This is a genomic window from Chitinophaga sp. CF418 (assembly GCF_900142925.1).
Classification (GTDB): Bacteria; Bacteroidota; Bacteroidia; order Chitinophagales; family Chitinophagaceae; genus Chitinophaga.
Window position 1 is genome coordinate 173,015 of the sequence record NZ_FRCN01000002.1, and the last position, 230,686, is coordinate 403,700.

Annotated in this window: 196 protein-coding genes and 2 tRNA genes (2 of these 198 cut by a window edge); 92 read left to right on the plus strand and 106 right to left on the minus strand. The window is 46.2% G+C overall.

Annotated features, from left to right (window positions below):
• From F3I09_RS05260 to F3I09_RS05280, 5 genes are all read left to right on the plus strand, one after another.
• On the plus strand, positions 1-247 hold the end of the coding sequence (locus F3I09_RS05260; protein ID WP_149693999.1) for a rhomboid family intramembrane serine protease. It extends 506 nt beyond the left edge of the window; 247 of the gene's 753 nt are visible here — the last part of the coding sequence; its start codon lies beyond the left edge, outside the window; its stop codon occupies positions 245-247.
• Between the two features lie 244 nt (positions 248-491).
• The gene (locus tag F3I09_RS05265; RefSeq protein WP_149694000.1) at positions 492-1,607 is read left to right on the plus strand and encodes an endonuclease/exonuclease/phosphatase family protein; all 1,116 of its coding nucleotides are present in this window, start codon (positions 492-494) and stop codon (positions 1,605-1,607) included.
• 78 nt (positions 1,608-1,685) lie between these two features.
• Entirely contained in the window at positions 1,686-3,188 is a 1,503-nt protein-coding gene (cysS, locus tag F3I09_RS05270; protein WP_149694001.1) for a cysteine--tRNA ligase, read from the plus strand.
• 31 nt (positions 3,189-3,219) lie between these two features.
• The gene (locus tag F3I09_RS05275) at positions 3,220-4,209 is read left to right on the plus strand and encodes a M28 family peptidase (RefSeq protein WP_223233143.1); all 990 of its coding nucleotides are present in this window, start codon (positions 3,220-3,222) and stop codon (positions 4,207-4,209) included.
• 113 nt (positions 4,210-4,322) lie between these two features.
• The gene (locus F3I09_RS05280) at positions 4,323-4,943 is read left to right on the plus strand and encodes a DNA-3-methyladenine glycosylase (RefSeq protein ID WP_149694003.1); all 621 of its coding nucleotides are present in this window, start codon (positions 4,323-4,325) and stop codon (positions 4,941-4,943) included.
• A gap of 366 nt (positions 4,944-5,309) precedes the next feature.
• Here F3I09_RS05280 and recA read toward each other — a convergent pair whose 3' ends face one another.
• The 5 genes from recA to F3I09_RS05305 form a co-directional block, all read right to left on the minus strand.
• Positions 5,310-6,320 (minus strand): recombinase RecA, encoded by a 1,011-nt coding sequence (gene recA, locus F3I09_RS05285; RefSeq protein WP_149694004.1) that lies wholly within the window; start codon positions 6,318-6,320, stop codon positions 5,310-5,312.
• Positions 6,321-6,587: 267 nt separating this feature from the next.
• A complete protein-coding gene (locus F3I09_RS05290) occupies positions 6,588-7,280 on the minus strand; it encodes a hypothetical protein (RefSeq protein WP_149694005.1) in 693 nt (230 codons plus the stop codon).
• A gap of 43 nt (positions 7,281-7,323) precedes the next feature.
• On the minus strand, positions 7,324-8,820 hold the full coding sequence (gene rpoN, locus F3I09_RS05295; RefSeq protein WP_149694006.1) for an RNA polymerase factor sigma-54: 1,497 nt from the start codon (positions 8,818-8,820) through the stop codon (positions 7,324-7,326).
• Between the two features lie 45 nt (positions 8,821-8,865).
• Positions 8,866-9,531 carry a ribonuclease HII gene (locus tag F3I09_RS05300; RefSeq protein ID WP_149694007.1) on the minus strand — a complete coding sequence of 222 codons (666 nt, stop codon included), beginning with the start codon at positions 9,529-9,531 and terminating at the stop codon, positions 8,866-8,868.
• Positions 9,532-9,583: 52 nt separating this feature from the next.
• Entirely contained in the window at positions 9,584-10,015 is a 432-nt protein-coding gene (locus tag F3I09_RS05305; RefSeq protein WP_149694008.1) for a hypothetical protein, read from the minus strand.
• Between the two features lie 173 nt (positions 10,016-10,188).
• On the opposite strand from F3I09_RS05305, the gene F3I09_RS05310 reads away from it, so the two are divergent.
• Together F3I09_RS05310 and F3I09_RS05315 are read left to right on the plus strand one after the other, a co-directional pair.
• Complete coding sequence (locus tag F3I09_RS05310) at positions 10,189-12,345, plus strand: S46 family peptidase (protein ID WP_149694009.1); 2,157 nt, start codon at positions 10,189-10,191, stop codon at positions 12,343-12,345.
• A 285-nt stretch (positions 12,346-12,630) separates the two neighbouring features.
• Positions 12,631-12,987, plus strand: a complete 357-nt coding sequence (locus tag F3I09_RS05315) for an IPT/TIG domain-containing protein (RefSeq protein WP_149694010.1) — start codon at positions 12,631-12,633, stop codon at positions 12,985-12,987.
• Between the two features lie 70 nt (positions 12,988-13,057).
• Here the strand turns inward: F3I09_RS05315 and F3I09_RS05320 are convergent, their stop codons facing one another.
• From F3I09_RS05320 to F3I09_RS05345, 6 genes are all read right to left on the minus strand, one after another.
• Positions 13,058-13,498, minus strand: a complete 441-nt coding sequence (locus F3I09_RS05320) for an META domain-containing protein (RefSeq protein ID WP_149694011.1) — start codon at positions 13,496-13,498, stop codon at positions 13,058-13,060.
• Between the two features lie 60 nt (positions 13,499-13,558).
• Positions 13,559-14,434, minus strand: coding sequence for a hypothetical protein (locus F3I09_RS05325; protein WP_149694012.1), 876 nt, complete (start codon positions 14,432-14,434; stop codon positions 13,559-13,561).
• Positions 14,435-14,456: 22 nt separating this feature from the next.
• Positions 14,457-15,113 (minus strand): alpha-ketoglutarate-dependent dioxygenase AlkB, encoded by a 657-nt coding sequence (locus F3I09_RS05330; protein WP_223233144.1) that lies wholly within the window; start codon positions 15,111-15,113, stop codon positions 14,457-14,459.
• 69 nt (positions 15,114-15,182) lie between these two features.
• Positions 15,183-16,991 carry a translational GTPase TypA gene (gene typA / locus F3I09_RS05335; RefSeq protein WP_149694013.1) on the minus strand — a complete coding sequence of 603 codons (1,809 nt, stop codon included), beginning with the start codon at positions 16,989-16,991 and terminating at the stop codon, positions 15,183-15,185.
• A gap of 288 nt (positions 16,992-17,279) precedes the next feature.
• On the minus strand, positions 17,280-19,535 hold the full coding sequence (locus tag F3I09_RS05340) for a patatin-like phospholipase family protein (RefSeq protein ID WP_149694014.1): 2,256 nt from the start codon (positions 19,533-19,535) through the stop codon (positions 17,280-17,282).
• 65 nt (positions 19,536-19,600) lie between these two features.
• Positions 19,601-20,653 (minus strand): COX15/CtaA family protein, encoded by a 1,053-nt coding sequence (locus F3I09_RS05345; protein ID WP_149694015.1) that lies wholly within the window; start codon positions 20,651-20,653, stop codon positions 19,601-19,603.
• Between the two features lie 198 nt (positions 20,654-20,851).
• Here F3I09_RS05345 and F3I09_RS05350 point away from each other — a divergent pair, with 198 nt between their 5' ends.
• On the plus strand, positions 20,852-21,280 hold the full coding sequence (locus F3I09_RS05350; RefSeq protein WP_149694016.1) for a hypothetical protein: 429 nt from the start codon (positions 20,852-20,854) through the stop codon (positions 21,278-21,280).
• A gap of 108 nt (positions 21,281-21,388) precedes the next feature.
• Here the strand turns inward: F3I09_RS05350 and F3I09_RS05355 are convergent, their stop codons facing one another.
• Positions 21,389-24,412 carry a glycoside hydrolase family 3 N-terminal domain-containing protein gene (locus tag F3I09_RS05355; RefSeq protein WP_149694017.1) on the minus strand — a complete coding sequence of 1,008 codons (3,024 nt, stop codon included), beginning with the start codon at positions 24,410-24,412 and terminating at the stop codon, positions 21,389-21,391.
• 375 nt (positions 24,413-24,787) lie between these two features.
• Here F3I09_RS05355 and F3I09_RS05360 point away from each other — a divergent pair, with 375 nt between their 5' ends.
• Both F3I09_RS05360 and obgE read left to right on the plus strand, forming a co-directional pair.
• The gene (locus tag F3I09_RS05360) at positions 24,788-25,378 is read left to right on the plus strand and encodes an adenylate kinase (protein WP_149694018.1); all 591 of its coding nucleotides are present in this window, start codon (positions 24,788-24,790) and stop codon (positions 25,376-25,378) included.
• A 150-nt stretch (positions 25,379-25,528) separates the two neighbouring features.
• Positions 25,529-26,533 (plus strand): GTPase ObgE, encoded by a 1,005-nt coding sequence (gene obgE, locus F3I09_RS05365; protein ID WP_149694019.1) that lies wholly within the window; start codon positions 25,529-25,531, stop codon positions 26,531-26,533.
• A 132-nt stretch (positions 26,534-26,665) separates the two neighbouring features.
• Here obgE and F3I09_RS05370 read toward each other — a convergent pair whose 3' ends face one another.
• Positions 26,666-27,250 (minus strand): hypothetical protein, encoded by a 585-nt coding sequence (locus F3I09_RS05370; RefSeq protein WP_149694020.1) that lies wholly within the window; start codon positions 27,248-27,250, stop codon positions 26,666-26,668.
• A 494-nt stretch (positions 27,251-27,744) separates the two neighbouring features.
• Here F3I09_RS05370 and F3I09_RS05375 point away from each other — a divergent pair, with 494 nt between their 5' ends.
• Both F3I09_RS05375 and F3I09_RS05380 read left to right on the plus strand, forming a co-directional pair.
• Positions 27,745-28,497, plus strand: coding sequence for a hypothetical protein (locus tag F3I09_RS05375; RefSeq protein ID WP_149694021.1), 753 nt, complete (start codon positions 27,745-27,747; stop codon positions 28,495-28,497).
• 3 nt (positions 28,498-28,500) lie between these two features.
• Positions 28,501-29,190, plus strand: a complete 690-nt coding sequence (locus F3I09_RS05380; RefSeq protein WP_149694022.1) for a DUF2306 domain-containing protein — start codon at positions 28,501-28,503, stop codon at positions 29,188-29,190.
• On the opposite strand, the gene F3I09_RS05385 is transcribed toward F3I09_RS05380, so the two are convergent.
• The 3 genes from F3I09_RS05385 to F3I09_RS05395 all read right to left on the minus strand — a co-directional run bounded on the left by F3I09_RS05385 (position 29,135) and on the right by F3I09_RS05395 (position 31,227).
• A complete protein-coding gene (locus F3I09_RS05385) occupies positions 29,135-30,289 on the minus strand; it encodes a tetratricopeptide repeat protein (protein WP_149694023.1) in 1,155 nt (384 codons plus the stop codon). The genes F3I09_RS05380 and F3I09_RS05385 overlap by 56 nt on opposite strands.
• Positions 30,290-30,788: 499 nt before the next feature.
• A tRNA-Thr gene (locus F3I09_RS05390) sits at positions 30,789-30,864 on the minus strand.
• Positions 30,865-30,915: 51 nt separating this feature from the next.
• Positions 30,916-31,227 (minus strand): YbaB/EbfC family nucleoid-associated protein, encoded by a 312-nt coding sequence (locus tag F3I09_RS05395; protein ID WP_149694024.1) that lies wholly within the window; start codon positions 31,225-31,227, stop codon positions 30,916-30,918.
• Between the two features lie 66 nt (positions 31,228-31,293).
• Between F3I09_RS05395 and F3I09_RS05400 the strand changes: the two genes are divergently transcribed.
• Genes F3I09_RS05400 through F3I09_RS05410 form a run of 3 tightly spaced genes read left to right on the plus strand, consistent with a single transcriptional unit; the run spans position 31,294 to position 36,234 of the window.
• The gene (locus F3I09_RS05400) at positions 31,294-32,541 is read left to right on the plus strand and encodes an NAD(P)/FAD-dependent oxidoreductase (protein ID WP_149694025.1); all 1,248 of its coding nucleotides are present in this window, start codon (positions 31,294-31,296) and stop codon (positions 32,539-32,541) included.
• A 2-nt stretch (positions 32,542-32,543) separates the two neighbouring features.
• Positions 32,544-33,650 (plus strand): DUF2891 domain-containing protein, encoded by a 1,107-nt coding sequence (locus F3I09_RS05405; RefSeq protein ID WP_223233145.1) that lies wholly within the window; start codon positions 32,544-32,546, stop codon positions 33,648-33,650.
• Between the two features lie 22 nt (positions 33,651-33,672).
• Complete coding sequence (locus F3I09_RS05410) at positions 33,673-36,234, plus strand: DUF3857 domain-containing protein (RefSeq protein WP_149694026.1); 2,562 nt, start codon at positions 33,673-33,675, stop codon at positions 36,232-36,234.
• 86 nt (positions 36,235-36,320) lie between these two features.
• Here the strand turns inward: F3I09_RS05410 and F3I09_RS05415 are convergent, their stop codons facing one another.
• The 4 genes from F3I09_RS05415 to F3I09_RS05430 form a co-directional block, all read right to left on the minus strand.
• Positions 36,321-36,623: a Dabb family protein gene (locus F3I09_RS05415; RefSeq protein WP_149694027.1), complete on the minus strand. Its 303-nt coding sequence runs from the start codon at positions 36,621-36,623 to the stop codon at positions 36,321-36,323.
• A 33-nt stretch (positions 36,624-36,656) separates the two neighbouring features.
• On the minus strand, positions 36,657-37,856 hold the full coding sequence (locus F3I09_RS05420; RefSeq protein WP_149694028.1) for an FtsX-like permease family protein: 1,200 nt from the start codon (positions 37,854-37,856) through the stop codon (positions 36,657-36,659).
• Complete coding sequence (locus F3I09_RS05425; protein ID WP_188133698.1) at positions 37,853-38,503, minus strand: ATP-binding cassette domain-containing protein; 651 nt, start codon at positions 38,501-38,503, stop codon at positions 37,853-37,855. The genes F3I09_RS05420 and F3I09_RS05425 overlap by 4 nt, the downstream gene beginning before the upstream one ends.
• 107 nt (positions 38,504-38,610) lie before the next feature.
• Positions 38,611-40,389 (minus strand): DUF4836 family protein, encoded by a 1,779-nt coding sequence (locus F3I09_RS05430; protein ID WP_149694030.1) that lies wholly within the window; start codon positions 40,387-40,389, stop codon positions 38,611-38,613.
• A 261-nt stretch (positions 40,390-40,650) separates the two neighbouring features.
• On the opposite strand from F3I09_RS05430, the gene F3I09_RS05435 reads away from it, so the two are divergent.
• Entirely contained in the window at positions 40,651-40,938 is a 288-nt protein-coding gene (locus F3I09_RS05435; protein WP_149694031.1) for a YciI family protein, read from the plus strand.
• A gap of 66 nt (positions 40,939-41,004) precedes the next feature.
• Here the strand turns inward: F3I09_RS05435 and msrB are convergent, their stop codons facing one another.
• Positions 41,005-41,472 carry a peptide-methionine (R)-S-oxide reductase MsrB gene (gene msrB, locus F3I09_RS05440; RefSeq protein ID WP_149694032.1) on the minus strand — a complete coding sequence of 156 codons (468 nt, stop codon included), beginning with the start codon at positions 41,470-41,472 and terminating at the stop codon, positions 41,005-41,007.
• A 346-nt stretch (positions 41,473-41,818) separates the two neighbouring features.
• Here msrB and mutL point away from each other — a divergent pair, with 346 nt between their 5' ends.
• Entirely contained in the window at positions 41,819-43,708 is a 1,890-nt protein-coding gene (gene mutL, locus F3I09_RS05445) for a DNA mismatch repair endonuclease MutL (RefSeq protein WP_149694033.1), read from the plus strand.
• Here mutL and F3I09_RS05450 read toward each other — a convergent pair.
• Positions 43,674-45,170 (minus strand): gluconokinase, encoded by a 1,497-nt coding sequence (locus F3I09_RS05450; protein ID WP_149694034.1) that lies wholly within the window; start codon positions 45,168-45,170, stop codon positions 43,674-43,676. The genes mutL and F3I09_RS05450 overlap by 35 nt on opposite strands.
• Before the next feature lie 103 nt (positions 45,171-45,273).
• On the opposite strand from F3I09_RS05450, the gene F3I09_RS05455 reads away from it, so the two are divergent.
• From F3I09_RS05455 to F3I09_RS05475, 5 genes are all read left to right on the plus strand, one after another.
• A complete protein-coding gene (locus tag F3I09_RS05455) occupies positions 45,274-47,013 on the plus strand; it encodes a GMC family oxidoreductase (RefSeq protein ID WP_149694035.1) in 1,740 nt (579 codons plus the stop codon).
• 22 nt (positions 47,014-47,035) lie between these two features.
• Positions 47,036-47,722 carry a gluconate 2-dehydrogenase subunit 3 family protein gene (locus F3I09_RS05460; RefSeq protein ID WP_149694036.1) on the plus strand — a complete coding sequence of 229 codons (687 nt, stop codon included), beginning with the start codon at positions 47,036-47,038 and terminating at the stop codon, positions 47,720-47,722.
• 82 nt (positions 47,723-47,804) lie between these two features.
• Complete coding sequence (locus F3I09_RS05465; RefSeq protein ID WP_149694037.1) at positions 47,805-49,253, plus strand: Gfo/Idh/MocA family protein; 1,449 nt, start codon at positions 47,805-47,807, stop codon at positions 49,251-49,253.
• Between the two features lie 14 nt (positions 49,254-49,267).
• A complete protein-coding gene (locus F3I09_RS05470) occupies positions 49,268-50,746 on the plus strand; it encodes a carboxypeptidase-like regulatory domain-containing protein (RefSeq protein WP_149694038.1) in 1,479 nt (492 codons plus the stop codon).
• 115 nt (positions 50,747-50,861) lie between these two features.
• The gene (locus F3I09_RS05475) at positions 50,862-51,506 is read left to right on the plus strand and encodes a hypothetical protein (protein ID WP_149694039.1); all 645 of its coding nucleotides are present in this window, start codon (positions 50,862-50,864) and stop codon (positions 51,504-51,506) included.
• Here the strand turns inward: F3I09_RS05475 and F3I09_RS05480 are convergent.
• The 3 genes from F3I09_RS05480 to F3I09_RS05490 form a co-directional block, all read right to left on the minus strand.
• Positions 51,503-52,825: a D-alanyl-D-alanine carboxypeptidase/D-alanyl-D-alanine-endopeptidase gene (locus F3I09_RS05480; protein ID WP_188133700.1), complete on the minus strand. Its 1,323-nt coding sequence runs from the start codon at positions 52,823-52,825 to the stop codon at positions 51,503-51,505. The genes F3I09_RS05475 and F3I09_RS05480 overlap by 4 nt on opposite strands.
• Before the next feature lie 67 nt (positions 52,826-52,892).
• Positions 52,893-54,230 (minus strand): Gfo/Idh/MocA family protein, encoded by a 1,338-nt coding sequence (locus F3I09_RS05485; RefSeq protein ID WP_149694041.1) that lies wholly within the window; start codon positions 54,228-54,230, stop codon positions 52,893-52,895.
• A gap of 67 nt (positions 54,231-54,297) precedes the next feature.
• Complete coding sequence (locus F3I09_RS05490; protein ID WP_149694042.1) at positions 54,298-55,269, minus strand: SUMF1/EgtB/PvdO family nonheme iron enzyme; 972 nt, start codon at positions 55,267-55,269, stop codon at positions 54,298-54,300.
• 174 nt (positions 55,270-55,443) lie between these two features.
• On the opposite strand from F3I09_RS05490, the gene F3I09_RS05495 reads away from it, so the two are divergent.
• The 4 genes from F3I09_RS05495 to F3I09_RS33985 all read left to right on the plus strand — a co-directional run bounded on the left by F3I09_RS05495 (position 55,444) and on the right by F3I09_RS33985 (position 58,969).
• Positions 55,444-56,370: a hydroxypyruvate isomerase family protein gene (locus F3I09_RS05495; RefSeq protein WP_149694043.1), complete on the plus strand. Its 927-nt coding sequence runs from the start codon at positions 55,444-55,446 to the stop codon at positions 56,368-56,370.
• Between the two features lie 46 nt (positions 56,371-56,416).
• Positions 56,417-56,764, plus strand: a complete 348-nt coding sequence (locus tag F3I09_RS05500) for a phage holin family protein (protein WP_149694044.1) — start codon at positions 56,417-56,419, stop codon at positions 56,762-56,764.
• Positions 56,765-56,774: 10 nt separating this feature from the next.
• Positions 56,775-58,754: a thiamine pyrophosphate-dependent enzyme gene (locus F3I09_RS05505; RefSeq protein WP_149694045.1), complete on the plus strand. Its 1,980-nt coding sequence runs from the start codon at positions 56,775-56,777 to the stop codon at positions 58,752-58,754.
• A 71-nt stretch (positions 58,755-58,825) separates the two neighbouring features.
• The gene (locus F3I09_RS33985; protein WP_188133701.1) at positions 58,826-58,969 is read left to right on the plus strand and encodes a hypothetical protein; all 144 of its coding nucleotides are present in this window, start codon (positions 58,826-58,828) and stop codon (positions 58,967-58,969) included.
• 65 nt (positions 58,970-59,034) lie between these two features.
• On the opposite strand, the gene F3I09_RS05510 is transcribed toward F3I09_RS33985, so the two are convergent.
• Positions 59,035-59,775, minus strand: a complete 741-nt coding sequence (locus tag F3I09_RS05510) for an NYN domain-containing protein (RefSeq protein ID WP_149694046.1) — start codon at positions 59,773-59,775, stop codon at positions 59,035-59,037.
• 113 nt (positions 59,776-59,888) lie between these two features.
• On the opposite strand from F3I09_RS05510, the gene F3I09_RS05515 reads away from it, so the two are divergent.
• The gene (locus tag F3I09_RS05515; RefSeq protein WP_149694047.1) at positions 59,889-61,121 is read left to right on the plus strand and encodes an MFS transporter; all 1,233 of its coding nucleotides are present in this window, start codon (positions 59,889-59,891) and stop codon (positions 61,119-61,121) included.
• A gap of 66 nt (positions 61,122-61,187) precedes the next feature.
• On the opposite strand, the gene F3I09_RS05520 is transcribed toward F3I09_RS05515, so the two are convergent.
• From F3I09_RS05520 to F3I09_RS05530, 3 genes are read right to left on the minus strand one after another with little or no spacing between them, the layout of a single operon-like run.
• Positions 61,188-62,264: an iron-containing alcohol dehydrogenase family protein gene (locus F3I09_RS05520; RefSeq protein WP_149694048.1), complete on the minus strand. Its 1,077-nt coding sequence runs from the start codon at positions 62,262-62,264 to the stop codon at positions 61,188-61,190.
• Between the two features lie 23 nt (positions 62,265-62,287).
• On the minus strand, positions 62,288-63,016 hold the full coding sequence (kdsB, locus tag F3I09_RS05525; RefSeq protein WP_149694049.1) for a 3-deoxy-manno-octulosonate cytidylyltransferase: 729 nt from the start codon (positions 63,014-63,016) through the stop codon (positions 62,288-62,290).
• Between the two features lie 9 nt (positions 63,017-63,025).
• The gene (locus F3I09_RS05530) at positions 63,026-64,216 is read right to left on the minus strand and encodes a DegT/DnrJ/EryC1/StrS aminotransferase family protein (protein WP_149694050.1); all 1,191 of its coding nucleotides are present in this window, start codon (positions 64,214-64,216) and stop codon (positions 63,026-63,028) included.
• An 80-nt stretch (positions 64,217-64,296) separates the two neighbouring features.
• On the opposite strand from F3I09_RS05530, the gene F3I09_RS05535 reads away from it, so the two are divergent.
• On the plus strand, positions 64,297-64,719 hold the full coding sequence (locus F3I09_RS05535) for a DUF4440 domain-containing protein (RefSeq protein WP_149694051.1): 423 nt from the start codon (positions 64,297-64,299) through the stop codon (positions 64,717-64,719).
• Positions 64,720-64,849: 130 nt separating this feature from the next.
• Here the strand turns inward: F3I09_RS05535 and F3I09_RS05540 are convergent, their stop codons facing one another.
• Positions 64,850-65,038: a hypothetical protein gene (locus F3I09_RS05540; protein ID WP_149694052.1), complete on the minus strand. Its 189-nt coding sequence runs from the start codon at positions 65,036-65,038 to the stop codon at positions 64,850-64,852.
• A 511-nt stretch (positions 65,039-65,549) separates the two neighbouring features.
• On the opposite strand from F3I09_RS05540, the gene F3I09_RS05545 reads away from it, so the two are divergent.
• Positions 65,550-65,762 carry a general stress protein CsbD gene (locus F3I09_RS05545; protein WP_149694053.1) on the plus strand — a complete coding sequence of 71 codons (213 nt, stop codon included), beginning with the start codon at positions 65,550-65,552 and terminating at the stop codon, positions 65,760-65,762.
• An 83-nt stretch (positions 65,763-65,845) separates the two neighbouring features.
• On the opposite strand, the gene F3I09_RS05550 is transcribed toward F3I09_RS05545, so the two are convergent.
• Together F3I09_RS05550 and F3I09_RS05555 are read right to left on the minus strand one after the other, a co-directional pair.
• The gene (locus F3I09_RS05550) at positions 65,846-66,121 is read right to left on the minus strand and encodes a hypothetical protein (RefSeq protein WP_149694054.1); all 276 of its coding nucleotides are present in this window, start codon (positions 66,119-66,121) and stop codon (positions 65,846-65,848) included.
• A gap of 15 nt (positions 66,122-66,136) precedes the next feature.
• Positions 66,137-66,904: a glycoside hydrolase family 25 protein gene (locus tag F3I09_RS05555; protein ID WP_149694055.1), complete on the minus strand. Its 768-nt coding sequence runs from the start codon at positions 66,902-66,904 to the stop codon at positions 66,137-66,139.
• A 146-nt stretch (positions 66,905-67,050) separates the two neighbouring features.
• On the opposite strand from F3I09_RS05555, the gene F3I09_RS05560 reads away from it, so the two are divergent.
• Positions 67,051-68,076: an SPASM domain-containing protein gene (locus tag F3I09_RS05560; RefSeq protein WP_149694056.1), complete on the plus strand. Its 1,026-nt coding sequence runs from the start codon at positions 67,051-67,053 to the stop codon at positions 68,074-68,076.
• Positions 68,077-68,084: 8 nt separating this feature from the next.
• Here the strand turns inward: F3I09_RS05560 and F3I09_RS05565 are convergent, their stop codons facing one another.
• Genes F3I09_RS05565 through F3I09_RS05575 form a run of 3 tightly spaced genes read right to left on the minus strand, consistent with a single transcriptional unit; the run spans position 68,085 to position 69,185 of the window.
• Entirely contained in the window at positions 68,085-68,459 is a 375-nt protein-coding gene (locus tag F3I09_RS05565) for a hypothetical protein (RefSeq protein WP_149694057.1), read from the minus strand.
• A gap of 27 nt (positions 68,460-68,486) precedes the next feature.
• On the minus strand, positions 68,487-68,963 hold the full coding sequence (locus F3I09_RS05570) for a hypothetical protein (RefSeq protein ID WP_149694058.1): 477 nt from the start codon (positions 68,961-68,963) through the stop codon (positions 68,487-68,489).
• 24 nt (positions 68,964-68,987) lie between these two features.
• Complete coding sequence (locus tag F3I09_RS05575; RefSeq protein WP_149694059.1) at positions 68,988-69,185, minus strand: YtxH domain-containing protein; 198 nt, start codon at positions 69,183-69,185, stop codon at positions 68,988-68,990.
• 258 nt (positions 69,186-69,443) lie between these two features.
• On the opposite strand from F3I09_RS05575, the gene F3I09_RS05580 reads away from it, so the two are divergent.
• Complete coding sequence (locus F3I09_RS05580; protein WP_149694060.1) at positions 69,444-70,478, plus strand: AI-2E family transporter; 1,035 nt, start codon at positions 69,444-69,446, stop codon at positions 70,476-70,478.
• A 1-nt stretch (position 70,479) separates the two neighbouring features.
• On the opposite strand, the gene nadD is transcribed toward F3I09_RS05580, so the two are convergent.
• From nadD to paaA, 5 genes are read right to left on the minus strand one after another with little or no spacing between them, the layout of a single operon-like run.
• Complete coding sequence (nadD, locus tag F3I09_RS05585) at positions 70,480-71,049, minus strand: nicotinate (nicotinamide) nucleotide adenylyltransferase (protein WP_149694061.1); 570 nt, start codon at positions 71,047-71,049, stop codon at positions 70,480-70,482.
• Positions 71,050-71,105: 56 nt separating this feature from the next.
• Entirely contained in the window at positions 71,106-71,597 is a 492-nt protein-coding gene (paaD, locus tag F3I09_RS05590) for a 1,2-phenylacetyl-CoA epoxidase subunit PaaD (protein WP_149694062.1), read from the minus strand.
• 12 nt (positions 71,598-71,609) lie between these two features.
• Positions 71,610-72,365 carry a 1,2-phenylacetyl-CoA epoxidase subunit PaaC gene (gene paaC, locus F3I09_RS05595; RefSeq protein WP_149694063.1) on the minus strand — a complete coding sequence of 252 codons (756 nt, stop codon included), beginning with the start codon at positions 72,363-72,365 and terminating at the stop codon, positions 71,610-71,612.
• 15 nt (positions 72,366-72,380) lie between these two features.
• A complete protein-coding gene (locus tag F3I09_RS05600) occupies positions 72,381-72,749 on the minus strand; it encodes a 1,2-phenylacetyl-CoA epoxidase subunit B (protein WP_089829587.1) in 369 nt (122 codons plus the stop codon).
• A gap of 44 nt (positions 72,750-72,793) precedes the next feature.
• Complete coding sequence (gene paaA, locus F3I09_RS05605) at positions 72,794-73,798, minus strand: 1,2-phenylacetyl-CoA epoxidase subunit PaaA (RefSeq protein ID WP_188133702.1); 1,005 nt, start codon at positions 73,796-73,798, stop codon at positions 72,794-72,796.
• A 63-nt stretch (positions 73,799-73,861) separates the two neighbouring features.
• Here paaA and F3I09_RS05610 point away from each other — a divergent pair, with 63 nt between their 5' ends.
• Positions 73,862-74,536: a hypothetical protein gene (locus tag F3I09_RS05610; RefSeq protein ID WP_149694064.1), complete on the plus strand. Its 675-nt coding sequence runs from the start codon at positions 73,862-73,864 to the stop codon at positions 74,534-74,536.
• On the opposite strand, the gene F3I09_RS05615 is transcribed toward F3I09_RS05610, so the two are convergent.
• The 4 genes from F3I09_RS05615 to F3I09_RS05630 form a co-directional block, all read right to left on the minus strand.
• A complete protein-coding gene (locus F3I09_RS05615; RefSeq protein ID WP_149694065.1) occupies positions 74,476-75,384 on the minus strand; it encodes a M28 family peptidase in 909 nt (302 codons plus the stop codon). The two genes, F3I09_RS05610 and F3I09_RS05615, sit on opposite strands and share 61 nt — an antisense overlap.
• Positions 75,385-75,443: 59 nt before the next feature.
• Positions 75,444-77,579 carry a ferrous iron transport protein B gene (gene feoB, locus F3I09_RS05620; protein ID WP_149694066.1) on the minus strand — a complete coding sequence of 712 codons (2,136 nt, stop codon included), beginning with the start codon at positions 77,577-77,579 and terminating at the stop codon, positions 75,444-75,446.
• A 181-nt stretch (positions 77,580-77,760) separates the two neighbouring features.
• Positions 77,761-79,548, minus strand: coding sequence for a PspC domain-containing protein (locus F3I09_RS05625; protein ID WP_149694067.1), 1,788 nt, complete (start codon positions 79,546-79,548; stop codon positions 77,761-77,763).
• 42 nt (positions 79,549-79,590) lie between these two features.
• Positions 79,591-79,917 carry a PadR family transcriptional regulator gene (locus tag F3I09_RS05630; protein WP_149694068.1) on the minus strand — a complete coding sequence of 109 codons (327 nt, stop codon included), beginning with the start codon at positions 79,915-79,917 and terminating at the stop codon, positions 79,591-79,593.
• A gap of 690 nt (positions 79,918-80,607) precedes the next feature.
• Here F3I09_RS05630 and F3I09_RS05635 point away from each other — a divergent pair.
• From F3I09_RS05635 to F3I09_RS05645, 3 genes are all read left to right on the plus strand, one after another.
• On the plus strand, positions 80,608-80,898 hold the full coding sequence (locus F3I09_RS05635; RefSeq protein ID WP_149694069.1) for a hypothetical protein: 291 nt from the start codon (positions 80,608-80,610) through the stop codon (positions 80,896-80,898).
• Positions 80,899-81,108: 210 nt separating this feature from the next.
• A complete protein-coding gene (locus F3I09_RS05640; RefSeq protein ID WP_149694070.1) occupies positions 81,109-82,755 on the plus strand; it encodes a SulP family inorganic anion transporter in 1,647 nt (548 codons plus the stop codon).
• A gap of 52 nt (positions 82,756-82,807) precedes the next feature.
• Positions 82,808-83,488 (plus strand): carbonic anhydrase family protein, encoded by a 681-nt coding sequence (locus F3I09_RS05645; RefSeq protein WP_149694071.1) that lies wholly within the window; start codon positions 82,808-82,810, stop codon positions 83,486-83,488.
• 91 nt (positions 83,489-83,579) lie between these two features.
• Here F3I09_RS05645 and F3I09_RS05650 read toward each other — a convergent pair whose 3' ends face one another.
• The 3 genes from F3I09_RS05650 to F3I09_RS05660 all read right to left on the minus strand — a co-directional run bounded on the left by F3I09_RS05650 (position 83,580) and on the right by F3I09_RS05660 (position 86,866).
• A complete protein-coding gene (locus tag F3I09_RS05650) occupies positions 83,580-84,713 on the minus strand; it encodes a methionine aminotransferase (RefSeq protein WP_149694072.1) in 1,134 nt (377 codons plus the stop codon).
• 85 nt (positions 84,714-84,798) lie between these two features.
• A complete protein-coding gene (locus tag F3I09_RS05655) occupies positions 84,799-85,890 on the minus strand; it encodes a mannose-1-phosphate guanylyltransferase (RefSeq protein ID WP_149694073.1) in 1,092 nt (363 codons plus the stop codon).
• Between the two features lies 1 nt (position 85,891).
• A complete protein-coding gene (locus F3I09_RS05660; protein WP_149694074.1) occupies positions 85,892-86,866 on the minus strand; it encodes an SIS domain-containing protein in 975 nt (324 codons plus the stop codon).
• A gap of 304 nt (positions 86,867-87,170) precedes the next feature.
• Between F3I09_RS05660 and recQ the strand changes: the two genes are divergently transcribed.
• From recQ to F3I09_RS05685, 5 genes are all read left to right on the plus strand, one after another.
• Entirely contained in the window at positions 87,171-89,372 is a 2,202-nt protein-coding gene (recQ, locus tag F3I09_RS05665; protein WP_149694075.1) for a DNA helicase RecQ, read from the plus strand.
• Between the two features lie 20 nt (positions 89,373-89,392).
• Entirely contained in the window at positions 89,393-90,163 is a 771-nt protein-coding gene (locus F3I09_RS05670) for a DUF3050 domain-containing protein (RefSeq protein ID WP_149694076.1), read from the plus strand.
• 71 nt (positions 90,164-90,234) lie between these two features.
• Positions 90,235-90,307, plus strand: a tRNA-Phe gene (locus F3I09_RS05675).
• Between the two features lie 196 nt (positions 90,308-90,503).
• Positions 90,504-91,070: a Crp/Fnr family transcriptional regulator gene (locus tag F3I09_RS05680; protein ID WP_149694077.1), complete on the plus strand. Its 567-nt coding sequence runs from the start codon at positions 90,504-90,506 to the stop codon at positions 91,068-91,070.
• A 190-nt stretch (positions 91,071-91,260) separates the two neighbouring features.
• Positions 91,261-92,151 carry an alpha/beta hydrolase gene (locus F3I09_RS05685; protein ID WP_188133703.1) on the plus strand — a complete coding sequence of 297 codons (891 nt, stop codon included), beginning with the start codon at positions 91,261-91,263 and terminating at the stop codon, positions 92,149-92,151.
• A 574-nt stretch (positions 92,152-92,725) separates the two neighbouring features.
• Here F3I09_RS05685 and F3I09_RS05690 read toward each other — a convergent pair.
• A complete protein-coding gene (locus F3I09_RS05690; RefSeq protein ID WP_149694079.1) occupies positions 92,726-93,343 on the minus strand; it encodes a Crp/Fnr family transcriptional regulator in 618 nt (205 codons plus the stop codon).
• 124 nt (positions 93,344-93,467) lie between these two features.
• On the opposite strand from F3I09_RS05690, the gene F3I09_RS05695 reads away from it, so the two are divergent.
• Positions 93,468-94,268 (plus strand): helix-turn-helix domain-containing protein, encoded by an 801-nt coding sequence (locus F3I09_RS05695; RefSeq protein ID WP_149694080.1) that lies wholly within the window; start codon positions 93,468-93,470, stop codon positions 94,266-94,268.
• A 91-nt stretch (positions 94,269-94,359) separates the two neighbouring features.
• The gene (locus tag F3I09_RS05700; RefSeq protein WP_149694081.1) at positions 94,360-96,141 is read left to right on the plus strand and encodes a DUF885 family protein; all 1,782 of its coding nucleotides are present in this window, start codon (positions 94,360-94,362) and stop codon (positions 96,139-96,141) included.
• Positions 96,142-96,201: 60 nt separating this feature from the next.
• Here the strand turns inward: F3I09_RS05700 and F3I09_RS05705 are convergent, their stop codons facing one another.
• From F3I09_RS05705 to rpiA, 3 genes are read right to left on the minus strand one after another with little or no spacing between them, the layout of a single operon-like run.
• The gene (locus F3I09_RS05705) at positions 96,202-97,059 is read right to left on the minus strand and encodes a sulfurtransferase (protein ID WP_149694082.1); all 858 of its coding nucleotides are present in this window, start codon (positions 97,057-97,059) and stop codon (positions 96,202-96,204) included.
• 42 nt (positions 97,060-97,101) lie between these two features.
• Positions 97,102-97,665: an isoprenylcysteine carboxylmethyltransferase family protein gene (locus tag F3I09_RS05710; RefSeq protein ID WP_149694083.1), complete on the minus strand. Its 564-nt coding sequence runs from the start codon at positions 97,663-97,665 to the stop codon at positions 97,102-97,104.
• A gap of 22 nt (positions 97,666-97,687) precedes the next feature.
• Complete coding sequence (gene rpiA / locus F3I09_RS05715; RefSeq protein WP_149694084.1) at positions 97,688-98,362, minus strand: ribose-5-phosphate isomerase RpiA; 675 nt, start codon at positions 98,360-98,362, stop codon at positions 97,688-97,690.
• Positions 98,363-98,442: 80 nt separating this feature from the next.
• Between rpiA and F3I09_RS05720 the strand changes: the two genes are divergently transcribed.
• Genes F3I09_RS05720 through F3I09_RS05755 form a run of 8 tightly spaced genes read left to right on the plus strand, consistent with a single transcriptional unit; the run spans position 98,443 to position 108,403 of the window.
• Positions 98,443-99,732, plus strand: a complete 1,290-nt coding sequence (locus F3I09_RS05720) for an MFS transporter (protein WP_149694085.1) — start codon at positions 98,443-98,445, stop codon at positions 99,730-99,732.
• An 11-nt stretch (positions 99,733-99,743) separates the two neighbouring features.
• The gene (locus F3I09_RS05725) at positions 99,744-100,697 is read left to right on the plus strand and encodes a carotenoid biosynthesis protein (RefSeq protein ID WP_149694086.1); all 954 of its coding nucleotides are present in this window, start codon (positions 99,744-99,746) and stop codon (positions 100,695-100,697) included.
• A gap of 54 nt (positions 100,698-100,751) precedes the next feature.
• Positions 100,752-101,096, plus strand: a complete 345-nt coding sequence (locus tag F3I09_RS05730) for a hypothetical protein (RefSeq protein WP_149694087.1) — start codon at positions 100,752-100,754, stop codon at positions 101,094-101,096.
• 38 nt (positions 101,097-101,134) lie between these two features.
• Complete coding sequence (locus F3I09_RS05735; protein ID WP_149694088.1) at positions 101,135-102,442, plus strand: SWIM zinc finger domain-containing protein; 1,308 nt, start codon at positions 101,135-101,137, stop codon at positions 102,440-102,442.
• A 6-nt stretch (positions 102,443-102,448) separates the two neighbouring features.
• Positions 102,449-103,897: a DUF5691 domain-containing protein gene (locus F3I09_RS05740; protein WP_149694089.1), complete on the plus strand. Its 1,449-nt coding sequence runs from the start codon at positions 102,449-102,451 to the stop codon at positions 103,895-103,897.
• Positions 103,898-103,933: 36 nt separating this feature from the next.
• Positions 103,934-105,010, plus strand: coding sequence for an AAA family ATPase (locus F3I09_RS05745; protein WP_149694090.1), 1,077 nt, complete (start codon positions 103,934-103,936; stop codon positions 105,008-105,010).
• 9 nt (positions 105,011-105,019) lie between these two features.
• Positions 105,020-107,266 (plus strand): DUF5682 family protein, encoded by a 2,247-nt coding sequence (locus F3I09_RS05750; RefSeq protein WP_149694091.1) that lies wholly within the window; start codon positions 105,020-105,022, stop codon positions 107,264-107,266.
• Positions 107,267-107,272: 6 nt separating this feature from the next.
• Positions 107,273-108,403 carry a VWA domain-containing protein gene (locus F3I09_RS05755; protein WP_149694092.1) on the plus strand — a complete coding sequence of 377 codons (1,131 nt, stop codon included), beginning with the start codon at positions 107,273-107,275 and terminating at the stop codon, positions 108,401-108,403.
• Here the strand turns inward: F3I09_RS05755 and F3I09_RS05760 are convergent, their stop codons facing one another.
• Complete coding sequence (locus tag F3I09_RS05760; RefSeq protein WP_149694093.1) at positions 108,404-113,071, minus strand: DUF3320 domain-containing protein; 4,668 nt, start codon at positions 113,069-113,071, stop codon at positions 108,404-108,406.
• Positions 113,072-113,189: 118 nt separating this feature from the next.
• On the opposite strand from F3I09_RS05760, the gene cls reads away from it, so the two are divergent.
• Entirely contained in the window at positions 113,190-114,668 is a 1,479-nt protein-coding gene (cls, locus tag F3I09_RS05765) for a cardiolipin synthase (protein ID WP_149694094.1), read from the plus strand.
• Positions 114,669-114,675: 7 nt separating this feature from the next.
• On the opposite strand, the gene F3I09_RS05770 is transcribed toward cls, so the two are convergent.
• From F3I09_RS05770 to mnmG, 3 genes are all read right to left on the minus strand, one after another.
• Positions 114,676-115,026, minus strand: a complete 351-nt coding sequence (locus F3I09_RS05770; RefSeq protein WP_149694095.1) for a hypothetical protein — start codon at positions 115,024-115,026, stop codon at positions 114,676-114,678.
• Between the two features lie 69 nt (positions 115,027-115,095).
• A complete protein-coding gene (locus F3I09_RS05775; protein WP_223233146.1) occupies positions 115,096-116,181 on the minus strand; it encodes a lactonase family protein in 1,086 nt (361 codons plus the stop codon).
• Positions 116,182-116,858: 677 nt separating this feature from the next.
• Positions 116,859-118,727 carry a tRNA uridine-5-carboxymethylaminomethyl(34) synthesis enzyme MnmG gene (gene mnmG / locus F3I09_RS05780; RefSeq protein WP_149694097.1) on the minus strand — a complete coding sequence of 623 codons (1,869 nt, stop codon included), beginning with the start codon at positions 118,725-118,727 and terminating at the stop codon, positions 116,859-116,861.
• A gap of 1,275 nt (positions 118,728-120,002) precedes the next feature.
• Between mnmG and F3I09_RS05785 the strand changes: the two genes are divergently transcribed.
• Positions 120,003-120,197: a hypothetical protein gene (locus tag F3I09_RS05785; RefSeq protein ID WP_149694098.1), complete on the plus strand. Its 195-nt coding sequence runs from the start codon at positions 120,003-120,005 to the stop codon at positions 120,195-120,197.
• A 221-nt stretch (positions 120,198-120,418) separates the two neighbouring features.
• Here the strand turns inward: F3I09_RS05785 and ybeY are convergent, their stop codons facing one another.
• A complete protein-coding gene (gene ybeY / locus F3I09_RS05790) occupies positions 120,419-120,850 on the minus strand; it encodes an rRNA maturation RNase YbeY (RefSeq protein ID WP_149694099.1) in 432 nt (143 codons plus the stop codon).
• 199 nt (positions 120,851-121,049) lie between these two features.
• Here ybeY and F3I09_RS05795 point away from each other — a divergent pair, with 199 nt between their 5' ends.
• From F3I09_RS05795 to F3I09_RS05805, 3 genes are all read left to right on the plus strand, one after another.
• On the plus strand, positions 121,050-121,289 hold the full coding sequence (locus F3I09_RS05795) for a FeoA family protein (protein WP_106600116.1): 240 nt from the start codon (positions 121,050-121,052) through the stop codon (positions 121,287-121,289).
• A 64-nt stretch (positions 121,290-121,353) separates the two neighbouring features.
• Complete coding sequence (locus tag F3I09_RS05800; protein WP_149694100.1) at positions 121,354-122,313, plus strand: AraC family transcriptional regulator; 960 nt, start codon at positions 121,354-121,356, stop codon at positions 122,311-122,313.
• A 67-nt stretch (positions 122,314-122,380) separates the two neighbouring features.
• Positions 122,381-123,097 (plus strand): SDR family oxidoreductase, encoded by a 717-nt coding sequence (locus F3I09_RS05805; protein ID WP_149694101.1) that lies wholly within the window; start codon positions 122,381-122,383, stop codon positions 123,095-123,097.
• A gap of 720 nt (positions 123,098-123,817) precedes the next feature.
• Here the strand turns inward: F3I09_RS05805 and nadA are convergent.
• A complete protein-coding gene (gene nadA / locus F3I09_RS05810; protein ID WP_149694102.1) occupies positions 123,818-124,825 on the minus strand; it encodes a quinolinate synthase NadA in 1,008 nt (335 codons plus the stop codon).
• Positions 124,826-125,592: 767 nt separating this feature from the next.
• Here nadA and F3I09_RS05815 point away from each other — a divergent pair.
• A complete protein-coding gene (locus F3I09_RS05815; protein WP_149694103.1) occupies positions 125,593-127,701 on the plus strand; it encodes a peptidylprolyl isomerase in 2,109 nt (702 codons plus the stop codon).
• Positions 127,702-127,871: 170 nt separating this feature from the next.
• Positions 127,872-128,375, plus strand: coding sequence for a DUF2480 family protein (locus tag F3I09_RS05820; protein ID WP_149694104.1), 504 nt, complete (start codon positions 127,872-127,874; stop codon positions 128,373-128,375).
• On the opposite strand, the gene corA is transcribed toward F3I09_RS05820, so the two are convergent.
• Entirely contained in the window at positions 128,376-129,491 is a 1,116-nt protein-coding gene (corA, locus tag F3I09_RS05825) for a magnesium/cobalt transporter CorA (protein WP_149694105.1), read from the minus strand.
• A 233-nt stretch (positions 129,492-129,724) separates the two neighbouring features.
• Between corA and F3I09_RS05830 the strand changes: the two genes are divergently transcribed.
• A complete protein-coding gene (locus tag F3I09_RS05830) occupies positions 129,725-130,732 on the plus strand; it encodes a hypothetical protein (protein ID WP_149694106.1) in 1,008 nt (335 codons plus the stop codon).
• 580 nt (positions 130,733-131,312) lie between these two features.
• Here F3I09_RS05830 and F3I09_RS05835 read toward each other — a convergent pair.
• The 8 genes from F3I09_RS05835 to F3I09_RS05870 all read right to left on the minus strand — a co-directional run bounded on the left by F3I09_RS05835 (position 131,313) and on the right by F3I09_RS05870 (position 148,150).
• The gene (locus F3I09_RS05835) at positions 131,313-131,690 is read right to left on the minus strand and encodes a septal ring lytic transglycosylase RlpA family protein (RefSeq protein WP_149694107.1); all 378 of its coding nucleotides are present in this window, start codon (positions 131,688-131,690) and stop codon (positions 131,313-131,315) included.
• A 48-nt stretch (positions 131,691-131,738) separates the two neighbouring features.
• On the minus strand, positions 131,739-133,823 hold the full coding sequence (locus F3I09_RS05840) for a BamA/TamA family outer membrane protein (protein ID WP_188133704.1): 2,085 nt from the start codon (positions 133,821-133,823) through the stop codon (positions 131,739-131,741).
• A gap of 215 nt (positions 133,824-134,038) precedes the next feature.
• Complete coding sequence (locus F3I09_RS05845) at positions 134,039-139,117, minus strand: translocation/assembly module TamB domain-containing protein (protein WP_149694109.1); 5,079 nt, start codon at positions 139,115-139,117, stop codon at positions 134,039-134,041.
• 161 nt (positions 139,118-139,278) lie between these two features.
• Complete coding sequence (locus F3I09_RS05850; RefSeq protein ID WP_149694110.1) at positions 139,279-139,893, minus strand: hypothetical protein; 615 nt, start codon at positions 139,891-139,893, stop codon at positions 139,279-139,281.
• Positions 139,894-139,927: 34 nt separating this feature from the next.
• On the minus strand, positions 139,928-140,476 hold the full coding sequence (locus tag F3I09_RS05855) for a hypothetical protein (protein WP_149694111.1): 549 nt from the start codon (positions 140,474-140,476) through the stop codon (positions 139,928-139,930).
• 170 nt (positions 140,477-140,646) lie between these two features.
• Positions 140,647-142,122, minus strand: coding sequence for a glutamate synthase subunit beta (locus F3I09_RS05860; RefSeq protein WP_149694112.1), 1,476 nt, complete (start codon positions 142,120-142,122; stop codon positions 140,647-140,649).
• Positions 142,123-142,151: 29 nt separating this feature from the next.
• On the minus strand, positions 142,152-146,681 hold the full coding sequence (gene gltB / locus F3I09_RS05865) for a glutamate synthase large subunit (RefSeq protein ID WP_149694113.1): 4,530 nt from the start codon (positions 146,679-146,681) through the stop codon (positions 142,152-142,154).
• 698 nt (positions 146,682-147,379) lie between these two features.
• Positions 147,380-148,150, minus strand: coding sequence for a DeoR/GlpR family DNA-binding transcription regulator (locus F3I09_RS05870; protein WP_149694114.1), 771 nt, complete (start codon positions 148,148-148,150; stop codon positions 147,380-147,382).
• Between the two features lie 320 nt (positions 148,151-148,470).
• Here F3I09_RS05870 and F3I09_RS05875 point away from each other — a divergent pair, with 320 nt between their 5' ends.
• From F3I09_RS05875 to pafA, 4 genes are all read left to right on the plus strand, one after another.
• The gene (locus tag F3I09_RS05875) at positions 148,471-150,039 is read left to right on the plus strand and encodes a glycerol-3-phosphate dehydrogenase/oxidase (RefSeq protein ID WP_149694115.1); all 1,569 of its coding nucleotides are present in this window, start codon (positions 148,471-148,473) and stop codon (positions 150,037-150,039) included.
• 59 nt (positions 150,040-150,098) lie between these two features.
• Positions 150,099-151,637, plus strand: a complete 1,539-nt coding sequence (glpK, locus tag F3I09_RS05880) for a glycerol kinase GlpK (protein WP_149694116.1) — start codon at positions 150,099-150,101, stop codon at positions 151,635-151,637.
• A 73-nt stretch (positions 151,638-151,710) separates the two neighbouring features.
• Positions 151,711-152,451, plus strand: a complete 741-nt coding sequence (locus F3I09_RS05885) for an MIP/aquaporin family protein (RefSeq protein ID WP_149694117.1) — start codon at positions 151,711-151,713, stop codon at positions 152,449-152,451.
• 374 nt (positions 152,452-152,825) lie between these two features.
• Entirely contained in the window at positions 152,826-154,463 is a 1,638-nt protein-coding gene (pafA, locus tag F3I09_RS05890) for an alkaline phosphatase PafA (RefSeq protein WP_149694118.1), read from the plus strand.
• A 71-nt stretch (positions 154,464-154,534) separates the two neighbouring features.
• Here the strand turns inward: pafA and F3I09_RS05895 are convergent, their stop codons facing one another.
• Positions 154,535-156,094 carry a glycoside hydrolase family 10 protein gene (locus F3I09_RS05895; RefSeq protein WP_149694119.1) on the minus strand — a complete coding sequence of 520 codons (1,560 nt, stop codon included), beginning with the start codon at positions 156,092-156,094 and terminating at the stop codon, positions 154,535-154,537.
• A gap of 261 nt (positions 156,095-156,355) precedes the next feature.
• Between F3I09_RS05895 and F3I09_RS05900 the strand changes: the two genes are divergently transcribed.
• The 4 genes from F3I09_RS05900 (at position 156,356) to F3I09_RS05915 (ending at position 159,920) form a co-directional block, all read left to right on the plus strand.
• On the plus strand, positions 156,356-156,952 hold the full coding sequence (locus tag F3I09_RS05900; RefSeq protein ID WP_149694120.1) for a NifU family protein: 597 nt from the start codon (positions 156,356-156,358) through the stop codon (positions 156,950-156,952).
• A gap of 109 nt (positions 156,953-157,061) precedes the next feature.
• Positions 157,062-158,735 (plus strand): PNGase F N-terminal domain-containing protein, encoded by a 1,674-nt coding sequence (locus F3I09_RS05905; RefSeq protein ID WP_149694121.1) that lies wholly within the window; start codon positions 157,062-157,064, stop codon positions 158,733-158,735.
• Between the two features lie 18 nt (positions 158,736-158,753).
• Positions 158,754-159,389, plus strand: a complete 636-nt coding sequence (gene pnuC, locus F3I09_RS05910) for a nicotinamide riboside transporter PnuC (protein WP_149694122.1) — start codon at positions 158,754-158,756, stop codon at positions 159,387-159,389.
• Between the two features lie 9 nt (positions 159,390-159,398).
• On the plus strand, positions 159,399-159,920 hold the full coding sequence (locus F3I09_RS05915; RefSeq protein WP_149694123.1) for an AAA family ATPase: 522 nt from the start codon (positions 159,399-159,401) through the stop codon (positions 159,918-159,920).
• A 12-nt stretch (positions 159,921-159,932) separates the two neighbouring features.
• On the opposite strand, the gene mtgA is transcribed toward F3I09_RS05915, so the two are convergent.
• On the minus strand, positions 159,933-160,646 hold the full coding sequence (gene mtgA / locus F3I09_RS05920) for a monofunctional biosynthetic peptidoglycan transglycosylase (RefSeq protein WP_149694124.1): 714 nt from the start codon (positions 160,644-160,646) through the stop codon (positions 159,933-159,935).
• Positions 160,647-160,757: 111 nt separating this feature from the next.
• Between mtgA and F3I09_RS05925 the strand changes: the two genes are divergently transcribed.
• Positions 160,758-161,375 (plus strand): L-threonylcarbamoyladenylate synthase, encoded by a 618-nt coding sequence (locus tag F3I09_RS05925; RefSeq protein ID WP_149694125.1) that lies wholly within the window; start codon positions 160,758-160,760, stop codon positions 161,373-161,375.
• Between the two features lie 11 nt (positions 161,376-161,386).
• Complete coding sequence (locus F3I09_RS05930) at positions 161,387-161,734, plus strand: hypothetical protein (RefSeq protein WP_149694126.1); 348 nt, start codon at positions 161,387-161,389, stop codon at positions 161,732-161,734.
• A gap of 605 nt (positions 161,735-162,339) precedes the next feature.
• Here the strand turns inward: F3I09_RS05930 and F3I09_RS05935 are convergent.
• The 3 genes from F3I09_RS05935 to polA form a co-directional block, all read right to left on the minus strand.
• Positions 162,340-163,482: an aminopeptidase C gene (locus F3I09_RS05935; RefSeq protein ID WP_149694127.1), complete on the minus strand. Its 1,143-nt coding sequence runs from the start codon at positions 163,480-163,482 to the stop codon at positions 162,340-162,342.
• A gap of 170 nt (positions 163,483-163,652) precedes the next feature.
• Positions 163,653-164,174 (minus strand): GNAT family N-acetyltransferase, encoded by a 522-nt coding sequence (locus tag F3I09_RS05940; protein ID WP_149694128.1) that lies wholly within the window; start codon positions 164,172-164,174, stop codon positions 163,653-163,655.
• 242 nt (positions 164,175-164,416) lie between these two features.
• Positions 164,417-167,239, minus strand: a complete 2,823-nt coding sequence (polA, locus tag F3I09_RS05945) for a DNA polymerase I (RefSeq protein WP_149694129.1) — start codon at positions 167,237-167,239, stop codon at positions 164,417-164,419.
• A 146-nt stretch (positions 167,240-167,385) separates the two neighbouring features.
• On the opposite strand from polA, the gene F3I09_RS05950 reads away from it, so the two are divergent.
• Positions 167,386-167,742 (plus strand): arsenate reductase family protein, encoded by a 357-nt coding sequence (locus F3I09_RS05950; protein WP_149694130.1) that lies wholly within the window; start codon positions 167,386-167,388, stop codon positions 167,740-167,742.
• 1 nt (position 167,743) lies between these two features.
• Here the strand turns inward: F3I09_RS05950 and F3I09_RS05955 are convergent, their stop codons facing one another.
• On the minus strand, positions 167,744-168,841 hold the full coding sequence (locus F3I09_RS05955) for a glycosyltransferase (protein WP_149694131.1): 1,098 nt from the start codon (positions 168,839-168,841) through the stop codon (positions 167,744-167,746).
• A 405-nt stretch (positions 168,842-169,246) separates the two neighbouring features.
• Between F3I09_RS05955 and F3I09_RS05960 the strand changes: the two genes are divergently transcribed.
• The 3 genes from F3I09_RS05960 (at position 169,247) to F3I09_RS05970 (ending at position 171,699) form a co-directional block, all read left to right on the plus strand.
• Positions 169,247-169,495: a hypothetical protein gene (locus tag F3I09_RS05960; RefSeq protein WP_149694132.1), complete on the plus strand. Its 249-nt coding sequence runs from the start codon at positions 169,247-169,249 to the stop codon at positions 169,493-169,495.
• A gap of 150 nt (positions 169,496-169,645) precedes the next feature.
• Positions 169,646-170,791 carry a formimidoylglutamase gene (locus F3I09_RS05965; protein WP_149694133.1) on the plus strand — a complete coding sequence of 382 codons (1,146 nt, stop codon included), beginning with the start codon at positions 169,646-169,648 and terminating at the stop codon, positions 170,789-170,791.
• A gap of 17 nt (positions 170,792-170,808) precedes the next feature.
• Positions 170,809-171,699: a YitT family protein gene (locus F3I09_RS05970; protein WP_149694134.1), complete on the plus strand. Its 891-nt coding sequence runs from the start codon at positions 170,809-170,811 to the stop codon at positions 171,697-171,699.
• 78 nt (positions 171,700-171,777) lie between these two features.
• Here F3I09_RS05970 and F3I09_RS05975 read toward each other — a convergent pair whose 3' ends face one another.
• From F3I09_RS05975 to F3I09_RS05995, 5 genes are all read right to left on the minus strand, one after another.
• Entirely contained in the window at positions 171,778-172,188 is a 411-nt protein-coding gene (locus F3I09_RS05975; protein WP_149694135.1) for a lysozyme inhibitor LprI family protein, read from the minus strand.
• 116 nt (positions 172,189-172,304) lie between these two features.
• Positions 172,305-173,588: a pitrilysin family protein gene (locus tag F3I09_RS05980; protein WP_149694136.1), complete on the minus strand. Its 1,284-nt coding sequence runs from the start codon at positions 173,586-173,588 to the stop codon at positions 172,305-172,307.
• Between the two features lie 59 nt (positions 173,589-173,647).
• On the minus strand, positions 173,648-174,883 hold the full coding sequence (locus F3I09_RS05985; RefSeq protein WP_149694137.1) for a pitrilysin family protein: 1,236 nt from the start codon (positions 174,881-174,883) through the stop codon (positions 173,648-173,650).
• Between the two features lie 58 nt (positions 174,884-174,941).
• The gene (locus tag F3I09_RS05990) at positions 174,942-175,862 is read right to left on the minus strand and encodes an aspartyl protease family protein (protein ID WP_188133705.1); all 921 of its coding nucleotides are present in this window, start codon (positions 175,860-175,862) and stop codon (positions 174,942-174,944) included.
• Positions 175,863-175,954: 92 nt separating this feature from the next.
• Entirely contained in the window at positions 175,955-177,067 is a 1,113-nt protein-coding gene (locus tag F3I09_RS05995; protein ID WP_223233147.1) for an aspartyl protease family protein, read from the minus strand.
• Between the two features lie 181 nt (positions 177,068-177,248).
• Here F3I09_RS05995 and mqnC point away from each other — a divergent pair, with 181 nt between their 5' ends.
• From mqnC to F3I09_RS06010, 3 genes are all read left to right on the plus strand, one after another.
• On the plus strand, positions 177,249-178,373 hold the full coding sequence (mqnC, locus tag F3I09_RS06000; RefSeq protein ID WP_149694140.1) for a cyclic dehypoxanthinyl futalosine synthase: 1,125 nt from the start codon (positions 177,249-177,251) through the stop codon (positions 178,371-178,373).
• 231 nt (positions 178,374-178,604) lie between these two features.
• The gene (locus F3I09_RS06005; RefSeq protein WP_149694141.1) at positions 178,605-179,237 is read left to right on the plus strand and encodes a hypothetical protein; all 633 of its coding nucleotides are present in this window, start codon (positions 178,605-178,607) and stop codon (positions 179,235-179,237) included.
• Between the two features lie 48 nt (positions 179,238-179,285).
• On the plus strand, positions 179,286-179,828 hold the full coding sequence (locus F3I09_RS06010; RefSeq protein WP_149694142.1) for a GNAT family N-acetyltransferase: 543 nt from the start codon (positions 179,286-179,288) through the stop codon (positions 179,826-179,828).
• Here F3I09_RS06010 and F3I09_RS06015 read toward each other — a convergent pair.
• Positions 179,825-180,718: a hydroxypyruvate isomerase family protein gene (locus F3I09_RS06015; protein WP_149694143.1), complete on the minus strand. Its 894-nt coding sequence runs from the start codon at positions 180,716-180,718 to the stop codon at positions 179,825-179,827. The two genes, F3I09_RS06010 and F3I09_RS06015, sit on opposite strands and share 4 nt — an antisense overlap.
• Positions 180,719-181,031: 313 nt before the next feature.
• On the opposite strand from F3I09_RS06015, the gene F3I09_RS06020 reads away from it, so the two are divergent.
• Positions 181,032-181,346, plus strand: a complete 315-nt coding sequence (locus F3I09_RS06020; protein ID WP_149694144.1) for a hypothetical protein — start codon at positions 181,032-181,034, stop codon at positions 181,344-181,346.
• Positions 181,347-181,532: 186 nt separating this feature from the next.
• Here the strand turns inward: F3I09_RS06020 and F3I09_RS06025 are convergent, their stop codons facing one another.
• Both F3I09_RS06025 and F3I09_RS06030 read right to left on the minus strand, forming a co-directional pair.
• The gene (locus F3I09_RS06025; RefSeq protein ID WP_149694145.1) at positions 181,533-184,418 is read right to left on the minus strand and encodes a TonB-dependent receptor; all 2,886 of its coding nucleotides are present in this window, start codon (positions 184,416-184,418) and stop codon (positions 181,533-181,535) included.
• Positions 184,419-184,464: 46 nt separating this feature from the next.
• Entirely contained in the window at positions 184,465-185,238 is a 774-nt protein-coding gene (locus F3I09_RS06030; protein ID WP_149694146.1) for a GLPGLI family protein, read from the minus strand.
• 175 nt (positions 185,239-185,413) lie between these two features.
• Between F3I09_RS06030 and F3I09_RS06035 the strand changes: the two genes are divergently transcribed.
• From F3I09_RS06035 to F3I09_RS06055, 5 genes are all read left to right on the plus strand, one after another.
• Complete coding sequence (locus F3I09_RS06035) at positions 185,414-186,832, plus strand: sensor histidine kinase KdpD (protein ID WP_149694147.1); 1,419 nt, start codon at positions 185,414-185,416, stop codon at positions 186,830-186,832.
• A gap of 11 nt (positions 186,833-186,843) precedes the next feature.
• Complete coding sequence (locus F3I09_RS06040) at positions 186,844-187,533, plus strand: response regulator transcription factor (RefSeq protein WP_149694148.1); 690 nt, start codon at positions 186,844-186,846, stop codon at positions 187,531-187,533.
• 14 nt (positions 187,534-187,547) lie between these two features.
• A complete protein-coding gene (gene pheS, locus F3I09_RS06045) occupies positions 187,548-188,576 on the plus strand; it encodes a phenylalanine--tRNA ligase subunit alpha (protein ID WP_149694149.1) in 1,029 nt (342 codons plus the stop codon).
• 91 nt (positions 188,577-188,667) lie between these two features.
• Positions 188,668-189,528 carry a 3-hydroxyacyl-CoA dehydrogenase NAD-binding domain-containing protein gene (locus F3I09_RS06050; RefSeq protein WP_149694150.1) on the plus strand — a complete coding sequence of 287 codons (861 nt, stop codon included), beginning with the start codon at positions 188,668-188,670 and terminating at the stop codon, positions 189,526-189,528.
• Positions 189,529-189,547: 19 nt separating this feature from the next.
• Positions 189,548-190,534, plus strand: a complete 987-nt coding sequence (locus F3I09_RS06055; RefSeq protein ID WP_149694151.1) for an NAD-dependent epimerase/dehydratase family protein — start codon at positions 189,548-189,550, stop codon at positions 190,532-190,534.
• Between the two features lie 3 nt (positions 190,535-190,537).
• Here the strand turns inward: F3I09_RS06055 and F3I09_RS06060 are convergent, their stop codons facing one another.
• From F3I09_RS06060 to F3I09_RS06115, 12 genes are all read right to left on the minus strand, one after another.
• The gene (locus F3I09_RS06060; protein WP_149694152.1) at positions 190,538-191,212 is read right to left on the minus strand and encodes a hypothetical protein; all 675 of its coding nucleotides are present in this window, start codon (positions 191,210-191,212) and stop codon (positions 190,538-190,540) included.
• A gap of 58 nt (positions 191,213-191,270) precedes the next feature.
• Positions 191,271-192,215 (minus strand): UDP-3-O-(3-hydroxymyristoyl)glucosamine N-acyltransferase, encoded by a 945-nt coding sequence (locus F3I09_RS06065; RefSeq protein ID WP_149694153.1) that lies wholly within the window; start codon positions 192,213-192,215, stop codon positions 191,271-191,273.
• A 484-nt stretch (positions 192,216-192,699) separates the two neighbouring features.
• The gene (gene hemN, locus F3I09_RS06070) at positions 192,700-194,058 is read right to left on the minus strand and encodes an oxygen-independent coproporphyrinogen III oxidase (RefSeq protein ID WP_149694154.1); all 1,359 of its coding nucleotides are present in this window, start codon (positions 194,056-194,058) and stop codon (positions 192,700-192,702) included.
• A gap of 2 nt (positions 194,059-194,060) precedes the next feature.
• Positions 194,061-194,777: a sulfite exporter TauE/SafE family protein gene (locus F3I09_RS06075; protein ID WP_149694155.1), complete on the minus strand. Its 717-nt coding sequence runs from the start codon at positions 194,775-194,777 to the stop codon at positions 194,061-194,063.
• Positions 194,778-194,785: 8 nt separating this feature from the next.
• Positions 194,786-195,223: a FixH family protein gene (locus tag F3I09_RS06080; protein ID WP_149694156.1), complete on the minus strand. Its 438-nt coding sequence runs from the start codon at positions 195,221-195,223 to the stop codon at positions 194,786-194,788.
• Positions 195,224-195,253: 30 nt separating this feature from the next.
• Positions 195,254-196,636, minus strand: a complete 1,383-nt coding sequence (gene ccoG / locus F3I09_RS06085) for a cytochrome c oxidase accessory protein CcoG (RefSeq protein ID WP_149694157.1) — start codon at positions 196,634-196,636, stop codon at positions 195,254-195,256.
• A 27-nt stretch (positions 196,637-196,663) separates the two neighbouring features.
• Positions 196,664-197,758 (minus strand): cbb3-type cytochrome c oxidase N-terminal domain-containing protein, encoded by a 1,095-nt coding sequence (locus tag F3I09_RS06090; protein WP_188133706.1) that lies wholly within the window; start codon positions 197,756-197,758, stop codon positions 196,664-196,666.
• 40 nt (positions 197,759-197,798) lie between these two features.
• A complete protein-coding gene (locus tag F3I09_RS06095; protein WP_089829404.1) occupies positions 197,799-197,963 on the minus strand; it encodes a CcoQ/FixQ family Cbb3-type cytochrome c oxidase assembly chaperone in 165 nt (54 codons plus the stop codon).
• A gap of 27 nt (positions 197,964-197,990) precedes the next feature.
• Complete coding sequence (gene ccoN / locus F3I09_RS06100) at positions 197,991-200,117, minus strand: cytochrome-c oxidase, cbb3-type subunit I (RefSeq protein WP_149694159.1); 2,127 nt, start codon at positions 200,115-200,117, stop codon at positions 197,991-197,993.
• A gap of 52 nt (positions 200,118-200,169) precedes the next feature.
• Complete coding sequence (gene ccoS, locus F3I09_RS06105) at positions 200,170-200,385, minus strand: cbb3-type cytochrome oxidase assembly protein CcoS (protein ID WP_149694160.1); 216 nt, start codon at positions 200,383-200,385, stop codon at positions 200,170-200,172.
• Between the two features lie 87 nt (positions 200,386-200,472).
• Positions 200,473-202,866, minus strand: coding sequence for a heavy metal translocating P-type ATPase metal-binding domain-containing protein (locus F3I09_RS06110; RefSeq protein WP_149694161.1), 2,394 nt, complete (start codon positions 202,864-202,866; stop codon positions 200,473-200,475).
• Positions 202,867-203,378: 512 nt separating this feature from the next.
• Positions 203,379-204,059, minus strand: a complete 681-nt coding sequence (locus tag F3I09_RS06115) for a Crp/Fnr family transcriptional regulator (protein WP_223233148.1) — start codon at positions 204,057-204,059, stop codon at positions 203,379-203,381.
• Positions 204,060-204,155: 96 nt separating this feature from the next.
• Between F3I09_RS06115 and F3I09_RS06120 the strand changes: the two genes are divergently transcribed.
• From F3I09_RS06120 to F3I09_RS06150, 7 genes are all read left to right on the plus strand, one after another.
• On the plus strand, positions 204,156-204,743 hold the full coding sequence (locus F3I09_RS06120) for a pseudouridine synthase (protein WP_149694162.1): 588 nt from the start codon (positions 204,156-204,158) through the stop codon (positions 204,741-204,743).
• A 124-nt stretch (positions 204,744-204,867) separates the two neighbouring features.
• Complete coding sequence (locus F3I09_RS06125) at positions 204,868-205,743, plus strand: YicC/YloC family endoribonuclease (RefSeq protein WP_149694163.1); 876 nt, start codon at positions 204,868-204,870, stop codon at positions 205,741-205,743.
• 50 nt (positions 205,744-205,793) lie between these two features.
• Entirely contained in the window at positions 205,794-206,282 is a 489-nt protein-coding gene (locus F3I09_RS06130) for a gliding motility lipoprotein GldH (protein ID WP_149694164.1), read from the plus strand.
• Positions 206,279-207,298, plus strand: coding sequence for a sensor histidine kinase KdpD (locus tag F3I09_RS06135; protein ID WP_149694165.1), 1,020 nt, complete (start codon positions 206,279-206,281; stop codon positions 207,296-207,298). Before F3I09_RS06130 ends, F3I09_RS06135 begins: the two co-directional genes overlap by 4 nt.
• A gap of 23 nt (positions 207,299-207,321) precedes the next feature.
• A complete protein-coding gene (locus F3I09_RS06140; protein WP_089829386.1) occupies positions 207,322-208,029 on the plus strand; it encodes a response regulator transcription factor in 708 nt (235 codons plus the stop codon).
• A gap of 282 nt (positions 208,030-208,311) precedes the next feature.
• Complete coding sequence (locus F3I09_RS06145; protein ID WP_188133707.1) at positions 208,312-209,022, plus strand: sensor histidine kinase; 711 nt, start codon at positions 208,312-208,314, stop codon at positions 209,020-209,022.
• Positions 209,023-209,152: 130 nt separating this feature from the next.
• On the plus strand, positions 209,153-209,905 hold the full coding sequence (locus F3I09_RS06150) for a LytTR family DNA-binding domain-containing protein (RefSeq protein WP_149694167.1): 753 nt from the start codon (positions 209,153-209,155) through the stop codon (positions 209,903-209,905).
• Positions 209,906-209,974: 69 nt separating this feature from the next.
• Here F3I09_RS06150 and F3I09_RS06155 read toward each other — a convergent pair whose 3' ends face one another.
• The 3 genes from F3I09_RS06155 to F3I09_RS06165 form a co-directional block, all read right to left on the minus strand.
• Positions 209,975-210,736 carry an SH3 domain-containing protein gene (locus F3I09_RS06155; protein WP_149694168.1) on the minus strand — a complete coding sequence of 254 codons (762 nt, stop codon included), beginning with the start codon at positions 210,734-210,736 and terminating at the stop codon, positions 209,975-209,977.
• Positions 210,737-210,755: 19 nt separating this feature from the next.
• Positions 210,756-212,741: a BatD family protein gene (locus F3I09_RS06160; protein ID WP_149694169.1), complete on the minus strand. Its 1,986-nt coding sequence runs from the start codon at positions 212,739-212,741 to the stop codon at positions 210,756-210,758.
• Positions 212,742-212,851: 110 nt separating this feature from the next.
• Positions 212,852-213,556 (minus strand): SDR family oxidoreductase, encoded by a 705-nt coding sequence (locus tag F3I09_RS06165; protein WP_149694170.1) that lies wholly within the window; start codon positions 213,554-213,556, stop codon positions 212,852-212,854.
• 89 nt (positions 213,557-213,645) lie between these two features.
• Between F3I09_RS06165 and F3I09_RS06170 the strand changes: the two genes are divergently transcribed.
• Complete coding sequence (locus F3I09_RS06170) at positions 213,646-214,344, plus strand: YjjG family noncanonical pyrimidine nucleotidase (RefSeq protein WP_149694171.1); 699 nt, start codon at positions 213,646-213,648, stop codon at positions 214,342-214,344.
• Between the two features lie 85 nt (positions 214,345-214,429).
• Here F3I09_RS06170 and F3I09_RS06175 read toward each other — a convergent pair whose 3' ends face one another.
• From F3I09_RS06175 to F3I09_RS06195, 5 genes are read right to left on the minus strand one after another with little or no spacing between them, the layout of a single operon-like run.
• Complete coding sequence (locus F3I09_RS06175; protein ID WP_149694172.1) at positions 214,430-214,687, minus strand: hypothetical protein; 258 nt, start codon at positions 214,685-214,687, stop codon at positions 214,430-214,432.
• Between the two features lie 35 nt (positions 214,688-214,722).
• The gene (locus F3I09_RS06180) at positions 214,723-215,376 is read right to left on the minus strand and encodes a phosphatidylserine decarboxylase family protein (protein ID WP_149694173.1); all 654 of its coding nucleotides are present in this window, start codon (positions 215,374-215,376) and stop codon (positions 214,723-214,725) included.
• A 25-nt stretch (positions 215,377-215,401) separates the two neighbouring features.
• Positions 215,402-216,289 (minus strand): phosphatidate cytidylyltransferase, encoded by an 888-nt coding sequence (locus F3I09_RS06185; protein WP_149694174.1) that lies wholly within the window; start codon positions 216,287-216,289, stop codon positions 215,402-215,404.
• 57 nt (positions 216,290-216,346) lie between these two features.
• Complete coding sequence (locus tag F3I09_RS06190; protein WP_149694175.1) at positions 216,347-216,568, minus strand: DUF2007 domain-containing protein; 222 nt, start codon at positions 216,566-216,568, stop codon at positions 216,347-216,349.
• A 30-nt stretch (positions 216,569-216,598) separates the two neighbouring features.
• Positions 216,599-217,564: a CPBP family intramembrane glutamic endopeptidase gene (locus F3I09_RS06195; RefSeq protein ID WP_149694176.1), complete on the minus strand. Its 966-nt coding sequence runs from the start codon at positions 217,562-217,564 to the stop codon at positions 216,599-216,601.
• Positions 217,565-217,658: 94 nt separating this feature from the next.
• Here F3I09_RS06195 and dusB point away from each other — a divergent pair, with 94 nt between their 5' ends.
• Both dusB and F3I09_RS06205 read left to right on the plus strand, forming a co-directional pair.
• A complete protein-coding gene (gene dusB, locus F3I09_RS06200) occupies positions 217,659-218,723 on the plus strand; it encodes a tRNA dihydrouridine synthase DusB (RefSeq protein ID WP_149694177.1) in 1,065 nt (354 codons plus the stop codon).
• 31 nt (positions 218,724-218,754) lie between these two features.
• Complete coding sequence (locus F3I09_RS06205; protein WP_149694178.1) at positions 218,755-219,324, plus strand: helix-turn-helix domain-containing protein; 570 nt, start codon at positions 218,755-218,757, stop codon at positions 219,322-219,324.
• Positions 219,325-219,399: 75 nt separating this feature from the next.
• Here the strand turns inward: F3I09_RS06205 and F3I09_RS06210 are convergent, their stop codons facing one another.
• Both F3I09_RS06210 and F3I09_RS06215 read right to left on the minus strand, forming a co-directional pair.
• Positions 219,400-222,711, minus strand: a complete 3,312-nt coding sequence (locus F3I09_RS06210; RefSeq protein ID WP_149694179.1) for a DEAD/DEAH box helicase — start codon at positions 222,709-222,711, stop codon at positions 219,400-219,402.
• 69 nt (positions 222,712-222,780) lie between these two features.
• Entirely contained in the window at positions 222,781-223,299 is a 519-nt protein-coding gene (locus tag F3I09_RS06215) for a thermonuclease family protein (RefSeq protein WP_149694180.1), read from the minus strand.
• A 75-nt stretch (positions 223,300-223,374) separates the two neighbouring features.
• Between F3I09_RS06215 and proC the strand changes: the two genes are divergently transcribed.
• Entirely contained in the window at positions 223,375-224,175 is an 801-nt protein-coding gene (gene proC / locus F3I09_RS06220; protein WP_149694181.1) for a pyrroline-5-carboxylate reductase, read from the plus strand.
• Between the two features lie 2 nt (positions 224,176-224,177).
• Here the strand turns inward: proC and F3I09_RS06225 are convergent, their stop codons facing one another.
• From F3I09_RS06225 to infB, 4 genes are all read right to left on the minus strand, one after another.
• Positions 224,178-224,678, minus strand: coding sequence for a histidine phosphatase family protein (locus F3I09_RS06225; protein ID WP_149694182.1), 501 nt, complete (start codon positions 224,676-224,678; stop codon positions 224,178-224,180).
• Positions 224,679-224,885: 207 nt separating this feature from the next.
• Positions 224,886-226,613, minus strand: a complete 1,728-nt coding sequence (locus F3I09_RS06230; RefSeq protein ID WP_223233149.1) for an amidophosphoribosyltransferase — start codon at positions 226,611-226,613, stop codon at positions 224,886-224,888.
• A 255-nt stretch (positions 226,614-226,868) separates the two neighbouring features.
• The gene (locus F3I09_RS06235; RefSeq protein ID WP_149694184.1) at positions 226,869-228,254 is read right to left on the minus strand and encodes a peptidylprolyl isomerase; all 1,386 of its coding nucleotides are present in this window, start codon (positions 228,252-228,254) and stop codon (positions 226,869-226,871) included.
• 90 nt (positions 228,255-228,344) lie between these two features.
• On the minus strand, positions 228,345-230,686 hold the 3' portion of the coding sequence (infB, locus tag F3I09_RS06240) for a translation initiation factor IF-2 (RefSeq protein WP_149694185.1). It continues 1,243 nt past the right edge of the window; only the last 2,342 of its 3,585 coding nucleotides appear in the window; its start codon lies beyond the right edge, outside the window; it ends in the stop codon at positions 228,345-228,347.

Consider the following 230,686-nt stretch of genomic DNA (forward strand, 5'->3'; position numbering starts at 1 on the left):
GCTTCCAAATCTGCCCATCCCCTTCTGGATGATCACCGTTATCTTCCTGCTCGTAAACATCGGCACACATCTGGTCAATAGTAACGACCTGACGATGGTGCCATCACTCATCGGCGGTGGATTAACCGGTTTCCTTTATATGCAGCAGTGGAAAAAAGGCAATGACCTGGGTGCAGGTTTTAACAAGACCCTGCACAGGATCACACACATGTTCCATCCGAAAACGCATCTGCATATCATCAAGTAGTATAAACGATATTTCAATACTCACGGGCCCTCCGGTACACTGCTATCCGCAGTTCACCCGGAGGGCTTTTTCCTTTCTGACGCCGACACGATGGATTGATACTCCGGCGCAGCAGTCATTATAGATTCATGCCTTAAAATCTATATCAGGCAAGGGTTTCAGCATTTCTTCGTCATAGCAGACTTATCATTATCATGTATGAATTCATCATTTCTCCTATCTTTAAGCTAAAATGCGATAGGAGTTGAGATTTCTGAGGCTATTCACAAAAGGTTTCTTTTTAACGGTTAACACCATTGTAGTGCTCCTTTTCCTGGTAGCCTGCCTGGCTCCTTACGTATCCCCGGAACGATGGTGGCCTATCAGCTTTATTACCCTGTTTTTTCCTTTACTGTTACTGATCCTGATACTCTTCTTTATCTGCTGGTTGCTTTTCGATTTTAAATACTGTCTGTTACCGATGCTGCCAATACTACTCGGATGGAAGTCTATTTCCGCTTTCATTGCGTTCAATTATCCCACAGCAGGGAAGCAGTTTGCCAATCCTTCCGGCAGCCTGACTATCATGAGCTATAATGTTGCCCAGTTTGGATTATACCGTGAAAAAGACAGTAAATACAACAGGGAAGCCATGTTTGCTCTTATCAAGAAACAGGAACTGGACCTTCTTTGCATTCAGGATTTTTATACTTCTGAAAAGAAGAATGACTTCAATAACCGGGAAGACATTTCCCGGGAAATGAAACTGCCCTACCGTTTCTTTTCCAGCGACTTCAATCGCGACGGTATGCAGCACTGGGGCTCTATTATTTATTCCCGTTACCCAATCATAAAGTCAGACAAGCTGAAACTGTCACATGGTCCACTCAGTGAAAGCCTGATCTATGCAGACATCGTGCGTGAGAACGATACTTTCCGCATTATTAATATGCACCTGGCCTCCTACCGTTTCAATGAAAGGGATTACCGCTCCATAGAAAAGATCAGAAAACAGGAAGATACCGGCCTGGTGGCTACACGCAATATTGTTCAGAAAATGCGCGACGCCTATGTAGGCCGCAGCAGACAGGCCGATATTGTGGCTGCGTTTATCAAGACAAGCCCCTACCGTGTTATTGTGTGCGGGGACTTCAACGATACGCCGGCATCTTACACCTATTTCACTATCAGGGGCCCCTTACAGGATGCCTTCCTGAGAAAGGGCAGTGGTATTGGCCGGACTTATGCCGGACTAGCCCCGACCTTGAGGATAGACTACATATTTGCCGACAAATCATTCAGTATCAATTCATTCCGAATGATCAACTCCGGACTTTCCGATCATTATCCCGTGATCGCTAATCTTAGTCCTTCGCTGTAATGTCACTCACGAAACAATAATTATCTTTGCAATCCTAACAAAAGGAAGTGTAGCTTACACTCTCTGAAATTTTCTGATATGTCTGAGCTTAAAATATACAATTCGCTACATCGGCAAAAGGAAGTATTCACATCTCTCTATCCCGGACATGTCGGTATGTATGTATGTGGTCCTACCGTATCGGGGGAATCACACCTGGGTCATGCCCGCCCGTATATTACTTTTGACGTTGTTTACCGGTACCTTCAGTACCTCGGTTATAAGGTACGCTATGTAAGGAACATCACAGATGCCGGCCACTTTGAGGAAGAAGGCCGCGAGGCTGAAGATAAGATCGCCAAACGCGCGCAGCTTGAAAAGATGGAACCGATGGAACTGGTGCAGAAATACACCAATCTGTTCCACTGGGCATTTCATCGCTTCAACTGTCTGGAACCAAGTATAGAACCTACTGCTACCGGTCATATCATCGAGCAGATCGAAATGATCAAAACGATCATGGAGAAGGGCTATGCGTATGAAAAGAACGGCTCTGTATACTTTGATGTGAAGAAGTATGCTGAACACCATAACTATGGCATTCTGAGTGGACGTGTGCTGGATGACATGCTGGAAAGCTCCAACCGTGAGCTGGAAAATCAGGATGAGAAAATAAACAATGTGGACTTTGCCCTCTGGAAAAATGCACCGCCTGAACACCTCATGCGTTGGCCCAGCCCCTGGGGAGAAGGGTTCCCCGGATGGCATATCGAATGTTCTGCCATGAGCAGCAAATACCTCGGTAAGCAGTTCGATATTCACGGCGGGGGCATGGACCTGCAGTTCCCTCACCATGAGTGCGAAATAGCACAAAGTGAGATCGCCCATGGCGAACTGATGGCCCGTTTCTGGATGCACAATAATATGATCACCATTAACGGCCGTAAGATGGGTAAAGCGTATAACAATACTATCAAGCTGACGGAACTCTTTACCGGCAACCACCATTTGCTGGAAAGAGGCTACAGCCCGATGACCATCCGCTTCTTCGTTTTACAAACGCATTACCGCAGTACGCTTGACTTCTCCAATGAAGCCCTGCAGGCAGCAGAGAAGGGATTGCACCGCCTATGGTCAGCTTACGAAGTATTACAGAAACTCACTTATACACCTGCAAACGGCCAGCCTATAAATGAAGAACTGGATAAACAGGTACGCGACTGGTGCCAGGAATGCCATGAGTTCCTCAACGACGACTTCAATACCGCAAAGGTACTGGCGAATTTATTTGAACTGGCCCCTGTGATCAATTCCATCAAAGGCGGACAGGTGAAAATGCATGAGTTGAGTGAAGAAACATTCCAGTTATTACAGAAAACCTGGAGCACCTTCCTCATCGATATACTGGGCCTGCAACCAGAAACGCTTAACACTGACAACAGTAAGCTGGATGGCGTAATACAACTGCTTATTGAGATGCGTAAAGAGGCAAAAAGCCGCAAGGACTATGCAGCCTCCGACAAGATCCGCAACCAGTTGTTAGCTGTAGGTATACAACTGAAAGATGAAAAAGATGGTAGTATGACCTACTCCATACAGTAAAGCCGTTATGACCAAACAGCCATTTGTTAATATGTACAAAATACTCAGCATTGCTGCAGGCCTCGCATTGTTCACGCTTGCCTGTAAACAACCGGCCAAAACCAACCAGCAGGAAGAAGCCAATAATGCGCAGCAGTCGGCTGCATCTAACGTGAAAGTACCAGTGTTTGAGGTAGACAGCGCATATGCCTATACCGCCAAACAGGTAAGCTTTGGCCCCCGTATTCCCAATACGCCTGCTCAGAAAAAATGTGCAGACTGGCTGATCCAGCAACTGAAACCGCTGGCAGACACCCTGTATGTACAGCATGCCAATGTGATCGGTCCAAAGAAAGTATCATTGCCTTGCATTAATATCATTGCCAGTTTCAACCCTGCTGCTACGCAGCGTATCCTGCTGCTTTCCCACTGGGATACCCGTCCACACGCAGACCAGGACGCCTTTGATAAAACAAAGCAGTTGGATGGTGCAGACGATGGCGCCAGCGGCGTAGGCGTACTGCTGGAAACAGCACGTCAGCTTCATGCCCGGAAGCCACAGGCAGGTATTGATATACTACTGACAGATGTGGAGGATTATGGCATAAGCGAGGAGGAGAACAGCTTCTGCTTAGGTACACAATACTGGGCCAGAAACCCGCACGTAAGAGGTTATAAAGCGAACTATGGTATCCTGCTCGATATGGTTGGCGGTCGTGCTTCACAGTTCTACATGGAAGCAGGCTCTCAGCAGTATGCATACGGTCCGATGAAGATGTTCTGGGACGTAGCCAACCGCCTGGGATATTCCGATTACTTCCGTTACGAGAATATCGGCGCCGGCATCACCGACGATCACGTATATGTCAATACCATCGCCAACATTCCCACTTTTGATATCATTGCACTGCAGTCGAACGGCAACTTTGTACCGCATTGGCATACTACCAATGATAACATGACTGTGATCGATAAACGTACTTTACAGGTAGTGGGACAAACGATTCTTGAAGTCATTTATAAGCAACCTTTCGAGTACTAAATACTTCGGAAGTAGCCCTTCCCGCAATGCTCCTGGTGATGCAAAATTTAATACCTTGCTTCATCAGGAGCATTCCTTTTTATCAAGGTGTATTTCTCTTTTAATCGTAGTCTATGAAGCAGTCCCCTGAAGAACATCTGGTACATCTCAGTAAAGACAAAAAGCTTGCGGCGATAATGGCTAACCCTCTTCCGGCGCTTACCAGGCGTAAGAATATTGCGCTAAGGCTAATAGCGTCCATTATGAGCCAGCAATTAAGTGTGAAGGTCGCCACCGTGATCTATGAACGCTTCCTGGCTTTGTATGACGGGAAGGAACCCACTCCGCAGCAGATCCTGGATACCCCGGCGCCTACGTTGAGGACTATCGGTCTGTCAAATGCTAAAGTGAGTTATGTACACAATGTGGCGCGCTTTGCAGTAGAGGAGCAGCTGACGGATAAGAAGCTGGAGAAAATGGCGGATGATGAGGTAATCAAATATCTCACACAGATCAAAGGTGTGGGCAGGTGGACGGTGGAGATGCTGCTCATGTTCTATCTGGGCCGGGCAGACGTTTTTGCCATTGACGACTGGGGATTGCAGCAGGCGATGATCAAGATATACAAACTGGATAATACGGATAAGAAAGCTTTCAGGGAAAAACTCCTGAAGATCTCCGGTAAATGGTCGCCTTACAGAACTTACGCCTGCCGTTATTTGTGGGCCTGGAAGGACATGAAGCCTACGGCATAACAATACACTACCCTCTAAGTAAACCCATGATCAGGACGTTCCTTATGATGCAGCCCTTAACGTTAATAGCATTCAGGCGTTGGAAATCTTTTAAGATCTGACCAGGGAAAGTCTCTGACCACAACATGTAGAACAAAAAAATATCCCCGCCCAGGAGAAGGCAGGGATTTACGTTAATACTAACTAACCCAATGCTTATATCTAAAACTAAAACAACTCTTTTTTAAGGCGGCAGTGTCTGCGCTTATCGAAAGCAACACTACTTACTAAACCAACATCTGCCAAAGACCGCAGTACTTCACCAGGCGGCACATTTTTACATGCACCACTACTCATTCATCCTGCTCCTAAAGACATTATTGTTTATTAAGCCTGCGCCTGTTGCTCTGCCAGTTTCGCCTTGATCTTGCCTTCAATTTCTGCTGCCACTTCAGGGTTATCAAGCAGCAATTGTTTCACGGCATCGCGGCCCTGGCCCAGCTTGTTCGTATCATAACTGAACCAGCTGCCGCTTTTCTGGATGACGCCGTATTCAACACCCATATCGATAATTTCACCCATCTTGGAAATACCTTGTCCAAAGATGATATCGAATTCAGCCTGGCGGAAGGGAGGTGCAACTTTGTTCTTTACTACTTTTACTTTTACGCGGTTACCCACAGCTTCATCACCATCCTTAATCTGGGTCATACGACGAATGTCCAAACGCACAGAAGCGTAGAATTTGAGCGCGTTACCACCGGTAGTAGTCTCCGGATTACCAAACATCACTCCTATCTTTTCACGCAGCTGGTTAATAAATATGCAGCAGCAATTTGTTTTTGAAATTGTAGCGGTCAGTTTACGCAGCGCCTGAGACATCAAACGTGCCTGTAAACCCATTTTGCTTTCTCCCATCTCTCCTTCCAGCTCTCCCTTTGGCACCAGGGCAGCAACAGAGTCAATCACCACTACATCCACCGCTCCGGACAGGATCAGACGGTCTGCAATTTCCAGGGCCTGCTCACCATGGTCAGGCTGGGAGATCAGCAGTGAGTCTACGTCCACACCCAGTCTCTGGGCATAGGAGCTGTCAAACGCGTGCTCCGCATCTATGATTGCGCAGATACCACCCTTCTTCTGGGCTTCTGCAATTGTATGAATAGCGACTGTTGTCTTACCGGAAGACTCTGGTCCATATATCTCAATGATCCTTCCTTTAGGAAAACCACCTATACCGAGCGCAATATCCAGACCCAGGGAGCCTGTTGATATTACTTCCATCGGCTCTGAGCCTTTCTCCCCCATCATCATCACAGATCCCTTTCCGAAATCCTTCTCGATCTTGTCCATTGTAAGGCGCAGCGCCTTGAGTTTGTCAGTATTGGCTGTAGACATATTAGTAAGTGTTTTTACAAATTTAACGGTGTGCTAAGTTATGATCTAATTTTCTATTCTCCTAAAATTTTTAGCATTTTGGCCACAAATACTAAATGTTGTAGCAAACAGAATCAACCTTTCACATTTATTGTTATGCTGTTATAATAAGTTTAAAGGGCTAACGCACAACAGAAGCATATGTCAATGTTCAAATAACACTACAAAGATGAGCAGGCTTTACGCACTGGATGTGCGTAGTCAAAAAAAGTTTTTTTCAGGCCGTTTTTATCCTGCTATGCCATATGCAATCAGCTGTGAGAGAATACCCAGTACAAAGCCGGTATAGATTTCCGCGGGGGTATGTGCCCCCAGTATCAGCCGGGCGGTAGCTACGATGCCTGAGATCAGGAAAGCGATCATCAGCGCAAGGCTGATATTCATATTTAACCCCATCATCAGCATCAGCAGGAAACCGATCACACCTCCCCATCCTATCGTATGCATACTGATCTTCACATAGGTATTGGCCACCATACCAATCACGATGGCTATAAATATGCCCAGGAAGAATGCATTGAAAAAAGGAGGCGCTACACCCTGCCGTTTAAAGGCGAAATAGGTCCAGAAGTAAAAGGTAGTGCAGGCTATATAAGGAATGATACGGTCCTTCTGTGACCGTAACTGGAAAGACGTCACAAAACCCAGCGCTTTACACAACGCCACCACAAACAGTGGCAGGAACAATGTAGTAAACAGCACCCTGATATACAGCAGGTCAAAAGTATACCGGATACTCTCCTGCTTGAACATGACAAAGTACTCAGGCATGGCATTGACCAGCAGCACCGTTACCAGTATTGGCAGGAATAAAGGATGCGACAGGTAAGAGATTACTTCAGCTACCTTCTGCAATGCTGGTGAAAACACCGGCTTGTCCTGCCGGGAATTATCCGTTGTGGGTATGATTACTTGTTCCATTCACAATTTCCGTCACTTTTTAGGCGGGACGGCCGCCACGTCATTAAAGTTCTTTTCTCAGCCTGGCTACCGGGATATTCAGCTGCTCACGGTATTTGGCTACCGTACGGCGGGCAATATTATAACCCTTATCCTGCAACATCTTCGTCAGGTTTTCATCGCTGAGCGGCTTACGTTTATTTTCCCCCTCTATCAGGTCAGACAGGATCTTTTTTACCTCACGGGTGGAAACTTCCTCCCCGCTGTCTGTCGACAGTGACTCACTAAAGAAAAATTTTAGCTTGAAAGTACCAAACTCTGTCTGTACATATTTACTGTTTGCCACACGGCTGACAGTAGAAATATCCAGCTGGGTGATATCGGCAATGTCTTTCAGGATCATCGGGCGCATAGTCGTCTCATCTCCTGTCAGGAAGAACTCCCGCTGGTATCCCATGATGGATTCCATTGTTGACAGCAGGGTATGCTGCCGTTGCTTGATTGCGTCAATAAACCATTTGGCTGCGTCAATCTTTTGTTTGATGAATAACACCGCCTCTTTCTGACGCTTATCCTTTTTGTCTCCCCTGTCATATTCTTTCAGCATGTCCCGGTATCCTTCCGAAATCCGGAGGTCAGGAGCATTCTTAGAGTTCAGTGTCAATTCCAGCTTACCGTTGTTGTTCAGGATAAAGAAGTCCGGCACCACATAACTTTCCGCCTTATTCAGGGTGGCAAAGTTCCCTCCTGGTTTCGGCGTTAGCCTGATGATCTGCCCGATAGCCTCCTTCAGGCTTTCATCATTCATATTCAGGCCCTTCTGGATCTTCTCGTAATGCTTCTTGGTAAACTCATCAAAGTAGTTCTCCAGGATCTGGTAAGCGCCTGATACTCCGGGATCATCCTGCGGCTTGCGTTTCAACTGCAGCAGCAGGCATTCCTTCAGGTCAGTGGCCGCCACTCCCGGCGGGTCAAACTCCTGTATCTTGCGGATCAGGTCCCTGATCTCATCTTCATCGGTTGCAACATTCTGGGAAAAAGAAAGATCATCCACGATCGCACTCACTTCCCGGCGCAGGTAACCATCATCGTCAATGCTACCAATGATCTGTTCTGCAATGCTGTTCTGCCTGTCATCCAGTTCCAGCATTCCCAGCTGGCTCAGAAGATGCTCATGAAAAGATGTTTCCACCCTTACCGGGATGGTCTTGTTCTCATCCTGATCAGGATAGTTATCATCCCTGAGTTTATAATCGGCTATATCATCATCCCCCTCACTTACATACTCAGATATATCAATATTATCGTACTCGTTCTCACTGCCATCGGGTTCAAACTCATCCTCTCCCTCCTCAGCATCTGCACTGTTAAATTCTTCCTGAGGATCCTTAAATTCATCTTCATGCGCCTCTTCCCCGTATTCCAGGGCAGGGTTTTCCTCCAGCTCTTCCTTGATACGTTCTTCAAGTACAGCCGTAGGAACCTGCAGCAGTTTCATCAGCTGAATCTGCTGAGGCGACAATTTCTGTAATAGCTTCTGCTGTTGTGTCTGCTTTAACATAGACTAATCCTATCCAAGGCCAAAATTAATAAACAATAGTTTTTACTAATCCTCTGTCTCATCCGGTGAAACCACTTTTACCACCGTATATTCTTGCACGGGAGTATCAAAATCCAATTCCAGTTGTTCGTCGGGCAACAATCTAAATGATTTCCTGTGAAATGGCGTATCGCCATGTTCACGGATAGCATCCCGGTGTTGTTGTGTAGGATATCCTTTATTCTCCAGCCATCCAAAATGAGGGTATTGTTCATGCAGTTGCTGCATATAGTCATCCCTGTAGGTTTTCGCCAATATGGAGGCTGCTGCTATGGAGGCATATATGCCATCGCCCTTTATTATACAAGCATGAGGAATATTTCCATAAGGTACAAAACGATTCCCATCAACCAATATATAACCAGGTTGCTGCTTCAGTTGTTCCAGCGCCAGGTGCATGGCCCTGAAAGAGGCCTGGAGAATGTTGATCCTGTCAATCTCCTCGTTATCCACACTGGCCACCGCATAGGCAATCGCTTCTCTTTCCACTACAATACGCAGTTTCTCGCGGTCTGCCGCCTTCAGCTGCTTGGAATCATTCAGCAGTTTATTCCTGAACTTGAGCGGCAATATTACTGCTGCTGCAAACACAGGACCGGCGAGGCATCCTCTTCCAGCTTCATCACAGCCGGCTTCAAAAGCGATATCTTTTTGGTGATAAGAACGTAACAAGGCTTTTTAGTATGATCTTTGCGGTAAAGGTAGGGAATTTCATTTCTTATCCCTACCGGAATAATTCCTTGAAATCCGCTTTAAACGCCTTCCACTCCTTATCCGTTTTTTTCATCAGCGTATCAATATCATTTCTGGTACTATCCCAGGCGTCGGCACTGCTGTTTTTTAACCCGGAAAGTTTACTATCTATCTGATCTCTCAATTTTGCCAGTTTAGTCCTGGCCTTTTTACTTTTTTCAGAGCCGTCTTTTTTCAACTCTTCCATTTTAGCATCTATTTCACGTCTACGTTCTTCAAGCCCATTCCGTAAACTGTCCCGCTGGGCTTCCATATATTCCCCGGCCTTTTCCGCCGTTTCCCTGACATCCTGTCCAATTTTTTCCACACCCTCCTTCAGTTCTTCCTTTTTCTCTTCCGTCCGGGTATTTTCCTGGCATGCCAGGAAGGCCAGTGCTGTCAACAGCAGCAGTATTCTTTTCATAAGTAGGCTTTTAAAGTGAATTTTTGTGTTCCGAGCCCGTCAACCAACTCCTTTTTTTGCAAATGCCATTCCAGTTTTACCCAGGTAGCTATTCACCGTTTACCACAGACAGTATGGCGCATATTGAAAAATTACCTAGGTTTGAACCTGTTTTTTAAAAAACGATACCAATTATGAAGAAAAATCTCCTGATCCTTCTGTTACTGCTGGCGGCACAATTCGCCAAAGCGGATGAAGGAATGTGGCTGCCCTATTTATTGGGACAGCAAGTGTACAACGATATGGTGAAGAAAGGGCTTAAGCTGACGAAAGAACAATTGTACAGTATTAACCAAGCGTCTCTGAAAGACGCCATTATCATTTTCGGCGGTGGTTGTACGGGAGAAATAGTGAGTAACCAGGGGTTGATCTTTACCAACCATCACTGTGGCTACGATGCCATTGCTACTGCCAGCTCAGTAGAACACAACTATCTTAAAAACGGCTTCTATGCCCTCGACAAGCAGCAGGAGATCCCCGCTAAGGGTCTGTCTGTACAGTTCCTGGTACGGGTGGACGATGTGACCAAACAGGTGCAGGACGCCCTGAAAGGCATGAGCGGCCAGGAAAGACAGCAGCAACAGCAGAAAATCGTTGCTGACATCATAACCCAGGCCATCAACGGCACTAATTACGAAGCAAAAGTATTACCCATGTTCAAAGGCAACCAGTACCTGCTCTTTGTCTATGAACGTTATAAAGATATCCGCCTGGTAGGCGCTCCGCCGGAAAGCATCGGCAAATTCGGTGGCGATACCGATAACTGGGAATGGCCACGTCATACCGGCGATTTCTCCATCTTCCGTGTATATGCCGACAAGGACGGTAAACCGGCTGAATATGCTGCCGGCAACCAGCCTTTAAAGCCAAAACATTTCCTGCCTGTATCCATCAAGGGCATCAAGGAGAACGATTACGCCATGATATTTGGCTATCCCGGCGGCACCAACCGCTACGAAAGCTCTGAAGGCGTAAAGCTGAAAATAACTGTGGAAAACCCTTCCGTCGTGGCACTGCGCAGCGTTCGCCTGAAATATATGTTCGAACAGATGAAGAAAGATCCGGCTATCAAACTGAAACTGGCCTCCTCTTACGCCGGTATCGCTAATTACTGGAAATTCTTCGACGGGGAAACAAAACAGCTCGTGAAATACAACGTGCTGGAAGAAAAGCAAAAACAGGAAGCCGCCTTTGAAAAATGGGCGCAGGGCAAAGATGAATATGCCAATATCTTCCCTGATTATGCAGCTTCTTACAAGGCATGGACTCCTTACGCCAAACATCGTATTTATATCAATGAAGGCATCATGGGCTCCCCACTGGCGGCTTTTGCAGGCAGTCTGATGGCTGTGGAAAAAGCACTGGTACAATCCGGCACTTCCACCGATATGATCAAACAGAGCATCCAGGCGGCAGATAAAGCCCGTACCGCTTTCCTGGAAGAGGAAGACAAAGCCAGCGACCAGAAAATACTGGCAGCTACCTGCCACCTGTTCTACACAGATATTCCCCTGGCGCAACATCCGATCGGATTTTATGATGCTATCAAAGCGAAATTCGGTAGCCTGGAAGATGACAACACCTACCGCCTCTGGGCTTCTGCACTCATGTCAGGCTCCATGATCCTGAACGATGCCCGCTGGAAAGCGTTCATTGCCAATCCAGATGCCGTAACCCTGCAGACAGATCCGGCCTTCGCTTATTCCAGTGCATTCATCAAGAATTTCACTACCAAATACCAACCGCTGTACAATCAGTTCGTTACCAAAAACAATGACCTGGGCCGCGCTTACCTGAAAGGAAGAATGGAAATGGAACCTGCCAAAAAATGGTATCCTGACGCTAACTTCTCGATGCGTCTCACCTATGGTCAGGTAAAACCATACGCTCCCCGCGATGCTGTTGCATATGACTACGTATGTACTATGAAAGGTGTAATGGAAAAATATGTACCGGGCGACTACGAATTTGATCTGCCTGAAAATTATGTTTCCCTGTACAACAAAAAGGATTTCGGTCAGTACAAAGACCTCAGAAAAAATGATATCGTTACCTGCTTTATCACAACCAACGATATCACTGGTGGAAACTCCGGATCTCCCGTGCTGAATGCAAACGGAGAACTGATAGGTCTTGCTTTTGACGGCAACTATGAAGCACTGAGCCACAAGATCCAGTTTGATGCTGTATACAACCGCACTATCTGTGTGGATATACGCTACGTACTCTGGTGCGTTGATAAACTGGGCGGCGCAAGCAACATTATCAATGAGCTGAAGCTGATAAAATAATTAATAAACCGGAAAAAAGGGCTGATCATTTTCGTTGATCAGCCCTTTTTTATTAGATACCCGTTACCGTTCAGCACTATCTGATCACCTTTTTCAGTAGTTTGCTCAGATTTTTTTTACCCGGTACCAATACTCAATTTTCATTTCCAGGTATTAATACGCATTGTTAATCCATGAGTACTCCTTATCTTTGCGTCCGATTTGATTGAACACCAACAGCCGCAGTTAGCTCCATACACTACAGGCGCTGTTTTTTAAAACCCTGAACCCCAAAAAGAATAATTTATGTTTTACAGGAAAATGAATCTGGCTATTGCAGCCATGATGATGTGCTGTGTGTACAGTTGTCATGTAAATCCTTCTGCTGAAAAAGAATCCTTATGTATACAGGATACGCTTCCCGCAGGCTCTACTGATATAGTATTGACCATTAAAGGAAAAAACTTCAGCAATGTTACAACCGACAATAAAGTAATCGTAGATGACGTCGAAGCGTCTATCATCAGTGCATCTGACAACCAGTTAGTAGTACGCATTCCTGCAAGGAAATCAGCTAAAATAGCTGTAACCGTTAAAGTAGGTAATGAAGTATCTGAAACCGTTCTCGTGGACAATCAGATCGTAATGCTGGCCGGTAGATAATAAGAAAATGCGGCGCATATCCGGAAAGGCAATGACCTGTTCCGGTATGCGCCGCATTCATTTGTATACGTTACTCTTTTATAACTGCTGCTTTTTTATAGCCGTCAAACAACATGGCAATTCTTCCGCTATCGCGGAATTGTAATTGCCGCTCTTCAAACTTCATTGTATAAGTCCTGTCGCTAAGCATGCGCAGGAAAGCGCTCTCCCTTTCATTGGCCTGCGCATCAACACATGCCATTCGGGTGCTTATTACTTTCCCAAAAGTGATCTCGTTACCATCCAGCTGATATTCACCGGCTACTTTATTACAGCCTCCGTTACCACTGAAGTGGTGCGTTGCTGAATCAAACTCCAGCCATATGGGTGATTTTTCCTGGACAGTCCCGTTCATATTGACAAGGCTCCATCTTTTGTCCTGTATGCTGTTGATAGCCTGTTGTTTGGCCACTTTCTGCTGATTACAGGTATTGGCAAGCAGTACAAGGAGCATAGCTGTTAATCTGACCATGATCTTGTGGTTTTTCGGTGTTATGATACATACACAGGAACAAAAACCACTCCATATAGTTTACAGTTTCCGGATCTTCCGCAATACTTCTTCATAATAGGCCCGTTTATCCGTCGCTGAAATTTCTATCACTTTTACATCGTTGGCCACCAGCATTTCCAGCTTGAACTTAGCGCCCGGCGCAAGTTCTGCCGGAATATAATAATACAGGGCATTCTTCACTGGAATGGTATTCTTCTGGAATTTCTGCCTTGCCCTATAGGTCAGCAGCCACCACAGGTCTGTTTCTACAAAATCAAGCGACAAGCCGAATATGTGAATATCCTGCGTAAAGAAAAGATCCAGCCAGGAATCCTCTTTTACCGGCAAATGCTGGCTGATACGCTGTACCAGCGACTTCCGGGGCGCCTGCAGACTGGTATACGTCGTGCCGGACACAACATAGTTCCGCATTTGCTGCAACTGGCCGCCATAATGCTCAAACCCAAGATTGATACTCAGCGGGTTCAGGCAATCGCCATGGATATGCCAGTAATTTGTATTCCCTATTTTATATTTTCTGAAGATGCTGAATATCCTTTCCAGGATCAGTCCATCACTCTGTGAAGGCGTTTCTCCTTCCAGGGTGAATTCATAATTTGTGGTCAGAATATGTGCCGGCGTCAGGTCGCGGATCGCGGCATGAATATCATTCTGCTCTATTTTAAGTGTCTTTTCTGCAATAAAGGATTTCAGTTGTACCTCTCTGATATGTTCCTGGCGGATGGCTGTCAGGAAAATCTCTTCATACAATAAGGGAAATGGCTTTCTCTCGTCCAGTTGTATACAACCGTCCGGAAGACAGAATTTAACAATGTCATTGAGAAGGTCTTTCCAGCTCTGACCTTTCGACATGTTATTAATATCATTGCCAATCAGTAAGATGGGGTTTTTCATGATCAATGTCTTAGTAGGTTATCTATCGCACGCGCTGTATCACCCTGAATGTGAGATTAATTCTTTCTCCTGATACTTTGGTTGTTTTCGGCACCTGATGCTGCCAGTGATGTTGCAGGGCACCTTTCATGATCAACAGTGATCCATGCTGCAATTCCAGTTCATATTTCAATCCGGCCTGCTGATGGCGCAGCATAAAACGCCGGGAAGCGCCGAGGTTAACGGAAGCAATGACTGGGTTCAGGCCCAGCTCCGGCTCATCATCCGCATGCCATCCCATGGAATCTTTCCCATTACGGTAACGGTTCAGCAGCACGCTGTTAAAGCGCACGCCTGCTTCGGGTTCTATCCGCTCCTTTATCCGTAACAACTCTTCTGTCCAGCCCTGTGGCGTATAAGTAGTACCCGAAAACGCATAGGTGCTGCCGGCATCTCCATACCATGCCATCAGGCGCGGAAACAAGACCTCTTTGCCATACATCTTCATACTTTCCTGTTGCCACACGATCTTTTCAATCAATGCCTGCAGATATGATGTAGCCTCCTGCAGGGAAAAGAACTGCGGATAGTAAACCAGCTCACCATCTTTCAGGGTAATATGCTGGCTGGCGGGATCACTGAATAATGGTATTTGCGGCTCCATCAATACAAAGATACAAAGGGGCTGCGCATCCAACATGCGCGTTGGTATAACAAAAAAGCCGCCCCGTTATTAACGAGGCGGCTCATATCTTGTAAACAGTTACGCTTATGCGTCTGCTTTCATCGATTTAGAAAGTCTCTTTCTCTCTTCTTCATCCAGGTACACTTTACGCATACGGATGTTGTTAGGAGTTACCTCGATACACTCATCGTGCTGGATGTACTCCATACACTCTTCCAGAGTCATCAGGGTCTTAGGCGCAATGCTGGTTGCAGCATCACTACCACTTGCACGCATGTTGGTCAGTTTCTTACCTTCATTCGGATTCACCACCAGGTCACCAGGTTTGTTGTTTTCACCGATGATCATGCCTTTGTACACTTCTTCTCCTGGATCTACGAAGAAGAAACCTCTATCCTGCAGTTTATCCAGAGAGTAAGCGGTAGTTGAACCTGCTTCTTTAGCCAGCAGTACACCATTGTTACGGCCAGGGATAGCGCCCTTCCATGCTTTATAATCATTGAAACGGTGTGCCATTACAGCTTCACCTGCAGTGTTGGTCAGCATCTGCGTACGCAGACCGATCAGACCACGGGAAGGAATTTCAAATTCCAGGTGCTGCATGTCGCCTTTGGTTTCCATGATCAGCATTTCACCCTTACGACGGGTTACCAGGTCGATCACTTTACTTGCAAATTCCTGCGGAACGTCAACTACCAGTGTTTCGTATGGCTCAGATTTCTTACCATCGATCTGTTTCAGGATTACCTGAGGCTGACCTACAGTCAACTCAAATCCTTCACGACGCATGGTTTCGATCAATACACCTAAGTGCAGGATACCACGGCCGTATACCAGGAAGCTATCAGCGCTGTCTGTATCAACTACACGCAGTGCCAGGTTCTTTTCAGTTTCTTTTATCAGACGGTCACGCAGGTGACGGGAGGTAACGAACTTACCATCTTTACCAAAGAACGGAGAGTTGTTGATGCTGAACAGCATGTTCATGGTTGGCTCATCCACGCTGATAACAGGCAATGCTTCAGGAGCCTCGAAGTCAGCGATGGTGTCACCGATATTGAAATCTTCGAGACCTACAACAGCACAGATATCACCTGGCTCTACCTCAGTCACTTTCTTTTTACCCAGTGCCTCGAAGGTGTACAGTTCACGTACACGGGATTTTTTAATAGTGCCATCTGTCTGTACCAGGGAGATCGGCTGACCTTCTTTGATAGAACCACGCGCTACACGTCCTACAGCGATACGGCCAAGGAAGGTAGAGTAATCCAGTGAAGTGATCTGCAGCTGCAGGTTACCTTCAGGGATCTTTGGTTCTGGTACATGCTTCAGGATACCATCCAGCAGCGGAGTAATATCTTCACACTGAGTCAATGAATCGTTGAACCAGCCGTTCTTGCCGGAACCGTAGTAGGTTGGGAAGTTCAGCTGCTCTTCTGTAGCATCCAGGTTGAAGAACAGTTCGAATACCGCATCATGCACTTCGTCAGGACGGCAGTTCGCCTTGTCAACTTTGTTGATCACCACAATAGGCTTCAGGTGTAGCTGCAGCGCTTTTTGCAGTACGAAACGGGTCTGTGGCATCGGCCCTTCGAAGGCGTCTACCAGCAGGATCACACCGTCCGCCATTTTCAACACCCTTTCCACTTCTCCACCGAAGTCGGCGTGGCCTGGAGTATCGATCACGTTAATTTTCACCCCTTTGTACTCAACAGATACGTTCTTACTCAGGATGGTGATACCACGTTCCTTTTCCAGGTCGTTATTGTCCATGATCAACTCACCTGTTTCCTGGTTTGCCCTGAAAACATTGGTGTGATGCAGGATTTTATCAACCAGGGTAGTCTTACCGTGGTCTACGTGCGCAATGATTGCTATGTTACGGATATTCATAAATCTTGTTCAATTTGTTCTGGCTGGTTGACACAGGTCGGGCCAAAGAAGGCGCAAAGTTACAATAAAATGTGGAAAAAGTGGGGATACGCTTTTAAATAATTGTGATCATTTCTCCAAATGATTCACTAAAAATCTAAGCTTCCGGTTGGCAATATGCTATTCCTCAACATCTTACAGCTAAAAACGGTCATTTCATCCTCACCTGTTCTGATACAAAAATACCATGTTAGGTACAGATTTGATTTTTTATTATTTATGGTCCCGCCCGGTTTTCAGGCAATTTTTCTAACGATTGCCCTCGGTCAGCAACGGACGGCCCAATGTATTCATCACACTGTCGAATGATGCCTGGTTGGTAGGATTATCCAGCGCACCGGCAATATCGATCTTTTCACGGGAGGTCAGGTGCCAGCTTAATGCTGCCGCCTTATCCTCTTTCTGGGGAACATACTGGAAAATGACCCGGTGGAATTTTCCGGGGAAATATCCCTCCAGGTAGGTCAGCTCATTGTCCTGTACGAAGTCCTGCATAGCGCTCCAATGCGCCTGCATCGTGAACAGTGGGTCGAACATCATATCATTCAGTTTCATAGACTGTTTGATAGACTTAATATCGTTCTTTCGGGTATCCCTTATCTGGATGTAGACAATGCCATCCGTATTTTCATTGACCCAATTACGGAAAGTATGCAGGAAGCGCATGGAAGCTTCCTGTCCGAAGTTATCCCGGATACCTGCATCCATTACATCCACAATAGGTTTGCTGGGCAGAAATACATTGGGTAGAACATAGGGGAAAGTAGCGCACATCCTGATGGCGCTGGCAATACGCAGGTCTGCCGCTCCCTGGTTGGCAAAATACTGGGAGAAATCCACGCCGTCCACATCCCGTACACTTCTTATCCCGGTTGAATACTCCGGCGCACAAAGATAGCTGACCGGCTGAGGGGAAATGATCAGGCGGCGGCCGTCGGCGTTGATAGTTGCGTTCCAGATCAGCATAGGGATCTGCGCTTTTTGTTCTGGTTCCCGGTAATCGCTGATGGTGCCGGACAGTACATTTCCCGTATTGCTGTTCAGCTGCAGTTCAAAGGCAAATCCCCTGTCTTTTGCATACCGGTTGTCCCCTATTTTGAATGAGCGGAACGGCGTAATAAAATCGTTCACCGCCATAGCCGTGAACACACAGTTCAGCAGATCGCGGGAAATGCGTTCTGTATAGGCGCTGTCCTGCATATTGATAGGTCTTCCCTTTTGCTTTTCCATGTACAATGCCCGGAAGTACGATGCTCCCATCATACCGCCGGAAGCCCCCGTCATCAGGAAAGTATTGTTCATCAGCTGCCCTTTCATCATAGCGTCCAGCCGCTGTAAAACATTCATGCTCCAGGTAGCGGCGCGTAAACCGCCTCCGCTGAAGTTGATGATGACCATCTTTGGCTTCCCGGGACCTTTGTATCGCGTCTTCCAGTTTTCCAGGATCTTCATCGTTTCTTGCTTATCCCGCTCCGCCCGCTCCCAGGTAAAGAATTGCTGCAGGGCTGTTACACTATATTCCGGCCGCTGCTTTCTTTCACCATAGTCAAGCCCGTAAGCCTTGTTACGGTTGTCCAGCAGGTCATGTTCCACCAACCAGTTCAGTGCAAACAGCATCACCAGCACCATAGGAATAGCCCAACTTTGCAAGAGGTAAGCATAGGCTCCCGCCACCCCTATCAGGAAAGCGAAAAAGATCATTACACTCGCGCCCGCAGGTATCCTGAATACAGGATAATCCATCAGAAAGGCCAGAATCACCAGAAAGATGAGCGCACACCCCACAGTGATCATCGCTGCAAAGTGATGCTGCTTCAGTATGCTATCAAGATAATGTTTGTTGTAGTGGTCTACATTCCTGGCCCGGCGGATCTTCCAGGGAGAGTTAAAATAGTTGTGTACAGGCAATGCATTTTCGTCTTTTTCCTGCGTGGGCTTCAGCACCAGGCGCAGGAAATTGCGGGGATTACCAAACTTCTTTTCCAGCCTGCGGCCGATATTTTTGTCTGCATTAAAAAAGTAAAAGAAACTGAAGAAGACGACGAAAAGATATCCGCAGATAAATCCTTCTGTCAGTAATAATATTTCAGGAACCGAACTCAACTGCTGATAACGCTGATATTCCCAGCCACGGAAAAGCAGGTTCACCATAAAGGCAATGGGGAAAATAGAATTGTTCAGGCAGTATTTAAAAAAAGGTTGGGAGGTAGTGGCAAGAAATTTAAAACGGCCGGTATGCAAAATGAAAGTGGTGATATTCCAGCTCATCGCAAACAAACCGGTGGCCAACCCCAGGATAGAGGTACTATAGAAGTTCACGTTGCCCAGATACTCTGGTGCAAGGTACAAGGCGTCACCACCAAATACCTTGGCAAATTCCCCGTTTATAGTGCTGAAAAGTATAGCCCAGAACACCAGCAACACCTGGTACTTGCGGAAATGAAGCAAGAACAGTTGTATAGGGAATGAGTAAAAGATCCTGACCAACAAAGATTTCACTTTCATCCGTACGCTAATTACAATAAACTTACGAAAAAGTTTAACATGTTACCGGACGGATGTTCGATCTTCTACACTTTCGCTGCCTTATTTCTGCTGAGGTACAAAGTCCACACAAGAGAGAGTAATAACAGCATGCCTACGCCCTGGTGAAGTATGCCCTGCAACAAGGGAATTCTCACCTGGCTGCCCAGCAGTGTGAGCACTCCCAGCATTACCTGCAATAATACCAGCAGTAAAGGCACATAGCGGATGCGGTGCAACAGGCTGTTCTCCGGTGCTTCTGAAGCTTTCCACCACCATATTACCACCAGGATAGTGATGAGGTAGGCCAGTCCGCGATGAATGAACTGTATAGTGATTGCATTGTGTGTGATATCTGTCAGCAGGCTTCCCTGGGTAAACATGCCCATTGGCCACCACATGCCATTGATATCGGGCCAGGTATTGGCCACAAGAGCTGCATGCAGTCCCGCCATAAAAGCGCCAAAAATGAGCTGTAATGTCAGTATTCCCAGCAGCCAGCCGTTCAGTTTACGCAGGCCTGGCATGGATAGTACCTCCCGTTTGTCAGTGCTCAGTTTCAACGCAAACCAGAATGTATAACACAGCAATACCAATGCAGCAATGAAGTGTACCGCCAGTCTTATATGACTCACGTAGAGATCTTCCGTATTCAGGCCGCTCTGTACCATGATCCATCCGATAGCGCCCTGTAAGCCCCCGAGAATGAACAGGATGATCATCGGTTTTATCATGGAAGCATCCAGCTTCTTTTTAAGAAGGAAATAGATAAAGGGAATTGCAAAAACCACCCCGATGAACCGGGCCCAGTTACGGTGCAGCCATTCCCAGAAATAAATGGCTTTAAAATCGGAGAGCGTAAAATGCCGGTTTATATACTGGTACTGGGCAATCTTCTGATATTTTTCAAAAGCCACCTGCCAGGCAGCCTCCGTCATAGGCGGTAAAGCCCCCATGATGGGTTTCCATTCGGTGATGGACAGTCCGGAACCTGTCAGCCTGGTGATTCCCCCCAGCAAAACCTGGACAATTAGCATTCCCACTCCTATATATAGCCAGATAGCCACCGGCCGCTGCTGTTGTAATCTCGATTTTTCCATAAACGCCAGCAAAGTTAGGTATCAATTAACAATTAAGAATGACATTCGTCATCTCTTCCTGCCCGTTTCATAATCCTATGTTAACCTACCCGTAACTTTCCGTTAATGTATCCCATCGATCTTTGCGGCGAATTAAGGAACCATGTATTAGCTAATACAAACAGACAACACCATCTAAACAAAAACAAACATTTTTGTATGAAACGCATATCGTTTTTATTAGCCGCTATCCTCGTAAACGTATCTTTTTCGAAAGCCCAGGAGACTGCCTATGCATACAATGACACCAAGGTAAGCATGGTAGTGAACAATGATGAAGCCCCTGCTCCTGTAACAGCTTTCAAACTGAAAGTTGCCCAGATTGAACCTGAGGCGCTTGTATTTAAGATCACTGTTGAGAATCCCGGCGTAGAAAAAGTAACACTGAGCATCAAAGATGCCAACAACTACGTATTGCATCAGGAATCATTGCCTGTTACCATGCTGTATGTAGCCAAGTTCAACATGCAGGAACTGCAGGACGGAGCTTATACTTTCGAAATCAGAAGAGGCAGGAACAGACTCGCAGAAAAGATTGTGAATATTAAGACAGAAACAAGCATCAACAGAACAGTATCAGTACAATAAGCATCCGTACGAAAGATATTGCAATCCATAAAAAAAATAGTGCCAGATGAATGGCCGTAAAGGCATACTTCACCTGGCACTATTGCCTATTTATCCCGCTCTCTATACCTATTTCTTCCCTCCCATCGCTTCATACAGCACTTCCATAATATTCTCCCGCACATGCTGTGTTATCAGCCTTTTATTATCCCCACCGGCAGGACAAACACGGTTGCTCAGGAAGATGAACACCAGCTGCGACTGTGGATCTACCCATATACAGGTGCCCGTAAAACCGGTATGACCATAAGTAAGCGGCGAGGCACTTTTACATGGATAGGGCTCTCCATGGCGGCCATTATCTTTTTCAGGTTTATCAAATCCCAGTCCGCGCCTGCTTACATTGCTATTATAGCTTGTGAACAACTGCAGCGTCTCAGACCTGATATATTCTTTTCCATCGTATTTGCCACCATTCAGTAACATCTGCATGAGAATAGCCAGGTCTTCCGCATTGGAGAACAGTCCGGCATGCCCTGCCACACCGCCAAACATGGCCGCGCCCGGATCATGTACATCCCCACGTATCCACTGACGGCGGAAGATAGGCTCATTCTCTGTTGGCGCCAGCTGTGATAGCTGGAAGCGTTCCCGCGGACGGAAACCTGTATTGGCCATGCCCAGTGGCTCATAGAATGTTTCGCGTACATAGCGGTTCAGTTTCTTGCCTGTCAGCTGTTCTACAATTTCTCCCAGGAAGATGAAGTCATTGTCGCTGTATACATATCCCTGTTGTGGTTTCAGCGGGCTCTCCAGGATGCGGCGGTACATAGTATCCACATAATCGCCTCTCATATACAGATGTTCTGCTACCCGCACAGAATACACGGAATCTGCATAGGTATGGAACAATGCTGTGTCCGGGACTCCTTTTGCATCTATCACATCCTTAAAGAATGGAATAAAGGCCACCAATCCTGCCTGGTGCAGCAGCACATCGCGAATGCGCAGGCCAGCTTTGTTCGTGCCTTTCACCCATGGCAGATAATCGCCCAGCGTACTATCGAGGCTGAGTTTTCCTTCATCATAGAGGTGCATCACAGAAAGCGTGGTAGCGCATATCTTGGTTACTGATGCCAGATCGTATACCGCATTGGTCGTAACGGGTTCGCGCTTGGCGTAGTCAAAATATCCGAAAGTCTTATCGTACACGATCTTACCGTCTTTCATTGCCAGTATCTCACAACCCGGTGCAGCACCTTTGGCGATCATCTCGTTTGCCAGCACATCGATCTTCTGTAACACCTGGCTGCTCATACCCACGGTCTCGGGTTTCACATGCTGCAGTTCTGTTTTCACTATAGGGTTTGGCGGCGTTTGTATGATACCGGTACCATACGGGAAGTTCGGGCATACCGTTACCGATAGCTTACCCTTCGCTGCCTGCTGGCCAAATAAGATAGCTGCCGCTGTACGCTGGGTAATATCATCATCCTCATAAGCCGCAATAACGGTAGGCGCATCGCAGAAATACTGGATAGCATAAGGATTACCAAATACAACAGTAACCGAAGGCATTTCCTGTTGCAGCTGCTGTATAAGCAGGCGCTCTGCTGTACTGATACCAAAATTGTTAGCCGGACGGCGGGCATAGTTATGCAGGCTGATGATCACAGCCTGGTAGTCCCGCTTCAGGCGCTCCACTACCTGCGGTACCTGGGTTTCCGACTGACGGGCAGTGAAAATGAAAGAATTCACATCCGGCCGGAGGGTCTTAACAGTTTGCAGAAAAGCATTATTCACATCTGCACCTACCGCAATAACGGCGATCTTGCCGGGTGTATGCAGCGTGAACGGAATAAGGTTGTTATCATTCTTCAGTAAAGTAATAGCGTGCTCACCTATGCTTTGGGTAAGGGAGTCTGTCGCCGCATTCAGATCACTGGTCAGGTTATTCACATCTATGAACTGCGGTTTGTTCAGCCCCAGTTTATATTTAGCCAGCAACACTTTCTTTACCCGCTGGTACACTTCCTCTTTAGAGATCTGTCCTCTTCTGATGGCATGTTTGATAGCATCCACACTTCCTGCCGCTGTAGAAGGCAGCATCATCATATCATTTCCCGCCAATAGCGACTGAGCAGCCTCTTCCCCGCCAGTGTAAAACTTAGCGATACCTTTCATCTCCAATGCATCAGTGATGACAATGCCTTTATACCCGAGCTCTCCCTTCAGGAAATCGGTGATGGCTTTATGCGAAATGGAAGTAGGCGTATTGGGTGTGCTGTCGAGCGCCGGAATGTAAAGATGGGCCATCATGATACTCTGCACCCCTGCTTCTATTGCCCTGCGGAAAGGATAGAGTTCCAGCGAGTCCAGTTGCTCCCTGCTTTTCCGGATCACCGGCATATCCAGGTGAGAGTCTACATCAGTATCGCCGTGACCGGGAAAGTGTTTGGCAACTGCCATCACATTCTGATCCTGTATGCCCCTGATGACCTGTACACCCATACGGGCTACCTGGAATTTATCCTGACCGAAAGAACGGTCATTGATCACAGGATTATTGGGGTTGTTATTTACATCCATATCGGGCGCATAGTCCACATGAATACCCAGGCGCCTGCATTGCATAGCCAGCACCTGTCCGTACCTGTAAGCCAGCGTGCTGTCCTGCATGGCGCCCAGCATCAGCTGGCGGGGCAGTGGTTTTACGCTGTCCAGGCGCATGCCCAGCCCCCATTCCCCGTCTATGGCTATCATAAGCGGGGTTTTCGAGATGGATTGGTAGTAGTTGGTGAGATTAGCCTGCCGTACAGGGCCTCCCTGAAAAAAGATGAGTCCCCCTACCTTGTTGTCCTGGATATCCTTCGCTACTTTTCTAACGTGGTCTTCCCCGAGGTTAGAATGCGCCCTGATCATGATGAGCTGGGCAATGCGTTCGTCGTCGTCCAGCGATTCGAAGACGCTATCCACCCAACGGGTGGCTTCATCATCCTGCTTTACCTTTACGGGTTTATTGCTTTTTGCTTCCTTTAGCACCTGTTGTTTTGGCGTTCCGGGCCCTGGTTCCTTTCCCGGCATTTTCCGGGGCACACCCCCTCCTGCCATGCATAGAGAAGAGAGACCTAAAATCATTAATTGCTTCATCATCATCGACTAAACTTACAAATTATTACTCCATAGTACATAGCGTTCCGACTATGGCTCTGAACATTTTTATGTTTAAACAGCTAATTTTTTTTACTTGACAATTTGATCCGTGGATATCATACGGCAGTAGAATTGTTTATATTTACGTTAACCTGTGATATGATTTATTTACATAATGTCTGTAAAAGCGATGCGTTAACCATTACACATCAACAGTGAACTTCTTAAAAATAATCCATTATTTACAGCAAATCATTAAAACATATCTAGGAAATTTCTTAAATATTTTACATTATTCAAGCAATTGCAATTTTAGTTACCAATACATTCAATTGTTTGCTATATTTGCATCCTTGCTAAAGCATTTTTTAAAACATGGTCAATATCATTTTATTTGGCCCTCCCGGTAGCGGTAAGGGCACTCAGAGTGCTAACCTGATTAATAAATTCGGGCTCATTCACCTGTCCACCGGCGATTTGCTGCGCAGTGAAATTGAAGCCAAAACACCCCTTGGCCTGGAAGCCAAGAAAGTGATGGACCAGGGTATACTGGTGCCAGATGAGGTGGTGATCGGCATGATCAGCTCCAAACTGGATGCCAACCCGGAAGCAAGAGGTTTTATTTTTGACGGATTCCCCCGTACTACCGCCCAGGCTGAAGCCCTGGACAAATTACTGGCACTGAAGAAAACTTCCATTTCCGTTGTACTGGCGTTGGAAGTACCTGAGCATGAACTGATCAGCCGCCTGCTGGGCAGAGGCGCTACCTCTGGCCGTCCGGACGATGCGAATGAAGATGTGATCAGGGCCCGTATCGTGGAATATCATAATAAGACCGCTCCTGTAGCTGACCACTATGCCAAATACGGTAAGTTCAAGAAGATCAAGGGAGAAGGTTCCGTTGAGGAAATATTCGGACGCCTGAGCAAAGAGATCGAGAGCCTGGTCGTAGAGGAAAAAGTATAACAGACTATTCCCATATATTTTAAACGCAAAGATTGTAAGTAAGCATTTTAGCGCGCTATGCGTAGTTAAAATGCCTGAACTTAACGATCTTTGCGTTTTTATATTTATACATGCCCTTCAAACAGGGGCGTGTAGCATAAATCAAATACTTTGGAAAGAGGCAACTTTGTTGATTACATAAGGATCTACGCCAAATCAGGTAAAGGAGGCGCAGGAAGTGCCCACTTCATGCGTACCAAATACAACCCGGAAGCCGGTCCCGACGGTGGTGACGGTGGCCGTGGCGGGCATATTATCCTGAAAGGGAACTCCCAGTTATGGACCCTGCTGCACCTGCGCTGGTATAAGAACGTGGTGGCAGAAGATGGCGGCAATGGCCGTGATAATAACAGTACCGGTAAGAACGGAGAGGACATCATCATTGAAGTGCCCCTGGGTACCCAGGCCTTCGATGAAGAAACCGGCGATATGGAGGCGGAAATCCTGCATGATGGAGAAGAAATAATCTGGATTCCCGGCGGACAAGGCGGACGGGGAAACAACTTTTTCAGATCCCCCACCAACCAGGCCCCGGACTATGCACAACCGGGCATGCCCAGCATTGAAGGCTGGAAAGTACTGGAACTGAAAATGCTGGCAGATGTGGGGCTGGTAGGGTTTCCCAATGCGGGAAAATCAACCCTGCTGTCCACCATCACTGCTGCCAGACCTAAAATAGCGGACTACGCATTTACCACCCTGACCCCTAACCTGGGTATGGTACCCTACCGTAATGACCGTTCATTTGCGATAGCAGACCTTCCCGGTATCATTGAAGGAGCACACGAAGGAAAAGGTTTGGGACACCGCTTCCTGCGTCATATTGAAAGAAACTCCGTGCTGTTGTTCCTGATCCCGGCAGATAGCCAGGATCATAAGAAGGATTTTGAGATACTGGTGAATGAGCTGGAACAATACAACCCCGAACTTCTGGATAAACAGTTTCTGCTGGCCATCAGTAAAAGCGACATGCTGGACGATGAGCTGAAAGAAGCGATCACAGAAGAGCTTCCTGACAATGTGCCGCATGTCTTTATCTCTTCCGTTACCCAGCAAGGTCTGTCTGAGTTGAAAGATATGCTGTGGCAGGCATTGAACAACAACACAGTAAAATAAAATAAAAAGGGATCAGCAATTGAGTAAGGATCCTACCTCCTTGTTCAATTGCTGATCCCCGCTTATATCGTTTAGTCAAAAAACGTTAGATGCCACTGTTTTGTAACCTCCACGCAACTAAACCACATCAAATTAGTCTTTCAGCCCCAGGTACAGCTGCACCGCTTTATAGTTATTCCAGTCAATCGGCGCTTTACGTGCCGGTGTACCTCCGGGTATCAGGATATACCTGTATTGCTGATATTTTACTCCAGCTTGCGTCACCGTACTAATGTCCCCGTTAGAGGTGAGCTGGATAGTATTGAGATAGAAAATCGGATCGATAGTCAAGCCACTATAAATGCTAAAATAGGGTAGCGGTATAACCGTTGGATCAGCGGCACTGAAACCATTCAGGTAAACTTTGATCTCACCAGTGCTCAGCATATCAAGATCAAGTTTGGTCTCCGCTATTGTAGCAATGTACTGTAAGGTATCAATAGTTCCGTCTGGATTATGGACAGTATCAGGCTCATATGTTACATCCAGCCAGTCCGAATAGATCACATTGGCTGTACCAGCGGGACCGGCAGGACCAGCGGGGCCACCGGGACCGGCGGGACCAGCAGGGCCTTGTGCGCCGGCAGGACCGGTAGCTCCATCTTTGCCGCACGATACGGCAAATAATGCGAAGGCCAGCAAAAGACAGGAAATAATGTTGAAAGACATTCGTTTCATGAAGTAAAATTTTGGTTGTTATCAAATTTGGGTAAATACTACTGTGCGACTATGCTCGAAAAGAACAGATAATGCAGGCGATACAGGGGCCGCAAAAAAAGACGTTGCTAACAGAATTATTACTGCATTAAATATACAAAAGAAACGGCGAGTTTTAAATATCCTGGTAAATAGAAATTATTCATGTCATGAATGAAAATTCTATGAGAAATCCCACACAGGAGCCACCCTGTTAAATACCCGCCTGCGTGAAAAACCGGAAAAGACAGGCAGGCTGAAAGCAGCTGTATCAGCAGCCTGGATAATAAATCCATGTTATTGTGGGGATTTCGATTATCCGTTACAGAAAGCTGTCAGGAATACATGGAAATATGTGCCCGGCTGTCCCCTTCTACTGGGCAACCAGGTGATCGCACGTGACAGGCTGGAACAATTTCTCGTTGATGGTAATGCACAAATCTGCATTTATTAGTTACTTTACAAAAAAACACCCTGTGAAATACATTATTACAGCATTCATTGGTGCATGCTTTATTAGTGCATGCCAACCATCTACATCTACCCCAACAACTACAACTGCAACTGACAGCACCGCAACAAAGGGAACCGCAGAGGAGGCTCCCCTGGAGGCAAGGATACTGGGAGTCTATAAAGGCGATTTCGTTGGCAGTCCTATTTACATTACCATCAACTACTGCAGTGGCAGCAAAATAGCCGGTTACAATACACACAAAGGCCTCAGAAGAAATCTAAGCGGCAGTATTACCAACAAAGGAGATAAATTGGATATTCAGCTTTCTGAACCCGGCGATCATGAGTTTGACGGTGTTTTCTCTCTGCTGATGGATGCCTCGCTCACCAAAGCTACCGGCTCATGGAAACCCTCCAACAATAAGTCTCTGGCCGAAAAGCAGTTGTCACTCACCAAACTCATGGAAGATGCCAGCGCCCTGGGTATCAATTACATGTCAGGAGAGCACTGCGATATCCTCTTTGATGCTGATGGCAGCTGTATACTGAACTACTATGAGATGGCAAATGATTCTACCTTCTCAAAGCAAATGAACACGCTGAGAGGCACCTGGGAAAAGCAATCGGATACACTTATAGTGGTGAACTGGCAACCGAACCCGGTTTACCAGCAGCGGTCTACCACATTTATCCTCAAATATCCATCCGGCGAAGGCTCATCTATAAGTCTTACCGATACCACAGGATTTTTCAGTTTTATTGAAAATTACTATTGATCTATGCCCTCTTTCGCAAGACGTATAGCCTTTTACCTGTTTGCCGCCAGCATCCTGTACACCTCCTGGCTGATGCTGTTATTGAGTCTTCCCTATACCTCCTTTGACCGGTATGTGGACTTTCTCATGACGAAACAGCTGGTATATCATATCCGTCACTGGCGGATCAGCTTTTATGTGCATGTTTTTACCAGCGTCATCGTACTGATAGCAGGGCTGTTGCAATTCAGCAATTATCTGCTAAAAAAATTTCCCGGCCTGCATCGCAGGTCCGGGAAAATATATGCAATAGTCATCTTGTTCTTCAGTGGTCCCGCCGGGCTGGTCATGGGCTTTTACGCCAATGGCGGATTACCTGCCCGTATCAGTTTCGTGTTGCTCGCGTCCCTATGGCTGCTCACCACTTTCCTGGGCTGGCGCTATGCCCTGCAACGCAGGTGGCGGCTACATACCGGCATGATGGTCCGGAGTTATGCCCTCACCTTATCTGCCATTTCATTACGCCTGTATGCTTTCCTGATAGGCACCTTCAATCTCCCTATCCGCCCCGTTCCGGCTTATATTCTTATCTCCTGGCTTAGCTGGACATTGAACCTGCTGATAGCAGAAGCCATTATCCGCCGGGGGCTGGGATATCTTAACGATTCATTCCCAGCAGATTCTCCTTCCTCACAAAATGACCGTCTTCTGTAATACTGTATAGTTGTTTCTCCAGCAATTTCACATCCTCCAGCTCATTGTCTTCATAACCCTCGTTTTCGGGGTCCTTCTTATACACCTGACTAAACAATCCTATCTCGATATTGCCATTCTCTGTTAATGTGGCTACACGGAATGGTTCTTTCAGTAATACGTGCCCACCAATCAGCAGTTTGTCAATCAGCTTTCCGACATGATCAAAGCTGACGATATAATACTCCGGAGGAACATAGCCGTTCATGATGACATTCTTTACTGCATAAACAAGCGTCTTAACACTATCTGTCGCTTTTGCCAACCCCACATGATAGAATTCATATCCTACCTCACGGGAAAATTTATCATTATTACGCATTTCAGCCACAAAACGTTCATACTCGTACGATATGTAGTCTTCTCCCAGCTTTTTGCCATACTTCTCGTCCAGTACCAACGGATAGGATACCGGTTTAAACTCATGCCAGAACAGGTTCCATTGCAGTTTGTCGGGGTCAGTAGCACCGCTTAGGGCAGCAGCAACTTCAGTGTTAAAATCCGTGACGTTTCTCAGGTATTGGAGATCTTTATCCCCAAAAATGTTCTTGGTATTGCTGTACCCGAACTCAATTGCAGAGATAAGATAATAATGGGCTGCCTTTGCCTCTTGTGCCCTGGAATATACGCAAGCCAGGTTATACAACACCTTTGAAGTTGGCTTATAATCCAGCACCTCTGCTATCTCATAAGCAGACGCCGCATCCTTCAGATTATTCAGCTCTGCCAGCGCGTTACCCAGTTCAAAATAAGCCCTGGCTTGTGGCTGTTCCATGATGGACTGCTTAAACAGCTTCACCCCCTCATCAGGATTCTTCTGATTCCTGTATGCATCCACTCCTTTCAGGAAATACTTGTCGGATATCCTGCTCTTTCCCTTAGTGATGGAGACTGCACTCAGGACTAACTGTTTATCGAATATCTGGTCTTCGCTGATCACAGCGGTGAATTGTCCCTGCCCCGGATGTTGGGGATCTGCCTTTGTTGTAGCGTCCGGGGTGCTTGGGGCATTGCAGGCAAACAGGGAAATACCTGCCGCCAGCAGTAATACATAGCGCATAGGAAGTTGCTTTATTATATAAAGATAATAACAAGTATTAACATAATACATCAGCTGTACTTCGATTCTTCAAGGGAGAGATAATGCCTTTATCAGGCACCTTTGATTACTGTTTCTCATATATGAATCATCCTCAACCCATATATAACCCATATATAACCCATACCTTTTAAATATGGATTATATATGGGTCATATATGGCTTATATATGGGTTATATATGGGTTATCTCCGAGAAAGCACTATGATAGCGACCTTACAAGGATTATATAAAATACTTGTTTTGTAAAAGACTGAGAATAAATATTATTTATCTTATCTCAGATTCGTATAAGTTCTAATTTCTGTGGATTTGGTCACTAACGAATCCAAAATTCCTTGAGCGCCGTCAGGAGTTGAGGAGGTATAAACTGTTTGCGGGCTCTTTATGAAGATGCATTTTCCGGATAGAAAAAAACCACTGGCAATAAAAATGACCAGTGGTTTCAATGATGTTGCTATGGAGCCAACCATGGGATTCGAACCCACGACCTACAATTTACGAAACTGTTGCTCTACCGGCTGAGCTAGGTTGGCATACAGTCCACGCAATTTAAGCCATTCAGCTGCGAAGCAGCAGCGTTACTGTTAAAACAGTCCGCCTAAAGGGCCCAGCATACCGCCAGCGATTCCTTTCATTTCAGCGTCCCAGGCATTCTCTGCATTTTTAAGCGCCCGGTTCAGTGCTGTGATCATCAGATCTTCCAGCTCTTCCTTATTGTCTTTTTCGAGCAGGCGTTCTGCTATATCAATACTTTTTACCTCACGATTACCTGTCACAACTACCTTGATTGCCCCGTCTCCGGCCTCGCCGTCAACGGTGATCAGGGACAGGCGGTCTTTACTTTCTTTCATTTTAGACTGCGCTTCCTGCAGTTTTCCAAATAGATCTCCGAACATGGTTAGTTGATTTTAGGCCGCGAATATATTCCTCTTTTCTTTATCTTAACAGCTTAAATGTACAGGATGTTGGAAACTAAAGTATGTATTGTTGGAGCTGGCCCTGCCGGAGCTGCGGCAGCCCTCCAGCTGGCACAACTCGGTATTGAATGTATCGTGGTGGACAAGGCTGTTTTCCCGCGGGATAAAGTTTGTGGCGACGGCCTGAGTGGAAAAGTGATCACAGCACTGAACCGTATCGATCCTGCCATTGCAACCCGGCTGAAAGAAGCCAATTTCAAAGTGAACAGCTGGGGGGTTACATTCGTTTCTCCCGGCAGGCATAGCCTGGATGTGGGTTATCGCCCCGATTATAACAGCAATATTGAGAATCACAAGGAAACGCCTATCGGTTATGTATGCAAACGCATGGACTTTGATAATTTCCTGGTAGATGAGATCAAACGCAGGCCGGAGATAAAATTGCTGGAAGGCGTCACTGTGGATAAATACGAACTGAAGGAAGACGGTTACATTGTGACCGGCAGCAAAGGTTTCCAGGCAAAAGCACAGCTGCTTATCATCGCCAACGGCGCTCACTCGTCTTTTACAAAGGAAGTAGCTAATATCACGATGGAGCCGAAACACTATGTGGCTGGCATCCGCGCGTACTACAAAAACGTTAACGGCAACAACGCTGATAACTTCATAGAACTGCACTTCCTGAAAGACCTTCTACCTGGCTATTTCTGGATCTTCCCTCTGCCAAACGGGGAAGCCAATGTAGGCGTAGGCGTGCTCAGCGAGGCAGTGCGTAAAAAGAAGATGAACCTGAAGAAGTCCATGCTGGACATCATCGCCAACGATCCTGTGTTTAAAGAGCGTTTCAAAGACGCAGCGCTGATAAGCAACATCGAAGGATATGGCCTTCCGCTGGGCAGTAAGGTAAGAGTTATTTCCGGCGAGCGCTATATGCTGGTGGGAGACGCGGCCTACCTCATTGATCCATTCACCGGTGAAGGTATCGGCAATGGCCTTTATTCCGGGCGTATTGCGGCATTAAAGGCTGCGGATGCCCTTAAGGCAAACAACTTCTCCGCTGCACAGCTGGCGGCTTATGACGCTGAGGTATACCGTGTAATGGGTCCTGAGCTGAGACTGAGTCACCGGCTGCAGAAGCTGATCAAATATCCATGGTTGTTTAATACGCTTATGAAAGTGAGCAGCCGTAATAAACAGCTGCAGGAACTGCTTTCCTGCATGTTCTATGAGGTGGATCTGCGTAAGAAGCTGGCCAAACCATCATTCTATGTAAAACTGTTGTTCAATCGCTAGCAGTGAAGAAAACATTTATTCTGATATCCCTGATAACCGGTTTCCTGATGTCATCTGCATCTGCACAAAAGGCTTTTTATACCCGCAAGAGCAGTGGTTTGCTGGATCTCACGCCGGCAGGCGCAGCGCATCTTGCGGAACTGCCCTTACGCTGCATGCAGCAGGAATTCCCTTATAAGACCGGGATTGTCTTCTCAGACACTTCCCTTATTACTGTGCCGAAAAACTATCATCCGGCATTTTACGGCTGTTTTGACTGGCATAGCAGCGTACATGGTCACTGGATGCTGGTACGCCTGCTGAAGTCATTCCCCGATCTGTCAAAGCAACAGGAGATCATTACCAAACTATCTCAGAACCTGACAGCGGCCAACATCGCGCAGGAACAGAAGCTCTTTCGGAACAAGGAGAATAACGGTTTTGAACGTATCTACGGCTGGAGCTGGCTGTTGCAGCTGCAAAGGGAACTCCTGACCTGGAATGATCCCCTGGGCAAACAGCTGGCGGCCAATGTACAACCGCTGGCCACCCAGTTCTCCAAAGCCTACATAGACTTCCTGGGCAAACTGGTGTATCCTATCCGCGTAGGCGAGCATACCAATCTTGCATTCGGGCTGTCCCTGGCATGGGATTATGCCGCTACCGCGAATGATACAGCGTTACAGCAGGCTATCCGCCAGGCAGCTATGCGTTTCTATGCTGCAGACAGGAACTGTCCTGCTACATGGGAACCCGGTGGCTACGACTTCCTCTCTCCCTGCCTGGAAGAAGCAGACCTGATGTGGCGCATTCTGCCGGAAAAGGAATACCAGACGTGGATCAAAGCCTTCCTGCCTGACTTGTTCGTCAAAGAAGTGACGGTGTTCAAAGTAGCCCAGGTGAAAGATGTAACGGATGGTAAACTGGTACACCTGTACGGTCTGAACCTGAGCAGGGCATGGTGCCTGTACGGCATTGCACGCCACGTTACGGACAACCGGGCTGCCATTCTGCAGTTGGCCAACCTGCACCTGGAATCTGCCATTCCGCACGTTGCCAGTGGCGACTATGCCGGCGAACACTGGCTGGCATCCTTTGCCGTGTATGCGCTGACGACAGAAAATAACTAATTGCCTTTTGCCTTTTATCCCTATGCACCGTATATCGCTGCTCATTGCCATATTTATCTGTTGTTTCTCTGCGGGGGCCAATGCTCAGCAAAAAAACTTCTCTATTACACCGGCGCCCGGCTGGCTGGTATCCTATCAGCCTGACCTGAAGCAGGTGCCCGATGCCCGCGATGTGAGCAACGGATACTATATACTGCTGTTTGAAGAGCAGCAACATGTGGAACAATCCGCCGTATACCACCATATGATCAGGCAGATCGTATCGGAAGCCGGTATCCAGAATGGCGCAGAGATAACCGTCGATTATGATCCGGTATACGAAAAGCTGCATTTCCATAAGATCCTCATCCGCCGTAACGGGAAAGTGATTAACCAGTTGCAGGCATCGAAGTTCAAGATACTGCAACAGGAAGATGATCTCTCCCGCTTTATTTATAGTGGCCTGTACACGGCATACTTCATCCTGGAAGATGTGCGGAAGGGCGATCAGATAGAGTTTGCCTATACGATAGAAGGTAATAATCCCATCTTCGAACATAAGTTCACCAGCCTGTTTTACCTGGCATTCCCGAATCCGGTGGTGAACTTTCATAAAAGCATTATTGCCTCTCCTAACCGGGAGATCCGGTTTAAAACCTTCAATAATGCACCTATGCCCGACAGGCAGATGGTGAACGGCATGCAGGTGTACAAATGGGAAATGACCAATATTCCGTCAACGGAAGTAGTGGATGATACTCCTGCATGGTTTGACAACTTCCCTTCTGTACAGGCTACAGAATACAAAGACTGGCAACAGGTGATACAATGGGGAGACCGGGTAAATATGGTACCTCCTCCCGGCCCTGCGCTGAAAGCCAAGATCGCTGAATTTAAGCGGGAGGCGGGCGATAACAAAGAGAAATACATGCTGAAAGCCATCCGCTTTGTGCAGGATGACATTCGTTATATGGGCATTGAAATGGGTGAATATTCCCACCGTCCCAATACGCCCGACAAGATACTGTTACAGCGTTTTGGAGACTGTAAGGATAAATCCCTGCTGCTGGCAACTATCCTGAAGGCAAACGGCATCTACGCCAATATGGCCTATGTGGATACTTATACCAGGGGTCATGTGGCAGATTATCTGCCGGCGCCCGATCTGTTCAATCACGCCATCGTCTATGCAAAACTGGACGATAGGGAATACTGGATAGATCCCACTATCAGCTACCAGCGGGGCAACCTATCGATGCTGACCGTGCCGGACTACCAGCAGGGTCTTGTCATTGACCCGGCGGGAAAGAATGGCTTCACCCGTGTTACCAATACAGGCAGGGGTAAAACCATCATTCATGAACATTTCCAACTGCCTTCTGACCGGAAGAATAAAGGCTCACTGACCGTTACTTCTGTTTTCACCATGCAGTATGCCGATGACCAGCGTGACGGATTAGCCAACAGCAGCCGGAAGGATAATGAGAACACCTTCCTCAACTATTATAAAAATGCGTATGGTAGCGTCACGATTGACTCTCCATTGCAGGTAACAGATATTCCTGATAGTAACCGTATCATTCTCAAGGAAAGTTATATCCTGCAATCTCCCTGGAAGACTGACAGTACAAAAGATCACGGGAACAACTTCAACATGAAGGCCAATCTCCTGAGAGATGCATTGCCGGAATATGCGGAAGAAGACCGGGAAGCGGCCCCGCTGGAGTTACGCTATCCCTTTTCACTGGATTATACCATCGCTGTTGAAATGCCTTCCGCATGGCCGGTTGAGGAAGAAGAACTGCATATAAAGAACGACTACTACTCCATTCATTTCGTCCCGTCAGTGAGGAACAACGTGGTGACGATGCACTATACTTTTGAGACTTACCAGGACCACATCCCGGCCAGTTTTATCAGCACGTATATCAAAGAGAGGAAACGGATCGATGAGTTCCTGGGGTATAATTTCTATTGGGATGCAGACGAGGGAGCGCAGGGAAGTGTGCCATCCCGGGGATTGAACTGGCTGATCATCGGCCTGGCTATATTCTTTGCAGCCGTATTTGCACATCATGCGGTACGTTTCAGCAAGCTATCCGTACAACCAGCAGGCACTTATGCATATCCTCCCCAGATCGGTGGATGGCTCGTGGTGATGGCCATTGGTGTTTTTATCAATCCACTAAATATCTTCAAAGGTCTGATAGAAGCCTCGATATTCAACAACAATGTGTGGCTACAACTGGACAAAGCAACCAATGCCACGCACAATGTTTCCATCCTTCAGTTGTTGCTGGTTACGGAGCTGGCGAGCGAAATCTGTATGCTGGTCTTCAGTCTGCTGCTGGTATCCCTTTTCTATAAGAAAAGAGATACATTCCCCAAAGCAATGATCGCCTTCCTGGCCTTCAACCTGACCTTTAATGTGATGGATAATCTGGCCTGCAATTATATTTTTGAAAGGAAGGATTGGGATACGGAAGGCATAAAGCAGATAATGCAGTCACTAGTAGCTGCTGCCATCTGGATACCTTACCTGATAAGGTCAGCGCGCGTGAAGGAAACATTCGTCATGCCGCATGAGAAAGAGATCATCAACTAAAAGAAAAGACCAGTGATCAGGCATATAACACGGAGGTCAATCACCGTATTCAATTCCTGATCACTGGTCCTGCACTAATTAATTTCTTAGATCGTTTCTGAATCGTAGATCAGCACTTTCTCCCACAGGTGCTTGCAGTTTTCCACAAAGGCCAGGTGTATAGGGTGCTGCTGGTATACATCGTGTCCTGCTTCATCATTGAATACAGTCAGCTCACAATAGCTATAACTTCTGTCTATTACAGGACGGTCAGTAGCTGCAGGCTTACCTACATTGAACATTACCAGTGATTCGATCGCTTTCAGCGATTGTACTCCTTCTTCAAACTTTTTAATATCAGCTTCTGAAAGACCTGGCTTCAGCCAGAAATTTACGACGTGTACAAACATCTCAATATGATTTAAGTGTATAAAACAATGTTATCAGCTGATAGCGTTGATGTACTTCCTGACATTGACCCTGTTGACAATGTACACCAGCACCAGTACCAGCAGGGCGGCACAACCTGTACCTACAGCAAGCCATTGTGAAATGAACATATCGTGTGCAGCCAGTTTTGCAGCAGCCCACCATTGCAGTGCAGCTACCAGCAATAGGGCCGCTATTCCGATTGTAATATACAACGGAACAAACTGACGCATCAGGTAGCGTTGTAACTGACGGGGTGCTGTACCCAGCGTTACCAGCAGCTGTATCTCTTTTTTACAGCTGGCGATCACCAGCTGGATGAACATACTGAATACCAGCAGCGCAAACACCAGCAGGATGAGTCCAAAGAAACCTATCACAGATACAATGGTCTGCACAATCAGTTTTGTCCTGCTGTATTTGATCTTATCCTGGTTGGTGCTATAGCCTTTATCTTCCAGGTATTTTGACAGTACAGGATTGGAAGGGTCTTTTGTCTTGATGATCACGCGGGATGGAGATGGCGTCTGTCCGCTACCGAACTTACCGTTGGCCCAGTCCATAAAACTAACAGGCACCAGGAAGGAGGAGATGCGGTCTGAAAAACCCACAATACGTCCTGTGAATTCCTGTGTCATCATTCCCTGGGAGATGGTGATCTTCATCGGCAATGCTTTCACTGTTTCCTGCGAGATCTGCGGCAGGTCCTGGCTCAACGCAAACCCGAAGTTATAGAGGTTCAGGAAGTCGTTGGGAAGGATGATCGGGATGGTATTATCCGAAGGCGTCCATTTCCACTCGTCATTCTTCACGTCAATGAATGAATCGGGTACGGATTCAAAGAACATGTCTGTGTAGAAATGCAGGTCTCCGGGCGCTGCGGCGGTCACTTTATATTGATTGGAAGTAATAAAACCGAAAGCTTCTGTGAATGGTTGTTTCTGCAGATCTGCTATTTCCGCAGGGGAAAATTCACTTCTGGCATTCTGTCCCATCATGGCATTCGTGATCTTCTTATTGATGATCAGGAAGTCTGCACTTTCATTGGCGTTCCGCTGGTTGTTCAGCAGCTGGTCGAAGTCAGTATGTGCCTGGATAGCGATGAGCAGGAGTATCATGGCGATACCCAGCCCTCCGGCGGCCATGATTAGTCGGGACTTGCCGATGCCGGTCTGTATGATCTTTTTGAGTAAGTGGTAGAAAGATGGCATCATAAGTTATAGTGTGTGTCATATGCAAACCTGGTATCGTGGTCCAGGTCTGTTAAAATGAACCCGGCCTTGCGGGCTTTACATTCTTCTGCGATCAGCTGGGCGGCACGATTCGCGTTGTCTTCATCAAGGTGGCTGAAGGGCTCATCCATGATCAGCCACTGGAATGGCTGTACCAGTGCGCGGATAATAGCGATACGCTGACGTTCGCCATAGGAAAGTGTTCTCCCGCTCTGGTTCAGTACGTGGGTAACATTCAGCCGGGCTGCCATTTCTTTCACCTTCTCTGCGGTGCAGTAAGCCTGAGCATTCATCACTCTTTTCAGCTCAATATTTTCCAGGGCGGTCAGCTGTTCAAAGATGCGCAGGTCCTGAAATATTACGCTGACCTGTTCCTGCCGCATACCGGCAATAGCGCCTTTTGAATAGGACGCCCAGGGTTGGCCGTTCACCAGCACCTGCCCGGTATAGTCTGTTCTGATGTGGTACAGGTAGTGGACAAGGGTTGTCTTGCCGGTGCCGGAAGGGGCTTTTATTTTAGTAAAACTACCGGGAGTAAATGCGACGGGCCTGTTCCATATATCTGAGGACCGCTGCACGATCTTATCGCGCAAGGGAACAGGCACCAGGTTGTCTAACTGTATCTGCATGTAACTGGTGTTCTTAATGATGCCCCAATATAGAGCTTTTTCCAAATGAAAAATGTCCATGGCAGTTGCAACCACCACGGACATTCTCCTTCAATATGTTATTACCTTTAGTGTTTTTCTTTTTCTGCAGGAGCTTCTTCTACCATGGCAGCAGCAGAATCAGCAGCAACCGCAGCAGACGCTTTAGCAGCATCTGCCTTTTTCTTTTCCTCCAGGTATTTTGCGGCCTCTGTACCGAGGTTCACCAGCTGCACCAGGCTGTTCTCTGTTTCGTTTTTGAAGTTCAGCACGATCTCAGAATGCTGGGTTTTACCATCGAAAGACTTACTTACTGCAGTCATATCTTTCAGCAGGTTCTTAAACTTACCAGCCAGTGGCTTACCCCCTTCAGGGATCTCTTCGTCAGGAATGTTGTTCACGATCTTTTCGAAGTTCACATAAGCGCCCATTGGGTTGCCCTTGATCTTGCTTACGAAATCGTTGTCCAGACCACCTGCTTTACCTTTACCGGCCAGGTATTCCTGGAGCAATGCTGAGTCAGATGCACTTGTTACCAGTTTGTCGGTAATAGAAATAGCCGGCATACCAGGCATGTTCTGTGTCAGTACATAAGTATCTCCCTGTTTGGTGAAGAAACCTTTCAGCATTGGAGAAGACATTACTTTATCAAAAGCGGCCTTATCCCCTACTTTCATAGCAAACACCCATTTAGATTCAGGTGTGGTGGTAGAATCGCCCTCGATGTACAGGCTTGGCTTTTTCTTCACCTGGAAGTCAGAAGCAACGAATACCAGCTGTCCTTTAAAGGCGTTCAGGATATCGTCCAGGGTCAGGCCGGAGCTCTGCAGGCCCATGTTAGCGATACCATCCAGACCGGTGCTTTTCACGATATCACCGATCATGCGGAAGTCAAAACCGTATACAAGAAAACCGGTGATATTCTGTGAAGGGTATTTCTCCAGCATATCCAGATCGGCTTCCATGTTACCGTATTTCTTGTAGATACCAGCGAGGTCTTTACCTACGTAGGAAGTACCATCTACCAGGATCTTGCCTTTTTCAAAGTTAACAGCGCCGGTATAGTAGCAGCCGGCCAGTAAGGTCTTGAGGTTAGCTGGCATCATAGCTGCCTGTGCGTTATAGATCGGCTCCGGATTGATGTATACGCTCAGATCGGCATTATCTTTCAGCAGATCATTGAACGCTTCGATAGAACCGGCTGTTTCATCCTTTTTCAGGTGGAACAGGTGATCTACTTCAGTTACCCAGGTCTGCATATCGTCAGCAGCTGTTACCAGGCTTGCCGGCTGGGCGTTGTTGGTATCTGAAGATTCCTCTTCGGAATTGGTATCAGGCACCGGAAGGCCTGTTGGAGGCAATGCTTTCTGCATAGCATCTCCCTCAATACCTTTCAGATAGATCACAGTACCCTTGTTCCAGGCTATTACCGCTTCCTGTTTGTCTTCCAGGATGTACTTGAAGTCAGACTTCGTTTGCAGGGAGAAGTTGCTGACATTCTTTTTCAGGTACTCCTCAAACTTAGTCGCATCTTTCAGGCCACCAGTCAGGGTGATATAGGACTGATTCTTGCTGTACACTACAGACACAAAGGAGTTGGCCTGCAGGTCCAGTCCGGAGTTTTCTATATCTTTCCAGAACTTCTGTGCTTCGCTGGCGCTATCTTTTTCCTGTACTGCAGCAAAGAGCTTGTCCATTGTAATACCATTGGTAATCAATTTCTTGCTGATCTGTTTACTATTTACGCTGAATACGAGGCTGGCTGTTTTGGGAATATATTTGCTTTGCTCCGGCAACTTGGAACAGGAGGTAAGCAGGATAGCTATAGCCGAGATAGCTAACAATACCTTTGAAAACATTTTTCTCATAATAAGGGGATCAAAATTAATAATGAGTGAATAGGACGCTAAAATACTCTCTTTTTCGTTTACTACCTTATAGAGTCCTATTATAAATTACTGATTTTATTTATATATTAGCGTTTGGGACGTTCTCGCCGGGCATATACGAGATAAAGGCGATAAAACATTCATTTCTACGTTATTATTATAAAAATAAAAGCTGCAATAGTTTTATACCTTTGTGCAAAGAGGTCAACTGATTATAAATCCTATTATTGAAACGCTGTTATGTACTTAATCCTGTTACAATACATCCGTCCGGTAGCTGCCGTAGAGCATTATATGGACCAGCATAGAGCATTTCTGGAGAAGTTCTATAAAAGCGGTCAATTTATTCTGGCTGGGCGCCGCAAGCCGAAATCCGGAGGGCTGATCATTTGCAAAGCTTCAAGCCGCAAAGAAGTGGAAGCGATCATCAGCGAAGATCCGCTGGACAAGCATCAGCTGGCGCTTTATGAGATTATCGAATTTGAGCCAACATCTTACGTCAACGAGTTACAGTCTTATCTTTCCTAGTCGGGATGCCTGATTACGTTATACTGCTTTTTACAGGCATATCCGCAATCAGGCATTTACTGCTCACTAATGTTTTCCCTTAAAATTTTTATCGGCTTCTTTGGCCTTGTCGAAGTCGAGTATCACAGAGTTGATACAATATCGTAAACCTGTAGGCGGAGGCCCATCATCGAATACATGTCCGAGGTGTGCCTTACAGCGGCCGCACATTACTTCGGTACGGTGCATGCCATGTGCATTGTCGGGCGCATAGATCACGCTTCCTTTAGTAATAGGCTCAAAGAAACTGGGCCATCCGCAGCTGCTTTCAAACTTGGCGTCTGACACAAACAGCGGGTTACCGCAGGCGGCGCAATAATAAGTACCAGCATCCTTACTGTTCCAGTATTTACCCGTAAATGCCCATTCGGTACCTTTTTCACGTGCTATGTTGTATACTTCCGGCGATAAGCGCTCTTTCCATTCGTCGTTGGTGAGACTCACTTTGCTGGTATCCGTTCTTGAGTATACATCACTCTTTTTCTGGTCGTCCATATGCTTATTTTTTGGCTCCTGTTGAGAGTAGGTGCAGTTGCTAACTAAGATGGAAAGGCTCAAAATTATCAGATTCCTCCACTTCATAACTGAAATATTTTATGATTAACGTCTTATTAACAAGACTATCGTGTGAATAAGTTATATTTCTACGCTATATCTAAAGGTACGAATTGCGGGCTGCTCCGGTTCAGATGCAGGCGGGTACAAACATTCATTTAACAATTCTATAGCAACTGTTGCTTATATTCGCTTTGTCTTCTATACTTCTTTACCCCCACTTTACCCCCATCGTCCGTATCAAACATTAAACTTTCCTAACTTTACAGCAAAAGGCACATAATAAGTGGCGGATATCATCAATCTATTACCAGACAACATAGCCAATCAGATAGCGGCAGGAGAAGTGATCCAAAGGCCTGCTTCAGCAGTAAAAGAGCTGTTGGAAAATGCCGTGGACGCAGGTGCTTCGGAAATACAGCTCATTATCCGGGATGCCGGTAAAGAACTGGTACAGGTGATCGATAACGGCAAAGGGATGAGTGAGACGGATGCGCGCATGTGCTTTGAAAGACATGCCACCTCCAAAATACAAACCATAGACGACCTTTTCTCCATCCGTACTATGGGCTTCCGGGGTGAAGCACTGGCATCTATTGCTGCCGTTTCACAGGTCGAACTGAAAACACGTCTGCGTGGTGCTGACATTGGCACCTATTTAGAAATTGACAACAGTGCGGTAAAAAAACAGGAGATCTGCCAAACGGCGGAAGGCACCAGTATTGCCATGAAGAACCTGTTCTTCAACGTACCGGCACGCCGCAACTTCCTGAAAAGCAATGCAGCTGAAATGAGGCATATCGTGGATGAATTCATCCGTGTGGCCATGGCTTTTCCACAGATCCAGTTCACCCTCACCAGCAATACCCAGCAGCTGTTCTACCTGGAAAAAGGCTCACTGAAACAGCGCATTATCGCTATTCTCGGTCAGCATTATAATGCCCGGCTGGTATCCGTAAAGGAAACCACAGACTATATGGACGTATATGGGTTTGTGGGCAAACCTGAAACAGCCAAAAAAACAAGGGGAGATCAGTTCTTCTTTGTGAATAACCGCTTTATCAAGAGCCCGTACCTGCACCATGCCATCATGAATGCTTTTGCGGAAATGATACCGGCAGACAGTTACCCCTTGTACGTGTTGTTCATTGACCTGGATCCGGGCCATGTGGATATCAACGTACATCCTACCAAACAGGAGATCAAGTTTGACGATGAGAAGGTGATGTACGCGTTCGTACAATCGGTGGTGAAACATGCACTGGCACAGTTCAACATTACGCCTACGCTGGACTTTGAACTGGATCCCGGCATTCAACAGCTGGATGCAGTGAGCAAACCCTTCACAGAACAGCAGCAGGCCAAGTCAGTCAACACTTCTTTATACAAGAGCTTTACACAGGCTAACCAGGCACATACCATCGATACTACCGGCAGTAGTAACCTGAAGCACTGGAAAGACCTGTACGATATTGGTAAACCGGTAGCTGCCCCTGCAAACGATACGATAGGCAGAATACAGGAGGAAGCACGCTTTACCACTTCCTCTCCTGTGGAGAACCGCCCATCCGCAGCCTCTATGATAGATGAGCGCTGGCAGGATACCACCATTGATCAGAAAGTACCGGTACAGGTACACCAGCAATATATCCTCTCACAGATCAAGTCAGGTTTTATCCTGATAGATCAGCAGGCGGCTCACGAACGTATTCTGTATGAACGTTATCAACGCGCCGTACAGGAAAGCCCCGTGGCCACACAGCAAAGCCTGTTCCCGCAAACATTGCCATTACCACCCGCAGATGCAGCCCTCCTCTCGGAAATGCTTCCTGACCTGCAGGTGCTGGGATATGACCTGGAACCTTTCGGTAACAATACATTTGTGGTAAGAGGTACGCCGGCAGATATTCAGAGCGGTAATGAGCAGGCCAGTATAGAAGGATTGCTGGAGCAGTTCAAGAACTTCAGCCATGAACTCAAAGTTCCCCGCCGGGAACAGCTGATACGTTCCATGGCCCGCAATAATTCCATTCCGGCCGGTAAGTCATTGTCTACCCGCGAAATGCAGAATATCATTGACGAACTGTTTGCCTGTTCTATGCCGAATGCGGCGCCAGGCGGCAAGTACACCTATATTTCGTTTAAGCTGGCCGACCTGGCGAAGATGTTTGGATAACCGGGAATATATCCTTCAGTGCTGCATATAGCTTTCCATGTACAGCATAAGCGTTTTTATAAACTTCCGCATGTTCCACTGCCGGAGAAAACACTTTTTCTTCCACGGCAGTGAAACTGGTGGAGAGCTTTAATGCCTGGAATCCCAGTAGTACGGCGCCCATAGCAGAAGCATCACTCTCCTGACGCAGGTACATCGGGCGCTGAAACACATCCGCCATGAGCTGCACCCATTCAGGCGAGTGTGTAAATCCCCCGCTAACGGAGATCTTCTCTACTTTTCCTGCCGTTTCCTCCAGTGCGTCAGTAATGCTCAGCAGTCCGAACGCCATTCCCTCCAGTAAGGCGCGCAGGAAATGCCAGGTAGTATGCTGTGGCTGTACGCCGATAAAAGCCCCCTTGGCATGCCCATCCCATACGGGGGCACGTTCTCCATGCAGATAGGGCAGACATAACAGGCCTTCTGCTCCGGCAGGCGTACTTAAAGCCTGTTGTATACTGGCGTCGACCTGTAATGGCTTGTCGGACACTGTTTTCAGGAAAGCGTCCAGGTACCATTGCAATACCACTCCCCCGTTATTGATCGCGCCACCGGTTACAAAATGCCCCGGCGTGAGTACATAAGTGAATAGCCTTCCCTGAGCGTCCGTAACCGGCTGATCAATGGCCATCCGCACAGCCCCGCTGGTGCCAATGGTTAGGGTAGCATGTCCTTTATCCAGCGCATTACTACCCAGCTGCGCCAGGCAGCCATCACTGGCGCCGGCTACGAAACGTGTGTCCGGCGGTAGTCCCAGGTCACCCGCTACATTTTCCAGTAATCCTTCAATAATACTATCACTGCTCACCGCTTCCGGTAGCTGCGCGGTCGTAATACCTGCTGTTTCCAGAGATAACTTGTTCCATGTCAGATCATGGATATTAAACAAACCGGTTGCAGACGCAGTAGAATGGTCTGTAATGTACCGGCCAAAGAAGTGATAGAAGATATACTCTTTGATTCCGATGAAACGGGCAGCCGACCGAAAAATATCAGGCGCCTGTTCTTTCCACCAGATGATCTTGCACAAGGGAGACATTGCATGTACGGGAGTCCCAGTCTGCCTGTGTAAAGTGGCCGATAAAGGCGTTTTACGTAAGCGGTCGGCCACTGGCTGACTACGGTTATCCGCCCATATGATCAAGGGTGTCAGGGCTTTACCGTCTTTGTCCATCGCCATCACACTATGCATGGCTGTGCTGAATGACACGGCCGCGGGTGGCGTTTTCATAATGGTAGCCACACTTCTTATTCCATTCTTTACTGCTTCCAGTATCACATCCGGCTCCTGTTCGCTATGGCCAGGTTCGGGTTGGTGAATGGGGTATTCCTGCTGCGACTGGGCCATCACTTTCCCATCCTGCCTCACTGCGATCACTTTAGCGCTGCTTGTTCCAAGATCCACTCCTATTATATATTCCATTACTATGTTTTTATAAATTTCCTTTTATACTTTTTTGCTATTAACCTTTGAAAATAATTTATAGATTTAAAACCACTTTAGCTCAATTAAATTATCCACGATTATGGCTTTTCAGATCAAACAGAAAGGACCTGTTTATGACATTTGCATTGTTGGCTCAGGTGCAGGTGGCGGTATGGCTGCTAAAATACTATCTGCGGCCGGACTTAAAATAGCCCTTTTGGAAGCAGGGCCAAAATATGATCCGGCAGATCCACAACAGATCACACAATTAAAATGGCCCGACGCTTCACCACGCCGAGGCGCCTCTACTACCCGGCCCTTTGGTGATTTCGACGCAGCCTATGGCGGCTGGGAAATAGAAGGGGAACCTTACACAGCGAATGCAGGCACCAAATTCGACTGGTTCCGTTCCCGTATGGTGGGCGGACGTACCAATCACTGGGGACGTATTTCCCTGCGTTTTGGTCCGCGGGACTTCAAGCATAAAAGCTATGACGGTCATGGAGATGACTGGCCACTCAGCTATGAAGATGTGGCGCCTTATTACGACCGTGTCGATAAAATGATCGGCGTATTTGGCACCAAAGAAGGCATCACCAATGAACCGGACGGCTATTTTCTGCCGCCTCCCAAACCAAGGCTGCATGAACTGATGCTGCAAAAGGCAGGAGCAAAACTGAACATACCGGTTATCACTGCCCGTATGTCCATGCTGACTCGCCCGGTGAATAAAGATCGTGGCGCCTGTTTCTTCTGCGGACAGTGTAACCGCGGCTGCCAGGTATATGCCGACTTCTCCTCTTCTTCCGTACTGGTAAAACCTGCCATGAAAAGCGGACATGTAGACCTCTACGATAATGCCATGGCCCGCGAGGTGCTCACCGATAAAGAAGGTAAGGCCACCGGTATTTCTTTTGTGGATAAAACTGATCTGCAGGAATATACGGTGCGCGCAAAAGTGGTGATACTGGCGGCCAGCGCCTGTGAATCGGCCCGCCTGCTGTTGAACTCAAAATCTGCACAGCATCCTAACGGACTGGCAAATTCAAGTGGTGTAGTTGGTAAGTACCTCCATGATTCTACTGGTTCCTCCCGTGCGGCATTTATGCCAAAACTGATGGACCATAAGCGATATAATGAAGATGGCGTGGGTGGTATGCACGTGTACATTCCATGGTGGGAGGATAATAAGAAACTGGACTTCGCCCGTGGCTATCATATAGAATTTGGTGGTGGCATGCGCATGCCTTCTTATGGCGGCTTCTCTGGTGTTGAACGCTTCAATGGCAAATACCCCGGCAGTGACGGTAAACCCAAACCTGCCGGCGGCTACGGCGCCTCCCTGAAAGAGGATTACCGCCGTTTCTATGGCGCTACTATTGGATTTGCGGGCAGAGGAGAATGTATAGCACGCGAAGACAATTACTGCGAAATAGATCCGAAAGTAGTTGATAAATGGGGTATCCCTGTGCTGCGCTTCAACTACACCTGGAGTGAGCATGAGATCAAACAGGCCAAACATATGCAGGATACTTTCGAACAGATCATCCATGAAATGGGCGGCGTTCCGCTCGGTACTAAACCCGGCGCTGAAACAATGTACGGACTGGAAACACCGGGCAGGATCATCCACGAAGTGGGTACCACCCGCATGGGTGACGATCCTAAACGTTCTGTACTCAATAAATACAATCAGGCACATGATGTGAAGAACCTGTTCATTGTAGATGGCGGTCCGTTTGTGTCGCAGGCAGACAAAAATCCTACCTGGACTATCCTGGCTTTATCCATGCGCGCATCAGAATACATCATGGGCGAACTGAAGAAACAAAACATTTAACACGACTCAACTCACTTGAAATATGGACAGAAGGGAATCACTCAAAGCGCTGACCATCGGCTCCCTCTCGGTAGGCGCTATTCTTACGGGCTGTGACGATAAAAAGACAACAGCAAAAGAAAAAGATGGAGCAGGAAAACTGCCCTCTTATGGCCGTACCGAACCGGAAGCAGCAAGAGACGCGGCCCTGATGGCGGAAACGTTCTTTACTGCCGCAGAAATGAAAACGATCACCGTACTGGTAGATATCATCATTCCGGCAGATGAACACTCTGGCAGCGCCTCCGAGGCCAAGGTACCGGAGTTCATCGAGTTTATGGCAAAAGACCAGCCGCAGTTCAAATTGCCGCTGCGCGGAGGTCTGCGCTGGCTCGATGTACAATGCGCGAAACATTACAATAATGCCTTTACTGATTGCACACCACAGCAACAGCTGGAAGTGATAGACCAGATCGCCTATCCTGAACTGGCAAAACCAGACATGGTACAGGGAGCCGCTTTCTTCAGCCTGATGAGGGACCTGACAGCGAATGGTTTCTTCACCACCCAGATGGGCATCAAAGATATTGGTTACAAAGGCAATACACCGAATGAGTGGGATGGTGTTCCGGCAGATGTATTGCAGCATTACGGACTGTCATACGATGAAAAGCTGCTGCCACTCTATGTGAAGATGGAGGACAGGAGCAAGATCATGACATGGGATTAAGCTGTCCAGTCGCCCCGTACATCATTATTTAACAGGCATTTTCTCTCATTTCTATTATATTGATCGGTAAATTTTGTTACATATGGTCCAGGAAAAAAACAATCAGGGAAGTCATGAATCCCGCAGATCATTCTTAAAGAACGGTGCTCTGGCGGCGGCCGGCTTTATGATCGTTCCACGTCACGTATTAGGAGGTAAAGGTTTTATTGCACCCAGTGATCGTTTGCGCGTAGCCGGTATAGGTGTGGGTGGTAAAGGTGAAAGCGATCTGTCTGAGATCGCGAAAGGCCCGGCAGACATTACATACCTCTGCGATGTTGATACGCGCAGGGCTGCCAACTCCGTTGCCCGTTTTCCCAAAGCGAAATTCTACAAGGACTTCCGGGAAATGCTGGATAAAGAGCATAAAAATATAGATGCCGTTACTGTGTCCACTCCAGACCATCAACATGCTGTAGCTGCTATGGCAGCCATGCAACTGGGTAAACACGTATACGTTCAGAAACCGCTCACCCACGATATCTTCGAAGCGCGTGCATTGACTTCTGCCGCTAAGAAACATAAAGTGGTGACCCAGATGGGTAACCAGGGCGCTTCCGGCGATGGTGTACGCCAGATGATGGAATGGTACAATGCAGGCCTTATCGGCGATGTGCATACCGTATATTGCTGGACAGACCGTCCGGTATGGCCACAAGGTATTCCATGGTCCAGCCTGAAGGCAGAAGTGCCGAAGGAACTGGATTGGGACCTCTGGCTGGGTACTGCTCCTTACAAAGATTATATCGATAAACTGGTGCCTTTCAACTGGCGTGGCTGGTGGGATTATGGTACCGGCGCACTGGGCGATATGGGATGCCATATCATAGAACCTCCTTTCCGTATACTGGGCCTGGGCTATCCTAAATCAGTAGAGTGCAGCGTAGGAAGTGTTTATGTGGATGAGTTCAAACGCGGTTATTTCCCTGAAAGCTGCCCTCCGTCCTCTCACGTGATCCTGAAATTTGACGGTAAGAACGGTAAAGAGATCACCCTCCACTGGATGGACGGTGGTATCCAACCGGAACGTCCGGAAGAACTGGGCCCTAACGAAGTAATGGGCGACGGTGGTAACGGCGCTATCCTGATCGGCGATAAAGGCAAGATGATGTGCGGCACCTACGGCAGGGATCCTCAGTTGCTACCCACCAGCAAGACCAAACAGACCAGCCTTGCGCAAACTATTGCCCGTGTGCCGGAAGGGCACTATGTGCAGTGGGTAAATGCAGCTATTGCCGGTTTTAATAGCGATAAGAATAAAGCGATCAGCTCTCCGTTCTCTATTGCCGGCCCGCTTACAGAAACCCTGTTAATGGCAAACCTCGCCATCAGAAGCTTCGACATCAAGAAAGAAAAAGATGGAAAAACATCATTCCCGGGCCGTTATATCAAACTGCTGTGGGATAGTAAAGAGATGAAGATCACCAACTTTGATGATGCCAACCAGTTTGTAAAAAGAACATACCGTCAGGGCTGGAGCCTCGGCGTATAACCTTATGCAACTACATGATAATCAAAGGGGAAGGCTGGATGGCCTTCCCCTTTTTCTTTGGAAATCAGCGGTTTAAGTGCTATATTTACTATAACGATCATAATCCCAATCCCCAGATAGATATGCACTTGCGAAGATTGTCCCCGATACTGCCAACATTATTGTTCTTACTAATGGTAAGCGCATGTAAAAAAATGCTTTCTGAGGAAGGTACCCCACCTGATTATACACCTCCTGCTCAAATAGTGCAGACCAGCATAGAGGGCCGCGTGTTGAACGAACAGTCACAGCCTGTACAAAATGCAATTGTATCCGCCGGAGGCGAAAACGCTGTGACAAACGAAGACGGACATTTCCTGCTGGAAAATATTAAGGTACCTGACGACGCTGCGGTGGTAACTGTGGACAAGTTCGGCTACTTTAAAGGTTACCGGACGCTCATGGTACGCAAAGATCAGTCGCAATATGTTCAGTTGGAATTATTACTTAAGAACGAGAATAAGATCAGCGCCGCTACGGGCGACCTGATCCCCTTCCCGGAAGGCACCCTTACGTTTCCTGCTAATGCCGTTCTAACAGCGAATAACGAGGCTTACAACGGAACTATGACGGTCCGTTCCTTTTATTTAAACCCCGAAGGAAGTACAGTGGCAGACCAGATGCCGGGAGACTTGCGTGGTATCGATAAGAATAACAAACAGACAGGCCTGCGGGCATTCAGCATGATCATTTTCACGATGGAAGATGCCGCCGGCACAGCCCTCCAACCAGATCCGGCGAAGCCTGTCAGCTTCAGGATCATGATACCCAATGAACTGACTTCCGACGCTCCGCAACAGATCCCGTTATGGCATTTCGACGAAGCTACCGGTTTCTGGACGGAAGAAGGCGTGGCTACCCGCGAGGGAAATGATTATACAGGTACTGCTGGAAAAGCAGGTTTCTGGATGTGCGCGACTACCTTCCCACAGATCACCCTCACGGCACATGTGCAGGATCAGCAGGCAATTCCCCTGCCCGATACCCGCGTTACCGTGCTCACGAAAACAGACTTTATTCCCACATACGGATTCACTAATGTAGATGGTATATACTATGGTAAAGCTGCTGCCAAGGTTCCGCTGATCATGACCCTGACAGACAATTGCTCCAACGTGCTCCGTCAGCAGGAAATCGGCCCCTTTAATGCAGCGACCGAAATCAACAATGTAAGCGTCACCCTTTCTGAAAGTCAGACACTTGTGATCAACGGAACGGCGAAAGACTGTGACCGTTTCAACGTGGTAGATGGTAAAGTGATCGTCAATCTGGATTACCGGAACTACGCTGTTAATATCACCAATGGCAAATTCAATGTTACCATTGTCAGGTGTACCAGTCAGCCGGCCAGCATTACTCTTACCGCTACAGACAACCGCACCAGCCAGACAACCATCACCACCGTACGTGCAAACGGCGGAACGATCACTCCAAGGCTGGTAGTATGTAACTGATTTTTATTTGATGACACACAATAATTTATCATTTACGCCGCCATTACTTTTTTACTACATTGCGGCCCTTACGATCCTATCTGCCCTATACATTCTATAACTATTGCGTCCATTTATGATGTATAGGTCTCTGTTTTTTGTCGGAGCATTGTCCATATTCTCTATGTATGCCTGCCGTAAAGAAAAAAGTCTTGAAGGCATCATAACTGATTTTCATTGCGGTTACGCTCCCTACTCTACCGGGTCTTCTTTTACCTATCAGTATACCAACAGCAGCGGAGATACTTCGCAATATAGCCTACTGGTAAGCGGTGATACTACAATCAATGGCTATCGGTATTCCATTCTCAATGATGGCTATTCAGACCAGTTCATTCGTTGTGACAACGGTAGTTATTTCCTGTATGAACAGGCATTGTCCCTCCCGGATTATCAACTGGAGGCTGGCGACAGGTTATTCCTTCATGATAGTTACAGCGAAGGGGCCACCTGGAGTGATACGATAAATGTGACCATTTCCGGTGTAGAACAGACGGGTTTGTTGCAGTATCATATGCTCGCGCAGCAAACAACTCATACCGTATTGGGTAAGGAATATAAAAATGTCATTGTTGTACGGCAGGATGCCGCCGTCCTGGTTGGAGAGACATTGTATCCGGCAGGTACTATTGCGACGTATTATTATGCGCTGGGAATAGGGTACATAGAAACCGTCTCTCCCACGGACACCATCCGCCTGATGAACTATACTATCCGCTAGTATTTTTCCCACACCTGCGTCAGGAAATGTTCTACCGTTCTTCTCACGTTTGTGGCGCTGTTGTTATGGTTATTTACGAGTACGCTAAATACAAGGGTCTTGTTCTTTTTGGTAACAAGGTATCCGCTCAATGCCACACAACCAGATAAGGTGCCGGTTTTGGCGTGAACAAACTGTTGCTTGTAATAGTTCTTCAGCGTGCCTTTACCTCCTGTCGGGAATAAAGCATACAGTCTTTCCGAAGGATAGGTTTTATACATATCCGACAGTACGCTTACGAAATCCCGCGGGGAGAACAGGTTATATCTTGACAGGCCGGAACCATCTACCCATTTAGGCGTATCAGGTAAATTGGCCAGGTAACTCTTTTCCATAAAATTGATGGTACGGGCAGTGCTGATCGTATCCCAGAGACGTGCAGCGCACATCATCAGTGTCTGTTCAGCAAAGAAGTTATCACTTCTGTGCATCATCGGCAGGAACAGGGAATCTGCCGGTATGCCTTTCAGTAATGTAAAAGCAGTTGGCGGTATTACTGTTCCACCGGTCAGCACTGTAACCGGCTTGTGCAATGTATCCTGCAATCTGTAAGCAAGATCACCTGTGGGGCCTGTTATGAAGGGCACCTCTGCTTCCTGTACGCTTTTATCATTTCCGTTGAAAGTCAGAGAAAAGCGGTTACTCCGTTCGTCTCTTTCTCCCAGGAGTTCCTCCAGCGTATCATCCCTACGAAAAGTGAAATGTGCGGTATCGCTGAACATGCGCGGTGAGATCAGTGTCGTATCTCCATGATGGCGGATGCGGGCTACATTGCCGTACATAGGCCATTCATTTAATTCCGGCTGGTAATAATCCTGATAATCGCTCCATGCCCATCCAAAACCGAAACGTTTATTCTCTGATACGGCAGGGACTATCGTGATCCGTTTAGTGGTCTGCTGCAATAACTGCCAGGCAGGCTGCAGGGTATAATCCGGATGCAGGAAGGCAGGATCTGCCATGCCTTTTACATACAGCACGGAATCTGTTTCCAGGTAGCGTAGTGCAGGCAGGGAATCGCCCAGCAGGCGCAGGCCGGTATACAATGTGAATATCTTCGTATTGGATGCTGGTGTGAAATAATGATCGTCCTGGTAGCTGTACCAATATTTCCCGGTGGCCGGTTCATAGATACAAACACCTGTATGTGCCTGTCGTAAGGCTGGGCTGGTCAGTAATTCTTCCTCTGCCCATTTTTTGATCTGGCTATACTGCGCGAAAGCCTTCTGCTGCATCATGAATAGCAGGCAGACAAACAAAACGATCCTAAATAATCTCATAAACATTCTATAAAACGAAGGCCCCTTGCCGGGGCCTTCAATATCCTTTTTATAAATATACTACGCCTTAGCTAAAATATCTAGTGATGCCTGGTTTTGCATAGGCATAGTTACCTGATGCATCCGGCACCACCGGCGGCGCAGCATCAAAGGCATACTTTGCCGGTTGCAGGTTCAGGCCTGAATTAAGCGCCTTGTCAAATGCGATGGTCTGTCCGGAATAAGTGGCCAGCCTTCCGATGATAGCAGTGAGTGTTGTCTTAGCGGCCCTCTCTGCGTCCCAGAACTTGTATTCTCCTTTGGCAATAGCGGCAAACAGCTCATCGTGTTCCGCCTGGTAAGGTTGATTTTCATTTTTCTTATCAAACTGGTACAGCACCTTTCCTTTATGGTCTTTGATCACGGCCTTGTCCATCAGCATACGGCCTTTTATACCCACGATCTCTTCATCCACCCTGCTGTCAGCATCTTTCCAGTGCCGGCACTGACTGTTCATTACTACACCATTGCCATAGCGGTATTCTACAAAGTGGTGGTCATAGATCTCACCGAACTCATTGCCGGTACGTACGGCACGGCCACCCATACCCACTGCTGTTACCGGATAATCGTTCATGAACCAGTTACCCACATCAATATTGTGGATGTGTTGTTCTACGATATGATCCCCGCACAGCCAGTTGAAATAATACCAGTTACGCATCTGGTATTCCATTTCTGTATACTCGGGTTTACGTGGTCTTACCCACAGCGCCCCCTGGTTCCACCAGACCTGCATAGACACTACATCGCCGATAATGCCGTCCTGGAAACGCTTATACATCTCCCGGTAAGATGCCTGATAGCGGCGCTGTAAGCCTACCACGACATTCAGTTTCTTTGATTTTGCCACTTCAGCGGCATCCAGTACTCTTTTGATACCCGCAGGATCGGTAGCTACTGGTTTTTCCATGAAGATGTGTTTCCCCTGTTTAACCGCTTCTTCAAAATGGATAGGGCGGAAACCCGGAGGTGTTGCCAGGATCACGACATCAGCCAACGCAATGGCCTTCTGATAGGCATCGAACCCTACAAATTTGTGTTCTTCCTTTACATTCAGACGTCCTGGCTTATCGCCTACTTCGTCTTTGATACTGTTATAGCTGTTGTTCAATTTGTCGGCAAAAGCATCTGCCATTGCCACCAGCTGTACATTTTCTTTTGTGCTGAGCGCCTGTACAGCAGCACCGGTACCGCGGCCGCCACAGCCGATCAGGGCTATTTTGATAACATTGTCTGCGCCTGAAAAGAAGTTGGCCTGGGACAGCATAGGTGTAGCCAGCAGTCCGCCGGCTAAAAGAGACGATTGTTTCATAAAGTCTCTGCGGGTTTTTCCGTGGAATTGATTTAGTTCTTCCTGTTGCATGATAGAGTTTTTTATGAGTTAATGTGGGGGATATGTACTAAGCTGTAATGCAGCCCCTTACCGGCTGTTATCTGGCTCCTTTATATTGATCTATAACGTCTTCAAAAAACTGTTCGGCCTCTTCTTTGGTTGGCTGTTTAAGCGGGCGGACTACACGGAATCCAACAAAGGGAGCATCGGCGTTCCACCAGTAACTTTTAGGGATCTGCGGGTCCCGGCGGTTCCAGTTCGGATCGGATTTCAGGCGGCTGGCACTGCGCAGCATCGCTGCGTCATCATGATAATTACCTCCTTTAATTGTTCTCGGCGTTTTGGTTGTTGGCTTATTCCAGGGGTCTGTATCCGATACGTGCTGCAGGTATTGCTCATCATACTGATCCAACGTCCATTCAGCTACATTTCCCAGCATATCGTACAGTCCCCAGGCATTGGGTTTCAACTCTCCTACTTTATGATACTTATTATCACTGTTGGCGGCATACCAGGCATAGTTCTTCAGCTGCGAGATATCATTGCCAAAAGGATAGGCCGTAGCAGCTCCTGCACGGCAGGCATATTCCCACTCAGCCTCTGTAGGAAGGCGGTAGAAAACACCGGTTTTCGCATAGAGCCATTTGCAATACATCAGTGCCCCATACTGGCTCATACTATTGGCCGGGTAACCTCCTACTTTTCCCATACCAAGTGTCAGATCTATATAAGGAGGGCTGGGCCTTGTCATTCCATCAGGGATGGGGGTCTTGTCTTTCTCCGGGTCTGAATATACGTCATACTGCTCAAAGGTCACTTCATAAGCGCCCATCCAGAAGGCAGCGATCTTCACTTTTTTCTGAGGGCCTTCATCGGCGCCCCTACCTTTTTCACTATCCGGGCTTCCTATCGTGACCTCCCCTGCCGGGATAGGCACCATTTTAAATGTGAATGTTGTTCCGGGCAACTTCTCTTCATACGCGGTAAACGGCTGGTTGATAGTCTCCTGTGCGATTGCAGTACTGGTCAGCATACTTCCCAGCGATAACGCCAATAGTCTGTTTTTCATAACACTTCTTGAAAGATAAAACCTGTAATGCCTGTGAATTTATTAAATCAAATAATGGAATGCAACGTTTTTCTGCTGAAGATGCGTCAATTCTACACTTTTCCTCTTTCCCCCTTGCAACAGAATCAAAAAGCGATTACATTTAGTATTCATGCAATCAACCCTTAGAACGTTATGGAAAGAAGAAAATTCCTTCAGCAAAGCACATTAGCAGGACTATCCACGCTGGCTATTGGCAGTACAGCCGCAGCGATGCCCAACGGTCTCACAAACCCGGAATCTGCCGGCAAGACGTTTAACCTGAACTATGCCCCTCACGATGGGATGTTTAAAAACAGCGCCGGCGCCAGCTTTTTAGATCAGATCCAATTTATGTATGACCAGGGCTTCCGAGCCATAGAAGACAATGGGCTGATGAAACGCGATCCTGCAGAACAGGAGAAGATCGGAAAGCTGCTCAGCAAACTGGGTATGCAGATGGGCGTTTTTGTGATAGATGCCGGCGACAACTGGAAAGTATCCCTCACTACCGGTAAGCAGGAGTTCAAGGATGCTTTTGTAAAAGTATGTAAACAGGCACTGGAAACGGCTAAACGCGTGAATGCCAAATGGGCGACTGTGGTACCCGGTTATTTTGAAAGGAACCTGCCCATCGGCGTGCAGACCGCCAATGTAATAGAGGCTTTCCGTATGGGAGCGGCCGTACTGGAAAAAGAAGGGCTGATCATGGTAATGGAGCCATTGAGTGATAACCCCGACCTGTTCCTGCGTACCGCAGAACAGAGCTATGGCATCTGTAAAGCAGTGAATAGTCCGAGCTGTAAGATCCTTTACGACATCTATCACATGCAGCGCAATACCGGCAACCTGATCCCCATCATGGACCTTTGCTGGGATGAGATAGCCTATATTCAGATAGGTGATAATCCAGGCCGTAAGGAGCCTACCAGCGGCGAGATCAATTATAAGAACATTTTCAAGCACTTACATAAAAAAGGCTTCAAGGGGGTGCTGGGCATGGAGCACGGCAACGCCAACCCTGGTAAAGAGGGTGAACTAACCCTGATAAAAGCTTACAGGGAAAGCGATGATTTTCTGTAAGCCGGTATAGCTTCAATTTTGTTACCTTCCCAAAAAATTTCATCACATGAACTTTCTCATCCGCTTGCTTGTAACAGCGCTGGCAGCTATGCTATCTGCCTACCTGCTGCCAGGTGTAAATATCAAGGATTTTACGACTGCCCTTGTGCTCGCATTAGTATTGGCTATCTTGAACCTGTTGGTAAAACCAATACTGATAATACTAACACTTCCTGCTACGATACTTACACTGGGATTGTTCCTGTTGGTGATCAATGCTATTATTATACTGCTGGCGTCCAACCTTGTAAAAGGGTTTAAAGTGGACGGATTCTGGTGGGCGCTGATATTCAGCCTGGTCCTCACCGTTGTTAGTGGTATCATGCATAGCATAGCGGGAGGCGATAACGATTGAGCTTAATACCATGTATTTTGAACGTGCACATATCAGTGACGGGGAACTGCTGACCTTTTACAAGGCATTGTTATATCCTCGCCTGGTAGAAGAGAAAATGCTGTTGTTGCTGCGGCAGGGGAAAGTAAGCAAATGGTTTTCCGGCATCGGGCAGGAAGCCATTGCTGTAGGCGCCACTTTAGCGTTGGATAATGACGAATGGATCCTGCCCCTGCACAGAAACCTGGGTGTGTTCACTGCCCGGCAGATGCCCTTGCAGCAGCTGTTCCACCAGTGGCAGGGCAGTCCCCTGGGGTTTAGCAAGGGGCGTGAACGTTCCTTTCACTTCGGTAGCCGCCAGCATCATATCTGTGGTATGATCTCCCACCTCGGGCCACAGCTTTCCATTGCTGATGGTATTTCTCTGGCACATAAATTAAAAAAAGAAGATAAGGTATCTCTGGCCTTTACCGGCGAAGGCGGTACCAGTGAGGGCGAGTTCCATGAGGCCCTGAATGTGGCGGCCGTATGGGACCTGCCCGTCATCTTCCTTATAGAAAACAATGGCTATGGACTGAGCACACCGGTAGAAGAACAATACCGCTGTGAACAACTCGTACAAAAAGCCGCCGGCTACGGCATGCGGGGGATGCGCATCAACGGCAACAATCTCCTGGAAGTATATCACGCCATAAAAGAAGCCAAGCGTCATGCCTTGCAGGAACAACAGCCTGTATTGATAGAGGCGATGACCTTTCGCATGAGAGGGCATGAAGAAGCCAGTGGCACTAAGTACGTCCCTCCCGCCCTGTTGGAAGAATGGGCTAAACAGGACCCCATTCAGCATTTCGAAGGATTTTTAGTCTATCTGCAACTCATCAACGAAGAAGGTATTCACGATATCCGGGAGACGCTGAAACATGAAATAGACCGGGAGATAAATACCGCTCTGACAGCAGTATCTCCACCGGTCAGCGAAGCGGATGAGCTGAAGGATATTTATGCACCTGCTCCCAGCCCTGTTTCACCAGCGGCTGATAGCGCCGTTCATGATAAAAGATTCATCGACGCTATTTCCGAAGGACTGAACCAGGCCATGGAACAATATCCCAACCTGATATTGATGGGACAGGATATCGCGGAATATGGCGGTGCTTTTAAGATCACAGATGGTTTTGTGGCGAAGTATGGAAAAGAAAGAGTGAGAAACACACCCTTATGTGAAAGTGCCATCGTAGGGACGGGACTTGGACTTTCCCTGATGGGGTATAAAAGTATGGTGGAGATGCAGTTTGCCGACTTTGTAACCTGCGGGTTCAACCAGATCGTCAATAACCTGGCAAAGATCCATTACCGCTGGGGACAGACCGCCGACGTGGTGGTCAGGTTACCGGCAGGGGCAGGCGTAGGCGCTGGTCCCTTCCACTCCCAAACGAATGAGGCCTGGTTCACACACGTACCCGGACTGAAAGTAGTATACCCGGCCACCCCGGCAGATGCCAAGGGGCTGCTGCTCGCCGCATTTGCAGATCCCAATCCTGTACTGTTCTTCGAGCATAAAGCGCTCTATCGCAGTATCAGCGGGCCTGTGCCGGAAGACCCTTACACGACAGAGATCGGAAAGGCCAAAGTAGTACAGGCGGGAGAAGATATCAGCATCATCACCTATGGCGCCGGCGTACACTGGGCGTTGGAATATGTACATCAATATCCACAGCTATCTATTCATATACTGGACCTGCGTACTTTATTACCGCTGGACTACACCGCCATCCGGGAAGCAGTGGCCGCTACCGGCAAGGTGTTAATTCTTCATGAAGATACGCTCACCGGCGGACTGGGTGGAGAGATCAGCGCGTGGATAGCAGAACATTGCTTCACAATGCTGGATGCACCGGTAATGCGTTGTGCAGGGCTGGATACCCCAGTTCCGTTTGCCGCACCACTGGAGAAAAATTTCCTCGCTAAATCGCGTATGCATCAATATATAGAGCAACTCTCAAACTATTAGGCAGGTATGCATGTTGGGATTTTCAAACAGAATGCGCTAACTTGCAGCCCGGACCACTAAACATCATTTTTATGTTGCTTGAAGTAATCAATAACGTAGAGACTACCGATTTTTTCAGAGCTGGAGACAGGATTGCTCATTATCTGACTTATGGAGTTATTATCCTGTTTGCATTAATGTTCCTCTACGCTGCTATCAAATACGCTAAGCGCTAGTATCCAACTTATTAAGATATTAAAAAGGCTGTTTTACTCCATGGTAGAACAGCTTTTTTTATGTCTTATTTTACTCTGACATATACCAGCTTCCCCATTTTACGGCTGCTTTCCCGGATATCTATTTCGAAATCCTCAAAGCTTTTAATCAGCTGTATCAGTTTGTTATATCCATAGTTACGGGCGTCGAAGTCCGGTTGTTTCTTCAGCAACAGGTTTCCTAACTCTCCCAGGTAAGCCCATCCGTCTTCATCCGCAATATCGTTGATACTTGAGGCCAGCAGATTTACCACATATTTATCGGCCTTGCTGATAGCTTTTCCATTCCCCTTGTCTGCTTTCCGTTTGGCGGACGATTCCTTACCATTACCGGCGAGGATCTCCAGGTAGATGAATTTGTCGCAAGCTGCGCGGAAAGCGCTGGGCGTCTTCTTCTCTCCCAGCCCGAATACACGCATTCCCGCCTCCCGCAGGCGGGTGGCCAGACGGGTGAAATCGCTGTCGCTGGTGATGAGACAGAACCCATCCACCCTCCCGGTATATAGTATGTCCATGGCGTCAATGATCATGGCCGAGTCTGTCGCATTCTTGCCGCTGGTGTAGCTGTATTGCTGAATGGGAGTAATGGCATTATCCAGCAGGACCGCCTTCCAGCCGGTCAGTGTGGGTTTCGTCCAGTCTCCATATATCCGTTTGAAAGTCGGGATGCCATATTTGGCCACCTCTTCCATCATGGCTTTTACACTGGCGTAAGGAATATTATCTGCATCGATGAGGACTGCCAAACGGAGTTCTTTGTTTTCCATACCTGTAAATTGGGGATGTCTACAAATTTACTACCCGCCGGCCGATAAATAATATAAGTTGTATTTTTCCCATTAACCGGCTGGGGTTCTGCCGTTTATCGTAAATTTGCCGCATGGATCAGTTGCCCGGGAGAATTTACACCTTCCATTTTATAATGTTATGCCTCAGCAATGCACTGTTTTCCGCCAGCTTTAACATGTTGCTACCGGAATTGCCGGCCTATCTGACCCGGATGGGTGGTGAGGATTACAAAGGATATATTCTTGCGCTTTTTACGCTCATGGCCGGATTGTCCCGCCCCTTCAGCGGAAAGCTGACAGATACGATCGGCCGTGTACCAGTCATGATCTTCGGCTCGCTGGTTTGTGTGGTGTGCAGCCTTTTATACCCGCTGGTCAGCTCTGTAGGCGCCTTTTTATTACTCCGCTTCTTTCACGGTTTTTCCACCGGATTCAAGCCTACCGGCACCGCAGCATATGTTGCCGACATTGTTCCTTCCACCCGCAGGGCGGAAGCAATGGGTATGGTTGGCCTGTTCAGCACTATAGGTCTTGCCATGGGGCCAGCTATCGGCGGTTATATTACCAATCACTGGGACATACATATCATGTTTCAGGTATCTGCAGTATTTGCCTTATTGTCTGTTGTAATCCTGGTGGGCGGCATGCGGGAAACCTTACAGGACAAACAGCGGTTCCGTTTATCGACATTAAAGATTGCCAAAAGTGAAATATTTGAGCCGCTGGTGTTGGCGCCGGTGATCGTTATCTTCCTGACATATCTCAGCTACGGGGTACTGTTCACCATCATTCCGGACTTCAGTACTTACCTGGGTATTCAGAATAAAGGATTGTTCTTTACCTTCTTTACGGCGGCCTCCATCAGTATTCGCCTGCTGGCTGGTAAGGTGTCTGACAAATACGGCCGGGTGCCTATTCTGAAGATCTCTACCATTACCATGGCTATCGGCGTTTTCCTGCTGGCTATTGCTCATACACCGGCGATGATGTTGACTGCTGCTATTATTTATGGCGTTTCTGTTGGTATGAACTCTCCGGCTATCACAGCCTGGACTATCGATCTGGGTCATCCACAGCATAAGGGCCGCGCGCTGGCTACGATGTATATTGCGATGGAAGCGGGTATTGGCCTTGGCGCTTACCTGTCTGCCTTTATCTATCATAACGATGCCCGCTTTTTCCCGCTCACGTTCTATTGTACAGCAACTGTGACGCTGATGGCGGCTTTATATCTCCTGTTTATTTATCACAACCGCCGCCTGCAGGTCATGTGGCGTTTTGTTCATATGCGGGCGCCTATTCCTATCAGAAGGTTTCTGCCATAAGTTACTTATAAAAAAGCCCCCTGCTGAAAACAGGGGGCTTTTTTATAAGTAGTGATACTCTTCGTATTATAACTGCTCGTACAATGCACGGAGGCGTTCACGCGTCATCTGTTCTTTCCAGTTCTTACCAAGTGCATTCTCCCACAGCGGCGCCATTCCCAGAGATACATCTATCATAGCATTGAACTGCTCGTCAGACAGGCCTTTGGTAATACCCTGCGGGATGTCGATATTATGCTTCTTCACCATCAGCTTGAATTCCTTCACGCCTTCCGGATAAAACTCTTCCAGTTTATCAAACACGATACAGTTGCCAATACCATGTTTCGTACCCAGCAGGTATGACAGGCCATAGCTCACGGCATGCGCCACGCCTACCTGTGAATAAGCGATACTCATACCGCCGGCATAAGATGCCATCATCAGTTTTTCGTCTGCGTCATCATCCCAGGTGTTTTTCTCCAGGAATATTTCCTGGCAGAGGCGCAGTGCTTCTTCTCCGTAAGAACGGCTGAACGCATTCAGGTAAGTACCCTGCAGGGACTCGATACAATGGATATAACAATCCATCGCTGTATAGAACTGCTGGTTTACCGGTACACCTTTTATCAGTTCAGGATCCAGTACGATCTGGTCAAATGGCGTAAAATCGGAATTCATTCCCAGTTTACGGGTAGGCCCTGTCAGTACGCAGGTACGGCTTACTTCCGCTCCTGTACCCGAGAGGGTTGGAATACCCACTTTATACACACCGGCTACCTTTACGAGGTCCCATCCCTGGTAATCTGCAGAAGAACCGGGATTTTTCATCATCAGGGATACCGCTTTGGCCATGTCCATTACGGAGCCACCACCAATACCAATGATACCGCTTACTTCACCAAACTCCGCTGTCAGCTCATCTCTTACTTTATCCACATATTTGGTCTTCGGCTCGTCCGTAACATCAATGTATACGATCTTATCTTTACCTCTCAGGGGAATACGTTTGGCAAATGCCTCATTACCCTGGAAGAAATAGTCTACAAAGAATATCATCGGCGCATCGCCCTTGCGGCGGGGAGCCAGTATCTCATCAAGCTGGTCAAACGCACCACGGCCAAATACCACGTAATCGACCATTTTAAAGTTCCTGAATTTCATCTCAGTCGTTTAATGATTTAGTATTACAGTAATTTTTCTGCCTTCAGCAAATCTTCCGGCGTATCGATCTCCACACCCATATATTCTGTCACCACCATTTTCATGGGAATACCATTCTCCAGGTAGCGCAGACATTCTATCTTCTCTGCAGCCTCCAGCGGACTTACCGGCATTTTGGTAAAGTCCATCAGGGTCTGTCTGCGGAATGCATAGATACCGATGTGCTCATAATATATGGTCTGAACGTTCTTATCGCGCGGGTAAGGAATGACAGAGCGGGAAAAGAAGAGGGCATTGAATTTCTTATCCACCGCCACCTTCACGTAGTTCGGGTCTTCGATAGATGTCGGGTCTTTCAGTACCTGCATCAGGGATGCCACCTGTACCTGTTTACCGTCTTCTCCTTCAAATACTTTCAGCAACTTTTCCAGCGGTTCTTTCTGGGTAAAAGGTTCGTCTCCCTGCACATTCACAACGATATCCACATCTGTGCGGTCTTCAATAGCTTCCGCTATACGATCGGTACCGCACTCGTGCTCTTTTTTGCTCATTACGGCTTTACCACCGTTATTGACAATTTCATTGTAAATGATCTCGTTGTCGCACACCACCATTACCTCATCAAACACACCTGTGTTCACAGTACTTTCATAAGTACGCAGAATTACAGATTTACCTCCCAGCTTAGCCATCAGTTTACCCGGAAAACGGGTAGCCCCATAACGGGCGGGAATCAAGGCTACTTTCTTCATGCTTATCTTTTATAGGGCGCTCTTTACTGCATTCACCAATTTCTCAGCACGCTGCTGTACTTCCTCATCACTCCAGCTCAGGTTAATCGGCGTACAGATACAACGGCTCATGATAGCGTCAGACACGGGGAATTGTTTCACTTTGTACAGCTCCATTGCCTGCTGCAGTCCTGGTGCAAAACGGGAAAGCACCGTGCTTTGCTTGAAATGATCCCAGTTACGGATGTAGTGCCAGTTATTGTCATACCAGTAGAATGCTGGTAAGCCAGCCGCTTTCATGGCAGCAGCTGCTGCTCTTGCCTGATGTTCTTCAGGCAGGAAAAAGGCCAGGAAGGTAGCGCTATCACCATCAGCATCTGGCAGGCGGCGGAAAGTTACGCCAGGTACAGTAGCCAGGGCATCTTTGAAGATCTTTTTTGTTTTCCGGTGGATGCTCAGGAAGGTATCCAGCTTGCGTACCTGGGCAAGCCCCACGGCAGCATGCAGTTCGGAGATACGGTAATTATACCCGATAAATGGGTGCAGGTCAGCGCCACGGTCTACGCCCAGGTGGTCGTGACCATGGTCGGAATATCCGTCACATTTGATATAAATGTCTTTATCGTTTGTTACTATAGCGCCGCCTTCCGCACAGGTAATCGTTTTCACAAAGTCAAAAGAGAATGCACCGGCATGACCGATCGTTCCCAGCGCTTTGCCTTTATAGCTGCCGCCAAAGGACTGACAGGCATCTTCCAGTAAGATCAGATTGTGTTTGTCGCAGATAGCCTTCAGCGCATCCAGATCGGCCATAGCGCCGCACATATGTACGGGCATAATCGCTTTGGTACGGGGAGTAATAGCCGCTTCCACAGCTTTAGGGTCCAGTGTCAGCGTATCATCCACATCTACCAGGACAGGAGTTGCCCCTACAGAAAAGATACATTCAAAGCTGGCCACAAATGTGAATGTGGGCATGATCACTTCATCCCCGGCGCCAATTCCCAATGCAGCCATAACTGTTGTGAGGGCGGCAGTACCGCTGGATACCAGCTGAGTGTGGGCTACGTTCAGTTTTTCAGAAATGGCCTGTTCGAGTTCTTTAGCTTTCCAGATGCCTTTACGGGGACCATCAAAGCCATAACGCATAAAAATGCCTGTTTCCAGTACATCGTTTATCTCTTTGCGTTCTTCCGGGCCAAAAAATTCATATCCGGGCATAAGTTGTTGATTTTTGCAAAGGTAGTATAATCAGATTGCCCTGCATCGCAAAAACTGTTTATCTTTTACTAAAAATTACCATGCGTTTTTTATTGTTCCTTATCCTGTTGGCCGCTCCGTTTACGGCCGTTCGTGCACAACAGCCGCAGTCTGCCATTAGAGCTTTACTGGCTAAACAAACAGCTTCCTGGAACCAGGGCGACCTGGACGTATTTATGACTACCTACTGGCAGTCCGATTCCCTGATATTTATTGGTAAAAGAGGGCCCACCTATGGCTGGCAGGCCACCCTGGATAATTACAGGAAATCGTATCCTGACGCAACAGCCATGGGTAAGCTGGCATTCAATATACTGGAAATGAAGCCTTTGGCATCAGATGTTTATTTTGTAGTAGGGAAATGGCACCTGCAAAGAACAATAGGCGACCTGGAGGGGCATTTTTCACTGATCATTAAACGCATTAAAGGAAGCTGGAAGATCATTGCAGACCATAGTAGCTAAAAAAAAACCATCCCATGAATGGGACGGCCTGCTATACACCACAACATTAAAGAAGAATATTACTAATCGTTTTTCCCTCCGTTGGGAAATACCATATTTGAGAGGTCAATCAATAAACTATGGTAACGACTTAGTTTTCAGTATCCTGATCGCGCACTGCTGCATTTTCTTTTTCGGGTTTCTCTGAAAGGTCTGCGTGCAGTGGATTGCGTGATTTGTCTGCTTTATCTGTTTTTAAAATTTCAACGGGATGCTGTTCTTTCTGCTCATACTTTTCGGAAGGCTTTTTATCCTTTCCTGATTCTTTTTCACTTAGCATAACTTTCCGTTTAGGTTGTTATTGTCATCGTTCAATTAATACTTTGCAAAGTCTGTTCCATGCGTTAAATCCTCGCCAATTACGCATTACACGGCAGTTATGAGTAATGCATTCCACACCGGGCACCCCAAACCGTTGTAATGGATGTGCAGCACATTCCACAAAGCAGCAGAAGTCGCGTTTGGTGCAATAGATTGCAGTTCTGCCCGCCTGATGCGTTTTAGCACCTTTTTTAGCAAGCACCCTATTAACAATATTATAATATAGTTTGTCCAAACTCGCTACTGCAAAGGAATTGCGCCTTTAAAGTCTAACATTGTTTTAACTTTTAGATGCCCGCTGGTGGCATAGATATTGAACATTATCTCATCCAGCCGTGTTGATAACCATGATAGTTATACCTCAGCAATAGTGTACAGTTACCCTGACGAAAAACACGGACGAGCAATCGAAAATTGGCAACTTGGATACCTACTAATATAAATTCTATAACAAAAATAAAAATGCTACTATGAACATCCGGGGATACCAGTGGTCGGTACTGAAGAAACTGCTCAAGCAGCGTTTCAGTGAACTTTCAGACGAAGATCTAGTGTTTGAAAGAGGTAAAGAGAGGGAGCTGTATAGCAGACTTGAGCGGAAAACCGGCAAGTCGCAGGAAGATGTTGCCCGCATTATCAAAGGTATGCAACAAGCATATTTGCAGCAGTCGACGTTGCTGTAGGTTCGTTAAGTGATCAATTATATGTTACCCATATGGGCCAAAAGCCTGTAGGAGTGATGTTATGATTGATCACTTCTTATTTGTTAATAGTTGTCCTGTACATGTCCGTTGTGTTTCCACATTTTCCTGACAATGAACAGGTAGCCTGCCAGTGAAAGCACCAGGAAGGTGTAGAAGAAAATCATCCTGCCGCGAGTAGACTCTTCCGGTATGGCAAACCCCAGATATAATCCCAGAAATACATTCACCAGCATCCAGAAAAAACCCAGGAACACTGTCCGCATGATCCGGACAAAATAGTGCACGATCCTCATATCGAATTGTTCCTTTCTGTCCTGCTGAGGTTCCTGATTTTCCATGTCAATTTGTTATGTTTAAGGAAGGCATAATTTACGAAGCGCCAGGCTATCTCCTCTGAAAACGTTGAAGTCAACCGTTGTAGAGATCCCGTTTACCCGGCCTATATCGCTGTGCTGCCAGAATAACCAGTGACGCTGTGTGGATGGCCGCTCTTTCTGGTAATAGTGTGCCACCCATAAAGGATAACGGTCAAATTCCTCTCCAAGATACGTTTCGTAAAAGTGCATGTTAGTGTAAATGATCGGCTTCACCCCATAGGCTTTTTCCATCTCTTCCAGCCAGATCCTGGCAGTAGACCTGATCACTGCCGGCGGTTGATTATTATGTACTTCTATATCCAGCACCGGCGGCAGATCCCCGGCTTCGAGCTGCACTACATTCTGAAAATTGATCACCTGCTTCAGGGGGTCACGGGTAGAGTAAAAGAAATGGTATGCCCCTCTGACAATACCCGCTTTTTTTGCCTTCTGCCAGTTCTGCTTAAATAAGGCATCCTGACGGGTAATACCCTCTGTTGCCTTAATAAATGCGAAGGAGATATGGATACGTTCCACCTGCATCTGTTCCACCGCCGCCCAGTTAATATTCTTCTGGAATCTTGATACATCAATCCCATGGATGGAATAGTTAACCGGCATGTCGATCCCAAATTCTTCATACCTGACAAAATTCAGGGCTTCCTCCCTCTCCCGCCACCACAGCCATGCTCCAAATGTCAGACATAGGAGGAATAACAGGGCGAAAATTAAACGCCTGGATTTCTTGATTCGGAGTTTTGGCACTTTTTACTTATTCGGCTTTCGCAATAGAGTGACGGCTTTTTAATGCTCACATTTTCAATCTTCTTCCCAATTTCACAGCAAGTATAATTATTATTATACATAACCGACATAGATATCTTATTTTTACAACAATAAGTGATGTTGTTATGCCTGATTTCAATCTAAATGATACCCTCAATCTGATGTCCAAGTTCACGCTACGCCGTGGCTGGAACGCCGCCAAGGTGTTAAGTAGCTACTTTGTAAGTAAATGGACTGGCAAGCCTATTCAGTGGGGTTACCCGATCTCGGTATCATTCGAGCCGACAACATCCTGTAACCTGAGATGCCCTGAATGCCCCAGCGGATTAAGGGCTTTTACACGACCTACCGGCATGCTCCAGCAGGATTTCTTCCGGAAAACAATAGACGAGATCTATAAAGAACTGTTGTACCTGATATTTTATTTTCAGGGAGAGCCCTTCCTGAATCCCGGCTTCCTGGAAATGGTTAAATATGCTCATGCAAAAGGTATCTATACAGCCACCTCTACCAACGCCCATTACCTCACGGATGAAAATGCGCGTAAGACGGTGGAAAGCGGTTTGGACAGATTGATCATCTCAATTGATGGTACAACACAGGACGTGTATACGCAGTACCGTGTAGGCGGTAACCTGGAGAAGGTAATACAGGGAGCAAAGAATATCGTAAAATGGAAAAAAGAACTGAACTCAAAAACACCGTTCGTCTTTTTCCAGTTCCTGGTGGTAAAACCCAATGAGCACCAAATTGAGGATATAAAGAACCTGGCAAAAGAGATTGGTGTGGATGAAGTGCGCTTTAAGACAGCACAGGTATATGATTATGAAGAAGGCAACCGCCTGATCCCGACTATTGATAAATACAGCCGTTATCATAAAAATGATGATGGTACCTATGCGATCAAGAATAAAATGGGCAATCATTGCTGGCGTTTATGGCATTCTCCTGTTATTACCTGGGACGGACTGGTAGTTCCCTGCTGCTTCGATAAAGATGCGCAGCATAAGCTGGGAGATCTCAAACAGGAATCATTAAAGGAGTTATGGCATAATGACAAGTATATCCGGTTCAGGACACAGATACAACAGGGCCGTAAGAATATTGATATTTGTGCTAACTGCAGCGAGGGAACAAAGGTTTGGGGATAAACAAACCTTTAATCTTCTTCTTTTTCGGCCGCAGCTTTGGCCTTCTTCTTTTTGCTGCGACCTTTCCGGTACTTATCAAATAGATTAATACCCAGTCGTACCCCGGCAAATTCCAATGCCGTCATCAGGGCGCTGGTGGTAAAGGATTTGAACTTACCACTCTGCCAGGCGATCTTCGCTATGCGCCCTGCTACCCCCAGGAATGCACCATGTTTGGCGCTGCCGGGAAGCACAGAGTTCAATGCCATTTTCCCATAATTGCCTTTGAAATAATCGACCCTGTCTCCTAATTCATTTTCAAGTGCACGGGAGCGTTTCTTCAACCGGTTTATCTCCTTCTGCAAGAGGTCTCCGTTTGTTACTTTCACTTTCACCTTGGGCATGTGTAAAGGTTTATCACTGATCTTTTATTATAACTGTTCGTACAATTCTTCATCCTCTTCAATTTTTTTGCTGTCATCATCATCTTCTTCTTCCTCTTCTGTTGCTGCCTTCTTCCGGTTCTTGTCTTCGTCCCCATTATCATGCCCCTCTACCTCCATTTCACTCATCAACTCTCTGATCAGCATATTGGATAAAGGAATCTGGATCAACGACTTGCGGAAGATGAGCAGAATGCCCAGCAGTACTATGAACAGGGCGGCAGAGCATGAAAATCCAATGGTGAAGCTATTGGTCATTTCACCGATCCAGAAACCAAGCACCATACCCAGAAATACGATAACAAAAAAGAACAGCAGGAAAGCCAGTATCAATGAGAAGAAAAGCCCTAAGGCTTTTGATAGCTTTCCTGCTGCCTGGAGTTTAATCAGGTCCAAACGGGTTTCCAGATATTCCTTGGCAACCTTGCCTGTCTGATTGAAGTAATTGCTGAAATTATCCTCCATGCAAATTTTTTTTGTGACAAGGGTTTACGCCAACTCATTTTCCAGAGCATCTTCAAAGTGCTCTTTCCTCTTCTTAAACTTGTCTTTCAATTTATCTGCCTGATATTTCAGCTTTTCTACGAGTTCGTCCTTTTTGTCAGAATTAAGGAAATAACCCACGGCAACACCTACTGCGGCACCAACAATGAATGACACAACTGCTTTTGAACTGCTGTTCGCCATAAAATAAAAGTTTTAAAAGATGAACAATGGTTATAAATCGTACTGTACAGATTACAAACACTATTCCAATAATTTTAATCTTTCCGTAATTACTATTAATAAAATATTACCCTGTATTGGAAAGTATCCGGTAACCTGCTCTGATTAAACACTTTATGCCGAAGATTGGTTTACTTTATACCGGCCGGTACTATTGCAGGGAACGGTACTCTTTTTGCACGATCAATTATATTACTGACAAAATAACCTCTCAACCTTATGAGCGTAATAGACAACGAGCGAATTAAACAAGTAAGCTTTCTATTGATCATTGTACTGCTGGCATTCGTACTCTTCTCAGAACTGTATACTTTTTTCCCCGGATTTCTTGGCGCTATCACCATGTACATCCTCAGCAGAAAATATATGTTCCGGTTGGTGGAAAAACGCAAATGGCGTAAAAGCCTGGCTGCTGCGTTGTTGATGTTCATGTCGTTCATAATCATACTGCTGCCTTTCGGCCTGCTCATAAACATGCTTACCAATAAGATCGGTTATGCAGTCACCCATTCTTCCGAGCTGATAGCCGGCCTTAAAACAGTGAATGACCGGATACAGGCGGCTACCAACATAGACATCCTTTCACAGGTAAGACTGGAACGGCTGCGGGAATACCTGACATCAGTATTGCCAGGGCTTTTGGGCGCTACTTTCAACATCCTAACCGCCATCGCTATACTCTATTTTATCCTGTACTATATGTTGGTAAACGGAAGAGAAATGGAAGCCTGGTTATATGAATATATTCCATTGAAAGACGAGAATGTATTACGACTCGGGACTGAATTCCATAAACTGGTGATCGCCAATGCGGTGGGAATTCCCCTGATTGCGGTCATACAGGGTATAGTATCATTGATCGGCTATTTTATTTTCCAGGTCCCCCAGCCCTGGTTCTGGTTTGCAGTGACCTGTTTTACGGCCATGCTGCCTGTCGTTGGTGCTGCAGCAGTATATGCGCCCATGGGTGTTTATCTCCTTGCCATCAATATGACATGGCAGGGCATTGGTGTGCTGATATATGGTTTCGCTATAGTTGGTACTTCTGATAATTTATTCCGCCTTATACTGGCAAAGAAGATTGGCGACGTACATCCCCTGATCACCGTTTTTGGAGTACTGATAGGTGTGAATCTTTTTGGGTTTATCGGGCTGATTTTCGGTCCCCTGCTCATTTCCATGTTCATACTCCTGCTGGACATTTACTCGAACGAGTTCCTGACCAAAAAGCGGGAAGTACGGGTGCAGCGGTGATCTACCGGTAGTAGCTATTCTCTGCTATATATGCCGCCACATTGTCGGGCACCAGGTAACGGATGGATTTCCCCTCCTGGATCCATTTACGTATGTCGGTGGAAGAAATATCCAGCATGGGCGCTTTCAATACTTCTACCTGTGCGCCATATGTCTCGGTTACTTCATGTCCCGGACGCAGGTAAACATAAATGGGATAGTTCCGGATAAGCTGCTGATAATTACGCCAGCGGGTGATATTCTGGAAACTATCGCTGCCCATAATGATGGTGAATTGTTGGGTGGGGAACTTCTCTGTCAGATAGGTGAGGGTGTCGATGGTGAAGGATGGTCTTGGCAGGGAAAATTCAATGTTGCTGGCCCTGAGTCTGGGTTCGTCTTTAATAGCCAGTTCTACCAGGTGAAAGCGGTTATGTTCATTTAATAATGATCCTGACGGTTTTAAAGGGTTCTGCGGTGATACCACCAACCATACTTTATCGAGGTCCGTATTGTACGCCACATAGTTAGCTATAATCAGATGCCCGGTATGTATAGGATTAAAGGACCCAAAATACAAGCCTATCTTCATGCCCCTGTTTTTTGAGCGTGAATGTAATCAATAATGAGGAAATGTGATATATGTGCTTACGAGAGTGGCTTAAACTGCTCGAACATCATTCCGCATTGCCGACAGAAATGCAGGGCCCTGCAGAGGGTAGACCCGAAGGGGGAACGTAAATAAGTGTTTTCGCTACCACAATGGGGGCAGGTCACTTTGATCAGCATGTCCAGGTTGACCTCTCCTCCATGCCTGCCGGGAGGAGCGATACCGAAATCGCGCAGTTTCTCTTTAGCCTCGGCAGTCAGCCGGTTGCTGTTCCAGTTCACTTCCTTATCCACACTTACAAATGCCGGCATCTGAAGGTCTCTTTCAACGGCATTTTTAATGTTTTCCTTAATGAGGTCAATTGCCGGACAGGCCGCAAAAGTAGGGATCATCTTAATGTGCACACCTTCTATATCCACTTTAACGTCTGTGATCATTCCCAGTTCCAGTACGCTTAATACAGGAATTTCCGGATCCATGACGTGCTCCAGCGATTGATATACTGCCTGCAGTGTTGTTATTGTTTGCATAGTTATTTATTTCTACCAGGTTGCTTCAGGGTCAAGACGGAATACTTCTCCCATTTCATTCAGTAACTGCTGTAAATAAGGGGTATGCTGACCGGTACGACCACCATATACAGGCGATGTCATTTCCGGTAAGACCAGCCCCGCTTTCCCTATGACAGGGGATATATGACTCAGCCACTGTTTGTATAAAGCGGCTTCCCCGGGATAGATCTGCTCTGCTATCAGCAGGTCTTCTGCGGGTCCCGGTTCAAAGAGGCCTCCTGCCAGTTGAAAGCAGTTATCAAGTGCTGCCTGCATACGCCAACGGCTATCTTCTCCTGCGGTACAGAGCTGTATGATCCAGGCATCTGCATGCAGTGTATGATACTTCAGTTCTCCCTTTACTTTTCCGGCCAGATGCTGAAAAGGAGCAAATTTGCTTTGTGCAAGGGCCTGATATCGTACAGTCTCGGCATGATCAAAAAGGAAGTGCCGCATCAGGCTGAAATCATACGAACCTATAGGCATTTCCACAAAGTGACAGCACCGGAAGTCTTTCGCATTCCTGAGGAATGCAAACTGGTCGGGGTGAGTGCCGCCGAAGTGTTCTTCCAGTATGCGATAGAGAGCCAATGCATGGCCAATCTTATCCTGGGCCATAGAAGAAAACGCGATGTCCTCTTCCATAACAGGCCCTAAGCCGGTCCATTCAGAATTGCGATGCCCGATCACCAGTTCATCATCTGCCATTTTTGTGATCAGCTCCTGTATTGCTTGTTGTAATTGCATTGGGATATGTGGGGACTATTTTGTGTGTGCTTTAAACTTGTTGATCTTTTCCATGACTTTGAAACCGCTGGCATCCCGGTAAGTCTTGTCCGGGTTGTTGGCAAACATGTCTTCATCTTCCAGGTCGAACGCGAGTATGTCCGCGCTACGTACCACCCACAGATTCACACATTTCTTGCGGCGTCCAAATTGTTCCTTGGCAAAGATCAATGCCAGATTGGCATCAGGGGCATGTACACAGCCTACATGTTCATGGTGCGCCCCTCTTTTTTCCTGGTGAAATACTTCAAATACATTCCAGTTCTCTCCTTCTTCTACTTTAAAGGAGCCGTCATTCTTATCTAACCTGAGCCGGTTAACACGTGGATCTAGTGAGTCATTCATAAATCGTGGTACTACTACATTATAATAATTACGTGGAAAATGGTTTACGCTACCGGTAAGGCACTGCGTTCCATTTCTTCAGGGCGCATAAGGGCCTTTCGGATCCAGCGGCCATGTTCTTCTGCCCATTTCCTTACATCCAGTCTTTCTTTATTGCAGGGGCCATTCCCTTTGATCACTTCAAAAAAGAGGTCCCAATCAGGATCGGAATACTCCCATTTTCCCGTATCCGGGTTCTTTCTTAACAGCGGGTCAGGAAGTGTTAGTCCCAATTCCCATATCTTGGGAACGTATACGTCCAGGAACTGGTTACGCATATCGTCGTTGCTGGCCATTTTCACCTTCCATTCCATCAGCTTTTCGCTATGGCTGGAGGCTTTGTCCGGCGGACCAAAGAAATGCATGATAGGCTGCCACCAACGGTTAAGCGCATCCTGCAGCATTTCCTTCTGGGCCGGCGTACCGGTAGCCAGTTCTATGAAGGCGTCATATCCCTGTTTCAGGTGGAAGCTTTCTTCATAACAGATCCTTTCCAGCGCACGGCAGTAAGGCCCGTAAGAGCCTTTGGAATTGGCCACCTGGTTGACTATAGCCGCCGCATCGATCAGGAATCCGATCACTGTAACGTCCGCCCAGGTTTTGGCCGGGTAGTTAAAGACATTGGAATACTTTGACTTTCCGCTCAGCAGATCATTGATCATTGCTTCCCGGGATTTACCCAGTGTTTCTGCGGCATTGTACAATAGTTGTCCATGTCCTACCTCGTCCTGCACCTTGGCTATGAGCGCCAGTTTGCGTTTAAAGCCCGGCGCCCGGGTAATCCAGGTACCTTCCGGCAATGCGCCTATTATTTCGGAATGTGCATGTTGTTCGATCAGTCGTATGAGCTGTCTGCGATATTCCGCCGGCATCCAGTCGCCCGGTTCAATTTTTTCCCCTCTGGCAATACGCGCCTCAAACGCGGCCAGTTTTTCAGGATCATCATGCAACTGTTCTTCCCGCTGCTGCTTCCTGTTGGGTTCGTCGAAAATATATCCGCCACCGTACATAGTGCGATTGTTTTGGTAGATCGTAAGTTACGAAAAATGTACCTTTAACTTAGAAGAGGTGCCATGTTTTTATTCCTTCAGCTCATATGGTGTTGTTTCCTGTTTCCTATCGGGTCTCTGAAGGAAACGCCTCCTTATACGATTATAAAAGTGGTGTTCTCTCCCGACCGGCGGCCGGAAGATCCCAGGTCTGACAGCCTTTTCTATCAGCCTCACCGGAAACTTCGCTGGTCTGACTTCAGAGCGGCTCCTCCCCTGCGCGGTCCGAGCGCTGCGGTATCTTATACAAGCTTCGCTTATGAAGGCAGCAGCCTCCTGCGGAAAGATACCTTGCAGATCAACCTCACATTACAGGTATTCTTTGTTAAGAGCGCTTCCTGGGTCAAATCATTTGCGAAAGACGAGTTTGCCCTGGAACATGAGCAACTCCATTTTGATATTACCTGGCTGGTTGCCCTCAGGTTTCAGCAACGCATTAAAAACATGGAACTGAGTGCTGAAGATTTCGACAGCATCATTCAGTATCAATATATTGAGTCCTTCCGGGAAATGAACAAGTTACAGGAAGCATATGACCGGGAGACTAATCACGGGCAGAATCCCGCTGTCCAGAAAAACTGGAAACGCTCTATAGGAGAAGCCCTGGCAACCCTGACACTGGAAGGTGCCCTTACGCCTCATTTTACTCCCTTGTCTGCAGATTCCAGCACGGTCAGCACTTTTAAAACTGCCTGGTAATAGAAAGATGGCTGGATGCCTTTGAACTCATCCGATACATGGTGGTAATCGGGATGGTCTTCCACACCAAAATAAAGCATGGGGATCTTTAACTTATAGAACTCATAATGGTCGCTCTGGTTGATCCAGTTATTGGATCCCTCCTCCTTTTTATCATGACCGGAAAGCACTTTAACCTGTCCGCCGGTATTGACCGCATCATCCACATATTTTTTCAGCTCGGGGAATTGGGTTAATCCACATACATACAATTCGTTCTTATCATTCCGTCCTATCATATCCATGTTGATATTCAACACCATCTGCATAGCTGGCACCGGCGGCTGCTTCACAAAGGCCTTCGCCCCCTGCAATCCTTCCTCTTCACCGTCAAACGCCACAAAGATCATGGTATGTTCCGGCTGATGTTTTTTGTAATACGCCATCAGTCCCAACAGCCCGCCTACTCCGGAAGCATTATCGTCCGCACCGTTATAGATACTGTCTTTATCTGCCGGGGTTCCGGCTTTCACTCCCAGGTGGTCATAATGTGCTGTAACGACAATGGTGGATTGAGATTTACCCGCAATATAGCCGAACAGATTGGTCCCCATAATCTGCTTCTCTCCTTGTTGAAAGTAAAAGGGATATTCATACGTATTGTGAAATGGAGACAACCCTATCTGCTTAAAACGCCCGATAAGATAGAACTGGGCCTGGCGGCTGCCGCGCGTACCAGCCATCCGGCCTTCATATTTGTCAGCGGAAAGGGTCTGTATATCTTTTATTAGCTGGGTCGAGTCTATTGATGACTGAGCATGTATGCCGATAGTCGATAAGAGCAGCAAGCTGTAGATGAGTATTTTCATACCTTAATCTTGTTATAATGCAATATAAGGTATTTCACTGCGTGCGGCTTGTCAGCGATTTATTTCAACAACTGAAAGGCAAGGAAGCCAAAGATATACGCCAATGCGGTCATATATACAAACTGGATAACCGGGTACTTCCAGGATTTCGTCTCTCTTTTTACAACAGCCAGGGTACTCATACACTGCATGGCAAAAGCGTAGAACAACATCAGCGAGATCCCGCTGGCCAGGGTATATACCGGCCGGCCATCTCTCCAGGTGGCGTTACTCATCTTTTCCCGCAGGGTGGCATCGTCATCTTCAGGAGATTCCCCCACACTGTACAGGGTGGCCATCGTACCTACAAACACCTCACGGGCCGCGAAGGAAGTAATCAACGCTATCCCGATCTTCCAGTCATATCCCAGCGGACGGATCACCGGCTCAATGGCATGCCCTAATACGCCAGCATAGGAAGTTGCCAGTTTTTCGGATTGCAGTTCCATATCCAGCTTTTCCTTTTGTTCCGGATGGGCGGTCTTCAGCTGTTCATAATGAACGGTTACCTGATGCATCTTATCTTTAGGTCCATAAGAGGCGAGGAACCAGAGTATGATGGAGATCACCATGATCACCTTACCAGCGTCTGTTACGAAGATCTTAGCCTTCTGTACCATGGTGGTGCCTACATTCGCCCAACGGGGCGCCCTGTATACGGGCAGCTCCATGATGAAATAGCTTTTTTCCTTTATAGAGATGAATAGCTTCAGTATGGCGGCAATGAGCAGGGCCATGACAAAACCCATTAAATATAATCCCATCATCGCTACTCCCTGGAGGTTCAGGAAGCCCAGCACGGGTTTATTGGGTATCACCAGCGCGATCATCACGGTATAGATAGGCAGACGAGCGGAACAACTCATGAGTGGCGTGATGAGGATCGTGATCAGGCGTTCCTTCCTGTTTTCAATGTTGCGGGTGGCCATGATAGCGGGCACCGCACACGCTACGCCACTTATCAGCGGCATCACTGATTTTCCGTTCAGTCCCACTTGTCTCATCAGCCTGTCAGTCAGGAAACTGATCCTGGCCATATAACCGGTATCTTCCAGCACGGTAATGAAGGCAAACAGGATCATGATCTGAGGTATGAACACGGCGATCCCCCCGAGACCAGCAATAATGCCATTCACCAGGATATCTGTCAGCCAGTTGGCCGGCAAAACATCCTTCAGCCAACCGCTTACCGCACCAAAACCGGCCTCGATCCAGTCCATCGGGAAAGACGCCAGCCAGAATATACACTGGAACATAAAGAACATGATACCCAGCAGGATCACATATCCCCAGAACCGGTGCAAGAGCAGGTTGTCCAGTTTTTCGGTCTGCAGCTGTTTCTGCAAAGGGTCGGCTTCCACCACGGTATTTTTCATGATATGCTTGATCTTTGCATACCGCTGCATGATCTCTTCCGCCTGGACCTTGGTCTTATTGAAATGATATGTTTGTAGAATGTTGGTAATAGCTAGTTTCTGGCCCCCATTCAGGAATGGCAGTTCATGGTGATTCACCGCTACATGCAGCGCAGCATAGTCACTTTTTACCTGTACATACTTCCTGATCTCTGTTACAACTTCCGGCGCCAGTGCCTGACTGTCTATAAAATCACGGGGCTGGACGGACTGCTTTTCTTTGGCCAGCAGGTCTATCATCTTCTTCAGCTCGGGGAGTCCCTTGTTCTTCCGGGGATTGATAGTTACCACCGGTACCCCTAATTCTCTTTCCAGACCCGCTTCATCGATTTCCACACCCTTTTTCCGGGCAATGTCCATCATAGTAAGACCAATAATAACAGGAATTTTCAAATCCATGATCTGGGAACAGAAGAGCAGGTTCCGCTTCAGGTTGGCCGCATCAGCAATAATGAGGATCATGTCAGGCTGTTCATCGGCTGAGGGATTTACGAGCACATCGTAGGTAACAAACTCGTCTGCGCTTTTAGGATAAAGGCTGTAAGTACCAGGCAGATCTATAATATTGGCTTGCAGATTGCCTGAAATAGTAGCAGCCCCGGTCTTTTTGTCGACAGTAACGCCCGGAAAGTTGCTAACTTTCTGATTCAGACCTGTCAACGCATTAAAGAGCGAACTTTTCCCACTATTTGGATTACCTACCAGCGCAATGTTGATCGTTGCTTTTTTTGTTGCCTGCATTCCTTAGCCTTGTCCTGATAAACGATTAAAAAAGCAAAACTATGAATTAATACGGCAGGGCCGGTATCGGATCGGGAAAAAAGATGAGACATAAAAAAACCACGGTGAAAACCGTGGTAATGTTTCTTTAACTATTGAACTTATTGTGATGACAAAGTTTTTCTCCAGATTCACTATCCCATCACTTAATCAGTTTATAAAAACTGTAGGCGATCACGGTCATACCGTCCAGTGCGACTTCGCTATGCTGTGCAGCCGGGGTTTTGTCTGAACCGCTGTCTTCTACAGGTGTTTTATTTTCCTGTTTTCCACCCTTGTAGCGATAATTCCTTTCCAGGGAATCCGCCTTATTTTCATGGGTACTGTTATTGCCGGAGTCGCTCTTGTGCTCCTCGTTAAGGTCTTCCGGGAAACCATTCTCATTCATTTTGAACTCAACCTGGCCTTTTTCCCTGTAATGTCCCCACTCGTCCCAGTCATTATCATTGTCATAGTCCCAGTGATTATTATAGTAGTGCAGGTTTTTGTCCATCACTATATGTTTGTTGGCTGGTACTTTCACAATGACCCTCACATGCTGTCCTCTGAATTTTGAATTTGTCGGGATGGATATTCCATTGGGCACATAAAGAATGGAATCCTTCTGAACGATCTGATATTGTATTTCTCTGGCCAGTTCCCTTGCCTGGGATACTCTCCTACCCCTGGAATAGCGCTCAACATACACTTCAAAACTGTCTGTATCGCTCTTTTCCACTTTTATCCTGGCAGTATTGATGATAACTGTGTCTTCGGCTACGCGTAAAATATCATCGAAAAATTCTATCTCATCGATGCCGGTGAAATCTTCCGCCTGTTTAATGACTAACTTCCCACCAGAAGGTTGCACGAGTGCAAATTTTTCTTTTATAGGAGTACTGCCGGTACGGAAGTCTTTTATTACAGAAACTATCAATACGACAGCAGAAATCAATCCTGCAAACCAGAGCAGGCTAAGGGTATATCCAACATAACGGTTGGCTTCTTTTATGCCAGTCGCCTTGCGGACAAAGAATATGATCAGCGCCACGATAGGAATACCGATCAGGAATAAAATGGATACCCACAACAGCAGGTTCTGCAACGGACCAGCCAGTATCAGGTTCTTAAGTGGGAAGAGGGCCGCAGAAGATACGGTGATGCCAACTCCTACAGCTATCAGCGCAAGGAGGATCACTACCGCAAGAAAATAAAAGAATCCCTTGGTGAGTAACAACAGAACTTTTCCTAATCCTCCAAAGAGGTTACGGAAAATCCTTTCTATATCACTTCCAAATTGCCTTCCGCGGCCCGTGGAAAAATTTTTCACGTCATTTCCGAAAGTTTTCAGATGACTTTTTGCCGCGTTGAGCTCGTCTTGTACGGTAGCTCTGATATTATTCACATCCACCTTCTCCCCCCGCATCTGTAGTTTTTCAGCTGAAGTGTTGGCTTCAGGGGTCACCACCCAGAGGATGAAATATACGAGGATGCCGGAACCAAAGCCACCGATGGCCAGGAGGGCAAATATGATACGGAACACTACCGGATCTACGTTCAGGTAAGCACCCAGGCCTCCGCACACACCACCTAGTACTTTAGCGTCGGGGTCGCGATATAACCTTTTGCGGGGACGTACACTATCATATACCGGATCGTTCGCCGGCTGCCGTTGCTGACCTGGTTCACCAGCCTCTTCAAACTGTTCAGGAGTACCCATGGCCGCTTTTACAGACTGTACGTCCTCATCTGTAATACAATGCGTCGTTTTTAATCTGTCCAGGAACAGTTCAGCTATACGGCTTTCGATATCACTCACAATTTCATCTCCACCCTCTTCGCGGGCAAAATACCGCGTCAGACTATCCAGGTATTGCCGCAATATCTCATATGCGCTATCTTCTATAGCGATAAGGCGGCCTGCCAGGTTTATGTTAATAATCTTTTTCATTTCAAGTCTCTATTTTAGGTTTTGGTTATTGGATGGTAGTTGTTATTTACTTGTGAGCTGTGTGACCGCATTCGCCAGCTCGTTCCAGGTTGCTTCCAGTTCCGTATAGAATAATTCTCCCTTTTCGGTCATGGAAAAATACTTTCTTGGCGGCCCCGAACTGCTTTCAACCCATCGGTAAGAGAGCAATTCTGCGTTTTTAAGTCGTGTGAGTAGCGGGTAAAGGGTGCCCTCCAGGATGTCCAGCTTTGCTTCTTTCATTTTTTCTATAATGTCTGAAGGATAAGCTTCTCCTTGCTTGATGACTGAGAGAATGCAGAATTCCAGCACCCCTTTTCTCATCTGTGACTGTGTGTTATCTATATTCATGGCAAGTGAGCTTTATGAATAAAATGATACTTATACATTTCTAATGGTGGTTTTTGATGATTACGATGTAAAGATAGGAACTTTATACTACTATGCAATACACAATACCATATAAAACAAAATAATTGGCTTAAGATATTACCGGTTATTACTCCCTATTTCAGCCATAGCAGGGCATTACAACCCGTCTCTACTCTATTTTTTTATTTTTCAGCTTTGTGATGAATGGCATTAGCCCGGTATGAACGTATGCCGGGTGCATTCCCGCAACGTTCAGGCCCCTGCACCCAAATCCTCTCCGGTCAAAGGATTCCCGAAAATGCTCCATGAAGAATGCATGTATGGTGCATCTTTTCCCGGTTTCTCCATATCACTTCACCGGCATTTCCATATCGTTTCACCGACATCTCTATATCGAAGGGATATACATATGACGGAGAAGTGATATCCAGATGACGGTATAAGGATATGGAGATATAGGGATCAGAGCAAACCCAGTACGGGCTTACATCAATAAAGGATCTGAAAAAGAGGGATTCTACAGGGGGAAAAGGTGTATTAACCAACGTGTTGCGCTACACGTCCAAGGGTACAGGTTGCCACCATTCATCCATAAAAAGGGGATTTAACATTTTTTTAAATGGTATATTTACAAAGTCGACATTGGCTTAGCTATTTTTGTACGGAACGATGAAAAGAATCATTGGCATATTTCTCCTGGCACTGATGTGCACACAGCTCCTTCCAATCAAGGAGATGGGGAGACTATTGTTCAATAATCAGATCGTTGAGGAACATCCGGTAGAAGATGGCTGTTGTTGCGATCTCGTAAAACTGGGTAAGGAATTAAAGTTCCTGAACAATGACAGCGCCGTCCAGTTTGAGCCTTCATTACTGGTAAAAAGTCTTCACTATAATTTCTTTGCGGAAATCCCTCAGGGTCCTACCCGCGAAATACATTGTCCCCCACCCAACTGTTAATAGTATTTGCTTTAGCATCTGTCACATTGCCTGCGAAGGCATTCCTGATATGTCGCTAGTGCAATCTCCGCTTTTCTGCGCATCACGCTGCGCCTCTTTTGCTATTATCAATATTTTATTCACTGAACAGGAGTAAGTACCTATGCCGTGTAGTACCGGGCATGCTTATTCTCTGTTTTCAACGCATTGCGTTTTTAAATCCTTCTGACTATGAGCAGGCAATCTATATTTTCCAACCTGAAAGGCGATCTCTCTGCTGGTCTTGTTGTATTTCTGATAGCGGTACCTCTTTGCCTGGGTATTGCCCTCGCATCAGGAGCCCCTTTATTCGCCGGAATGATTGCCGGTATAGTGGGTGGTTTGGTGATCGGAGCACTAAGTGGCTCCCAATTGAGCGTGAGTGGCCCTGCAGCCGGTCTTACTGCTGTAGTGCTTACAGCTATCACCAAGTTCGGCGTGTTTGACGTTTTCCTGCTGGCGGTTGTGATAGGGGGTGTAATGCAGCTGATACTTGGCCTGGTAAAGGCGGGTGTTGTGGCTAACTATTTCCCTTCCAATGTTATCAAGGGAATGCTGACCGCTATCGGTATTATTATTATACTAAAGCAGCTGCCGCATGCATTTGGTTATGACGCCGATTCTGAAGGAGATTTCGCATTTATCCAGTTAGATGGAGATAACAGCATCACCGCTTTACTCTCTACACTGAATCATATTCATCTCGGGGCAACATTAATTACCCTGGTTTCAATACTGATTATCCTCTATTGGAATAAGATCCCGAAACTGGGCCTGATCCCTGCTCCTCTGGTAGCCGTACTGGTGGGTGTGGGTATGAATGCCCTTTTTACTGCTACCGGTAGTGTGCTGGCGGTTGCCCCCAACCATCTGGTAAGTCTGCCTGTGGCGAAAGATTTCGGCTCCTTTATAGGTCAGTTCAGTCTGCCGGATTTCAGCGCCATTACCAACAAAGACGTATGGATCGTTGGGGCAACCATCGCTATCGTGGCTTCTATAGAAACACTGCTGAACCTGGAGGCTACTGATAAACTGGACCCGCTGAAACGGTACTCTTCCCCTAACAGGGAACTGAAGGCACAGGGCATTGGTAACATCATAAGTGGTATGCTGGGTGGTTTGCCTATTACTTCCGTGATTGTGCGCTCCTCTGCAAATATCAATTCCGGTGGCCGTACAAGACTTTCTACCATCGTACACGGCTCCTTACTGCTGATTTGTGCAGCACTGATACCATCCTTGTTAAATAAGATCCCACTGGCTACACTGGCAGCAGTACTGCTGGTAACCGGTTACAAACTGTGTAAGATCTCCATCTTCAAAGAGATGTTTAAGAATGGTAAGTACCAGTGGATACCGTTCGTGATAACAGTCGTGGCCATTGTATTTACAGACCTGCTGATCGGCATTGCCCTTGGTATGGCAGTAAGTGTGATCGCCATCTTACGTGGTAACATCCGCAGCTCTTACTTCTTCCGTAAGGAAAAATACAGAACCGGCGATAGCATCATCCTGGAACTGGCGCAGGAAGTATCCTTCCTGAACAAGGCAAGCATACTGCTGACGCTCGACCATATGCCGGAAAACGCAACAGTAGTAATAGATGCAGGCAAAACGACCTATATAGATTTTGACGTATTGGAAACGATCCGTGAGTTTAAAGATGTAAAGGCCGTTCAAAAGAATATTACTGTGATCCTCACCGGATTTAAAGAACAATACAAACTTCAGAATACGGAAAACATCTCTCCCGAACACCAGGAGAAGATTGCCAGCGGGCACGTTCATACCATTACCGGTAATCATGAACAATTGTTGAAAGAACTACAGCTGAATTAAAACAGTTGTGGCAGGAAAGGCTTAATTCTAAAAACAGTAAAAGTTGAAAAAAATGAAAACATTAAATAAAGCATCCCAGTCAAATATTACTCCCGCTCAGGCTTACGAACTTCTCAGGCATGGCAATGAACGTTTTGTGGACAACCTGCAACTGCACCGTAATCTGCTGGAGCAGGTAAATGAAACCCGTGACGGTCAGTGGCCAATGGCTGCTATCGTAAGCTGTATGGACTCCCGTACTTCCGCTGAGCTCATTTTTGACCAGGGACTGGGAGACGTCTTCAGTATCCGTCTGGCAGGCGCAGTGATCTCTGACAACGTACTGGGTAGTCTTGAATATGCCTGTAAAGTAGCAGGTTCTAAATTTATCGTAGTACTTGGTCATACGAAATGCGGCGCTATCAAAGGCGCATGCGATAAAGTGGAAATGGGTAACCTGACCGGATTGTTGGGTAAGATCACTCCGGCGGTATATGCTGAAAAGACCATCAAAGAAAACAGAACTTCTTCAAATCCTGAATTTGTAGATGCGGTAACAGACCTTCATACAAAGCGTTCCGTACAGGCTATTATGGAGCAGAGCCATATTCTGCGCGACATGATCCTGAATGGCGAGATCGGCATTATCGGCGCTGTGTATAATGTGGAAACAGGTGTGGTAACCTTCCATGAAGACACCCTGGTGATAGGTAGCGAGAAGTTCAAAGAGGTTCCTGAGGCAGTAATTGCCTGAGGACCTACAACAGTTGACAAGCCATGCTTGTAGTCATATACAAAGGAAAAGCCGCTCTTATTCAGGAGTGGCTTTTTTCTTTGTGCTATGTTTATATCTTTCTGAGCCGTTCTGCGGCCTGTTCCAATGTCTCCTTCTTCTTTGCAAAGCAGAAACGTACCACATGATCGTCTTTTCCGTTTTCGTAAAATGCCGATACCGGAATGCTGGCAACTCCAAATTCCCTGGTAATACGGGTGGCAAAATCCTTGTCTCCCTCATCAGAAATACGATCATAGCGCATCAGCTGAAAATAACTTCCCTTTGAGTGAAGTGGCGTAAAGCGCGTATCCTTCATGAGCTCCAGGAAATAGTCCCTTTTTTGCTGGTAGAAGCCTGGCAGGGAAAGATAGTGTTCAGGCGTTTGCAGATAGCCGGAAAGCCCATATTGCATAGGAGTGTTCACGGAGAAACACAGGTACTGATGTACTTTCCGGTATTCTGCCATAAGATGCGCGGGTGCCACACAATAGCCCATTTTCCAACCGGTGTTATGGAATACCTTTCCGAAGGAGAAGGTCACAAAACTATTCCTCAGCAATTCCGGGTAACGAAGTATGCTAAGGTGCGCTTCCCCGTCAAATATCAGGTGCTCATACACCTCGTCGGATAAGACGAGCAGGTTATGTTCTATCACGATCTTTTGCAGTTCTTCCAGGTCTTCCCAGCCAATGATAGTGGCGGTAGGATTGTGCGGGGTATTGATCATGATCATCCTGGTGCGTGGCGTAATCTTACTGCGCACCAGGTTCCAGTCAATACTATAATCAGGATAAGACAGGGGAATCAATACCGGTACACCTCCATTCACCCGTACATTGGGGATATAGCTGTCGTAAGCGGGTTCAAATATAATGACCTCGTCACCAGGACCAATACACGTCGCAATAGCTGTAAAGATTGCATATGTACCACCGGGAGTGATCGTGATCTCTGTATCCGGATTTACCTGTTGTCCATAGAGGCTGTGGATCTTCTGAGCAATCACTTCCCTCAGCGGCATAATACCCGGCATGGGCGCATATTGATTATACCCATCCTCCATTGCTTCATTTACCAGCTTTTTCAGCAGGTCATCACAATCAAAATCGGGGAAGCCCTGTGAAAGATTAATGGCTTTATGTTGCGCTGCAAGCGCAGACATAACAGTGAATATGGTGGTACCTACGTTAGGAAGTTTTGACATAAAAAACGGATGATCAATTACGAATCAATGTCTGAAATTAAAACATGTAATCCGTAATTGATCATCCGATCTTTTCTTTTATTATTTAAAGGAACTTTTCTCCTTTGTTCCTTTTTACTTCCGCCACATATTCCTTGATCTGCTGTTCATTCTCTTTTTTACAGATCAGCAACACATCAGAAGTGTCGACCACAATAAATTCATCGAGGCCCTGTATGACCAACAGCTTTTCCTGCGGCGCTTTGACCATGCAGTTGGTAGCGTCTACCAGCATTACGTTCTTGCCCTGTACGGCATTACCGTCTTCATCTCTTTCCAGGTTCTCATATGCAGACGCCCATGTACCCAGATCGCTCCATCCAAAATTGGAGGGGATCACATATACATTATCTGCCTTTTCCATGATAGCATAATCAATAGAAATGTTGGTACACTGTGGGTAGATATTCTCTATCACTTTTTTTTCTTCCGGTGTGTTCAACTTACCTGTACTCTGCACGAACAGTTCGTCTATTTCCGGAAGATATTTATTGAAGGCGGTCAGTATTGTTTTTACGTTCCATACAAAGATACCGGCGTTCCAGAGGAAGTCTCCGCTTTGCAGGAACGTCTTAGCCAGTTCCAGGTTAGGCTTTTCGGTAAATGTCTTTACTGGATATACATTATCCGCCACCTGTTGTGTTTCGAACTGAATATAGCCATACCCGGTGTCAGGGCGGGTAGGTTTGATGCCAAGCGTCACCAGGGCACTGTGTTTCTGTACGAACATCAATGCGTTAAGGCAGGTGCCGGCGAAGGCAATAGGATCCATAATCAGATGATCCGCGGGAGCGCAGATGATATTTGCTTTAGGATCCTGTTTGTTTATTTTATGGGAGATATAAGCGATGCAGGGAGCAGTATTTTTCCGGGAGGGCTCACTGACTATGTTGTCCACCAACAACTCGGGAAGCTGGTCCTTTACCTTTGATACATAGTGATGATGTGTGACTACGAAAATGTTTTCATGTGGAATAAATTGTGCGAACCTATCGAAGGTCCATTGTAACAAGGTTTTCCCGGTATTCAGAATATCCAGGAACTGTTTGGGGTGATCAGTGCGGCTATAGGGCCAGAAACGACTACCTATCCCCCCGGCCATAATGGCCACGTAAAAATGCCTGTTCACAGCTGTCATCTTATATAATTCCTTCCCTGATTAAGTCATGTAAATGAATGATGCCAATATATCGTTTATCTCTCAAAACCAATAGTTGTGTGATATCATGTTCTCTCATCTTCTCCAGCGCATTGATGGCCAGTTCATCTTCCTGGATCGTTTTCGGGTGTCTGGACATGATACTTTCTGCGATAACACTTTCCGCCGGCATTCCCTTTTCGAGCATACGGCGAAGGTCTCCGTCAGTAATAATTCCGGCCAGTTGCCCGTCTGACTCCAGTACAGCTGTTACCCCCAGCATGCCGGAAGAGATCGTTACAATGATCTCTTTCAGAGAACTGTTCCTTTGTACCTGCGGAGCTTTATGAAGACGGCTCAGATCTCCCACCTTGAGGTATAACTTTTTCCCCAATGTGCCTCCCGGATGAAACTTCGCAAAGTCTGCAGATGTAAATCCGTGCCATTCTATCAGGCAGACAGCCAGTGCATCTCCCATTGCCAGTTGGGCAGTGGTGCTGGTGGTAGGCGCCAGATTATTGGGGCAGGCTTCCTGGCTGACGGTGGTATTCAGGACCAGGTCTGATTCCCTTGCCAGGAAAGAGTCCATATTTCCCACCATGCCAATGAGCTTATTCCCAAAGTTTTTCACTAATGGGACCAATACTTTTATTTCAGGTGAATTTCCGCTCTTCGAGATACATAAGATAATATCGTCTTCCTGGATCACCCCCAGATCCCCGTGGATAGCGTCCGCAGCATGCATAAAAATCGCAGGAGTGCCAGTGGAATTCAATGTTGCTACAATCTTCTGACCGATGATTGCGCTTTTACCTATACCGGATACAACTAGTCGTCCGGCACAATGTGCAATCAATTCTACCGCCTGTTCAAAATCACTATTGATGTATTGCCTGAGGTCAGAGACAGCTGCAGCCTCCAGGCTCAGTGTCCGGTTCGCCACCTCCGCAATATTAATAACCGTTCTATTTTTCATGGGCAGCCACAAAGTTAACTATGATTCAGCAGATTAAACCTATGATATTGCCTTATTTTATAATAAGGGACCCTTCCGGGCAGATTTTTCCCGATCTCTCATTTTCCCCTCCCCGACCGGGCGCTCATGAACCCGGTAAATACAGTCTGAACGTGTATTTGGATGAGTCATAACTGCCTAAAGCACATAAAATAATTGCCGGTCAGCGCATTTTTAGTTAACTTCGTGTCCCCTAAAAAACACATAAACAATATCCATAATTTGTTACTTTCTTTAGAGTTTATTTGTTTTAAATTTGAATGCAATGGCTGTTGTAAAGGTAAGTTTGATCGATGCATTACGGGAACACTTTGGGTTTGATTCCTTCAAAGGGAACCAGGAAATCATCATCAGGAGCATCCTTGCCGGTAAAGATACTTTTGTAATAATGCCAACCGGCGGAGGAAAGTCTTTATGTTATCAATTACCGGCTCTTATGAGTCCGGGCTGCGCGCTAATAGTATCTCCCCTTATTGCTTTAATGAAAAACCAGGTGGACCTGGTACGCTCATACAGCAGTAAAGATAACGTGGCGCACTTTCTCAATTCTACCCTGTCAAAAGCACAGATAAAAAAAGTAAGAACGGACCTGCTTTCCGGCAAAACCAAAATGCTCTATGTAGCACCGGAAACGCTGACAAAGCAGGAAAACCTGGATTTCTTCAGGGAACTGGAGATCTCTTTCATCGCCGTGGATGAGGCACACTGTATCTCTGAATGGGGGCACGACTTCCGTCCGGAGTACCGCCGTCTGAAGGAGATGATAGAACAGATCAATGGAAACCTTCCTATTATAGCCCTGACGGCCACTGCTACGCCTAAAGTGCAGAGTGATATAGTGAAGAACCTTGGCCTCCGTGATCCCCAGGTATACCTATCTTCTTTTAACAGGCCGAACCTCTACTACGAGATCCGTCCTAAGCGCAAAAAGGACCAGACCATCCGGGAAATCGTCAAGTTTATCCACCAACATAAGGGCAAAAGCGGTATTATATATACGCTTAATCGTAAAACCACTGAAGAACTGGCAGACATGCTGGTGGCCAACAATATTAAAGCTGTTGCCTACCACGCCGGCCTGGATGCGGGAACCCGCGCCCAGCGCCAGGATATGTTCCTGCATGAAGATGTGGATGTGATCGTGGCTACCATTGCCTTTGGTATGGGTATCGATAAACCTGATGTCCGTTTTGTTATTCACTATAACATTCCCAAAAGCCTGGAAAACTATTACCAGGAAACGGGCCGTGCGGGTCGTGATGGACTGGAAGGTATCTGTGTCTGTTTTTACTCCTATAAGGACGTACAGAAGCTGGAGCACCTCATGCGTGATAAACCATTGAGTGAGAGGGAAATGGGTGCTCAGCTCATTAATGAAACTGTCGCTTATGCAGAAAGTTCTGCCTGCCGCAGGAAGGTGATCCTTCACTACTTTGGCGAAAAGTATGAGGAATCTCAGTGTAATAACGCCTGTGACAATTGCCGGAATCCCAAAGAAAAGATAGAGGTTAAGAACCGCGTCGTGATCGTACTGAATGCCATCAAAGCATTGGAAGAGCGATTCGGAAGTGACTATGTGGTGAATATTATCACCGGTAAAGTGAATCCTCAGATCACCACTTATCAGCATAACCAGCTGGAAGTATTTGGCGAGGGTAAGGAATTTGACGCTCACTTCTGGAATTCCCTCATCCGCCAGATGATGCTGGAAGATCTGATCGAAAAGGATATTGAAGAATATGGACTGCTGAAGATCACAGAAAAGGGACACAAATTCCTGAAAGAGCCATATTCTATCATGGTATCCCTGAACCATCAGTTTGAGGAAGAAGGCGGAGATGAGGAAGATGTAGCTACTGAGGGCCAGGCATCTGCAGACACGGTGCTGTTCGAAATGCTGAAGGAGTTGCGTAAAAAGGTGGCAAAAGAAAAGAACCTGCCTCCTTTTGTGATCTTCCTGGAAACATCCCTGGAAGATATGGCTACCCAATACCCTACTACTGTACAGGAACTCGAAAAGATCCAGGGTGTAAGTAAGGGTAAAGCTATCCGCTATGGTAAGCAATTCGTAGATGTCATCTCCAAATATGTAGAGGAAAATGATATCGTAAAGCCTGACGACTTCGTGATGAAGAGCGTGGTGAATAAGAGCGGTCTGAAGGTGTTTATCATACAGAATATCGATAAAAAAATGCCGCTTGAAACCATCGCACGCAATAAGGAATTGACTATTCCGCAATTGCTGGATGAAATGGAAACCATTGTAGCGAGCGGTACTAAACTGAACCTTGATTATTGCCTTGATGAAGAACTGGACGACTATGCCCAGGATGAGATCATGGAATATTTCAAAGGTTGTGAAACCTCCAGTCTGGCACTGGCGCGAGAAGAGCTGATAGAAAGCGATTACACCATCGAACAGCTGAAACTCATGCGTATCAAGTTCCTGGTGGAATATGGAAACTAACAGCTGAATCTTAACCGTACATGACTGGCATACCACACATTAAAGGAACCATTGCTCCAATCAGGGAAACTATTATACAACATCCCTTATATTCCGAAATACAACGCATAGAAGATATCCGTTCTTTTATGCAGTATCATGTATTTGCCGTATGGGATTTCATGTCATTGCTGAAGTCATTACAACGGCATCTTACCTGTACAGATATTCCCTGGGTACCTAAGGGCAGCGCTGCCACCCGTTATCTCATTAACGAGATCGTGACCGGTGAAGAGAGTGATGTAGCTCCCGATGGCTCCCGTGTCAGTCATTTTGAATTATACCTGCAGGCCATGGAACAGGCAGGTGCAGATACTACTGGCATTGCAGATTGCCTGCAACAGTTACAGAACGGCAAACCAATTGCATCAGTATTAGATACCTTACCGCCAGCGGTGCGTTCTTTTGTGAAATATACATTCGATCTGATCACCACTGCTCCTGTACATGTGCAGGCAGCGGTATTTACCTTTGGTCGTGAGGATCTTATTCCTGATATGTTCCTGGCGCTGGTAACAGACCTGGACAGGCAATTCCCGGGACAGATCAGTCTCTTCAAATATTACCTGGAAAGGCATATAGAAGTTGACGGAGATCATCACAGTCATTTAGGCATGGAAATGGTACAGGAACTTTGTGGCAATGATCCGGTAAAATGGGAGCAGGCGGCACAGGCATCGAAGGCTGCATTGGAACAGCGAAACGCCCTGTGGAACGGGATCCTGGAAGAAATTAAAAGTTTTGTTGCATAAAAATTTGGAAGTTAATTTCTAATTTGCTTATCTTTGCAATCCCTTCACGAGAAGGACACAAAAAAAAAGATGGTGCGGTAGCTCAGTCGGTAGAGCAAAGGACTGAAAATCCTTGTGTCGGCGGTTCGATCCCGCCTCACACCACGAAGAAAGAGATCACAGCAATGTGGTCTCTTTTTTTGTTTGTACGATACTGGTAAGCATTAAGCTGTATCCTCTGTCACGTCCAATCCTCCTTAACGACTCCATCTATCCATTTTTTATTCCACATCGGCCAATTTCTCTACTATTTAAATTATTGGAAGTTTTATACGCTAAACTTATCTTTAGCTGATTCATCATGTTGCTGCATACATTAGAAAATATATTCAAAAAGGCAGACTTGTCGCACGAGGCTGTGGAGCATCTCAACAAGCATGTTGTCTTTATGGATGCTGCTAAAGGTTTCATGCTAATAAAGCAGGGACAGTTGTGCAACCATATCTACATTATTGAAAAAGGGTTTGCGCGAATATTTTCTGTTATTAATGGCAAGGAAGTTACCACCTTGTTTGCCAGGGAAAACGATATCATAACATCTACTTATGCATTGTTTACACAAACTGGCAGTAATGAAAATGTTGAAGTATTGGAAGATTCCTCTATACTGAAATTAAATTACGAAGCGTTTGTCAACCTCTGCAAGGAACACCCTAGTCTGTTTAACCTGTTCCGGTTCATAATGGAAAAGTACTATCTCGCTTTGGAAGAACGAACTTTGTCCCTCCAATTTGACAGTGCTTTAGAACGTTACTCCAAACTGCTTTCGCGTGATCCCTTTATCTTACAAAGAGCATCACTCGCCTCAATAGCTTCCTTTCTGGGCATGTCGCCGGTAACACTGAGCCGTATGCGGGCTCGGATCTGACAACCTTTCTTTTTAGCATTTGCTAAAAAATCATCTTCCTGCCGCATCTAAATTTGCTTTACCAAAACAGGTATTGAATTGGTAAAGACATATTCCGTGCTATTTATAGTATTGATGTTTACCAATTCTTATGCAGTCCCGCGACTTATAAACGGCAATGAAGGTTGTTCAAAATACTAATTATCAACACATGGAAAGACCAAGTTTTAAAAGCAAAGTTTACCGGGCACTCATCCGTATAATGGGTATAAAAACAAAAATTGAAAAAGAGTTCAGGACCGGCGATTTCAGCAAATTCCATAAAGCTGCCACTATACCAGATAAAGTAAAAAACCAATGCGATGTCTTGTACCGAAAATCACCCACAGGGAGAACAATCTGGGAACTGAAAAAAAAGAATAGCACGCCACAACGCTATATATTTTTCCTGCACGGAGGCGGTTTTGTTGCTAATATTACAAAATACGATTGGTTCTTTTTAAACAAGATCGTACAACATACTGGTTTGGGTATTGTGATACCTGACTACCCACTGGTTCCTGCAAGCAACTACAAAAATGTGTTCGATATGGTAGTACCTGCATATGAAGAACTAATACAACAGGCAGGTAGAGAAAACGTAGTATTGATGGGTTTCTCTGCAGGTGGGGGACTCGCTTTTTCGCTTGCACAATATGCCCAAAACAATCAGCTTACCCAGCCCTCTCAAATCATTTTATTATCCCCTTTTCTGGATGCTACAATGCAGAATCCTGAAATTATGATAATTGACAAGTACGACCCCTACATTGATATTAAGGGGTTTAGCAAAGCAATTTCAATTTATGCAGCAAACACGAACACGGCTAACTACATGATAAGTCCCATATATGGCACGCTGGAAGGATTAGCCCCCATTCATTTATTTGCAGGCACCCACGAGGTGGTATTGCCCGATGCAAGAAAACTAGTTGCGCTGGCAAAAGAAAAAAATATAGCCATTAATTATTATGAATACAACGGCATGTATCATGCATGGATCTTTCTTAGTATGCCAGAGGCTAAAGATGTATTCAATAAATTGATGCATATTTTGAAATAACCAGCATACCTGCCACTACACTGTAGTAAATACCCTTCTAAATAAGATTGGAATAGTCAGAAAAAAACATGTTGCGCTTTACTCAGCAGGGAACAGGCGCCGAAACAGAAAAGAATCTCTCCGGCACCTGTGTTCCCCATGAGTAGTGGTTAAATGGTTAACTGGTTGTGCTAACTTTCACGCCAGCAGGAAAGTACTGGCGACTCTTTAAGGCATTCATAGGTATAGGTATTGGGACAATTACATCTATCTATAAAAGTAAATTGGTTTGAAAACTTGCTACAGTCATGTTTACGTTTACTTATTCTCTTAGAAATAAATTCTCTTAAAAAGCAGGTACAGTCATTTCACGCTTTACTTGTTCTCTTTTCTCCTCATGACAATGTTTCATTCACATTGTGACGGAAAATTAGAAAGAATTACTGAGACCCAGTCACCTGCGGAAAGCTGTCTTAAAGACACTTTTAAAAATCAAAAACGCTGTAAGGTAGACACAGCGTAGCTTGGAGCGTTCTTCACTGATGAATCAACCCCGCTTATCAGGGTCTTTTTTTGACATATATCAAAATCTATTTTATGTTGATCTCTTCCGTGCAGACGTTTTGGACCGTACCCTGCTTAATGTTTCAATGGTTATTCCTAAAAAGGATGCTACATAGGTAAGTTGTACACGGTTGGCAAACTGGGGATAAAATTCCTGGAAAAGCGCATATTTCCTTTCAGCATCATGCAGCCGGGTAATATATGCTCTGTTTTCAGCTGATGTATAATGGAACTCCGTTATTTTCCGGCCGGTAATATTAAACGAAGGATACTTCTCGTATATTTTAGTCAGATCAGAAAAACTAATAGCCAGTAACTCACTGTCTTCCAGAGCCTGTATATTTTCTATAGTATCTATCTGTAGCAAAAAACTGCGAATGCCCGCCACCATTTCATTTTCCAGGGCAAACCAGGTGGTGATCTCTTTATTTTCTTCTTTAATAAAACCTCTTAGTAATCCTTTCCTGATAAAATAGAGACTATGACATACTTCTCCATTCCGCAGCAGGTATTTTCCCTTGGGAACACTGCAGCAATAAATACTTTTCAACAAATGCTGTTCAATTCCCTTGCCGACAGGATGAAATGAGTTTAACATTTGCCACAATGGGAGCAGGTCTTCTTGGGCGGGTTGTTTTCTGGCGTTCATGTGGGTGTTTATATGGGTGTTCTCGTACGCTAAAAGTAATACATTTGGTGTATTTTTATTATATGTTTGTCATGGTTATTTTAACCCATACCTTTGACTATATTCCAACTTTAAAAGTATACTCATGAACAATCCTGTTGTGCTTTCTAAAGGCTGTTATGTGGGATCGAAGGTGAAGGAACATAACATCGGATATATCACCACCAGCGAAACCATCTTCCCTGAGAATCTTACATCTGACTGGCATTGCCACGAAAATCCTCATTTCTCCCATATCCTTTCCGGCGGCAGCCAGGAAATAAGAGAGAAAAAGGCTGAACAACAAATGGCCGGAACAGGATTGTATTATTATCCCGGAGTCATACATCAGAATGTGCATTACCGTCCCGGAACACGCATATTCAACCTTGAAATAGAAGAAAGTTTCTTTAATACATACAACCTGGCCATTCCTCCGGAATCACTGATGTATGAAGGCAACGCGGTTATTAATGCGGGTGGACTACTACGACTACTAAGAGAACATTACTATAACGACTCCTGCAGCAGCATTTCCCTGGAGCAATTGTGCATAAATCTGATAGACTCCAATCCCACTATAAAAAAGCATTATCCTGAATGGACCCGGCAGATCATAACCGTGCTGAACGATCTCTGGGATGAACCGCCTTCTCTTGCAGAGCTTGCGGCTCAGATAAATATTCACCCCGTTACCTTATCAAAATACTTCAGCCGGTACTTTTCCTGTACCCTGGGAGAATACCTGAGAAGGATCAAAATTGAGCGGGCGCTTGTTTTGGTCCGCTCAAAAAAGTATTCGCTGACAGAAATTGCTTACATGTGCGGTTTTACTGATCAGGCGCACTTTACAAGAACTTTTCGACAAGTTACGGCTATGCTTCCCAAAGAGTACAAAAAGATCTGACCTGTCCTCATGCGCTAATACCATACAATTTCGCGGCCGGGTAGTCTTTTACCTTTGTATCACAAGGGTAGAAAATGTACCCGGTTCGTTTATGAAATACGTTTCTCTTAAGATCAGCAGCTTCTTTATGGTATGCTGTTGTGCATTTACTACAACAGCCCATAGCCAGCAGCGCAATGCTAAACTGCATCAGCTTTTTGAAAATTATTACCAGGAAAGCCTCCGGTTGGATCCTATCAGTGCAACCTTTGCAGGTGATCACCGGTATGATGCGATGTTGGCAAATGATGGATCAACATCCTATTTAAGACTAAAAGATCAATTTGATAAAAAGTACCTGTACCTGCTATCCGGCTATAACAGGCGGACGCTGAATACTGCAGATCAGATTTCTTTTGACGTACTGAAGGAGATCCTCGAAATGGACGTCGAGAGAATGAAATATCATCCGGAATACCTGCCTATCAATCAGTTCTCTTCTCTCCCACTATTAGTTGGGCAACTTGGCGCTGGACAATCTGCACAGCCATTTGCAACAGTAAAGGATTATGAAAACTGGTTCAAACGTATCGCTGCTTTTTCAGAATGGACAGATACGACCATTGGCAACATGCGAAAGGGTGTTTCCAGAGGGATGGTGTTACCCAAAGTGCTGGTAATGAAAATGATCCCTCAAATGGAAAGTCTCGCCGAAAAAGATACAGCAAAGAATACGTTGTTTCAGCCATTAAATAACTTCCCTCCTGCTATATCCGGCCAGGAACGTGAACGGCTTAAACAATCATTCCTGCGGGCCTTAACCACACAATTGCTTCCGGCATATCAACGTCTGGCAGATTATCTGAAGAACGATTATCTCCCACATGCCACTGATGCCGCGGGGCTCTCTGGCATCCCTGGTGGCAAAGAGTTATACAGGTATTATGTCCGGTATTTCACCACCACTGACCGTTCTCCGGAGGAGATTTATGAAACAGGTATAAAGGAAGTAACACGGATCACTGCGGCCATGGAGGATTTAAAAAAGCAAAGTGGCTTCACCGGTACTTTACAAGAGTACTTCGTTTTTCTCAGAACTGACCGGCAGTTCATGCCTTTTAAGACCGCAGAGGAGGTTATACAGGCTTACCAGCAGATCTATGATAAGATAAAACCCCATCTGCATACAATGCTTAGTGTAGCTCCTAAAGGCCGGTTTGAGATCAGAAGAGTGGAAGCCTTCCGGGAAGCATCACAAAATGGCCCTTCTTATACTATAGGGGCCATGGATGGCAGCCGTCCGGGGATATTCTATGTCCCTGTTCCTGATCCTACTAAGATCAACGTTACTTTTCTGGGTATGGAAGCTACTTTCATACATGAAGCCATCCCCGGGCATCATTACCAGATATCATTACAGCAGGAAAATACAGCTTTGCCAACCTTCAGACGGCAGATCAACTTCAGCGCTTTCACAGAAGGATGGGCGCTTTATTGCGAGTCGTTTGGTAAGGAACTGGGATGTTATACAGCTATTCCACAGCAGATGGGAGCACTAAATAATGAGATTCACCGGGCTATCCGGCTGGTAACAGATGTTGGCATCCATACCGGCAGGATGACAAGGGAAGAGGCTATCAACTACATGTTAGCCCATGAATCCATCAGTGAGGAAGAAGCTGTCAGATCTGTTGAGCGTTATATGGCAATGCCCGGACAGGCACTCACTTATAAGATCGGAGAACTGGAAATGTTGCGCTTACGTGAGAAATACAGGAAAATGTTAGGCGCCGGGTTCAATATTATCAAATTCCATGATGCCTTACTGGCGCAGGGAGATATGCCGCTAAAGGTGCTTGAACATTACATGGATAATTGGGCCGCCAATCACTGATCAATAAAAAGGCCTCTGTATCATTGCAGAGGCCTTACTTATTTTATTAAAGATTTCTATTTACGCACCCACCGCAACAGGCCTTCCCGGATCAGTGATCCACTCACTCCAGGACCCCGCATACAGCTTTGGCAAAGGATATCCTGCATAGGCTGATAACAACACATTAAATGCCGCTGTTACCCCTGAACCACAATAAAAGATCACATCTTCTTTCGCAAAATCAGCCGCAAAATAGGCCCTTACTGCCTCCTGCCCTGCCACGACTCCTTCAGCCGCAATATTCGCATTAAACGGCCTTGAAATCGCTTCTGGAATATGTCCTGCTACCGGATCGATGGTTTCATTCTGGCCGGCATATCTATCTGCAGTTCTGGAATCTATGACACAGCTACCATGTTTTTCCGTTGCTTTCATAACTTCCTCCGCAGAGGCAAGCAGGGAATCATTAAAATGCGCAGTGAATGTTCCCGCTTTCGGGGTAACAATACGACTTTCCAGGGGAAGTCCCTTTTCAGCCCATACCTTTTTACCGCCGTCCAATACCGCTACCTGCTCATGCCCCGCCCATTTCAGCAACCACCACAATCTGGCAGCGGCCATAAAGCCGGCACCCGCATCATAGGCAATCACCTGTGTGGTAGGCGAAATACCCCATGCGGAGAATTTCGCTTCGAGATCATGCTTCTCGGGAAGAGGATGACGTCCTGTTACTCCTGCTATGATCTTTCCGGAAAGATCCTTATCCAAATCTGCATATAATGCGCCCGGTATATGTGATTTCTCATATTCTTTTCTGCCCCATTCCTTATCGTTCGCTGCAGTGCTAAGCATAAAACTGCAATCAATGAAAAGAACATCCGGAGTGTTGACAAGTGCCTGTGCTTCCCCAGGCTTAACAAAATTTGTATAACTCATAGTGTGCCTTTTAAGTAATGATATGGTAATTAGAACCTTATGCTAATATACAAACGGTATCAGTCGCCATGTCCCTTTCTTATAATCAAGATACTCCTGCCCGAAATTTGATATCAACAATTCCTCCTCTATTTTCATCCTATAGAGAACCGCTCCGAGTACCGGCAGGAAACCGATCAGCACCGCTATCCAGCTGTTAAATGCCAGTGCATTGCCAAAGAAAGAGATCAGCATCCCCAGATAAGAAGGATGCCGCAGATATCTGTACATGCCTGATTTCACAATTTTATGATCTGCCCGGATAGCCACATCCACGGTGAAATACCTTCCCAATGTATATATGGCGGTAAACCGGAATAGCATACCTGCCACAATCAGCCCCAACCCTATATCAGGCACAAGGGCTGAAGTACTGATCGGCCAGCTCAATTGCCACGACAGAAAATGCGCCAGTGGCAATGCGATCATGATTGTGATCCAGATAATACGCAGAGACTGTTTATCAGCCCGTGTTTTATCAGATTGTGATGATCTGAGCAAACGGCTTAGCAATATCTCTGACGTAACCCAGATTACAGCAATAAACAGATGAAGGTTTGGGTGCATGGAGAAAGACTGTTATATACTATCAGATGGTCTTCACTTCACCATTTTCATAAGCGATAATTACTGTCGGTTTCATGTTGATAAACAGTCCTGTTTCAACAACACCGGTAATCGCCTTCAGCTGGTGATGCAGTTGCTCCGGATTTTCAATTACGCCAAAAGCGCAATCAAGAATGTAATTCCCGTTGTCTGTGATATATGGCTTATCTTCTTTTGTTCTCAGTGTAGGCGCTCCCTGCAGGGACTGTACTGCTCTGAACACCAGTTCCCAGCCAAAAGGGATGATCTCTATCGGCAAAGGAAATTTACCGAGAGTCTTTACATACTTACGCTCATCTGCTACGATCACTTTTCTTCTGCTGGCCATGGCAACAATCTTTTCACGCAGCAAAGCTCCTCCTCCTCCTTTGATGATCTGCAGATCGTAACTCACCTCGTCTGCGCCATCTATATCAATATCCAGTTGTTGTATTTCACTGAAAGATGTAATGGGAATACCCAGCTCTCTTGCCTGCTTTTCGGATGCAAGGGAAGTTGCTACGGCACGGATATTCAATCCGCCTTTTACCATTTCGCCGAGCTTCTCTATGGCCCAGTAGGCCGTTGACCCTGTTCCTAATCCTACCAGCATACCGGGCTGTACCAACGCTGCAGCCTTCTCTCCCGCTGCTTTCTTTGCTTGTGTGATCGTATCCATTGATTATCCTGTTAAATGTTTAGCAATATAATACTATTGCCCCGATTGTATTATTTTTGAAATCTACCCTCCTTTCAATAATGAATAGTTATCAAAAAAATGATACCGCCCGCCGTATAAAAGCCATTTTCACAGGCTCTATCGGCAACCTGGTTGAATGGTACGATTGGTATGCCTATGCTGCCTTTGCCCTGTACTTTGCGCCTGTCTTCTTTCCCAAGGGAAATCCTACAGCTCAGCTGCTGGATACTGCTGCAATCTTTGCCGTTGGCTTTCTTATGCGTCCTATCGGTGGATGGCTGTTTGGCAGCATTGCTGACCGTAAAGGCAGAAAAGCGTCAATGACCCTATCCGTGTTATTGATGTCCCTCGGTAGTATGATGATCGCCCTGGCTCCTTCCTATAACACTGTGGGCATCTTCTCTCCTTTCATTTTGCTAATGGCCAGGCTCCTGCAGGGGCTTAGCGTAGGAGGTGAATATGGCACCTCTGCTACTTATCTCAGTGAGATATCGACACCGGGAAAGAGAGGTTTTTATTCCAGTTTTCAATATGTCACGCTCATCGGTGGACAACTAACCGCACTGGGTATACAATTATTGCTTCAAAAGGTTTTTCTTACACCGGAGCAGCTACATGAATGGGGCTGGCGCATTCCTTTTGTAATAGGCGCGGGGCTCTCTCTTTTCGCCCTGGTGATCCGACAGCACATGCAAGAGACTGTTTCCACAGAAAAAGAGAACAAAAAACGGGGCTCTGTGCTTATACTGCTGAAAGAACATCCCAAGGCCGTGCTGACAGTTGTAGGATTAACCATGGGCGGAACGCTTGCCTTCTACACCTATACCACATACATGCAGAAGTTCCTGGTCAATACCGTGCATCTTACCAAGGAAAGATCCACCGTACTTACGTTTTCCCTCATGCTCATTTATGCCTGCCTGCAGCCGCTGTTTGGTATGCTGAGTGATAAGACGGGCCGTAAGCCACTATTGCTTGGTTTCGGGATATTGGGCACCTTGCTCACGGTGCCTATCCTGTCTGCTATCAGCCACGCAACTACTGAGTGGATGGCCTTCGTCCTTATCCTCGCTGCACTGATCATTGTAAGCGGGTATACTTCCATTAACGCAGTTGTTAAGGCAGAAATGTTCCCTTCCGAGGTAAGAGCGCTGGGTGTTGGTCTTCCTTATGCACTCACAGTGGCGCTGTTTGGCGGTACTGCAGAGTATATTGCCCTGTACTTCAAAAAAGCAGATCATGAATCCTTGTATTACTGGTATGTTACCGGTTGTATCTTTATATCCCTGATCGTTTATACCCTTGTGAGAGATACAAAACAGACCTCTTATATGGATAAAGAACCTTGAAAATCCCTGTTATGCTACCTTATGCAAACATGCCTTATGGCTTCCCTCCTGCTTTCTGTTATCCAATTACAGAAATCTGTATGATCTTGTTGTTCGTCCTTTCTTTATTTCATGCGTGGAAAAGAGGAACAGGACATGTAGCCTATCTGCTAGGAGGGTTGGGCTTTGGACTACTGCTGGAATATGTTAATGTTATGTCCAATGCCGGCTATAAATATGGCCAGTTCTGGCTGATGCTCGGACATGCGCCTGATAACATTCCTGTCTGCATCGGTATGGGATGGGGCATAATCATTTACACATCCAGGCTTGTGTCTGACAGCCGGGGCCTGCCGCTTATCGCTGCCGCAGCATTTGATGCGCTGCTGGCGCTGAGTATTGACCTGAGCATGGATATAGTAGCTTATCGTTTGCATATGTGGCATTGGGACTGGGAAACTCGCGGAGTAGGGCTCTCTCCACTTACGGCACAATGGTTCGGTATTCCCTATGGGAACTTCTTCGGTTGGCTGTGCGTGGTGTTCTTTTACTCCACATTTGCCCGCACACTTGAAAAGATACACTTCCGTGGCCGTGTTATCACCCGCATCTGGCAGGCCATCACGCCGCTGTTATCCATTCTTGTTTGTCAGGCTGCATTATGGATCACCCTCTTTCCCATGTCAAGCTGGCTACATGAAAAGTTCGGCATTACAAGCAGGGAAAAACTGATCTTCCTGCTCATCTTATTCCCGATACTTAGTATCTGGGGATTCAGGAAAAAACGAACCCTGCAGGCCGGTAAACTTCCCGCCGTCACATGGCTGGTGCCTGGCTGGTTTCATCTCTACTTTTTTGCCTGGTTATTCATAGGCGGCTTTGCAGGGGAAAACCCATGGATGACATTCTTTTGTATACTAAACCTGCTGCTCGGCATATTTATTCATTGGTGGACTCATCTTCGCAAACCGGCAATAGGTTCCTAATATTTTAATCCCGAACTTAGCAACCGGATGTTATTTTAAAATCTTGAAGAAGCTATGCAACAACAGGAAAGCAAGAGTCAGAAAATCAGCAAAATTGCGGCAAAGACAGCCCTGAGAATCTTTATTATCATTCTCGCTATGGGGCTCCTGCCGCTTATCGCGGGACAGGGCGAATCATGGGAGGCAAAAATGGTCAATGCTCATCTGGTGTTCCCTAGTAAGTGGACACTTGTTTTTCCGGCCGTACTATTTATTGGTTTTATTACGCTCGCCATCCTTTGCGTGAAAAATAAATACCGGCAAACAGATATAAACTGGCTGCTGGTCTTAAATTCTGTTATCCTGATCACTTACCTTGTGATGTTATATACCAGGATTTATCATGCGCTGCTGGCGTAACATTGTTTGTATACAGTACTTTTTAAACTATATATCCATTGCGCCTATCAGAAGAACAGGTGCTTGCGTTGGCACCAGATGAACCTTCCAGGAAAGCCGGAAAGGCATTGGCCGGTACTGCCAAATGGGTAAGTAAAGGGGCTAGTGAACTTGCCTTGTGGGGAGAATGCCAGGGAAGCGGTAGCAAGCCTTATCAAACACAGATAGATCTCTCTGATAATATTGCTTTCAAATGCAGTTGCCCCAGCCGTAAATTCCCCTGTAAACATGGCATTGGATTAATGCTATTGTATGCACGGCAGCCGGAATTATTTACAGATAATGTTCCGCCTGCCTGGGTGAATGACTGGTTACAGAAACGGGCTCAAAAAGAAACAAAACAATCAGAGAAGGAAGAAAAATCTGTTGATGAAACGGCACAGGCCAAAAGGCAACAGGCCCGGCAACAGAAAGTGGAAGATGGCATTTATGAGCTGTTACTGTGGATGAAAGACATCGTCCGTAATGGTCTGCTACAGCTGCCGGAGAAGGGTACTTCCTATTGGGAAACCATGGCCCGCAGAATGGTGGATGCACAGGCGCCCGGACTGGCCGGCATGGTACGCGCACTATCAGAGATCAATTTTTACAGTGAAGGCTGGCAGCATGAATTCATGGACCAGTTCCTCCGTATTTACCTGGTAACTCAGGGCTTCCTCCAGGGAGAGACCCTTTCCCCGGCTTTACAACAGGAACTTCGCTCACTTGTGGGTTTTACACAAAGCCAGGAAATGCTGCGACAACAGACGGGCACAAAAGATACCTGGTTGATCCTCAATAAACAGTCCACAGAAGAAGATAATCTCACAACAGAAAAATATTGGCTGTACGGCCTCCACACCTTTCAGCCGGCGCTGGTACTACAATTCTATGCCAGAGGAATGTCAAGACCGCAATTGTTACTAACACCCGGCATGTCTATTGAAACAGAACTGGTCTATTTTCAGTCCAATGTACCTTTGAGGGCTATCATTAAAGAACCGGTCATCAACAATTCCCTGCAGGATACATATGGACTACCCGGATGGCAGGAGCTGGCAGCTGCAGAAACTTCCCTTTCGGAAAAGATGCCTGTCCGCAGTGAACGGCCGTATATTGTACAACAGCTCACCCCTGTTCAGCATAACATGAAATGGTGGCTGAAAGATCAGCGTGAGCAGATCATGCCGCTGAAAAGTAGCTTCCGGAATATCTGGAAACTATTGTCTTTGAGTGGCGGCCATCCTTTGGATATGGCTTTACTCGGAAAAGAACAGGAATACGAACCCCTGGGCGTATGGCATAATGGTACCTATAAATTATTATAGCAGGACATGTGGAATAATATTATCAATACCGCTTTGTTGGGTACGGGGAAAAAGCAGTTAACACCTGCCGATCTTCCGGCAGACCTGGCGCCTGTGGCAGAAAAGATAATGAGGGATAAAAGCCTTGATGCGGAGACACAGTTTCTACATATAGCTGCAGTTATGCTGAACTACAGGCAAAGCGGCGTGAATCCTGTTAACAACAGTGGAATTCCTTTAGACCCCGCCCCTGCAGAAGAGCGTCCTTATTGCAGCATCCAGGCAATATACGCCTTACAGGATGCACTTGATATGGACCTGTTACCATTAGTTACCTATTGGCTGGAGGCTTGTCATGATAAAGGACAGATCGTTGTGCCGGAATATGTTCCTGTATTATTAGATACTGCCGTCTCACAGAAACGTATACGCCATCTTGCGATGACTGTATGTGGAAAACGTGGACAATGGCTGAGCAGTATGAATCCTGACTGGCAATTCCCTTTTGCCGTAAGCAATGAAGATCGCTGGCAGACTGGTAGTGCAGAAGACCGCCGACAGGTATTGCAGGAGATCAGGCAATCCTATCCTGGTATGGCGCGCGAGTGGCTACAACAAACCTGGACTCAGGAGAATATTTCCACCAGAACAGAATTCCTGAAGATCATGCGCATTAATATCTCTGAAGATGATCTTTCCTGGCTGGAAGCTCTGCAGGAGAAAAACCAGAAAGTAAAAGATGAAGTTTGGGCCCTCCTGAAGCAGATCCCGTCCTCGTTCATTGTACAATCTTACTGGCAAATATTGCAGCGTGCCATTTCCCGCGGACCAGGCCAATCGTTACACATTTCTTTACAGCTGCCTCTTGATAAACGGATTATTGACTCCGGCATCGCTACGCTGAGTAATGAGAAGAACCTCAGCGAGGAAGCCTATATCCTCTTTCAATTGATGGGTTGTGTTCCTCCTTCATGGTGGGAATCTCTTTTTAACACAGATAAAGAAGAGGTGCTGGAACTTTTTGAAAAAGATGATCTTGGTAAACGATTCATACCTGCACTTATACTTGCAGCAGGCCGGTTTAAGGATACAGTATGGTTAAGATTATTGCTTCAAAAAAGTACTGCTTTTTATCCGGATGTTATACCCTTACTACCTGCTACAGAACAGGAAGCATACGCATTACGCCTGTTCAGTAATTATCCGCAGGATGTGATTAATTACCTGAGCAACCGCACGGATGAATGGGGCCTTGAAATTACCGGTGAGGTATTAAAATGGATGGCCCGTAATCCTTATCAGTATACCCGTAATTTCTTTGATAAGCATGTATTGCAGCTTTCGCCGGTAATAACAGACGAACTGGAAAAGCTTGCCCCGGAAGAGCCTGCGTACCAGGCTACCTGGCGAAATACCAGCGAACATATACGAAAGCTCTTGTCCGTTAAAGTACAGATCAACAATGCTTTCAAATAATTATAAATCGAATCGATCACTTTCAAGCACATAAAGATGTCAAACGTACTACGTCAACATGCCGAACAATTGTTCCTTGAGGAACTGGAAGAGTTGAAAAAGCAGGATACTGAAAAGCGTCCTTACACCTGGCAGTTATCCCCACAGGCAGTAGTAACATATCTGATGGGAGGACGACTGAAGAATGGATTTGAAGTACAACCCAAATATATTGGCAACCGCAGACTTATAGAGATCGCTGTTGCGACACTTACTACTGACAGGGCCTTACTCTTATATGGACTGCCAGGTACCGCCAAGAGCTGGGTAAGTGAACATCTTGCTGCTGCTATCAGTGGAGATTCTACCCTGATAGTGCAAGGTACTGCCGGTACCGGTGAAGAAGCTATCCGCTATGGCTGGAACTATGCGCGACTACTGTCTGAAGGACCCTCAGAAAAAGCATTGGTAGAGACGCCGGTGATGCGGGCCATGCAAACCGGCAAAATAGCAAGGATAGAAGAGCTAACCCGTATCAGTGCTGACGTGCAGGACACACTGATTACAATACTATCTGAAAAGATCTTACCGGTTCCTGAACTGAATACCGCTGTGATGGCGCAAAAAGGATTCAATATCATCGCTACGGCCAATAACAGGGACAAAGGTGTAAATGATCTTTCCAGTGCATTGAAGCGCCGTTTCAATACAGTGATATTACCAGTACCCGACTCCATCGAGGAAGAAATAGATATTGTAAAACGCCGTGTCGAAAGCTATGAGAAAGTAATGGAACTGCCTGCGGAAAAGCCTGCTGTAGAAGAGATCCGCCGTATTGTAACCATCTTCCGTGAGTTAAGAAATGGCGTTACTACAGACGGTAAGACCAAAATAAAAGTGCCCAGTGGTACTCTCAGTACTGCAGAGGCCATCTCTGTTGTGAACAACGGGCTGGCCATGGCAGCTTATTTCGGCGATGGACAACTAAAAGCAACGGATCTGGCAGCCGGCATTATTGGTGCGGTATTAAAAGATCCTGTACAGGATAAACTGGTGTGGCAGGAATACCTGGAAACAGTGGTAAAAACCCGCGAAGACTGGAAAGATATTTACCGCGCCTGCCGCGACCTATAAACAGACCTTATGTCAATACACATATTAGGCATACGACATCATGGGCCCGGTTCTGCCAGACATGTAAAGGAATACCTGGAAAAGACCCGGCCTGACATTGTATTGGTAGAAGGCCCCCCCGAAGCAGACGGTATACTGGAGTGGGTGGGTAATGAACATTTGGTTCCACCGGTGGCTATTCTTTGCTATCAGCCGGAGGCTCCTCAGAAAGCGGTATTCTATCCGTTTGCGGCGTTCTCGCCGGAATGGCAGGCTATTTTATATGCACGCAAAAACAAGATCCCGGTGCGCTTTATGGACTTACCCATGGCGCATCAGTTTGAATTAAAAGCAGCACGTGAACCAAAGACAGATGCTGAAGAAGCGCCATCTTTGAATAGCACACTTGCCCCTCACATACCCGACGCCCGTACCGTAAAATATAATCCTATCGCTTATCTGGCCGGCGCAGCTGGTTTTGAAGATGAAGAGAAATGGTGGGAACATATGTTTGAATACCGGCAAAATCCAGAGGAAGTATTTACTGCGATAACAGAAGGTATACAGGCATTACGTCAGGACCTGCGTCTTCCCTACGACAGAGAAGAACAGCTGCGTGAAGCACATATGCGCAAAACTATCCGGCAGGCAGAGAGGGAGATGTTCACAGAGATTGCCGTTGTTTGTGGTGCCTGGCATGCGCCTGCCCTCATCAATATGCCTAAGGCGAAAGATGATAATGATCTGCTGAAAGGCCTCCCTAAAGTAAAAGTAGCTACTACATGGATTCCATGGACCTATAATCGTCTAAGTTATAGCAGTGGCTATGGCGCCGGTATCAATTCCCCTGGGTGGTATGAACATAACTGGCGCTACCCTGCCGATGACGGGACCCGCTGGATGGCCCGCGTAGCGAAATTATTCAGGGAACAACAAAAGGATATATCAGTCGCTCATGTGTTGGAAGCGGTTCGTCTTTCATCTGCATTGACAGCGCTCAGGCATCTGCCCAAGCCGGGATTGGAAGAGCTGAACGAGGCTACACTCAGTGTGCTCTGCAACGGAGAAGACTTCATGATGCAGCTGATCAATAATGAACTCATTATCAGTGATAAGATTGGAGAAGTTCCTTCAGATATTCCCCGACCGCCCTTACAGACAGACATCGAAAAACAGCAGAAGAGATTACGCCTGCCACAGACGGCAGATTTCAAAGATTACGTACTTGACCTTCGTAAGGAAACTGATCTTGAACGAAGTATCCTGTTGCACCGGCTGGAAATGCTCGGCATTCAATGGGGTCAGCGTTACGGTACTAACGGTAAAGGCACTTTTAAAGAACAATGGCGCCTGCAATGGGATCCGGGCTTCTCGATAGATATCATTGAGAAGGGCAGCTGGGGCAACACGGTGGAAGAAGCTTCCTCTCAATATGTACAGCATCAGGCACGTACTACTACCTCTTTGAAAGAAGTGGTTACCTTATTAGAAACAGCTATCCCTGCTGAATTGCATACTGCCGTTGAAGTATTAGTACAGCAGGTAAATAATCTTGCCGCTGCTACCGGCGATGTAATGCAATTGATGACTGTCATACCTGGCCTGGTGCAAATAAGCCGGTATGGTAACGTAAGAAAAACGGATGCATCACTGGTGGAAAATATCATTACCGGAATGATCACACGTATCTGTGTCAGTCTGCCCGCTGCCTGTATTTCTATTGCTGATGATGCTGCAACGGAATTACTGGAACTTATCTATGGTATGAATGATGCCATCCTGATATTACAGGAAACGGATCTTACCACACAATGGCAACAAACACTCTTTCAGATAGCAGGCAACGATAGTACAGCTCCGATCATTGGCGGCTATGCTACCAGACTATTAACAGACCACAGGCAAATTGCGGGCAATGAGCTGGTAAAAACATTTAGTTATGCCATGTCTTCTGCTACGCCGCCTGCAATATCTGCAGCATGGCTGGAAGGCTTCCTCAAAGGCAGTGGTACATTATTGCTTGTAGATAATGATCTCTGGACTGTGGTATATAACTGGATGCATCAACTGGAAGAAGAAGCCTTCAAACAATTACTGCCTTTACTGCGGAGAACCTTTTCCAATTTCAGTAAACCGGAAAGAAGAAAACTCGGCGAAAAAGCAAAGAGTGGAACTAATGGCAACGCTGGCATTCATCAGCAGGAGATTGACAACATAGATACAGCAAGAGCACTGAAAGGAGTTCCTGTAGTATTACAAATGTTAGGTATTAAATAATAATCTATGGACGATCTGAATAAATGGCGCCTCGTGTTGGGAGGGAATGATGCAGACGGCACCGGGTTCTCCCTTGGCGGACAGGAACTGCAAATGGACAAGACATTAGAAGCCCTTTATGATAGTGAAAAGAAAGGAGGTCTTGGTCCCTCATCTCCTAACGTAAGCCGCTGGCTGGGAGATATCCGCACATTTTTTCCGGCGTCTGTTGTTCAGGTGATGCAACGCGATGCTTTGCAACGTTTGAACATCACACAGATGTTGCTGGAAAAAGAAATGCTCGAGAATGTAGAGCCAGACGTACACCTGGTTGCTACATTATTAACTTTGCGGCATGCCATTCCCGACAAGACAAGAGACACTGCCAAACAAGTTGTAAAAAGAGTAGTGGATGATTTGCTGAAAAAGTTGACACAACCAACGCTACAGGCAATTACAGGTAGCCTTCACAGAAGTGTTCGTAACAGAAAGCCCCGCCACAACGAAATCAACTGGCATGCTACCATACTCAAGAACTTACAGCATTATCAGCCGGAATACAAAACGATTATTCCTGAAACCCGTATTGGTTATGGACGTAAAACAACCTCTCTGAAAGATGTTGTCCTCTGCCTTGACCAGAGTGGATCAATGGGCACCTCCGTTGTTTACTCAGGTATCTTCGGGTCTGTAATGGCCTCAATACCTGCTATCAAAACGCGCATGATTGTTTTCGATACCGCTGTTGCTGACCTCACAGAAGAACTGGATGATCCTGTTGACCTGCTGTTTGGTGTGCAGTTAGGCGGAGGTACTGATATTCATGCGGCCCTATCATACTGCCAGCAGATCATTACAAAACCTGCTGATACAGTACTTGTGCTGATCACCGACCTCTTTGAAGGAGGTAGCGATGATAACATGCGGAAACGTGCAGCTGAGCTGATAGCAGCAGGTGTACAGGTAATCGTATTACTTGCACTAAATGACGACGGTGCGCCTGCTTATGATCATAGCAATGCACAATTCTTTTCCAATCTGGGTATTCCTGTCTTTGCCTGCACCCCAGACAGATTTCCGGATCTAATGGCTGCTGCGCTCAGCAAACAGGATATTAACAGCTGGGCCGCTAAGGAAGATCTGATATTGAAAAAGTGACTATTTTACTTTTAACCATTCATCGTCCTGGTAAATAATGCCATCCGTTAAAGCCTTTTCAATGGCTTCCTGCAGATCCACTTTCAGATCTTCAGTAACCCTGGCAAAACCAAGTGTCTTTGCAATAATTGATATTGCTGCAAACATCGTAATAGCAATTGCATCGCCTACCACCTTTTCAATCACCACCTGTAATTCTTCAGGTGCGATGTAAGTCATTCTGCGCGATACAGCAGGAAGATTCGCTCTGCTACGTACCAATGGTGTCTCCATCGTCGAATCCCACAAGAATTCATCCTTCACAACTACTGAATCATTGCCAACAGCATCTGCAATAGCTTGTTTCAATACATCACGTATTCTGTTACCTACACGCGATACATCAGCTGCATCAAGTATCCGGCGCGTCACTTCTTCCACATGAACAGGACTTTCCACACGTACTACCATTTCCAGCCATGATCTTAATTTATCAGCCGGATGCTGATGCAGATCTTTTGCCGCTATCTCTTCCGGCAATACCGCCATCTCGTACAAAGGCACATCACTTCCCTCCTCTTCATCTTCTCTTATCATAGTATAATCGTCCTCAGGTACATCATTCATATCCTGATTATCGCGCTGTCCTCCGCGTATATTTTCAATAGCTGTTATCAGTCTTTTCAACTCCCGTGCCGGGTGGCGGAACCAGTCTGTACTCCATACATTATAAATGTTCCAGCCCATATTCTCCAACACCTGCTGACGCAGTCTATCTCTATCTTTTGCAGAACGTGCAGTATGATATGCAGCTCCATCACACATAATACCAAGGATATATTTACCAGGATGCTCCGGATCAACTACTGCCAGGTCTATATAAAATCCTTTACTGCCGATCTGCTTCTTTACATTGTATCCTGCTGCCGTTAAATGCTCCGCAACAAGTATTTCAAAAGGAATATTTACAGGCATGCCATCTGTATATCCACTTTGCATTGAACCATGCTGTGCGAAATACAGGAAGTTCTTTAACGCACGTACGCCTTCACTTTCTGTTTTATTCAGATCGATATCATCAGAAGTCAGGTTAGTAAATACCTCACAGCGTTGCTTTGCCCTTGTGATCAGCACGTTCAATCTTTTCTCACCCCCTTCATTATTCAATGGTCCAAAAGACAGATTCACCGTGCCTTCCGGTGTACGGCCATAACCAATACTGATAAAGATCACATCACGTTCATCCCCCTGAACATTCTCCAGGTTCTTTACAAAAAACGGTTCGTGCGGATGTGCTTTGAAGAACATTTCCACCTCAGGCATTTTCTTTCTTGCCGCTTCCAATGATTGTTGTATGGCCTGCATTTGTGCAGAGCTGAAAGCAACAACACCAAGACTCATCTCCGGGTGATTTTTTGCGTGTTCGATCACAGCTTCGGTGATTGCATCTGCTTCGCGCTGATTCGTTCTTGTCTTACCCCGGTCGTATGTTGCATCTTTTAAATGATGATAAACTAATCCCATTTTGTGTTCCGCACCCGGGCTTGGGAAGATCACTAACTTGTCTTCATAGAATTCATGATTGGACATACTGATGAGTGATTCATGTCTGCTGCGGTAATGCCAGCGCAACATTCTCTGCGGCGCACCCTGTGCATCACACATACCCAAAATGCTGGGCATATCTGCAGTTACATTTTCTTCATCATCTACTTCTTTCATCAATGAATCAAAGAACGTACTTGGTGGCAACTGTTTGCTATCACCGACTACAACCAGTTGTTTTCCTCTCAGTAAAGCACCCAGTGCATCTACAGGTCTCACCTGACTTGCTTCATCAAATATTACAAGGTCAAATTGCAGAGATCCTGGTGGTAAGAAGTTTGCAATAGAAAGAGGGCTCATCATGAACACAGGCTTGATAGCTTGTATTGCTAATCCCGCAGCCTGCATCAATTTACGTATAGGCATATGCCGCGCCTTCTTGTTAAATTCTGTGCGCAGTACATTCACCTGTCCGCCAGCTTCCAATGGCGGTACACCATCCCAATGTTTTAATGCAGCTCTTGCCCTGTTATATTGCAGGTTAAGTGTATCTAATTTTACAAACTGTTTTATTGCAGCTTCATGGCTTGATCTTTCAAACTTGCGTAACGATGCATGCGCTATCAATGCTTTTTCCCACAGATATTCATACCATGTTTTCTGCAATGCGCCTTTTAATGCAGTCACACTTTCCGGCCAATATGCAACTGCATCTGTCAATATCTGAAACCCTTCTGCTGTGGCTGTTTCTACCAGGTTGTTCCAGGAAATAGTATGATGTATTTCAGGTAATCCATTGATCCATGATTGCATCAGCAGGATCTGATCTTCATAAGGCCTTTGCAGTAATGGTGTGATATCGAGGAAGCGCTTTTTATCATTCAGTGCAAATGCAGTAACAACTGCATCTATTGCTGCTCCCTGTTGCGATAGGTGTGTCAGCAGTGTATCATAGTACCGCTTAGCTATTTCTACAGGTTCGTTCTTTTCCAGGTAATCCAATATTACGGACGAACATGTGCCGTAACCAATCTGCTTGTGTACTTCTGTTAAATAATTAGCGATGCTTTCAAGTAATTCCCAGTTTGTTAATCCCTTCTGCCAACGCTGTGCAAACAATTCCTTCGCAAATGTCTCATGTTCCTGCAACAGTTTACTTAATCGCCTTGCTTCCAGAATAGCATCGATGCATGATAACTTACCCTGCAGATCATCAGGCGCACCTGCTTTACATAAAGCAGCTAACTGGCGGTTGGTCTTGTTATAATCCCCATTCAGAAATTTATACCACTTATCTCCATAGGCCAGTAAGTTCTGCCGCATTTCAAGTACCTGCTGATCCCATGCTTCAGGTATCAGAACAGCATCATAGACCTGATGGATCTGGCGTAAGCGTTTACCTGTTTCGATCAGCTCTTTGATATCTTCTTTCTGTTGCAGCCATGCAGGATGTTTCAATTGTACTCCTGATATATCCGGACGCACAGATGCGAGTTGTACAAAGAACGACAGGTCCATACTATATTTCCTGGTGAGCGGCATTGCTAATCCTACCTGACCGGCGATAACAGCACTTTCATGTTGCAAGGAAATAGTTGTACTTTCTGCTTTCTGTAATATGGGTATTAATTTATCCTGGCCGGCAGGAGTTAATACCGTTAACTCACTCCCCCAGAACAACAATGCCGAAGGTATACCTGTTTCTGCAAGTCTGTTCTCTACCCTTGCGGCCATCGCTTCTGCACGTTGCATGCGCAATGCATTCCATGCATCAATATCGGGTATAGCTATGCGGGGTAATGCTATTGTTGCAAACTGTTCTTTGAGTTTTAACAAATAACCCATCAACTGATGAGGAGTAATACCACTTTCTCCGACAGGTGTATTTACAGCAGTGCTGTAATCATTCAACTCTTTCCTGTAATCGTCAAGTAATGTTACTTCCTGCTGCAGTTGAAGAATAGCTGGCTTGCCCAGTTCCAATGTTCTTCTTAATTCCTGATGCAGTTCTTTCTTGTTTGCTTTGTGACTATGCAGTTCAAGACATGCCTCTCCCAATTGAATACTATCAAGCCTACGTTTCACTACTTCCAGCGCAGCCATCTTCTCAGCAACAAACAACACCTTCTTTCCTTCACCAACTGCATTGGCAATGAGGTTAGTAATAGTTTGAGATTTACCTGTACCGGGAGGTCCTTGTATCACAAGATTACGTCCTTCCTGCACAGCCAGCATCGCCAAAAGTTGAGAGCCATCTGCATCAACTACCTGATGTAATTCATCGGCGGTTGTTTCTGTATCAATAAATACATTATCGGAAAGATTTGGTGCATTCTCTTTGAACCCATCTCCGAAAAGACTCTGCAGAATAGGATGATCAGCAGGTTGCTCATCGGCAGGCCATCCAGCACTATCAAGATCATGGTAGAGCATTAATTTACCAAAGGAGAAAAACCCAAGTTCTACAGCATCAGTAATAACCTCCCAATCCTGCATACCGTTGATAGTTGCTGAGATCTGCTCTATATAATCAGCGACAGCTATTTCATCTGCCTCCGGCATATCGGGAAGTGCAATACCAAATTCTGCTTTTATCTTAGTCTGCAAGCTAAGGTTCATCTCCACCTCACTACCGGTATAGCGTAAACGAAATTTCTCCCTTGCACTGGATCGCTCTAGAGAAACAGGTATTAATATTAATGGCGCCTGCCGCAACTCTTTACCATTATCTTTTTCATACCACTTCAACATACCTAATGTCAGGAACAGAATATTTACACCCTGTTCTTCCAGGCTGGTACGTGCAGCATAATAGGTATTTAATAACCTGTTCTGTAATGCAACCGCTGTTTCAGTTGTCTGCAAGCGTGTATCATATACTATTTCCTCCGGTTCCTGCAGTGGCAGTGGAGGTTCAGCAACATCGCCTTCTTTTTCTTTCTTTTCTTTTTGATCAGTTTTAGGGAGAAAGGTCATTGCCTTTCCCTGCTTCACCAATACCTCGTATATATTGGCAACGCTTTCCTGTTCAATATGCACTCCACGACTAAGGGGTAAACGGTAATTCAACAAGGGGTTACGTAGTCCCAGATCCAGTAGCTCCCGGCGTGAGGCCTCAAGTTTGATAAGGATTGATTCCTTCATGTACAGTTCGTTGTAAGAACAAAAAAAATGATAATTTATGTTAAGAACGATTGATGGGGATAATTTATTCTAATAATATTACCATTACCTTTATTCTTAATTATTTAGAAGCAACTGCGTGTATCAGATATTATATTTCCTCTGGGGCACAGACTGGCATATAGCATTGAAAATCACCGGTTATGTGCTCATTTCACTCTCCTTTATCGGAATAGTGGGCACTATTTTGCTGGAAAACCGTAATCCAGTCAAAGCGATGGCCTATATCATGCTGTTGATCTTCCTACCCATACTGGGATTAGTAGTATATTATTACCTCGGTAGGGATCTCCGTAAAAAACGCCGTTTTACCCTCAAAGGCAGTAAAGACGAAACATTGATGTTGCGTTTTTGGGAGTCTCAAAGGAAAGAGATAGAACATCTGCAGATACAGCTCAGGCACCTGGTAGCAAGCAAGCAGGAAATATCTGCCATGTTACTGAACACCCGACACTCCGTACTTTCCCGCGACAATCGCGTGCAACTCCTGCTGAACGGTGAAGAAAAATTCCCGGCAGTTATGGAAGCATTAAGAGCAGCAAAACATCATATACATATTGAGTACTACATTTTTGCTGCAGATGATGTAGGGAATGAAGTTGCAAATATTCTTGTTGAGAAATTAAAAGAGGGAGTAGAAGTCAGATTTATATATGACGACCTCGGAAGCGATGACATCGGAGACATTCCTGATCTGCTGGAAGAACATGGCGCAGAAGTTTTTTCTTTCTCACCGGTACTGATCAATTTTTATCTCAACGCCAACTACCGTAATCACAGAAAGATCATCATCATAGATGGAGAAGTAGGATTTACAGGAGGTATCAATATGGATGCCCGTTATCTTAACAACGAAAAAAATCCGGTATTCTGGAGAGACACTCATCTAAAACTGGAAGGAGATGCTGTCAATTTATTACAACTGCAATTCATGATGAGTTATCGTTATTGCAGCAAAAAAACTTTCCCTTTCGGTCCTCCCTACTTCCGCCGTTCCGATCTTCGTGAGAATTGTTTTGTGGATATTGTTGCCAGCGGACCTGATTCAGAATTTCCCATGGCAATGCAGACTATTCTGATGGCGATCAATCTGGCAAAACGTTCCATCCGCATCAGTAATCCGTACTTCATTCCCAATGAACAAATATTAACTGCTTTGCAGATGGCTGCACTCGCCGGCAAAACTGTACAACTGATATTACCTTTCAGAGGAGATTCTTTTTTTGTTCAACATGCAGCACAGTCTTACATCAAGTCTATGCTTGATACCGGAGTAAAAGTTTATTTCTATCAAAAGGGTTTTATACATGCCAAGTCAATTGCAATAGATGATAATCTTGCCATTGTTGGTTCTGTTAATCTGGATTACCGGAGTTTCTATCTGAATAGTGAAATTGCAGTAGTTGTTTATGACAAACAATTTTTGCACAAGTTAAATTCAGCCTTTGAACAGGACCTACAGGATTCTGTTCACATCGAACGACGTCTATGGAAAAACCGTTCCATTTGGGAAAGGTTCATTGATGCTTTATGCAGACTGCTAACTCCATTATTATAATATGTCGTCATGGCTCGTTGTTGCCTTCTTCCAAATCTTCATGCCTATCTCCACCTAAACTATAGTAATTATTTTCTTCATCCTCTTCTCCTATCCGTTCATTCTCATCATCAAGATCTGCTCCCGGAACATCAAGCCCTTCCTCACCCTCTTCCTGCTCAGCCGGATTACCGGATGACTCTCTCGCCAGTTCATTATTGATACGGGAGGACCTGGTTACTTTTTCCACATCAAGATCTTCCTGTTCACCCCTGTAAGTGATATCTTCATTTGACGGATAGGCAGGATAACCCGGAAATTTTTCGTCTTCTTTTAATTCGGACTTTTTATCTGTCGGTTTTGCCACTTTCTTTTTCATAGTCATTCTTTTTAAGTTCTTCCGAAAAAGTTATGCCAATCAGACACACAGTAAAGTAGCCCATTCTTATTAGTTACTGCCGATCATTTTTAAACATACCGGCTTAGGAACTTTAATTTCCTGCCCGGTAGCTTTTAATAAGCCGGTCGTTTTATTTCTTTTAAACACTACTACATTATCGGTATTCTGATTTGCTACTAATAAAAAGTTACCATCTGGCTCGATCATAAAATTGCGCGGTGCCTTTCCACCTGTTGCCTGTTCCCCTTTTTTTACCAACTGTCCATTTTTACGATCTATACTATAGATAACAATGTTGTTCAACTTATCTCTGTTGGAGGCGTACAAAAATTTCCCATCCGGAGAAATGTGAATGTCTGCACCCGACACAGGTCCCTTGTAGGTTGCAGGTAAAGTTGATATAGTCTGGAAAGGAATCAGTTTCTCTCTTACATAATTAAAGCCCGTCACTTTTCCGTCCAGTTCATGAATGACATATGCCCATTTTCCGTTGGGATGAAAAGTAATATGTCTCGGACCAGATCCGGGAGGTACTAAAGCGTATCCGGTATCTGCCGGTATCAGTGGTAACACATCTCCCTGTCTGTAAGAGTAAATGACAACCTGGTCAATACCCAGATCAGACACATACAATGATTTATGGTCCGGACCAAATACGGTACAATGCACATGTGGTTTTTCCTGTCTCTCCTTGTTTGGCCCTCTACCTGTATGTTCGATGGTCTGTACCGGTGCATCAATTTTTCCATCAGCACGAACAGGTAATACGGATAAACTTCCTCCACTATAATTTCCCACAATTACATATTTGCCATCCTCGTCGGTAGTGATGTAACAAGGTGCGGCTCCACCTGAAGCTTGCTTATTCAGAAAAGTCAGTTCACCACTGGTTGTATCCCATTCGAAAGCGCTTACTCCTCCTTCATTATTTTCATTTACTGAATACACATGTTTTTGATCAGGTGCAATAACCAGGTAAGATGGGTTATCTACATTTTTGGTAGTGCTCACATAACGTAACGCTCCTGTACTGGTATTAAATGCATAAACATTAATTCCCTCTTCCGCACTTTTTGTATAGGTACCGATCAGCAAATATTTTTCCTTCGTTGTATCAGTTTGTGCTGGTAGCATTGTCGAGGATAATAAAAGGGTGCAGGTGAGTAAGGTATTGAGCATATATTGGGACTTTTTTGGTTAGACAAATTACTAAATATGATATAAAGTAGAAAAAAGCATTTTAAAGCCCTTTTTCTTTAACACACCCCATTTTGAGCCAATCATATTACCCATTAAGAGATCGTCGAAATTTAAGGAGATAATGAGGTCGCTCTTAAAGTAGTTAATTAATTGATAATCAATAATTTAACGCTTTTCGAATAAAAAGCCCAGTCCGAAGAAACGGACCGGGTACTATATACTTCTAATTTAACCTTAACTTTAATCGTTATTCATTATGTTGAATGAATGAATATAATTGGAACGATGTTACATTACATTGAATTGCAATGTCACATTTATCCATATAGTTAGATCGAGAAATAGTTGTTGGTAAATTTTCCAGGAAATCCGGTGGTGAATAAATTCATAGCTCAAACTAAATGCTCATCAGTGGAACTGGCTATAAATAAATTTCAACCTGCTTCGTTAGAAATTCTTCGTGGATGAAAATTGTTTCAGTCGAGTCATAGGTTCAGTCTCTTTCATCTTTTCAGGGTCCTCAGATTTTGGTCGACAAACGAATATAGACAAAAAAAATACATGCCCATAGAAAGCATGTATTTTTTATTTTCAATTCAATAACTTTTTTTTTACCTACCCATATACACCATCAGGATTTGAACATCACTTGGATTCACTCCACTGATCCTGCTTGCCTGGCCTAATGTACGCGGACGAATTTTATTAAATTTCTGTCTTGCCTCTGTACTTAGTGAAACGAGTTTTGAATAATCGAAACTATCAGGAATAATCAGGTCTTCCATCTGGCTCATTCTTTTTACCAGATCAATTTCTTTTTCGATGTAGACTTCATACTTGATCTGTATCTCTGCCTGCTCCAAAGTTTCGTCACTAAATTCTGCAAGTGCTTTTCCGATTTTCGCTACGCTATTCTTCATAGAAAAAATATCCAGAGAAGGTCTTAACAAAATCTGATAGGCACGCATCCTTTGAGGAAGTGGTGAAGAATTCTTTTCTGCCAGCAGGTGATTTATTTCTTCCGGATCAATCGGTAATTCCTTCAGGATACTTTTTATCTTCTCCACCCCTTCTTTCTTCAATGTCACTTTATCCAATCTGTTCTGTCCGGCCAAACCCATTTCAAAACTTTTTTCAGTCAGACGGAGGTCTGCATTATCCTGTCTTAGCAAAGTTCTGAATTCAGCTCTCGAAGTAAACATACGATAAGGTTCATCGGTACCTTTATTAATCAGGTCGTCAATCAACACTCCTATGTATGCTTCACTTCTCTTCAACACAAATGGCGCCTGACCACTTGCTTTCAGATGAGCATTGATACCTGCCATCAATCCCTGACAAGCTGCCTCTTCATAACCAGTCGTTCCATTGATTTGTCCAGCAAAAAACAAATTCTGGATTTGTTTAGTTTCCAGCGAGAATTGCAACTGGGTTGGTGGAAAGTAATCATACTCTATCGCATACCCTGGACGGAACATTTTAACATTCTCAAATCCGGGTACCAACTGCAGTGCTTTATATTGTACGTCTTCAGGAAGTGATGTTGAAAAACCGTTGACATAAATTTCCACAGTATTCCAACCTTCCGGTTCTACGAACAGTTGGTGCCTGTCTCTTTCTGCAAACCGGTTGATCTTATCTTCAATACTTGGACAGTATCTCGGACCTACTCCCTGAATCCTTCCCTGAAACATAGGTGATCTGTCAAAACCAGTCTTCAGCATTTCGTGTACTTTATCACTGGTATAAGTGATATGGCAACTTCTTTGTTGTTCCGGTTTGATCTTTTCGACATCTAAAAAAGAAAAACCAGTGATCACTTCATCACCCGGCTGCTCTTCCATTTTTGAATAGTCCAGACTCCTTGAGTCAATTCTTGGAGGCGTTCCTGTTTTCAAACGGTCACTTTCGAAGCCAAGAGAAACAAGTTGTTCGGTAATTCCAGTCGCCGCTTTTTCTGCTACCCTTCCTCCACCGAATTGTTTATCTCCAATATGCATCACTCCGTTCAGGAAAGTACCATTGGTTAATACTACTGACTTCGCTTTTATTTCATGACCGAGTCCGGTTACCACACCATAACAAATACCATCTTTCACTAAAAGTCCCTTTACCATATCCTGGTAAAAGTCTACGTTGGGAGTTTGCTCCAATGCTTCTCTCCATTTTGCAGCAAACAGCATACGGTCATTCTGGGTACGAGGACTCCACATAGCTGGTCCCTTTGAACGGTTCAGCATGCGGAACTGTATCATTGACTGATCTGTAACTATACCAGAGTATCCACCCAGGGCATCAATCTCTCTTACTATCTGACCTTTGGCGATGCCCCCCATTGCAGGGTTGCAACTCATCTGAGCTATAGTTTGCATATTCATGGTTACCAGCAATACCTTGGACCCCATATTTGCAGCAGCTGCCGCCGCCTCGCAACCGGCATGTCCGGCGCCTACCACAATAACATCGTAAGATGGAAACATAATTTTGTTTAAATAGAAATGCAAAAGTACATAGAAGGAAGGATATATAATGTTCCACGTGGAACATCTTTAAGAATGTTCCATAATGAGCCGGTCTTCCAAATATAAAGAAGAAATTGGTCAACCCAATCCACTCTTTTGAAAAGAGATATACCAGAATAATCCACCTAGTTCGCCAATATATCTAATGAAAGGAAGATCCTCTTTATATGATATTCGGTACCCCTTTAGTTATTTCTTATCAATTCTCCAGGCTGCTCCAATTAATCTTCCTTTATACGCACAAGAAGAATCATACTATTTTCTCTCTTGCTGAACTTCTTCGGTCCAGGGAACGAGTCGTATAGTCAGCATCGATTACACTTTCTATCCACCCAATTGTACTATCTCCGTCCCCATCAGCATTTACTCATCATGATATATCTTAAAATTCTACCCGTATCAATACCGCTCCATCCCAGAATCGTATCCTACATTTATAAGGCGGACACATCCAACATTTAATAATAAACAGTGTAGGTAGCACCATCAGGGAATATATCTCTTGGTTTGCCATTTCTAACCCAAAGGGCATCGCAGGGTTGCCGAACTTTGAATCCTAATTAATACACTATAAGTCAAGCAAGCCGTTCTTTATTTTCACTCTTATGGCGCAACAGTCGCAGTGTAACAAACAGTAGTAATCTCATCTCAGATAAAGCCACCTCAACCACATAACTACTGATCAACTAACACTGTTACTTCCATCCGATATGGGAGATCCCCCGGGGACATGTAGTGAATATACTTTCATACATGAAGCCTATCTGAAGCATATAACAATCATCCATTTCTAAAGAATACACGTCCCCCCTGCTAATCATCAGGCCCCTGATACATATATCAGCCTAAGCTGTACAGCCTATCAAAGACATACATTAATTTGTATTTGAGCAGGTATAACCTATTTATCTACTATAAAGGCCATTCATTTATAAATCTATACATAATACAGTATTTACATCGTCTCAGCAAAGCTTCTACCATAGTGCGTTCCCTGAGATAACCCATATATAACCCATATATAACCCATATTTAAGCCATATATAACCCATATTTAAAAGATATGGGTTATATATGGCTTATATATGGATAGACTATAGTTTACAGATGAGTTATAGTAAAGAAAGCTCCGTTAATTACGCCTGGTTCAGAGGTATAATGAACCATATTCAGTTTAACATTTGATGGATTAATCCAGAGGTTACTGTAACACAGACCTGGAGAACCCTTATTATGGAATGTCCGAGAGTAGTAGAAGCTATCAAAGAGGAAGGACCTAAACGCTTAGACTTACCTATCTGGGAAGGTTCGGGATTATATACCTACAGCCTGGCATGGTGGAATTCATACCCGATACAACATGACTACCCTCTCAATAGCGCTGCTATATCAAAGGATGATCCATTGCTCTTTGCTAATTGTGATTGAAAACATGTATTCTCAATTCTCCGGTTTGAACCAGGCTACAAACATGAGGCTCCCATATGATTGCGTATTAGGTAAATGAGATCATGGCAGGCTAGTTAGGAACTCGGAAAAGCTATCATGGTCTGCTTGCCGATAGAAGCAGCAGGCTTGGGAGGCCATACAAAAACAAAACCCCGGGATGTATCTAATCCCGGGGTTTAATAAATGTTCCACGTGGAACATTATGAGTTTATTCCAAAGTAAAGTTCCAGGTATTCATTCTCTTTCTGCCGCATCAGTGCAGACTGTTCTTTAGTTTTATCTTTAAATCCACATAAATGCAAAGCCCCGTGAAAAATTACCCGATGCAGTTCATGTTCTTCGGTAACTTTAAACTTCAATGCATTTTCTTTTACCCTATCTACACTTATATATATTTCCCCTTCGGTAATCGCAGGGTCCTCTCCTAACTCAAATGTTACTATATCTGTAAGGGTATCGTGTTGCAAAAACTCCTGATTGATCTGCAATAAGTATTCATCTGTACAGAAAACGTAATGCAGATTCCGCAGTCCCTGCCCTTCCCTGCTAAACAGATTCTTTATAAAAGTCTTTAATCCTGTCCTTTTTTTAAGATTTAGTTTCACCTCATGAGCGGTAAAATTGATAGCCATAACCCGTGCGCTGTGTTTTGTAAGTAATTGAGAATGTAAAAATATAGTGAAATTTCCGTTTCGCCCTCATCTGTCTTTGTTCGATTGGGACTCAGCCTGTACCTTTGTTCCATCAAACATCGACCTTAGTAAGATATACAATTTATCACCTGCTAAGTTTGAAAAAAAGCACCAGGCATTAAAGATTAAATTACAACGGATGAAAAAAGGAGTGATTAAATTGTCTTCGCTTGCTATAGGTAAAAGTGCTGTTATCACGTCTTTTGAAAAAGATGATCTGCACATCAAGTTAATGGAAATGGGATGCGTACCCGGTGAAACCGTAAAAGTAGAAAAGATAGCTCCTCTGGGAGATCCAATATCTATCATGGTAGCCGGCTATAATCTCTCCCTTCGTAAAACAGAAGCTGACTTTATATGGGTGGAAGAAGTAGTCTGAAATCCAAAATACGAATGATCCATCCTCTATTGACAGATAATGGATCATTCGTATTTTTGGTAGTATGAAACTACCTGGTAACATTCCAACCCATCACCTCTCCTCTCAACACGCAGATCTTCACAGAGACAAGACCCAAAGCTCCCCGTTCGGCTACCACCAGCTGGCAAACAATAAAAGACTTCCAGGCTTCGAAATTTATTCCACAGATGGAATGATACCCGACTATGGTCCCGCAAAATCCGGCTTTTTCAGATTTGGAATACTCATCAACGGCTCCCTCCGGATACAACTCGGCCTGGAACACTTTGAAGCTGGCGCAGGCACAATTAACTTTTCCATCCCTGGGCAAATACATGCCAAGTCAAATGTCAGCCAGGATATATTTGGATATTACCTCTTATTTGAAGAAAGTTTTATCCAGGACCTGATTTCACAAAACAAACTGGGATACGAATTTCCATTCCTTAACTATGCGGGCCAGCAGATTTTCAAATGTAACAAGGCAGAGATAGAAGAACTAAGGTCCCTCCTTCTTAAAATAAATCAGGAGCTGCAGGAAATGAATTCAGGTAGGGACATTGCAATAAAAATGTATCTCTACCTGATGTTGTTGACAGCAAAAAGAAGCTACGAAAGACAAAACCTCTCAGCTCCACCACCAGATCCAGGTACCAGCTCCTATTTAATAACTCAGTTCTATAAATTGGTTGGCGAGCATTTTCTATCTCTCAGACAAGTTGCCGATTATGCAAAACTGCTTCATGTTACACCCAATCATCTGAATAGAACTGTAAAAAGTGCCAGCAACAAGACAGCCTCGGATGCTATTAGTGAGATGTTGGCACAGGAAGCCAAAGTGTTGCTAAGATCCACTTCCCTGTCTGCCGCCGAAATAGCTTATCAGTTAAACTTTAGCGAGCCGGCTGCCTTTAGCCGTTTCTTTAAGAAATCGACCGGGCTGACTCCCCTTGTATACCGCCAGCAAGAAAATAAAATTGAATCTGCAGTATCTGGTCAATGATCTGCATTCTTTGAACAATTTTTCCCACCAACAACTTTGAAACTTTGCATTGTAAAACAAACAGACAATGACAAAGGATCTTAGCAATCAAAAAGCAGTTGTTGCCGGCGGCACCTCAGGTATCGGATTGGCTACTGCAAAAATGTTATTCAGGTTAACCGGAGACGTAACGGTAACAGGACGTGATCAGAAAAAATTAGACGCACTTCGTGTATCCGATCCTGAGTTGAAAGTGGCAGCATTAGATAGTAACGATAAAAATGAACTAACAAACTTCTTTTCGTCAACCGGCTCATTCGATCATCTGGTTATCACCCTTAGCGGTGCAAAAGGTGGCGGATTATTTCAGGAACTCTCATTGGATGACCTCCGGGAAGGTTTTGAGAAAAAATTCTGGCCCTACCTGCAAACTATACAAACCGCCCTACCCTACCTCAGCAAAAATGGAAGTATCACAATTCTTACAGCATCCTCTACGACAGCCCGCCTGTCTGGCACAGCCGGATTGGCTGCCATCAACGGCGCTCTGGAAGTAATGGTTCCAATCCTGGCTAAGGATCTCAAACCAATTCGTGTGAACGCAATCTCTCCGGGAGTAATAGACACTCCCTGGTGGAACTTTTTGAATGAAGCAGATAAACGTGCGACATTCGAACAATTTTCAGAACAAATTGCTGTAGGAAGAGTTGGTACGGCTGAAGAAATAGCCCACGCAATTGTTGGAGTTGTGGCTAATAACTATATCAACGGAAGTACTATTTTCTGCAACGGCGGACTTTCCTAATCCCACACGCTGTCTTTGAGCAAAATTGTAATTAGCTCATTAATTTCTGGTAAATCGCGAAGCGCTCTACATTTTATCCTTCCCGTAAATAGTCAGGATCCAATTTCTCATCGCATTTATAAGGCCTTCATTTTTGAAGGTCTTATATTTTTGACAAACCGGTATTTTCTGTGGGTACCTACAGCAAAATACAGCCCGTCGTAACTATAAGACCTTCATTTTAAAGCCGCAACAATAACATATACCCGACCCTATTATCTAATTGAGACTTTCGTTGCTCCTATAAGCCCTTCAATTTTGAAAGCCTTATACTTTCGACAAAGCTCCATTTCCCGTAGGCCCCTACGGGATAACATCGTTTATCGTAACTGTAAAGCCTTCATTTTAAAGCGTCGAGAATAAAGTATACCTGACCATATTATCAGATATGGAATTCCATCGTTACCACAAGGCGTTCAAAAATGAAGACGCTATATTTTGAATGAATGGAAATTTCACGTAGGACCCCACAGGGAAAATATTTTTATCGCAACTATAAGCCCTTCAAATATAAGCGCGTTATATTTAAATCGTCCTGCCAATCACCCGAACATCTAATTTTCATCGCAACTATAAGCCATTCAACGAGCATAAAAAAGGCCCGGTTGATGTACAACCGGGCCTTTTGGGCTAAAATTATATCGCTATTAATTTATAACTTAATCATAATCAATCAATTAACTACAATCCGTATCGTGCGCTGATCTCTAACATCCTCTCAATAGGTTTCTTTGCAGCAATCCTCAATTGTTCGTTCATCGTAATCTCTGGCTCCTCATATTCCATACACAGATATAACTTTTCGAGTGTGTTTAGTTTCATATGAGGACAATCATTACATGCACATGCGTTATTTGGCGGCGCTGGAATGAAAGTTTTACCCGGATTTTCTTTTTGCATCTGATGAAGAATTCCTGTTTCGGTCACAACAATATACTCCTGCGCATCATCTTTCTGAGAAAACTTTAGCAATCCGGTGGTTGATCCTATGTAATCTGCAATCTCAAGTACTGCTGCTTCACATTCCGGATGGGCTATGACCTTAGCTTTCGGGTGACGGATCTTCAATTTTGTGATCTTTTCCAGGGAGAAGATCTCGTGAACCATACATGCTCCGTTCCAGAGTAACATGTCCCTACCCGTTTTTTTGGCCAAATAAGCCCCTAAATTCCTATCGGGGGCAAAAATGATCGGCTGGTCCTTGGGGACGCTTTCGATGATCTTTTCGGCATTAGATGACGTGCAAATGATATCGCTGAGTGCTTTGATACCTGCAGAACAATTTATGTAGGAAATAACCAGGTGGTCAGGATGCTTTTCTTTGAATTTTCTGAATAGATCGGGAGGTGCACTATCTGCCAGGGAACATCCTGCTTTCAGGTCCGGTAGTAAAACTTTTTTCTGCGGACTCAGGATCTTGGCTGTCTCTGCCATAAAGTGCACACCGGCAAAAACAATGATGTCTGCATCAGTTTTGGCAGCCTGCTGACTTAAGCCCAGACTGTCCCCGATGTAATCGGCCACATCCTGAATGTCGGGTTCCTGGTAATAATGTGCCAGGACGATCGCATTCTTTTCCTTCTTTAACCGTTCGATTTCTGCAAAGAGATCCAGGCGTACGTCGACCGGCAAATCCAGGTACCCTTTTTTTTGCAGTTCGCTTTTTGCAATTTCCAGCTCCCTCTTCATAATTATATATATAGTTTATTTATTTAAATAAGAAAAACCCACTACTATTAGGGCTGTGAATATGTGAAAACTAATTTTTACCACGATGTACAAATGTAGTTGTTATTCTTTTTGTGTTGGCTATCCACAGGAAATTAACAATCAAGATCAGCCACAGTACTGGAAAAACCTACTTTCATCCACACCCGTGGATATCGTTTACGGTGAATATTTTTTTTGACGTCACCCTATTGAAAACATGTTAACAGCCGAGGCTAACAATCCCCAAAAATCACTTTTGAAGACCCGGACCTCTTCCCCCGGAAATAACAAAATTAGTTTTCAGGTACCTGAAGTGAGGTTTTTACCACGATATTGGACAAATAGTACCGCTTTTTTAACAGTCGATGTGGATAAACTACAACTAAAAAGTTATATCAGGTTAAGAACGCTTTTTTAGCTTTACATCATTCTTTGTGCACACTTTGATGTGAATGAAGAAATTGCCTTCCGCAAAATGTGAATAAACAGACCCATATTCTGAAGAAGGTAAAAATCTTGAAATAATGGCCCATAGCCGTATTGAAAAATCCCCGGGTATAACATATAACCTGGTACAAAAATCATGACAAATGTGGATAACCTGTGAATGAAGACTTAAATCTATTTCCCGCTAAATTGGCCGAAATCCTTTCCTGTATTGGGTTTGAGGCAATAAAATCTGTTTTGTAGTTACAGTTATTTTATTCTATTTTTGCTTTCCTTAAAAAATTTAGACTATATAATATATGTCAGTTATTCAGAAGATCAGGGATAAATATGCCGTGGTGATCGTAGTAGTGATCTGCCTGGCTATTGTCAGCTTCCTGTTACAAGATGCCTTTTTTGGCAAAAACTCTCTTATTCGCCGTTCCACGACTGTAGGTAAAGTAAATGGTGAAGAACTCGAATTCTCCGACTATCAGCAGATGATCAAAACTACTGAAGACCGGATGCGTCAGGGTAATAATGTCCTGAACGATCAGCTTACCGAGCAGGCACGTGAATCTGCCTGGAACCAGTTCCTGAGCAAACAGATTATGGATGCTCAGTATCAGAAACTGGGTCTGGCTGTAACAGATGAAGAGATCAAAGATCAGTTCACTGGTAAAAATCCGAGCCCGATTGTTACCCAGCAGTTTACTGACGAAAAGACAGGACAATTTGATCGTGCCCTTATGCAACAGGTACTTGCCAGCATCAGCCAGGATAAAACCGGTCAGAGGCGTGCTGGTCTGTTACAACTGGAAGATTACATTGCTCAGTCAAGGATTTCTGAAAAATATCTTTCCCTGATCAAACAAGCGGTATATTATCCAAAATGGTTAGCTGAAAAGCAGATCCAGGATAACGGACAGCTGGCATCTATTTCTTATGTGTCAGTTCCTTACGCTACTATCGCTGACTCCACTATTACATTAACAGACGGCGAACTGAATAGTTATATTACTAACCATAAAGAACTGTTCAAAACAGAAGAGTCCCGCAAAGTAGATTATATCTCTTTCAATGTAGTACCTTCTGCTGCCGATACAGCTGCCGCACTGAAAGTGCTGTTCGAAGCCAGGCAGGAACTGGATACTATCAGCAACTCCGATGTTGCTGCTTTTATCAACCGCAACTCTGATCTGCCTTTCTATGATAGCTATGTTGCAAAGAGTGCATTGATGGTTCCTCAGAAAGACACCCTGTTAAGTTTACCCAACGGCGCGGTGTTCGGACCATATTATGATAACAACCTGATCGTTTTTGCAAAAATGATCGATCGTAAGTTATTACCAGACAGTGTTAAAGTACGTCATATATTAGTGGCTACTCAGAACCAGCAAGGTGGTGGTTTACCTGATTCAATTGCTAAAGCCCGTATCGATAGTATCGAAAGAGCTGTTAGAGGTGGTGCTGATTTCAAAGCCCTGGTAGAACAATACACTGATGATGTAAGAAGCAAACCAACTGGTGGTGAATACGATGTAACACCTTCCACTGATTTCCTGAAAGAATTCAAAGATTTCGCGCTGGAAAAAAGTAAAGGAACTATCGGTGTGGTAAAAACACTGGCAGGTTATCACCTGATCGAAATCATGGATCAGAAGAATATTGGCCAGGCAGTGAAAATTGCTTATCTCGCTAAACCGGTAACTCCAAGCCGCGAAACAGATAGTAAAGCATATGCTGAAGCAAATGAATTTGCTGCCAAGAACCGTGACTGGAAAACATTCGAAAAAAATGTTCAACAGAATGGTCTGAACAAACGTATCGCTGACAACCTCCGTCCTATGGATCACACGATTCCGGGTATCGGTCAGGCACGTGAACTGGTTCGCTGGGCATACGATGCTAAAAAAGGTGACGTTAGTAACGTATTTACCTTTGATAATAATTATGTAGTAGCTGTACTGACAGCAGTACGTGCAGAAGGTACCGCTGCCCTGGAAGATGTAAGACCTTCCGTAGAAGCTGAGGTAAGAAAGAACAAAAAAGCTGCCCAGATCATTGAAAAAATGCAGTCGCCTGCTTCTCTGGATGCTGCGCAGAAAGCAACTAACCAGCCAGTACAAACTGCGGATAATCTCTCTTTCGGAACTCCGTTTGTTGCCAGCTTAGGTTTTGAACCACGTGTAGTAGGTGCGGCATTCAATAAGGGCTGGGGTACTGCAAAAGTATCTACTCCTATAGAAGGTAATGCAGGTGTATACGTGATCAAAGTAAATGCTTTCCAACCTTCCGGTCAGCCTCAGGATCCAAAAAGCGTAAGCCGTGTTTATGAACAGAGCCTGCTTTCTGCCTTAGATCAGCAGCTGTTCTCAGTACTGAAGAAACTGAGCAAAATCGAAGATAACCGTAGCAAATTCTTTTAAGGAATAAGAAATCTTCAAATAACTGAATATAAAAAACGCCAGGGCTTATCCCCTGGCGTTTTTGTTTTCCCCCTTTTATTTTCATCGCTTAAGTCATGATACACAGCGGTGCCTCAGCCGGCCATCCCATAGATACTTTTAGTACCTTTGCATAGTAAAAAGTCGGGCTTATGGAAGAGATTGTAAATAAGGTAGCACAAAGCGGGTTGATTACCCTGGACCTGGAAGACTATTATCCAAAAGAAGAAATCGTTGAATTTGATCTGAAGCAGTACCTCTTTATGGAATTGATCCTCAAGGAGAAAGATTTCAGGACGGCACTTCAGTCACTCGATTGGGAACAATACCGCAATAAGAATGTAGCGATCATCTGCACTGCAGATGCTGTAATACCATTCTGGGCATATATGCTCGTAATGACTTACCTCTCACCGATAGCTAATTTTGCTGCTTTTGGCAATAAAAAACACGTACACCAGGTACAGTTTATGAAAAACCTGGCGGCTATCGATGTGCATGAATATGCTGATAAACGCGTGGTTATCAAAGGATGTGGCGATCAGGGAGCAGGAGAAGCTGCGTATGTAGAGATCACCCGTCTGCTGACCCCTGTAGTGAAAAGTTTGATGTATGGAGAACCCTGCTCCACCGTACCTATCTATAAAAAGAAATAATCAGAACCATTTCTTCTTTTTAAAGAGGATAATCATAGCAATCAGCATGATCAACATGAATAGCATGGTAAAATAATAACCATTCTTCGTGTGCAGCTCCGGCATATTGTCGAAGTTCATTCCATAAATACCCGCTATAAATGTCAGCGGCGCCATCAGGGTAGTTACTACCGCCAGTACTTTCATGATCTCATTCATCTTGAGATTGATCTGGGTGTGGTACAGATCCTGGACTGTTAATATCACGTCACGGTAGTTCTCAGCCAGATCATTGGCCTGTGTGATATGGTCATACACATCCTTGAAGTACTTTGTGGTTCGTTCTTCCAGCAGCTCACTGTCACTTTTAAGGAATCCATTCACCAGGTCCCGTACCGGGGCAACAGCCCTTTTGAAGAGTAACAGCTCCCTTCTCAAGAGGTTGATCCTGGCCTGAGCGCGGGTATTCGCCTGGTGCTGTACAGCATCCTCCATCAATTCTATCCTTTCTCCCAGCTTTTCAATGATACTGTAGTAGCTGTCCACAATAACGTCCAGCAGGGAATAGCAGAGATAGTCGGCCCCCACAGACCGGATCCGGGAATTATTGATCCTTAGTTTGTCTCTTATGTGATTGAATACATCCCTTTCCGCGTCTTCCTGAAAAGAAATAACGAAATTTTTTCCCAGTACTATACTCACCTGCTCCTGCTCAATTGTGCAGGTGTTTAAATTGAAGTACAACATTGGAAGAAGACAGAACATGTGCTCTCCTATCTCATCCATTTTTGCACGCTGGCCAACGCTCATAATATCGTCCTCAAGCAGAATATGGATGTTCAGCCGCATACAGATATCGTGTACGGTTTCTTTATTGATTCCATCTACATTTATCCACACAGTGTTTTTAGTATCAATGTGTTTGAAGATAGACCCTACATTGTTTCCCATTATTGTCTCCTCTTCGAAATGGTTATGTCCATAGTTGAAGATGGTTATTTTTTCACATACAGACTGCTTCCGCGTAAGTGGTCCGGTTACCGGATTATAATTCATCAGGCGTTGCTTCCTGATTTTAAAAGGATTCAGTGTTTCAAGTACATCATGTATGGGCAATATGCGATTCGGCTTAACCATTGTGGGCTGATTTATGCTGACTATTTTAAAATTAACTTAAAATTGGCGTAACGAGGAATTAACAACTGATGATTAACTTGGACTGATTAACCACCTGCAACTGTTCACATAATAATTGTCTTCAGGGACAATTGCTCCGCCTGTCCGCCAACTCATGCGGTTACACAATGCATTATTATGTTGCCATCAGTTTATATAGGTAAAATTAGAAATGCTTTTTTAATAACTGATCTATGCGCGCATTAATTTTTGTAATAGCTATCCTTCTCCTGATCATTTGTGGCTATAGCATTTGCGAGTCAACCCGTAGTAAAATAGCTGCAGAGAAAAATGTACTTACCTGGTATCAACCCGCCGTGGGAAATCTCAGGATGAAGGTAGAAAACTTGTGCACCGTGCTTGCTACTCATCAGTCCTCTGCATATGTACAGCAGGCGTTCTGTGAATCAAGACTTGCCTATAAAAAAATCGAGGTTTTCGCAGAATATTTCAGCCCATACACTGTACAGCTTATTAACGGTAGAGCCGATGATACTACAACAGGTAATAACAAGCAGGCATTTCAGGCACTTGAACATTTATTGTATCCATCCCTGCAAACAGCTGATACACAGGCTGCTTATATAGAAGCACGCAGGTTGGTGGCTGCTGTGAACAGCTTGTCTCAGGTGGAATCCAGACCCCTGCCAACAGATGCACAATTATTTGATGCGATGAGACTGGAACTTGTCAGGATTATGGCAATGTCGCTTAGCGGATTTGATTCTCCCCAGGCGGGTCAAAGCCTGAAAGAAACAGCCGCCGCATTGGATGGACTTGAGCGTGTCTGGAATTTATATGCAGACCGTGTCAATATTTATAATCCAGCATTAGTACAGTATACAAATGACTTAATGACGGCTGCCCACAGGCGTCTGGAGCTGGGCCAGACGGAAACCTTTGACAGGCAGTCCTTTATCACAGAATATATAAACCACCTCTCGGTGAACCTTAAATTATCCAGGGAGGCTCTGAGCATTCCCTATGATAAGGAACAATATATACTCGACCCCGCAGCATCCAGTGTTTTTGCCAGGAATGCGGTACATCCCTTATATATTTCTTCCGATGCACAGATGGATTCCGCCGGTAGCCATGACCCATTGTACAATATCAGTGGGCAGCAATTCAGAGCCAGTTATATATACACATTGTTACAACAGAACGGAGCATTAAATACGGTAGCTGGGAGAACTAGATAAAATAAGGACTGCCGGCGAAGAATATCACCGGCAGCAGATTGGCTATTTAAGACTAGGATATGGAAGACAATGTTTCAATAATGTTGTGGTCAACAACAGGCCATACAAACTCGACTCCGTAAACGTTACGGGGCAAAAAGTACTGTACAAAAAAGGGAATTAATAGAGATTGGATATATAACAATTATTCAGCTTTCTCTCACCTTACACTAGCTCCTATTTACCATGGCAGCAGACCTCGGATTAAAAACATGCATTCTCAGACGCTCATAGCAAATAGTGTTTTTTCCATGAGAATATGGTAAAACTGATTGCGGTGCAAATAACAATACAACCATAATAATTCCAAAAAAAATAAGCCAAATACCATAGAAATGTGAGATAAATGAGTATTGTTGGCCTAACTATGAGTAAAAAAATGTACAAAAGATAAATTGAATATCAAGGAAAGATGGTCTATATGGTGGCCATAATATGGGTTTCGGTGCGTAGGAATTGTTTTTGTTGCAGTAGATAGTGATCCTAACAAAAAAGCGCTCCTTGTCAACAGCGAGCGCTTTTCTTTATCATGGTAATCAGCTTATTTTTTCTTCTTCTTATACTTTATTTCCACTACTGCCACGCCAGTGGTTAGCATGCCAATGCGTTTGGCTGCTTTTTTGGAAAGATCGATAACCCTTCCCTGTGAAAAAGGGCCACGATCGTTGATCCGTACTGTTACGGACTTGCCATTGGAGATATTTAAGACTTTTACTTTGGTTCCAAACGGCAATGTGCGGTGTGCTGCCGTTAATCCACCCCCTCTGTAGGTTTCTCCACTGGCAGTTTTACGACCTTCAAACTTGTCGGCATAATAGGATGCTTTTCCGTTTTCGGTGATCTTCCTGCTGCAGGATGAAAAGCAAAGCAAGCTGCAGAGTACAACTACTAATAGGTTTGTATAGTTTCTTGTTATCATAGGTCTGGTTTTTATAGGGCGGGGTTTCGCCGGCCCAAGGTAAAAAAATCAGAAAGGATATCCAATCGCTATATTTAATATAAGATTCTCCTTGCGCCAGTCAGGATCGCCAAAGTTAATATCTTTTATTACCCATCTCTCACTGGAAGGTAACCATGGCTTACGTAACGGAAATGCCAGGTCAAGCCTTACTACGATAATAGACGCGTCTATACGTAAACCAACACCTGCATCCACTGCTATCTGGCTCCCGAAGGAACTGGTTTTGAACTTACTACCTGGTTTGGAAGGCACCTCCTGCTTCAGCCAGATATTACCTGCATCCAGGAAAACGGCCGTATTAAAGATACCGGTAAGACGTGCACGTATTTCAGAGTTATATTCCAGCTTGATGTCACCGGCTTCATTGGCTAGAAACCGGCTGGTGGTATCCTTATATGTTCCGGGCCCCAGTGTTCTGGCACGGAATCCACGAAGGCTACTGCTACCACCTATAAAATATTGTTTTACAAATGGTAAGGTGGTTGAATTGCCATAAGGGATACCAAAACCGGCATATAAACGGTTTACCCATGTCAGCTTTCGGGTAAGTTTCCAATAATGCCTTATATCTCCCGTCAGTCGTACATACTGCGCGAACGGAGTCCGGAACAGCGTTCTTGCAGTATCTTTTTTAGGTATAACAATCCCGGCCAGGTTGCCGGAATAGTCAAGATCTCCACTCAGATAAAAGCTATGTTCTCTGTTATCAGACTGGTTATTGTAGGTGATGTTGTAGTTTCCCCCCAGGATGAACTGCTTTTCAATAGCTGCCCGCTGACTGGGATCATTCCGTAAAATGCTGTCATAACCGGGGGTAGTACTCGTAGGCAGCACATATGTAATGGCAATAGGAGACCATTTGTGTTCCAGGTGCTGCGTCTGACGCCAGATGTACTGAAATTGGAAAGAATATGCGTTCAGATTGTATAACTGACTGCGGCTGAACAGTTCATAACTTAAGCTGATACGCGTACGTGGTACATAGGGCGTCTTTACATTGAAATTGAATAGCGGTTGCCAGAACTTTGGAATAGTAACAGCAGCTTCCGCCTTGAAATTGTATGAATTACCTCCTTTTAAAGTGGTATTATTTGCAGTCTGTGTTCCCCCCACCTGCCATTCCACACCACCGGATAAAGTGATTTCAAACAGGTTTGCCGCATGCAGCCAGTTACGATTGCGGGACGTGATCCGTACTTCAGAACCGACAAAGTTGTTGGATTTGGAAGTACCTCTTAATTCAGCAGATAAACTTCTCCGGGGATAAGGCGTCAAAAAAAAGGTGGCGTTTAACCTGGAACTGTCGCCTCTCGCTGGCCGGAATTGTCCCTTCACAAATTTAAAGGTACCCAGATCTGTCAGCCGGTGCAGGGTGGTATTGTGCGCACTGAGTGTATATAGACTATCCGGCTTCAGGAATACTGAGCGTGCAAGCACACTGGGCCTGAATTTGTGAGTAGAATCGATAATTCTGATATGTTGAAATGTATCGGGTTTACCTCTCCGGGAGAGGGAATCATTGTCCAGGGAGTAATTCGGATACAGGGTGATGTTCTTCATCCTGTACCGCTTACGTGCTGGTAATGGGGTTTCATCTTTCATCCTGAGATAAAGGTCCACCATGCCATTGTTGGTGCTGTCTACTTCCACGAGCAGGTGGTCAGGCGTAAAGTAATAATAACCTTGTTCCTTTAAAATATTATGTACACGTTGACGTTCTGCCACTACACTGTCTAACCGGAATGGACGTTTGAGTTTGAGAGAACTGCCCTTTTGTGCTGCAGCAATGGCTTTACCAAGGTCAGTGCTATCCGTTTCATAAGTAAGGCTTTTGATACGGTATCTGTGGTTAGGGGTAGCAGTGTAGGTAATAGATGCTTTTTTCTTTCCATGATACCTGACTTCTGATACTACATCTGCCTGAAAAAAGCCATTGTCTACAAGATATTGTTCCAGCACATCAGCCGTATAATCAGGTTTTGCAATGCTCAGCAAGACAGGGGGCTCCCCCCATTTACGCCTTAACAGATAATTCAATCCCTTGCCTTTGGGCTCCTTGCCAAGATTATACAACCAGAGCCTGATGGGCATGCCGGCAAATTTCCGGTTAGGCTTCGGCCTTGTTCTGCTATCCATTCCGGCGGAGAGGGTACCGTAGTCTCTGGGCTTTCTCCCATCCCATTTTATTTTTGTGCCAGTATATAACCGGTCGTTTTCGGGGACAGATTTCGTGCTACTACAGGCACTTATGCACAAAGCAAGAAGCGCTGTAATAACAGTGAACGATATATACTGGTTTCTTCTGATCATTTTGTTTTGTTGCTGACAGTTTTCTTCTTATTACGGAGTTTTTTCTTTTTCTCCTGGGATTTAACACGGTGGAATATCTCACGGAATTCGTCATAGTCCATAATAAGCGCAAAAGCAACTCCCGTTTCCACTACCTGGCCTTCAATAACGGTACTGTTATCATTGCGCTGATATACCCTCACCCGGTAACGGCCATCTTTTGTCAGTTTGTACTCCACAGAAATATCACCCACCAGAGACGACGGGTTTGCCTGGTTCTCTCCCTGCAACATCACGTTGGAGCCAACAGAAACGGAGAGTCGTTCATTGAACAATTTTTTGGAGGCGCCTACTTTCAGATTGGTGGTTTCCTGCGCCGAACCGGAGGAATAATCTTCTCTGGATTCTACATCGAAATTCAGGTCTATACCTTTAATAAGATTGCCCGCCAGGTTGTTTAACTGTTGTGAAAGGATCTTACTTACACTCTGGCGCGCCATATTACGTACGCCAAAATCGCCACTGCCGCCGTCGCCCGCCAAGGGATCATCAGGAATGAAGCTATTGAGTACGAGCAATCCCATCACCTGTTTATTTAATTCAGAGGGGATCTGGTTGATCTGCTTGATGCGGTTATATACACTTCCGCTAAAGGCATTCTGTTCTGCCTCCGGCATGTCCAGCTCAAAGGAAATTTCCGGTTTCATCATCTGCCCTTTGATATGCAGGTATACATAGAAGGGTAATTTTTGGCGGTACCTGTTCCTGTCGGTTTCCGACAGGTTGGTCAGCTGGTCTTGTACCAGGTCGGCCGCTGCTGCATTGACGGTATATTTGGCGGTAATGTTCAGGTCTGCTTCCATGGCCTCTCCGCTGAAAGTAATGGTACTACCCTTCTCTATACTGAAGGAACGTTTGATCAGCTGATTAAGGGACATTTCATACTTTCCCTCGCTTATCTCATACCGTCCGGTAAGGGTCATTTTACTGCTGGCATCCAGGGTAGCATTAATATTGGCCGTTCCCTGTGCCTCTACGAAATCGCCGTTTACAGGATCGATGATAATCTTAATAATGGATTCCGGTGTGACCTCCATATTTCCGGAAAAGTTGATGCCTTTAAGACGTGGATTCTCGAATCGGGTACTGTCTACAGCTTTAAAGAGACTTGAGTCCACAGGATTGGACTTATCAACAAATACAATAACCCCTTCCCTGTTTGCGATTCCGGGTTCTTCAGAAGGCAGGGTAACGGTAATTTTGGATTTGTCCCTGAGTTTCACACTGGCATCTATCCTGGGCAAATCAAGATTACCACGTACTCTGATACGGGCATCTACAAACGCCGGACCATAATATAATTGCTTGGGATCCTGTTGTTCTCCCAATATCATAAAGTTGTCTGAATTGATATCGAGATTGAAATTATACTTGCTGAAATCCGGTGTATTAATACGTCCGTCTACAACCAGTTCATTGTCAAGACTGTCGGCCACAACGAATTGGTTAAATGCAATCCCCTTCTCGTCCATAGTGAGGGTTTCATCCGGCAGGCGTAGATGGGCGCCAACATAGGTAATAGTGCCGCCAGCATCATTGAAATGGAGGGTGCCCAATACCTTTGGCTTGTCGGTAGTGCCGGTAATGGTGAACTGTCCATCTGCGCTGCCGTGCATACGTGTCACATTCCCGAAAGTAAAGGCTTCGAGAGACGCCATGTTGATGTTGTTGATATCCACAGTCGCATTGATAGTAGTATCAGCATTATACGTTCCTTCCACCTTCACATCGTTCTGATTGCCAGTGAGATTAGCGGCAAGTTTATATTGGTTGGCCTGTGGTGTTTCTATATTTGCGTCCAGTGTCCCCACAGACGTCCCTCTGAAAACAAGGGAATCTATTTTTAAAGAGCTCTTTATAGACGGAGAACTATCCAGATTACTAGCCAGCGCCTCTGCATTCAGTAATCCATCGGCCAATAACGTATCGGATGACAATAATGCCGTGATAGTAGATAATTTGAAATCTTTGATGCTGATTTTTAATGGCGGTAACTTCCCGGGACTATCGTCTCTCAATGTCTGCACCTGTATGGATTGGTTTTGATAAGATAGTGTCAGTTGTGCCGTATCCGGAACTCCATTGATTAGATGGATGCGGTTATTCTCATCTACTTTCCATTGTTGCTTGTTCAATAAGAGGGCGGTCTTCAGAGAAAGCTCCATGGCATTCGCAGGAAGGAAGGTAACATATCCACCCGCTTTATATTTTGGTCTACGTTTGATATCATCCGCCAACAGGTCCCATTCCAGCTTACCACCTACAGCATTGGCTTTTAATTGTGTATGATTCAGCGGAGTGATCTTGTGATATAATCTGGCAAGGTCCACTGTTGCATTCAGTGAGGTATCCAGTATCTGTGCTGCCAGCTTTATGCTATCCACACGTATGGAGTCATAGGACAATTTGAGCAGATTGGCGTTCAATATAAGGAGGCTACTATCAGTGTTCAAACGTCCGTCAATAAGCAATGGGTATTCCATCCGAAGGCTCGGCGCCATATTCCGGAGGCTACGTGGCCAGGTTAAGGAGGCATTCCACATCAGCTTTTGTCCGGCAGGCAGTTGCACTAACCTAGAGCTATCGTAGGGTTGTAAGGGTTTGTTGATCAACTGACCGAAAGCACCGCCTACTTTCGTATAGTCTATATTGCCGTTGGCATGGATAAATCCGAAAGGACCTTCCAGTGCAAGGTATTGCTGGTCCTCATATTTGGCCATGAAAGCAATAGTGTCCAGAGGAAATACCTGTCCTTTGGTGGCAATCTGCCAGTTATGAAGAAAGGCGTTACCGACCAGACGTTGAGGCGCAAGGCTACTGAAATCCGCTGTCAGATTTCCTTTGAGAATCAGTGGTTCACTATACCAGTTGGTTGTATACAGATCTGCCTTGTCCATCTGAAGGGAAGCCTGTAACGACTGCACGCTGGTGTCATTCAATAAAGCATTGACGTCAAACGCCAGCGTTATACTGGTATCAGTACTTTGGCCCTGGGCTTGTAACTGCTGTTTGTCTATGTTTGCCGTCATTGCTATACCATGATAAGTATAGCGATTATAAGTGGCTGCGTCCAGATGAATGTCTGCCTGTGCAACCATACCCGGGAAAGTATACCCTTGCCCGGAAGCCCACATCCGTCCGCTCATCCAGCCCATTGTAGTATCGTACAGTAGTATACCCGGATTTACTTTGAAAGAAGACAGTGTTACGTCATAACGGGCGCGGATACTGTCCATGATATTCACCAGGTGAGCGGACAATTGAGCATTGGCCGAACTGCTGGTAAGCTGTAGTTGTGTTTTCAGATCCTGCAGGCCCCCAAGCACCTTACCTGTAATGAGCATCTGCTCTGGCAACCGTGGAGTATCGGGCAGAGTCCCCGCTGGTAACCAGGCTCTTAGTTGTTTGTTGCCGGATTGAATATATACAGAGGGCAGATTTGCATAAAACCGGTTCACATCTGTAACATGTTCAATTTCCCCATTTGTCTGAATACGGTTGCCAACGTTGTCTGCTACACGCAATGTTTCTATGATTAATTTTCCCAGGCTGCCTTTCAATATCGCTGTTATATCCAGCTCCTTGTTCCACAGCGGCTTCATTGCCGGATTTCTGCGTGACTCCGGAACAAAAGGCAGCCACTCTCCCAGGGAGATATGGGAAGAATCAATATTGGCGCGGAGCTGTAAGAGATCCATAGTCTTCTCAGACAGCGAAGACCATGAAGGCACAGTTACCGCAATCTGCTTTCTAAGCAGACTCCTATTTGTTTCAAGGAACATGTTCTGCAGAGCCAGGGACTGGGGAGTGAACAATACATTGAAACGTGCCTCTTTCACCGCAAAACCAGATTTCTCTTTGGTTTCCAGTTTTTTAAGTACAGCGCTGATCGTGTCTGGTTTATAAAGAATATTGGACAGGGAGGTACTGAGATTGTAAAGAAGGAGATGATTATAATCCGGATCATTCCCCGCTCCTCTTGCCGGCGGCGCCGCGTTATTGTCAAATTTGAAATCCAGGTGCTCCAGCTCTGCTTTGGTGGCCAGCACTTTCCATGTATTGGGAAGGCTGTCGATGGGTATTGGAGAGGAAGTATCTTTCGGTGATGACAAGGTAAATGAACCGGCTGTCTTACCGATCTTCATGTCTCCTATCTGCACCAGGGTAGAATCCAGGTCAATACTTGAGTTCACCAATTGAAAATCACTGATACGCCATACAGTGGAAAGACCACTGGTCTCATCCGCATATAAGAACGCACTGTTTTTGATACGCAGTTTTTTTAACAACAGGTGAAATGGAGTACCTGTGGTATCTGCAGGTATGGGCGGAGGGACCGCATTAGTCAGCGTTTTCGGACGGTATGATTGTGTGTAAAGGCCTTTGAGCCCGTCCAGTTCAATACCCCGGAAAGTGTATAATCCCTCGTCCAGCAACAGGTCATCCGGATCAACATGTAATTCACGGAAATGAACAATGGCAGTCATACCTCCCTCCGCGTCAGCGAAACGAAGCCGTACCTGCCGGAAGGTAACGTCTTTAATACGGTATTGAAGTGATGTGCCTGTCTCTTCAGCAAGGGTATCGGGTTCGGTCTTTTTAGAGACAAAGGCATCCAGGATAAATTGATAGTTATAGGTGCTATCTCCCTGGTTGCGGTAAACATTGACGAGTACAGAATCCCATTCCAGGCCATTGATACGCAACTCATTGTTGATAAAAGCCAACAAATTGTACCTCACCTTTAATGAACCGGAAAATAGCAATGTCTTTGAGGCCTTATCTGCAACATATACATTCTTCAGTTCCAGATATCGCCATCCACGCGCACGAAGATACCCGATACGTACCTGTGTATGGAGTTTCTTTTGCAGATACAACTCTCCCTGCCGGCGAATATAGTCCTGCACAGGGGCCAGTTGTAAAAGTAACACCACCATTACAGGGAGCGCCAGGATGACAACAAGTCCCCACAATAACCATCGCCACCAGGGACGACCATGATGTATTTCTTCCTTTGTAGATGGTTCTGTCACTATGAAAAAGGTTACTTATATAGTAATTTACTGAAATAAAACGCTTTAGGGTACGTATGCTTACACGGTTAAACAAACAAATACTATACCTGCTGAATTGGAAGGTATAAAAAAAGTCCCGTCATAGACAGGACTTTGAAATAAAATGCCGGATATTTATATTACCAGGATGGGGTGTTCCGCTGGTTGAACTTCTGGATATAATATATCAGTTTATTCTTGTTCTGCTTGTCTTCGTTGAATTCCCGCAGTAATGCAGTATCCTGGCTAAGTATATACTTGCGCATATTGAACATCGTCAGGTCGTACACATCTCCCGTTATCAGATTCAGTACCCGCTTATCGGCCGTCTGCGGAGGCGTATTTTCGAAGACCATACCTCCCGTTGCCCTGTTGGGTGTAGCGGAAGTGATGGAATGGATGCGATACAGGCAATAGTACCCGATCTCTTCCAGCTTATTCAGTCCGTTGTCTTTGATGTAGATGGAGATGCCGTCTGAATACCCCCAGTATTTTTTCACTTTCTGTTCTTTGCCGGTAGAGTCTACCAGATTCAGCTCGTTGGGAGCCGACAGCAGGTATACCTGTGCAGCAGGAGTCTTGTTTTTCACGGTAATTGTTCCGGTAACGGAGGGATTGTTTGCCCTGAACTCCTGGAAAGTTTTATAGATACCTTTTTTGTATAGGTGGGTATCGTAGACTGAAGTGCCAACCTGGGCGGATGTAAATTGCACAAGGCCTGTGCATAACATGATAGAAAGTACCAACTGCCTCATAAGACTACAAATGTACTGTTTTTCGGGTGGAAGATCAGTGTGGCAGTACGTTCTGCTTCTCCATGTCATCGAGGATCACCTTGCGGATCCTTTTGTAAACAGTCAGTTTTCCAAATTCAATAGTTGTCTGCAATCGTGCAGACCATATTGTCTCAGTTCCTTCGTTTAGGGTAATATCAAAATCATTCACCAGGAACTGCTGGATGTTCGAAGTAACCGGCTCAAAGTTGTTAAGACGGGCCGCGTCTCTTTCAAATGCCGTCAATGGTGAAAACCGGAGTACCGCATCATGTGGCCAGGCTTCGGCTTTCTTCAGCGCAAGGTCCGTATCTACTTTATGGTGATCTCCCAGGTATTCATATTTACATTCGATGTTCTGGGATTTGAGTTCTTTGATCAATTCAACAGAGAGGTTGTCCATGTACATACGTGCCTGCATCCCTCCTTCTCCTACAATGAGGATCTTTTGATAGTGTTTGACACTATCCAGTTTTTTGTCGAAAGAACGCAGCGTGATTTTTTTCTGGGCATAAGCCGGCAGCAGGAACAGGCCAGCTATCAGTGACAGTAAAAGTGCTCTCATAGGGATTTTAGGGATAAAAAATATTGTAAATATATACCAAAAACACTAGTCAATATTTGCACGCAAGCAAAAGGCCGGGTAAAAACCCGGCCCGGCTGAAGGTTACAACAAAATCTAAACCTGCTTATGAGACTCTTTGATATTTTTAGTTCTCTGCAGCATTGGCGTTCTTAAACGGCCAGTGCTTGCAGCGAATCATCTTTACTTTCCAGCTGTGATGCGCCCATCAGGAATTCATCCACTTTTCTGGCGCACTCACGACCTTCACTGATAGCCCATACCACCAGGGATTGTCCGCGGCGCATATCACCGGCGGCAAATACTTTTGGTATGGTAGTCTGGAAGGCTCTCTCACCAGCTTTCACATTGCCGCGTTCATCTTTTTCCACACCCAATTCGTCCAGCAGGCCGGTATGTTGAGGATGTAAGAAACCCATTGCCAGGAAGGCTTGTTCACAAGGGATTACCTGTTCGCTGTCGGGAACTTCTTTGAAGCCACCTGGTCTGCCATCAGGCCCCAGCGCCCATTCGAGGTTCACTATTTTCAACCCTTTCAGGTTACCATTTTCATCACCGACAAATTCCTTGGTGCCAATTGCCCATTGGCGGGCTGCGCCTTCTTCATGTGAAGAGGATGTTTTCAACACCATAGGATAGGTAGGCCATGGCATATATGGCGTACGCTCTCCGGGAGGTTTTGGCAGCAATTCCAGCTGGGTTACACTTATTGCTCCATGACGGTTGGAAGTACCTACACAGTCAGAACCTGTATCACCGCCGCCTATTACAACAACATTCTTGCCAGTTGCAAGGATATCATTACCGGATACAGGACGGTCGCTTACACGCTTGTTCTGTTGCTTCAGGAAATCCATCGCATAATGTACGCCGTGCAGCTGACGGCCGGGAATACTCAGGTCACGGGGAATAGTTGACCCACCTGCCAGTACAATGGCATTGTATTCACGCAGGAGGTCGTTCACACTCACATTCACACCCACGTTTGCGTTACACTGGAACACCACACCCTCTTCTTCCATCAGTTTCACACGACGGTCTATTACCCATTTCTCCAGTTTGAAGTCAGGGATACCATAACGGAGCAGACCACCGGGAGCATCATCTCTTTCAAATACAGTCACATTATGACCGGCATAGTTCAGCTGAGCCGCAGCAGCCAGGCCTGCAGGACCGGAACCGATCACCGCTACCTTTTTGCCGGTACGAACTCTGGGCGTTTTAGCCTGTACCAGTCCTTTGTCGAAAGCAATTTCAATAATGTGGCGCTCAATTTCCTCAATAGCTACCGGAGGCTGATTGATACCCAACACACAGGCGCTTTCACACGGAGCAGGACAGATACGGCCTGTAAATTCCGGGAAGTTGTTGGTGCTGGTCAGTATTTCGTAAGCTTCTTTCCAGTCTTTCTGATATACTGCATCGTTGAACTCAGGGATCACGTTGCCCAGAGGACAACCACTGTGACAGAATGGTACGCCACAGTTCATACAGCGTGCAGATTGTTCATTCAGTTTTGACTCTGAATACTTTTCTACGAATTCGTTATAGTGTTGGACTCTCTCCGTTGCTGGAGTTTTGCCCGGCAGTTCCCTTGTAAATTCCAGGAATCCTGTTGGTTTGCCCATTGTCTCTTGTCTTAGATGTTAGAATGTTACTACTTCTCTACCTTCTGTGCGCCCGTTTTGCTTGCGTTGAGTGCAGCTTTGTACTCTTTCGGGAACACTTTCACGAAGTGGCGCAGCTGGTTTTCCCAGTCTTTCAGTATGAACCTGGCCACAGTACTGTTCGTATATGCATGATGCTTGGTGATCAGGTCCTGCAGTTCGGCGGTGTCTTGCTGGTCCAGCGGATCCAGGTCGATCATATCCTTGTTGCAACGTCCTGCAAACACACCTTTTACATCATATATATAAGCAATACCGCCACTCATACCTGCACCGAAGTTGCGGCCGGTTTCTCCCAGTATCACTGCTTTACCTCCTGTCATATATTCACAACCGTGATCGCCGACACCTTCTGCTACGATGGTAGCACCGGAGTTACGTACACAGAAGCGCTCACCGGCTTTACCGCGGATGTAAGCCTCGCCGGATGTAGCACCATAGAGCGCTACGTTACCTGCGATGATGTTTTCTTCCGCTTTAAAACCTGCTTCAGGAGATGGATAAAGGATCAGTTTCGCACCGGATAAACCTTTACCGAAGTAGTCATTTGCTTCTCCTTCCAGTTCCAGGGTTACACCTTTGGTATTGAAAGCCCCGAAGCTTTGTCCGGCAGAACCTACAAACTTGTAGTGGATAGTATCTTCCGGAAGACCTGGTCCTGCATAACGTTTGGATATTTCGTTACTGAGGATGGTACCTACGGCCCTGTCGGTGTTCTTGATATTAAACTGATGGAATACACGGGATTTTTTCTCCAGCGCCGGCTGTGCTGATTTCAGCAACTGCCAGTCAATCACTTCACCTATACCATGATCCTGTTCTTCCTGTTTGAACAGCCCTGTTTCGTCAGCAGCTGGTTCTTTATATAATATCGGAGACAGATCGAGTTGTTTGTACTTCCAGTGAGAGATGTTTTCACGCACCTGCAGGCTATCTACCTGGCCCACCATGTCGGTTACAGTACGGAAACCAAGGTCCGCCATGATCTCACGGAATTCTTCCACCAGGAATTTGAAGAGGTTCACAACATTTTCAGCATCACCGTTGAAGCGCTTACGCAGTTCAGGATCCTGTGTGGCTACACCAACAGGACAGGTATTCAGGTGACATTTACGCATCATGATACAACCTTCGGCTACCAGTGCGGCAGTTGCAACACCCCATTCCTCTGCACCCAGCAGGGTAGCGATGGCAATGTCACGGCCTGTTTTCAGCTGACCATCAGTCTGTACCACCACTCGGCTACGCAGTTTGTTCTTCACCAGTGTCTGATGTGTTTCAGCCAGACCCAGTTCCCATGGCAGACCCGCATGTTTGATAGAGCTGATCGGAGAAGCACCTGTACCACCGTCATAACCGGAGATAAGCACTACATCCGCTTTTGCTTTGGCAACACCGGCAGCGATGGTACCAACACCTGCCTTGGACACCAGTTTTACACTGATACGTGCGGCACGGTTAGCATTTTTCAGGTCAAAGATCAACTGAGCAAGGTCCTCGATGGAATAAATATCGTGGTGCGGAGGAGGAGAGATCAGACCTACACCTGGTGTGGAGTGACGAACCTTCGCGATCCAATCATCTACTTTATGACCAGGTAACTGTCCGCCTTCTCCAGGTTTAGCACCTTGTGCCATCTTGATCTGGAGCTCGTCCGCATTAGTCAGATAATTACTTGTTACACCAAAACGGGCACTTGCTACCTGCTTGATAGCAGAACGCATGCTGTCGCCGTTCGGGAGCAGTTGATAACGGAGTTCGTCTTCACCACCTTCACCTGTATTGCTCTTGGCGCCGATACGGTTCATCGCGATGGCCAGTGTGGAGTGTGCCTCGTGGGAGATGGAACCAAAGCTCATCGCACCGGTAGCAAAACGCTTCAGGATGCTTTCAGCCGGTTCAACTTCTTCCAGCGGAACAGAAGGACGATTACGTTTGAACGAGAAGAGGCTACGCAGGGTGGCTGCTCTTTCGCTCTGGTCGTTCACTGATTTTGAGTACTTCTTAAATATGCTATAGTCGCCCATACGGGTAGCATATTGTAAGAGGTGGATAGTGGTCGGGTTGAAGAGGTGGAATTCACCTTTTCTCTTCCACTGGTAGATACCGCCGGTTGTAAGACGCTGTACAGGTGTTTCCTTGCGGCCGTAACCCATCCAGTGCTTAGCCAGTGTTTCGCGGGCTATTTCATCCAGGCCCATACCCTGTATACGGGATACTGCGCCGGTGAAATACTTATCCACTACCTGGCGGTTGATACCTAATATTTCAAATATCTGTGCACCCTGGTATGATTGCAGGGTGGAGATACCCATTTTAGAGAATACTTTCAGCAAACCATCACATACAGCCTTGATGTAGTTCTTCTTCAGTTTATCCACATCCAGCTCTGTTTCCAGTTTGTCGTTCAGCTTCAGATCGCGGATGGTGCTCAGTGCCAGGTACGGGTTGATGGCGGTTACGCCAAAGCCCAGCAGACAGGCAAAGTGGTGCACTTCCCATACATCCCCGGCTTCTACGATCAGCCCTACCTGGCCACGGTATCCTTTGCGGATCAGGTGGTGGTGTACAGCTGATGCAGCCAGCAGTGAAGGCATAGCGGCGTGTTCTGAATCGATCGCCCTGTCGGACAGGATGATCACTTCGAAACCATCTTCCACCGCATCTACCGCATAGCGGCACAGACGCTGGAGGCCTTTTTCAAGGGAACCAGGTTTACCGTCTGCCCTGAAATAAGTATGGAGGGTCTTGGCCTGGAACAAGCCGGTATCTATACTACGGATCTTTTCCAGTTCGAAGTTGGTCAGGATCGGGTGACGGAGCGCCAGACCATGACAGTGCAGCGGATCTTCGTCCAGCAGGTTGCCATTATTACCAACATAGGTAGCGAGTGACATCACCAGCTTTTCACGGATCGGATCAATTGGAGGATTGGTTACCTGTGCGAACAGCTGTTTGAAGTAGCTGGTCAGGTGCTGCGGCTGATCACTCAGAATGGCCAGTGGAGCATCCGTACCCATGGAACCTACCGGTTCTTTACCATCGAGGGCCATTGGCGCGATGATGGTGTAAAGATCTTCTGTAGAATAACCGAAGGCGCGCTGGTATTTAAAGATCTGGTCGTGTTCCAGGTGGGTGAAAGTAACCCTCGGATCAGACAGTTCTTCCAGGCGGATCTTATATTTATTCAGCCACTCGCCGTAAGGTTGCTGAGAACAGATGTTCTGTTTCAGCTCCTCATCGCCGATGATACGGCCCTGTTCCATGTCCACGATGAACATTTTACCAGGCTGCAGGCGGCCTTTTTCTTTTACATTCTTAGGATCTATTGGCAGAACACCTGCTTCAGACGCCATGATCACGCGGTCATCTTTAGTGATAACGAAGCGGGCAGGACGCAGACCGTTACGGTCCAGCGTACCACCGATGATCTTACCATCTGTGAAGGAGATACAAGCCGGACCATCCCATGGCTCCATGAGGGAAGCATGGTATTCGTAGAAGGACTTCTTCACAGGGTCCATGTCATCGTTACCGTCCCAGGCCTCAGGGATGAGCATCATCATCACATGTGGCAGAGAGCGGCCGGTGAGCAGGAGCAGTTCCACTACGTTATCCAGGCTGGCAGAGTCGGACTGGCCTTCTTCCACGAGCGGAAGGATCATGTCCATTTCTTCCTGAGAGAAATATTTGGAAACGAAGTCCTTCTCTCCTGCCCTTAACCAGTTCAGGTTCCCTTTCAGCGTGTTGATCTCACCATTGTGCGCTATATAGCGGTAAGGGTGAGCCAGACGCCAGCTCGGGAACGTGTTGGTAGCGAAACGGGAGTGGATCAGTGCAAACGCAGATACCATCTTCTCATCGCTGAGGTCAGCGTAATAGTGACGTACCTGGTAAGTTGTTAACTGGCCTTTATATACAATAGTCTTTGTAGAAAGGGACGGAATGTAGAAAAGCGCTTTCTCTTTCGGAACAGTGTTGCGAACGGTTTTAGAAACGTAGTTACGCAGCACGAAGAGTTTACGCTCAAAAATGTCATTGTCCGTAATATGATAAGGACAGGCAATAAATACCTGTTCAATTTCCGGTTCTACAGAAAGAGCGCCTTCGCCAATGCCATCAGGACGTACCGGTACCCTACGGTAACCTAGTATTTCCAGTCCCAGTTTCTCGGCCGCTCGGTTCAGGATCTCACGGCACTCTTCGCGCCAGCGAGGCTCTTTCGGAAAGAAAATCATGCCTACCCCGTATTTTCCAAATTCAGGGAGGCTAATGCCTATCTTCAGGCATTCGTCGTACAGGAACTCGTGTGGCAGCTGGATAAGGATACCAGCACCATCACCGGTGTTTTGCTCATAACCACATGCACCGCGGTGCTCCATGTTTTCCAACATGGTCAACGCATCCCGGATGATCTGATGCGATTTACGACCCTTGATATGGGCCGTAAAGCCTGTTCCGCATGCATCATGCTCAAAATCCGGGTGATACAGTCCTTGCAATTGCTTCACTTCTTGCATTCGTTTAGATTTTTTGACCTTGGCACACCTTCCCCGCTTACTCTGGGCGGTTGAGGTACCGTAATTTTTCGGGAACGGTATAAAGATACTAAAGGAAACCGGTAATTTTTACGAAAGGTTTTGTATAACCCCAAAAAATTAGAAAAGATTAAAAAAGTACTGGCATTTGTTAGAATTAAATAAGTGGAGAGGTAATAAGTGACCATATTTCCCCCTGGAAGGGGCTCATTGGGTAATGAAAATGTTTAATGTGTTGAGGATAAAAGCAGTGAATGGACCAAAATGCTCTTACTAGTCTGTGGGTATCGCCAAAGGGTGATTCTTCCTGGTCGTGAACTTCCTTTGAGATCCTTTGAGATATAGTAGGGATATAGTTGAGATGGCCTCATCCTCCCTTAATCTTCCCTTCTGAAGGGAAGATTAAGGGAGGATGAGGCCATCTCAAACGAATCTCAAGTGAGTTAGAAGCGGCTACTGAAAGTTGATTTATTCGCTACAATCAGCTTCGGCAGGAGCCGTGTGTTTGTAGCCCGGGGTGGCAACCCCGGGAGCCATAAATGGATGGGCGTCCCCGAAATGGATGAACAACCCCGGGACCCAAACGGTTGGGCCAACAGACGCTATAATAATATGTAAGACCTGCAGCAATCAGCTAAACATTGCTACAGCATAGTGAATACAACTTAACAGGCTAGCTATTAAACGATTGTCACATTTATCCCCATTTCTTCCAGGGCCTTCACAATATGTGCAGAAACACCGCTGTCGGTAATGATCTCATCCACATCTTCCAGATCGCAGATCTTTCCGAAACCACGGCGGCCGAACTTGGAGGAATCCGCCAGTACAATGGTTTTCTGGGCGGCAGCCACCATTCGCTGATTCAATTGTGCTTCCAGGAGGTTGGTGGTGGTCAGGCCAAATTCGATATCAATACCTTCCAGTCCAAGGAATAACTTGGAACAGGAGAAGTCGGCCAGAATTCTTTCGGCGTAAGTGCCTGTTACTGAGGAAGAACTGTTGCGGACAATACCTCCCAGTTGTAATACCTCGATCTCCGGATGGCGTAACAGCTCCTGCGCTACGTTCAGGGCCGGGGTGATCACTGTAAGGTGTCCTTTGGGATGGATATTCCTGGACAAGGCCAGGGCAGTTGTTCCGGAAGAAATGATAATGGCATCGTTCGGGGCTATCATAGCTGATGCGGCGATGGCGATATTGTTCTTCTCCTCACGGCGCAGCTTCTCCTTCTCGTTGACAGGTTTGTCGTTAATGTACGGATTGTTGACGGTGGCGCCCCCGTGTGAGCGGAATAACAGGGACTTGTCTTCAAGCAGTTTGAGGTCTTTACGAATGGTAACACCGGAAACATCCAGTTCTTTGCAGAGGTCAACCACATTCACATATCCTTTTTCAGCTAAACGGTCAAGAATGTATTTGTGTCTTTCTGCAATATTGATCATTGACATACGCGCAAAAAATTAGCAGTTGTAGAAAAAAGCATTACATGTTTTAAACAGATTTGGAACAAATACAGTTATGCCTTCTTCCAATTCGTTACAAAAGTACTTTCATGTTGTTGAATTTAACACATTGCATCAGAAAAAATATTTAGTAAAAAGTGAGGAATATCATGTATAAATGCGCGTTTATACATTAACTTCCTGAAAAGGAACGAACAAAACATTTATTTTCGATCTACAGGACTGCCAGCGCCCGTTCTTTTTCTTTCCGATGTGAATGAAATAAACTGAAACTAATTAAAAGAAAATAAAGCATATTCCTCACAATGAACAGGTTAACCTTTAAACAACAGCTAGGCAATACGGCAACAGTCGTTTGGGATATTATTGTGATCGGCGGTGGCGCTACCGGACTAGGCATTGCCATGGACGCCGCTCAGCGGGGCTTCCGTACCCTCCTGCTGGAACAGTCGGATTTTGCCAAGGGGACTTCCAGCCGGAGTACAAAACTGGTACACGGAGGGGTGCGCTACCTGGCCCAGGGTGACGTGGGACTGGTAAAAGAAGCCCTGCACGAAAGAGGATTGCTGCTGGCTAATGCGCCACACCTTGCGCATGACCAGGAGTTCATCATACCATACTATAAATGGTGGCAGGGGCCTTTCTATGGCATAGGACTGAAATTATATGACCTGCTGTCCGGACGCCTTAGCCTCGGGCCCTCCCGCGTTATCGGCAGGCAGGCAGTGATCAAAGCTTTGCCGGCTATACGCAGCGAAGGGCTGAAAGGTGGTATTGTTTACCACGACGGACAGTTTGACGATTCCCGTCTGGCAGTAAATATCGCCGAGACAGCGACAGAACAAGGAGCGGTACTGCTGAACTATTTTAAGGTAACCAGTCTCCGGAAAGATGGAAACGGAAAGATAAACGGCGTAAGTGCTAAAGACCAGGAAACAGGAGAAACATATGACCTGCAGGCTAAAACGGTGATCAATGCTACAGGTGTATTTGCCGACGAGGTGCTGCAGATGGATGAACCGGGCGCCCGGCCCACTATCCGTCCCAGTCAGGGGGTACACCTGGTACTGGATGCTGGCTTCCTGAACAGCACCAGCGCATTGATGATCCCCAAAACGGCTGACGGCCGCGTGTTGTTTGCCCTGCCCTGGCATGGGAAGTTGCTGGTGGGTACGACAGATACGCCACTTAACGACCATAGCCTGGAGCCACAGGCACTCGAAACGGAGGTCAACTTCATATTGCAGACTGCCGGCAGCTACCTGCAAAAAGCGCCTACCCGCTCCGATGTATTGAGTGTATATGCGGGCCTGCGACCTTTGGCTGCGCCGCAGAAAGATACCGATAGTACCAAGGAAATATCCCGTAGTCATAAAGTGATTACCGCGGCTTCCGGGCTTATTACCATTACTGGCGGTAAGTGGACGACGTTCCGCAAGATGGCGGAAGATACCGTGGACACGGCAATTGCAACAGGAGGACTGGCCATCGTTCCTTGTGCAACACAATCCCTGCATATCCATGGATATACGACGGCGCCCTCCGCTCCTGCCCCGCTGGATGTGTATGGCAGTGATGTGGAGCCGATCAGTGCCTTGATAAAAGCCAATCCTGTACTGGCGGGGCAACTGCATCCCCGCTTGCCTTATATCAAGGCGCAGGTTGTTTGGGCCGTACAGCAGGAAATGGCCCGCACCGTGGATGATGTCTTGTCAAGAAGGTTGCGCGCCCTGTTACTGGATGCCCGGGCGGCCGTGGAGATGGCGCCTGCCGTTGCTGCTATGCTGGCGGCGGAGCTGGGGAAAGACAAGGCCTGGGAGGAAGAACAGGTGAAAGCCTTTACTGCAATAGCAGCCCATTACCTGCTGCATTAAGAAACCATCAACAAAATAAACCATAGTTCCACATCCGTTAAATTTCACGTGTACGCTATATGAAGGAAAAGGAAATAACCCGGTACGTCCTGGCATTGGATCAGGGTACCACCAGCTCAAGGGCGATCATATTTGATAAAGCCGGTGCGATAGTATCTGTAGCCCAGAAAGAATTCAGACAGATCTTCCCTTCCCCCGGATGGGTGGAACATGATGCCAGCGAGATCTGGTCCAGCCAGCTGGGCGTTGCTGCAGAAGCAGTGGCTAAAGCAGGACTAAGAGGAACAGATATTGCGGCGATCGGGATCACTAATCAGCGGGAGACGACCATTGTGTGGGACCGCCATACAGGGAAGCCGGTTCACAACGCCATTGTATGGCAGGACAGGCGCACTGCAGCTTACTGTGATGAACTGAAAGCGGCAGGGCATGGACAGATGATCAGGGAAAAGACCGGCCTTGTAATTGACGCTTATTTCTCTGCCACGAAAGTGAAATGGATACTGGACAATGTTGAAGGCGCCAGGGAAAAGGCCGCTAAAGGATTACTGGCCTTTGGGACGGTGGATGCCTGGCTGGTATGGAACCTTACAGAAGGAAAAACACACGCGACAGATATTACCAATGCATCGCGGACGATGTTATTTAATATACATACCCAAAGCTGGGACGAAGAATTGTTGTCCCTATTTGATATTCCGGCTACTATGCTGCCGGAAGTAAAGCAATCCAGTGAACTGATCGCAGAAACAGCGCCGTCTATTTTCTCTGTGACCATTCCTATCGCCGGTATTGCGGGTGACCAGCATGCGGCCCTGTTCGGACAGATGTGCACATCGCCCGGGATGGTGAAGAATACCTATGGTACGGGATGTTTTATGCTGATGAATATTGGTGAACAGCCCATCATTTCGCAGAACAACCTGGTGACCACTATTGCATGGAAAATAAATGGCAAGGTGGAATACGCCCTGGAGGGCAGCATTTTTATTGCCGGAGCAGTGGTACAATGGCTGCGGGATGGATTGGGAATTATCCGCTCCTCCTCCGAGGTGGAAGGCCTGGCCGCAAAGGTGGCCCACAATGATGGCGTATACCTGGTGCCGGCATTTGCTGGTCTGGGAGCTCCTCACTGGGACCAGCATGCGAGAGGCACTCTTGTTGGGATGACCAGGGGCACAACGTCGGCGCATATTGCAAGAGCTGCACTGGAAAGTATTGCCTATCAAACCATGGAAGTGTTGCGTGCAATGGAGGCCGATGCAGGTATCAGTATAAAAGAACTGAGGGTGGACGGCGGCGCTACCAATAATAACCTGCTGATGCAGTTCCAGGCCGACATACTGGATACGCAGGTGATACGTCCCAGGATCACGGAAACAACGGCTATGGGAGCGGCTTATCTTGCAGGACTGGCAACAGGTTTCTGGAAAGACCAGGAAGAAATTGCCCGTCAGTGGCAGGTAGATCACTCTTTCACCCCCGCCGGTAAGGAAGAAGATGTGCATAAATGGATCAAAGGCTGGAGCCATGCAATAAAGGCGGCAAAGGCCTGGGCAAAACTCTCGGCACAGGAAGATGCTGTAGTAAGCCAATGATATAACCCGCGGATGATCTGAAATATCATTCCCGCACCACGACTAATGACTAACTGATAAAAATAATTCTTCAATGCACCCTTTATTAGCAGAGTTCCTGGGAACCATGTTACTGATACTGCTGGGCAATGGCGTAGTGGCAAATGTTATTCTCAATAAGACAAAGGGCAATGGCGGCGGCTGGATCGTGATCACGACCGGCTGGGCGCTGGCCGTATTTGTAGGTGTGGTGGTGGCCGGCCCTTATAGCGGTGCACATCTGAATCCTGCAGTGACACTGGCGCTGGCTATAGCCGGAAAGTTCGCCTGGTCGTCTGTTCCCCTGTTTATCCTGGCCCAGTTACTGGGAGCCATGGCTGGCGCATTCCTTGTATGGGTTTATTATAAAGATCATCTGGATGCCACAGCAGACCCGGGTCTGATACAGGCCTGTTACTGTACGGCACCGGCTATCAGGAATAACGGCCGCAATTTCGTTAGTGAAGTGATTGGCACCTTCGTATTGTTGTTCACCATCTTTTATTTTACCGGGGCTGAATTAGGGGCAGAGAAAACGCCGGTGGGAATGGGCTCCCTGGGAGCCTTGCCGGTGGCCCTGCTGGTACTGGCGATAGGACTTTCTCTGGGAGGTACGACCGGTTATGCTATTAATCCCGCAAGGGATTTCGGTCCGCGCCTCATGCATGCTATCCTGCCTGTAAAAGGAAAGGCTGGCAGTGGATGGGACTATGCCTGGATTCCGGTGGCTGGCCCATTTATTGGAGCGGCTATTGCCGCAGTACTATACTTATGCCTGCAACCGGCCATAAAGTAATGATCGTTACCCCGGACTGGATAGGAAAAGAAATAACAGGATGGATCCGTGTTGTGCCATAGACACTACGGGAGCAGGCAGTAATGAAAAAAACGAAAACAATGGCGGCGTGAATTAACCTCCCTACATGAGAGAACAAGCAGAGAACAAGCAGAGAAGACGTAGAGAAGACGCTGAGGCGAAGCAGGGAAAACACAATAGGGCTCCGTTAGTCCCTTGTTTGTATCCGGGGGCCAACCCGGGATGTTTATCCCGTTATATTCCCGCTGGTAATATTTGTACAATTCAAATTTTGAAAGGATAGATAATTTGACAACCTTAAATAGCCGAAAGCGTTAATAGTCAGGTCTTATTTGCTGTTGAAATTATCCATCATGAGAAAAATATGTCAATCACTGTCTGCACTGGTGCTCACCGGCGCCATGTTGCAGACAGTTGCTGTTTCTGCCCAGAAGCCGGTGGACCGTCCAAAATTAGTTGTAGGTATTGTTGTTGACCAGATGCGCTGGGACTACCTGTACCGGTATTATGACCGCTATGAAACCGGCGGATTCAGGAGAATGTTATCGGAAGGGTTTTCCTGTGAGAACACGTTCATCACTCATTTACCATCCTTTACAGCGGTGGGTCACAGTACTATTTATACGGGTTCTGTGCCTGCCATTCACGGTATTACCGGCAATGACTGGACTGACCAGGTGACCGGCCGCCATTGGTATTGCACAGAAGATACTACTGTACAACCGGTGGGTACCACCTCTGATGCCGGTAGAATGTCACCCCGTAACCTGCTGGCATCTACGATCACTGACGAGCTGAAAATAGCGACTAACTTCCGTTCCAGGGTCGTAGGGGTGTCCCTGAAAGACAGGGCTTCCATACTGCCCGCCGGGCATACCGCCAATGGCGCTTTCTGGCTGGATGACAGCAATGCCAGTTTTATAACCAGCTCTTTTTATATGCAGGACCTGCCGGAATGGGTGAAAGCATTTAATGCCCGCCAGCTGCCGGTGCAAATGATGTCAAAGCCCTGGGAGACGCTGTATCCCATCAACACCTATATCCGGAGTACCGCAGATGATATGAAATGGGAAGGCACTTTCAGCGGAGAAACGACAGCGACGTTCCCGCATAATATGCCGGACATTTACCAAAAGGATAAAGGAAGTCTTCGCTCCACTCCTTCCGGGAATACGCTCACCCTGGAGTTTGCCAAAGCGGCCATTGAAGGATATAACCTGGGGAGCAATACCGTGACGGATTTTCTTACTATCAACTGTGCTTCAACAGATTATGTGGGACATAAATATGGGCCGAATTCCATAGAAGTCGAAGATACCTACCTGCGTTTGGACAAAGACCTGTCGGCTTTTTTCCGGTATCTGGACCAGCGTTTAGGCAAAGGCAATTACCTGGTATTCCTGTCTGCAGACCATGGCGCGGCTAATTCTGTTGCATTTATGAAAGAGCATGAGATTCCGGCCGGATTGCCCGACAGCAGGATGTTAACCGGATTGAATGCGTTACTAAAAGAGCGTTTTGGCGCAGACCGCCTGGCCTTGACCACAGAGAATTATCATATCGGGTTTGACCTGAAAGCAATCTCCGCGCAAAAACTGGACTACGATGCAATAAAGAAAGCGACTGTTCAATACCTGCAGAAGCTGCCCGGTGTGCAATTTGCGGCGGATGTGGAGAACCTGGGCAACAGTCCCATACCGGAACCGATCAAGACCATGATCGCCAACGGATATAATCCCAAGCGTTGCGGATCAGTGGTGATCATTCCTGAGCCGGGCTGGTATTCCGGATCTGACAAAGGCACGACCCATGGTAACTGGAATCCGTATGATACCCACCTGCCGCTGGTATTCATGGGCTGGCATGTAAAACATGGGACGAGTAATGATGTGGTGAGTATGGCGGATATTGCACCGACCATTGCGGCTATGCTGCGTATCCAAATGCCAAATGGAGCCGTGGGCAAGCCGGTAGAGGCAGTATATAAATAATTGATCGTCAGTAGTAATAAAAAAGCGGGGAGCATGTTTAACATGCTCCCCGCTTTTTTATGCATAATATGTTATTGATATCTGCCGGCCGGTTCAGGATCAAACACAAATAATGTTCTCCTCCCCGACTTCTTCATGTATAAAGGATCGCTTGCCCAGCTTTCGGTTTGCAGGCGGTTTAATGCAGTAACTACGTAGGTGTAAAGCGTTCCTTTTACATAGGAATAATCTATGAACTGTGGATCAGGCATCTGTTGTATGATAGCCAGGATCTTGGTAGGATCGTTCAGATTGATGGATTCGTTGGCATTGAAACGGTATAGTACATACTGTTGCGTACGACCGGAGGTATCATCGTCAGCCCAATAGAGGTGCAGGCCATCTGCTCTTTCAAAGGCATCAATAAAATAAGGAGGTAACGGCGCTGGCAGTTTTATCCACGGCATAGCAGGACGCAGGGCCGGATAACGGTAAAAATAGTTACGCAGGGTATCTTCAAATCCTAAAGGATTACCATTGAATGATTTAGCGCTGTAAAAGGCGCTACCCTGAATCGTATTAAGTGTACGGACTTCCGTGATCTGTATCGGCAACTCTGCCGGAACGCTCCAGGCGGCATTGCTGCGGATGCGGTATACCCCGTGGCCGATATACACATTACGACCATAGCCATGCTGCGCCCACCAGTTAAGCAGCAGTTCGTAGTTGGCTGCCCGGTGTCCCCGCTCCCAGTACAACTGAGGCGCTACATAGTCTATCCAGCCATTTTTCAGCCATTTACGTACATCCGCATACAGGTCGTCGTAGTTAGAGAGTCCTGTTGTATAGGAACCGTCCAGGTCTTTATTTTTATTCCGCCAGATTCCGAAGGGGCTGATCCCAAACTTTACCCAGGGCTTTTCTTCCTTGATCGTTTTGCTGACCATCTGGATAATAGTATCCACGTTCCAACGGCGCCAGTCGTCTTTCAGCATATTATGGCCATACTGGCGGTAGGAGTTGTAGTCAGGGAAATCCCTGCCGGCAACCGGGTAAGGATAGAAATAATCATCAAAATGCACGGCATCTATATCGTAGCGGCGTACAACGTCCCGGATGATCTGGGTGACGTATTCACGTACTTCCGGAATACCAGGATCGAAATATTTTTTACCATCAAAATTGACGAACCACTGAGGACGCATGCGGGTGATGTGATTGGCTGCCACACCATTCTTGCCGGTGCTGATTGCAGCGCGGTAAGGATTGAACCACGCATGAAACTCCATACCTCGTTTATGGGTCTCTTCCAGCATAAAGCGAAGCGGATCATAATAGGGATTTGGAGCCAGCCCCTGTACGCCGCTCAGGTATTCAGACCAGGGCTCGAACGGAGAATCGTAGAGGGCATCAGCAACCGGACGGACCTGAACAATAACGGCGTTCATGCCGTTACGCTGTTGCTTATCGAGTAGGTTGATAAATTCCTGTTTCTGTATCTCAACCGGCAATCCTTTCCTGGAAGGCCAGTCAATATTTTCCACCGTGGCAATCCATACTGCACGAAATTCCCGTTTAGGTGGCAGTTGTGCTTTTACCTGATTTAAGATGCCGGTAAGCATCAGCGCAACTCCCAATAAATACTTGACCATCTGGTATGTAGGTTAAGACCTGAAAAATTGCGAAAATAACAAAACCATTCATTTAAGCAATCCAGAGTAACAGACTGCCGTCCATGAAGTTGATAATGCAGCACAAACGGTGCCGGATTGGGGATAAACTGAATAAAAAACACATGTAAATTAAAAATCCTCTATATCCCTATTGTAAAATTCGATATGGAAAGCAGCTGATTCCACTGGGTATGTGGACGAAAGTTGCTACCTTTGTCACATCAAAAAGTTTAGAGTACCATGATTAAAACAGGCAATCCCATTATCAGCATATATACGGAAATGACGCCAAACCCGGAAACAATGAAGTTTGTGGCTAACAAGCTGTTGTATCCAGGTAAGCACATCGATTTCCCGGATGAGGCCAGCGCTAAGCCGTCTCCTCTGGCAGTCGAGCTGTTCAGCTTCCCGTTCATAAGGGGTGTTTTTGTTATGGCTAATTTTATTACGCTGACAAAGACCCCAGACACTGACTGGAACGATATTATACCTACTATAAAAGCCTTCCTGAAGGAATATCTGGAAGATAACCGTCCTGTTATTAACGAAGAGGAAATAGTGGTGACAAAAGCTGCCGCCAGCAATGAAGTAAGTGCAGACGATACTGATGTGGTAAAACGTATCAAGGAATTACTTGAAAACTACGTGAAACCTGCAGTAGAGATGGATGGCGGTGCAATTCAATTCAAAGATTACGACGACGGTACTGTGACGTTGATGCTGCAGGGTTCCTGTTCAGGTTGTCCCTCTTCCATGATCACGCTGAAAGCCGGTATTGAAGGCATGATGAAGCGTATGATCCCTGAAGTGAAGGAAGTGGTGGCAGAAACAGAATAAGCCATAGTTGAGAGAATGATAGTGTTAAAAAAAGAGCGCAGTCTTTTGACTGTGCTTTTTTATTGTCCCTGGTATATCTTTAGCCCTTATTCGGAAACATTTTATACTTATGAAAAAACACTCATTACTGTGGCTCACCCTGTTAATAACAGGTGGAATACAGGCACAATCCGGGAAGGAAAAGCCAGGGGCTGAAATTACCTACGGCTTCCGATACAATGGTAAAGACGTCCCTGACGGAAATCTCAGGCTGATCATCCAGGGAAACAAAGCCAGCTATCAGCCGCTGGATGTTGCCGCACAGAAAGAACGGCAGTTCCTCGACAACAAAGGAAAGGCTACCTACCAGATGATCACCAATAAAGATGGTGAGCTGCTGACATTCAAAAAAGCCTTCAGTGCTTATGACCAGCCGGAACTGCTGCCAGGGATCGACACAGTGTTGGGTTACCCCTGTAAAAAAGCGAAAGTAAAGGTCCGCTCCAATAGTATTGAGATCTGGTATACCGATGCGCTGCCGCTGAAAGGGACGCCTGTACTGAACTTTGCTCCTGGCCTGGGCCTGATATTGAGAACATTGCGTAATGGTACCTCCGAATACATCGCAACAAAAGTGGACCTCCGGAATATTAAAGACGAAGAACTGAAATGGCCGGCTACTATGGGATCAATGGTAGACGATGCCACCTATCTGCGACAGGTTATCGAAAACAGGTTCACTACCCTGCCTATATTCAACCAGGAACAGATAAGCTGGGGAAATAAATTCAACGACCCTACTGATGAGCAGGAGAATGTGACTTACCATTATGCCGGAGGAACCGTTATCCTGAGAAAGGTAAAGCTGCCGAAGACAACAGAAGTCACCTTGTTTGCAGAAGTTGCGGAATATTCCAACGGAGACTCCTACGACCGTACCGGTTCAGTATTTATGATCCCTTTGGATAAGAAGAACTCCTTCCTGGACGGTTTAAAAAAGGGCGTAAAGGAACTGCCTGTTTATCATGAGAAATACCGCGGGGTAGTAGCGACAGATAACTATCTGCCTACCATGGAGTTGATGCGCTTTTTCACCCCCTTCGGTATCAATTATTATAATGAAAAGGTAAAAATAAAAGGTTACCAGTGGGCTGATTCTGCCGTGTACCGCCAGGATATTACTGAATTGCTGCCCCGCTTGCAGGGAGAAGTATGGTTGGGTATGTACATCGGCAACTATGATAAAGGTGGCCATAAAGTAAGCCTCCGCCTGAAATACTACCCGGCTGACAGCGATCAGAAAGGTACAAAGGACGAACATTGGATAATGCCGGTCTTCAACACCACCAACCTGATGGAAATGGCGGATCAGGAATATGGCACCATGTTCGGAAAAGACTCTCTGACCGTTACTGTGAATATCCCAGAAGGATTAAAGAACCTGCGCTTGCGCTACACCACTACCGGCCATGGTGGCTGGGGAGGTGGAGATGAGTTCAACAAGAAGCTGAATGAGATCTTCATAGATGGCAAAAGAGTATATCATTTTATTCCGTGGCGTACCGATTGCGGCAACTTCCGTTTGTCAAATCCGGCTACCGCCAATTTCGTTAATGGTCTGGCTTCCTCTGATCTGAGCAGGTCCAACTGGTGCCCTGGTGGTGTGACAGAACCGATCACCATTCCCCTACCCGATCTGACACCCGGAGAGCATACCTTTAAAGTAGCGATCCCACTGGGAGCGCGCGAGGGTAATAGTTTCAGCGCCTGGAACGTTTCCGGTTGTTTATTAGGAGAAAAATAAGGAGTATAACTTTAGGACATGAATTTTGACGCACTATATCAGGGATTACAGGAAGGAATGCGGGCAATGAGCTGGCTGGAAATAGTGGCCGCCCTGTTTGGCGCCATCAGTGTCATTTGCAGTAAGCAGAACAGCATATGGCTGTACCCGACGGGATTGGTGAGCACCGGCATCTACGCGTATCTCCTGTCCAGGGAGCAGTTCCGCCTATATGCAGAAGCGACATTGAATGTTTACTATTTCGTCATGAGCGTATATGGCTGGTATCACTGGGCAAAGAAAGGCGACAGCGAACCGGAAACGCCGGTGGAATGGGCCAGTCGTCGGGAATGGATTGTGACAGCGCTGATAACCGTGATAGGCTGGGGCCTTTTTGCATATCTGCTTAGTAACTATTCCAACTCTGACGTTCCTTTGATAGATGCGTTTGTTTCTGCTACGGCCTGCGGCGGTATGTGGCTGCTGGCAAAGCGAAAGATAGAGAACTGGCTGGTACTCAATGTATCTAACCTGGTGGCTATCCCCTTATTGTTCCACAAACATTTATTGCCTACGGCAGTATTGACAATATTCCTGTTCATTGTTGCAGTGTTGGGCTATTTCAGCTGGAGAAAGATCTGGCGGGAACACCACACCACAGGAATGGCAAAGTAATTATAGTATATGTTGAAAGTAGTTGTTATAGGGCCGGAGTCTACCGGAAAGAGTACATTAAGTGAGCAGCTGGCGACACATTATCAAACGGTATGGGTGCCGGAGTATGCGCGTCAGTACCTGGAAGAGTTACCCCGGTCCTATGAACAACACGACCTGCTCACCATAGCAGAAGGACAGCTGGCGCTGGAAGATAATCTGGCGGCACAGGCCAACAAGCTGCTGATCTGCGATACAGACCTGCATGTCATCAAAGTCTGGAGTGAGCATAAGTACGGCGCCTGTGATCCCCGGATACTGGAGCAGATAGCTACCCGTCCCTACGATCTGTACCTGTTAACCTATATTGATATTCCCTGGGAGGAAGATCCGCAGCGGGAATACCCCGACCCTGCCATGCGGGAGTATTTTTACACTATCTATAGAGATCTCGTTGCCGCATCAGGTGTACCCTGGGTAGAGATCAAAGGAAGTTTTGAAGAAAGGAAATCGTTGGCTGTAACTACTGTGGATAAACTGCTGAGGAAATAATAAATGCTCATACTATTTACTGCTGACCAGTTCAGCTATATCCGGGTCCGGAGCAATAAACCGCATCTGCTGTAATATCTTTCGCTGGCGATAAGAAGTAATACGTGCCGGAGGATTTACTGTATATTTTATTGGATTCGGAAGGCAGGCAGCGATCATGGCGGCCTGTTCACGATTCAGGCTGGCCGCACCTTTATGGTAATATTGCTGTGATGCAGCTTCCACGCCAAAAATACCATCACCTGTCTGTGCCACATTCAGATACATTTCGAGGATCCTCTCCTTCCCCCATATCTTTTCAATCATAAAAGTAAAATAGACCTCCAGTCCTTTGCGCACCCAGCTACGTCCCTGCCAGAGGAACACATTTTTTGCTACCTGCTGACTGATTGTGCTGGCTCCCCGGATCTTTTTACTTTTCTGGTTATGCTTCATGGCCTTCTCGATGGACTTAAAATCAAATCCATTATGATCTGGAAAGAGCTGGTCCTCACTGGCCAGTACCGCCAGCTTGGCATGTTGGGAGATCTCATCATAGTCAGCCCAGGTCTTATGGAAGTGTTTATCTGTTCCGATGAGGCTAAACCAGGAGGATATCATGGTAAGGGTGATCGGCGGATTGACCCATTTTAATATTATAATGTAAACGAATTGAGCAATGAATAGAATGAGTGCAATCTTTTTCAGCCTTCTCCAGGTTCTCGGAACAATCCCTTTTAAGTTCATCCAGATCTGTTTTGCAAATTGGCTGGAAAGATAGTAAGATTATTTAATGTGGAAAATGTGTTGGCCTGGAAATTGGGACAGCTTCCCGGTGTACTTTCGTAAATTTGTAATATGCTCTTAACCTTACATCCGGACAATCCGAACCCCCGTCATTTAAAAACGATCGTAGAATGTTTGAAAGACGGTGGTGTGATCATCTATCCTACCGATACCGTATATGGTATGGGCTGTGATATCAGTCAGCATAAGGCTGTGGAAAGGATCTGCCAGATCAAACATATTAACCCGGTTAAAGCACAGTTCTCCTTTATCTGTTATGACCTGAGCCACTTGTCAGACTATGCAAAGAGTGTGGATACACCAACATTCCGTATGCTGAAAAAGGCATTGCCTGGCCCTTATACATTCATTCTGCCGGCCAGCCGGGCGGTGCCGCGTATGTTAAAGGCCAAGAAGGATACTGTCGGTATCCGTGTGCCGGATAATAATATATGCAGGGCCATCGTGAAAGAATTGGGAAATCCTGTAATGAGTACTTCTCTTCCGATAGATGAATATGTGGAAGAATACACGGACCCGGAGATTATTCATGAGAAGTTTGGTAAAATTGTGGATATCGTAGTGGATGGTGGAATAGGTGGGTTGACCTTCTCTACGGTTGTAGACTGCACAGGTGATGAGCCGGAACTGATCAGGGAAGGTGCGGGTAGCTGGGAGGCGTTGGTATAAATGCGTTGATTATGAAGAAACTATTGTCCATAGCGGGATTGCTTACATTTACTTGCCTGTCGCATCTATCTGCACAGAGCAGGCTTGCAGTGGCGCCGCTTTATCCTTTGACGAAGTCAAGTAAGTTATTGATGTTCTCACAAAAAGAGGTTGCTTCGCCTGCTTATTTGTCTTCTTTTTTCGTCATGGATAATAAAGGGGTAGTTAGGGTGAAATCACCTCTTGCACCGAATGATTACTATCAGCAACATTTTGGTTTTTTCTGTAAAAAGGAGTGGAATTGGGAGAAGCAGACGCAGTTGCCGGTGAAGGTGAGATTGGGGAGTTACCAGGAGGCGCAGCGGCTGGAAGGTAAGTGATGTTTTGCATACTTCTTCCTATGAAAGATTTTGTAGTATTGAGTTTTATTGATTATTGATGACTATGTCAACTAAATTAATTGATTTTGTCAATTAAATCTTTAAGCCGGAAACCTCTTCTTTTTTAGCATAAATACTCCAAATTTTATTGTTTACAGATGATGCTTTTTATGTGGCTCCTTGGGTACTAAAACAGGATGAAATGCATCATGTGAAATAGAGATATTTGACTTTGTCAATAATGGTTTTTTGTTGTTTTGGAGGTGGGGATACGACGGGTTTTCAGGTGGGAATCACTCGCTGTAGTTGTTTGAAGCCAGCCGATGCGCTTGACAGGAGTTGGATAGATATCCCAAAGCCCAAAACGACATCCCATGCTCCATCCTCCACAGCTTCAAAGAACTACAGCCAGTGATCCCAGCCTGAAACCGACGCAGTATCCTCAACCCAAGTGAATTGCCTGCTTAAACCTGAAAGGACCTCTTGAAACAGAAGCCGTGCTTGATGATAAAACATACTTCATAATAAAAAAAGAAACACCTTATGGCTGAAAATAAAAACGGCTGCCTCAAACGAGACAGCCGCCACTATAAAAAGAAAGATAATTAAGACTGTTTGATCCCTAACTTCTTCGCAATATCTGCCGGAATTGCTTTTTTGTTCAGCATAATGCTGGTCGTCTTGTAAGCAAAGAATGGTTCTGAAGCGTAGAAATAGCCACTTCCAGGATTAGTCGTTCCCCAGGAATTCTTCACACGGAAGAAAACTTTTCCGTTCTGGTCTTTCGCGATACCAACGATGTGCATACCGTGGTCGTCCTGTGTTTCGTAATTATCAAAAGCCTGCTGACGAACCTCCGGAGTGATGGTTAATTCCTTTACAGGTTCTGTAAATGCTTTACCCAGTTGCTCGGGAGTAAGGCCTGCTACGTCAGGAACGATAGCCAGACCCTGTGCGAAGTTGAAGCCTTTTTCACTTACGTCAGAAGCCCAGGCAACAGTGTAACCGTTCTGGATGGCATTTTCTGTGATGGTGGTCAGGTCACTCAGGGGAACATTGTACATTTTATCCCAATTCCAGTTGTCGGGAACTTCCAGCACAAACTGTTGATAGTAAGGATGGTGTGTGAACGAGGTGATAAATACATAATCATCCGCATCCAGTCCCAGTTCCTTAGCAAAAGTTTTGGGAGTATAACTCTTACCATTATACTCAAACTTCTCAGGCGCATCTCCGATGTAGGCATTCAAGATACCATCAAAGGCCTTGCTCCAGTTAGGGTTGATGGTAGCTTCGGTAGCGCCGATCTTCTTCACCATACCATCCAGGATGGAGGTCATTTCGGCGTGGTTGTAAGTTTTTACACGATTGCCATCGTATACATTTTGAGGTACAAGACCATATTCGCGGAGGCAGAGCAGGTCGTCGGGGAATCCACCGCCCTCACCGAAATTGGCTTTACCATGCATGCGGACATAGTTGGATGCCTTCAGGGGATACATTTTTCTCACTACATACATCTCACTGAGGTTAATATTCTTGCCTTTTCCGATGCGAAGAGCTTCTGCCTGGAAAAAGGAAAGTCCCGAGAAGGACCAGCATGTACCGGTATTGCCTTGGTTTTCTACATCACCTGCATCGAGGTTCTTAATAACAGTGAACTTATAGTTACTGCCTTCCTTGTTGGTTGTTTGTGCGATAGCCGCTGTGGAAAAAAAAGCGGCAAGGCATAGCGCCCATGTCTTCATTGTAATGATGTTTTGCTGATATTTTTTAAAAGATAAATGACCGAATCTAAGTTAAAAGAGTCATTCTTAATGGACAAAGAATGATGAGTGGGAGTTGCAATAGATTGCAGGCTGCCGTTAAAACAATCTTCCGGCCGCACAGCAATCAGGGTTCCATATACAAGGGATAATCACTTGACACTGAGGCCAATATATTCCTCCCGGGATATCTCCCACCTCCACAGTTGTTCGGGAGCCTCCCCTACGAAGTGCATCCCCGATTTCTGGAGCACTTTCACGGCTGCATTATATTCCTCTTCTGTGTGGGCTATCACTCTGTTTACATAGGAATGGTTGAATGCAAAGCGGACCAGTGCCTGGGTCAGCTCCGTACCATAGCCTTGCTCACGGTAAGAAGAGGATATTTCATACCCTATTTCTACATTACCTTCCCGGTCGGGGCGGCCTTTAAAACCACCCGCACCCATGAGGCATTTGTCTTCCTGGTGTATCACCAGGTAAAAGAACCAGCCTAACATAGAGGGGTCATTACGAAGTTTGTCGTATGCTACAAGTATCACTTCCGGAAATTCTGTCCAGGATTCGGGGATATGGATGTCGAGCAGTTCACCCAATACCTCTTCTCCCTGTAACAGTGCTTCGAAATACTGCAGGGTACATGGTAACAATTGAAGACGAGGTGTCAGGATCATGGGCGAAAACTAGTAAACGATTTTGGAAAACACAATAGGCAGAACACGGGAAAAAACACTATTTATCAGCAGGAAATACAGTAGCTGCAATGGTACTGCGGGGGTGATTTAATATGAACGCTTCAGAAGAACATAGTACCAGGAATATAAATGATCAGAAACCAGGAACCAGGAACTGAAAACGCAATGATGGTGGCTTGCGTATTAGTTCCTGGTTCTTAATTATTTAAGGCTTAATGGCTTTAATGCGCCTCCAGCCAGTTGGCGCCAGTACCTATTTCAACGTCAACAGGCACCGTCAGCGGTAATGCATTACGCATACCTTCTTCTATCAATGGCTTGATAAGTTCTATTTCGTCTTTGTGCACATCGAAGACCAACTCGTCATGTACCTGCAGGATCATACGGGAGCGGAGATTCTCCTGTTTCAGCTTTTTGTGAATGGAGATCATGGCCAGTTTGATCATGTCGGCAGCAGTACCCTGTATCGGCATGTTAATGGCATTTCGTTCCGCATACCCCCTGACTACCGCGTTGGAGGAGTTGATATCTTTCAGCCAGCGCTTGCGGCCCAGTAATGTTTCCACATAACCATTCAGCTGGGCAGATTTTATCTGGTTGTCCATATATTGTTTGATGGACGGATACTGTGCAAAGTAATTATCTATCAGTGTTTTAGCCTCTCCCCGGGCGATACCCAGGTTTTCAGACAGACCGAATGCACTTACACCATAGATGATACCGAAGTTCACACTCTTGGCATTGCGGCGCATGTCCGACGTCACTTCTGTCAGCTCGACACCATATACCTTTGCAGCTGTGGCGGCATGGATGTCCAGTCCCTCACGGAAGGCCTCGATCATATGCACATCTTCGCTGATGGCGGCAATAATACGCAGCTCGATCTGTGAATAGTCGGCAGACATTAATACATATTCCTCATTCCGGGCTACAAAAGCTCTACGCACTTCACGTCCCCTGTCGGTACGGATAGGAATGTTCTGCAGGTTTGGATTGTTGGAGCTGAGACGCCCGGTCACAGCTACCGCCTGGTTGTAAGAGGTATGTACGCGGTTGGTTCGCTTGTTCAGCATCAGCGGAAGCGCATCCACGTAGGTGGATTTCAGCTTGGTCAATTCGCGGAATATCAGGATGTCTTCCACTATCTGATGTTTAGAGGAGAGCTTGGCCAGTACATCTTCACCAGTGGCATACTGTCCCGTTCTGGTCTTTTTGGCTTTAGGATCGAGCATGAGTTTCTCAAACAGGACCTCTCCCAGTTGCTTGGGTGAAGCCAGGTTGAAACGGACCCCTGCCTGTGTATATACACTCTCTTCTGCACGCTTGATCTCTTTTTCAAGTTCACGGGAGTAATCGGAAAGTGCCTGTATATCAAGGGAGATACCCTCGTATTCCATATCAGTCAGCACTTTCACCAGTGGATTTTCTACTTCATAGAACACCTTTTCCACAGCCTTCAGTGGCAGTAATGGCGCGAATTTCTCCTTCAACTGCAGGGTAATGTCGGCATCTTCAGCCGCATAATCCTTAATCTTTTCGATCTCCACATCCCGCATGTTGCCCTGGCCCTTTCCTTTCTTGCCGATCAGGGTCTCAATAGACACTGGTTCGTATTGCAGGTACTGGGCACTGAGCAGGTCCATACCACGACGGCCTTCCGGCTCTATGAGATAGTGAGCCAGCATGGTATCGAAGACAGGTCCTTTGATTTCGACACCGTACCATTTCAGGACGATCATATCATATTTGATATTCTGACCAATGAAGAGGATATGTGTAGTATCAAACAGGGGACGGAAGCTGTCCACTATTTCCTGGGCCTGAGTTCTGTCTGCCGGTACAGGTATATACCAGCCTTCTCCTGCTTTGACGGAGAAGCTCATGCCGACCAGTTCAACGGCGTTGGCATCGGTACCGGTTGTTTCCGTATCGAAGGAAATTTCCTGCTGTTGTAATAATAGGGCCAGCAGTTCTTTCCTTTTCTCCGGGGTCTCGGCCAGTTGATAGTTATGTGGAGTGTTGGTGATATTCTTTTCAGCGATCAGTATACTTACCGGCGCTTCCTGCGGTTCCTCTGAAGGAGGCGGCGCGGCGCCCTGGATCTCATTGCCAAAGAGGTCCAGCTGGGCTTTGGCCGGAGATGCCGGTTCTGCAGTGGCAGTTGTAGCAAAGCCATCTCCAAGTATACGTTTTCCCAGGGTTTTAAATTCCAGTTCCGTGAAAATCTCTGCCAGCTGCTCCTTATTGGAGGCTTTGATGCAGAAGTCTTCTTCATGGAAGGTAACCGGTACATCGGTGATGATGGTGGCCAGTTGTTTGGAAAGGATAGCGCTTTCCGCACCGGCTTTGATCTTTTCGGCCATCTTTCCGCCGATCTTATCAGCATTCTCGAGCACTCCTTCTACAGAGCCATATTGAGAGAGCAGCTTCATGGCGGTCTTCTCTCCTACGCCGGGAATACCGGGGATGTTATCTACCGCATCCCCCATCAGGCCCAGGATATCTATTACCTGGTGCACATCTGTGATCTGCCATTTTTCACAAACCTCTTTGGGGCCCATGATCTCTTCCTTATTACCCATATAAGGAGGTTTGTAGATGAACACATTCTCCCTTACAAGCTGTCCATAGTCTTTATCCGGCGTTACCATGTATACACTGTATCCTGCGTCTGCTGCCTGCCAGGCAAGGGTACCGATTACGTCATCCGCTTCATAGCCATCCAGTTCTACGACCGGAATATTGAACCCGGTGATAATGCGTTTAATATCTTCCAGAGAGTCCAGAATATCTTCAGGAGCATCCATACGGTTAGCCTTATAGTCAACAAAGGTGGTATGCCTTTCGGTAGGAGCATGTGTATCAAAGGCCACCGCCATATGGGTGGGTTTTTCTTTATTGATAAGGTCCAGCAAGGTGGAGGTAAACCCAAACTGCGCGTTGGTATTCCTACCAGTGCTGGTGAGGCGTGGATTTCTGATCAATGCATAATAGGCACGATAGATTAGCGCCATTGCATCCAGTAAAAACAATTTCTTTTGCATCCGCCAAAAGTAATTATGAATGATGAATTACACGTAAACAAATGCAGATTATCTCTCCTGGATAAGATCGCTTTACGGAGAAATGAAGGCCGGATATTTTGGAAGTTCCTTTCGCCGGCAGATATTTGCGTCGAAAGTGTAATGACATGAAGAAAATATATCATTTATCTACCTGCAGTACCTGCAAACGTATCCTGGAAGAAATCGACGCTAAAGAGAACGGATTTGTACTGCAGGACATTAAGACCGAAAAGATCACACCGGCGCAACTCGATGAGATGCACAAACTGGCGGGAAGCTATGAGGCGCTTTTCAGTCGCCGGTCAATGAAGTACCGTCCAATGGGATTGCATGAAAAAGTGTTGACAGAGACAGATTACCGTAACCTGATCCTGGAGGAATATTCTTTCCTGAAAAGGCCGGTAGCGATCGTGGGAAAGCAGATCTTTGTCGGCAGCGATAAAAAGACGGTGGAAGGATTGCAAGCGGCTGCGGGCAGGTAAATTAGCCCAGGCTTTCTACAAACTTCTTCACCACGCCTTTATACTGTTCCATATCCTGCTCGTGTTCAAATGATTTGAACTCAAATTTATCTGCAGCATCCAGTGCTTCCTTCAAATTGAATGCATGCTGAGGTATATTATAAAAATATCCCTTCTTCATGAGGAACTTACCCAGATACTCCTGTTCTGACTGTCCGGGAGTGGGGATCAGGATCGCTTTTTTATTCAACTTCACCAGATCCATCAGGGTGGTATAACCGGAACGGCTTAACACCATTTTGGATGCCAGCATGGCTTCGTTGAGATCTTTTGCGTTCAGGTGGTTCACCTGCTGTACCCGCGGAGTGATTTGTTGCTTTTCCGGTGTGCCGGGTTTTCCGCTTACAATCAGGGCACGGAGAGGCAGGGATCTGATCTGATCCAGCACTAATTTTTCCAGGTTGGAGCGCTGTGGTTCCGGGCCGGATATAAGTACCAGCAAATCATACTGTTGTGGTATATTCGGCCGGTCCTGGAAGCGGCTGAGGCAGCCCAGGTAGGTAGTATTTGGAGGCAATACGGACGGATGGGCCAGTATGCCGGAGAGATTATTGGCATCCGCATAATCGGGGATCCAGCAGGCGCTGTACCGACGGATATAGCGGTAATTCAGCCATTGCAGGCTCTTTTCGATGATACCACCGAAAGGCGTTTTGATCAGCAGCTGATGGGAAATGAAAACGGTAGGGATCGTACTATGGTAAAGTCCGAAGCGGTTGTCCGAAATAACGGCGTCGATCTGGTGCTCTTTTACCACTTTCTGCAGCCATTGTTGTTCATATTTAATGGCATTCAGGATCTGAGGGATCTGCTGAATGATCTTCCAGCCAAACAGCCAACCCTTTTGAGTATACTGGATACGGTAACCAGGCAGAAGCAGTATGGTGAGCTCCGGAAATTCCTGCTGTAAAAGTGAGGCATGTCTACCCTCGGCTGCAATAACTACCTTGCAACCAGCGTTTAATAGTTCATGGATAAGCGGGATGTCGCGGGTGGCATGTCCTAATCCCCAGTCGAGCGGGACTATCAGAATCGTTTTGCGCGTAGAAATTGTGGACAAATATTTGAAATTTTTACGAAATTAGCTTAATTTAGAAATGCGCACTGTTAAGAAAAGGTAAACTCTCGTACAGACGGGCATCTATCAAAAGCGAACAGAATTTAGCGAACAGAACTTAAGAGTATGATAACAAGAAAATGGCTGACTATTTTATTAGTGTGCAGTAGCCTAAGCATTATGAGTCAGGGTTGTAAGATTTTGAAGAAGAACGATTGCGGGTGCCCTACCATGAATAAAAAACGGATGCACTAAAATTAAGTACCGGTTTTTTAGCCGTTGAGTTCCCGAAAGAAAGAAGGATAAACATTACTACTTGTAACATCCAGTTGTTAAATACACGCCAAGCCGCTTACTCCTATATGAAAACGCCTTTAACAATTTTAAGGGAACAGTCAAATTATTCAAATGAAACAGGTAGAGAGGGATTTATTGATCTTACTGCATGAAGATCGGTATAGCGAACAACAAATCCAGTATGCAGTAAAGCAGATCAGCGATATGCTTACAATGGTAGAGACCATGGAGTACCTATGTAATGTAATGGAAGTTGCTGACTGCAACAAAAACCGCGTCACTAGCAAGAGATCTGTACTACAGAAGGCATTTTCCAGAAAAGAGCATAAAGCATTCGAATTTATCGTGCACAAGAACTAAGAGTACAGCTTCACAGCTTATTCATGACCAGCAATTGATCATGCGGCATCCTGATGCATAAAAGAAATATTAATCCGTAATTCATCTCTTCCCGAAACAACTTATTTCGCAATTGATTCGTAGGTTTGCCGGCAAACAAAAACACTTGTGATGGCAGACTTTACACTTCTCCATGATTACCTCCTCCCTATTTCCAAAGCAAGTCTGAATGATGATCAGGAATACGATGAATTCCAGATTGGGGGAATCGTAGATCTGTATGAAGATGGATATACACCTAATCTCGATATCGCAGATATTATCCTGCTGGGGGTGAATGAAGACCGTGGTTATGGCCCCGGTAAAAAAGGTCCCGATGCAGCAGATATTGTAAGAAGAGAATTCTACAGTTTATTTTACTGGCATAAGGATGTAAAGATCGCCGATATGGGTAACCTGCGCAAAGGTGTCACCCTTGCAGATACTTATGCTGCATTAAGAACAGTGCTCGCAGAACTGATCAACTCCAACAAGACCATTATCATCCTGGGAGGATCGCATGATCTTACCTATGCACAATATAGAGCTTACGCTACGCAGAAATATGTAATCGAAGTGACAGTTGCGGATGCTTTGATAGACCTGAAGGAAGAATCTCCTATTCCTGCGGATAGTTTCCTGATGGATATGCTGACGGAGCAGCCCAACTATATACGTCATTACAATCACCTGGCATTCCAGAGTTATTTCGTACATCCACGTATGTTGGAAACGCTGGATAAACTCCGTTTTGATTGCTATCGCCTGGGCAAAGTGAGAGAGAGCCTGGAAGAGATCGAGCCTGTATTGAGAAACACAGATCTGTTGAGTCTTGATATCAATATCATCAAACATAATGACGCACCGGCCAATACGCTCTCTCCTAATGGATTGGGAGGCGATGAGGCCTGTGCACTTTCCCGCTATGCCGGTATGAGTGGAAGGCTCAGTACTTATGGCATCTATGGATACCGCCCGGAGAAAGATAAAGATTTCCTGACAGCGAGACAGATTGCACAAATGTTGTGGTATTTCGTGGATGGCTGTTCTGTAAAGAACAAGGAGGCATTGCTGAATGAACGCGAAGCCTTTTACGAGTTCAATATTGTTTGTGGAGATATCGATACCGTATTCCTTAAGAGCAAAAAGACAGGCCGCTGGTGGATGCAGTTGCCAGGTAAAGGAAAAGACTTCGTTCCCTGCACCTATAACGATTATGTAACGGCAAGCAATAACGAGATTCCAGAAAGGTGGCTGAGACACCAGGAGAGAATGTAAGCTTATAGTACAAGTATATGGTACAGACAAGGAAGACACGCGCCCGTATTGGCTTTATTCAGAATGTACAGGATATAGTGCTGATAGTTGCAGGTGTTTTATTAGCAGCTGTCGGGCTGAAAGGATTTTTGTTGCCAAACGGTTTCCTGGATGGCGGTGTCACAGGTATCTCCCTCCTCATCAACCGGCTCACTGGTTGGTCTATTTCTGTGTTGCTGATCGTGATCAATATTCCCTTTATCCTGTTGGCGTATAAGCAATTATCTTTCAACTTTACTGTGAAGGCGTTTTGCGCTATCCTGGGACTGGCAGCAGCACTGCTGTTTATTGAAGTTCCAACTGTTACCAGTGATAAATTATTGATCGCCGTCTTTGGCGGATTGTTCCTTGGAGGAGGTATCGGACTTTCTGTAAGAGGGGGTGCTGTGCTGGATGGTACTGAAGTACTGGCACTCTATATCAACCGGAAAACAGTACTGTCCATGGGGGAAGTGATCATGTATTTTAACATTGTGATCTTCAGTATTGCTGCAGTGCTGATCAATATTGAAACCGCCCTATATGCGATGCTCACCTATCTCTCTGCCTCCAAAACAGTTGATTTTGTAATACAGGGTTTTGAAGAATATATCGCCTTGACAATTATCTCCCACGAAAGTGAGCTGATAAGAAAAACCCTGACACTTTCTTTAAAGAAAGGGGTGACAGTCTTTAAGGGTCAAAGCGGATTTGGTAAACGCGGTGCTGTAGATAAGGATATTGATATCATTTATACAGTGGTCACCCGTCTGGAAGTCCACAAGATCATCGATGAAATAGAAAAGATAGATGAAAAGGCCTTCATTGTACAACATAACATCAACGATACCAAGGGCGGTATGATTAAACGCCGGGTCACACATCACTAGTACCTAATACATTGCAGATATACGTCGGCAACACACTAGAAGTTAGTATGTTGCCTTATATACCACTCCTTCTTTACATCAGGAATGTTTGCTTGCCAATAGTTCTATTACCCGGGTTTTCAGGAAAGCTGCTTTATTGTCTGTCACGATCATATCGTCATCGAGACCGGCCAGCGTTTGCGCCCGCTTCTTTTCAACGCGGAGGTCAATGTCTTTAAAATATGTTTGTTTCTTTTCTTCCCATTGAGCCTGGGAGATCTGTAAAGTGGTACGACGGTTGTTGTCCAGGTTATCATATAGCTGGCGATATACTGTGCTCAGTAAACTATCCATTTGGGTGTAATACTGAAGGGCGCAGTTATACGGGCTCTTACCTTCTGCCAGGCAAAGCTGGTAACGCTTTTCGAGAGAGTCAACAGCAGATTTACTGGTTTGTGCGAAAACATTCATGCATATGCACAATGGCAAGCATAGGATAAAACGTTTCATAGGATTGAACAATTAGGGTCGCAAATATAGGAAAATAATAATATGTGATGTATAATAAAAAATAAAGGGTTCTGATTGCAGAACCCTTTATTTTTTATGTTTTTTTTAAAGCTGTATCAGATCACAACCAGCTCATAGAAATCTTCAGGAGTGAGATATTCCTGTGCCAGTTCCTGGAGCTCTTCGGCAGTGATTGTTTTGATCACCTTAATGTTGTTATAGAAATAGTTTTCATCCAGTCCGTTCAGGATCAGGTTCTTCCAACGCTGAATCACTTCGAAGGCGCCATCGAGGTCGCCCAGGATGGAGCCGATCATAAAGTTCCGGACCAGGTGTAGTTCATCTTCAGGAACAGCTTCCTGTTGCAGGGTACGCAGTTCCTTATAGATCTCTTCAATAGTCGCTTCGCATACATCCCTGCCTGCTTCCGTCTGAATATTAAGTGCACTGGTTTGGCGGAAATTATAAAGCTGGGAATGAATACCATAGGTATATCCTTTCTCTTCACGGATGTTGCTCATCAGGCGGGAACCAAAGTATCCGCCCAGAATAGTGTTGAGCACCAGCATTTTAGGGAAGTCTGGGTGGTAGCGGTTCGGGAATGGACGCGCTACACGTACAGCGCCCTGCACGCCGTTTTCATCATTGAAGATGCGGAACTTCTTCTCTTCTGCGGCTATTACCTGCATATCTGGCCGGATAATGGAAGATTCTCCGTTCCATTTTTCCTTACCAAAAGCCTGGTTCAGCAACTCAATGAGATTGGCGGGAAGGTGACCGGCTACAAAGATCTTACAGTTGTTGTAAGTATAATGCTGTTTGTAGAAGGCCTGGAGCGTGGGCGTTTGTAATGCATCATAAGCGTCCATACTGCTCACTCTTCCATATGGGTGAAACTCTCCAAAGAGGTACTTGTCAATATGCCGGTTGGCGACGAAGTCACATTTCTGAAGGTTCACGGCCAGACGTTGTTTCATGTTCTGCCGGAAGATGGCCAGTTCCTCTTCAGGGAAGGCCGGATCCAGGATCACCTCCTGTAATACCGGTACTAATGACTCAAAGTGTTTTGTGAGACAATGCAGGGTATAAGTGGCATATTCATGATGACTGTTACGGTTCAGGTAAGCGCCGTAATAGTCGATACTCTCATTGATTTGAAGTGCGGAGTGTTTGCTGCTGCCGTTCTTCATGAGAAAGTTGGTCGCAGAAGCTACCAGGTTCTCTGTTTCATACCAGCTGCCACCAGGGAACACCAATTCCAGCTGTAATGTATCCTGTTCATCAGACTTTATGATGTATACTGGGATGCCATTATCCAGTGTAACCTTTTCATAAGGTTTCAACGTGATATCGAACTCGGTAGCATCTTTTATCTCAGGGGCAATTTTCCGGTTTATCATTAATCTTAAATCATATTTATTTACAAAGGAAGAGCTGTCAATATTTGAAACGGACAGTGTTATCCTGCGTAATAGTAAATCGTATTGGAATTTTTCTCATCAAAAAGATGTTGCGCTTCACGGTGCATATCAGCAGAAGTCACCGCTTCGTAGTGACTGAATTCTTCATTCATTAATGCCGCATCGCCGATCAGCTCATAGAAAGCCAGGTTGTTTGCCCGGTTAAGCAGTCCCATATCCTCAAAGGCCAGCATACTTTCCACCCTGTTTTTCACCTTCTGCAATTCCCGCTCAGGAATGGCCGTTTGCTGTATTTTATCTATTTCTTCCTGAATCGCGGTTTCTGCATCTTTCATTTTCACTCCTTTAACGAGCTTTCCTTCAATGGTGAGCAGGCCGGCATCCAGTGTTCCGAAGTGATAACAATCAATATTGCTGAACAGTTTTTTCTCTTTTACCAACACCTGGTTCAAGCGGGAAGAAGCGCCACCTCCCAGGATGTCTGAGATCAGGTCTGTGGAATAATATTCTTTCGTTGTACGTCCCGGCATATGATAACATTTGTATAATGCATCCAGTGGAACGTTCGCTTTTACTTCCAGTTTGTGAGCAGCGGTTTGTGGTGGCTCTACCGGCAGGTTACGTTGTATACGCTGGCCGGCAGGAATATCGCCAAACCATTTTTCGGCCAGTTGTTTTACCTGTGCTGTAGTGACATGGCCTCCCACCACCAGTATGGCGTTGGCAGGACGGTAATATTTGAAGAAGAAGTCCTTCACATCTTCCAGGCGTGCATTTTCAATATGGGAAAGTTCCTTGCCGATGGTCATCCATTTATAGGGATGTACAGCATAGGCCAGATCTCTCATTTTGTGCCATACATCGCCATATGGCTTATTGATGTAATGCTCTTTAAACTCCTCGCAAACCACTTTCCGCTGTACGTCCAGGCTCTTTTCACTGAAAGCGAGAGACAACATACGGTCACTTTCCAGCCAGAAGGCAGTTTCTACATTTTCGGCCGGCAACTGAATATAGTAGTTGGTGAGGTCGCTGGTGGTGAAAGCGTTGTTTTCGCCTCCGGCCATCTGTAATGGCTCGTCATATTCCGGTATATTGACAGAGCCCCCAAACATCAGGTGCTCGAACAGGTGAGCAAAGCCGGTCTTACTGGCGTCTTCATCGCGCGCGCCTACATCGTACATCACGTTTACCACTGCCATGGGAGTGGTATGGTCTTCATGCACAATCACGCGCAATCCGTTGGCTAAGGTGAATTTATTGTAATGAATCATATTTCCCTGTTTATGAGAGTTGCAATTTAATTAAAAGAATGGGAGAATAGACGGGGTCTTATTTTTCGAGGAATAACTCGCGTCCGCTATAATTGATAGTGATACTACGAAATTGTCTCCATACCATAAACCCGATAGAGCCGGCCATTTCATGGAGAGAACCAGCATCATTCACGTCTTTGCAGTAACTGGCGGCCACCAGTTCCAGATGTATTGTGCCCAGATCAAGGCTGGGCAGGCTGGTATTGGTATAAGTTAATTCTTTGTAAAGATCTTTGACTACATCGGTGCTCAGTACGGGTAGCCGGGTATTAAGTTTGTGCTTTTCCACAAATGGAAAGTTGAACAAAATACCATATTCCCCTCCGGAAATGAAGTGGAAGCGGCTGCTAAGTGATTGACCATCAGGTAGGTTTATCGTGCCTTCTATCACCGGGGTGTTAAAATTCAGGCTCAGGGGCAGGCGCTGGCCGGGAGTATTAACCGGCGTCTTATTTGACCGGAAGAGTAGTAACACCTGTTTCTCATAATCTATCTTCACAATGAAGGATTTCAGCAGGTCTACCCCGATAATGCCGTCTATTTTTATACTCAGATCCTGGAATTCATCCAGCTGTTCGATGTATACCTTAACGAAGGGCAGCCTGGTTTTATCGAAGTACAATACATTGAGGGTGGCCGTTGGTACCCGCACCACCACAGCGTCAGTGCCACTCAGTCCTCCGTTATCCTTGGTCTGTAAGCCCAGGTGGTCAGCCGTTTGTTTACTCAGGGTGGTTACTTCAGCCCCGGTATCAAAGATGAAATGAAGGCTGTCAGGGGGCAGGCCGGAAGGTGTTGTGCCGGAAAGGGTGGTACTGATGACCATATACCTGTCATACAGGTGGAAAGGCAGTGTAGCGACCGCTTTCTGGCTAGCGTCCTGCGCGTGAAGAAAAGCCGGCAGGCAAACAAGTATGGCGATAAGATACTGTCTCACAATAAACATTGTCCTTATAAAGTCTCCCGGAACGGGGATCGCCCCCATTCCTGATTCTAACGGAGGATTGTGCAATGTATTATTTCAGACAGTTATAATATGCTTTTGATCTGGATTTTTTTTATCATCAGTTCTTTATTGCGCATTATCAGTACAGTAGGCCTGGTACCCACATTCTTGAGAATGTCACGGTATAACTGAAGATTGCCGGAGAAAATGTTATTGACAGCAATGATAACATCCCCTTTTTGCAAACCGGCTTTTTCGGCGGGAGAGCCTTTGATGATATCGGTGATCTCAATCCGGCCATCTATCAGGTAAATAATCAGACCTGTATAGGAATAGTCAAAGGGATCTTTGTAATGGGAGTTGGGGATCATGTAGATCTCCTTTTTACCATAATTCAGTATGAGATTGAACCTGCGTAACAGATCATTGCCGACCATACCACCGAGGAACGGGTAAGCTGTGACATTGGTAACATCGTCAAAAAGGTACACGGGAACATTCCGGAAGGCGTAGCTACCCAATTTAAACTCCTGGATGGTAGTAATGTCCATGGTCATTTTTCCGCCAAGTCCCTGTGCCTCAGTTTGTATCACCTTGCGTTGTCTTTTCCTGGAGGAAAGAATAGCGCTGTCCTTTACAAATTGCTGGGAAAGCAGCAGACACATACCAGCGCCGGTGTCAAAGTAATAACGGTTATAATGTTGTGCCTTTCCGTTCTTGAGGAAGGCATTCACAATCGGGATAAGGGTCAGTGAAGGACGTAGCAGGTGGCCTCCTTTAGGATAGGTGAAAGGCCCTTTTTCATAAATGGAGATCATTTCTGTATCATAATCCACCTCTACAATGAACTTGCTAAGGAGGCTATAGCCGATAATGCCATCTACCTGTAGTCCATACACCTGGCTGATCAACTCATAGTCATTGACATGAAAGTCAAGGCTATCTACCGTTAAACCTGGTAATTGCAGGGTCCTGTCCATGGCAAAAGCGACTGTTTTGGACCCTCCTACCCCGCGTACGATCCTATCCGTCGGCGTCAGGTGAATGCCCAATTCGACACAGGTATTCGTGTCAAGGGAAATACCGGCGCTGCCGGTATCCAGGATGAACTGCAGGGTATCAGGGATGCCCGCCAGGCAGGCGCGTATCACAACAACGCCGCCATAGAATTGTTTGAACGGGAAACGGGTGATCAACTCCCCCGGTTTCCTGGGACTGGCAGTTGTAGGCGGTACTTGCGCGGAGGCGACTTGGAATGAACATGTAATGGCAATTATTATGAGCCAACAGTGCTTCAACAGCGTAGATTTTTGCATACAGTTATCATAACAGAATAACGATGCTATAAATTTAACATTATTCCTACCTTTGTCCATCATGGAACTGAAAGATCTATACAGGAAAGCATTAAACTTCGAGTGGCTTACACCGGAAGAAGGGATTTACCTATTTGAGAAGGCTCCGCTTGCAGAACTGATGGACATTGCGAACGAGCTGCGCAAGCAACAGGTGCCACATGGAAAGGTAACCTGGCAGATAGACCGTAATGTGAACACCACCAACGTGTGTACGGCTAACTGTAAGTTCTGCAATTTCTACCGGGTACCCGGTCACGCAGAAGCCTACATTACCACCATCGACGAATACAAAAAGAAAATAGAAGAAACGCTGAAATTCGGCGGAGACCAGCTGCTTCTGCAGGGAGGTCATCATCCGGAGCTGGGGCTGAAATTCTATGTAGATACCTTCAGGCAGCTGAAGCAGTTATACCCGACCGTTAAGCTGCACGCACTCGGGCCCCCCGAAGTAGCGCACATCACCAAACTGGAAAAAAGCACCCACATCGAAGTGCTGACAGCACTGAAGGAAGCGGGTATGGCAAGTCTGCCCGGCGCCGGCGCGGAAATATTGAATGACCGTGTACGCAGGCTGATCTCCAAAGGTAAATGTGGTGCGCAGGAATGGCTGGATGTAATGAGGGCAGCCCATAAGCTGAATATTCCATCTTCAGCTACCATGATGTTTGGCCATGTTGAAACACTCATGGAGCGTTTCCAGCATTTTGCTGATATCCGCCAGGTACAGAGCGAAAAACCTGAAGGTCATTACGGCTTTACAGCGTTCATTCCATGGACCTTCCAGGATGTAGATACCCTGTTGTCCCGCATCCGTGGCGTACACAATATGACCACTTCAGAAGAATATATCCGCATGATCGCGATGAGCCGTATCATGTTGCCGAATATTAAAAATATCCAGGCTTCCTGGCTGACAGTAGGTAAGCAGGTAGCGCAGATCTGCCTGCATGCAGGGGCGAACGATTTTGGCTCCATCATGATCGAGGAAAATGTGGTAAGTGCTGCCGGCGCTCCTCACAGGTTTACCTACCGCTCTATGCAGGAGGCGATCAAGGACGCAGGATTTGAACCGCAGCTGCGCACCCAGCTATATGAGTTCCGCGATATTCCGGCTGGAATACAGGAACAGATCATCAATTACTAATTTGATATACCGATATAAAGAGGCCCGGAGATCGCATGATTTCCGGGCCTTTTTTTTGATCGGAAAATTCCAAAAACAGGAAAGAAGGTGAGAGAGAATTCCAGATTCCGGACACAAATTCCAGTATCTGGATTTTTCTACTCATTTGAGAATCAAAGAAATGTTAATTTATTCCTGTCATGTAACTCTTCCCTCCCGGCGCCGTCTAACAGGTAGTTAAAAGGAGGAAATATGAAAAAGTTAGGATTATTTTTAATAGCCGTTGGACTGCTGTCGGTGACAGCCTGTACCAGCACTAAACTGACTTCGTCCTGGAAAACGCCGGATGCCCGGTTACAGCAGGAAAATAAGATCATGGTGATAGCGCTGGTGCCGGCAAAAGAACGCAATCTGCGCATACTGATGGAAAATAACCTGGTTTCCGAACTGAAGAAAGAAGGCTACAACGCAGTCTCTGCTTATGCTACCTATGGTCCGGATGATGCATTGGCTAAAGGAGATGAAAAGGCTGCATTGAAGAAATTCAGGAACAGCGATGTGGGACAGGTAATGACGATTGCCATGGTAGATAAATCCCGTGAAAGATCATATGTACCTAACTACGGTCCGTATGGATATCCGTACTACGGTGGCTTCGGGCCTTATTACAGAGGGTGGTATGGAAGTATGTACAATCCCGGGTATTACCAGGTAAACACAAAATATCAATGGGATACCAACCTGTATGACCTGAAAGAAAAGAAGCTGATCTATAATGCGCAGACTGATTCTGTAGACCCTCCAACGGCATACAGGCAAGCCTACCTGTTTGCAAAGCAGATCGTAAAGGATATGCAGAAGCAGCAGCTGATAGCAAAGAATTAGGATTTTGTTATTTTTGAGGTTTGGCAGTTTGCCAAACCTCGTTTTTTTATGCTGGAATTACCTGTTAATGAAATGATTACGCTCAGGCAATTACAGCCTGAGAACGCACCGACCCTCTTTAACCAACTGGATACTTCACGCCGGAGCCTGCGCCGGTATCTACCCTGGGTAGATTATAATACCAATGAGGAACATACACTACGTTTTATTGAAATGATGCAGAGGAAGGCTGAAGAACAGGAAGCCATTGCATTTGGCGTTTGGTACCAGCAGCAGCTGTGTGGTGTAGTAGACCTGCATTGCTGGGATCATCAACTGGATAAAGCGGAGATCGGGTACTGGCTGGGGGAACAATTCCGCGGTAAAGGCATTGCGGTAAACGCCTGCAGAGCGCTGGTCTCTTTTGCGTTTCAGACGCTGAAGCTGAATAAATTAGAAATACGTTTCGCTTTGCAGAACGTGGAGAGTGCCCAGATCCCCATCCGCCTGGGCTTTGCCAAAGAAGGTATTCTCCGCCACAGCGCCAAACTCCATGGTCAGTATGCAGACACAGTGGTGATGGGGATCTTAAGGCAGGACTGGAAGTATTAAATATCGCAGATCTCCACGCCTTGTTTCAGGGACGCCAGCTTGTCAGCGCGTTTAGGCACGAATTCCTGTGCCACAAATCCCTTGAAACCTGTTTCGTGAATAGCCTTCATGATGGCGGGATAATACAGTTCCTGTGTCTCATCAATTTCGTTCCTGCCCGGAACACCACCAGTGTGATAATGGGCGAAATACTGATGATTATTGCGAATAGTATGGATCACGTCTCCTTCCATGATCTGCATGTGATAAATGTCGTAAAGAAGTTTAAAACGCTCGGAACCAATGGATTTACATAGTTCTACCCCCCAGTTTGTGTGATCGCACTGATAATCTGGATGGTTCACCTTACTGTTTAACAGTTCCATCACGATGGTCACCTTTTTCTTTTCAGCGTAGCTCATGATGCGTTTCAGGCCTTTGGCGCAATTCTCAATGCCAGCCTGGTCGTCCAACCCTTCCCTGTTGCCGGAGAAGCAGATCAGGTTCGTAAAACCGGCTTTTGATGTTTCGTCTATCAGGTATTCGTAGTAAGTAACGAGCTGATCGTGATGCGCTTCCCTGTTCCAACCGCGGCCAATATTCCAGTCTTTATTGATAGAGGCCACCATGGCGCATGTAAGGTCATATTTTTTGGCAGTTGCGAAATCCTTCGGATCCAGGAGGTCTATAGATTGCAGGCCGATCCTGTTGGCAGCCTTGCAGAGCTCTTCCAGTGGAATATCGTTGTAGCACCAGGCACATACGGAATGATTGATCTGACCTTTCAGTTTTTCATCCATCTTCCCCTCGTGGGCCATCACACGGGTGGAAAGGGAGGCCAGTGAAGTGGACGCAAACGCCATAGCAGCGGCTTTTTTGATCATATCGCGGCGGGAATTTTGGTTAAGCATGTTGGTAACGTGTTTACTGTTGACCGTGAAACTACGCAATTTAAAATTTGCGTACAGGTGTTACCTCAAATAGTTCGTAACTTTATACAGCGCCAATACGTTTTATATTTAGAGGCCAATTATGTTTGATTAACAGAATTACGAATATTTAGACCAGCAAATCAGCATTTTTTAAGAGATTGTATTACAGATATTTACTTTAAGAGAAACACCACAGCACCGCATCGTAATTCCCATACCGCTCAACCGTAATTGATTTTGGTAAGCTATTTGATTATACTATATATGGATAACATTTAAAGCGGAGGTCTGCATGGAAAGAAAATTTACCCCTGCATTATGGACTTGTGTTGTAATGGACCTGATTGGATGTGCAAGTTATACTGTGCCGGTTTTAGGAGAAGTAAGTGATGTGATCTGGGCCCCCATTTCTGCTATTATATTTTATAGAATGTTTGGCAGTAGTCTGGGCGCTTTCGGAAGTGTTTTCAACTTTATGGAAGAACTATTTCCGGGTCTGGATTTTATCCCAACATTTACACTGAGCTGGGTAGTAAGAAAAGTGACGCAGAGCATCAGGGATCGCAAGACGGCTGAGATGGAAAGTAGCCGGGTTATAGTACCATAAGCATCAGCAGAAAAATACTAAGGTTGTAAGGTTTCAAAGCTGGAGGCATGAAGGAGGAAGTACGTCTCCACCTTTGTTATCCTTTCAACCTTTCAATGAATCATCAACTTCGGAGTCATTTTACATTTATCAATAAAAAAAGGTCTCACATTTTGTGAGACCTTTTGCATTTGTTGTATTGTATTGTTAACCTCCTCGCATGAATCCCGGATTGCCCATCCGCATTCCTGGAGGACCCATTCTGCGGCGGTCGCCGTTGTTATTGTTACTACCTGCAAATTTGTTGATGAAGTAGGTGAAGCTGATCATGAAATACCTTTGCAGTACCATGTTTGTCACGTCTTCAATATAGTTTTCACCTGTATTACGTCCTACGCTTACATTCTGATGCAGGAGGTCATAACCGCTCAGTTTTATCAGTCCTCTTTTATCCTTGAACACGCTTTTTGAAACGAATGCGTTCAGCATCGTCACATCAACGTTGTAACCCGCTGCCCTGCCCGCATTCAGCGTATAGGTAATGTCACTTCCGATGATGAAACCATGTGGAAGATTGACATTATAATCAAATGAAAATGCGTAGTTGAAATAGTCTGTGTTATTTATTGGCTGAATGTCATACCGTGCACCACTATAGTTTACACTGGCGCCGGCGGAGATATCAAACAGCTCCTTATATGTATAATTGAAGTTGAGTCCCTGTGTGATACCAAAGTTCCTGGTATAGTTTCTCAGGAGCTTTGAAAAGCCTGTTTCAGTGCCCGTAAAACTTACATCCCGACTGTAGTTCAGATTGGTGTTCAGGTTTACAGAGGTCTTCAGTTTTTTGATGGGAATGGTATTTACTGCAAAGGCACTGAGATTGTATGCACCATTGGAGTTGACGGGTTTCGTATACTGCTTGCCTGAAGTATCGACACGGTTCGCATTCACGATCTTATTGGTTGTGAAGCTGGCATTCACATTAGTAAAGAAGCCACGGAACGTACTGTTGTTAAATACGTTGTAGCCCATGTTGATACTATGTGAAAAGGAGGGCTTCAGGTCAGGATTACCCTGCTGAACATACAATGAACTGGTCAGGTCTGGCAGTGGCTGTAACTGCGTAACTGTTGGCTGTGTTGTGCTGCCATTATAACGGAAGCGCAGCCGTTTACCTCTCTGAAAATTGTAGTTGAATGATGCTGAAGGATAGAAGTTGACAGTACGTTGATCAATTTGTGTTTTCCTGCTTACGTTGTCATTCAGCAGGCTGCTGAACTGCACATTCAATCCAAACGTATAATCATACTTCAATTTTTGCGTACGGATGTCTATGCCCGCCTGTTGCGTTGTAAATGTATTCTCGAATATGTTGGTCAGACTATCATTCAGTTTATCGTATTTGCCACTGTCGCCATCAACATCATAAGTGAGGTTCCTGGAATCGCTATAGCTATTATTCCACGCATAGGATAATTCCAGGAAGCGGTCTTTCATAAGCGGCTCGGTGTAAGTCAGTCTTACTCCCATATTGCGGCCCATATTATTCGCATTGGTCATCCTGTCGTAACCGGTGCTGAAAGAATCAGTAGCAGTTGTAGCCAGGTGCATATCTGTAGTTTTGAAGAAATTCTGCCTGTCGGTCGTATTGTAACCAAAGCTGAAATTAGCGCTGAGGGTACGGCCGATCTTATTGAATTTCTTTCTGAACAGCGCGGTAGTAGAGAAGTTGGGAGAAGTTGCATGACTGCGGTTCCTGGACTCTCCATCTATCGTTTGTACCTTATTCTCATCCAGTGATTGATATTGATTGAGCGAATTGGTAGAACCGTCTGAATAGCTGAAACTGGGGGTAACGATCAATGAATGCATAGAGTCTATCTGGTATTCAACCCGCATATTCAGCCGGTGATTGTTATTGTCGGTAAGGGAACCAGACTGCTGGTTATAATAGTAGGTGGTATCGGTCAGAAAGGTCTGTTTGTTACTATGCCTGTTTGTTTCTGTCCGCGTATCGTTGATAAAGTAGCTGCCATTTATTTTCAGCTTTGAGCCGAAGTCCTGGTTGTAGTTAAACCCGGCATTCCAGTTACGGGTAATGCCTGTGGCATTGTTCCCGCCAAGGCTACTGATGGTGGATTGTGCCGCGCCGCGTCCGCCTCCGCCGGCACGGCCACCACCACCTCCTCCACTGCCTCCTCCTCCACTGCTATTGCCGTTGAAGTTGAAGACGTCGTTGAAGGTATAACCAAGATTATTCACATTATTGCCACTTCCCAGGAAGGATAGCTGCTTGTTGTCGCGGAAACTGTTCAGGCTTGCATTTACAGCAAAGCGGTCATTATCCCCATAACCTGCAGAAGCTCTTCCGAAGAAGCCTTTTTTCTTGTCTTTTTTGATCGTGATGTTGATCGCTTTTTCCGTATTGCCATCATCAATGCCGGTGAACTGTGCCTGGTCAGACTTACGGTCTATCAGCTGGATCTTGTCGATGATATCTGCCGGCAGGTTCTTGGTGGCTAGTTTAGGATCATCACTAAAAAACGGTTTACCATCTACCAATACCCTTTTCACGGTTTCGCCCTGTGCTGTGATTACCCCGTCCTTATCTACTGATACACCCGGTAGCTTCTTTAACAGATCTTCCACTACTGCATTTTCTCTTGTCTTAAAAGAACCCGCGTTGAACTCCAGTGTATCCAGCTTTACCACGATGGGCGGTACTTCCTGGATGATCTCCACTTCATTCAACAGCAGGCCCTTGCCTTTGAGATGTATGGTTCCCATATCCGATACAGGCTGGGTTGCGGAAATCGTGACGCTTTTAAAAACCGGTTGGTAACCTAGGAAAGTGATGTATACTCTATAGTTGCCCAGGGCAATACCGGTGAAAGAGAAGGCCCCATTTTTATCTGTAAAGGCGGTAGCCGCCAGGGAAGAATCCCTGCCATTCAGCAGGGCTACGGTTGCATCCGGTAAAGGATGTGTTGCAGAAGAGTCGGTCAGTAATCCTCTTATCTGCCCCTGCTGCGCTTGTGTGGAAAGCGCAAACAGGAACAGTAAAGTGGCAATAAGGGTAATTCTTTTCATGAAAAGGGAATTGGTAAGGAGGAAACGATGCAAATTAGTGTCTTATTTAATTCCCGTTTTGCCGCTCACGGAATTTCTGCATCGCTTCACGGCGCATGTCACGCAACTGATCTTCAGTTACTTTTTCTGCATTTGCCGGTAATGAAACATTTGTTGTTACTGGTTTAAAGTCCACCTTGGTAGCAGTAAAGGAACGTCTGTTGCTTTCTGCGGAAAGCACTACGCCATTACCGTCCGGCAACAGGCCATTGATGGGGCTGTAGCTGAAAGGCAGGTCCTGAGTATACCATACGGTGTACTCTTCATTACGCACAGTAACAGTTGCTTTTTTACAACTGTAACCGGCGATCTTCTTAGTCTTATCAGCCAGTTTAGCGTCCTTGGCAGGAGTGTATGCTTCTTCTGCATAGTAAGTCTTAGTGCTATCTTCAGGTTTTGAGAAGACCTGCAGGTATTTCTTTCCGCTAAGGTCTACATACCCGCCGCCGAAGTTACCACGCATACCACCGAAACGGCCACCGCGGCCACCACCACCATTGCCTCCGCCACCGGGTGCGCCATCCGGACGTCCGCCGCCAAAGCCACGACCGCCAAAATCAGGACGATCCGTCTCCAGCTTGCCTTTACCACCAGTGAAGTAGAAGTGCTGATTGAAGGTAATTACCTGCTCTTCTCCGTCACCTTCATTGCCATCACGTTGAGGCATCTTTGCATTTATTTCATAGTCTATCACGCCGGTATTCTTATCCTGCGCAAAGGCCGTCATACCGGTGAAGGTAACCAATGCGACACTGAGGAGTGTTTTTGAAAAGTTCTTCATATGCTCTGATTTTTTTCTGATACAAAAGTCATTATTCGGTTTTCATTTGTTGGTTAAATAGCTTTATTTACTGTTAATTATTGTTAAGGGCATAAGGCGGGTACGTAAGGAACCAATAGCTTTGTACCATACCCCGTTAGCGGGAGCGTACTTAACAGCGAAAAATCGGCAATTTATGCGTCAGCGGATCCGCAACATTCTGATACTAATGTGTGTATGTATACTTGGCATCTATTTCTTCCAGGGATACTGGCTGTACAACTCCTACCATATACAACTCGATCAGTTTAATAAAGACATCAATGAGTCTTTACGGACGGCTGTTTTTAACAAGCAGTTTGCTGATGTACGCCGCTACTTCCGCAACTATGGAAGAGACCGGGATTCCTTCAGAATATCCCGCAATATGTTTCCACCGGGTGATATGCCCAGAGGGCATGACGGGCCTGAGATGCGTGAAGAGATGTTAACAGATACGGTTAAACGCAAAAGGGAACTTCGCTCCAACAACGAGTATGCAGACACATTGGCCAGGCAGATCTCTGATCTCATTCTGTTGAATAACCTGACCAGCGATAGTGTGAAACTGGTCAAACTGGACTCTGTGTTTACTGCCGAATTACATTCCCGTCAGATCCTGACCCCATATGAGCTGGATACTTTTCATATCAGTTTCAACGGGTACAACCGTGAGAGTTTCAGGGACAGTCTGAGAAAGCGACCGCCATTAAAAACGTCCAAAATACCTTTTAACCCGGCCAGTAATCTCTTTGTACAGGCTAAGTTTGAGTCGCCGTTGCAATACATCCTGGCCAAAATGATGTGGACACTGGCGGGTTCATTGTTGTTGCTGGTACTGACCACGATCTGTTTCATGTATATGCTTCGTACTATCCTGAAACAGAAGCGGCTTTCTGAAGTCAAGAACGACTTTATCAATAACATGACGCATGAGCTGAAAACGCCTATTGCTACTGTATATGCGGCGGTGGAAGCCATGCAGAACTTCAATGCCCTGAATGATCAGCGGAAAACGCAGACCTATCTCGACATTTCCAAGCAGGAGCTGCAAAGACTGTCTGACCTGGTGGAAAAAGTGCTGCATATTGCTGCAGAAGAAAGAGAAGAGATCGAATTGTTTAGGGAGGATACCGATATTGGTGAGGTGATGGATAGCATCATTACAAATCATCAGCTGAAAGCCGGCCGCCCTGTACAGTTCCGCTACGATAATCTGTTGGGAGAACAGTCGGTGGACGTGGATAAAACCCACCTTTCCAATGCGATCAGCAACCTCGTAGACAATGCCATCAAGTATTCCGGAGATCATCCGTCCGTATACATCAAAAGCATGCTGGAAGGCGGAAAACTGGTTATCCGTGTAAAGGATAATGGGATCGGGATACCGAAAGTATACCAGGAAAACATCTTTGATACTTTTTTCAGGGTACCTACCGGCAACCTGCATAATGTAAAGGGATTCGGACTGGGGCTCAGTTATGTAAAAAAGATCGTGGCGCTACACGGAGGGACGATCAAAGTACATAGTGAACCGGAAAAAGGAAGTGAATTTATCATACAAATACCAGTTTAACAACTGCAACTATGTCAAAAGTATTACTGATAGAAGATGAATGGCAGCTGGGACAGATCGTGAAAGACAGCCTGGAAATGAGAGGCTTTGAAATGCTCTATGCCGCCGACGGCAAAGAGGGGCTTCGTTTATACCAGGAGCATAAACCGGATGTAGTCGTGCTGGATATTATGATGCCTAATATGGACGGTTTTACGGTTACGACAGAGATCAGGCGGCAGGATAATACCACGCCTATCATCTTCCTGACGGCAAAATCCCAGACCACAGATGTTGTAAAAGGATTTGAACTGGGTGGAAACGACTACCTGAAAAAACCCTTCAGCATGGATGAGCTGATAGTGCGTATAAAGGCCCTGCTGCACCGATTTAAGGAGGCGCCGGAAGCTACCTCCAGCGCTGGCGCCGATGTGATACAGATAGGCCAGTATATGTTCAATTATACGAAACAGACCCTTACCCGGAACAATAACACAGAGTTCCTCTCCCACCGGGAAGCAGAAATACTGCGGCGGCTGTCGGAAAACCTGAACCAGGTAATGGAAAGAAAGACGGTATTGCTTGACCTGTGGGGGGATGACAGCTTCTTCAATGCCCGCAGTATGGACGTGTTTATCACCAAGTTAAGAAGGTATCTGAAGGATGATCCGCGGGTACAGATCGTGAATATAAGGGGGGTAGGGTATAAACTGATCTTTTAATTATCTTTGTCCCTATGGACCAGATAGAACAGCAAATAGCTGCCTACAAACAGGAAATAACAGCATTCGAGCCCGCCACGGCTGCGGATCTTGAACAATACCGCATTAAATTCCTCGGAACAAAAGGAATCGTGAAAGCTATGTTTGGCGAAATGAAACAGGTGCCAAATGAGCGTAAAAAAGAGTTTGGACAGGTACTGAACGGCTTTAAACAGCTGGCGGAAGAAAGGTATGCTCAGTTTGAGCACCTGAAAGACGGCGTCGCTGCAACAAGCACCGATGCAGACCTGACACTGCCGGCAGAACCACACCGGCTGGGTACCCGCCATCCTATAAGCGTTGTCAGAAATAAGATCATCAGCATATTTGAACGTCTGGGTTTTGCCATAGCGGAGGGACCGGAAATAGAAGACGACTGGCACAACTTTACAGCATTGAACCTGCCGGAAAATCACCCTGCACGTGATATGCAGGATACCTTCTACATCAGCAAAAATCCGGACTGGCTGCTGCGTACCCACACCTCATCCGTACAGGTAAGGGCGATGGAAGCAGGTAAGCTGCCTATCCGTATTATCTGTCCGGGCCGTGTGTATCGTAATGAAACCATCTCCGCCAGAGCGCACTGTTTCTTCCACCAGGTGGAGGGGCTGTACATTGATGAGAATGTATCATTTGCTGATCTGAAACAGACATTGTACCACTTTGTGAAGGAGCTGTTCGACGAAAATACCCGTATCCGTTTCCGTCCTTCCTACTTCCCTTTCACTGAGCCAAGCGCTGAGATGGATATATCCTGCCAGATCTGTGGCGGTTCAGGATGTAATGTATGTAAACATACCGGTTGGGTAGAGATCCTGGGTTGTGGTATGGTGCATCCTAAAGTGCTGGAGAATTGTGGTATCGATCCTGAGAAATATACCGGTTTCGCTTTCGGGATGGGTATAGAACGTATTACCATGCTGAATTACCAGATCAAAGACCTTAGACTGTTCTCCGAGAACGATACCCGGTTCCTGGAGCAGTTTGAAGGAGCGCTTTGACGACTGAAACGATATTGTTGCAAAGGAGAAAACGTGCGTTTGTAAATCCGCCGTTTTCTCCTTTGTCTTTTTACCCCGATAAATTCCCCGTATGATCACAGCTGACCAGATTAAAACGATTGCTGTATGTGGCGCCGGCACAATGGGCGCCGGTATTGCACAAGTAGCAGCAGCAAGCGGTTTCCGTACTATATTGTTTGATGTACAGGCAGCAATGCTTGAAAAAGCGCAGCAACAGATCTCGCTGCAGCTGGAGAATGGCGTAAAGAAAGGTAAGATGAGCGCAGCAGAGAAAGACGCCATCCTTGAACGGATAACTTTTACCGCTCAGGTGGAAGACTGCCGGGCTGAATTGGTTATAGAAGCAATCGTTGAAAAGCTCGAAATAAAAACCACATTATTTAATCAGCTGGCCGCCATCAATACACCCACTACCATACTTGCAAGCAATACATCTTCCCTGCCGGTAAGCGGTATTGCGGCTGGAATAGATCATCCGGAGCGGGTGGCTGGCATGCATTTCTTCAACCCTGCGCCGGTAATGAAGCTGGTGGAGATTGTCAGGGGGAAAGATACTGCGGCGGATGTTGCGGAAGTCTTATACACGCTGTCACAACGTCTGGGAAAGACGCCTGTAATGGTGCAGGATACCCCCGGATTTATCGTGAACAGGGTGGCCCGGCACTACTACCTTGAAGCCATGCAGATAGCCGCAGAAGGCGCCGCAACATACAAAAGTATAGACCGCCTGCTGGAAAGCGCAGGATTCCGTATGGGGCCTTTTGCCCTGATGGACCTGATTGGCAACGATGTGAACCTGGCCGTGACACGCTCTCTTTATGAGGCTTACAACGGGGCTCCCCGCTTTGCTCCCAGCCCTCTGCAGATAGCAAAGGTGGAGGAAGGCGCATTAGGGAAGAAAAGCGGGAAGGGATTTTATAATTATCTTTGACGCAAACGGGACTTATTTCATGAATTTAGTTACGGGTGGCACAGGTTTTTTAGGCAGTCATTTATTACGTAAACTGGTGAATGTCGGACAGCCGGTACGGGCATTGTACCGTGCAGCAATTCCTCCGCAGGTAGAAGATATTCGGCACAAAATAGAATGGATACAGGGCGATGTACTGGATGTCTGCGCCCTGGAAGATGCTATGCAAGGGGTAGATAAAGTCTATCACTGTGCAGGAGTGGTGTCTTTCCGTCCCGGTGAGCAGGAACGGATGATGAAAGTGAATGTGGAAGGGACTGCCAATGTGGTGAACCTGTGTATCGACGCTGGCGTCAGAAAGCTGGTACATGTTAGTTCCACCGCAGCACTGGGCAGGGCAAGAGTAGATGGCATACTTGATGAATCCAGTGAATGGCGGGAAGGCAGTAACAATTCCAGGTATAGCGTGAGTAAACACCTGGGAGAGATGGAAGTCTGGAGAGGAATGGCAGAAGGACTGGATGTTGCCATTGTTAACCCGGGTATTATACTGGGCGCAGGTTATTGGGATGACGGTTCCGGTATGCTGATAAAAAACGCCTGGAAAGAGTTTCCGTATTATACAGAAGGAGTCAACGGCTTTACTGATGTACGCGATGTGGCGGAAGTCATGTTCAGGCTGATGGAAAGCGATATAGAAGGGGAACGTTTCGTGCTGACAACTGATAACTGGAAGTACTATGACCTGTTTAAGGAAATGGCACAGCAGCTGGGGAAAAAGCCGCCTCATAAAGCAGTAAAACCCTGGATGGCGGAAATAGTATGGAGAGTGGAGGCCTTAAAAAGCAAGCTATCCGGTAAAAAGGCACTGCTGACAAAAGAAACGGCCCGGACTGCACAAATGAAGGTCTACTATAGCAATGAGAAGATCCTGAAGGCATTGCCGGGATTCTCGTTCACACCATTACAAACATCAATCGCTGATATGTGCCAGGTCTTCCTGGAGCAGAAGCGCCGGCAGTCATAGATCTTATCTGACAAGGAGCGCACCTATAGCAGCAACTAATACCGGTTGGAGGGACTTTCCCTCCATCTCCGCGCTCATCCATACACGAGGACGTGCACCGGTAACGACAGCCGCCACTACCTGCCGGCGGATGTGAAATTCATAACAAATATTCTCATAAGAGTTTTTAGTCCCGAACCGGTTATGGGCTGTAATACGTACCTCATTATCTGCTGATTGCAGGATGCCTGCCGGTTTGTTCTCATTAAGTTCCAGGTAGTTCACATCTTTCAGGATGATCTCCCACCGTTTTAGAGGCTCATTTTTCGTCCCGTTGATCAGTATGTAGGAGAACACTGCAGTTGCTGGCATATTGTCCAGAAATGAGGGCAGAGAATGCTCGGAAAAAGCAACATGCGTAGCCTGTATAACTTGTATCAGGATGTTCTCATCCCTGCCGCTTACCCGGATATTGAATGGGTTCAGGGGATCTTTGATAAAGCTGACGGCCGCCGCATCAGCTATCCCATTTTTCCGGGAGGAGGTAGCGTACTGACCAAAGGAGATCGTTCTGGCGGTGAACCATCCGTCACTGATCTTAACAGGCCATTCCTGTGCGGACGTATAAAGTTCCTCCTGGGCAGATACATTGGTATAGCCGCCAATCAGAAATATCAGGGTAAGAAGACTACGGAACATAGAGAAGCGCTTAAACAAAAAGGCTCCATGTAACACATGAAGCCTTTGAAATAATATATCAATTGCCATACAGTTTTTGCCAGATCTCAGGAATACGTTTGATCCAGTTTATTTCCTTCATTTTAACTTTAGCATCTTCTACAGGAGAACCAAAGTATACCTTACCTCCTTCCAGGGAAGAAGGTACACCACTTTGCGCCAGTACAACAGCACCCTTCCCGATAGTAAGGTCTTTGGAAACACCTACCTGTCCCCAAAGGATCACATTGTCTTCTATATGAGCCTTACCGCCCACACCTACCTGACCGGCAAAGAGACAGTTACGGCCGATAACGGTGCCATGTCCTATATGGATCATGTTATCGAATTTCGTGCCACGGCCTATGATGGTATCTCCACTTACGCCTTTGTCAATGGTACAGCCGGCGCCTATTTCAACGTCATCTTCAATGATCACCCTTCCGCAGCTTTCCATTTTATCATACATCACCTCTCTGTCAGCCCGTTTTTTGAAGTAGAAGGCATCCGCACCGATAACAGTACCTGCATGGATGATTACGTTGTTGCCGATAATGGAATTGTCGTAAATAGTTACGTTGGGATGAATGATACAATTGGTACCGATAGTAACATGGTTACCAATGAATACATTTGGCTGTATGATAGTCCCCTCGCCTATTACAGCAGAATCGCTGATGGGGTTGGTGGCTGGTTCAAAAGGACGGAAGCGTTTTACCAGTTTCACATAAGCACTGAACGGATCGTCTAGCACGAGTAACACTTTACCTGGAGGGCAAGCTACTTTTTTATTAATGATGATAATCGTAGCTGCTGATTTCAGGCAGGCATCATAGTACTTCGCGAAGTCCACAAAAGAGATATCACCTGGTTCAACCTTATGGATCTCATTGATGCCGGTGGCCATCAACGTATCGTCGCCTTCCAGCGCTGCGCCTATGAATGCTGCTATTTCCGTTACCGCGATCGGTTCATTAAACTTCATGTTTTCTGTTGTTTAGAGAAGCAAAGGTAGTAGAGAATACGATATGATTGTTCACCCGTTTTGGTTTCATGAAGAAGAGAAATGAAGTTTTAACGCTTCGTTGTGACTGTTGTTATCCACATTTTTTTTAGTGTGTGAATAAAAAAGTTTGCATTTTTTTTCTTTTGTGATGAAATTCTTTTTAATATTGTGTAGGGAATTTTTGTTCCCTGTACTTACTAACCCATTCACATAACAAGAAAGTCTGATTGTAAACACGGTCAGACTTTTTTAATGCCCCGTGAAATCCTTTCCCTGCAAGTGTTTCCACTGATTCAGCTATCTCTTTTTTATCTCTTCAGATAAGAACAAGCAACCGCTTGTTATAACCTGGCATACCAGCGGTTTATAAATTCCATTTTCTGGAAAAACACACCGTCTTTCAGTAACTGAATTTAAACGGATGTAAAGTGATAAGAATGAAGTGAATAAGCTGCGAAAAAGCTCAGATGGCAGTGCTGAACAGTTGAGATTGTGGCAGCTTTCTCCATAAGCGGGCATCAAAAGCCATACATATGTTGCGGATAAAAGGCCTACCCTTCCCGCTAACAGATACTCCATCTTCCGTAATATGTACCAGCCCGTCTTTCTCAAGCTCCTCAAGCCTTTGGAGGCTTTCTGTAATGATAGTACTTCTGCTGTCTGTCTCGCTCAGGGTGGTCTTAAAACTGCACATAAGGTCATGAATATGGCGACGCAATAATAGATCTTCCTCATCCAGGATATGACCACGTACTACAGGGAACTGTCCGCTGTTCACAAGCTGTTGCCATATAGCGATCCGTTTTTCATTTTGTGTATATGCATACCAGCTGTCTCCTATGGAGGAAGCCCCCAGACCGATCATGAGTGAAGTATGCTGATCGGTATATCCCATAAAGTTCCTGTGTAATGAACCCTGATTGCAGGCATGGTACAAGCTGTCATGAGGCAGGGCAAAGTGGTCCATCCCGATCTCTGTATACCCATTTTCTGCGAACAGTGTTTTACCCAGTTCATAGAGGGCTCTCTTCTCTTCATCTTTGGGAAGATCTGTCTCAGAGTAACGCCGTTGCCCTACTCCCTTTACCCAGGGAACATGTGCATAACTGTAAAAAGAAATCCTGTCCGGCCTTAACTGCATTACTTTATTAATCGTATCTCCTACACTTGCCATGGATTGAAGGGGTAAACCATACACCAGGTCATAGTTGACAGAGGTATAACCGATCGCTCTTGCGGTGGCGGTAACCTCTGCAACCGTTTCATAGGGTTGTATCCGGTTAATGATGTCCTGTACTCGTGGATCAAAGTCCTGGATACCCAGGCTCATACGGCGGAAGCCAAGGTTATAAAGCGTCAGCATATGCGCCTTCGTGGTGTTGTTCGGATGGCCTTCAAAACTAAGTGTGGCATCAGGCAACAGGTCGGCATGCAGATATATACGGGAAAGTAAGTTGTGCAGGTTCTGTGGACTGAAAAAAGTGGGAGTGCCTCCTCCCAGATGTATCTCCCTGATGCGGGGACGTTCCTCAAACAACTGCAGATAAAGCTCCCATTCATTGAGAATGGACTGTATATAAGGGGCCTCTACGCCATGATTAACAGTGATGTGTTTGTTGCATCCACAGTAAGTACATAATTGTTCACAGTAAGGCAAATGTATATAAATACTGATCCCTTCAGTGTGGTTAGTAGCGCGGAATGATTGCAGCAAAGTCTGCTTCCAGGTATTGATATCGAAACGCTGTTCATCCCAGTAAGGGACGGTCGGATAACTTGTATAGCGGGGAGCAGCGGTATTATATTTTCTGATAAGTTGCATGTTCAGGATGGTTTAAAGCAGTGTACAGATACTTTTTCGCCGGGGGTAGTCAGGAATGGGCTGACATATGGAATATTCAGATTAAGCCCGCGCATAATGAGCAGAACGGCCATAATAGTGACAACATATGGGATGCAGCGGCGTAAACGGTTACGGAGGCGTATACTGATAAGATCGTTGCACCAGCTAAGCGCGATCATCGCAGGAAGGGTACCCATACCAAAGGCCGCCATGAAAAGAGCGCCCTGCAGTGAACTACCGGTAGCTACAGCCCCGGTGATGGCAAACCATACCAGGCCACAGGGCAATAAACCGTTCAGAAAGCCGATAGCATACAATGTATGCTGTTGCTGGCGGCGAAGCAGATTGCCCAACATTGTTTTGATATGACGGGTATAAAAACCAGTATTCAATGAGTAGCGGGTATGACGGAAACCATATTGCAACACAATTAGCAACAACATTCCACTTCCCAGCAGAATAGACAACCATTGCTGCAGGCCTCCCAGGAAGAATTGCCTGCCCAGCCATCCGGAAGCAAGGCCTAAGCCGGCATAAGCAGTAACCCTTCCTGCATTATATAGCAGGATGCCCACCTGCTTGCGCACACCCTCCAGATGTTGCACTGGTAGTGTGAGCGCAATAGGCCCGCACATACCGATACAGTGAAAACTACCAATGAAGCCCAGCGATAAGGCATACAGAAATGTCAGGAACATAATCTGGTTCAGTTAACGGTTACAAAACTTTCCTGATAATAAGACTTCCCTCTGGCCTCCCATTGCAATTGTACCCGGTAATTGCCTTTCTGAAATCTTTCCTTATTCACCAGCACCAGCCCGTTCTCATCAGGCTGTAGCGGCAGGGAAACGTCCTGGCGGGAATCTGATGCGCGGTAGAACAACACATTACCCTTCAGGGGAATGCCCTGCATTTCAGCGGGGAAAAGAATGCCTACAGACTTATCTGACTGGTTGATGCTGACAGGAGCAGAAAGAGAAAGTGCTTCTCTCCTGCCGTCAATCACCTGCTGATATTTCAGCTCTTCTGCATAATAATTGGGCGTAACCATGTCTATGCGGGTACGCATACTTTTAGTTACCAGTGTGAGTATACCCACTGCAAAAAGAACGAATACGATAATGATTTTATGACCCCAGTTCATGAGTTGAATGTTTTGATGAAGGATATACAATTACTGCGCAGGTCCCAGAAAGGTGGTGCTGATGCTGCCAGCCTTTTTATCGCCTGCATACAGTGTGATATGTAAAGCAGTTTTACGTTTTTTAATAGCCGTGCGGGGTAATATCACGAAGAAGATCCCCTCGCCCTGTTGTTCCCCTTTTACCAGTATCTGCTGATGGCCAAGCAGTTCTATTTTTCCCGGCGCATCTTCCAGCCGGAGCCTGAGAGGAATATCGCTGGCTGTTTTGTTGACCAGTTTGATCCTGTAAAGATTAGAGATGCTATCTACTCCCCTTTCCTGGTACAGCATTCCTGCTGTCCGGATGATAGTCCCGCTCACAGGTTTCCGGCTTACCAGCATCCAGGTGATGGCTGTAAGCAGTATCACCAGCACGGAACTGTACAATTTAAGCCTCGTGGTAAAGCGTAAAGGTTGTTTGTTGGCGATACCGTTCTCTGATGCATAGCGGATGAGATGAAGCGGGCGTCCTGTTTTTTCCATCATGAAGTTGCAGGCATCAATACAGGCAGTACAGTTTACACATTCCAGCTGTGTGCCATTACGGATGTCTATACCGGTTGGACATACCTTTACACATTGATAGCAATCAATACAATCGCCCAGGTTGTTGTCTACTTGCTTTTTGAAATGGCCGCGGGGTTCTCCTCTTGTATAATCGTATGCTACCACCACTGAATCCCTGTCCAGCAACACACCCTGAAGGCGGCCATAAGGACATACAACGGTACATACCTGTTCCCTGAAGAAGGCAAACACACCATAGAACACGCCGGCAAAAACGATCATGGTGGCAAGGCCGGTGGTGTGTTCCGTAACAGGACCTGTTATTATTTCAAGTAAACTGTTGATGCCGATGATATATGCCAGGAATGTATTGGCAATCAGGAAGGACAACATATAGAAGACAACATGTTTGCTGGTCTTTCTAACAATCTTATCCGTGTTCCAGGGAGCTTTGTTTAAAAGCTTCTGGGCAGATGCGTCGCCTTCTATCCAGTATTCTATTTTGCGGAAGAGCATTTCCATGAAGATAGTCTGGGGGCATGCCCATCCACAGAACAAGCGGCCGAATGCCATGGTGAATACTACTATGAAGAGGATGAAAGCCACCATGGCTAAGCCGAATATAAAGAAGTCCTGTGGCCAGAATATAGCGCCAAACAATATAAACCTGCCTTCCACGACATTGAATAAAAACAAGGGCCGGCCATTCAATTGAATGAATGGGCCGGCAAAAAACGCAAGGAAATAAAGGAAGCTTAGCACACTCCTCGCGTTATAGAGTTTACCTTTCGGCTTCTGGCTATATATCCAGCTACGTTTCCCTTGTTTGTCAACCGTCGCCAGGCTGTCTCTGAACGATTCTTCCATCACAAATATGTTTTACTTAAATCTGGTCTATTCTTTTTCTAATGTGCCCTGCGACTCTTTCGGATTAGGCGGATTTGAGCCATGTATACTCTTGATAAAACTGGTCAGCTGCGCCAGTTGCTTGGGAGAGAAATCGTCTTTCCATGACTTCATCCCCTTCTCCGGTACGCCATATTTGATAGTGGTGAACACAGCTTTCACCTGTCCTCCATGCAACCAGTAATCATCTGTGAGATTAGGCCCCACAACACCCTGACCCTGAGGTCCATGACATGGCGCACAGTTGCTGGAGAAGAGCTTCTGTCCGGCGGCAATATCGTCGCCACCAGTCAGCAGTGTTACATTGTTTTCATCAATATTGTTAGCTGCATTTTTAAGGTATTCTTCTTTGGCCTCTGCTGCTGACGCTTCTGCAATGGCCAGTTCTTCAAGCTGCGATGGTGCGGAATGTGCTATCTGGAAGCGCCAGACATAAACAACAGCAAACACAATACTGCAGTAGAAACCCCATCTCCACCAGGGCGGTGTTGGGTTGTTCAGCTCACGGATGCCGTCATAGTCATGTCCCATGTCCTCTTCCATTTCTGAAGCAGCATCCAGTGTTTTGGTTTTGTTGAGCTTTTCAAACCAGTGTACCACAGGTTTGCCGGGAGCCGCTACCTTCTTTCTCCTTTCTATACCTAACAGTACACGTAGTGCATACAGGAGGGAGATAATGATCAGGATCTCCAGTGAAATAACAGTGACCAACAGGTAAAAAGAAGTATCAGATAATCCGCTGATGATATTGGTGACAGCAGGTTTGGCAGCTTCTGCTGCATCCTGTGCCAGCAGGTTGTTAGAAGAAAGTATACCTAGCACCAGGATAGCTATGGAAACGATCGCTTTACTTTTTTCACTCTTTACTCTTTCCCTGTAGATCTCCATGGCGTTGAGTACCGCACTGCCCAGTATACCAATGGTGATCAGCAGACCGACAATAACCGTCAGCAGTACAATAACCACAGGATGGCCCAGCTCTGATGGCGGGGTGGGCTTGTACTGTGCTGCTGCCGGCAGGCTATTCAGCAGGCATAGGATAAAAAGGAATGAGCCTGTTATAGTGATTGATTTCTTGTTCATAATGTTGCGATTAGGAAATGATAAAATAAGCATGCCGTGATCAGCGGTCATCCAGCGGGATGTTCCGTATATGGTCTATCATGCCTTTATCAGCCTTGAATGCCCAGAATGCCGCCACCACAAAGAATATGGTGAATATGCACAGAGAGGCCAGTGGGTATATACTTACACCTGTAATAGATTGCAGGTAATTGATGAATTTCATATCTCCTAAGATTTATTATTTATCAGATTATTTTTTCTCTGCAACCACAGGATTTTTGATATCAGCGCCCAGACGTTGGAGGTAAGCAATAAGCGCAACGATCTCTTTATCTGGCGCTACTTCCAGCTTGTCCTTCTTTAATGTAGCAGCTATTCCTTCCGCCTGTTTGCTCATATCTGCATTGGCCTGTGCTTCATATCCTGCGGGATATGGAACACCCAGTTTGCGCATGGCGTTGATCATAGCAGGTGTTTTTGCCTTATCTACTTTATCATCAAATAACCAGGGATATTGTGGCATAATGGAACCCGGTGACATAGATGTAGGGTCCAGCATGTGATTGTAGTGCCATGAGTGAGGATACTTCCCTCCTATCCTGGCCAGATCAGGCCCGGTCCTCTTTGAACCCCATTGGAAAGGATGGTCGTAAATAAATTCGCCGGCTTTGGAGTATTCACCGTAACGCGCTACTTCATCGCGGAAAGGACGGATCATCTGTGAGTGACAGGTATAACAACCTTCGCGGATATACACATCGCGGCCGTGTAATTCAAGCGGTGTGTATGGTTTTACGCTGGTGATAGTAGGAATATTGCTTCTTACAAGGAAGGTAGGAACCATTTCGAGAATACCTCCTATTGCTACTACTACCAGACTGAAAACGGCCAGCTGTATTGGTCTGCGTTCGATCCAGTTGTGCCAGTGGGCTTTACCGTGTGTATGTATCACCTTTGGCAATGGAGCTGCTTCAGCAGGTTCATTTGCTACAAATGAGCCACGGCGCACTGTTTTAGCCAGGTTGACGATCATCAGTACCACTCCACTGATGTACAGCACACCGCCTACTCCACGCAGCGCATACATCGGAACGATCGTATTCACTGTTTCGAGGAATTGGAATTTTAATTGTCCTTCCGGTGTAAACTGTTTCCACATCATGCTCTGTGTGAAAGCGGCCCAGTATAATGGGATCACATAGAAGATGATACCCAGTGTACCCAGCCAGAAGTGCGTATTCGCCCATTTACGGGAATATAGTTCAGTGGTGAAAAGACGAGGTAATAACCAGTACAGGATACCGAATGTGAGGAATCCGTTCCAACCCAGTGCACCAACGTGTACGTGAGCGATTGTCCAATCGGTATAGTGACTGATAGCATTCACATTCTTCAGGGAAAGCATGGGGCCTTCGAATGTAGCCATGCCATAGCAGGTCAGCGCTACCACAAAGAATTTCAGGATGGCATCTTCTCTTACACGGTCCCATGCGCCACGCAGGGTGAGCAAGCCATTCAGCATACCGCCCCAGGAAGGTGCAATCAGCATAATAGAGAATACGGTACCAAGGGATTGCGCCCATTCAGGTAAGGCCGTATATAAGAGGTGATGTGGTCCGGCCCAGATATAAATAAAGATCAGCGCCCAGAAGTGAATGATGGACCAGCGATAGGAATATACAGGTCTGTTGGCCGCCTTAGGTACGAAGTAGTACATCAATCCCAGGTAAGGGGTGGTCAGGAAAAAGGCCACTGCATTATGTCCATACCACCATTGTACCAGGGCATCCTGCACACCCGCATACCAGGAATAACTTTTCAGGAACGATACCGGCATCTCAAATGAGTTCACGATATGCAGCATGGCAATAGCCACCCACGTGCCGATATAGAACCAGATAGCCACATACAGGTGAGCTTCTCTGCGGCGAAGAATAGTGCCCAGCATATTCGCTCCGAACACCACCCAGATCAGTGTAATGGCGATATCAAAAGGCCATTCCAGCTCTGCGTATTCCTTTCCTGTAGTGCAGCCAGCCAGTAAGGTGACAGCACCTCCGGCAATGATGGCCTGCCATCCCCAGAAATGGATCTTACTCAATACATCGCTGAACATGCGTGTTTTGCACAGGCGTTGTAATGAATAATACACACCCATGAAGATGCCATTGCCCACGAAGGCGAAAATGACAGCATTGGTGTGTACAGGCCTTAAACGGCCAAATGTTGTAGGTGCGTAACCCAGGTTAAGGTCGGGCAGCACCAGTGCCAGTGCGGCCCACAACCCGGCTAACATACCGATCAGCCCCCAGCCGATACAGGCGTATGCAAACCATTTCACGGTACGGTTATCGTACGAAAACTTTTCGAGAGACATGTTTGTTCAATTACGAATGATAAGAGATGAGTTGATAGTATAGAAAGGAGAATCAATTATGATTGCAGATGCGTGACTTACAATTCGTGTTGCTGCATGCATTCCCCGATTTGCAGCCTGTTTCAGTTGGTTTTGTTTCGAACAACACGCGGTGTGCAGGGGAGAAATCATCTTCAAATTGTCCGCTTCTGACTGACCATATAAAGGCAGCGAGGAAGAAGATGGCCACCAACAGGCTGGCTCCGAGAAGTATGATGATCACGCTCATAGTATTTGGTTTTAAATTCCATGAGCAAAGCTAGATTGTCGTACATGCGGATACCATGATGCTGCTCAATAAGAATAATGATTCAAATCATGATCTGTCCATCCATTCGCTCAGGCCATAAGTAAGTAGCACAATGCTGATAGAGCTGGCAGGCATGAGTATGGCGGCTGTTAACGGAGACAGGATACCCTGTGTGGCAAAGAATAAACCAATGAAATTATACAGAAGAGAGATGATGAAAGTGATGATGATGATACGCTTATTATTCCTGCAGGTCCTGATAAAACGAGGCAGGTGTATCAGTTGATCAGCTTCGAGAATACCGTCACTGGCGGGTGTGAAGTTGTTACTGTTTTCCGTGAGTGATATACCTACATCACTTTGCTTTAAAGCGCCTGCATCATTCAGACCATCTCCGATCATGAGTACACGGTGACCTTGTTTCTGCAAGGATAGAACATAACCCAATTTGTCAGCCGGCTGCTGCGCGAAATGCAGGCTGGCTGCAGATCCCATCATTTCCTGCAAATAAGTGGCTTCCGCATCATTATCACCGGATAACAATGATAACGGATACTTTTTCTGCAGGTGTTGCAGCAATGCCGGAATGCCTTCCCTGTAGTGATGGCGAACGATAAAGCAGCCGGTCTGTTGTCCGTCAATAGTTACATACACAGTGCTTCCGTCAGTATCTATTTTGCTGGTAGTACCCGTAAATGCGGCATTACCCAGTTGTATGAAATTATATTGTACCCAGCCGCTGATACCATTCGCAGGTACTGATCTGAAGTTTCTGACAGGCAGACTTTCATCCTTACCACAGAAAGATGTGATCATTTTACTGAGTGGATGTGTGGATTGTGCTGCCAGTGATCCGATAGCCCATAATTTTTCCTTGGTGAGCGGCAGGCCCTGATAAGATACGCTGGCGGTGGCTTTACCGGTTAGTGTACCCGTTTTGTCAAATACAATATGATCTATGTCAGCCAGTCTTTCTATAGCATCTGCATTCCGGAGATATAAATGACGCCTGCTTAATATGCGTAGGATGTGTCCATTGGTGAAAGAAGCCGCCAGCAGCAATGCACAGGGACAGGCAACGATCAGTACAGCTGTTACAGCCGGCCATATACGGGACGGATCATGCGCCCACCAGTAAGTAGCGGTAATAATGGCTATTGCAAGGACTCCCCAGGTAAAGAAGCGACTCAGTAAATGAATGAAAGAAGGGGGCTTTTCCCGGGGAGTCTTAAGTTCCTCCCTGTTCCAAAGGCTGGTGAGGTAACTTTGCGCTACTTCCTTGATAGTCAGGATCTCTATATTTCCTTCCAGCTGTTTGCCGCCTGCATATACGATCTCTCCGGCGCTTTTTTGCACAGGAACGGCTTCTCCTGTTACAAAGCTATAGTCTATGATGGCGTTCCCTTTTACGAGGATACCATCTGCAGGGATCAGTTCCTGGTGATGGATCAGTAAAGTGTCGTTGGTTTTGATATCCGGCAGTGCGGTGGGCACCTGCTGATTATCTTTCAGTACGGTGATGGCGATAGGAAAATAGGCGGTATAATCCCGGTCAAAAGAGAGCCCCTGATAGGTTTTGTCCTGCAGAATGCGGCCCACCAGCATAAAGAATACGATACCTGTCATGGAGTCAAAATACCCCCCGCCGCTGTCGGTAAAAACGTCTGTCAGGCTGCGGATGAAGGTGACAATGATAGCCAGTACAATGGGCAGGTCGATGTTCAGAAAACCACTTTTGAGTCCACCCCAGGCAGAGCGGAAGAAGACCTGTGCGCTGTAAAAGAAGACAGGAAGGGATAGTGTGAGGTTGAGCCAGCGGAAGATATGATTCATTTTTACATCCGCATATCCGTAGTGGGAAAAGTATTCCGGGAAACTAAGCAGCATGATATTGCCGAAACAAAATCCGGCCACCCCCAGCCTGTAGATCAATCCTCTTTGGATACGGGGTTTTTGTTGCCGGAGGTCCTGGAGGCTGATATAGGGTTCATATCCTATACTGGTCAGTGTTTCGGCAATATGCCTAAGGGAAGTTTCCTGCTGCCGGAATATGATCTGCGCTTCTTTCTTTGCAAAATTGACGGTCACTCTTTGTACGCCGGCATCAAGACGGTGCAGGTTTTCGAGTAACCACAGGCAGGAGCTGCAGTGGATATGTGGAATATAGAAAGTGATGTGTGTTTGTGTATCATCCTGGAACTGAATCAGTTGCTGCTGTATCTTTTTATCGTCCAGAAAGGCGAATTTATCTTTCCTTACGGGTATCCGCTGTGCCTGACCGGGATTATTGTTAAGCGTGTAATAGTCGCAGAGGCCATTTTCATTCAGGATCTCATATACCAGTTTACATCCTTCACAACAAAAGTGCCTTTCTCCAAGACTTATTTTCCTGTCAGGGCAGTCTTCCCCACAGTGGGCACATTGCAGTTTGGTATCGGGAGCGACAGAGATCGTAGCCATGATAATGGATTTTGGCAAAACTACCGGCAAGGCAGAGGAAAGACAATGATGGGTATCAAAAGTGAGGCTGATCGTTGTCAGCGGCGGAGCGGAGCATTCGGGAAGTACCCCTGGAGTATGGGTGGAAATTCGTAGGGTTCTGTAGCGCAACTCATATATAACCCTTCATAAAGCCATATATAAGCCATATATAACCCATATCTCTTAAATATGGGTTATATATGGGTCATATATGGCTTATATATGGGTTATATATGGGTTATCTCCGAGAATGCACTATGGTAGTACCTTTGCCGGGACTATATAAAATACCTGTTTTGTTAATTATTGATAATAATGGCTGTTTTGTATAAAATTTGGAGTTTATATGATAGGGGGTGGCTTAAATATGGCGGGAAATTCTAAATAACGAAGCGACGAACAAGCGGCGAAGAAGCGACGAAGAAGCGACGAAGAAAAGGTGACTTAGGGGAGGTTAAAATGGAGTTGAGTTGGACCTGAGACGGGTGATATTAATCCTGCAGGTTTGCTGTACGGGTCAGTTCTTCCAGGTGCAGCAGGCGGATCTTTTTACCCTGTAATTCGATGAGTCCGTCTTTTTTGAACTCAGAGAGCAGGCGTATGGCTGATTCTGTAGCAGTGCCTACCAGGTTGGCGATTTCCTCACGGGAGAGGCGGACATTGAGGGTAAAACCGTCCTGTTCCACACCATAGGTCTCTTTAATGAAAAGCAGGGTTTCTGCCAGGCGTTCGCGCACCGGCTTCTGGGCCAGGTGGGTGATTTTCATTTCCGCTTTTCTGAGCTCGCTTGCCAGGATGCGCATCATTTCCAGGGAAAGGCTGGCATCTTTCTGCAATATGCTCATGAAAAGGTCCTTTGGAATAAAACAGACGGAGGAATCGTCCAGAGCAATGGCAGATGCAGTGTAGCGTTCTGCGCTGAGGAGTGCCTTATAGCCTATAATGTCGCCGGGCTTACACAGCCGAACGATCTGTTCGCGGCCGTCATCGCCACAATGAGACAGTTTGATCTTGCCGGTGTTTACACAATAGATGCCGAAGGGATAAGCGCCCTCCTGGAATACAACCTGGCCTTTTTTGTATGTGGTACATACCTTGGCAGAGTCAATTTCTTCCAGATTGCACTTCTCCGCTTTGAACAAAATTGATCCAAAGCGGTCCTGGCAATTCATACACGAGGCATTATGGAAAGGCGTACACATAGTTTCAGTGTGCAAAATTACTAATTTACAGCCAAAATAAGCGTACGTTCCCTTACTACTTAGCGCATGTCACTTAAATATTATATTATATATAAACCTTTCCAGGTGCTGACCCGTTTTGGGAAAGAGGAAGGCAAGGAGAGCCTGGCAGATTACTTTACAGTTCCTTCAGATGTTTACCCGGTAGGCAGGCTTGACTACGACAGTGAAGGACTGCTCATTCTTACAAATGATAAGTCGCTGACACACAGGCTACTCGATCCTAAATTCGCTCACGAAAGGGAATACTGGGTCCAGGTAGACGGGGCGGTAACACAAGAAGCCGTGCAGCAGCTGAAACAGGGGGTAAAGATCGCCGTAGATGGTAAGCAATATCAAACCCGGCGTTGCCAGGCAGCATTATTTGAGACAGATCCTGTGGTACCGGAGCGCAATCCCCCTATCCGTTTCCGTAAGCTTATCCCTGCTCCGTGGATCAGATTAGTACTTAGCGAGGGTAAAAACCGGCAGGTCAGGAAGATGACCGCGGCAGTGGGATTTCCTACGTTGAGACTTATCCGTTACCGGATAGGCAGTATCACGGTAGATGGCCTGGAACCAGGACAGATGCGGGAAATGGGGCAACGGGAGGTGTATGATATGCTATTTAGGTAGCTGCTGCGGAGGTGCCCTGACGTGGCTCCTGGCAGCTTATAAGTCGTCCTGCTGTGGTTTGCTTGCACCTATTCTTTGCGCTTTGGGCTAATTTAGGTAGGTTTGTTGCCTACAAATCTCTATTATGCTGAAATCAATGACCGGCTTTGGAAGGGCGGAAACTACCAAGGGCGAGACCACGATAGTGGTTGAAGTAAAATCGCTCAATGGTAAGCAATTTGAGGTAAACCTGAAGATTTCCCCGCTGTTAAAGCCTTATGAGTTTGATATCCGCAACAAGCTGCAGCAGACCCTCCTGCGCGGTACCCTGGATGCGACAGTAAATATAAGGCAAAATGGGGCTACCCGTCCGGTGGTCATTAATACGGATCTGGCTAAATATTACCATAGCTCTATTACCTCCCTGGCTACAGAACTGAATTTGCCGCAGGAAGACATGCTGAATGTGCTGATGAAGCTGCCTGAGGTAGTAACACCGGCAACAGAGCAAATCTCTGAAGAGGAGTGGCTTGAAGTGGAAAAGGTGATACAGACAGCCGTTGCAGACCTGGATGCCCACCGCCTGGACGAAGGCCAGATGCTGGCTGCAGACCTGTTGCTGCGAATTGAAAATATAGAATCCTATTGTATAAAGGTGCGCGAACTGGACCCACAGCGTAAAGACAGGGTACGTCAGCGGCTGGAAGGCTTACTGGCAGAACATGTGGGGAAAGAAAATGTGGACGAGAACCGCCTGGAACAGGAACTGATCTTCTACCTGGAAAAACTCGATATTTCCGAAGAACTTATCAGGCTGGAAAACCACTGCCGCTATTTCAAGGAGATCCTGGCAGAAGCAGATCCTGCAAAAGGAAAGAAACTGGGCTTCGTGCTGCAGGAAGTGGGACGTGAGATCAATACGACCGGCTCCAAGGCGAATGACGCCAATATCCAGCAATGGGTCGTACTTATGAAAGATGAGCTGGAAAAGGCTAAAGAGCAGGTGCTGAACGTACTGTAATCAGAATGACCGATATCGTTCCTCAGGTATAAAACGTATTGTGATAAAATATGAATAAACTCTGCCGGATTATTGTGGCCGCGGGTATGCTGTTAACAGCGGCCTGTCAGCCACTGAAGATGGACACCTATGAAAAGAACCTGGATATTCCGGGACATGAATGGTCCTATGCCTATAAGCCTGTTTTCGAGGTTACCGTGCAGCCTCAGGATACGGCATACCTTTACAATATTTATGTAAATGTGAGGCATAAAGACTCCTACCCTTTCAGTAATATATGGCTACAGGTACATACGCAGTTTCCAGGAGAAAAACCGGTAACGCAACGGGTAGAGTTACCGTTGGCAGATATGACCGGTAAGTGGCTTGGTAGCGGGCTGGATGACATTTATGAACATAAGATCCCCATCCAGCAGAATGCCATCCTGAATAAGCCAGGTACATACAAGTTTACTTTTGAACAAAACATGCGGCAAAATCCGTTGCCGGACATCATGAATGTAGGCCTGCGGATTGAGAAAGCCGGGTTGCGAAAATGAAAAAGCTATTCCGTAAAATGGAAGGAAGAAGTGGTATCCACTTCGTATATCTTTTTGTACTGGCATATACCATCCTCGCGCTGGTATGGTGGGGGGTACTCCTGTTCAACCAGAGTGAACAGATTACCGGTTTCGAGATCAGGAACCTGGAACTCCGGATTGACAATGCTGCACATCCTATGGAGTTTCGTCAGGAACTTGAGCGTATACATAGCACAGAACTGAGACGTTTTGTCATGTATTTGAGTGAAGGATTAATCTTTCTGGCTATTATATTACTGGGAGGATTCTTCGTATACCGGTCTATCTGGAAGCAAATGCGCTTATCCCAACAGCAGCAGAATTTTATGATGGCAGTCACGCATGAACTGAAATCGCCTATCGCAGCTGCAAAACTGAACCTCGAAACACTCCGGAAACACAAGCTGGATGAAGAAAAGCGGCTAAAACTATTAGATAACACCATCCGGGAAACCAACCGGCTGGACCAGCTTTGTAATAACATTCTCCTGGCTTCCCAGATGGAGGCGCAACGGTACCAGCTATTCCGGGAGGACATAGATTTCTCCGCCCTGCTGGAAACAGGGATCAGGGAAATGCAGTCACGCATTTCGACACATACGATACAGGCACATATTTTGCCAGATGTGTGGGTCAATGGGGATAAGTTCATGTTGCAGATCCTGCTGAGCAACCTGGTTGAAAACGCTGTTAAATACGCGCCCAAGCATACGGTGATCGACATTACGCTGGAGGAAAGCAGTGGCAGCATGTTAAAACTGAAGGTAACGGACGAAGGACCGGGTATTCCGGTAGATGAGCGGGAAAGGATCTTTCTGAAGTTTTATCGTATAGGCAATGAAAATACGCGTAGAGCTAAGGGGTCCGGGCTTGGATTGTTCCTCAGCAGGAAGATCGTACAGCAGCATGGAGGGGCGATTGTCGTGAAAGATAACGTACCTGCGGGCGCTATTTTTGAGATAACCTGGCCCGTATATTCCATTCAAAGAGTGTAAATTAGCGATAGCAACTATTAACTATGAAGGAAGCTACTAAAGCATCCATACTACTGGTAGAGGACGAAGAAAACCTCCAGGAGGCATTGAAACTGAACCTGGAGCTGGAGGGATATGAAGTAACAGCTGTAGATAATGGCACCGCCGCTTTAAAGGCGGTAAAGAACGAATATTTTGACCTGATCATCCTGGATATCATGCTGCCGGAAATGGACGGCATTGCCGTTTGTGAGAACATCCGTATCCAGAATAACGAAGTACCGATCCTGTTCCTCAGTGCGAAGAACAGCAGCGCAGACCGTGTATTGGGCCTGAAGAAAGGCGGGGATGATTATATGACCAAGCCTTTTAACCTGGAAGAACTGCTGCTGCGGGTAGAAAAACTCATCGTCAAAAACAAACGCATACAGGATAAGGACAGTGTATCCACAGTATACCACTTTGGGAACAATGAGATCGATTTTGCCGCACAGGAGTGTATCGGTAAAGACGGAAAACACTATGAACTGAGCAAGAAAGAGACAATGTTGCTGAAACTGCTCATCGAAAATAAGGGTGAGGTGGTAACCCGCGAAAAGATCCTGCAGGTGGTATGGGGGTATAATGTTTACCCTACAACCCGTACAATTGATAACTTTATTCTCAACTTCCGTAAATATTTTGAAGAAGACAGCCGGAATTCCAGGTATTTTCACTCTGTCAGAGGGGTTGGATATAAGTTTACTGAATAGCTATTGACCGCCATTTACCCTTAGTTTTCCCCCGGTTGTTCTGCAAATGCTGCCTTGTATTAATTGCCCCTTTCCCGGGAACCAGATTTGACGGATATTTAGTACCGGTCTTAACTCCTTTTATAGTATCGTGCTATCAGGATTGTGCGACTTTGTGAGGTACTTGTAATTTATATCCTTTCGTAAACCTTTTCGAATTTGGTCTTTTGCTCTAACATACTCAATGCAGTAGGTTGGCCGTACTGGGTGTTTTTTCTGTTGAGTTTGATCATGATCTGCTGCGTGTTTTATATACGTGAAAAGCATATAAAGCAGGCTTCAACAAAAGAGATAAGCAGGCAGCAGCTGATACACCTGGAAATGCATGCATTCCAGGCGCAGATGGATCCTCATTTTATCTTTAATAGCCTGAACGCTATACACCACTACATCCTCACCACCAGTACAGATCTGGCTTCCCTCTACCTGACGCGCTTCGCGCGCCTGATGCGCCTTATTATACGCAACTGTAACAAGGAGTGGATAAACCTGGAAGAGGATATAGAGGCACTGGAACTATATTTACAGTTGGAACTACTCCGTTTCGGGTCCCAGTTCGACTATGAGCTGGAAATTGCGCCTGAGGTATTTCAACAGGTCACATTTGTCCCCCCTCTTATTATTCAACCATATATACAGGAGGCCATCTGGCGAAGATTGCTGCTACGCCCCACGAAGACCGGAGGTTGCCTGAGGATCAGGATTAGCCGGGAGAATGAAATGCTTTCCGTCCGGATTGAGGATAATGGCGTGAACCAGCGCTTGTCCGGAGAGGATACCCATCTTTCACAGGGAATCACTATCGCTGCGTCCAGACTGGAGGCCATTAACGAGCAGTATAATATGCATTCGGGTATAACTGAGAAGGAACTTTACAACGAGATGCAACAACCCAGCGGTCATCTTGTTATTATTAGTATGCAGCAAATTGCTGCCAGAGAGGCCGTAATGTAAGACATAAAAACGGCATCTGCCTAAAATAAACTTTCACATCTTTACACAGAATATTGTATATTATATCAGACTCTCGCCTATGCTTTCTTATGCTGACGGAGAGTCTTTTGGGGACAAGAATTAGAAAAACATGCGCACCATTATCGTGGATGATGAAAAACTCAGCAGAAGCGTTTTAAAGCTTTTGCTGGAGAAACATTGCCCTGCAGTTAACGTAGTGGCCGTTTGCGCGGATGGTATCTCTGCACTGGAGGCAATAGAAAAATATCAACCGGACCTTGTTTTCCTGGACGTAGAAATGCCGGGATTGAATGGATTTGAAGTCCTGCAAGCATGCAAGGACGCTTCGTTTTCCATTATTGTTACAACTTCATACGATCATTATGCGTTGGACGCTATCCGCCATAATGCACTGGACTATTTGCTTAAGCCGATTATCCGGGAGGACCTGGTGGACGCTGTTGACAAAGCAATAATGCGGAAACGGCAAAAGGAACAGTCAGAGGGGAAAGCAGATTCCCTGATGGAATTTCTGCATCAGCACCTCTATCCCGGGGAGAGATTAGCGCTTCCTAGTCCGGAGGGGCTAAGAATGCTGCTCGTAAAAGACATCCTGTATTGCGTGGCCGACGGGGAAAGCACCTGTATTCACCTGATAAATGGCGCTGAGCCCTCATTGGTATGCCGTTCATTAAAAGAAGTGGAAGGATTGCTGAAGAACAAGGGTTTTTTCAGGGTACATCACAGTTATCTCATCAATCTGAACTATATGGACAGGTATATAAAGGGAGATGGTGGGGATATCATTATGACTGACGGTAGTTGTATACCCGTTTCCCGCCAGCGTAAACAGGAGTTTATGGACAGGATTGAAAAGCTTTAAGCCACAAACTACAGGCTTCAGGAGAAGAGGCTGCCCTACGCACCCCATGGCCTGTAGTTTGCGGCTTGTCTACAACCTCTTTATCTCTGCACAAGCCAGCCAGCCGGTCTTGCCATCCGGCAGCAATATTTTGCAATATTCCTGTGTAGCATCGGTCACCTGCACCTTTACGCCTTCGTGCAGTTCAAACATGTCTTTACTTTCCTGATCCGGAGCCGCTTTGGCCTTCACTACATTACCCATGATAATACCCTCATTGTGCGCATTGGCAGTAACATAGGTACTGATACCAATAGTCAGGTAAAAGAAGAACAGCAGCGTTGCCACTCCTGTTCCCCACCGTAATAATGCGGGTTTAAAAGCAGGCACGATCAGCATGGCAATAATGCCGGCTATCAACAGCCAGAAGAAAATAACGGCGCCGGCGGCCCAGCCATTGGGACTGTGGAAATGTTGTAAGTGTAGCCACCACTGTTGAAAGAACAACAGGGGCAGGTCGTTTACATATCCTTCTACCCTTTGATTGGCAACAGACAGGTTATGTATGGCCGATTTATTAAAAGGATCCCTTTCGAGGGCTTTTTCATAATTATAGATGGCCAGGCCGGTCTTATTGGCCTTATACCAGGCATTACCGGCGTTAATGAACAATTGTGGCTGGTGATAGCCTTCATCGATCAATTGCTGGTAAATACCGGCGGCCTCAGTGTATTGTTTCTGTCTGAAAAGCTGGTTGGCCTTTTCAAACTGCTTTTGCAGGTCAGGAGCAGCAGCTGAAACGTTGCATACCAGCAAAAGGAAGGCACAGATAGCTGTTAATGTTCTTTTCATCCGTTATAGTTATCTGGGTTTACACGACACTTTTTGCACGTTGCAGTTCATCTTCCAGATGGCTGATCACAGTCACTGCCTGCTGATAAGTACCCTGCATTTTATCGTTGTTGTGCATAGGTGTATACAGCGCCATTTCACAATCATCCAGCAGATCAAACAGCTGAGTGGTATATTGTACGCTCACCTGTTGGTGGGTCAGTTTATCCTGAATAAGTTGTTTACTGAGGTCTGCAAAAGGAACATGCAATTTATTACTGAGATAACCCCATATAGCACGGGAAGTCTCTTCGTAGAAAGCCTTGTCTTTTCCTTCTTTCAGATAACGCGCTGCCAGTTCCAGTCGTTTCAGCGCCACTTTGTTGGCATAACGGTGTTTGAGGAACGCTGCATTATTTTGCTGATAGTTCCGTCTGCGGCGATATACCAGGGCTCCCGCCAGTAACAGGACCGGAACCAGTAAAAGGATGTAGAATAATGGGCTGATCAGCAGGAACCTGCTTTCTTTCACCCAGTTCAGCGCTCCGTTATAGTTGGAGATGATAGCATTCCTGTTTACGCTGAAGTCTTCTTTATCCCGTTTGGTCTGTTTTCCAGGAGTAACATGTACAGAAAACGATTCTGAACGGATCGATTTATAACTATTGGATGCTACATCGAAGTAAGAAAATTCCACAGCTGGAATGGTCTGATCGCCAGCTTCAAGCGGCATCAGCACATATTCAAACTGGCGTGAGCCGGACAGCGGATTGCTGTTCTTCTCGATATTGTCAGTTACTTTAGGATCATATTTTTCAAAAGCGGCAGGTATATCCACTTTCGGACCATTCAGCAGGTTCACATTTCCCTGGCCGGATACCACCACTTTCAGCGTGAGGGCATCGTCTGTAGTAAGCGTATGCTTGTCGATGGCGGCCGTCATGTTGAATTTACCTACAGCGCCCGTAAAACTAGCCGGACGATTGTCTACAGGAAGCGGCTTAACGGTTATTTTCAGTGGTGCTGTCTGAACCTTATAAGGAACATCTTCGTAGGTTACTTCCGGGCGATTGAAAAAGTCGTCAAAGAAAGGATCGTCGAAGGGATCTTTAAAGCCCGGGTCATTGAACAGGTCCGCAAAGGGATCACGGGCCTTCTTGTTATTGCCGTTCTTGACCAGTTTGACCAGTTTAACATGGTTATCCACTTCCACCGGATCGAGCTCCAGGGTACCTGATTGTAAAGGAAACAGCAGTGTTTTACGGATGGTGAACACCTTGAAACGCATGCCGTTCACGACTTCCTCAGACGCCTGGGGAGGATTGGGCAGCTCTATATCTTTCGCAGAAAACCCTTTGAAAGCCGGCACCTTGGTAACGCTGGAGTTTGTGGGAAGGCGGGTGTACAGTTTATAAGTGGCTGTCAGCTGCTCTCCCTCGTATAAAGTGGTTTTATCCACATCAACCTTAACAAAGATATTTTTACGCAATTTGGCATTTACGTCTTCTCCATTCCTCAGTACACCTTCCATTTCATCCTGCTGCTGTTGCTGGCGTTGTGACCGGGATGGTGGAAAGCCGCTTTGAGGCATTGACTGCTGTGGGGCCTGTTGATAAGCGCCACGGTTCGCTTTTACCACTTCTACAGTGACAGGGTTGGAACGTACTACATTTCCGTTTGAACGTGCAGTAGCACCGGCAATGGTAAAGCTACCCACCCTTTTGGGCTGTATCACATAAATGAGCGCTATATATTCTGAGCGCCGGCCATTCATAATAGATTGACCCTGCATTTGGGATGGCCCTTGCAGTATTTCAAAATCATTGAATGACGGAGGTGTGAAACTGGTAACATTAGGAGCATTTTCCAGCATGAACTGTATCTGGAAAGGTTCATCCAGTGCTACCCTGTTATTACTGACAGAGGTAGTGAACCTGAATTCCTGTGCCTGCAGGCATGAAATTACGCCCAGGCATAAGAGCAGGGATAATACAAACTTCTTTATACTAACAGTAGTGACATTCATAATGCAAAACAAATTTAGCCAAAGCCAGCCCTGTTGGCGCTGAATACCCAGTTAAAAGTTAGTTAAAAAAATAATCAATATAATCGTGGAAGTGCTTGCTGGTAAAGGGTTTATGCAATGTCGCCCAGCATTGGCCGCATGATGACTTCCTCCACAACGGCCTGTTTTGACAGGGTATATGCCCCCCATAGCAGGTCTGCTACGTCTTCAGGTTCCATCATCCTACCGGGAGGGGCGTCGAAGCCATCCCAGGAAGCGGTTAAAGTGGGCCCGGGGCTAATAGAGGTTACTTTTATGTTGTGAGGTTTCAGTTCCTCCCGCAGGTTCCGGGAAAAGCCAAGTAAGGCAAACTTTGTGATGCTATAGGCTCCTCCATTGGGGTAAGATGTATAACTGGCGGTAGAGCACATATTAAAAATATGCCCTTTCCCATTAGCTTTCATCCCTGGCAATAGCTGCCGGGTAAGATGATAGGCACTGTAAACGTTAACAGACATCATACTTTCCAATAATCCGTCTTCCTGGTCCTGCATACCTCCCGGTACAAATATGCCGGCGTTGTTGACCAAGATGTCCACGGTATTAAAAGTATTCCTGATCTCTTCTGCAAATGTCAGTACAGCAGCCTTCTGTCCCATGTCTACAGAACGGGCAAGTACTTTGACTGAGGGGTTTACCGCCTGGATATCTGTTGCTGCCTTTTCAAGGTGGACTGCGTTCCGGGCGCAGATGGCTACGTTAAATCCTTCTCTGGCCAGCTTCTTCGCAACTGCTTTTCCTATTCCTTTACTGGCGCCGGTAATTACTGCGTTCATATTTTGTGATTAAGGGAGACGGAAAATAGTAAAAAATGTGCTTCCCCCCGTAATGAGTATCTTTGTAGTTGTCAAGGAAGTGATAGAAAATGAAATACAAGCATATATTTTTTGATCTGGACCATACCCTATGGGATTTTGAGACCAATGCCTATCTGGTTTTAGAGCAGCTGTACCACGCACATAATCTTGAAAGCCGCGGAGTACCATCCTTTAAGGAATTTCACCAGGTCTACATGGTGCATAATGATAAGCTCTGGGACCGTTTCCGCAAGGGATTTATCACCCGGAATGATCTCCGCAACAAACGTTTCCGCCTTACTTTACTGGATTTTAAGATCGGGGATGAGAAATTATGTGAAGCGCTGGGCACCCAGTTCCTGGAGGAATTGCCTACCCAGACTGCCCTTTTCCCGCACGCGAAAGAGGTGTTGGAGTACCTGGCGGCGAAGAATTACCCCATACATATGATCACCAATGGATTTGAAGAAACGCAGCTGCGGAAGATGAAAAGTTCAGGGATAGATCATTTTTTCACACATGTGATCACTTCAGAGTCTGCCGGCAGCCTGAAACCATATAGAGAAATCTTTGACTATGCAATCACGAAGGCAGACGCTACAGCAGACAGCAGTATTATGATTGGGGATGCTCTGGATATCGACATTATCGGGGCATTTAATGCGGGAATAGATCAGGTGTATTTCAACCCGCTGGTACCGGCGACCGGGGAACTGAAACCGACATTTGTCATCAATAGCCTGCATGAATTAAAAACGATCCTGTAAGAACAGCATCTGTTTAAAATAAGGAAGTCCCATCTTCATGGCAATCAGCCTATTGAAGATGGGACTTCCTGCTATTATTGATGATCTATTTTCCTGATGGTTTTACTGCGGAAGCAGTAGCAGGTTGCACAGGTTTTGCTGGTTTGGCAGCAGCTGTGCGCAGCGCGGCAGTTTTGCTGGGTTGTTTACAGCAGGCGCTGCTTTTCGCTACCTGGTCTTTTTTACAGCAAGCAGCGGCAGTCCCTGATTTTTTACAGCAGGACGCTTCTTTTGTCTTGTCCTGGGCCAGTACAGCACCGGAGAAAAATAATATAGCGGTTGCTCCTAAGATCAGTTTTTTCATGACTAGTCCGTTTTTATGCTGATAAAAATAAGCAATTATATGGTAGCGATCACGGTTTGACCACCACGTACCACTTGTTCCAGTGCTACATTGACCTGAGTGCCTACTGGCAGGTAGATGTCCACCCTGGAGCCAAATTTAATGAAGCCCAGTTCATCGTTCTGGGTCACCTGCATACCTGGTTTCAGATAATTCACGATACGACGGGCTAATGCACCGGCGATCTGCCTTACCAGGATATCGGCTTTTCCATTACCAATCACTACGGTATGGCGTTCATTCTCGGTAGAAGATTTTGGATGCCATGCTACGAGATATTTACCTGCGTGATACTGTGACAATTTCACCTGCCCGCTGATCGGGTTCCTGTTCACGTGTACGTTGGCAGGGCTCATAAAGATGGACACCTGGAGGCGTTTGTCTTTAAAATACTCAGGTTCATAGGTTTCTTCAATCACTACTACCTTACCGTCGCAGGGAGCAATTACCAGGGATTCATCCTGTTTCATTTCCCTTTTAGGAATACGGAAGAAGGAAATGATAAACAGGAACAGTACCAGGGAAAAGGCAGCCACGATCCTGCAGAGCAGCGGCATATGTCCTAAAAAGTAGAAAACGGCGCCATTGATCAGGGCAAGAACAGCAAAGGTCAGTAAAATGGTAGCTAATCCTTCTCGGTGGATCTTCATTGTTGTTATGTTATTTAATGCGAAGTTAAATCATTGCAAAGAAATGTACGTATAACCAGGCAAACGGGGCTGCCAGTAACAGGGAATCGAAGCGGTCCATAAACCCTCCGTGCCCCGGCATGATGCTGCCGGAATCTTTCACACCCGCCATGCGCTTCAGTTTGGATTCTATGAGATCGCCAGCTGTGCCAAAGATGGCGGCTATAGCGGCCAGTACCAGCCAGTGCTGTAAAGAGAGATACTCTCTTCCCCAGAAATATCCGTATACCCCCGCGGCAGCCACCGCCAGGATCATACCTCCCACGGTACCCTCTATGGTCTTTTTCGGTGAAATAGCAGGAGCAAAAGGGGTACGTCCTATCAGAGATCCCACAATGTAAGCCATTGTATCGTTGATCCAGATAAAAGCGATCAGCAGTAAAGGGATCAGCCAGCCGGGGCCTGTGCCTGTGGCAGTATCAGTGAAACGGATGGTGTCGTAGTTCAGGCAAAGGTGCACCAACAGCCCAAGGGAAAGGGTGATATATGCCAGGCCCAGTGCTGAATACCCCATATTTTTCAGGGAAAAATCCTTGCTGAGCAATATTTCTCCTATAGGCAGGACCAGCAGGAATATGATAGTCAGCCACCAGCCCAGGAACCCCAGGGAGAGATTGGCTGAGGAGGAAAAATGCTCCCCTGTAAAAGCCATGATCAGGCTGCAACTGGCTACCAGCAGCCCGGTTTTATGCCAGCTGGAAATGTTGTTATAGTCCGGATCCACATGGCGGATGAGCTTAAAATACTCCCGTAAAGCAAAGAAATTGATCAGGAAAAAAAGCAGAAAGAACGTAAAAGGGCTATAAAGGATCCCGCCAAGCATCACGGCTACAAAGACCAGTGCTGTTGCTGTACGGGTAAAGAAAGTTTTCATGCTGAAATGGCGATTGTTTTAGAATGATTTGTGTTAAAGCGAAAACGGTTGGTAATATCAGGCCAGGCCTCCGGCGGCTTCGGCCAGCAGTTGTCTGGCTTCTGCTTCCTGAGAATTGTGTACAAACAGCTCTGCCATGCCCGGCAGGGCTGTCAGGTAAGTGGAGTCCTGCCTGTTGATAAGCACCACATTGATCCCGTTTTCTTCCAGCATCCCCCTGATGATCTCTGCCCGGAACAATTGGTTGGTATAATAAATTTTCACCCAGTCTTTTTCCATAATACTCTGTTTGTTAGGACTAAAGTACGATTACTTCCCGATTGATTCAATATTGTCGTTAAAGTCGTCCCGGTGATTATGCTCCCGTTCCCCGGGCGTTGTTTGTTTGTCAAACAGCCAGATAGCCCCGATGGTCAATGCCAGGCTGATTGCTGCGATGTACCATTCGGTTGGAGTGGAGGTCATAGGGTCTGTCTTTATCATTTTAGCCTGGTAAAGATAAACCATTACCACCTGCAGGCCATTATTCAGGAAATGACCCAGCATAGACAGCCAGAGATTGCCGCTCAGGTAATAAATAGCGCCCAGGAGGAAGCCCAGTAACAGGCGGGGAACGAAGTCCATCCATTGCATGTGAATGGCGCTGAAGCAAATAGCAGCAATAAAAACGGCCAGCCAGGGCATCTGAGGCATCATTTTGATGAACAGGCGCTGTATGACTCCCCTGAAGAAAAATTCTTCCGCTATGGCCGGAATAATGGCGATAATGATCAGATTGATGAGCAGGCTGGATATGTTGGGCATATTCAGCAGCACCCGCGTAAGCGTTTCCGTCTGTTCCTCCATCTTCCTCAGTTCCGGGGAAAAAGGCCAGGTATGGTTCCAGTCGCCGGTATAGCTCACGAAGGGAAGCGCCACCAGCATGATCAAAAAGGCTAATATAACGGGCAGGAATCGCGGTTTCCGGTCTATTCTCAGCCAGTTACCAGGGCGGGTAGCTACCAGGAAGGCAAAAAATACGGGAGGGAGTAAATAAACTACTAAAGTGTATAGAAATTGCGTTAATTTCAAGTAGCCGAGAACTTTAGGGGATACAGGCTGCAGGGCCTCCTGGGCCGCATATAGTTCACTTTGGAGTGTCGTCAACGAGTAACCGCTTATAGGCGGGAATACAAAAGCCAGGAAAAACACATATAAGATTAAAAACAGCAGGAATAAGCCAACAAATGCTGCAAACTGTAATGATGGCGGATATTGCTTCAAACGGCCTGTCATAGATTAAATTTGCGTAAATTTACAGTGCGAAATCGAGTTGACAATTGGTTTCCGGATTTCCCCGGAATTGGAGGGTCAGCCTACAAATGATAAAATGGTAAAGATTGGAAATATAACATTGGGCAATTTTCCGTTATTGCTTGCGCCAATGGAAGATGTTAGTGATCCGCCTTTTCGTGCGGTGTGTAAAGAAAACGGTGCGGACCTGATGTATACAGAGTTCATTTCTTCGGAGGGACTTATACGTGATGCCATCAAGAGCCGGCAGAAGCTGGATATATTTGATTACGAACGCCCAGTGGGCATTCAGATATTCGGAGGAGACGAGGAGCCAATGGCAATGGCCGCCCAGATCGTGGAGGCCACAAACCCTGACCTGCTGGACATCAACTACGGTTGTCCCGTGAAAAAGGTGGTTTGTAAAGGTGCAGGTTCCGGCATTCTGAAAGATATTCCCAAAATGGTGAAGCTGACAGCCGCAGTGGTAAAAGCGACCCGTTTGCCGGTAACCGTAAAAACCCGCCTGGGTTGGGACGATAATACGAAAAACATTGAAGAAGTGGCGGAGCGCCTGCAGGATGTTGGTATCCAGGCACTGACCATCCATGGCCGTACCCGCACACAGATGTACAAGGGAAATGCCGACTGGACATTGATCGGAAAGGTCAAGAACAATCCACGCATTCATATCCCTATATTCGGCAACGGGGACATATGTACCCCCGAGCAGGCGATTGCCGCCCGCCAGAAATACGGAGTGGACGGGATCATGATCGGACGTGCTGCGATCGGATATCCATGGATCTTCAATGAAATAAAACATTTTATACAAACGGGTGAACATTTGCCTTCCCCATCTGTTTTGGAACGGGTGGAAGTATGTAAAAAACACCTGCGGCATTCAGTGCAGTGGAAAGGAGCTGTAGTAGGAATACTTGAAATGCGACGACACTATACCAATTACCTGAAAGGGTTACCTCATATAAAAGAATTCAGGCAGCAATTAGTAACTTGCAGTACATTGGCAGCTGTAGAAGAAGTGTTAGATTCGATAGCATTGCATTACAAAGATCATATAATTGAGAGGACATCCCCCCTTACTGACCAAAACCTACTGCCAGCAAAAAATGAAGTAGCAGATTGTAACGTTTACGGATAAACCCCAGGTTCAACTATTAAATTTCTTTCACATGGCCACGATTAAAAATCTGAAGAATGAAGTCTGGAGAGACTTGCAGATTAAAAATAAATCTGCCCTGCGTAAAAAGTATGCAGTATCCAACATGGGAAGAGTGATCAGCTATTATGAAGATATTTCAGACGGGAAATTGTTGTCCGGTTCCACGGTAGAGGGCTATACCGTATTAAATGTAAAGCCTGCGGATAGTTATCAATCCCTTTACCTACACCGGGAAGTTGCAAAGTTGTTTAATAAAAAGCCGGGACGTACCTACAAGTACGTTATCCACATGGACTACGATAAGAAAAATAATAAGGCTACCAATCTGCAATGGGCTACTAAAGAAGAGATGGAAGCTCATCAGCAGTTCAGTCCCGCTAAACTGGCCTACAAGGAAAAGCAGCGGAATCGTGTAAAGGGCCTTAAGCTGAACATTACCAAAGTAAAAAGTATTAAACGCCTGCTGGCAAAACCCGGCAGAAAAACAATGAAGCAGATCGCTGAACAGTTTGATATCAGCGAAATGCAGCTCTACCGCATAAAGAGCGGTGAAAACTGGAGCCACGTAACACTGGATTAAAGCCTGGTTTTCCAGGAATGATCATATGATGTTGTCTGACATACAAGCCATCTGTTTCATGACAGATGGCTTTTTTTATGAACACCTGGTCATACTGTCCAGCAGCTCCGTATAATGCCTGCTGGCTCTTAATACCGGTTCATGTCCCATGATGATCACCTGGTGTCTGGCCCTGGAAAGCGTCACCAGCAATTTCCTGTCTACCTCTACCCTGCTGTCTTCCCAATGAAATGCCCCCAGGTTCTGTAACTGTCCCAGTTGTACCGGATGATACACTGCCAGGGAGACGATAATAATGTCATTTTCCGCTCCCTGAAACCGTTCTGCTGTGTCAATATTGATGGCCTGCAGCTCGTCATCATTTCCTATCAGCTCCCTGATAAGGCTTATCTGTGTACGCCAGGGTGTTACTACTCCAACTGTCTCGCTACTGAATCGATTACCATACCGCTGCCTGAGATGGTGTAGTAAGGATACCACCTGCTGTGCTTCCGTACGGTGCATTTTGGATGTGGGCTCGTGTGGGCTGGGAATAAACAAGGTACGTCCTCTGGAAAGTACATAAGACCAGTTGTCGGTGTTTGCATGTTCCCCGGGATTGTATGGGAGTGATTGTAATGGATTACCGGCAGATAGTTGTCCTGCGTAATAGTGATTAATCAGAGAGGCAATATCATTGTGCATCCTGAAATGCGTATTCAGCATACCCCATGCATGACGCCACTGCATAGCCTTACAATGTTGAATCAGCCGTTCAAACAAGGTACAGCGAAGGTCTGTGATGCCCTGTGCTGTCAATAACGGATGCTGACTCTGACAGAAATGGTCAGCTTGTGCAACAACTGGAGGTAACTGATTCTGGTCCCCTATCAGGATAAACTTCCGGAAGGGCATCAGCAAACCCAATAACTGTGGTTCCGTCAGCTGAGATGCTTCATCCGCGATCAGTGTATCCATCTTTACGCCCAGCATTTGCAACAAATGAAGGCGTGTGGCCATGGTAGCCACAGTGCCTACAAATACGCGCTGGCTTATGACAAACCTTCCGGCACCCTCAATATCTCCGTTCAGACAGTACTGGCGTAGCCGGTGCTCTGCTGTTGAACGGCGGCTGCCCATACGAAGATAAGCGATGCCTTTATCCTCCAGCTTCCGGCAGATCTCTTCCACTGCGCGGTTGGTAAAAGCGACGATAACAGTCTGAGTGTCGTTGCCTACCAAAGAAGATACCAATGCAGTCAATAACGCAGAGGTTTTGCCGGTGCCGGGAGGCCCCTGAATAAGGTAGTAATCTTGTGCTTCCAGGGCTGCCTGCAAGATCGCCTGCTGGTTACTGTTAAACATTGGCGTACAAGGTGTGCTCAGTGGTACTGAGAGCGGCGCCCGCTGGCCCAGCAGCAGTTCCATCCGCTGGGTATACCGGGGCTCCAGCACATGAAACAAGGCCGTAGCAGCCACCCAGTAGTTTGATTCATAGATATCATGTTCTATGACCCATAATTGCTGCTGACCGAAAAAGTCATGGGTGATCTGCCGGTTGTTAAGTGAAAAGGTAAGGCTGGCCTTTCCCAGGGCATCTATCCTACCCTTCAGTACCTGGTGCCGCAGCGGGAACAGGCCATCCGGAGAACGGGGATAGATGATAGCAGTATCGCCGGCACGGAAATTATGATTGACCGGGATATGAATATTGAAAACCACCGTACTGCTTTCCGCATCGAAATGACGGAACTGTAGTCCGGGAATGATGTTAAAACGGTCCAGTTTTTCGGCTTCAGATAGTAGCCAGAGGGCGGCAAAGCCTTCAGCATCATCTTCCCGATCAGGTGCCGAATACATCCCACATTTTGCCAGCAGGTATTCCCGTAGCAGAAAGGACAGGAATTGCTGATAGTATGTTCTTAGTAAAGGAGACGTTGTGGTATATACCTCTTCGAAAGCTGTAAAGTGGGCCGCGCTAAATGAAGGAAGTCCTTCCGCCGCGGCAGTGGTGATCTGGTCAAGAATGCCATATTCCCCGGCTGCCAGTCTAAGCAGCTGGGAGACTACTTCATTACGAAGCGCCAGTAGTTCATTTTCTGCCGGCCGGTTACTGCTCACATTCCGGAGTGGGGTATCGTTGGCTGCCGAGTACAAAATAGCAGAACTGCCACGCCGTTCATCGCCAAAGGCAGATTGCAGCAGCAGGTTATACCCCACTACCTGCATCTCATGATTCTTCCAGGCTCCATAGTCTGGAGAACGACCACTTTTTAACTCAAAGATTTCCTTGCGCAGCGGGTCTGCATCATCTTCCGCCAGGAGATCCAATCGTCCCTGCAGGCCGTACAAGGCCGAGAAAAAAGTAGGTTCTATCCTGACAGGACGGTTATGTAATTCTGCTGCAGACTGCAGCAAGTTAGGCCAGTGCCTGGTACGGATGTCGGTAAACATGTTGTTCAGCTCTGCCTTGCCGTAAGCAGCGGCTTGTAGTACATTTTCCGCTACAGCGTCCACGAAGGATTGCCGCAGGTCCATTTCAGGATTGCGCAGCACATTGTCCAGCAAGGTGTTTACCACATTTCCTTTAAAGGCGGCAATACCGGGCGTTTGTGGAACCAGCTTTTTTACCAGGTAAAGCAGCTTGCCGGCTCCCTGTCTGCCGAAGCATTCTGCCAGATCACTGATGTCCACCAGGAGGTCCGGCTCCAGAATGATCCTGGTGGTATTTACTGCTTCATATATCCCCGGCGCCTCCGTTTTACTGCAATGCAGTATATGTACGGTGTCATAAACACGTAACTGGGCATGTAACAGGGTGGTATGCGCTTGCACACTTTCAGCGATCATCAGCTGGAATGTGCCCAGATCGTCATTGCGGCATCCCAGGACGAAATATGGTGACTGATCGGATCTTTTCTGTAAGGGACCAACGTCCGTAATAAGGCATTTCAGTTGTGGCACCAATGCTGCTGAAAGCTGGGGAGCATAGGCCAGTTTGTTACCATGTACGGGAAGACAATGTTGCAGCAGTATTTCCGGAACCGGAACTTCGCAGAAGTGTTGTATGGCATTGGCCATGGTCTGTATGCAGATGAGGGATAGCTCAGTATCTGCAGTCAGTGTTCCAATAACGGCTTTGTGTGTGTGAATGCGTAAGGCAGTAAGTTGTTCCTGCAAGGCAGCAGGAAGGGGATGTTTATCAAAGTAGAACTGCATGCGGGCAAACAGGTTGCCGAAACTGCGCGGTTCTTCTTTTGTGAGATAGCGGAACAGCTGCTCCAACAACTGCCGGAGCTGTCGCAGCGTTTCTGTAGGAGATGGCCTGTCGGCTGCTTCCTGCAGACGCATATAAAAAGCCTGACCACTAAGATGATGTGTTGATGCATTGGTCTTATTCACTGACATATTCAACAGACAGGTTAACAATCATAAAATTGTAAACGATGAAGTAATCAGCAATATAAGTAAAAAGGACTAAGCAGCTTTACGATGAGATTTGTCTTTTCGTTTATCTGCTCTGAACAGCCATGGCGCTTCCGGTTTAGAGAGCGACCACAATCCAAGTTTCTGTTTTTTGGCGGTAGCCTGTGCCGCAGCCAGCGGCGCGCTTTTCGAATATTCGGCATAATGCCATGCATACCCGTCAGAGATCATCCTGCCATTGATGTACTGGCCATCGGCACTATATACATCCCCTATCCAGCGTTGATATCTGTCTTTGCGCAGCAGTTCCACGGTGATAGTTTTATTGAAGCAAAGATCTGCCAGTGCTTGTTTGCTTCTCTGGTAGAAGTCCTGCCCTTTTTCCGGAGCATCAATAGCGCTTAAGCGGATCTTGTAAGTAGTTTTATTCACCAGTAGTTCAAAAGTATCGCCGTCCATTATGCGGACCACCTTCCCTTTCACTTTCTTCGGTGGATTGGCAGCGGTGGTTATTTGAGTAAACAGGCATAGGATAAGACACGAGACCACACAATAAAATACTTTCGGCATTGCACGCTGGATTTAGGGATGCGAAGTAACAAATTTTTGTTCTACCTTCCGAAGGATTTAAAGTAATAAGTGAACATGTCTAACAAGAAAATAGCCATCATCGGTGGTGGTAACCTGGGGAAAGCGATAGCACAGGGGCTGCTAAAAAGCGGGTTTTCAGTGCCTGCAGACCTGACTGTGACGAAACGTAGTCTTGCTTCAGTAAGTGATCTGCAATCATTAGGAGTACAGACAATTTCAGACAATGAAGCAGCAATACGGGGCGCTGAGATTATTGTAGTGGCATTGAAACCATATAATGTCAGAGAAGTACTGTCGCAGGTAAAGACAGCTTTCGATCCTTCCCGCCAGATCCTGATCAGTGTAATAACCGGGGTGTCCATTGACGACCTGGAACAGATAGCTGGCGCCGGTATGCCGGTGGTGCGCGCCATGCCCAATACAGCCATTGCCATACAGGAGTCTATGACCTGTATCTGTCATAAGAATGTGTCTGAACAACAGGAAGCTTATGTGACAGAAATGTTCAATCAGCTGGGCGTGGCGGTAAGTATAGACGAAAAACTGATGGACGCAGCAACCGTGCTGGGCGCCTGTGGTATTGCCTATGCGTTGCGTTTTATCAGGGCCAGCATACAGGGTGGTATTGAGATCGGGTTTGATGCACGTACGGCCAACCTGATCGCCGCACAGACTGTAAAAGGTGCTGCACAACTGCTGATAAAGGAGAATCGTCATCCGGAAGAGGAAATAGACAAGGTTACCACTCCCAAGGGTTGCACCATTGCCGGCCTTAATGAGATGGAACATCAGGGTTTCAGCTCTTCACTGATAAAAGGAATTACCGTCTCTTATAATAAAATAGCAAAGGATTAACTTCAGACAACTTCCTGTTTGGGATAGTCAAAGAAAAGAAAGGACTTCCTGGCACGGTCAAAGTCTTTCCATGACTGGATATTTGCCTGAACGGCAAATACGCCGGAGGTGGGAATATTGTCAATTCTGATCTCCTGTGTTACATAATTGGCAAAGTCTGTAATACCCGGATTGTGTGCGAAAATGGCTACTGTATCTATGTCATCGTCAATCTTTGTGATCACTTTCAGAAAGGTAGAGGCATAACACAGGTACAATTCTTCCTCCAGCAGGATGGCATCTTTGTCATAATGCCATTCTTTGGCCATGAGCCGCGCTGTACTCCTGGTTCGTTTTGCCGGACTGGCAATAAGCAGTTCAGGCACAATACCCCGGGTTGATAGACGGTGCGCCATTTCAGGAGCGTTCTGTTTGCCGCGCTTATTGAGAGGCCTGTCAAAATCGTCTACATCGGGGTCATTCCAGCTTGATTTGGCATGACGAATAAGTAATAATGTTTTCATAACAACAATGTTATTATGTAGCAAAAGGGATTTGCTGTTCGCGGTTTGAGTTAGTTCTTATTTAATACTAACTAATTTACGGATTTTACTGAAAGTAAGTGTAATACAGGAGGCTCTGCCGGCCGGGGAACAGCGGATTTAAAGGAAATTTAATAATAGAAATCCCATAAAAAAAGGGCCCGTTTTAAACGAGCCCTTTTTTATTTATTAGTATCCTCTTTCATTTTTGCCTTCCATGTAGTTCATAAATGCTTTATTCACTACACGATTACCACCCGGTGTTGGGAAGTTGCCAGTGAAGTACCAGTCTCCCAGGTTATTCGGACAAGCCTGGTGCAGGCTTTCGATAGACTGGTAGATGACATCCACTTTCGCATTGATATCAGAAGGGGTAATGATCTCGGCGATCTTAGCAGAGATCTCTGCTGTTGTGAAAGGTTTGTATATATTTCTCACTACGTTCTGAGCATGTAGCGTATTGGTGCGCTGCAGTTCCATACAGAGGCCATAGGCTTCCTGGAGGATGTGTTCCTTGCCATGATCCTTTAACAGGGCAATAGCCGCCTTAAAGGCCACAAAATCTCCTATTTTACTCATGTCGATACCATAACAGTCCGGATAGCGGATCTGAGGAGCGGATGATACCACGATGATACGTTTTGGCCCCAGGCGGTCCAGCATTCTGATGATGCTCTCGCGGAGCGTAGTGCCACGCACAATGGAGTCATCTATCACCACCAGGGTATCTATACCCGGGCGCACTGTACCGTAAGTGATATCATAAACGTGCTGTACCATTTCATTACGGCTGGTGTCTGCAGTAATGAATGTGCGCATTTTAACGTCCTTAATTGCAATCTTATCTATACGGATACGGCGGTTCACCATTTCCGTCAGCTTTTCTTCGTCAAAGTCTTTACCCCATGACACGATGCGTTCTACCTTTATCTTGTTCAGATAGTCTTCCAGTCCTTTCAGCATGCCGTAGAAGGCAATTTCTGCCGTATTGGGAATGAAGGAGAAGATAGTATTACGCAGGTCGTTGTCTATACTTTTTAGTACGGTTTCAGACAGGTTATAGCCTAAAGCGGTACGCTCTTTATAGATCTTTTCATCATTTCCGCGGGAGAAATAGATACGTTCGAAACTGCAGGCGCGGCGCTCTTTCGGCGCAAGGATCTGTTCTATGCTGTATTCCCCGTTTTCCTTTACGATCAGGGCATTACCCGGCATGAGCTCCAGTACTTCATTCTCTCCTACATTGAACGCTGTGCGGATGGCAGCGCGTTCAGAGGCGGCAACAATCACATCTTCATTGACGTAGTAATAAGACGGACGGATACCGTGAGCGTCGCGCATTACGAAGGCGTCCCCGCTACCGATCAGTCCACATACGTGGTAACCACCGTCAAACATAGAAAATGCCTGCTGGAGGATATTTTTTACATCCAGCCCATTGCGTCTTTCTTCATCTTCCTTGCTGAGGAAGTGGTGCAATACTTCCAGCATAGCAGCCAGGTCACTGTTACGGTGAGTTTCTCCGGGTTCAACGTTCACGAACTTGAACAGTTCATCCACGTTCACCAGGTTAAAGTTACCGGCGAGGGCGAGGTTACGGGCAGGAATGGTATTGTGACGTACAAAAGGGTGGCAGAGTTCTACGTTGTTCTTGCCCTGGGTGGCGTAGCGGAGGTGTCCCATCATCAGCTCTCCGAGAAAACGTATGTGGCCTTTCATGAGGCCCGGGTACTTGGTGATTTCCGGCTGGTATTTCTCTATTTCGTCTATTTCGTCTCTGACCTTGGCAAAGATATCTCCTATGGCTTGCGGTGCGCTGCTTCGCAGGCGATGCATAAATGGTACTCCCGGTTCTGTGTTCAGCTTTACTGTGGCTATACCTGCTCCGTCCTGTCCGCGGTTGTGTTGTTTCTCCATGAGGAGGTACAACTTGTTGAGGCCGTAGAAAACTGATCCGTATTTCTGTTGGTAATATGAGAACGGCTTTCTAAGTCTGATAAACGCTAATCCGCATTCATGTTTTATGGCATCACTCATCCCTATTAGAATTGAAGGCGCAAAGTTACGGGTAAAAAGCGGAACGCCCAACGCTGAATGATAAATGCACGGCTGCCCCTAAAACAACAATCCCCGGCATATATTGTGCCGGGGATTGCTATTGAATTATATGTGTTATTGTTTTGCTATACTTCCCATCCACTTGGCGATGTGGTTACATTGTTTGAACTCGTCTTCCACATGGATATAATATGTCGGGATCTTTTCCCTCAGCCATTTATCGCGGGCATCCTGTTGTTTCAGCTGGAGGGTACGCTGCTGGATACGGGCATAATCGTCGGTCATATTTTCCCGGTGAGGGTTCGTACGTGTTTTCAGATAAATAATACGGATACCACTGCGGCCACCCGGCTGATCATCGACATAAGGCATTGGTTTAGAGATGCCTCCTGGTTTCAGGGTGTCCAGCAGCAGCACGATATCTCTTTCTGAAGGCTGGTCCAGCTGGTCGATGGTGATCAGGGTACTACCGTTCATTCTGTTCTGCAGCATACCACCGTCAAATTTTGACATCGGAAGGTCACTGTGCTTAACTACTGCTTCTCCGAATGACATTTTTCCATCCAGAATAAGCAGACGGACACTGTCCAGTTTTTTGGTCGCTTCTGACAGATCATTACGGGTTACATTCGGTTTCAGCAGGATGTGCTGCACCGTGATATTATCTCCCTGGCGTTTAATACATTGGATCAGGTGATAGCCGAACTGGCTTTTTATCGGAGAGGAGATCTCGTTTTCCTTGAGACGGAAAGATGCCGCCAGGAAGTCAGGATCCCACTGTTTGTCATTTCTGTTCAGGATATATACCCCCTTATTTTCCTTTGCGCCAGGATCTTCTGAGTAAAGAATTGCCAGACGTCCGAAGTCACTGGTTTTGTCCTGCACCTGTTTCTTGAACTCCAGTAGGCGGTCTACCGCATACTGGTCCATTTCCTTGGTAGCTTTTGGTAATATTACGATCTGACCGATCTCCAGTTCAGACTCGTAGAATTGGAGACTGTCTTTAGGAATAGCGTCGAAATACTTTTTTACTTCAGAAGGAGTCACTTTCACAGAACCGGTGATCTTGTCCTGCATAGCCTTTGCCAGCAGCCCTTCTTTAATAGGCTGGCGGAAACGCTCACGCAGCTGGTAAATGGAATATCCTGTTACCTCTTTCATCTTCTCACGGCTGCCATACAGGTCTTCGAAGTAACGGATACGATTATCGATCTGGCCGTCCACATCTTGTTCGCTTACGGGCAAGCTGTCTCTTTCAGCTTGCATCACCATTACCTTCTGGGCAATGATCTGCTCCATTATCATGCAGGGAGCATTGGGAGGCAGGGCACCATCTACAGTAGAACGCTGCAGATTGACCATTTCCCCTTCAATGTCCGATCTAAGAATGATTTTATCCCCCACAATAGCTGCAATTTTATCAGCTACCATTTTCTGCTGGGCTGCGGCTACCTGACAAAGAAGTAAAGTACCCGCAGAAAGTGCAAAAATTTTATTCATGTTAACGAGTGCAGTGAAATCCAAAAATAGCCAATAAAAAATAAGCCGCTATTGGGCGGCTTATCTTTTTAACAAAAGTTTATACTGATTTTATAAAGTCCTCTTTACTTCTACTTCTTCGAAGCCTTCCACGATATCGCCTACCTTGAGGTCGCTATAGTTTCTGATACTCAGGCCACACTCCATATTGGAGGCAACTTCCTTCACATCATCCTTGTAGCGTTTCAGAGAGGCCAGTTCGCCGGTATAGATTACGATACCTTCGCGCACCAGGTTTACACGGGTGTTGCGGGCAATTTTTCCGTCCAGTACGAAGCAACCTGCTACGGTTACCTTGTCGAAACGGTAAGTTTCGCGGATTTCTACGTTGGCGACAACCTTTTTCTCGATCTTCGGCTCCAGCATACCTTCCATCGCGCTCTTCAGTTCGTCGATAGCATCGTAAATGATGGAGTAAGTACGGATCTCGATGTTCTCTTTCTCTGCCAGTTTGGATGCCTGAGAAGAAGGACGTACCTGGAAACCTACGATGATCGCGTCGGATGCAGTTGCCAGCAATACGTCGGATTCTGTGATCTGACCTACTGCTTTGTGTACCACGCTCACTACGATTTCTTCGGTAGACAGTTTCTGCAGGGAGTCGCTCAGCGCTTCTACAGAACCATCAAAGTCACCCTTGATAATGAGGTTGAGCTGTTTAAAGTTACCCAGCGCAAGACGGCGTCCGATTTCATCCAGTGTGATGTGTTTCTTGGTACGGATACCTTGTTCACGGATAATCTGTGCACGGCGGTTAGCGATCTCTTTTGCTTCGGATTCATCTTCAAACATGCGGAACTTCTCACCTGCCTGCGGAGCACCGTTCAGACCCAGCACCTGTACCGGTGCGGAAGGTCCTGCGGAGTCAACACGCTGGCCACGTTCGTTGAACATCGCTTTGATCTTACCGAAGTTAGAACCGGAAGCGATGGTATCTCCCTGGTGCAGTGTACCGTTTTGTACCAACAGGGTAGCTACGTAACCACGGCCTTTATCGAGGGAGGCTTCAATCACGCTACCGGAAGCTTCCCTGTTCGGATTAGCTTTCAGTTCGAGTAATTCAGCTTCCAGGAGTATTTTTTCCAGCAGAATGTCTATGTTCAGACCGCTCTTGGCAGAAATTTCCTGGCTCTGGTATTTACCACCCCAGTCTTCCACCAACAGGTTCATACCTGCCAGCTGTTCTTTGATCTTTTCAGGATTAGCGCCTTCTTTATCCACTTTGTTGATAGCGAATACCATTGGGAGGCCTGCAGCCTGTGAGTGGGAGATCGCTTCACGTGTCTGTGGCATGATGGCGTCATCTGCAGCAATTACGATGATGGCGATATCCGCTACTTTGGCACCACGTGCACGCATCGCGGTGAAGGCTTCGTGACCCGGAGTATCCAGGAATGTGACCTTTTTGCCTGAAGCGGTAACTACCTGGTAGGCGCCGATGTGCTGGGTGATACCACCTGCTTCACCGGATACTACGTTCGCGTTACGGATATAGTCGAGGAGGGAGGTCTTACCATGGTCTACGTGACCCATGATGGTCACAATAGGCGCTCTTGGGATCAGATCTTCCTCATTGTCAGCTACTTCTTCTTCCTCAATCTCATCTGCATCGTCTACGCCAATGAATTCCACTTCATAACCAAACTCTCCTGCTACCAGTTCTATCACCTCTGCGTCCAGACGCTGGTTGATAGACACCATGATACCCAGTCCCATACATTTTGAGATCACTTCAGCAAAGCTTACATCCATCAGGTTAGCGAGTTCACTTACAGACACGAACTCTGTTACCTGGAGTTTGTTGTTTTCAGCTCCCTGGTTAGCCATTTGCTCTGCGAGCTCGTGGCGTTTCTCACGACGCTGTTTAGCTTTAGTGTTCTTACCCCGGTTACCACCGCCAGTCATTTTGGCCATGGTTTCCTTGATCTTATTCTGGATTTCGTTCTTATCGATTTCTTTCTCTTCAGGTTTCCTGTCGCGGTCACGGTTGAAGTTACCCTGGCCACCCGGACGGTTACCAAAGTTGCCACCTGGCCTGTTACCGCCGCCATGCTGTCCGCCTGGTCTGTTACCACCCGGACCACCACCTGGCCTGTTACCGCCGCCGCCATGTTGTCCACCTGGTCTGTTACCACCTGGTCCGCCTGGGCGGCCATCGCGGTTAGGTGCAGTATGTGGCCGGCTAGGACCCGTAGGTCTGTTGGAATTGTCGCGGTTTCCGCCGGGACGGTTATCCCTGTTGTCCCTGTTATCTCTGTTGAAATCACGGTTACCTGGACCGCGGTTTTCGGTGTTACCACCTTTTGAAAGATCGCCTGGCTGAATAGGTTCAGGTTTCTTTTCAACGATAATGCGTTTCCGCTTACGGTTATTGTCGGCATTGTTGTTGTTGC

What these genes read in the sequence shown, in the direction of transcription:
- cysS (WP_149694001.1), top strand. Translation starts at nt 1,686, where the DNA reads ATGTCTGAGCTTAAAATATACAATTCGCTACATCGGCAAAAGGAAGTA.
- F3I09_RS05275 (WP_223233143.1), top strand. Translation starts at nt 3,220, where the DNA reads ATGTACAAAATACTCAGCATTGCTGCAGGCCTCGCATTGTTCACGCTT.
- F3I09_RS05280 (WP_149694003.1), top strand. Translation starts at nt 4,323, where the DNA reads ATGAAGCAGTCCCCTGAAGAACATCTGGTACATCTCAGTAAAGACAAA.
- recA (WP_149694004.1), bottom strand. Translation starts at nt 6,320, where the DNA reads ATGTCTACAGCCAATACTGACAAACTCAAGGCGCTGCGCCTTACAATG.
- F3I09_RS05290 (WP_149694005.1), bottom strand. Translation starts at nt 7,280, where the DNA reads ATGGAACAAGTAATCATACCCACAACGGATAATTCCCGGCAGGACAAG.
- rpoN (WP_149694006.1), bottom strand. Translation starts at nt 8,820, where the DNA reads ATGTTAAAGCAGACACAACAGCAGAAGCTATTACAGAAATTGTCGCCT.
- F3I09_RS05305 (WP_149694008.1), bottom strand. Translation starts at nt 10,015, where the DNA reads ATGAAAAGAATACTGCTGCTGTTGACAGCACTGGCCTTCCTGGCATGC.
- F3I09_RS05310 (WP_149694009.1), top strand. Translation starts at nt 10,189, where the DNA reads ATGAAGAAAAATCTCCTGATCCTTCTGTTACTGCTGGCGGCACAATTC.
- F3I09_RS05315 (WP_149694010.1), top strand. Translation starts at nt 12,631, where the DNA reads ATGTTTTACAGGAAAATGAATCTGGCTATTGCAGCCATGATGATGTGC.
- F3I09_RS05320 (WP_149694011.1), bottom strand. Translation starts at nt 13,498, where the DNA reads ATGGTCAGATTAACAGCTATGCTCCTTGTACTGCTTGCCAATACCTGT.
- F3I09_RS05325 (WP_149694012.1), bottom strand. Translation starts at nt 14,434, where the DNA reads ATGAAAAACCCCATCTTACTGATTGGCAATGATATTAATAACATGTCG.
- F3I09_RS05330 (WP_223233144.1), bottom strand. Translation starts at nt 15,113, where the DNA reads ATGTTGGATGCGCAGCCCCTTTGTATCTTTGTATTGATGGAGCCGCAA.
- typA (WP_149694013.1), bottom strand. Translation starts at nt 16,991, where the DNA reads ATGAATATCCGTAACATAGCAATCATTGCGCACGTAGACCACGGTAAG.
- F3I09_RS05340 (WP_149694014.1), bottom strand. Translation starts at nt 19,535, where the DNA reads ATGAAAGTGAAATCTTTGTTGGTCAGGATCTTTTACTCATTCCCTATA.
- F3I09_RS05345 (WP_149694015.1), bottom strand. Translation starts at nt 20,653, where the DNA reads ATGGAAAAATCGAGATTACAACAGCAGCGGCCGGTGGCTATCTGGCTA.
- F3I09_RS05350 (WP_149694016.1), top strand. Translation starts at nt 20,852, where the DNA reads ATGAAACGCATATCGTTTTTATTAGCCGCTATCCTCGTAAACGTATCT.
- F3I09_RS05355 (WP_149694017.1), bottom strand. Translation starts at nt 24,412, where the DNA reads ATGATGAAGCAATTAATGATTTTAGGTCTCTCTTCTCTATGCATGGCA.
- F3I09_RS05360 (WP_149694018.1), top strand. Translation starts at nt 24,788, where the DNA reads ATGGTCAATATCATTTTATTTGGCCCTCCCGGTAGCGGTAAGGGCACT.
- F3I09_RS05370 (WP_149694020.1), bottom strand. Translation starts at nt 27,250, where the DNA reads ATGAAACGAATGTCTTTCAACATTATTTCCTGTCTTTTGCTGGCCTTC.
- F3I09_RS05380 (WP_149694022.1), top strand. Translation starts at nt 28,501, where the DNA reads ATGCCCTCTTTCGCAAGACGTATAGCCTTTTACCTGTTTGCCGCCAGC.
- F3I09_RS05385 (WP_149694023.1), bottom strand. Translation starts at nt 30,289, where the DNA reads ATGCGCTATGTATTACTGCTGGCGGCAGGTATTTCCCTGTTTGCCTGC.
- F3I09_RS05395 (WP_149694024.1), bottom strand. Translation starts at nt 31,227, where the DNA reads ATGTTCGGAGATCTATTTGGAAAACTGCAGGAAGCGCAGTCTAAAATG.
- F3I09_RS05400 (WP_149694025.1), top strand. Translation starts at nt 31,294, where the DNA reads ATGTTGGAAACTAAAGTATGTATTGTTGGAGCTGGCCCTGCCGGAGCT.
- F3I09_RS05410 (WP_149694026.1), top strand. Translation starts at nt 33,673, where the DNA reads ATGCACCGTATATCGCTGCTCATTGCCATATTTATCTGTTGTTTCTCT.
- F3I09_RS05415 (WP_149694027.1), bottom strand. Translation starts at nt 36,623, where the DNA reads ATGTTTGTACACGTCGTAAATTTCTGGCTGAAGCCAGGTCTTTCAGAA.
- F3I09_RS05420 (WP_149694028.1), bottom strand. Translation starts at nt 37,856, where the DNA reads ATGATGCCATCTTTCTACCACTTACTCAAAAAGATCATACAGACCGGC.
- F3I09_RS05425 (WP_188133698.1), bottom strand. Translation starts at nt 38,503, where the DNA reads ATGCAGATACAGTTAGACAACCTGGTGCCTGTTCCCTTGCGCGATAAG.
- F3I09_RS05430 (WP_149694030.1), bottom strand. Translation starts at nt 40,389, where the DNA reads ATGAGAAAAATGTTTTCAAAGGTATTGTTAGCTATCTCGGCTATAGCT.
- F3I09_RS05435 (WP_149694031.1), top strand. Translation starts at nt 40,651, where the DNA reads ATGTACTTAATCCTGTTACAATACATCCGTCCGGTAGCTGCCGTAGAG.
- msrB (WP_149694032.1), bottom strand. Translation starts at nt 41,472, where the DNA reads ATGGACGACCAGAAAAAGAGTGATGTATACTCAAGAACGGATACCAGC.
- F3I09_RS05450 (WP_149694034.1), bottom strand. Translation starts at nt 45,170, where the DNA reads ATGGAATATATAATAGGAGTGGATCTTGGAACAAGCAGCGCTAAAGTG.
- F3I09_RS05455 (WP_149694035.1), top strand. Translation starts at nt 45,274, where the DNA reads ATGGCTTTTCAGATCAAACAGAAAGGACCTGTTTATGACATTTGCATT.
- F3I09_RS05460 (WP_149694036.1), top strand. Translation starts at nt 47,036, where the DNA reads ATGGACAGAAGGGAATCACTCAAAGCGCTGACCATCGGCTCCCTCTCG.
- F3I09_RS05465 (WP_149694037.1), top strand. Translation starts at nt 47,805, where the DNA reads ATGGTCCAGGAAAAAAACAATCAGGGAAGTCATGAATCCCGCAGATCA.
- F3I09_RS05470 (WP_149694038.1), top strand. Translation starts at nt 49,268, where the DNA reads ATGATAATCAAAGGGGAAGGCTGGATGGCCTTCCCCTTTTTCTTTGGA.
- F3I09_RS05475 (WP_149694039.1), top strand. Translation starts at nt 50,862, where the DNA reads ATGATGTATAGGTCTCTGTTTTTTGTCGGAGCATTGTCCATATTCTCT.
- F3I09_RS05480 (WP_188133700.1), bottom strand. Translation starts at nt 52,825, where the DNA reads ATGAGATTATTTAGGATCGTTTTGTTTGTCTGCCTGCTATTCATGATG.
- F3I09_RS05485 (WP_149694041.1), bottom strand. Translation starts at nt 54,230, where the DNA reads ATGCAACAGGAAGAACTAAATCAATTCCACGGAAAAACCCGCAGAGAC.
- F3I09_RS05490 (WP_149694042.1), bottom strand. Translation starts at nt 55,269, where the DNA reads ATGAAAAACAGACTATTGGCGTTATCGCTGGGAAGTATGCTGACCAGT.
- F3I09_RS05495 (WP_149694043.1), top strand. Translation starts at nt 55,444, where the DNA reads ATGGAAAGAAGAAAATTCCTTCAGCAAAGCACATTAGCAGGACTATCC.
- F3I09_RS05500 (WP_149694044.1), top strand. Translation starts at nt 56,417, where the DNA reads ATGAACTTTCTCATCCGCTTGCTTGTAACAGCGCTGGCAGCTATGCTA.
- F3I09_RS05505 (WP_149694045.1), top strand. Translation starts at nt 56,775, where the DNA reads ATGTATTTTGAACGTGCACATATCAGTGACGGGGAACTGCTGACCTTT.
- F3I09_RS33985 (WP_188133701.1), top strand. Translation starts at nt 58,826, where the DNA reads ATGTTGCTTGAAGTAATCAATAACGTAGAGACTACCGATTTTTTCAGA.
- F3I09_RS05510 (WP_149694046.1), bottom strand. Translation starts at nt 59,775, where the DNA reads ATGGAAAACAAAGAACTCCGTTTGGCAGTCCTCATCGATGCAGATAAT.
- F3I09_RS05515 (WP_149694047.1), top strand. Translation starts at nt 59,889, where the DNA reads ATGGATCAGTTGCCCGGGAGAATTTACACCTTCCATTTTATAATGTTA.
- F3I09_RS05520 (WP_149694048.1), bottom strand. Translation starts at nt 62,264, where the DNA reads ATGAAATTCAGGAACTTTAAAATGGTCGATTACGTGGTATTTGGCCGT.
- kdsB (WP_149694049.1), bottom strand. Translation starts at nt 63,016, where the DNA reads ATGAAGAAAGTAGCCTTGATTCCCGCCCGTTATGGGGCTACCCGTTTT.
- F3I09_RS05530 (WP_149694050.1), bottom strand. Translation starts at nt 64,216, where the DNA reads ATGCCCGGATATGAATTTTTTGGCCCGGAAGAACGCAAAGAGATAAAC.
- F3I09_RS05535 (WP_149694051.1), top strand. Translation starts at nt 64,297, where the DNA reads ATGCGTTTTTTATTGTTCCTTATCCTGTTGGCCGCTCCGTTTACGGCC.
- F3I09_RS05540 (WP_149694052.1), bottom strand. Translation starts at nt 65,038, where the DNA reads ATGCTAAGTGAAAAAGAATCAGGAAAGGATAAAAAGCCTTCCGAAAAG.
- F3I09_RS05545 (WP_149694053.1), top strand. Translation starts at nt 65,550, where the DNA reads ATGAACATCCGGGGATACCAGTGGTCGGTACTGAAGAAACTGCTCAAG.
- F3I09_RS05550 (WP_149694054.1), bottom strand. Translation starts at nt 66,121, where the DNA reads ATGGAAAATCAGGAACCTCAGCAGGACAGAAAGGAACAATTCGATATG.
- F3I09_RS05560 (WP_149694056.1), top strand. Translation starts at nt 67,051, where the DNA reads ATGCCTGATTTCAATCTAAATGATACCCTCAATCTGATGTCCAAGTTC.
- F3I09_RS05565 (WP_149694057.1), bottom strand. Translation starts at nt 68,459, where the DNA reads ATGCCCAAGGTGAAAGTGAAAGTAACAAACGGAGACCTCTTGCAGAAG.
- F3I09_RS05570 (WP_149694058.1), bottom strand. Translation starts at nt 68,963, where the DNA reads ATGGAGGATAATTTCAGCAATTACTTCAATCAGACAGGCAAGGTTGCC.
- F3I09_RS05575 (WP_149694059.1), bottom strand. Translation starts at nt 69,185, where the DNA reads ATGGCGAACAGCAGTTCAAAAGCAGTTGTGTCATTCATTGTTGGTGCC.
- F3I09_RS05580 (WP_149694060.1), top strand. Translation starts at nt 69,444, where the DNA reads ATGAGCGTAATAGACAACGAGCGAATTAAACAAGTAAGCTTTCTATTG.
- nadD (WP_149694061.1), bottom strand. Translation starts at nt 71,049, where the DNA reads ATGAAGATAGGCTTGTATTTTGGGTCCTTTAATCCTATACATACCGGG.
- paaD (WP_149694062.1), bottom strand. Translation starts at nt 71,597, where the DNA reads ATGCAAACAATAACAACACTGCAGGCAGTATATCAATCGCTGGAGCAC.
- paaC (WP_149694063.1), bottom strand. Translation starts at nt 72,365, where the DNA reads ATGCAATTACAACAAGCAATACAGGAGCTGATCACAAAAATGGCAGAT.
- F3I09_RS05600 (WP_089829587.1), bottom strand. Translation starts at nt 72,749, where the DNA reads ATGAATGACTCACTAGATCCACGTGTTAACCGGCTCAGGTTAGATAAG.
- paaA (WP_188133702.1), bottom strand. Translation starts at nt 73,798, where the DNA reads ATGTACGGTGGCGGATATATTTTCGACGAACCCAACAGGAAGCAGCAG.
- F3I09_RS05610 (WP_149694064.1), top strand. Translation starts at nt 73,862, where the DNA reads ATGTTTTTATTCCTTCAGCTCATATGGTGTTGTTTCCTGTTTCCTATC.
- F3I09_RS05615 (WP_149694065.1), bottom strand. Translation starts at nt 75,384, where the DNA reads ATGAAAATACTCATCTACAGCTTGCTGCTCTTATCGACTATCGGCATA.
- feoB (WP_149694066.1), bottom strand. Translation starts at nt 77,579, where the DNA reads ATGCAGGCAACAAAAAAAGCAACGATCAACATTGCGCTGGTAGGTAAT.
- F3I09_RS05625 (WP_149694067.1), bottom strand. Translation starts at nt 79,548, where the DNA reads ATGAAAAAGATTATTAACATAAACCTGGCAGGCCGCCTTATCGCTATA.
- F3I09_RS05630 (WP_149694068.1), bottom strand. Translation starts at nt 79,917, where the DNA reads ATGAATATAGATAACACACAGTCACAGATGAGAAAAGGGGTGCTGGAA.
- F3I09_RS05635 (WP_149694069.1), top strand. Translation starts at nt 80,608, where the DNA reads ATGAAAAGAATCATTGGCATATTTCTCCTGGCACTGATGTGCACACAG.
- F3I09_RS05640 (WP_149694070.1), top strand. Translation starts at nt 81,109, where the DNA reads ATGAGCAGGCAATCTATATTTTCCAACCTGAAAGGCGATCTCTCTGCT.
- F3I09_RS05645 (WP_149694071.1), top strand. Translation starts at nt 82,808, where the DNA reads ATGAAAACATTAAATAAAGCATCCCAGTCAAATATTACTCCCGCTCAG.
- F3I09_RS05650 (WP_149694072.1), bottom strand. Translation starts at nt 84,713, where the DNA reads ATGTCAAAACTTCCTAACGTAGGTACCACCATATTCACTGTTATGTCT.
- F3I09_RS05655 (WP_149694073.1), bottom strand. Translation starts at nt 85,890, where the DNA reads ATGACAGCTGTGAACAGGCATTTTTACGTGGCCATTATGGCCGGGGGG.
- F3I09_RS05660 (WP_149694074.1), bottom strand. Translation starts at nt 86,866, where the DNA reads ATGAAAAATAGAACGGTTATTAATATTGCGGAGGTGGCGAACCGGACA.
- recQ (WP_149694075.1), top strand. Translation starts at nt 87,171, where the DNA reads ATGGCTGTTGTAAAGGTAAGTTTGATCGATGCATTACGGGAACACTTT.
- F3I09_RS05670 (WP_149694076.1), top strand. Translation starts at nt 89,393, where the DNA reads ATGACTGGCATACCACACATTAAAGGAACCATTGCTCCAATCAGGGAA.
- F3I09_RS05680 (WP_149694077.1), top strand. Translation starts at nt 90,504, where the DNA reads ATGTTGCTGCATACATTAGAAAATATATTCAAAAAGGCAGACTTGTCG.
- F3I09_RS05685 (WP_188133703.1), top strand. Translation starts at nt 91,261, where the DNA reads ATGGAAAGACCAAGTTTTAAAAGCAAAGTTTACCGGGCACTCATCCGT.
- F3I09_RS05690 (WP_149694079.1), bottom strand. Translation starts at nt 93,343, where the DNA reads ATGAACGCCAGAAAACAACCCGCCCAAGAAGACCTGCTCCCATTGTGG.
- F3I09_RS05695 (WP_149694080.1), top strand. Translation starts at nt 93,468, where the DNA reads ATGAACAATCCTGTTGTGCTTTCTAAAGGCTGTTATGTGGGATCGAAG.
- F3I09_RS05700 (WP_149694081.1), top strand. Translation starts at nt 94,360, where the DNA reads ATGAAATACGTTTCTCTTAAGATCAGCAGCTTCTTTATGGTATGCTGT.
- F3I09_RS05705 (WP_149694082.1), bottom strand. Translation starts at nt 97,059, where the DNA reads ATGAGTTATACAAATTTTGTTAAGCCTGGGGAAGCACAGGCACTTGTC.
- F3I09_RS05710 (WP_149694083.1), bottom strand. Translation starts at nt 97,665, where the DNA reads ATGCACCCAAACCTTCATCTGTTTATTGCTGTAATCTGGGTTACGTCA.
- rpiA (WP_149694084.1), bottom strand. Translation starts at nt 98,362, where the DNA reads ATGGATACGATCACACAAGCAAAGAAAGCAGCGGGAGAGAAGGCTGCA.
- F3I09_RS05720 (WP_149694085.1), top strand. Translation starts at nt 98,443, where the DNA reads ATGAATAGTTATCAAAAAAATGATACCGCCCGCCGTATAAAAGCCATT.
- F3I09_RS05725 (WP_149694086.1), top strand. Translation starts at nt 99,744, where the DNA reads ATGCTACCTTATGCAAACATGCCTTATGGCTTCCCTCCTGCTTTCTGT.
- F3I09_RS05730 (WP_149694087.1), top strand. Translation starts at nt 100,752, where the DNA reads ATGCAACAACAGGAAAGCAAGAGTCAGAAAATCAGCAAAATTGCGGCA.
- F3I09_RS05740 (WP_149694089.1), top strand. Translation starts at nt 102,449, where the DNA reads ATGTGGAATAATATTATCAATACCGCTTTGTTGGGTACGGGGAAAAAG.
- F3I09_RS05745 (WP_149694090.1), top strand. Translation starts at nt 103,934, where the DNA reads ATGTCAAACGTACTACGTCAACATGCCGAACAATTGTTCCTTGAGGAA.
- F3I09_RS05750 (WP_149694091.1), top strand. Translation starts at nt 105,020, where the DNA reads ATGTCAATACACATATTAGGCATACGACATCATGGGCCCGGTTCTGCC.
- F3I09_RS05755 (WP_149694092.1), top strand. Translation starts at nt 107,273, where the DNA reads ATGGACGATCTGAATAAATGGCGCCTCGTGTTGGGAGGGAATGATGCA.
- F3I09_RS05760 (WP_149694093.1), bottom strand. Translation starts at nt 113,071, where the DNA reads ATGAAGGAATCAATCCTTATCAAACTTGAGGCCTCACGCCGGGAGCTA.
- F3I09_RS05770 (WP_149694095.1), bottom strand. Translation starts at nt 115,026, where the DNA reads ATGAAAAAGAAAGTGGCAAAACCGACAGATAAAAAGTCCGAATTAAAA.
- F3I09_RS05775 (WP_223233146.1), bottom strand. Translation starts at nt 116,181, where the DNA reads ATGCTACCAGCACAAACTGATACAACGAAGGAAAAATATTTGCTGATC.
- mnmG (WP_149694097.1), bottom strand. Translation starts at nt 118,727, where the DNA reads ATGTTTCCATCTTACGATGTTATTGTGGTAGGCGCCGGACATGCCGGT.
- F3I09_RS05785 (WP_149694098.1), top strand. Translation starts at nt 120,003, where the DNA reads ATGGAATGTCCGAGAGTAGTAGAAGCTATCAAAGAGGAAGGACCTAAA.
- ybeY (WP_149694099.1), bottom strand. Translation starts at nt 120,850, where the DNA reads ATGGCTATCAATTTTACCGCTCATGAGGTGAAACTAAATCTTAAAAAA.
- F3I09_RS05795 (WP_106600116.1), top strand. Translation starts at nt 121,050, where the DNA reads ATGAAAAAAGGAGTGATTAAATTGTCTTCGCTTGCTATAGGTAAAAGT.
- F3I09_RS05800 (WP_149694100.1), top strand. Translation starts at nt 121,354, where the DNA reads ATGAAACTACCTGGTAACATTCCAACCCATCACCTCTCCTCTCAACAC.
- F3I09_RS05805 (WP_149694101.1), top strand. Translation starts at nt 122,381, where the DNA reads ATGACAAAGGATCTTAGCAATCAAAAAGCAGTTGTTGCCGGCGGCACC.
- nadA (WP_149694102.1), bottom strand. Translation starts at nt 124,825, where the DNA reads ATGAAGAGGGAGCTGGAAATTGCAAAAAGCGAACTGCAAAAAAAAGGG.
- F3I09_RS05815 (WP_149694103.1), top strand. Translation starts at nt 125,593, where the DNA reads ATGTCAGTTATTCAGAAGATCAGGGATAAATATGCCGTGGTGATCGTA.
- F3I09_RS05820 (WP_149694104.1), top strand. Translation starts at nt 127,872, where the DNA reads ATGGAAGAGATTGTAAATAAGGTAGCACAAAGCGGGTTGATTACCCTG.
- corA (WP_149694105.1), bottom strand. Translation starts at nt 129,491, where the DNA reads ATGGTTAAGCCGAATCGCATATTGCCCATACATGATGTACTTGAAACA.
- F3I09_RS05830 (WP_149694106.1), top strand. Translation starts at nt 129,725, where the DNA reads ATGCGCGCATTAATTTTTGTAATAGCTATCCTTCTCCTGATCATTTGT.
- F3I09_RS05835 (WP_149694107.1), bottom strand. Translation starts at nt 131,690, where the DNA reads ATGATAACAAGAAACTATACAAACCTATTAGTAGTTGTACTCTGCAGC.
- F3I09_RS05840 (WP_188133704.1), bottom strand. Translation starts at nt 133,823, where the DNA reads ATGCCCATCAGGCTCTGGTTGTATAATCTTGGCAAGGAGCCCAAAGGC.
- F3I09_RS05850 (WP_149694110.1), bottom strand. Translation starts at nt 139,893, where the DNA reads ATGAGGCAGTTGGTACTTTCTATCATGTTATGCACAGGCCTTGTGCAA.
- F3I09_RS05855 (WP_149694111.1), bottom strand. Translation starts at nt 140,476, where the DNA reads ATGAGAGCACTTTTACTGTCACTGATAGCTGGCCTGTTCCTGCTGCCG.
- F3I09_RS05860 (WP_149694112.1), bottom strand. Translation starts at nt 142,122, where the DNA reads ATGGGCAAACCAACAGGATTCCTGGAATTTACAAGGGAACTGCCGGGC.
- gltB (WP_149694113.1), bottom strand. Translation starts at nt 146,681, where the DNA reads ATGCAAGAAGTGAAGCAATTGCAAGGACTGTATCACCCGGATTTTGAG.
- F3I09_RS05870 (WP_149694114.1), bottom strand. Translation starts at nt 148,150, where the DNA reads ATGTCAATGATCAATATTGCAGAAAGACACAAATACATTCTTGACCGT.
- F3I09_RS05875 (WP_149694115.1), top strand. Translation starts at nt 148,471, where the DNA reads ATGAACAGGTTAACCTTTAAACAACAGCTAGGCAATACGGCAACAGTC.
- glpK (WP_149694116.1), top strand. Translation starts at nt 150,099, where the DNA reads ATGAAGGAAAAGGAAATAACCCGGTACGTCCTGGCATTGGATCAGGGT.
- F3I09_RS05885 (WP_149694117.1), top strand. Translation starts at nt 151,711, where the DNA reads ATGCACCCTTTATTAGCAGAGTTCCTGGGAACCATGTTACTGATACTG.
- pafA (WP_149694118.1), top strand. Translation starts at nt 152,826, where the DNA reads ATGAGAAAAATATGTCAATCACTGTCTGCACTGGTGCTCACCGGCGCC.
- F3I09_RS05895 (WP_149694119.1), bottom strand. Translation starts at nt 156,094, where the DNA reads ATGGTCAAGTATTTATTGGGAGTTGCGCTGATGCTTACCGGCATCTTA.
- F3I09_RS05900 (WP_149694120.1), top strand. Translation starts at nt 156,356, where the DNA reads ATGATTAAAACAGGCAATCCCATTATCAGCATATATACGGAAATGACG.
- F3I09_RS05905 (WP_149694121.1), top strand. Translation starts at nt 157,062, where the DNA reads ATGAAAAAACACTCATTACTGTGGCTCACCCTGTTAATAACAGGTGGA.
- pnuC (WP_149694122.1), top strand. Translation starts at nt 158,754, where the DNA reads ATGAATTTTGACGCACTATATCAGGGATTACAGGAAGGAATGCGGGCA.
- F3I09_RS05915 (WP_149694123.1), top strand. Translation starts at nt 159,399, where the DNA reads ATGTTGAAAGTAGTTGTTATAGGGCCGGAGTCTACCGGAAAGAGTACA.
- mtgA (WP_149694124.1), bottom strand. Translation starts at nt 160,646, where the DNA reads ATGAACTTAAAAGGGATTGTTCCGAGAACCTGGAGAAGGCTGAAAAAG.
- F3I09_RS05925 (WP_149694125.1), top strand. Translation starts at nt 160,758, where the DNA reads ATGCTCTTAACCTTACATCCGGACAATCCGAACCCCCGTCATTTAAAA.
- F3I09_RS05930 (WP_149694126.1), top strand. Translation starts at nt 161,387, where the DNA reads ATGAAGAAACTATTGTCCATAGCGGGATTGCTTACATTTACTTGCCTG.
- F3I09_RS05935 (WP_149694127.1), bottom strand. Translation starts at nt 163,482, where the DNA reads ATGAAGACATGGGCGCTATGCCTTGCCGCTTTTTTTTCCACAGCGGCT.
- F3I09_RS05940 (WP_149694128.1), bottom strand. Translation starts at nt 164,174, where the DNA reads ATGATCCTGACACCTCGTCTTCAATTGTTACCATGTACCCTGCAGTAT.
- polA (WP_149694129.1), bottom strand. Translation starts at nt 167,239, where the DNA reads ATGCAAAAGAAATTGTTTTTACTGGATGCAATGGCGCTAATCTATCGT.
- F3I09_RS05950 (WP_149694130.1), top strand. Translation starts at nt 167,386, where the DNA reads ATGAAGAAAATATATCATTTATCTACCTGCAGTACCTGCAAACGTATC.
- F3I09_RS05960 (WP_149694132.1), top strand. Translation starts at nt 169,247, where the DNA reads ATGAAACAGGTAGAGAGGGATTTATTGATCTTACTGCATGAAGATCGG.
- F3I09_RS05965 (WP_149694133.1), top strand. Translation starts at nt 169,646, where the DNA reads ATGGCAGACTTTACACTTCTCCATGATTACCTCCTCCCTATTTCCAAA.
- F3I09_RS05970 (WP_149694134.1), top strand. Translation starts at nt 170,809, where the DNA reads ATGGTACAGACAAGGAAGACACGCGCCCGTATTGGCTTTATTCAGAAT.
- F3I09_RS05975 (WP_149694135.1), bottom strand. Translation starts at nt 172,188, where the DNA reads ATGAAACGTTTTATCCTATGCTTGCCATTGTGCATATGCATGAATGTT.
- F3I09_RS05980 (WP_149694136.1), bottom strand. Translation starts at nt 173,588, where the DNA reads ATGATAAACCGGAAAATTGCCCCTGAGATAAAAGATGCTACCGAGTTC.
- F3I09_RS05985 (WP_149694137.1), bottom strand. Translation starts at nt 174,883, where the DNA reads ATGATTCATTACAATAAATTCACCTTAGCCAACGGATTGCGCGTGATT.
- mqnC (WP_149694140.1), top strand. Translation starts at nt 177,249, where the DNA reads ATGGAACTGAAAGATCTATACAGGAAAGCATTAAACTTCGAGTGGCTT.
- F3I09_RS06005 (WP_149694141.1), top strand. Translation starts at nt 178,605, where the DNA reads ATGAAAAAGTTAGGATTATTTTTAATAGCCGTTGGACTGCTGTCGGTG.
- F3I09_RS06010 (WP_149694142.1), top strand. Translation starts at nt 179,286, where the DNA reads ATGCTGGAATTACCTGTTAATGAAATGATTACGCTCAGGCAATTACAG.
- F3I09_RS06015 (WP_149694143.1), bottom strand. Translation starts at nt 180,718, where the DNA reads ATGCTTAACCAAAATTCCCGCCGCGATATGATCAAAAAAGCCGCTGCT.
- F3I09_RS06020 (WP_149694144.1), top strand. Translation starts at nt 181,032, where the DNA reads ATGGAAAGAAAATTTACCCCTGCATTATGGACTTGTGTTGTAATGGAC.
- F3I09_RS06025 (WP_149694145.1), bottom strand. Translation starts at nt 184,418, where the DNA reads ATGAAAAGAATTACCCTTATTGCCACTTTACTGTTCCTGTTTGCGCTT.
- F3I09_RS06030 (WP_149694146.1), bottom strand. Translation starts at nt 185,238, where the DNA reads ATGAAGAACTTTTCAAAAACACTCCTCAGTGTCGCATTGGTTACCTTC.
- F3I09_RS06035 (WP_149694147.1), top strand. Translation starts at nt 185,414, where the DNA reads ATGCGTCAGCGGATCCGCAACATTCTGATACTAATGTGTGTATGTATA.
- F3I09_RS06040 (WP_149694148.1), top strand. Translation starts at nt 186,844, where the DNA reads ATGTCAAAAGTATTACTGATAGAAGATGAATGGCAGCTGGGACAGATC.
- pheS (WP_149694149.1), top strand. Translation starts at nt 187,548, where the DNA reads ATGGACCAGATAGAACAGCAAATAGCTGCCTACAAACAGGAAATAACA.
- F3I09_RS06050 (WP_149694150.1), top strand. Translation starts at nt 188,668, where the DNA reads ATGATCACAGCTGACCAGATTAAAACGATTGCTGTATGTGGCGCCGGC.
- F3I09_RS06055 (WP_149694151.1), top strand. Translation starts at nt 189,548, where the DNA reads ATGAATTTAGTTACGGGTGGCACAGGTTTTTTAGGCAGTCATTTATTA.
- F3I09_RS06060 (WP_149694152.1), bottom strand. Translation starts at nt 191,212, where the DNA reads ATGTTCCGTAGTCTTCTTACCCTGATATTTCTGATTGGCGGCTATACC.
- F3I09_RS06065 (WP_149694153.1), bottom strand. Translation starts at nt 192,215, where the DNA reads ATGAAGTTTAATGAACCGATCGCGGTAACGGAAATAGCAGCATTCATA.
- hemN (WP_149694154.1), bottom strand. Translation starts at nt 194,058, where the DNA reads ATGCAACTTATCAGAAAATATAATACCGCTGCTCCCCGCTATACAAGT.
- F3I09_RS06075 (WP_149694155.1), bottom strand. Translation starts at nt 194,777, where the DNA reads ATGTTCCTGACATTTCTGTATGCCTTATCGCTGGGCTTCATTGGTAGT.
- F3I09_RS06080 (WP_149694156.1), bottom strand. Translation starts at nt 195,223, where the DNA reads ATGAACTGGGGTCATAAAATCATTATCGTATTCGTTCTTTTTGCAGTG.
- ccoG (WP_149694157.1), bottom strand. Translation starts at nt 196,636, where the DNA reads ATGGAAGAATCGTTCAGAGACAGCCTGGCGACGGTTGACAAACAAGGG.
- F3I09_RS06090 (WP_188133706.1), bottom strand. Translation starts at nt 197,758, where the DNA reads ATGAACAAGAAATCAATCACTATAACAGGCTCATTCCTTTTTATCCTA.
- F3I09_RS06095 (WP_089829404.1), bottom strand. Translation starts at nt 197,963, where the DNA reads ATGAAATTCATCAATTACCTGCAATCTATTACAGGTGTAAGTATATAC.
- ccoN (WP_149694159.1), bottom strand. Translation starts at nt 200,117, where the DNA reads ATGTCTCTCGAAAAGTTTTCGTACGATAACCGTACCGTGAAATGGTTT.
- ccoS (WP_149694160.1), bottom strand. Translation starts at nt 200,385, where the DNA reads ATGAGCGTGATCATCATACTTCTCGGAGCCAGCCTGTTGGTGGCCATC.
- F3I09_RS06110 (WP_149694161.1), bottom strand. Translation starts at nt 202,866, where the DNA reads ATGGCTACGATCTCTGTCGCTCCCGATACCAAACTGCAATGTGCCCAC.
- F3I09_RS06115 (WP_223233148.1), bottom strand. Translation starts at nt 204,059, where the DNA reads ATGAATTGCCAGGACCGCTTTGGATCAATTTTGTTCAAAGCGGAGAAG.
- F3I09_RS06120 (WP_149694162.1), top strand. Translation starts at nt 204,156, where the DNA reads ATGTCACTTAAATATTATATTATATATAAACCTTTCCAGGTGCTGACC.
- F3I09_RS06125 (WP_149694163.1), top strand. Translation starts at nt 204,868, where the DNA reads ATGCTGAAATCAATGACCGGCTTTGGAAGGGCGGAAACTACCAAGGGC.
- F3I09_RS06130 (WP_149694164.1), top strand. Translation starts at nt 205,794, where the DNA reads ATGAATAAACTCTGCCGGATTATTGTGGCCGCGGGTATGCTGTTAACA.
- F3I09_RS06135 (WP_149694165.1), top strand. Translation starts at nt 206,279, where the DNA reads ATGAAAAAGCTATTCCGTAAAATGGAAGGAAGAAGTGGTATCCACTTC.
- F3I09_RS06140 (WP_089829386.1), top strand. Translation starts at nt 207,322, where the DNA reads ATGAAGGAAGCTACTAAAGCATCCATACTACTGGTAGAGGACGAAGAA.
- F3I09_RS06150 (WP_149694167.1), top strand. Translation starts at nt 209,153, where the DNA reads ATGCGCACCATTATCGTGGATGATGAAAAACTCAGCAGAAGCGTTTTA.
- F3I09_RS06155 (WP_149694168.1), bottom strand. Translation starts at nt 210,736, where the DNA reads ATGAAAAGAACATTAACAGCTATCTGTGCCTTCCTTTTGCTGGTATGC.
- F3I09_RS06160 (WP_149694169.1), bottom strand. Translation starts at nt 212,741, where the DNA reads ATGAATGTCACTACTGTTAGTATAAAGAAGTTTGTATTATCCCTGCTC.
- F3I09_RS06165 (WP_149694170.1), bottom strand. Translation starts at nt 213,556, where the DNA reads ATGAACGCAGTAATTACCGGCGCCAGTAAAGGAATAGGAAAAGCAGTT.
- F3I09_RS06170 (WP_149694171.1), top strand. Translation starts at nt 213,646, where the DNA reads ATGAAATACAAGCATATATTTTTTGATCTGGACCATACCCTATGGGAT.
- F3I09_RS06175 (WP_149694172.1), bottom strand. Translation starts at nt 214,687, where the DNA reads ATGAAAAAACTGATCTTAGGAGCAACCGCTATATTATTTTTCTCCGGT.
- F3I09_RS06180 (WP_149694173.1), bottom strand. Translation starts at nt 215,376, where the DNA reads ATGAAGATCCACCGAGAAGGATTAGCTACCATTTTACTGACCTTTGCT.
- F3I09_RS06185 (WP_149694174.1), bottom strand. Translation starts at nt 216,289, where the DNA reads ATGAAAACTTTCTTTACCCGTACAGCAACAGCACTGGTCTTTGTAGCC.
- F3I09_RS06190 (WP_149694175.1), bottom strand. Translation starts at nt 216,568, where the DNA reads ATGGAAAAAGACTGGGTGAAAATTTATTATACCAACCAATTGTTCCGG.
- F3I09_RS06195 (WP_149694176.1), bottom strand. Translation starts at nt 217,564, where the DNA reads ATGACAGGCCGTTTGAAGCAATATCCGCCATCATTACAGTTTGCAGCA.
- dusB (WP_149694177.1), top strand. Translation starts at nt 217,659, where the DNA reads ATGGTAAAGATTGGAAATATAACATTGGGCAATTTTCCGTTATTGCTT.
- F3I09_RS06205 (WP_149694178.1), top strand. Translation starts at nt 218,755, where the DNA reads ATGGCCACGATTAAAAATCTGAAGAATGAAGTCTGGAGAGACTTGCAG.
- F3I09_RS06210 (WP_149694179.1), bottom strand. Translation starts at nt 222,711, where the DNA reads ATGTCAGTGAATAAGACCAATGCATCAACACATCATCTTAGTGGTCAG.
- F3I09_RS06215 (WP_149694180.1), bottom strand. Translation starts at nt 223,299, where the DNA reads ATGCCGAAAGTATTTTATTGTGTGGTCTCGTGTCTTATCCTATGCCTG.
- proC (WP_149694181.1), top strand. Translation starts at nt 223,375, where the DNA reads ATGTCTAACAAGAAAATAGCCATCATCGGTGGTGGTAACCTGGGGAAA.
- F3I09_RS06225 (WP_149694182.1), bottom strand. Translation starts at nt 224,678, where the DNA reads ATGAAAACATTATTACTTATTCGTCATGCCAAATCAAGCTGGAATGAC.
- F3I09_RS06230 (WP_223233149.1), bottom strand. Translation starts at nt 226,613, where the DNA reads ATGGAGAAACAACACAACCGCGGACAGGACGGAGCAGGTATAGCCACA.
- F3I09_RS06235 (WP_149694184.1), bottom strand. Translation starts at nt 228,254, where the DNA reads ATGAATAAAATTTTTGCACTTTCTGCGGGTACTTTACTTCTTTGTCAG.